208 protein-coding genes, 4 tRNA genes and 15 pseudogenes (2 of these 227 only partly in view) are annotated in these 230,075 nt (G+C 59.7%); 125 read left to right on the top strand and 102 right to left on the bottom strand.

Going from position 1 to position 230,075, the window contains the following annotated elements; genetic code table 11:
- Both secY and WDN46_16890 read left to right on the top strand, forming a co-directional pair.
- Positions 1 to 720 carry the 3' portion of a preprotein translocase subunit SecY gene (secY, locus tag WDN46_16895; protein ID MEJ0095028.1) on the top strand. The gene continues 609 nt to the left of window position 1, outside the view, so only the last 720 of its 1,329 coding nucleotides appear in the window; its start codon lies beyond the left edge, outside the window; it ends in the stop codon at positions 718 to 720.
- A complete protein-coding gene (locus WDN46_16890) occupies positions 717 to 1,298 on the top strand; it encodes an adenylate kinase (GenBank protein MEJ0095027.1) in 582 nt (193 codons plus the stop codon). Before secY ends, WDN46_16890 begins: the two co-directional genes overlap by 4 nt.
- A gap of 49 nt (positions 1,299 to 1,347) precedes the next feature.
- On the opposite strand, the gene WDN46_16885 is transcribed toward WDN46_16890, so the two are convergent.
- A complete protein-coding gene (locus WDN46_16885) occupies positions 1,348 to 1,797 on the bottom strand; it encodes an Rrf2 family transcriptional regulator (protein ID MEJ0095026.1) in 450 nt (149 codons plus the stop codon).
- 657 nt (positions 1,798 to 2,454) lie between these two features.
- Between WDN46_16885 and WDN46_16880 the strand changes: the two genes are divergently transcribed.
- From WDN46_16880 to WDN46_16870, 3 genes are read left to right on the top strand one after another with little or no spacing between them, the layout of a single operon-like run.
- On the top strand, positions 2,455 to 2,877 hold the full coding sequence (locus WDN46_16880) for a hypothetical protein (GenBank protein ID MEJ0095025.1): 423 nt from the start codon (positions 2,455 to 2,457) through the stop codon (positions 2,875 to 2,877).
- Positions 2,878 to 2,886: 9 nt separating this feature from the next.
- Complete coding sequence (locus WDN46_16875; GenBank protein ID MEJ0095024.1) at positions 2,887 to 3,036, top strand: DUF5989 family protein; 150 nt, start codon at positions 2,887 to 2,889, stop codon at positions 3,034 to 3,036.
- A 10-nt stretch (positions 3,037 to 3,046) separates the two neighbouring features.
- Entirely contained in the window at positions 3,047 to 4,885 is a 1,839-nt protein-coding gene (locus WDN46_16870) for a carbamoyltransferase (GenBank protein MEJ0095023.1), read from the top strand.
- Positions 4,886 to 5,004: 119 nt separating this feature from the next.
- On the opposite strand, the gene WDN46_16865 is transcribed toward WDN46_16870, so the two are convergent.
- The 5 genes from WDN46_16865 to WDN46_16845 all read right to left on the bottom strand — a co-directional run bounded on the left by WDN46_16865 (position 5,005) and on the right by WDN46_16845 (position 11,087).
- Complete coding sequence (locus WDN46_16865; GenBank protein ID MEJ0095022.1) at positions 5,005 to 6,123, bottom strand: SGNH/GDSL hydrolase family protein; 1,119 nt, start codon at positions 6,121 to 6,123, stop codon at positions 5,005 to 5,007.
- A 108-nt stretch (positions 6,124 to 6,231) separates the two neighbouring features.
- Positions 6,232 to 7,407 (bottom strand): SGNH/GDSL hydrolase family protein, encoded by a 1,176-nt coding sequence (locus WDN46_16860; protein ID MEJ0095021.1) that lies wholly within the window; start codon positions 7,405 to 7,407, stop codon positions 6,232 to 6,234.
- 49 nt (positions 7,408 to 7,456) lie between these two features.
- Positions 7,457 to 8,599: an SGNH/GDSL hydrolase family protein gene (locus WDN46_16855; GenBank protein ID MEJ0095020.1), complete on the bottom strand. Its 1,143-nt coding sequence runs from the start codon at positions 8,597 to 8,599 to the stop codon at positions 7,457 to 7,459.
- Positions 8,600 to 8,681: 82 nt separating this feature from the next.
- On the bottom strand, positions 8,682 to 9,857 hold the full coding sequence (locus WDN46_16850; protein ID MEJ0095019.1) for an SGNH/GDSL hydrolase family protein: 1,176 nt from the start codon (positions 9,855 to 9,857) through the stop codon (positions 8,682 to 8,684).
- A gap of 39 nt (positions 9,858 to 9,896) precedes the next feature.
- Positions 9,897 to 11,087, bottom strand: a complete 1,191-nt coding sequence (locus WDN46_16845) for an SGNH/GDSL hydrolase family protein (GenBank protein ID MEJ0095018.1) — start codon at positions 11,085 to 11,087, stop codon at positions 9,897 to 9,899.
- Positions 11,088 to 11,556: 469 nt separating this feature from the next.
- Between WDN46_16845 and WDN46_16840 the strand changes: the two genes are divergently transcribed.
- The 5 genes from WDN46_16840 to WDN46_16820 all read left to right on the top strand — a co-directional run bounded on the left by WDN46_16840 (position 11,557) and on the right by WDN46_16820 (position 13,332).
- Positions 11,557 to 12,105 carry a cold-shock protein gene (locus tag WDN46_16840; GenBank protein MEJ0095017.1) on the top strand — a complete coding sequence of 183 codons (549 nt, stop codon included), beginning with the start codon at positions 11,557 to 11,559 and terminating at the stop codon, positions 12,103 to 12,105.
- Between the two features lie 134 nt (positions 12,106 to 12,239).
- On the top strand, positions 12,240 to 12,671 hold the full coding sequence (locus WDN46_16835; GenBank protein ID MEJ0095016.1) for a DUF192 domain-containing protein: 432 nt from the start codon (positions 12,240 to 12,242) through the stop codon (positions 12,669 to 12,671).
- A 91-nt stretch (positions 12,672 to 12,762) separates the two neighbouring features.
- Positions 12,763 to 12,839: transfer RNA gene (locus tag WDN46_16830), tRNA-Pro, on the top strand.
- Positions 12,840 to 12,928: 89 nt separating this feature from the next.
- On the top strand, positions 12,929 to 13,234 hold the full coding sequence (locus WDN46_16825; protein ID MEJ0095015.1) for an ETC complex I subunit: 306 nt from the start codon (positions 12,929 to 12,931) through the stop codon (positions 13,232 to 13,234).
- Between the two features lie 21 nt (positions 13,235 to 13,255).
- A tRNA-Arg gene (locus WDN46_16820) sits at positions 13,256 to 13,332 on the top strand.
- Between the two features lie 71 nt (positions 13,333 to 13,403).
- Here WDN46_16820 and WDN46_16815 read toward each other — a convergent pair.
- The 5 genes and pseudogenes from WDN46_16815 to WDN46_16795 all read right to left on the bottom strand — a co-directional run bounded on the left by WDN46_16815 (position 13,404) and on the right by WDN46_16795 (position 18,318).
- Positions 13,404 to 14,573, bottom strand: a complete 1,170-nt coding sequence (locus tag WDN46_16815) for a hypothetical protein (GenBank protein ID MEJ0095014.1) — start codon at positions 14,571 to 14,573, stop codon at positions 13,404 to 13,406.
- A gap of 130 nt (positions 14,574 to 14,703) precedes the next feature.
- Positions 14,704 to 15,465, bottom strand: a pseudogene (locus WDN46_16810) (IS5 family transposase).
- 217 nt (positions 15,466 to 15,682) lie between these two features.
- Positions 15,683 to 16,159 (bottom strand): hypothetical protein, encoded by a 477-nt coding sequence (locus WDN46_16805; GenBank protein MEJ0095013.1) that lies wholly within the window; start codon positions 16,157 to 16,159, stop codon positions 15,683 to 15,685.
- 207 nt (positions 16,160 to 16,366) lie between these two features.
- Positions 16,367 to 16,834: a hypothetical protein gene (locus WDN46_16800; protein MEJ0095012.1), complete on the bottom strand. Its 468-nt coding sequence runs from the start codon at positions 16,832 to 16,834 to the stop codon at positions 16,367 to 16,369.
- A 315-nt stretch (positions 16,835 to 17,149) separates the two neighbouring features.
- Positions 17,150 to 18,318 (bottom strand): IS3 family transposase gene (locus WDN46_16795; protein MEJ0095011.1). Its coding sequence is split into 2 segments (ribosomal slippage): positions 17,150 to 18,054 and positions 18,054 to 18,318, totalling 1,170 coding nucleotides; the frame shifts between segments, so codons are not numbered across the junction.
- A gap of 67 nt (positions 18,319 to 18,385) precedes the next feature.
- Between WDN46_16795 and WDN46_16790 the strand changes: the two genes are divergently transcribed.
- Positions 18,386 to 19,132 (top strand): site-specific integrase, encoded by a 747-nt coding sequence (locus WDN46_16790; GenBank protein MEJ0095010.1) that lies wholly within the window; start codon positions 18,386 to 18,388, stop codon positions 19,130 to 19,132.
- A gap of 523 nt (positions 19,133 to 19,655) precedes the next feature.
- Here WDN46_16790 and hypE read toward each other — a convergent pair.
- The 19 genes from hypE to hypA form a co-directional block, all read right to left on the bottom strand.
- A complete protein-coding gene (gene hypE, locus WDN46_16785; protein ID MEJ0095009.1) occupies positions 19,656 to 20,702 on the bottom strand; it encodes a hydrogenase expression/formation protein HypE in 1,047 nt (348 codons plus the stop codon).
- Complete coding sequence (gene hypD / locus WDN46_16780) at positions 20,699 to 21,838, bottom strand: hydrogenase formation protein HypD (protein MEJ0095008.1); 1,140 nt, start codon at positions 21,836 to 21,838, stop codon at positions 20,699 to 20,701. The genes hypE and hypD overlap by 4 nt, the downstream gene beginning before the upstream one ends.
- Positions 21,838 to 22,071 (bottom strand): HypC/HybG/HupF family hydrogenase formation chaperone, encoded by a 234-nt coding sequence (locus WDN46_16775; protein ID MEJ0095007.1) that lies wholly within the window; start codon positions 22,069 to 22,071, stop codon positions 21,838 to 21,840. The genes hypD and WDN46_16775 overlap by 1 nt, the downstream gene beginning before the upstream one ends.
- A gap of 97 nt (positions 22,072 to 22,168) precedes the next feature.
- Positions 22,169 to 23,065: a formate/nitrite transporter family protein gene (locus tag WDN46_16770; protein ID MEJ0095006.1), complete on the bottom strand. Its 897-nt coding sequence runs from the start codon at positions 23,063 to 23,065 to the stop codon at positions 22,169 to 22,171.
- Positions 23,066 to 23,184: 119 nt separating this feature from the next.
- Positions 23,185 to 23,643 (bottom strand): hydrogenase maturation peptidase HycI, encoded by a 459-nt coding sequence (gene hycI, locus WDN46_16765; protein MEJ0095005.1) that lies wholly within the window; start codon positions 23,641 to 23,643, stop codon positions 23,185 to 23,187.
- The gene (locus WDN46_16760) at positions 23,640 to 24,044 is read right to left on the bottom strand and encodes a formate hydrogenlyase maturation HycH family protein (protein ID MEJ0095004.1); all 405 of its coding nucleotides are present in this window, start codon (positions 24,042 to 24,044) and stop codon (positions 23,640 to 23,642) included. The genes hycI and WDN46_16760 overlap by 4 nt, the downstream gene beginning before the upstream one ends.
- Positions 24,045 to 24,058: 14 nt before the next feature.
- Positions 24,059 to 24,838: an NADH-quinone oxidoreductase subunit B family protein gene (locus WDN46_16755; protein MEJ0095003.1), complete on the bottom strand. Its 780-nt coding sequence runs from the start codon at positions 24,836 to 24,838 to the stop codon at positions 24,059 to 24,061.
- Positions 24,835 to 25,383, bottom strand: a complete 549-nt coding sequence (locus WDN46_16750) for a formate hydrogenlyase complex iron-sulfur subunit (GenBank protein MEJ0095002.1) — start codon at positions 25,381 to 25,383, stop codon at positions 24,835 to 24,837. The genes WDN46_16755 and WDN46_16750 overlap by 4 nt, the downstream gene beginning before the upstream one ends.
- A 10-nt stretch (positions 25,384 to 25,393) precedes the next feature.
- A complete protein-coding gene (locus WDN46_16745) occupies positions 25,394 to 27,109 on the bottom strand; it encodes a hydrogenase large subunit (protein ID MEJ0095001.1) in 1,716 nt (571 codons plus the stop codon).
- Entirely contained in the window at positions 27,097 to 28,674 is a 1,578-nt protein-coding gene (locus WDN46_16740) for a hydrogenase 4 subunit F (protein ID MEJ0095000.1), read from the bottom strand. Before WDN46_16740 ends, WDN46_16745 begins: the two co-directional genes overlap by 13 nt.
- 4 nt (positions 28,675 to 28,678) lie before the next feature.
- Complete coding sequence (hyfE, locus tag WDN46_16735) at positions 28,679 to 29,329, bottom strand: hydrogenase 4 membrane subunit (GenBank protein ID MEJ0094999.1); 651 nt, start codon at positions 29,327 to 29,329, stop codon at positions 28,679 to 28,681.
- Positions 29,330 to 29,347: 18 nt separating this feature from the next.
- Complete coding sequence (locus WDN46_16730) at positions 29,348 to 30,787, bottom strand: hydrogenase 4 subunit D (protein MEJ0094998.1); 1,440 nt, start codon at positions 30,785 to 30,787, stop codon at positions 29,348 to 29,350.
- Positions 30,788 to 30,792: 5 nt separating this feature from the next.
- Complete coding sequence (locus WDN46_16725; protein ID MEJ0094997.1) at positions 30,793 to 31,716, bottom strand: NADH-quinone oxidoreductase subunit H; 924 nt, start codon at positions 31,714 to 31,716, stop codon at positions 30,793 to 30,795.
- A gap of 18 nt (positions 31,717 to 31,734) precedes the next feature.
- Positions 31,735 to 33,756 carry a hydrogenase 4 subunit B gene (gene hyfB / locus WDN46_16720; GenBank protein MEJ0094996.1) on the bottom strand — a complete coding sequence of 674 codons (2,022 nt, stop codon included), beginning with the start codon at positions 33,754 to 33,756 and terminating at the stop codon, positions 31,735 to 31,737.
- A gap of 1 nt (position 33,757) precedes the next feature.
- Positions 33,758 to 34,366, bottom strand: coding sequence for a 4Fe-4S dicluster domain-containing protein (locus tag WDN46_16715; protein MEJ0094995.1), 609 nt, complete (start codon positions 34,364 to 34,366; stop codon positions 33,758 to 33,760).
- Positions 34,363 to 36,576 carry a formate dehydrogenase subunit alpha gene (gene fdhF, locus WDN46_16710; protein ID MEJ0094994.1) on the bottom strand — a complete coding sequence of 738 codons (2,214 nt, stop codon included), beginning with the start codon at positions 36,574 to 36,576 and terminating at the stop codon, positions 34,363 to 34,365. Before fdhF ends, WDN46_16715 begins: the two co-directional genes overlap by 4 nt.
- Positions 36,569 to 38,938: a carbamoyltransferase HypF gene (hypF, locus tag WDN46_16705; GenBank protein ID MEJ0094993.1), complete on the bottom strand. Its 2,370-nt coding sequence runs from the start codon at positions 38,936 to 38,938 to the stop codon at positions 36,569 to 36,571. Before hypF ends, fdhF begins: the two co-directional genes overlap by 8 nt.
- A gap of 14 nt (positions 38,939 to 38,952) precedes the next feature.
- A complete protein-coding gene (gene hypB / locus WDN46_16700; GenBank protein ID MEJ0094992.1) occupies positions 38,953 to 39,792 on the bottom strand; it encodes a hydrogenase nickel incorporation protein HypB in 840 nt (279 codons plus the stop codon).
- Positions 39,792 to 40,133, bottom strand: a complete 342-nt coding sequence (gene hypA / locus WDN46_16695) for a hydrogenase maturation nickel metallochaperone HypA (GenBank protein ID MEJ0094991.1) — start codon at positions 40,131 to 40,133, stop codon at positions 39,792 to 39,794. Before hypA ends, hypB begins: the two co-directional genes overlap by 1 nt.
- A gap of 1,074 nt (positions 40,134 to 41,207) precedes the next feature.
- On the opposite strand from hypA, the gene WDN46_16690 reads away from it, so the two are divergent.
- Genes WDN46_16690 through WDN46_16675 form a run of 4 tightly spaced genes read left to right on the top strand, consistent with a single transcriptional unit; the run spans position 41,208 to position 43,291 of the window.
- Entirely contained in the window at positions 41,208 to 41,351 is a 144-nt protein-coding gene (locus WDN46_16690) for a hypothetical protein (GenBank protein MEJ0094990.1), read from the top strand.
- Positions 41,352 to 41,393: 42 nt separating this feature from the next.
- Positions 41,394 to 42,131: a tyrosine-type recombinase/integrase gene (locus WDN46_16685; protein MEJ0094989.1), complete on the top strand. Its 738-nt coding sequence runs from the start codon at positions 41,394 to 41,396 to the stop codon at positions 42,129 to 42,131.
- A gap of 21 nt (positions 42,132 to 42,152) precedes the next feature.
- Complete coding sequence (locus WDN46_16680; protein ID MEJ0094988.1) at positions 42,153 to 43,043, top strand: hypothetical protein; 891 nt, start codon at positions 42,153 to 42,155, stop codon at positions 43,041 to 43,043.
- Positions 43,040 to 43,291: a hypothetical protein gene (locus WDN46_16675; protein ID MEJ0094987.1), complete on the top strand. Its 252-nt coding sequence runs from the start codon at positions 43,040 to 43,042 to the stop codon at positions 43,289 to 43,291. The genes WDN46_16680 and WDN46_16675 overlap by 4 nt, the downstream gene beginning before the upstream one ends.
- A gap of 474 nt (positions 43,292 to 43,765) precedes the next feature.
- On the opposite strand, the gene WDN46_16670 is transcribed toward WDN46_16675, so the two are convergent.
- Together WDN46_16670 and WDN46_16665 are read right to left on the bottom strand one after the other, a co-directional pair.
- Positions 43,766 to 46,030, bottom strand: coding sequence for a DEAD/DEAH box helicase (locus WDN46_16670; protein ID MEJ0094986.1), 2,265 nt, complete (start codon positions 46,028 to 46,030; stop codon positions 43,766 to 43,768).
- A 7-nt stretch (positions 46,031 to 46,037) separates the two neighbouring features.
- A complete protein-coding gene (locus WDN46_16665) occupies positions 46,038 to 46,472 on the bottom strand; it encodes a BREX system ATP-binding domain-containing protein (GenBank protein MEJ0094985.1) in 435 nt (144 codons plus the stop codon).
- 185 nt (positions 46,473 to 46,657) lie between these two features.
- On the opposite strand from WDN46_16665, the gene WDN46_16660 reads away from it, so the two are divergent.
- Positions 46,658 to 46,939: a DUF6527 family protein gene (locus tag WDN46_16660; GenBank protein ID MEJ0094984.1), complete on the top strand. Its 282-nt coding sequence runs from the start codon at positions 46,658 to 46,660 to the stop codon at positions 46,937 to 46,939.
- A gap of 83 nt (positions 46,940 to 47,022) precedes the next feature.
- Here WDN46_16660 and WDN46_16655 read toward each other — a convergent pair whose 3' ends face one another.
- On the bottom strand, positions 47,023 to 47,373 hold the full coding sequence (locus WDN46_16655; GenBank protein ID MEJ0094983.1) for a hypothetical protein: 351 nt from the start codon (positions 47,371 to 47,373) through the stop codon (positions 47,023 to 47,025).
- A 169-nt stretch (positions 47,374 to 47,542) separates the two neighbouring features.
- Positions 47,543 to 47,862, bottom strand: a pseudogene (locus WDN46_16650) (transposase).
- Between the two features lie 150 nt (positions 47,863 to 48,012).
- Here WDN46_16650 and WDN46_16645 point away from each other — a divergent pair.
- A pseudogene (locus WDN46_16645) lies at positions 48,013 to 49,090 on the top strand (IS5 family transposase).
- 96 nt (positions 49,091 to 49,186) lie between these two features.
- Here the strand turns inward: WDN46_16645 and WDN46_16640 are convergent.
- From WDN46_16640 to WDN46_16615, 6 genes and pseudogenes are all read right to left on the bottom strand, one after another.
- Positions 49,187 to 49,693: a zinc ribbon domain-containing protein gene (locus WDN46_16640; GenBank protein ID MEJ0094982.1), complete on the bottom strand. Its 507-nt coding sequence runs from the start codon at positions 49,691 to 49,693 to the stop codon at positions 49,187 to 49,189.
- A gap of 110 nt (positions 49,694 to 49,803) precedes the next feature.
- A complete protein-coding gene (locus WDN46_16635) occupies positions 49,804 to 50,859 on the bottom strand; it encodes a hypothetical protein (protein MEJ0094981.1) in 1,056 nt (351 codons plus the stop codon).
- Positions 50,856 to 51,449 (bottom strand): site-specific integrase, encoded by a 594-nt coding sequence (locus WDN46_16630; GenBank protein MEJ0094980.1) that lies wholly within the window; start codon positions 51,447 to 51,449, stop codon positions 50,856 to 50,858. The genes WDN46_16635 and WDN46_16630 overlap by 4 nt, the downstream gene beginning before the upstream one ends.
- A gap of 3 nt (positions 51,450 to 51,452) precedes the next feature.
- Positions 51,453 to 52,076 (bottom strand): IS5 family transposase, encoded by a 624-nt coding sequence (locus WDN46_16625; GenBank protein ID MEJ0094979.1) that lies wholly within the window; start codon positions 52,074 to 52,076, stop codon positions 51,453 to 51,455.
- Positions 52,043 to 52,180, bottom strand: a pseudogene (locus WDN46_16620) (transposase). The gene WDN46_16625 and the pseudogene WDN46_16620 overlap by 34 nt, the downstream one beginning before the upstream one ends.
- Before the next feature lie 68 nt (positions 52,181 to 52,248).
- On the bottom strand, positions 52,249 to 52,686 hold the full coding sequence (locus WDN46_16615) for a hypothetical protein (protein ID MEJ0094978.1): 438 nt from the start codon (positions 52,684 to 52,686) through the stop codon (positions 52,249 to 52,251).
- A gap of 113 nt (positions 52,687 to 52,799) precedes the next feature.
- Here WDN46_16615 and WDN46_16610 point away from each other — a divergent pair.
- Together WDN46_16610 and WDN46_16605 are read left to right on the top strand one after the other, a co-directional pair.
- Positions 52,800 to 53,087 (top strand): annotated as a pseudogene (locus WDN46_16610) (IS5 family transposase).
- The gene (locus tag WDN46_16605; GenBank protein ID MEJ0094977.1) at positions 52,988 to 53,581 is read left to right on the top strand and encodes an IS5 family transposase; all 594 of its coding nucleotides are present in this window, start codon (positions 52,988 to 52,990) and stop codon (positions 53,579 to 53,581) included. The pseudogene WDN46_16610 and the gene WDN46_16605 overlap by 100 nt, the downstream one beginning before the upstream one ends.
- Here the strand turns inward: WDN46_16605 and WDN46_16600 are convergent.
- The 3 genes and pseudogenes from WDN46_16600 to WDN46_16590 all read right to left on the bottom strand — a co-directional run bounded on the left by WDN46_16600 (position 53,540) and on the right by WDN46_16590 (position 56,854).
- A complete protein-coding gene (locus tag WDN46_16600) occupies positions 53,540 to 54,289 on the bottom strand; it encodes a hypothetical protein (GenBank protein ID MEJ0094976.1) in 750 nt (249 codons plus the stop codon). The two genes, WDN46_16605 and WDN46_16600, sit on opposite strands and share 42 nt — an antisense overlap.
- A 500-nt stretch (positions 54,290 to 54,789) precedes the next feature.
- The gene (locus tag WDN46_16595; GenBank protein ID MEJ0094975.1) at positions 54,790 to 55,521 is read right to left on the bottom strand and encodes a hypothetical protein; all 732 of its coding nucleotides are present in this window, start codon (positions 55,519 to 55,521) and stop codon (positions 54,790 to 54,792) included.
- A 971-nt stretch (positions 55,522 to 56,492) separates the two neighbouring features.
- Positions 56,493 to 56,854, bottom strand: a pseudogene (locus WDN46_16590) (hypothetical protein).
- A gap of 260 nt (positions 56,855 to 57,114) precedes the next feature.
- On the opposite strand from WDN46_16590, the gene WDN46_16585 reads away from it, so the two are divergent.
- The gene (locus WDN46_16585; protein ID MEJ0094974.1) at positions 57,115 to 57,375 is read left to right on the top strand and encodes a hypothetical protein; all 261 of its coding nucleotides are present in this window, start codon (positions 57,115 to 57,117) and stop codon (positions 57,373 to 57,375) included.
- A complete protein-coding gene (locus WDN46_16580; protein ID MEJ0094973.1) occupies positions 57,372 to 57,593 on the top strand; it encodes a histone H1 in 222 nt (73 codons plus the stop codon). Before WDN46_16585 ends, WDN46_16580 begins: the two co-directional genes overlap by 4 nt.
- On the opposite strand, the gene WDN46_16575 is transcribed toward WDN46_16580, so the two are convergent.
- The 3 genes from WDN46_16575 to WDN46_16565 are packed head-to-tail and all read right to left on the bottom strand — an operon-like array spanning position 57,590 to position 59,508.
- Positions 57,590 to 58,063, bottom strand: a complete 474-nt coding sequence (locus WDN46_16575; protein MEJ0094972.1) for a hypothetical protein — start codon at positions 58,061 to 58,063, stop codon at positions 57,590 to 57,592. The two genes, WDN46_16580 and WDN46_16575, sit on opposite strands and share 4 nt — an antisense overlap.
- Positions 58,064 to 58,072: 9 nt before the next feature.
- Positions 58,073 to 59,200 (bottom strand): HigA family addiction module antitoxin, encoded by a 1,128-nt coding sequence (locus WDN46_16570; GenBank protein MEJ0094971.1) that lies wholly within the window; start codon positions 59,198 to 59,200, stop codon positions 58,073 to 58,075.
- Positions 59,201 to 59,211: 11 nt separating this feature from the next.
- On the bottom strand, positions 59,212 to 59,508 hold the full coding sequence (locus WDN46_16565) for a type II toxin-antitoxin system RelE/ParE family toxin (GenBank protein MEJ0094970.1): 297 nt from the start codon (positions 59,506 to 59,508) through the stop codon (positions 59,212 to 59,214).
- 112 nt (positions 59,509 to 59,620) lie between these two features.
- Here WDN46_16565 and WDN46_16560 point away from each other — a divergent pair, with 112 nt between their 5' ends.
- The gene (locus WDN46_16560; protein MEJ0094969.1) at positions 59,621 to 60,511 is read left to right on the top strand and encodes an IS1 family transposase; all 891 of its coding nucleotides are present in this window, start codon (positions 59,621 to 59,623) and stop codon (positions 60,509 to 60,511) included.
- A 134-nt stretch (positions 60,512 to 60,645) separates the two neighbouring features.
- Positions 60,646 to 61,412: pseudogene (locus WDN46_16555) on the top strand (IS5 family transposase).
- 14 nt (positions 61,413 to 61,426) lie between these two features.
- Here the strand turns inward: WDN46_16555 and WDN46_16550 are convergent.
- The 4 genes and pseudogenes from WDN46_16550 to WDN46_16535 form a co-directional block, all read right to left on the bottom strand.
- Positions 61,427 to 62,965, bottom strand: a complete 1,539-nt coding sequence (locus tag WDN46_16550; protein ID MEJ0094968.1) for a carbohydrate porin — start codon at positions 62,963 to 62,965, stop codon at positions 61,427 to 61,429.
- Positions 62,966 to 62,978: 13 nt separating this feature from the next.
- Positions 62,979 to 64,384 (bottom strand): annotated as a pseudogene (fumC, locus tag WDN46_16545) (class II fumarate hydratase).
- A gap of 56 nt (positions 64,385 to 64,440) precedes the next feature.
- A complete protein-coding gene (locus WDN46_16540; protein ID MEJ0094967.1) occupies positions 64,441 to 65,388 on the bottom strand; it encodes an AEC family transporter in 948 nt (315 codons plus the stop codon).
- 87 nt (positions 65,389 to 65,475) lie between these two features.
- Positions 65,476 to 65,808 (bottom strand): alpha/beta hydrolase, encoded by a 333-nt coding sequence (locus WDN46_16535; GenBank protein MEJ0094966.1) that lies wholly within the window; start codon positions 65,806 to 65,808, stop codon positions 65,476 to 65,478.
- Between the two features lie 874 nt (positions 65,809 to 66,682).
- Here WDN46_16535 and WDN46_16530 point away from each other — a divergent pair.
- Entirely contained in the window at positions 66,683 to 68,086 is a 1,404-nt protein-coding gene (locus WDN46_16530) for an aldehyde dehydrogenase family protein (protein ID MEJ0094965.1), read from the top strand.
- 277 nt (positions 68,087 to 68,363) lie between these two features.
- Here the strand turns inward: WDN46_16530 and WDN46_16525 are convergent, their stop codons facing one another.
- The 4 genes and pseudogenes from WDN46_16525 to WDN46_16510 form a co-directional block, all read right to left on the bottom strand.
- Complete coding sequence (locus tag WDN46_16525) at positions 68,364 to 69,737, bottom strand: FAD-containing oxidoreductase (GenBank protein MEJ0094964.1); 1,374 nt, start codon at positions 69,735 to 69,737, stop codon at positions 68,364 to 68,366.
- A complete protein-coding gene (locus WDN46_16520) occupies positions 69,734 to 70,195 on the bottom strand; it encodes a DUF4126 family protein (GenBank protein MEJ0094963.1) in 462 nt (153 codons plus the stop codon). The genes WDN46_16525 and WDN46_16520 overlap by 4 nt, the downstream gene beginning before the upstream one ends.
- 80 nt (positions 70,196 to 70,275) lie before the next feature.
- Positions 70,276 to 70,580, bottom strand: a pseudogene (locus WDN46_16515) (NAD(P)-dependent oxidoreductase).
- 678 nt (positions 70,581 to 71,258) lie between these two features.
- Positions 71,259 to 71,627 carry a nuclear transport factor 2 family protein gene (locus WDN46_16510; GenBank protein ID MEJ0094962.1) on the bottom strand — a complete coding sequence of 123 codons (369 nt, stop codon included), beginning with the start codon at positions 71,625 to 71,627 and terminating at the stop codon, positions 71,259 to 71,261.
- Between the two features lie 397 nt (positions 71,628 to 72,024).
- On the opposite strand from WDN46_16510, the gene WDN46_16505 reads away from it, so the two are divergent.
- From WDN46_16505 to WDN46_16480, 6 genes and pseudogenes are all read left to right on the top strand, one after another.
- Positions 72,025 to 73,350 carry a nucleotide disphospho-sugar-binding domain-containing protein gene (locus tag WDN46_16505; GenBank protein MEJ0094961.1) on the top strand — a complete coding sequence of 442 codons (1,326 nt, stop codon included), beginning with the start codon at positions 72,025 to 72,027 and terminating at the stop codon, positions 73,348 to 73,350.
- 614 nt (positions 73,351 to 73,964) lie between these two features.
- Entirely contained in the window at positions 73,965 to 74,720 is a 756-nt protein-coding gene (locus tag WDN46_16500) for an alpha/beta hydrolase (protein MEJ0094960.1), read from the top strand.
- 537 nt (positions 74,721 to 75,257) lie between these two features.
- A complete protein-coding gene (locus WDN46_16495; protein MEJ0094959.1) occupies positions 75,258 to 75,560 on the top strand; it encodes an antibiotic biosynthesis monooxygenase in 303 nt (100 codons plus the stop codon).
- A gap of 127 nt (positions 75,561 to 75,687) precedes the next feature.
- Positions 75,688 to 76,454 (top strand): annotated as a pseudogene (locus tag WDN46_16490) (IS5 family transposase).
- A gap of 760 nt (positions 76,455 to 77,214) precedes the next feature.
- A complete protein-coding gene (locus tag WDN46_16485; GenBank protein MEJ0094958.1) occupies positions 77,215 to 80,133 on the top strand; it encodes a winged helix-turn-helix domain-containing protein in 2,919 nt (972 codons plus the stop codon).
- A 57-nt stretch (positions 80,134 to 80,190) separates the two neighbouring features.
- The gene (locus tag WDN46_16480; GenBank protein ID MEJ0094957.1) at positions 80,191 to 80,460 is read left to right on the top strand and encodes a hypothetical protein; all 270 of its coding nucleotides are present in this window, start codon (positions 80,191 to 80,193) and stop codon (positions 80,458 to 80,460) included.
- A 37-nt stretch (positions 80,461 to 80,497) separates the two neighbouring features.
- Here WDN46_16480 and WDN46_16475 read toward each other — a convergent pair.
- The 5 genes and pseudogenes from WDN46_16475 to WDN46_16455 all read right to left on the bottom strand — a co-directional run bounded on the left by WDN46_16475 (position 80,498) and on the right by WDN46_16455 (position 84,502).
- A pseudogene (locus WDN46_16475) lies at positions 80,498 to 81,264 on the bottom strand (IS5 family transposase).
- A 286-nt stretch (positions 81,265 to 81,550) separates the two neighbouring features.
- Positions 81,551 to 82,126, bottom strand: coding sequence for an ABC transporter substrate-binding protein (locus WDN46_16470; protein MEJ0094956.1), 576 nt, complete (start codon positions 82,124 to 82,126; stop codon positions 81,551 to 81,553).
- Positions 82,071 to 82,589: a hypothetical protein gene (locus WDN46_16465; protein MEJ0094955.1), complete on the bottom strand. Its 519-nt coding sequence runs from the start codon at positions 82,587 to 82,589 to the stop codon at positions 82,071 to 82,073. Before WDN46_16465 ends, WDN46_16470 begins: the two co-directional genes overlap by 56 nt.
- A gap of 27 nt (positions 82,590 to 82,616) precedes the next feature.
- Positions 82,617 to 83,243, bottom strand: coding sequence for an ABC transporter permease subunit (locus WDN46_16460; protein MEJ0094954.1), 627 nt, complete (start codon positions 83,241 to 83,243; stop codon positions 82,617 to 82,619).
- Positions 83,244 to 83,333: 90 nt separating this feature from the next.
- Positions 83,334 to 84,502, bottom strand: a protein-coding gene (locus WDN46_16455) for an IS3 family transposase (protein ID MEJ0094953.1) whose coding sequence is annotated in 2 segments (ribosomal slippage) — positions 83,334 to 84,238 and positions 84,238 to 84,502 — 1,170 coding nt in all. Because the reading frame shifts where the segments join, the coding sequence is not laid out codon by codon here.
- A 127-nt stretch (positions 84,503 to 84,629) separates the two neighbouring features.
- Here WDN46_16455 and WDN46_16450 point away from each other — a divergent pair.
- On the top strand, positions 84,630 to 84,833 hold the full coding sequence (locus tag WDN46_16450) for a hypothetical protein (protein ID MEJ0094952.1): 204 nt from the start codon (positions 84,630 to 84,632) through the stop codon (positions 84,831 to 84,833).
- Between the two features lie 160 nt (positions 84,834 to 84,993).
- Here WDN46_16450 and WDN46_16445 read toward each other — a convergent pair whose 3' ends face one another.
- Positions 84,994 to 86,574 (bottom strand): hypothetical protein, encoded by a 1,581-nt coding sequence (locus WDN46_16445; protein ID MEJ0094951.1) that lies wholly within the window; start codon positions 86,572 to 86,574, stop codon positions 84,994 to 84,996.
- Positions 86,575 to 87,179: 605 nt separating this feature from the next.
- Between WDN46_16445 and WDN46_16440 the strand changes: the two genes are divergently transcribed.
- Positions 87,180 to 87,596 (top strand): cupin domain-containing protein, encoded by a 417-nt coding sequence (locus WDN46_16440; GenBank protein MEJ0094950.1) that lies wholly within the window; start codon positions 87,180 to 87,182, stop codon positions 87,594 to 87,596.
- A 428-nt stretch (positions 87,597 to 88,024) separates the two neighbouring features.
- Positions 88,025 to 88,279, top strand: coding sequence for a hypothetical protein (locus WDN46_16435; GenBank protein MEJ0094949.1), 255 nt, complete (start codon positions 88,025 to 88,027; stop codon positions 88,277 to 88,279).
- 225 nt (positions 88,280 to 88,504) lie between these two features.
- On the opposite strand, the gene WDN46_16430 is transcribed toward WDN46_16435, so the two are convergent.
- The 3 genes from WDN46_16430 to WDN46_16420 form a co-directional block, all read right to left on the bottom strand.
- Positions 88,505 to 89,737: a multidrug effflux MFS transporter gene (locus WDN46_16430; GenBank protein ID MEJ0094948.1), complete on the bottom strand. Its 1,233-nt coding sequence runs from the start codon at positions 89,735 to 89,737 to the stop codon at positions 88,505 to 88,507.
- Between the two features lie 223 nt (positions 89,738 to 89,960).
- Positions 89,961 to 91,208: a condensation domain-containing protein gene (locus tag WDN46_16425; GenBank protein ID MEJ0094947.1), complete on the bottom strand. Its 1,248-nt coding sequence runs from the start codon at positions 91,206 to 91,208 to the stop codon at positions 89,961 to 89,963.
- Between the two features lie 116 nt (positions 91,209 to 91,324).
- Positions 91,325 to 92,614, bottom strand: coding sequence for a glycosyltransferase (locus WDN46_16420; GenBank protein MEJ0094946.1), 1,290 nt, complete (start codon positions 92,612 to 92,614; stop codon positions 91,325 to 91,327).
- Positions 92,615 to 93,029: 415 nt separating this feature from the next.
- Between WDN46_16420 and WDN46_16415 the strand changes: the two genes are divergently transcribed.
- Together WDN46_16415 and WDN46_16410 are read left to right on the top strand one after the other, a co-directional pair.
- Complete coding sequence (locus WDN46_16415) at positions 93,030 to 93,722, top strand: isochorismatase family cysteine hydrolase (GenBank protein MEJ0094945.1); 693 nt, start codon at positions 93,030 to 93,032, stop codon at positions 93,720 to 93,722.
- A 124-nt stretch (positions 93,723 to 93,846) separates the two neighbouring features.
- Positions 93,847 to 94,845 carry a formamidase gene (locus WDN46_16410; GenBank protein MEJ0094944.1) on the top strand — a complete coding sequence of 333 codons (999 nt, stop codon included), beginning with the start codon at positions 93,847 to 93,849 and terminating at the stop codon, positions 94,843 to 94,845.
- A 59-nt stretch (positions 94,846 to 94,904) separates the two neighbouring features.
- Here the strand turns inward: WDN46_16410 and WDN46_16405 are convergent, their stop codons facing one another.
- Positions 94,905 to 96,518 (bottom strand): carboxylesterase family protein, encoded by a 1,614-nt coding sequence (locus WDN46_16405; GenBank protein MEJ0094943.1) that lies wholly within the window; start codon positions 96,516 to 96,518, stop codon positions 94,905 to 94,907.
- Between the two features lie 206 nt (positions 96,519 to 96,724).
- On the opposite strand from WDN46_16405, the gene WDN46_16400 reads away from it, so the two are divergent.
- Positions 96,725 to 96,874 carry a hypothetical protein gene (locus WDN46_16400; GenBank protein MEJ0094942.1) on the top strand — a complete coding sequence of 50 codons (150 nt, stop codon included), beginning with the start codon at positions 96,725 to 96,727 and terminating at the stop codon, positions 96,872 to 96,874.
- A gap of 288 nt (positions 96,875 to 97,162) precedes the next feature.
- On the opposite strand, the gene WDN46_16395 is transcribed toward WDN46_16400, so the two are convergent.
- The gene (locus WDN46_16395; GenBank protein MEJ0094941.1) at positions 97,163 to 98,917 is read right to left on the bottom strand and encodes an AMP-binding protein; all 1,755 of its coding nucleotides are present in this window, start codon (positions 98,915 to 98,917) and stop codon (positions 97,163 to 97,165) included.
- A gap of 214 nt (positions 98,918 to 99,131) precedes the next feature.
- On the opposite strand from WDN46_16395, the gene WDN46_16390 reads away from it, so the two are divergent.
- From WDN46_16390 to WDN46_16375, 4 genes are all read left to right on the top strand, one after another.
- Positions 99,132 to 99,398, top strand: a complete 267-nt coding sequence (locus WDN46_16390) for a hypothetical protein (GenBank protein ID MEJ0094940.1) — start codon at positions 99,132 to 99,134, stop codon at positions 99,396 to 99,398.
- Positions 99,399 to 99,468: 70 nt separating this feature from the next.
- Complete coding sequence (locus WDN46_16385) at positions 99,469 to 101,046, top strand: glucan biosynthesis protein D (protein ID MEJ0094939.1); 1,578 nt, start codon at positions 99,469 to 99,471, stop codon at positions 101,044 to 101,046.
- 156 nt (positions 101,047 to 101,202) lie between these two features.
- On the top strand, positions 101,203 to 102,189 hold the full coding sequence (locus WDN46_16380; protein ID MEJ0094938.1) for a magnesium transporter CorA family protein: 987 nt from the start codon (positions 101,203 to 101,205) through the stop codon (positions 102,187 to 102,189).
- A 74-nt stretch (positions 102,190 to 102,263) separates the two neighbouring features.
- A complete protein-coding gene (locus WDN46_16375; GenBank protein MEJ0094937.1) occupies positions 102,264 to 102,893 on the top strand; it encodes an RNA pseudouridine synthase in 630 nt (209 codons plus the stop codon).
- Positions 102,894 to 102,898: 5 nt separating this feature from the next.
- Here WDN46_16375 and WDN46_16370 read toward each other — a convergent pair whose 3' ends face one another.
- Positions 102,899 to 103,873, bottom strand: a complete 975-nt coding sequence (locus WDN46_16370; GenBank protein ID MEJ0094936.1) for a tetratricopeptide repeat protein — start codon at positions 103,871 to 103,873, stop codon at positions 102,899 to 102,901.
- Complete coding sequence (locus tag WDN46_16365; protein ID MEJ0094935.1) at positions 103,857 to 104,477, bottom strand: thiamine phosphate synthase; 621 nt, start codon at positions 104,475 to 104,477, stop codon at positions 103,857 to 103,859. The genes WDN46_16370 and WDN46_16365 overlap by 17 nt, the downstream gene beginning before the upstream one ends.
- A gap of 196 nt (positions 104,478 to 104,673) precedes the next feature.
- On the opposite strand from WDN46_16365, the gene secB reads away from it, so the two are divergent.
- Entirely contained in the window at positions 104,674 to 105,174 is a 501-nt protein-coding gene (gene secB, locus WDN46_16360) for a protein-export chaperone SecB (protein ID MEJ0094934.1), read from the top strand.
- 68 nt (positions 105,175 to 105,242) lie between these two features.
- Here secB and WDN46_16355 read toward each other — a convergent pair whose 3' ends face one another.
- Together WDN46_16355 and phaZ are read right to left on the bottom strand one after the other, a co-directional pair.
- Complete coding sequence (locus WDN46_16355) at positions 105,243 to 106,031, bottom strand: SprT family zinc-dependent metalloprotease (GenBank protein ID MEJ0094933.1); 789 nt, start codon at positions 106,029 to 106,031, stop codon at positions 105,243 to 105,245.
- Between the two features lie 62 nt (positions 106,032 to 106,093).
- Positions 106,094 to 107,365 carry a polyhydroxyalkanoate depolymerase gene (phaZ, locus tag WDN46_16350; protein MEJ0094932.1) on the bottom strand — a complete coding sequence of 424 codons (1,272 nt, stop codon included), beginning with the start codon at positions 107,363 to 107,365 and terminating at the stop codon, positions 106,094 to 106,096.
- A gap of 417 nt (positions 107,366 to 107,782) precedes the next feature.
- On the opposite strand from phaZ, the gene WDN46_16345 reads away from it, so the two are divergent.
- Together WDN46_16345 and WDN46_16340 are read left to right on the top strand one after the other, a co-directional pair.
- The gene (locus WDN46_16345) at positions 107,783 to 109,126 is read left to right on the top strand and encodes an ActS/PrrB/RegB family redox-sensitive histidine kinase (GenBank protein MEJ0094931.1); all 1,344 of its coding nucleotides are present in this window, start codon (positions 107,783 to 107,785) and stop codon (positions 109,124 to 109,126) included.
- A 244-nt stretch (positions 109,127 to 109,370) separates the two neighbouring features.
- Positions 109,371 to 109,973 (top strand): ActR/PrrA/RegA family redox response regulator transcription factor, encoded by a 603-nt coding sequence (locus WDN46_16340; protein MEJ0094930.1) that lies wholly within the window; start codon positions 109,371 to 109,373, stop codon positions 109,971 to 109,973.
- A gap of 8 nt (positions 109,974 to 109,981) precedes the next feature.
- On the opposite strand, the gene WDN46_16335 is transcribed toward WDN46_16340, so the two are convergent.
- On the bottom strand, positions 109,982 to 111,859 hold the full coding sequence (locus tag WDN46_16335) for an ABC transporter ATP-binding protein (protein ID MEJ0094929.1): 1,878 nt from the start codon (positions 111,857 to 111,859) through the stop codon (positions 109,982 to 109,984).
- A 214-nt stretch (positions 111,860 to 112,073) separates the two neighbouring features.
- Between WDN46_16335 and WDN46_16330 the strand changes: the two genes are divergently transcribed.
- Positions 112,074 to 112,149, top strand: a tRNA-Ile gene (locus WDN46_16330).
- Between the two features lie 32 nt (positions 112,150 to 112,181).
- On the opposite strand, the gene WDN46_16325 is transcribed toward WDN46_16330, so the two are convergent.
- A complete protein-coding gene (locus WDN46_16325) occupies positions 112,182 to 112,394 on the bottom strand; it encodes a hypothetical protein (GenBank protein ID MEJ0094928.1) in 213 nt (70 codons plus the stop codon).
- 398 nt (positions 112,395 to 112,792) lie between these two features.
- Here WDN46_16325 and WDN46_16320 point away from each other — a divergent pair, with 398 nt between their 5' ends.
- From WDN46_16320 to WDN46_16295, 6 genes are all read left to right on the top strand, one after another.
- Complete coding sequence (locus tag WDN46_16320) at positions 112,793 to 114,394, top strand: arylsulfatase (protein MEJ0094927.1); 1,602 nt, start codon at positions 112,793 to 112,795, stop codon at positions 114,392 to 114,394.
- 441 nt (positions 114,395 to 114,835) lie between these two features.
- Positions 114,836 to 115,636 (top strand): EfeM/EfeO family lipoprotein, encoded by an 801-nt coding sequence (locus WDN46_16315; GenBank protein MEJ0094926.1) that lies wholly within the window; start codon positions 114,836 to 114,838, stop codon positions 115,634 to 115,636.
- A complete protein-coding gene (locus tag WDN46_16310) occupies positions 115,633 to 117,042 on the top strand; it encodes a cytochrome c peroxidase (protein MEJ0094925.1) in 1,410 nt (469 codons plus the stop codon). Before WDN46_16315 ends, WDN46_16310 begins: the two co-directional genes overlap by 4 nt.
- A gap of 397 nt (positions 117,043 to 117,439) precedes the next feature.
- Positions 117,440 to 119,380 carry an alkaline phosphatase family protein gene (locus WDN46_16305; protein ID MEJ0094924.1) on the top strand — a complete coding sequence of 647 codons (1,941 nt, stop codon included), beginning with the start codon at positions 117,440 to 117,442 and terminating at the stop codon, positions 119,378 to 119,380.
- Between the two features lie 131 nt (positions 119,381 to 119,511).
- The gene (locus WDN46_16300; GenBank protein ID MEJ0094923.1) at positions 119,512 to 120,168 is read left to right on the top strand and encodes a hypothetical protein; all 657 of its coding nucleotides are present in this window, start codon (positions 119,512 to 119,514) and stop codon (positions 120,166 to 120,168) included.
- 373 nt (positions 120,169 to 120,541) lie between these two features.
- On the top strand, positions 120,542 to 121,114 hold the full coding sequence (locus tag WDN46_16295) for a hypothetical protein (GenBank protein ID MEJ0094922.1): 573 nt from the start codon (positions 120,542 to 120,544) through the stop codon (positions 121,112 to 121,114).
- A gap of 82 nt (positions 121,115 to 121,196) precedes the next feature.
- Here the strand turns inward: WDN46_16295 and WDN46_16290 are convergent, their stop codons facing one another.
- A complete protein-coding gene (locus tag WDN46_16290; protein MEJ0094921.1) occupies positions 121,197 to 121,523 on the bottom strand; it encodes a BolA family protein in 327 nt (108 codons plus the stop codon).
- Positions 121,524 to 121,646: 123 nt separating this feature from the next.
- Here WDN46_16290 and WDN46_16285 point away from each other — a divergent pair, with 123 nt between their 5' ends.
- From WDN46_16285 to cobT, 3 genes are all read left to right on the top strand, one after another.
- Complete coding sequence (locus tag WDN46_16285) at positions 121,647 to 122,255, top strand: J domain-containing protein (protein ID MEJ0094920.1); 609 nt, start codon at positions 121,647 to 121,649, stop codon at positions 122,253 to 122,255.
- Between the two features lie 115 nt (positions 122,256 to 122,370).
- Positions 122,371 to 123,366 (top strand): cobaltochelatase subunit CobS, encoded by a 996-nt coding sequence (gene cobS / locus WDN46_16280; protein ID MEJ0094919.1) that lies wholly within the window; start codon positions 122,371 to 122,373, stop codon positions 123,364 to 123,366.
- Between the two features lie 26 nt (positions 123,367 to 123,392).
- Positions 123,393 to 125,318 carry a cobaltochelatase subunit CobT gene (cobT, locus tag WDN46_16275; GenBank protein ID MEJ0094918.1) on the top strand — a complete coding sequence of 642 codons (1,926 nt, stop codon included), beginning with the start codon at positions 123,393 to 123,395 and terminating at the stop codon, positions 125,316 to 125,318.
- 588 nt (positions 125,319 to 125,906) lie between these two features.
- Here cobT and rpmB read toward each other — a convergent pair.
- A complete protein-coding gene (gene rpmB / locus WDN46_16270; GenBank protein ID MEJ0094917.1) occupies positions 125,907 to 126,206 on the bottom strand; it encodes a 50S ribosomal protein L28 in 300 nt (99 codons plus the stop codon).
- Positions 126,207 to 126,526: 320 nt separating this feature from the next.
- On the opposite strand from rpmB, the gene WDN46_16265 reads away from it, so the two are divergent.
- The 4 genes from WDN46_16265 to xth all read left to right on the top strand — a co-directional run bounded on the left by WDN46_16265 (position 126,527) and on the right by xth (position 131,817).
- Entirely contained in the window at positions 126,527 to 129,154 is a 2,628-nt protein-coding gene (locus tag WDN46_16265) for a DNA translocase FtsK (protein ID MEJ0094916.1), read from the top strand.
- Positions 129,155 to 129,288: 134 nt separating this feature from the next.
- On the top strand, positions 129,289 to 129,840 hold the full coding sequence (locus tag WDN46_16260) for an MOSC domain-containing protein (GenBank protein ID MEJ0094915.1): 552 nt from the start codon (positions 129,289 to 129,291) through the stop codon (positions 129,838 to 129,840).
- A 179-nt stretch (positions 129,841 to 130,019) separates the two neighbouring features.
- Positions 130,020 to 130,712, top strand: coding sequence for an outer-membrane lipoprotein carrier protein LolA (locus tag WDN46_16255; protein MEJ0094914.1), 693 nt, complete (start codon positions 130,020 to 130,022; stop codon positions 130,710 to 130,712).
- Between the two features lie 289 nt (positions 130,713 to 131,001).
- Positions 131,002 to 131,817 carry an exodeoxyribonuclease III gene (gene xth / locus WDN46_16250; protein ID MEJ0094913.1) on the top strand — a complete coding sequence of 272 codons (816 nt, stop codon included), beginning with the start codon at positions 131,002 to 131,004 and terminating at the stop codon, positions 131,815 to 131,817.
- 67 nt (positions 131,818 to 131,884) lie between these two features.
- Here xth and WDN46_16245 read toward each other — a convergent pair whose 3' ends face one another.
- Both WDN46_16245 and WDN46_16240 read right to left on the bottom strand, forming a co-directional pair.
- The gene (locus tag WDN46_16245) at positions 131,885 to 132,367 is read right to left on the bottom strand and encodes a cyclic nucleotide-binding domain-containing protein (GenBank protein MEJ0094912.1); all 483 of its coding nucleotides are present in this window, start codon (positions 132,365 to 132,367) and stop codon (positions 131,885 to 131,887) included.
- Between the two features lie 33 nt (positions 132,368 to 132,400).
- The gene (locus tag WDN46_16240; protein MEJ0094911.1) at positions 132,401 to 133,087 is read right to left on the bottom strand and encodes a response regulator transcription factor; all 687 of its coding nucleotides are present in this window, start codon (positions 133,085 to 133,087) and stop codon (positions 132,401 to 132,403) included.
- A gap of 195 nt (positions 133,088 to 133,282) precedes the next feature.
- Here WDN46_16240 and WDN46_16235 point away from each other — a divergent pair, with 195 nt between their 5' ends.
- Positions 133,283 to 133,864, top strand: a complete 582-nt coding sequence (locus tag WDN46_16235) for a L,D-transpeptidase family protein (GenBank protein MEJ0094910.1) — start codon at positions 133,283 to 133,285, stop codon at positions 133,862 to 133,864.
- On the opposite strand, the gene WDN46_16230 is transcribed toward WDN46_16235, so the two are convergent.
- Positions 133,857 to 134,540, bottom strand: coding sequence for a YggS family pyridoxal phosphate-dependent enzyme (locus WDN46_16230; protein MEJ0094909.1), 684 nt, complete (start codon positions 134,538 to 134,540; stop codon positions 133,857 to 133,859). The genes WDN46_16235 and WDN46_16230 overlap by 8 nt on opposite strands.
- Before the next feature lie 171 nt (positions 134,541 to 134,711).
- Here WDN46_16230 and leuS point away from each other — a divergent pair, with 171 nt between their 5' ends.
- From leuS to WDN46_16190, 8 genes are all read left to right on the top strand, one after another.
- Positions 134,712 to 137,342, top strand: a complete 2,631-nt coding sequence (leuS, locus tag WDN46_16225) for a leucine--tRNA ligase (protein ID MEJ0094908.1) — start codon at positions 134,712 to 134,714, stop codon at positions 137,340 to 137,342.
- Positions 137,329 to 137,868, top strand: coding sequence for an LPS assembly lipoprotein LptE (gene lptE, locus WDN46_16220; protein MEJ0094907.1), 540 nt, complete (start codon positions 137,329 to 137,331; stop codon positions 137,866 to 137,868). Before leuS ends, lptE begins: the two co-directional genes overlap by 14 nt.
- Before the next feature lie 32 nt (positions 137,869 to 137,900).
- The gene (gene holA, locus WDN46_16215) at positions 137,901 to 138,935 is read left to right on the top strand and encodes a DNA polymerase III subunit delta (GenBank protein MEJ0094906.1); all 1,035 of its coding nucleotides are present in this window, start codon (positions 137,901 to 137,903) and stop codon (positions 138,933 to 138,935) included.
- Between the two features lie 278 nt (positions 138,936 to 139,213).
- Positions 139,214 to 139,777, top strand: a complete 564-nt coding sequence (locus WDN46_16210; GenBank protein ID MEJ0094905.1) for a F0F1 ATP synthase subunit delta — start codon at positions 139,214 to 139,216, stop codon at positions 139,775 to 139,777.
- Entirely contained in the window at positions 139,777 to 141,306 is a 1,530-nt protein-coding gene (atpA, locus tag WDN46_16205; protein ID MEJ0094904.1) for a F0F1 ATP synthase subunit alpha, read from the top strand. The genes WDN46_16210 and atpA overlap by 1 nt, the downstream gene beginning before the upstream one ends.
- 40 nt (positions 141,307 to 141,346) lie before the next feature.
- Positions 141,347 to 142,225 carry a F0F1 ATP synthase subunit gamma gene (locus WDN46_16200; GenBank protein ID MEJ0094903.1) on the top strand — a complete coding sequence of 293 codons (879 nt, stop codon included), beginning with the start codon at positions 141,347 to 141,349 and terminating at the stop codon, positions 142,223 to 142,225.
- Between the two features lie 27 nt (positions 142,226 to 142,252).
- Positions 142,253 to 143,701, top strand: a complete 1,449-nt coding sequence (atpD, locus tag WDN46_16195) for a F0F1 ATP synthase subunit beta (protein ID MEJ0094902.1) — start codon at positions 142,253 to 142,255, stop codon at positions 143,699 to 143,701.
- 238 nt (positions 143,702 to 143,939) lie between these two features.
- A complete protein-coding gene (locus WDN46_16190; GenBank protein MEJ0094901.1) occupies positions 143,940 to 144,341 on the top strand; it encodes a F0F1 ATP synthase subunit epsilon in 402 nt (133 codons plus the stop codon).
- A 35-nt stretch (positions 144,342 to 144,376) separates the two neighbouring features.
- On the opposite strand, the gene WDN46_16185 is transcribed toward WDN46_16190, so the two are convergent.
- Positions 144,377 to 145,093: a Crp/Fnr family transcriptional regulator gene (locus WDN46_16185; GenBank protein MEJ0094900.1), complete on the bottom strand. Its 717-nt coding sequence runs from the start codon at positions 145,091 to 145,093 to the stop codon at positions 144,377 to 144,379.
- Positions 145,090 to 146,823 carry an adenylate/guanylate cyclase domain-containing protein gene (locus tag WDN46_16180; protein ID MEJ0094899.1) on the bottom strand — a complete coding sequence of 578 codons (1,734 nt, stop codon included), beginning with the start codon at positions 146,821 to 146,823 and terminating at the stop codon, positions 145,090 to 145,092. Before WDN46_16180 ends, WDN46_16185 begins: the two co-directional genes overlap by 4 nt.
- A 277-nt stretch (positions 146,824 to 147,100) precedes the next feature.
- Between WDN46_16180 and WDN46_16175 the strand changes: the two genes are divergently transcribed.
- The 10 genes from WDN46_16175 (at position 147,101) to WDN46_16130 (ending at position 157,981) form a co-directional block, all read left to right on the top strand.
- On the top strand, positions 147,101 to 148,906 hold the full coding sequence (locus tag WDN46_16175; protein ID MEJ0094898.1) for an ATP-binding cassette domain-containing protein: 1,806 nt from the start codon (positions 147,101 to 147,103) through the stop codon (positions 148,904 to 148,906).
- Between the two features lie 303 nt (positions 148,907 to 149,209).
- The gene (locus tag WDN46_16170; protein MEJ0094897.1) at positions 149,210 to 150,055 is read left to right on the top strand and encodes a transporter substrate-binding domain-containing protein; all 846 of its coding nucleotides are present in this window, start codon (positions 149,210 to 149,212) and stop codon (positions 150,053 to 150,055) included.
- A 57-nt stretch (positions 150,056 to 150,112) separates the two neighbouring features.
- Positions 150,113 to 150,766 (top strand): amino acid ABC transporter permease, encoded by a 654-nt coding sequence (locus WDN46_16165; GenBank protein ID MEJ0094896.1) that lies wholly within the window; start codon positions 150,113 to 150,115, stop codon positions 150,764 to 150,766.
- A complete protein-coding gene (locus WDN46_16160; GenBank protein MEJ0094895.1) occupies positions 150,763 to 151,419 on the top strand; it encodes an amino acid ABC transporter permease in 657 nt (218 codons plus the stop codon). Before WDN46_16165 ends, WDN46_16160 begins: the two co-directional genes overlap by 4 nt.
- Positions 151,412 to 152,191, top strand: a complete 780-nt coding sequence (locus tag WDN46_16155) for an amino acid ABC transporter ATP-binding protein (GenBank protein ID MEJ0094894.1) — start codon at positions 151,412 to 151,414, stop codon at positions 152,189 to 152,191. The genes WDN46_16160 and WDN46_16155 overlap by 8 nt, the downstream gene beginning before the upstream one ends.
- A complete protein-coding gene (locus tag WDN46_16150; protein ID MEJ0094893.1) occupies positions 152,181 to 153,398 on the top strand; it encodes a DUF1116 domain-containing protein in 1,218 nt (405 codons plus the stop codon). Before WDN46_16155 ends, WDN46_16150 begins: the two co-directional genes overlap by 11 nt.
- A complete protein-coding gene (locus WDN46_16145) occupies positions 153,395 to 154,819 on the top strand; it encodes an FAD/NAD(P)-binding protein (GenBank protein ID MEJ0094892.1) in 1,425 nt (474 codons plus the stop codon). The genes WDN46_16150 and WDN46_16145 overlap by 4 nt, the downstream gene beginning before the upstream one ends.
- On the top strand, positions 154,816 to 155,229 hold the full coding sequence (locus WDN46_16140) for a RidA family protein (GenBank protein MEJ0094891.1): 414 nt from the start codon (positions 154,816 to 154,818) through the stop codon (positions 155,227 to 155,229). Before WDN46_16145 ends, WDN46_16140 begins: the two co-directional genes overlap by 4 nt.
- Positions 155,230 to 155,478: 249 nt before the next feature.
- Positions 155,479 to 156,525, top strand: coding sequence for a patatin-like phospholipase family protein (locus tag WDN46_16135; GenBank protein MEJ0094890.1), 1,047 nt, complete (start codon positions 155,479 to 155,481; stop codon positions 156,523 to 156,525).
- Positions 156,526 to 156,529: 4 nt separating this feature from the next.
- Positions 156,530 to 157,981 (top strand): GntP family permease, encoded by a 1,452-nt coding sequence (locus WDN46_16130; GenBank protein ID MEJ0094889.1) that lies wholly within the window; start codon positions 156,530 to 156,532, stop codon positions 157,979 to 157,981.
- 46 nt (positions 157,982 to 158,027) lie between these two features.
- Here WDN46_16130 and WDN46_16125 read toward each other — a convergent pair whose 3' ends face one another.
- Both WDN46_16125 and WDN46_16120 read right to left on the bottom strand, forming a co-directional pair.
- Complete coding sequence (locus tag WDN46_16125; protein ID MEJ0094888.1) at positions 158,028 to 161,084, bottom strand: efflux RND transporter permease subunit; 3,057 nt, start codon at positions 161,082 to 161,084, stop codon at positions 158,028 to 158,030.
- Positions 161,081 to 162,172 carry an efflux RND transporter periplasmic adaptor subunit gene (locus WDN46_16120; GenBank protein MEJ0094887.1) on the bottom strand — a complete coding sequence of 364 codons (1,092 nt, stop codon included), beginning with the start codon at positions 162,170 to 162,172 and terminating at the stop codon, positions 161,081 to 161,083. The genes WDN46_16125 and WDN46_16120 overlap by 4 nt, the downstream gene beginning before the upstream one ends.
- Before the next feature lie 382 nt (positions 162,173 to 162,554).
- On the opposite strand from WDN46_16120, the gene WDN46_16115 reads away from it, so the two are divergent.
- Genes WDN46_16115 through WDN46_16085 form a run of 7 tightly spaced genes read left to right on the top strand, consistent with a single transcriptional unit; the run spans position 162,555 to position 168,106 of the window.
- Entirely contained in the window at positions 162,555 to 163,058 is a 504-nt protein-coding gene (locus WDN46_16115) for a Na+/H+ antiporter subunit E (GenBank protein ID MEJ0094886.1), read from the top strand.
- Positions 163,051 to 163,341, top strand: a complete 291-nt coding sequence (locus WDN46_16110; protein ID MEJ0094885.1) for a monovalent cation/H+ antiporter complex subunit F — start codon at positions 163,051 to 163,053, stop codon at positions 163,339 to 163,341. Before WDN46_16115 ends, WDN46_16110 begins: the two co-directional genes overlap by 8 nt.
- On the top strand, positions 163,338 to 163,643 hold the full coding sequence (locus WDN46_16105; GenBank protein MEJ0094884.1) for a monovalent cation/H(+) antiporter subunit G: 306 nt from the start codon (positions 163,338 to 163,340) through the stop codon (positions 163,641 to 163,643). The genes WDN46_16110 and WDN46_16105 overlap by 4 nt, the downstream gene beginning before the upstream one ends.
- Entirely contained in the window at positions 163,640 to 164,587 is a 948-nt protein-coding gene (locus tag WDN46_16100; protein MEJ0094883.1) for a hydrogenase subunit MbhD domain-containing protein, read from the top strand. The genes WDN46_16105 and WDN46_16100 overlap by 4 nt, the downstream gene beginning before the upstream one ends.
- The gene (locus WDN46_16095; protein MEJ0094882.1) at positions 164,584 to 164,925 is read left to right on the top strand and encodes an NADH-quinone oxidoreductase subunit K; all 342 of its coding nucleotides are present in this window, start codon (positions 164,584 to 164,586) and stop codon (positions 164,923 to 164,925) included. The genes WDN46_16100 and WDN46_16095 overlap by 4 nt, the downstream gene beginning before the upstream one ends.
- The gene (locus WDN46_16090; GenBank protein ID MEJ0094881.1) at positions 164,925 to 166,466 is read left to right on the top strand and encodes a proton-conducting transporter membrane subunit; all 1,542 of its coding nucleotides are present in this window, start codon (positions 164,925 to 164,927) and stop codon (positions 166,464 to 166,466) included. The genes WDN46_16095 and WDN46_16090 overlap by 1 nt, the downstream gene beginning before the upstream one ends.
- Positions 166,463 to 168,106, top strand: a complete 1,644-nt coding sequence (locus WDN46_16085; protein ID MEJ0094880.1) for a proton-conducting transporter membrane subunit — start codon at positions 166,463 to 166,465, stop codon at positions 168,104 to 168,106. Before WDN46_16090 ends, WDN46_16085 begins: the two co-directional genes overlap by 4 nt.
- A gap of 74 nt (positions 168,107 to 168,180) precedes the next feature.
- On the opposite strand, the gene WDN46_16080 is transcribed toward WDN46_16085, so the two are convergent.
- The 3 genes from WDN46_16080 to WDN46_16070 all read right to left on the bottom strand — a co-directional run bounded on the left by WDN46_16080 (position 168,181) and on the right by WDN46_16070 (position 169,595).
- Positions 168,181 to 168,732 (bottom strand): flavin reductase family protein, encoded by a 552-nt coding sequence (locus tag WDN46_16080; GenBank protein MEJ0094879.1) that lies wholly within the window; start codon positions 168,730 to 168,732, stop codon positions 168,181 to 168,183.
- 201 nt (positions 168,733 to 168,933) lie between these two features.
- On the bottom strand, positions 168,934 to 169,149 hold the full coding sequence (locus WDN46_16075; protein ID MEJ0094878.1) for a hypothetical protein: 216 nt from the start codon (positions 169,147 to 169,149) through the stop codon (positions 168,934 to 168,936).
- Between the two features lie 194 nt (positions 169,150 to 169,343).
- The gene (locus WDN46_16070) at positions 169,344 to 169,595 is read right to left on the bottom strand and encodes a hypothetical protein (GenBank protein MEJ0094877.1); all 252 of its coding nucleotides are present in this window, start codon (positions 169,593 to 169,595) and stop codon (positions 169,344 to 169,346) included.
- Positions 169,596 to 169,892: 297 nt separating this feature from the next.
- Between WDN46_16070 and WDN46_16065 the strand changes: the two genes are divergently transcribed.
- Together WDN46_16065 and WDN46_16060 are read left to right on the top strand one after the other, a co-directional pair.
- A complete protein-coding gene (locus WDN46_16065; GenBank protein MEJ0094876.1) occupies positions 169,893 to 170,318 on the top strand; it encodes an alpha/beta fold hydrolase in 426 nt (141 codons plus the stop codon).
- Between the two features lie 558 nt (positions 170,319 to 170,876).
- Positions 170,877 to 171,161 carry a hypothetical protein gene (locus WDN46_16060; protein MEJ0094875.1) on the top strand — a complete coding sequence of 95 codons (285 nt, stop codon included), beginning with the start codon at positions 170,877 to 170,879 and terminating at the stop codon, positions 171,159 to 171,161.
- A 194-nt stretch (positions 171,162 to 171,355) separates the two neighbouring features.
- Here WDN46_16060 and WDN46_16055 read toward each other — a convergent pair whose 3' ends face one another.
- On the bottom strand, positions 171,356 to 171,676 hold the full coding sequence (locus WDN46_16055) for a hypothetical protein (GenBank protein ID MEJ0094874.1): 321 nt from the start codon (positions 171,674 to 171,676) through the stop codon (positions 171,356 to 171,358).
- 345 nt (positions 171,677 to 172,021) lie between these two features.
- On the bottom strand, positions 172,022 to 172,783 hold the full coding sequence (locus tag WDN46_16050; GenBank protein ID MEJ0094873.1) for an outer membrane protein: 762 nt from the start codon (positions 172,781 to 172,783) through the stop codon (positions 172,022 to 172,024).
- Between the two features lie 654 nt (positions 172,784 to 173,437).
- Here WDN46_16050 and WDN46_16045 point away from each other — a divergent pair.
- From WDN46_16045 to WDN46_16030, 4 genes are all read left to right on the top strand, one after another.
- Positions 173,438 to 177,784: a bifunctional nitrate reductase/sulfite reductase flavoprotein subunit alpha gene (locus WDN46_16045; GenBank protein ID MEJ0094872.1), complete on the top strand. Its 4,347-nt coding sequence runs from the start codon at positions 173,438 to 173,440 to the stop codon at positions 177,782 to 177,784.
- Between the two features lie 238 nt (positions 177,785 to 178,022).
- A complete protein-coding gene (locus WDN46_16040) occupies positions 178,023 to 178,625 on the top strand; it encodes an ANTAR domain-containing protein (GenBank protein MEJ0094871.1) in 603 nt (200 codons plus the stop codon).
- A complete protein-coding gene (locus WDN46_16035; protein MEJ0094870.1) occupies positions 178,622 to 179,842 on the top strand; it encodes a CmpA/NrtA family ABC transporter substrate-binding protein in 1,221 nt (406 codons plus the stop codon). The genes WDN46_16040 and WDN46_16035 overlap by 4 nt, the downstream gene beginning before the upstream one ends.
- A 662-nt stretch (positions 179,843 to 180,504) precedes the next feature.
- Entirely contained in the window at positions 180,505 to 180,819 is a 315-nt protein-coding gene (locus WDN46_16030) for a hypothetical protein (protein MEJ0094869.1), read from the top strand.
- Positions 180,820 to 180,868: 49 nt separating this feature from the next.
- Here WDN46_16030 and WDN46_16025 read toward each other — a convergent pair whose 3' ends face one another.
- The 3 genes from WDN46_16025 to WDN46_16015 form a co-directional block, all read right to left on the bottom strand.
- The gene (locus WDN46_16025; GenBank protein ID MEJ0094868.1) at positions 180,869 to 181,789 is read right to left on the bottom strand and encodes a phytanoyl-CoA dioxygenase family protein; all 921 of its coding nucleotides are present in this window, start codon (positions 181,787 to 181,789) and stop codon (positions 180,869 to 180,871) included.
- A gap of 942 nt (positions 181,790 to 182,731) precedes the next feature.
- Positions 182,732 to 183,448 (bottom strand): IS3 family transposase, encoded by a 717-nt coding sequence (locus WDN46_16020; GenBank protein ID MEJ0094867.1) that lies wholly within the window; start codon positions 183,446 to 183,448, stop codon positions 182,732 to 182,734.
- 84 nt (positions 183,449 to 183,532) lie between these two features.
- Positions 183,533 to 183,736, bottom strand: coding sequence for a transposase (locus WDN46_16015; protein ID MEJ0094866.1), 204 nt, complete (start codon positions 183,734 to 183,736; stop codon positions 183,533 to 183,535).
- Positions 183,737 to 183,958: 222 nt separating this feature from the next.
- Between WDN46_16015 and WDN46_16010 the strand changes: the two genes are divergently transcribed.
- From WDN46_16010 to WDN46_15965, 10 genes and pseudogenes are all read left to right on the top strand, one after another.
- Positions 183,959 to 184,903 (top strand): LysR family transcriptional regulator, encoded by a 945-nt coding sequence (locus WDN46_16010; GenBank protein MEJ0094865.1) that lies wholly within the window; start codon positions 183,959 to 183,961, stop codon positions 184,901 to 184,903.
- Between the two features lie 105 nt (positions 184,904 to 185,008).
- Positions 185,009 to 186,433: a gamma-aminobutyraldehyde dehydrogenase gene (locus WDN46_16005; protein MEJ0094864.1), complete on the top strand. Its 1,425-nt coding sequence runs from the start codon at positions 185,009 to 185,011 to the stop codon at positions 186,431 to 186,433.
- Positions 186,434 to 186,495: 62 nt separating this feature from the next.
- Positions 186,496 to 187,500, top strand: coding sequence for an ABC transporter ATP-binding protein (locus WDN46_16000; GenBank protein ID MEJ0094863.1), 1,005 nt, complete (start codon positions 186,496 to 186,498; stop codon positions 187,498 to 187,500).
- A gap of 19 nt (positions 187,501 to 187,519) precedes the next feature.
- Positions 187,520 to 188,665, top strand: coding sequence for an ABC transporter substrate-binding protein (locus WDN46_15995; GenBank protein MEJ0094862.1), 1,146 nt, complete (start codon positions 187,520 to 187,522; stop codon positions 188,663 to 188,665).
- A 118-nt stretch (positions 188,666 to 188,783) separates the two neighbouring features.
- A complete protein-coding gene (locus WDN46_15990) occupies positions 188,784 to 188,984 on the top strand; it encodes a hypothetical protein (GenBank protein ID MEJ0094861.1) in 201 nt (66 codons plus the stop codon).
- On the top strand, positions 188,981 to 189,694 hold the full coding sequence (locus WDN46_15985; protein ID MEJ0094860.1) for an ABC transporter permease: 714 nt from the start codon (positions 188,981 to 188,983) through the stop codon (positions 189,692 to 189,694). Before WDN46_15990 ends, WDN46_15985 begins: the two co-directional genes overlap by 4 nt.
- Before the next feature lie 6 nt (positions 189,695 to 189,700).
- On the top strand, positions 189,701 to 190,483 hold the full coding sequence (locus tag WDN46_15980) for an ABC transporter permease (protein ID MEJ0094859.1): 783 nt from the start codon (positions 189,701 to 189,703) through the stop codon (positions 190,481 to 190,483).
- A 414-nt stretch (positions 190,484 to 190,897) separates the two neighbouring features.
- Entirely contained in the window at positions 190,898 to 192,151 is a 1,254-nt protein-coding gene (locus WDN46_15975; GenBank protein ID MEJ0094858.1) for a sarcosine oxidase subunit beta family protein, read from the top strand.
- 13 nt (positions 192,152 to 192,164) lie between these two features.
- A pseudogene (locus WDN46_15970) lies at positions 192,165 to 192,467 on the top strand (sarcosine oxidase subunit delta).
- Positions 192,464 to 193,570: pseudogene (locus WDN46_15965) on the top strand (2Fe-2S iron-sulfur cluster-binding protein). Before WDN46_15970 ends, WDN46_15965 begins: the two co-directional pseudogenes overlap by 4 nt.
- Positions 193,571 to 193,816: 246 nt before the next feature.
- Here the strand turns inward: WDN46_15965 and WDN46_15960 are convergent.
- The 3 genes from WDN46_15960 to WDN46_15950 all read right to left on the bottom strand — a co-directional run bounded on the left by WDN46_15960 (position 193,817) and on the right by WDN46_15950 (position 195,628).
- Entirely contained in the window at positions 193,817 to 194,137 is a 321-nt protein-coding gene (locus WDN46_15960) for a hypothetical protein (protein ID MEJ0094857.1), read from the bottom strand.
- Between the two features lie 256 nt (positions 194,138 to 194,393).
- Complete coding sequence (locus tag WDN46_15955; protein ID MEJ0094856.1) at positions 194,394 to 194,693, bottom strand: hypothetical protein; 300 nt, start codon at positions 194,691 to 194,693, stop codon at positions 194,394 to 194,396.
- A 38-nt stretch (positions 194,694 to 194,731) separates the two neighbouring features.
- Entirely contained in the window at positions 194,732 to 195,628 is an 897-nt protein-coding gene (locus WDN46_15950; GenBank protein MEJ0094855.1) for a hypothetical protein, read from the bottom strand.
- Here WDN46_15950 and WDN46_15945 point away from each other — a divergent pair.
- From WDN46_15945 to WDN46_15920, 6 genes and pseudogenes are all read left to right on the top strand, one after another.
- A protein-coding gene (locus WDN46_15945) for an IS5 family transposase (GenBank protein MEJ0094854.1) occupies positions 195,614 to 196,371 on the top strand; the annotation gives its coding sequence in 2 pieces (ribosomal slippage) (positions 195,614 to 195,953 and positions 195,953 to 196,371; 759 coding nt in all). The genes WDN46_15950 and WDN46_15945 overlap by 15 nt on opposite strands.
- A gap of 74 nt (positions 196,372 to 196,445) precedes the next feature.
- Positions 196,446 to 196,616, top strand: a pseudogene (locus tag WDN46_15940) (transposase).
- On the top strand, positions 196,583 to 197,206 hold the full coding sequence (locus WDN46_15935) for an IS5 family transposase (GenBank protein ID MEJ0094853.1): 624 nt from the start codon (positions 196,583 to 196,585) through the stop codon (positions 197,204 to 197,206). The pseudogene WDN46_15940 and the gene WDN46_15935 overlap by 34 nt, the downstream one beginning before the upstream one ends.
- Before the next feature lie 99 nt (positions 197,207 to 197,305).
- On the top strand, positions 197,306 to 197,518 hold the full coding sequence (locus WDN46_15930) for a hypothetical protein (GenBank protein MEJ0094852.1): 213 nt from the start codon (positions 197,306 to 197,308) through the stop codon (positions 197,516 to 197,518).
- 121 nt (positions 197,519 to 197,639) lie between these two features.
- A pseudogene (locus WDN46_15925) lies at positions 197,640 to 197,825 on the top strand (glycine betaine ABC transporter substrate-binding protein).
- Positions 197,826 to 197,848: 23 nt separating this feature from the next.
- Positions 197,849 to 199,945, top strand: a complete 2,097-nt coding sequence (locus WDN46_15920) for a hypothetical protein (protein ID MEJ0094851.1) — start codon at positions 197,849 to 197,851, stop codon at positions 199,943 to 199,945.
- Here WDN46_15920 and WDN46_15915 read toward each other — a convergent pair.
- The gene (locus WDN46_15915; protein MEJ0094850.1) at positions 199,885 to 200,706 is read right to left on the bottom strand and encodes an IS5 family transposase; all 822 of its coding nucleotides are present in this window, start codon (positions 200,704 to 200,706) and stop codon (positions 199,885 to 199,887) included. The genes WDN46_15920 and WDN46_15915 overlap by 61 nt on opposite strands.
- Positions 200,707 to 202,810: 2,104 nt before the next feature.
- On the bottom strand, positions 202,811 to 203,053 hold the full coding sequence (locus tag WDN46_15910) for a hypothetical protein (GenBank protein ID MEJ0094849.1): 243 nt from the start codon (positions 203,051 to 203,053) through the stop codon (positions 202,811 to 202,813).
- Between the two features lie 1,007 nt (positions 203,054 to 204,060).
- On the opposite strand from WDN46_15910, the gene WDN46_15905 reads away from it, so the two are divergent.
- From WDN46_15905 to WDN46_15870, 8 genes are all read left to right on the top strand, one after another.
- Positions 204,061 to 204,231: a hypothetical protein gene (locus tag WDN46_15905; protein ID MEJ0094848.1), complete on the top strand. Its 171-nt coding sequence runs from the start codon at positions 204,061 to 204,063 to the stop codon at positions 204,229 to 204,231.
- Between the two features lie 725 nt (positions 204,232 to 204,956).
- Positions 204,957 to 205,280, top strand: a complete 324-nt coding sequence (locus WDN46_15900) for a hypothetical protein (GenBank protein ID MEJ0094847.1) — start codon at positions 204,957 to 204,959, stop codon at positions 205,278 to 205,280.
- Position 205,281: 1 nt separating this feature from the next.
- Positions 205,282 to 205,500: a hypothetical protein gene (locus WDN46_15895; protein ID MEJ0094846.1), complete on the top strand. Its 219-nt coding sequence runs from the start codon at positions 205,282 to 205,284 to the stop codon at positions 205,498 to 205,500.
- Positions 205,501 to 205,545: 45 nt separating this feature from the next.
- A protein-coding gene (locus tag WDN46_15890; protein ID MEJ0094845.1) for an IS3 family transposase occupies positions 205,546 to 206,714 on the top strand; the annotation gives its coding sequence in 2 pieces (ribosomal slippage) (positions 205,546 to 205,810 and positions 205,810 to 206,714; 1,170 coding nt in all).
- 718 nt (positions 206,715 to 207,432) lie between these two features.
- The gene (locus WDN46_15885; protein MEJ0094844.1) at positions 207,433 to 207,750 is read left to right on the top strand and encodes a hypothetical protein; all 318 of its coding nucleotides are present in this window, start codon (positions 207,433 to 207,435) and stop codon (positions 207,748 to 207,750) included.
- 1,264 nt (positions 207,751 to 209,014) lie between these two features.
- Complete coding sequence (locus tag WDN46_15880) at positions 209,015 to 210,286, top strand: tyrosine-type recombinase/integrase (GenBank protein MEJ0094843.1); 1,272 nt, start codon at positions 209,015 to 209,017, stop codon at positions 210,284 to 210,286.
- Positions 210,279 to 210,923 carry a hypothetical protein gene (locus WDN46_15875; protein ID MEJ0094842.1) on the top strand — a complete coding sequence of 215 codons (645 nt, stop codon included), beginning with the start codon at positions 210,279 to 210,281 and terminating at the stop codon, positions 210,921 to 210,923. The genes WDN46_15880 and WDN46_15875 overlap by 8 nt, the downstream gene beginning before the upstream one ends.
- A gap of 130 nt (positions 210,924 to 211,053) precedes the next feature.
- Positions 211,054 to 211,269 carry an AlpA family phage regulatory protein gene (locus tag WDN46_15870; protein ID MEJ0094841.1) on the top strand — a complete coding sequence of 72 codons (216 nt, stop codon included), beginning with the start codon at positions 211,054 to 211,056 and terminating at the stop codon, positions 211,267 to 211,269.
- Positions 211,270 to 211,466: 197 nt separating this feature from the next.
- On the opposite strand, the gene WDN46_15865 is transcribed toward WDN46_15870, so the two are convergent.
- Positions 211,467 to 211,628 (bottom strand): hypothetical protein, encoded by a 162-nt coding sequence (locus tag WDN46_15865; GenBank protein ID MEJ0094840.1) that lies wholly within the window; start codon positions 211,626 to 211,628, stop codon positions 211,467 to 211,469.
- A 59-nt stretch (positions 211,629 to 211,687) separates the two neighbouring features.
- Between WDN46_15865 and WDN46_15860 the strand changes: the two genes are divergently transcribed.
- From WDN46_15860 to WDN46_15830, 7 genes are all read left to right on the top strand, one after another.
- Positions 211,688 to 212,161: a hypothetical protein gene (locus WDN46_15860; GenBank protein ID MEJ0094839.1), complete on the top strand. Its 474-nt coding sequence runs from the start codon at positions 211,688 to 211,690 to the stop codon at positions 212,159 to 212,161.
- Positions 212,158 to 213,351, top strand: a complete 1,194-nt coding sequence (locus WDN46_15855) for an AAA family ATPase (protein MEJ0094838.1) — start codon at positions 212,158 to 212,160, stop codon at positions 213,349 to 213,351. Before WDN46_15860 ends, WDN46_15855 begins: the two co-directional genes overlap by 4 nt.
- Before the next feature lie 350 nt (positions 213,352 to 213,701).
- Positions 213,702 to 214,136 (top strand): hypothetical protein, encoded by a 435-nt coding sequence (locus WDN46_15850; GenBank protein MEJ0094837.1) that lies wholly within the window; start codon positions 213,702 to 213,704, stop codon positions 214,134 to 214,136.
- Positions 214,133 to 215,659, top strand: coding sequence for a hypothetical protein (locus WDN46_15845; GenBank protein ID MEJ0094836.1), 1,527 nt, complete (start codon positions 214,133 to 214,135; stop codon positions 215,657 to 215,659). The genes WDN46_15850 and WDN46_15845 overlap by 4 nt, the downstream gene beginning before the upstream one ends.
- A 20-nt stretch (positions 215,660 to 215,679) precedes the next feature.
- Positions 215,680 to 216,195: a hypothetical protein gene (locus WDN46_15840; protein ID MEJ0094835.1), complete on the top strand. Its 516-nt coding sequence runs from the start codon at positions 215,680 to 215,682 to the stop codon at positions 216,193 to 216,195.
- Positions 216,195 to 216,872, top strand: a complete 678-nt coding sequence (locus tag WDN46_15835; GenBank protein ID MEJ0094834.1) for a hypothetical protein — start codon at positions 216,195 to 216,197, stop codon at positions 216,870 to 216,872. Before WDN46_15840 ends, WDN46_15835 begins: the two co-directional genes overlap by 1 nt.
- A gap of 266 nt (positions 216,873 to 217,138) precedes the next feature.
- The gene (locus tag WDN46_15830) at positions 217,139 to 218,104 is read left to right on the top strand and encodes a hypothetical protein (protein ID MEJ0094833.1); all 966 of its coding nucleotides are present in this window, start codon (positions 217,139 to 217,141) and stop codon (positions 218,102 to 218,104) included.
- Positions 218,105 to 218,216: 112 nt separating this feature from the next.
- Here WDN46_15830 and WDN46_15825 read toward each other — a convergent pair whose 3' ends face one another.
- A complete protein-coding gene (locus tag WDN46_15825) occupies positions 218,217 to 218,879 on the bottom strand; it encodes a tail fiber domain-containing protein (protein MEJ0094832.1) in 663 nt (220 codons plus the stop codon).
- A gap of 117 nt (positions 218,880 to 218,996) precedes the next feature.
- A complete protein-coding gene (locus tag WDN46_15820) occupies positions 218,997 to 219,173 on the bottom strand; it encodes a hypothetical protein (protein MEJ0094831.1) in 177 nt (58 codons plus the stop codon).
- A 278-nt stretch (positions 219,174 to 219,451) separates the two neighbouring features.
- Between WDN46_15820 and WDN46_15815 the strand changes: the two genes are divergently transcribed.
- The gene (locus WDN46_15815; protein ID MEJ0094830.1) at positions 219,452 to 219,826 is read left to right on the top strand and encodes a hypothetical protein; all 375 of its coding nucleotides are present in this window, start codon (positions 219,452 to 219,454) and stop codon (positions 219,824 to 219,826) included.
- Between the two features lie 862 nt (positions 219,827 to 220,688).
- Here WDN46_15815 and WDN46_15810 read toward each other — a convergent pair.
- Positions 220,689 to 220,955, bottom strand: a complete 267-nt coding sequence (locus WDN46_15810) for a hypothetical protein (GenBank protein MEJ0094829.1) — start codon at positions 220,953 to 220,955, stop codon at positions 220,689 to 220,691.
- Between the two features lie 585 nt (positions 220,956 to 221,540).
- Between WDN46_15810 and WDN46_15805 the strand changes: the two genes are divergently transcribed.
- The 3 genes from WDN46_15805 (at position 221,541) to WDN46_15795 (ending at position 223,095) form a co-directional block, all read left to right on the top strand.
- Positions 221,541 to 221,801, top strand: coding sequence for a hypothetical protein (locus WDN46_15805; protein ID MEJ0094828.1), 261 nt, complete (start codon positions 221,541 to 221,543; stop codon positions 221,799 to 221,801).
- A gap of 743 nt (positions 221,802 to 222,544) precedes the next feature.
- The gene (locus tag WDN46_15800) at positions 222,545 to 222,862 is read left to right on the top strand and encodes a hypothetical protein (GenBank protein MEJ0094827.1); all 318 of its coding nucleotides are present in this window, start codon (positions 222,545 to 222,547) and stop codon (positions 222,860 to 222,862) included.
- A gap of 2 nt (positions 222,863 to 222,864) precedes the next feature.
- Entirely contained in the window at positions 222,865 to 223,095 is a 231-nt protein-coding gene (locus tag WDN46_15795; protein ID MEJ0094826.1) for a hypothetical protein, read from the top strand.
- Between the two features lie 704 nt (positions 223,096 to 223,799).
- Here the strand turns inward: WDN46_15795 and WDN46_15790 are convergent.
- A complete protein-coding gene (locus tag WDN46_15790; protein MEJ0094825.1) occupies positions 223,800 to 224,036 on the bottom strand; it encodes a hypothetical protein in 237 nt (78 codons plus the stop codon).
- A gap of 144 nt (positions 224,037 to 224,180) precedes the next feature.
- Between WDN46_15790 and WDN46_15785 the strand changes: the two genes are divergently transcribed.
- Entirely contained in the window at positions 224,181 to 224,405 is a 225-nt protein-coding gene (locus tag WDN46_15785; GenBank protein MEJ0094824.1) for a hypothetical protein, read from the top strand.
- 1,794 nt (positions 224,406 to 226,199) lie between these two features.
- On the opposite strand, the gene WDN46_15780 is transcribed toward WDN46_15785, so the two are convergent.
- From WDN46_15780 to WDN46_15765, 4 genes are all read right to left on the bottom strand, one after another.
- Positions 226,200 to 226,275 (bottom strand) — tRNA-Lys (locus tag WDN46_15780).
- A gap of 290 nt (positions 226,276 to 226,565) precedes the next feature.
- Positions 226,566 to 228,149 (bottom strand): 2-isopropylmalate synthase, encoded by a 1,584-nt coding sequence (locus tag WDN46_15775; GenBank protein ID MEJ0094823.1) that lies wholly within the window; start codon positions 228,147 to 228,149, stop codon positions 226,566 to 226,568.
- 354 nt (positions 228,150 to 228,503) lie between these two features.
- The gene (locus WDN46_15770) at positions 228,504 to 229,520 is read right to left on the bottom strand and encodes a bifunctional riboflavin kinase/FAD synthetase (protein MEJ0094822.1); all 1,017 of its coding nucleotides are present in this window, start codon (positions 229,518 to 229,520) and stop codon (positions 228,504 to 228,506) included.
- A 188-nt stretch (positions 229,521 to 229,708) separates the two neighbouring features.
- Positions 229,709 to 230,075: the 3' portion of a TIGR01459 family HAD-type hydrolase gene (locus WDN46_15765; GenBank protein MEJ0094821.1), read on the bottom strand. It continues 527 nt past the right edge of the window; only the last 367 of its 894 coding nucleotides appear in the window; its start codon lies off the right edge, out of view; it ends in the stop codon at positions 229,709 to 229,711.

Raw genomic sequence — 230,075 nt, 5'->3', positions numbered from 1 at the left:
ATCATCAATACATTGGAGCTCGGTCGGCAAGGCGCTATCTCGACTGGTCTGATTATCGCCGTACTGGTCATGTCGGTCGGCGTGATCGCCTTCATCGTCTTTATGGAGCGGGCGCAGCGGCGCTTGCTGATCACTTACCCAAAACGGCAACAGGGCAATAAGGTTTATGAGGGGCAGACGTCGTTTCTTCCTCTCAAGCTGAACACGGCTGGCGTCATTCCGCCGATTTTCGCTTCCTCGCTTCTGCTGCTGCCGACGACTATCGCCAATTTCTCGCAAAATCAGAGCGGCGTCATCGGGATCATCTCGACATATCTCGGTCATGGTCGGCCGCTTTATCTGATCTTCTATGTGTCGCTGATCGTCTTTTTCTCATTCTTTTACACCGCGATTGTGTTCAATCCGGTCGAGACCGCGGACAATCTCAAGAAGCATGGCGGCTTCATTCCCGGCATTCGGCCCGGCGAGCGAACTGCCCAATATATCGACTCGATCCTGATGCGGATCACGGTTATCGGAGCCGCCTATCTCGCATTGATTTGTCTTTTGCCTGAAATGCTTATTTCTTATGCGGCGCTTCCGTTCTATTTTGGCGGGACATCGCTTCTCATCGTTGTGAGCGTCACTATGGATACGGTGGCGCAGATCTTGGGTCATCTCCAGGCGCACCAATATGAGGGGTTGGTCAAAAAAGCCAAATTAAGGGGGAGACGTAGATGAGGCTTGTATTTCTTGGACCGCCCGGGGCTGGAAAAGGCACGCAATCGACGCGACTCCAGGAAAAGTACAAAATTCCTCAACTATCTACCGGCGACATGCTGCGCGCGGCGGTAAAGGCGAAGACGCCGATCGGACTTACGGCAAAAGCGGTTATGGATGCGGGCGGCCTTGTGTCAGATGAGACCGTCGTCGGGATTATCGCTGAGCGCATCGATGCGTCGGACGCCAAAGCTGGATTTATTTTAGACGGATTCCCGCGAACGGTTAAACAAGCCGAAGCTTTGACCGCGATCCTTCATGCAAAACACATGGATCTCGATGCGGTGATCGAGCTCAAGGTCGATGATGCAGCTCTGCTGGCTCGGATCGAGCAACGCGCCAAGGATATGACGGCAAGCGGGGAAGTCGTCCGCGCGGATGACAATCCAGAGGCCTTCAAGAAACGCCTCGACGCTTATCATTCGCAGACGGCGGCTGTCTCAGCCTATTACGCCAAGAAAGGCGCATTGAGATCCGTGAATGGCATGGCGCCGATAGAGGCTGTGTCAGCGGCTATCGATCAGGCGCTCCAAGCCTGAAGCCCTCGCCTCGAGCGTTACCCGGCGGCCGTCTCGGGCGCTGCAGACCTCAAATATAGTACATCAAATGTGCTTCATCGCTTTCGCTCAACGCTCGCATCTCTGCGAGCGTACGATTATCGAGGACGGTCGCAATCGCGTTGCGCGCTTCGAGCATGATGAGTCGAACGCTGCAGTGCTTCTCGTCCGGGCAATCGTCGCAGCGCCGATAGGAGGTCTTGCTCGCGCACTGGATTGGCGCGAGCGGGCCATCTAGAACGCGAACGATGTGGCCGATGCGAATGTCGCGCGGAGGCCTTGCTAAGGTATAGCCGCCGCCCTTTCCTTTTTTCGAATTGACGAAACCCGCATTGCGCAGTTCGCCCAGGATCGTATCAAGGAACTTCTTGGGGATTTCGTTCGACACGGCGATATCCGTAACGAGCGTCGCTTCCCCCGGGGGACGTCCGGCCAGATGAACCATGGCCTTCAGACCATATTTACCTTTTTTGGTAAGCATCCGAACTCCGATGGGATTTCTGCGGCGCTATCCAAATCAGGCGCGCAGCGCATTTTTATCCCTTTATCAGCAAATATTAAGGCTTGTCGCAAATGTCCATTATTTTTGTAGGCTTTTCATCTTAAACCACTCATTTTCTACGCGTCGAAGCGTACAGCTGTTTCCATCAGCCAGTTCGGTCGGACGCGGTGGAATGCCAATCAAATGATTGTAGTCAAATAGATGAGCAAAGCGGCGAATGTTAGCCTTTAAGTTGTGGCGAGCTTTGGAAATCGAGATCTTGGCGACGAGACAGGGACGTAGCCATGGAGTGATTCGCAGGCCGCGGTTCCCGAGGGCTTCTTGAACCGAGCCATAAGAAACTTGCGGTCGATTCAGACGCCAGCTTGGTTGAGTGGCTTCTTGACTTTGCAGGCGCGAGAGTACAATCGATCTTCCTTCGGGAGCTTCCCCAGCCGCGCTTGTTCCGACCTCGCGGATACGTCAAAAAGGCGTCGCGCAGGCCTGCGGATTGGGGGACGAAGCTGCCTTCGTGGAAAGATCTGGAGAGCCGGCCGCACATTGATCCTCGTTCCCTCGCGTGGCGGGGAAAGACCCAGCCTTTAGCCGCTATTGGCTCTTCGATTTAAGGCCGCAAAGCAAACCGACTGGACCGTAATGCAAACACATGAAAACGTTTCGAGCTTCCGTAAGGTCGTACTCGGCTCAAATCGGAAATTCGGCCTCACTCTTGGCGCTATATTTGCGCTTTTAGGGGTCTGGCCTGTGGTGCATGGGAATTCGCCGAAATGGGTCCTTCTCGCGCTCGGCGTTGCGCTCGCGGCGTCTGGCTGGCTTAAGCCTGATTGGCTGACGCCACTCAATCGCGCCTGGTTCAAGCTGGGCTTGCTTTTGAACCGAATCGTCAATCCGGTCATTATGGGGCTCATGTTTTTTGTCGCGGTTACGCCGCTTGGCTGGTATCTGCGCAAGAAGGGCGCCGATCTGCTGCGCCTGAAGATGGAGCCCGAAGCCAAGACCTATTGGATCGAACGTCAACCGCTGAGCCCTGGGCAAGGCGCACTGACGAAACAGTTTTGAGGTCAATAAATGTCGATTTTTGCCGAGCTTTTAGAATTTTTGGGCGCGAGAAAGAAATTCTGGCTGCTGCCCCTGCTGGTTCTCTTCCTGATTTTCGGCGGCTTGTTCGTGCTGAGCCAAGGCTCAGTCGTGGCCCCTTTCATCTATACGCTGTTTTGATCGGTTCGCGATGCTGGTCCTTGGCATTTCGGCCTTTTATCACGACAGCGCAGCGGCCCTGATCCGCGATGGCGAGATCATCGCAGCGGTTCAGGAAGAGCGATTCACGCGCAAAAAACATGATCCCGGCTTCCCGGCCAACGCCGTTGCCTATTGCCTCAAAGAGGCAAAAGTTGACGCGGGTTCGGTTGATCGGGTGGTTTTTTACGAAAAGCCCTTTCTGAAATTCGAGCGGCTCATCGAGACGTATCTGGCCTTCGCGCCGGATGGTTTTGCGTCTTTCCGCAAATCGATGCCGCTATGGATCGGAGAGAAGCTGTTTCAGCGCGATCTACTCTTGCGCGAACTCAAAGGCATCGATCCGGCGCTCGGCGACAAGGCAAAGTTGCGCTTCAGCGAACATCATTTTTCGCATGCGGCTTCGGCCTATTATCCGTCGCCATTTCAGTCGGCCCTGGTTTTGACGATGGATGGCGTTGGCGAGTGGGCGACGACCTCGGCGGCGATCGGGGAGGGCGATGCGCTGCGCATCACCAAGGAAGTTCACTTTCCCCATTCCCTCGGATTGCTCTATTCGGCGTTCACCTATTACACCGGGTTCAAGGTCAATTCTGGCGAGTATAAGGTGATGGGTCTCGCGCCGTATGGCGAACCCAAATATGCAAAAGCCATCCTCGAGCATTTGATCGACGTCAAGCCGGATGGTTCATTCAGGCTGAACCAGGATTATTTTGGCTATTCGACCGGCCTCACCATGACCAATAAGCGGTTTGACGCGCTTTTTGGCGGGGCACCGCGTCTTGCGGGTGAGCCGCTTGACCAGCGCCACATGGATCTCGCGGCCTCCGTCCAGGCCGTGACGGAAGAAGTGGTGCTGCGCTTGACCCGATCGCTTGCGGCGGAAACGGGTCTGCGCAATCTCTGCCTCGCCGGAGGGGTGGCGCTGAATTGTGTTGCCAATGGCAAAGTCTTGCGCGACGGACGGTTCGACAAAATTTTCATCCAGCCAGCGGCCGGCGATGCGGGAGGGGCGCTTGGCGCAGCTCTGGCGGTCTATTATAGCGAGAACAGCGGGCGCGCGGTCAAAAGCGTCAAACAACCCGACTCGATGCAGGGAGCCTATCTAGGCCCAAGCTACGCCCAGAGCGATATTGAACAGAGGTTGAAGGCTGCCGGCGCGATTTTCAGCGTCGTCGACGACGAGCAATTGATTGAGGAGACTGCGGCCGCGCTGGTCGGCGGGCAGGCGGTCGGCTGGCACCAAGGGCGGATGGAGTTCGGCCCGCGCTCGCTGGGCAATCGCTCGATCCTTGGCGATCCGCGCTCGCCGACCATGCAGAAAGCGCTCAATCTTAAAGTGAAGTACCGCGAGAGTTTTCGTCCCTTCGCGCCGTCTGTGCTGCGTGAGCGCGTCGTGGACTGGTTCGAACTCGATGCGGATTCGCCCTATATGCTGCTTGTGGCTCCGGTAGACTCCGATCGATGCCGCAAAATGTCTGACGACGAGCAGGCGCTTTTTGGCATCGATAAGCTGAATGTGCTGCGCTCCGACATTCCGGCGGTCACCCATGTCGATTATTCGGCGCGCGTGCAGACCGTCCACAAGGAGACTAATCCGCGCTACCACGCGCTAATCAGTCGCTTCGAGGACCTGACCGGATGTCCTGTGCTCATCAATACGAGCTTTAACGTCCGCGGCGAGCCGATCGTCAATACGCCCGAGGACGCCTTCCGCTGTTTCATGGGCAGCGAAATAGAGTTTCTCGCGGTCGGGAACTGCATACTTCATAAGGATCAGCAAAACCCTGAATTGAAGCTCGACTATAAGAACGCCTTCGAACTCGACTGACGCATTTTTGGGAGTTCATCTCTCGCGCTGAAGTTCAGGCTGCCTGACTTGGACTTTCGATCCCGGCGTTAGCCGAGATCGATGCGCTTATCAGCATAAGGGGCTCGGGTTTGTCGGCTCTAGTCGAGTTGTGACAACAGCGCCCCGGACATGTGCTGTTCTATATAATGTTTCAGCATCAAGGCCCTGAGATGATTGGCTAAAGGCGTTGGATGGCCGTCGCCCGGAATGCTGATCGTCGCGCCATCGGCCTGTTCTTTGAGCAAAGACACATCAATGACGTCGGCTCCGCCCTCGCGCAGACGTTCGATGATCGAGTCATTGCTGAAGCCTGTCCCGCGCAGGTAGCCTTCAGGAGCCTGAATAAAAGGAATCAGCGTCGGGACGCCATATTTTTCTTTGGCCAAGGTCACGGCTGCTAATAAGATTCGAAGATAAACGTCGATCTCGTCGTGACTGACTTTTTGACGGTAAGGGTCTAGGATCGCGCGATAAGCGGCGGAGTTCCACAAGAATTCCCTTAGCTGCAGGGCGGCTCCTTCAAAACAAGGCCCTTTGAATGCGACCTCGCCATTCTCGAGCGCATAGCGCGGCGCGCTTAAAACCCATGAGGCCTTGCACGAAGTTCGCTCAGCATGCCACGGAGAAGTAAGGAAAATAAAGAGTTTTGGCTGTGGACCAATGGCGGCGTCATAGAGGCCTGTTTGCATTTCACGCAAAAAATGCTGCGGACCATAACCGGAGAAGGCGAGATTGATCACGCGCTCCTTGGCGCGTAGCGAATCGGCGAAGAGTTGCGGCAGCGTGTCGGCGTCGTTCAGGCCGACACCGAAGGTGATGGAGTCGCCGAAGAAGGCGATTGTCGAATCGGTCTGGCTCGAATCCGTTTGCCGAAGCAAGTTTTGGTCGATGGTATAGTCGGCGCTGTAGATTGTCGCGCCAGTGTGCGGATCGGTTTTTTTGGAACTATAGCGGCCTGCGCGCTCGGGGCCCCAACCAATGATAGGCCGATAAACCGACCACCCTTGCGTCGAGACGATCTGTTGCGTTGGCTCCCATAGCGCTGCCGCAGCCTCGATCAGGCAGAGGCCGAAGGTCAGCGACGCGAAGATCAGCAGACAATCCCGTGCGATGCCGCGCGCCAAGGACGCCAGATCGACGACAAGCAAAAAAAACAGGGAGAAAGTGATCAATCGGAACAGGCCAAGAGACCGCGCTTTCTCCACCGATATGATCAAGCAAACCAGAATTGGAATCGCGGCGAGACGAATCCAAAAGCCGAGCTTGCTGGCCGCAGCCGGGTCGAACTTTGGACTGCGCGGCGAGGCAAAAATATTCAGATTGGTTTACTCCAGCTTTGACAGCAGAACGTCTGAGATGTGCTGTTGGATGAAGGTCTTGAGCATTCCGGCCCTGATGCGATTGGCGAGCGGCGTCGGGTGACCATCGCCCGGAATTTTGAGCGGGCTCTCATTGCCCGCCTTTTGGTCGATGGAGACATCGATGACGATGGCCCCGCCATCCGTCAGCCGCTGAATGATTGCCTCATCGCTGAAACCTGTCCCGGCGAAATAGTCTTCTTTCTCCGGGATGTAAGGGATCAGCGTCGGAACTCCGTATTTTTCCTTGGCGAGTTTCACCGCGGCTAATACGATTCGGATGTAGAGCTCGATATCGTCATGGCTCATTTTTTGACGAAACGGCTCGACGAATAAGCGATACGACGCGCTATTCCATAAAAATTGTTGCGCCCAAAGCCCTAGCCCTTCGTAGCAGGCACCCTTGAATACGAGTTGGTCGTTCTCAACTGCATAGAGCGGCGCATGGGCTCCCCAGGAATATTTGCAAGCGGTGCGTTCCGCATGCCAGACGGCCGTCATGAAAATAAATAGCTTCGGTTGCGGGCCGATGACGGAATCATAGAGACCCGTCTGCATTTCGCGCAGAAACTGCTGCGGTCCAAAGCCGCCGACGCCGAGGTTGAGAACGCGCTGCTTGCGATCCAGCGAATCGGCGAACAACTGCGGCAGCGTATCGGCGTCGTTCACGCCAAAACCAAAAGTAAAAGAATCGCCAAAAAAAACAATCGCAGGACCGGTCTTGGCCGAGTTCGTCTGCCGCAGCAAATTTGAATCGATTGTGTAATCGGCGCTGTAGATCGTCGCGCCGGTCTTCGGATCGGTCCTCACAGCATGGTAGCGTCCTGGGTGTTCGGCTCCCCATCCGGTGATCGGTTGGAAAACCGACCAACCTGGGGTCACGACCAGCATTTGTTTGACCTCCAAGGCCGTTGCGGCGCCTTCGATGAGAGAGAGACCGAAAACGAGGGAGGCGAGCGCAAGCGCCAAGTCTCGCGATTTGCCGCGCATGAGCGAGGCGACATCGGCGAGAAGAAAAAAAGCCAGAATGAGGCTGACGAGCCGAAAGAATGTGAACGGCTGCCTCGTCTCGATCCATGCGATCAGGCCGATTATAATCGGCATCGCCGCGAAGCGGAGCGCGGTTGAAGGCATTTTCGGCATTGCTATATTCGATTTTGAGTCAGGCATTTGACGACTTGTCCATCGCGCATCATTCCAGTTTGGACAGCAATACCCCTGGTATGTGCTGCTCGATGTAATTTTTGAGCATCTCGGCCCTCATGCGGTTAGCCAAGGGCGTTGGATGACCATCGCCGACGATGCTGAGCTTGGCCCCTTCGGCTTCTTCTTTCCTGAGCGACATATCGAGCACGATGGCGCCGGAGTCCTGCAGGCGTTTGATAATGATGTCATCGGTGAAGCCGGTTGCAGTCAGGTAACTGCCCCATGCTCGAATGTAAGGGATGATCGTCGGGACGCCGTACTTCTCCTTGCCGAGCTTCACGGACGCCGCCAAGGTCTTGATATACAGTTCGATATCGTCATGGCTCACGCCTTGGCCAATGGGCGCGACGAACCGTCGATAGAACGCCGCATTCTCGAGCCATCCGCGCCACCAAAGAGCGACGCCTTCATAACAAGGCCCTTTGAATGCGACCTCGCCATTTTCGAGCACATAGCGCGGCCCGGTCGACACCCAGATCGGTCTGCAGGTCATACGCTCGGCGTGCCAGGGCGCCGTCATATAAATGAACACGCGCGCGCGCGAACCAATCAGCGGATCGTAAATGCCGGATTCGAGTTCTCGCAAAAAGTGCTGGGGACCATGGCCGCCAAAGGCGACGTTCAGAACGCGCTGCTTCGGGTCGAGCGAATCGGCGAAAAGTTGCGGCATCGTATCAGCGTCCGCAACTCCAACCCCAAACGTCATGGAATCTCCGAAAAAGACGATCGTCGGCTCTCTGTCGCTGGAGTGCATCGCGCGCAGAAAATTGGAATTTATGGTGTAGTTCGCGCTGTAGATCGTCGCTCCGGTCTTTGGGTCTCTCTTCTCGTCATGGAATACCCCCGGATGGTTTGGTCCGGCGCCGATGATTGGCTGCTTTCCGTACAAGCCTCTGTCGATCGAGATCCATGTTCTGGGCTCCAGAATATTTGCCGCAGCTTCCACCAGGCAAAGTCCGAAGACGAGCGACGCCAAGACCATCACGCCGTCGCGCGCCGCGCCGCGCGTCAGCGAAGCGATGTTGGCGACGAGGAGGAATAAAAGAACGAATGAAAGCAGCCGAAACCCATGAAAGGCGCCGGCCAACTCGTTCAAAATGATCAGCCCCACCAGAACAGGAGCTGCCACAAACTGACGCCTGCGGGGAAGCCTTATGACCATGACAAAAGGAACCGTGCTGTGTGCGAGCGATGCGGACGAACGGAAAACGTCACTTCAGTCCCGAAAGGAGAGGACCGGACAAGGGCTGCTCGATATATTTTTTGAGCATTGACGCCCGGAGGCGATGGGCGAGGGGCGTCGGGTGGCCGTCGCCCTTGATGCTGATCGTAGCGCCATCGGCTTCCTCCGCCTGGAGAGAAACGTCGATGACCGCGGCGCCGCTATTTTTCAGGCGATCCATAATGGCTTCATTGCTGATGCCTGAAGCGCGCAGATATTCTGGCGGCGTGCGAATGTAAGGAATGAGCGTTGTTACGCCGTATTTATCTTTCGCCAGTCTCACCGCCGCCTCCAGGATGCGGACATAAAGATCGACGTCATTGCGATTAACCTCATGGCGATAGGGCTCAATAAAGACGCGATAAGCCGCCGTGTTCTCGAGCCATTGCCGCAACCATAGGCTCGCTCCTTCGTTGCAAGCGCCTTGATATGCGACCTCTCCGTTCACAAGCGCGTAGCGCGGCGCAAAGGGCGTCCAATAGGCTTTGCATGCGGTCCGCTCGGCATGCCAGGGAGCCGTCATGAAAATGAAAAGCTTCGGATCCGTACCGATGAGGGCGTCGAAGCGGCTTGTCTCCATTTCGCGCAGGAATTGCTGCGGTCCATAGCCCGTGAATGCAAGGTTGACGACGCGTAGCTTCGGCTCCAGCGTGTCGGCTAGAACCTGCGGCATCGTTTCGGAGTCCGACACGCCGTCTCCGAACGTGTAGGAATCACCAAAAAAAACGATCGCCGGACCAGTTTGAATCGAGTGAGTCTCACGCAGCAGATTCGAATCAATCGTATAGTCGGCGGTATAGATAGTCGCCCCGATGGTCGGGTCCCGTTTCTCCGCATGGAAACGTCCTGGACGGTCCGGCCCCCATCCCATGATCGGCTGGCGCACCGACCAGCCTTGCGTCATGTTGATCGATGACTTCGGCTCCAAGGCGTTGGCCCCGGCCTCGATGACGCAGATCCCGAAGGCGAACGAGGCGAGGATCAGCAGGAGATCGCGCGATTTGCCGCGCAAAATGAAGGCGAGGTCGGCGAGCAGCAAAAACACGAAGATGAAGGTCAGCAGCCGAAATAGCGGGAGAGGATGCTTCAATTCCATCAGCGTTATAAGGCCGACCAAAATAGGCAGCGCGGCGAACCTTAGCTTGGTGAAGAGCCGCTTATCCATAGGCGAAGGATCCTGATTCGCTCATGATTTTAGGATGATCTAATTTTGCTGCCGCAGTCCAGATCCTGAAAGCGAAACGTCGGCTAAGCGCTGTTCAATATAGGTTTTGAGCATCGATGTCCTGAGACGATTGGCGAGAGGCGTTGGATGGCCGTCCCCGGGGATGCTGATGACCGCCCCGCCGGCTTGCTCGTCGAGAAGAGACGCATCAATGACGATCGCCCCTGCATTTTGCAGGCGCTCGATGACTTCCTCATTGGTGAATCCCGTCGTGCTCAGATAATCCTTCGATACTCGCAGATATGGGACAAGCGTTGCGACCCCGTATTTTTCCTTGGCGAGCCTCACCGCCGCCTCCAAGATCCGTATATAGAGCTCTACGTCCTCATGATTGATGGCGGTGCGATAGGGCTCGATAAACATGCGATAAGCCGCTGTGTTCTGAAGAAACTCCCGCGCCAGTCGGCTGGCTCCTTCATTGCAAGCTCCCTTGAAGACGACTTTGCCGTTCTCCAGGGCATAACGCGGCGCATGTGGCGTCCAATAGGCTTTGCAGGCGGTGCGCTCGGCATGCCAGACAGCCGTCATGAAGATAAATAGTTTGGGATGAGGCCCGATGACGGAATCGAAACGGCCAACCTCCATCTCCCGCAGGAATTGCTGCGGTCCGTAACCGGTGAAGGCGAGATTGACGACGCGCTGCTTGGGGTCGAGCGAATCGGCCAACATCTGCGGCAGCGCGTCGGCGTCATTGACGCCATCGCCGAATGTGTAGGAATCGCCGAAAAATACGATCGCCGGACCGCTTTCGATTGAATGAGTTTGCCGCAGCAGATCCGAATCGATCGTGTAATCGGCGCCATAGATGGAGGGGCCGGCTTCCGAATAGCGCTTGTCGGCATGAAAGCGTCCGGCATGCTCTGGCCCCCACCCCATGATCGGTTGGCGAACCGACTCGCCGGGGGTCACCTGGAGCCAAGTCTTGGCGGCCAAGATATCCGCAGTCGCTTCAAGGATGCAAAGGCCTAAGACAATTGAGGCGAGAACGATCTGAAAATCGCGGGCTTTGCCGCGCGTAAGCGAAGCGATGTCGACAAGCAGCAAGAAGACAAAGATGAACGTGAACAGCCGATAGAATTGGCCAAGATGTTTCACCTCCATCAGCGCGATGAGGGCGATCAAAATAGGGATCGCCGCGGCGCGCAGCGGGATGGAAAACCTTCTGGCCATATGCGGCTGCAGCCCTGTTCCAAATTAGTGAGCGGAGCGCGCTGATACTATGTTTGCTGGTCTTGTGTCCACCTAGCTCAACTTGAGTCTGGTTCAATTTTTGTTAAGATTCGTATTAGAACACCAATCCCGAAAGAAAAAGCGCAGCCTTTTTGCGATCATGCGTTGAAACAGAAAGATGCGGCGCGCGATCAATTTGACTTGAAGCTCTGTTCCGGGTCGCGTTCCCTTCGCTTTGACGCGGCATGCGCCATCGTTTCCAAAAATCCCGCTCGAGCTTTTTTAAGTCATCCACACCTTCCTGCGCTTTCCGGCTGTCGCTATGGCGGGGCGATGATATCCTGCGGAGAGTTGAGGTTTGCCGGCGGATGATTCGGCTGCGCCGCGCAATTTTCGACGCCGCGCCAGCGCATTCTTGGGAGATTGCTCCTTGGACGAAAAATGCTCCGCCAAAAATCCGGGCTCATTTCTGTTCGATTTGGACGCCAAGGCTGCTCCCTTCGAACCGCACGATCTTTTCGAGATTTCCGGCCGGATCAAATGGTTCGACGTGGTCAAGGGCTATGGCTTCATCGCCCCGGATAATGGCGGTCCCGACGTCCTTTTGCACATCACGACCTTGCACCGGGACGGCTTTGCTAATGCCGCCGAAGGAGCCGCGATTGTTTGTGAGGCGGTTCGCCGCGCAAAGGGACTTCAGGTGCTAAAAATCGTTTCAATGGATCGATCGTTGGCGCATCCTTCAGAAAGCCAACCGCGCACCCACGTCAAGGTGACGCCGACGAGCGGCTTCGAAATCGTCGTGGTCAAATGGTTTAATCGCGTGCGGGGGTTCGGATTTGTCACCCGCGGCGATGGGACCACAGATATTTTTATACACATGGAAACCTTGCGCCATTATGGCATTGCGGATTTACATCCGGGCGAAAGCCTCCTCGTGCGTTTCGGCGACGGTCCGAAGGGATTGATGGCGGCGGAAGTGCGGCCGCTGAACGCCGCGCCGTCTCTGTCGCATTGACCTGGCCCCTTCAAAAACGCAAAACCTGCTAGGGCCGAGTTCGCGAGGGTAGATATTTGAAAAAACAATTGACCTTGGGGAGCGGCCGCGGCGCTCCTGCGCGGTCTTCTTTTCGGACCATTCTGTTGGCGTTGCTGGCGATTTTCTCGGCTTTGGCTGGGCGCGTTGAGGCGGAAGATGCGCGGGCGGCGCTGGAGAAGCTCGAAATCGTCACATCGAGCGGGGCGCATCAATTTTCTGTCGAAGTCATGCGCACGCAGGCTCAGCGCGAGCGGGGCCTCATGTTCCGCAGGAGCCTGCCGGCGGATCAAGGCATGCTGTTTGATTTTCAGGTCGAGCAGCCAGTTGCAATGTGGATGAAAAATACATTTTTGCCGCTCGACATGGTTTTCATCTCCAAGACGGGCAAGGTAGTGGCGCTAGCGGAAAACACCGAACCTTTGTCGCGGGCGATTATTCCTTCCGGGGGGCCGGTCTATAGCGTTCTTGAGGTCAACGCCGGCTCCGCCGCCAGAATCGGCTTGAAGATCGGCGATAGCGTGCGGCATCCGCTTTTTGGCAAATGATTGCGAAGTTCTCCACAGCCGCGCGTAAAACTTGTTCGCAGTAGAGCCGCGTGATAGCGAGAAGCGCGATGGTGCCGAAGGGCTTTCGATGCGGGGTATAGCGCAGTCTGGTAGCGCGGAAGTTTTGGGAACTTCAGGTCGCAGGTTCGAATCCTGCTGCCCCGACCACTATGGAACCGTGCCGTTGCGTTTAGGATCAGCGCCGCTTGAGGCAGCCGCATAGACGCCTAAAATGTTCTGAAGTGGGAACGCTCGATATGACCGCACGCATTTACCGTCCCGCCAAAACAGCGACCCAGTCGGGAAACGCGCGAACCAAGCAATGGGTGCTGGAATTCGAGCCGGAATCGGCGCGCCAGATCGATCCGCTGATGGGTTGGACGAGTTCAGGCGATATGAAGAGCCAGGTGCGGTTGCGTTTCGGCGACAAGGAAGAAGCGATCGCCTACGCGCAAAAGAATCGCCTCGCCTATCGCGTCGAGGAGCCGAAATCCGATCCCCGTAAAATCCTTTCATATTCGGATAATTTCAAATCTACCCGGCTCGGCCAATGGACTCATTGAATTCGAGGCAAAGGCCGGCTTGACTCCGTAGCTCAGCTGGATAGAGCAGCCGCCTTCTAAGCGGCAGGTCGCAGGTTCGAACCCTGCCGGAGTCGCCATAAAATCAATGACTTAGCCGATTTTCTCATTTTACTTTTCCACTTTTTGGCGGAAGCTTTTCCACTTTTAATCACTTTTTGTTCGCTTCGCGCACTGCTTTCCGCCCCACAATTCGTGCTGCGTCGGCGCGGCGAACGTTCGCCAAATCAACTGGCTGATAGGTTTTTTGCAACTTATCGGACGTGTTGATGCTGTTGCCCATTTTGTCGGCAAGTGCTTTGGAATCGACGCCGCCGGCGGCGGCCTCCATCGCGCCGGATCGACGGAGATCGCGAAGTTGGCGCAGATCGCCGGCAAAGGATGCTTTCATAAGCGCACGGAAGTCGTCGGGGAGGGTGTCTTCCCGATATGGCGCGCCGGATCGATTGCGGAACAGGAACGCTTCGTCGAGCAGCTCGACGCCGCGCTCGGCGAGGTAAGCCGAGACGAGCCTGTCGGTGCGCTTGGAGATCGTTCCCATGACCGCGACACCCGTCTTCGACCGGCCCTCGATCGACAGATCGAAGTACCGACCGCCTGCCGATTCGACCATATGGCGCTTCCGCAGCTTTCGCACGTCGCCGGGAGAAAGCTGGGAATCCCAGCAAATGGCTATGATGCAGGCGAGCCCTTTATAGCCGGACCGCCAAGCCTGTTTGACCCGGAGAACAACCTCGCCGTGGACAAACCTCTGGTTTCTAGCTTTGGGAGCATGATTTCGAATCGCCAGCGAAGGGTCCTTTGTGGCGTCGCAATATTGCATCGCGGCCATGATTTTCCACAGGCGCCGCCAAATTTTGATCGCGCGGTGCGCCGTGTCGAGCCCGGAGTCTTCCAGGATAGCCTGATGCCACGCGGAGAGGGCGTCAAAGCCAATGGTGCGGGGATTTGCGCGGCCGAACACCGGCTCGATCCTAAAACGCCAAGCTGGCCACCATTCACCATTGCGGGTTTTGGGCGAAAGGTCCGCCCATTGCTTTGTGAAAATCCATTTTTGGAAAGCCTCACCCATCGATCCGGGCGGATATCGCTTTCCAGCCGTCGCTTGGTCGCGGCTGACCTTTACGTTCGGAGCGGTATCCTCGCCCCGCTTGTAGCGGCACCAATGTTCGTAAAGCCGCAGCGCTTCTTGCCGCGCTTTCTCAAGATCCGTTCCCAAAGGCTTTTGAAGAAAGCCTTCGGCCTGCATTTCCGGTTTGGGAATCCAATAATAGCCGCTGCGGCGCGTTTTAAGGTACGGGATTTTCACGCTTTTTGCCACTATGTCGCCACGAATTAAGGTTCTCCTGCCACATTCTGGAAGAATCTTCTGCAGATTGATCTTTTGTCAATCCCGAAATGGGATTTATATTTCTTGCCGCCGGCCAGCGGTCTATCGCTAAGAGGTCGTACTAAGGCGTGGACTCATTAGCGCGCAGCCAAATCCGGATTGATGCGAGCTTGATGAAGGCCAGGTAGTTGGTCGCGAGTTTGTCGTATCGGGTCGCGACACGCCGACACTGCTTGATCTTGTTGAAGAACCGTTCGATCAGGTTTCGGGCGCGATACAGATAAGGGCTAAAGCAGATCGGGTCTTTGCGATTTCGTTTCGGCGGGATGTTAGCCTATGCTCCTTGCCGGCGAGCAAGCTCCCTGATCCAGTCTGCATCGTATCCGCGATCCGCGAGCAACATCGTTCGTGGAAGCAACCCGCCGAGAAGAACCGAACACAGCCGATTGTCGTGTGCCTCACCGGGCGTCAGCGCGAGATGGACAGGCAGCCCGTTGGTGTCCGCGACCGCGTGAATCTTGCTTGTCAGACCGCCTCGCGACCGGCCTACATGTTGCTGATTGTTATCAGTGATGCAGGCTCCGTGCTGGTGCACGCGCACGACGGAAGTATCGATCATCTACACCGCCGCATCATGACCGGCGGCGAGCGTATCCATGATCCGGTCCCAGACGCCAGCCCGCCGCCAACGAACGAAGCGATTGTAACAAGTGGTGCGAGGACCGTATATCTCGGGCAGGTCGCGCCATGGCGCACCTGAACGAAGAACCCAAAAGATGCCATTGAGCACGCGACGGTCATTAACACGCCGGACGCCGCGCGTCTTGTTCGGCAGCATCGGCTTGATGGCGGTCCATTCACAATCGCTGAGTTCGTAGAGCATGATTCGAGGCTCCGGTTTCGGAGCTTGAATCACGTCTCAGACAGCGCCATCAACCTGCCATGGCCCTATAGCGTTGCCGCTAATGCTCTGAATTTACTTCCGCTCAGCGTCATAGCGGACATAGCCGGACTTGCTACTGGCTCGACCGAATCGCGAAAGACCCAAAGCGGAAGTCGGGTTTATTGACGAACCGCCGCTATCACCGGCACGGATTGAATCAAAATTTCCGACTGTCGTAGGCCCAATGAAGCAGGGCCTGTCGTTGACGTTTGCGGCAGGTTTGGTCACCTCGCTCGCAGTTAAGTTCGATCTGTCTGATGTGTCTTCGCATTGCCTTCCACCGCCTAATCTGTCGAAGGTCTTCCTGCGGCATTCGGCGGCCAATATAATATCGACAGTACCATTGAAACCAGCCGCGTGGATCATCGGGGTGTATCCATCCCTTCATCCGCCATACAGACAATGGTTGGCTGGCATCGATGCCGAAGTAGTTGAGCGAGGGGTCGGGGGCATTTCTGGCAAGTTTTGCATTTTCGAACCAACTCTTGGGGAATTCTTTTCGTGTGTCGGTCATGTACTTGCCACAGAATACACCCAGTCGTAACATCTCTTTGGGAGTTAACTGTGGACCGAACTCCGGATCGAAATTGCGGCCTGGCCGTTTCGTAAGTTGATAGCGGTATCCCCTTTGCATCTTGTCATTCACTATAACCGTTCTCATTCGGCACCTTTGCGCAAAATCCCGATATCGCAAGCTTCGCCAATGACTGCTGTTGGCACATCGTGTCATTTCGCTGCGCCGCGGAATTTGGTCGCTATCGGAGCATAGCGGACTCCGGCGAGCCGTCCACCCGGCAGATTTATGAGTTCACGGCCTAGCTTGGCCTCAAGCACTTCCCTCTCAATGATCTTTCTGTTTTAAATCCATCCATCGAAATCGTAGTGCAACATTTCGGATTGCCAACCGCCAACCGAATGATTGCTGAACACATTCGGCGTCGCCTGATGCTCGATGGGCAAGCGAGCACCGGCGGCGGTCCAACAGCAGATCGTAGCGCTTCAGCTCGCCCTCGAGCGAGCCGTGTCCGTCAAACGGTGCGTAATAATGCGGCGCACCGCGCGCGGGGCCTTTTTGTGGATGTTGATAGCCCGTCGTCTCGCAACGCGGCGCTAGCCCAAGCAAAACTGTTTTGCAATGAGATTCCATAAACGCCGTAGCAGATTTGTGTTTCGAAGGATTTGGAGGCGCCCAACCATTGCGGTCAGCCGAATCCGTAAAACCCGATCGTTGACGGCTCGAGAAACGCGCGATCGAGGTAGGATCCTGAAGACCGGAGCGGCGCGAGGAGCGAGCCGGGCAGAAATTCACTGTTCGCGACGCGCCGCCGCAGGCGGTATAGAGAAGCGCGCCACGGGACTTTCGAAGCCGAACGCGGAGGCCAAAAAGTAGAGAAAAATTGGGGGGGGGAAGGATCCGATTCCTAAAGCAAAATCTTTTTACATAGCAAAACTGTTTTGCTTAGCGCTTGTTAGTGTGGCTAATCATTTCGCGCGCGTAAGGGATTAGCGAACCTAGAGGGGGTACATGGGAGTGTCCTCTGGGAGGACACCCTCACATGTACCACCCGCTGATAGGTCTTATGCATCTATTGGCCTGCCCCCATGGGGTGATCCAGTTTGAATGTTAGTGCATTGTCGGCCCTGGCGCTATTGCTGGCGTGGCGGGCGAAGCTGGTCCGGATTGCGAAGCCGGCCATTGCAGGGTCTCCGGGGCTGGCGGCTTGTAGCCCAGCGATGAGTGCGGGCGCACGGTGTTGTAGTGGCGTCGCCATCGCTCAATGACGACCTTCGCCTCCTTGAGAGTGTAGAAGATTTCACCATTCAAAAGCTCGTCGCGCAGCTTCGAGTTGAAGCTCTCGCAATAGCCGTTCTCCCAGGGACTGCCCGGCATGATGTAGGCGGTCTTCGCGCCGACGGCGGCAATCCAGTCACGCAACGCCTTGGCGATGAACTCCGGGCCGTTGTCGGAACGAATGTGGACCGGAACCCCTCGCAAGATGAAGAGGTCCGAGAGAACGTCGATGACGTCCGCTGCCTTCAGCTGCCGGTTAATCCTGATCGCGATGCATTCGCGGGTAAATTCGTCGATGATATTCAGCATGCGATATTTCCTGCCATCATGAGTGCGGTCCTCGACGAAGTCATAGGACCAGACGTGGTTGGGGCATTGCGGGCGCAGCCGGACGCACGAGCCGTCATTGAGCCAGAGACGCCCGCGCTTGGGTTGTCTGGCCGGAACTTTCAGCCCCTCGCGTCGCCAGATCCGCTCGACCCGTTTGACGTTGACCTTCCAGCCTCGCTCCCACAACATCGCCGTGATGCGGCGGTAGCCATAGCGGCCGTACTGGATGGCGAGCGCCGTGATGTCGGCGGTCAATGCCGCTTCGTCATCGGGCTTGGTCGGAACCTTGCGCTGCGTGGAGCGATGCTGACCGAGAACCCGGCAAGCGAACCGCTCGGAAACGCCATGTTCGGCGATCACATGCTCCACGCAGGCGCGACGACGCGCGGAGCTCAGAAGTTTCCCGAGGCAGCCTCTTTCAGGATCAGCTTCTCAAGCGTCAAATCGGACACCGCTCGACGGAGCCGCGTATTCTCCGCCTCCAGCTCCTTCAGCCGCTTCACCTGATCGCCCTTCAGGCCGCCGTATTCCGACCGCCATCGATAGTATGTAACTTCCGTCACCCCTATCGAGCGGATCGCCTCCGCGACCGGTCGCCCTTGCGCGCTAAGCACTTCGACTTGCCGTAGCTTCGCGACGATCTCTTCCGCCTTGTGTCTTTTCCTCGGCATTGCGCAGTCCTCCATCAGGCTCATAAGCCCATACTTCACGGAGGATCACTTTTCAGGGGGCAGACCAGTGAAACGCGGGCACAATCCGGCGGCCCATATCGAGGCCTTCCGCGAGCAGCGCCGCGAGCGCTTCCTCACATCAGAAGAGCTTGCGCGTCTCGGCGACGCCGTCCGCGAGGCGGAAACCACAGGGATCCCATGGCAAATCGACGCTACGAAGCCAACGGCCAAGCACGTTCCGAAGAAGAATCGCGTGACCAACATTGGTCCGCACGCCGCGGCTGCTCTCCGGCTCCTTATCCTCACCGGCGCCCGTCTACGCGAAATCCTCGAGCTTAAGTGGGATTATGTCGATATCGAGCGGGGTTTGTTACTGCTGCCGGACAGCAAGACTGGCCGCAAAACCATTGTGCTCAACGCACCAGCTATGAAGGTGCTGGCGGACTTGCCGCGGATGGGCGTCTACGTCATCGCCGGCCAAAGCAGCGGCGCCGATCGCGAAACTCCACGCGCTGACCTCCATCGTCCTTGGATTCTCGTCGCAAAGCGCGCTGGCCTGATCGGCGTGCGCCTCCACGACCTGCGGCACACATACGCCAGCTTTGGCGCCGGCGCTGGGCTTGGGCTGCCGATTATCGGTAAATTGCTTGGCCACGCGCAAGCGACGACAGTCGCCCGCTACGCTCATCTTGACGCAGACCCACTGCGCCGGGCCTCGGAGCAAATCGGCGGCATGTTGATCACCGCAATGGGAGAGTCGGACAAGGGCGCCGCAGATGTGGTTGTGCCGCTGAGACGCGTGGACCGAATGTAAAGGGTGAACAGGGCGTTGAAGCGGGAGCTGGTCTCCTGGCGGAGTCCGCGACACATGCCATTTCCGCTGATAAATATAATGCTGTGCGGTTGTTGCCGGAAGCGGACTGGCGGCGGTTCAGGCGCTACGGCGTGTTGGAACGCCATTATCTGCGCGAACCGTGAATCGCAAATTGGGAGTCCGATCTACAGGGCTTCGCAGGAGGCAATAGGGCGATTCACAAACTTGAGAACTTGTTGCCCGGCGAGCGCGGCCTATCCGGCGTTGCGCGCGCGACGCCCGAAGACCAGCGGAAGCACGAAGCGGATGAAATCGCGCCGGACGCGGGCGAACTGTCGTGGATAAGGCCCGGCCAAGCTACGCCACAGCCTTAAGCGAGCAATACAAAAAGAGGCGGGGGCGGCGCATGGCATGGCTTAGCGCAACCCAAGGAGACTCTGATCTTCCTGGGACCATCTGGACTTCGCAGACTTTGCGCAGGAGCGCGCTTGAAAACTGCTTCGCGCGCCTGGCGCCTCGACGCTCAGCAGATGCGTGGAAGCTGCTCGCCCGACAACCAGTCGATAATCCGGCCGCCGCCGAATTCGGTCGTCATCTGTACGAAGTGATGATCGTCCGCTAACACTACGCCAACAATCGCCGCCTCGAGTCCGAGCGGATGTGCGCGCATTGCCGCGACCAAAGACTCTGCGGCCTCTGGCGCGACGATGGCGACGAGCTTGCCCTCATTGGCAACATAAAGGGGATCCAGGCCCAGCAGTTCACAGGCGGCCGCGACCTGCGGTTTTACCCGGATTGCGCTCTCCTCGAGGCAAAAGCCGACGCCTGATTGCTGGGCGAGTTCATTGAGCGTTGCGGCGACCCCGCCGCGGGTGGGATCACGCATGACTCTAAGCGCGTCGCGGGCCGCGCCGACCATCGTTGCGACAAGGCCATGCAGGGCCGCCGAGTCGGAAACGAGATTCGTATCGAAGGTCATATTCTCGCGCTTCGACATGATGGCGACGCCGTGGTCGCCGATCGACCCCGAAAGGATCACGCGATCACCAGGCCGCGCCTTGTCGGCGGAGAGATTGAGGCCTTCAGGCACGATTCCCACACCCGTGGTCGAAATGAAGACGCCATCGGCCTTCCCGCGCTCCACCACCTTGGTGTCCCCAGTGACGATCGGGACGCCGGCAGCGCGAGCCGCGCTCCCCATGCTATCGGCAATGCGTTTCAGGTCGACGAGCGGAAAGCCTTCCTCAATGATGAAGCTTGCCGCCATGTAGAGTGGTCGCGCGCCGGCGACCGCGACATCGTTGATCGTGCCGTGGACGGCGAGCGAACCGATGTCTCCGCCCGGGAAGAACAATGGGGAGACAACGTAACCGTCGGTGGCCATGACCATCCGGCCCGCTGCGATGTCGAAGGCCGCCTGGTCGTCGCCGCGCTTCAGCCATTCGTTGTCGAACGCCTTATGAAAGACCTCGCTGATCAGTTGCGACATCGCGCGGCCGCCGGACCCATGCGAGAGATCGATAAGACCGTGCTTGAGGTCGAGTCGACGCGAATAGGTTTTCGCGCTCATGAAGCCCTGCGGGCAAGGTCACGGAAACGCCCGTAGGTCCAATGGGCGGCACAGGCACCCTCCGAAGATACCATGCATGAGCCCATCGGGGCGTCCGGAGTGCAAATCGTTCCGAATAGTTTGCAGTCGATCGGGTTCTTGACGCCGCGAAGGATCGCGCCGCATTCGCAGGCCGGGTTGTCGCGCCCCGGCACGTCCTGCACATTGAAACGCCGCTCGGCGTCGCAGGCGGCGTAGGCCTCCTTCAACCTCAGTCCGCTTCTCGGTACGAGGCCGAGACCGCGCCATTCGAAGCTTTCGCGTAGCTCGAATATATCGGCCATCTCGGCCTGAGCCTTGCAGTTGCCGGCGCGCGTGACGGCGCGCGTGTACTGGTTTTCGACTTCGTGCCGCCCATCGTTGATCTGCCGAACCAGCAGTAGAATCGCCTGCATGACGTCGAGCGGCTCGAAGCCCGCGACGACAACCGGCTTTTCGAACGCCTCGGCGAATGGAGCGAAAGGTTCCGTACCGATGACGGTGCTCACATGCGATGGGCCGATAAAACCGTCGACCTTCACGCCGCCAAATTCAGGCATATCCGCGCTCGTAAGCACAGCCAGAATTGCCGGAGGCGTAAGGACATGATTACAGAACACACTGAAGTTGGTCAGCTTCTTCCTGAGGGCAAGTCGGATCGCCAACGCTGTTGGCGGCGTCGTCGTCTCGAAACCGACCGCAAAGAAGACGACTTCGCGACTCGGTTCGCTTTCAGCGATGCGGATGGCGTCTAGCGTCGAATAGACCATGCGGATATCGGCTCCAGCAGCCTTGGCTTTGAAGAGTGATGTCTCCCTCGACCCTGGAACGCGCATCACGTCACCGTAGGTGCAAAGGGTGATCTCGGGACGTTTGCTAAGCCGGATCGCGGCATCGATCCGGCCAATCGGCAACACACAGACGGGACAGCCCGGACCGTGGATCATGCGCACGTTCGCGGGCAGCAGATCTTCGATTCCGTAGCGTGAGATCGCGTGCGTGTGACCCCCGCAGAACTCCATGAACCGGTAGTCCCGGTCTAATCTTACCGTGCGCGCGATCGTCGCGCCGAGAGTCCGCGCGATACGGCCGTCGCGATACTCGTCGACGTATTTCATCACACGAGCTCCGCGGCATTCACCCCGATCTCGGCGAACAGGTCAAGCGTTCGGCGAGCCTCTTGCGGGTCGATTTTGCTCAGCGCGAAACCGACGTGGATGATCACGTAGTCTCCGACCTTGAGACCATCGACTAGCATCACGGAAACGACCTTTCCGACGCCGTCGATGCTGATGCGCGCCATGTTGTCGTCTAGGAGTTCGACGATTTCGGCTGGAATGGCGAGGCACATGGCAGCGTCTCCTGAGCGACCTGATCCGGTCGTTAGCGTACAGGCCCGGAGGGCGCGGAGGATAGGACAGTCGTTCGTTGACGCCGACCCGAGTTCATCAGCGGGCCGGCGTCGTGCCGGGCGCAACGACGCCGCGCGCCTTGTGGTAGATCGCGTAGTAGACTAGGCCCACGAACACGCTCCCCCCAACGATGTTGCCGAGGGTGACGGGGATGAGGTTTTCAATCGCGCCCTCCAGCGTCAGCGACGAGGCATCAAACCCGGCGGGCACCGAGCCGAATGTCGCCACGATCATGGCGAGGGGAATGAAGTACATGTTGGCGACGCTGTGCTCGAAGCCGGCCGCGACGAAGGCAGAGATCGGGAGTACCAACGCCACGATCTTGTCCGTCACCGATCGGCCGGCCATCGCGAGCCACACCGCCAGACAAACCAGCATATTGCAAAGGACGCCTCTGAAGAACGCCGTGACAAAGGGTAGAGCCACTTTGGTTTTGGCGATGGTGAGCGCGGCGATTTCGATCTTGCCGTCGTTCATGTCGAGGTGATGCGAGAAAAAGACCAAGAATGCGAGGCCGACGGCTCCCACCGCGTTCGCGATATACACGACGATCCAGTTCCGTAGCAGCGCCGCAAGGCTCACCCGGCCGTCAGCCCACGCCATCACGACGAGATTGTTGCCCGTAAAAAGCTCCGCGCCAGCGACGATCACCAGCGTGAGCCCCAGGCAGAATGCCAAGCCGCCCAATAGATGGCTGACGCCGAAACTTAACGAGTCGTCACTTGCGACTATCGTGTAGTAGAGCGCGCCCAGCCCGATCGACCCGCCGGCGACCATGCCCAGCATGAACATCGGCAGTAAAGGCAAATTCGCCTTCGTCACACCGGACTGCTCGATCTTGTCCGCGATCTCACCCGGCGCGTAGGCGTCCAAGCCGAAAATCTCCGTCTTCGGCGCGCGGATACGCTCACCTGGGGTCTGCTGCTGGTCCATATGCCTCTCCTCGGCCCGGTATCTTAGAAGATTGTGGTTTGACCTCAAACCTAGATTCGAGATCGTCGGATCAGGATTCGCTTTGGTTCGCCTCGATTGTCTGTAAACCTTGCGCGGGTCTACAAACGTTCGAAGGCATCGAGCCCCGGTCCCTCTCTGAGATGCCGATGGATTCTCTCGACGGCTTGCTTCACCTCCGGCGAGAGAGGGTAGTAGAACGCCACCAGAGAGGGCTGAATCCCGAGCAATCGCACGTCCGCTACGAACTCGCGGAGCAGCGTCATGAGAAAGGTCAACGGCATGGCGTGCGTCGTCATGAAGAAGCGCTCTGCGATGATGTCGTCGTCGACCAGGCGAAACTCGCCCGGCGGCAAATCCATCTCGGCTGCGTCCACTACCAGCACGCAGTCCGGCCGAAGTGCGCGCACGTGCCGCACCTCGGTCTCGGGCGTCGATCCACCATCAACCACGTCCCAGCCCATTGCTGGCATCTCGGCCAGCAATTCGCCGAGCAGCGGGCCGGCGGCGTCGTCGCCCATAAGGCTGTTGCCGACGGTTAGGATGACGTTCCGGCTCATGGTCGGCGCCTGACCATCAGATAGAGCGCCGGCTCCTCGACAATGTCTTGGAGCATGTCATTTAAGCGGGCCGTCCACTGCGTCTCCTGGGGCAACATATTGTCCAGTCCCCTGTTGAACGCGTTTTGGAGCATGCCGGCGTGGGCCACAGAGATCTCGATCTCTCCAAAGCGCATGAGACCCTCCAGCTTCTTGCGCCCCTCACTGTCCGGCAACTGGGCAACCCAGTGGATATACTCGTCCAGCGTCATTTCGAGCTTTATGTCAAAGCAGTCGATGACTCCTATGTGGTGGCCGATGGCGAGCGTGTAGTGGACGACCTGCTTGGGCGCCGCGGCCACAGCCGTCCGGCTGTCGAGAAACTTGCGGCTCAACTGATAGAAGACCACGTGTTGAGGCATTGTCCGCATCGCGGTCACGGGTTCAGCACCACGTCGTTGAGACGCTCGAAGATCTCAGCCAGACGGGGGTCGTCTTCGTGGTCAAGGTACCGCTGCATACGCTCCGCGGTTGGCTCTATATCCTTGGACCCCAGAAGACGCATATAGCGGTCGACGATGATGCGGCCCAGGCGATAACCCGCCATCCGTCGGGCTTCGCGCTCCAGCGCGACACGCAGTCGCAGTGGGATTTGGGGATAGGTGGGGATGACCGCCTCGTCGGCGCCCTCCCTATGATGGCGGCCCTTGAGCTTCTGCTCCAAAAGGCCAAGCGCCAGCGCAAAACCATAGATGGTCGCCGCGGGAGTGGGTGGACAGCCGGGGATATAGAAGTCCACCGGGATGACAGGTTCGGTCCCGCCCCAAACGCAGTAAAGGTCATGAAATATCCCGCCCGTGCAGCCGCAGGCGCCGTAGGAGATGACGATCTTGGGGTCGGGCGCCGCCTCGTAGGCCCTGATGCCAGGCAGACGCATGGCGCGGGTCATCGCGCCGGTATAGAGCAGCACGTCGGCGTGGCGCGGCGAAGAGACCAGCTTGATCCCGAAACGTTCAGCGTCGAACACCGGGCTGATCGCGGCGAAGATCTCAATCTCACAGCCGTTGCAGCCGCCGCAATCAACGCGAAAGACATAGGCCGAACGCCTTATGTCCTTCAAAAGGGTCTGTTTCAGCTTGGCGATCTGTTCGGTTTCGCTGATGGCTCCAGGCGCGCGCTGAGTGTTAGCGCCGGCGTGGGTGTCTGGATGGATCATAGGGTTACTTCCGCAAGTCGTTCGACCGAAGTCACGCTCACCTTGGGCACATCGAGGCGACGCCGACATTCGGGACAGGTCTCATACAGGTCGCGTCGTCGTTCGGCCTCGGCCTCAGGCAGTCCCGAGCGGATCAGAAGGGCGATGACGTAGTTCACCTCTTTGGTTGGCGCGAAAGGCGTCTCGCATGTGCGGCAATTCGTGAGCGTGAAGTCGGCGGCGACCATCAGGTCCGCCTTGGCGTGCACCGCCAGCTCGAAGTCGTCTGACAGGACGATGGCGCCCGTCGGGCAGACCTCCTCGCACCTAGCGCAAAAGATGCAGCGACCGTAGTTGAGCAGCCAAGTCCGGGTTCCGGCCACCGGGTCGGTCGTCATGGTCAGGGCGTTGGCGGGACAGGCGATGGTGCAGGCGGCGCAAGCGATGCAGCGCTTGGAAGCGAATTCTGGTTTGCCCCGAACACTGGGCACGGTTGGAAGCGGCGCGGAAGGGTATTTCAACGTGGCGTCGCCCGTCTTCAGAATCTCCTTCAGCAGCTTCAACATAATTGGCCTCCTAACTTAAGGGTGAAAATGTTCGTTCGCGGCAATACCGCTCCATTTCTTTATAAGGCACCGTTGTAGTCTTCCTTTTATTCACATCCACAACTGTTACGCGATCGGTGCAAGAATAGCAGGGATCGATGCTAGCGACGATGAGCGGCGCATCAGCGATCGTATTGCCTCGCAACATGTCGCGTAGCACCGGCCAGTTCGCATAGGTCGGCGCGCGACAGCGCCAGCGATAGAGCTTCTGGTTATCGCCAAGCATGGTGAAGTGCACATCTTCGCCGCGAGGCGCCTCGGTGTAGCCCAGGGCGAAACGGTGCGGCGTATAGGTGAAACCTTCCACCAGAATCGGCCCCTCCGGCATTTGATCCAGGCAGTACTCGACGATCTGCAGGGAATTGAAGATGTCATCGCAGCGGACAAGAACGCGCGAGAGAACATCGCATCCGTTCTGGGTGTATATCTTGACCGGAGCGGCCCCGTAGGCGGCGAAGGGGTGGCTGACGCGCACGTCGCGGGCGAACCCGCTGGCCCGCAACACCGGTCCGACCGGGCTGTAGTCTCGGGCGGTTTGCGGCTCGAGCCGCCCGACATTCTTCATCCGCGACTGCATATTGGGGGTGGAGATCAAGATGTCGAGCAGCTCAGTCACCTCTGTCCGCAGCTCAGCGATGAGCTGCAGTGTGCGGATACGCTCGCCCTTGAGCACGTCGCGACGCACGCCGCCGATCAAATTTATCGCATAGGTCTTGCGCGCGCCGGTCAGCAGCTCGGCTATGGTCATGGCCTTCTCGCGCACGCGGAAGAACTGCATGAAGCCGGTGTCGAACCCGACGAAGTGACAGGCCAGACCGACATTGAGCAGATTGCTGTGTAGACGCTCCACTTCCAAAAGCAGGGTGCGGATGAATTGTGCGCGCTTAGGAACCTTGATGCCCAGGGCCGTTTCCACTGAGCTGGCATAGGCGGTGCTGTGCGAAAAGCCGCAGATGCCGCAGATCCGGTCTGCAAGGAAGGTCACGTCATTATAGCCCATCCGTGTCTCGGCGAGCTTTTCCATGCCGCGGTGGACATAGAACATACGGTAATCGGCATCGACGATGCGCTCGCCGTCCACGAACAGACGGAAATGCCCCGGTTCGTCGGAGGTGATGTGGAGCGGCCCGAGCGGTACCTCCCGCGTCTCGCTGCGCGCAGAATTGATGAAAGTGTAGGTCTCCGACTCCGCCGCCAGCGCAGGCCGGTTGCGGTAATCCATGGAGTCCTTGCGCAGGGGATAAAGGTCGTCGGGCCAGTCGTCGGGCAGGACAAGCCGCCGCTCGTCGGGCAGGCCCACCGGCCGCAGACCGAACATGTCGCGCACCTCTCGCTCGGCCCAGCCCATAGCGGGCACGCGCGGCGTCACGGAGGGGAATTCAGGCCGGTCCGGCGGCACGAGGCCGCGGATTGTCACGAAGCTTTTGACCGGCCCTTCCATGTTCAGAATATAGTAGAGAGCATAGTTTCCGTTTAACTGTCGCTCGTCGTTGGCCGCGATGGTCGCGAGCCAGCCTTCATGTTTGTAGTAGAGGGTCTCGACGATTTCCGGGAGGTCATTCAGCTTGACGGTGATCGTCACCTGATTGTCGGCCTGAAACGATTCCTCCAGAATGGAGGCGCCGTAGTTTTGACGGACCACATCCAAATAGACTTGGCCTGGTCGCGTTACACCTACTTCGGACATGGGGTTTCCTTTACCAACCGATCAGAGGCGCAACCTGGCGCTCCCTGGACGACGCTGTGGCGGGACTGGGCCGCGGGCGCATTAATGATCTCGCCAGCCTGGGTGATGAGTTGCACGACCGGCCCGGGCACGTGCGCGCCCATCACCAGCATGAGGGCGACGGTCAGGAAGAGGGGCGCGAGCGTCAGCGCGTCCGCGTCGCCCTTGGCCATCCCGTCCGGCGCCGGCCCGAGGATGGCGCCGCTGATCATGCGGACAAAGGAAGCGAGCACGACGGTCAGCAGCACCATGCAGATCGCCATCAGCCATCCATAGCCGGCTTTCACGCCCGCGACGATGGTGAGGAATTCGCTGATAAAGACGTTGAAGGGGGGCATGCCGCCCAGCGCCAGCGCGCCCACCAACACCAGAAATCCCGACACGGGCGCGACGCGAAGCATGCCCTTTATCCGGTCGAGGTCACGCGTGTTGTACTTCATCAAGATATTGCCGGCGCCGCAGAACATCAGCGTCTTGGCCAGGCCGTGATTTATGGTGTGCAGGAGGGCTGCGGCCACGCCGAGCGGACCGCCGATCCCCAGGCCGAGCACGATCAGGCCCATGTTCTCGACGCTACTATAGGCCAGCAGCCGCTTCACATCGCGCTGGACGAAGATGAAGAAGGCCGCCACGCCAATCGACAGGGTTCCAAAGATGAGAAAGAGTGTCTGCGGAAAATGTGGGCCGGCCGTTTTGGCGGCGATCACCGCGTAACGGATGATGACTAGAAGCGCGCAGTTGCTCAGCGCTCCCGACAACAGGGCGCTGACCGGGCTGGGCGCCTCGCTGTAGGCGTCGGGCATCCAGGCATGCATGGGAAAGAGGCCGGCCTTGGCGCCAAACCCGATCAGCACAAAGACGAAGGCGATGGAGATGGTCGCCGGATCCAAGGCAGTGGAATGCTTCACCACCTCGGTCCACAGGATGGCTGCCTCCGCATTAGCTAGCACCGCATTGGCGTTGGAAAAGACCAGCACCGTGCCGTATAAACCAAAAGCGACGCCGACCGTGCAGATTACCACGTATTTCCACGCGGCTTCCAGCGAAGCCTTGCGGCCGTGGAAGCCGACCAGGAAGACCGATCCCAAGGTTGTGGCCTCGATCCCCACCCACATCATGATAAGATTGTTGGAGGTTACCGCCAACACCATCGTAAACAAAAACAGATGGAAGAAGCCGTAATAGATGCTCAGGCTTCTGACGGTGATGTCGCCTTTGGCCAGTTCGTTGCGAAGGTATCCAATAGAATAGGCTCCGGTCAGGAAGCCCACCACGGCCACCAGACCGACGAAGATGCAGCCGAGCGCGTCGGCAAACAACCAGCCGCCAAATACGATTACCGACTGCCCGTCAAGCACCGCCGCCGCGAGAGCAACGGCGAACAGAAGCGCAAGGCTGATTCCGGCCAAATGAATTACCGCGACCGCGTGCTCGGTCCATGCGCCGAACCAGCGCGTCGCAAAGGCGGCCGCCGAGGCGACCAGGAAGGTCGAGAGCAGCGCGCAAAGGACCCAAGACCCGGTCATTCATCTAGCCTTTAAGCGTCATGAGGTCGTGACTATCGAGGGAGTGGACCGTGGCCTGGATGCGGGTAGCGATCACAGTCATGACGATGACCGCAAAGATCGCGTCAGTGGCCACTCCTATCTCCACCAGTTCTGGCGCCTGGTGCGCCAGCAAGGCCAGGGTCAGGTGAGAACCGTTCTCCATCAAACAGTAGCCGAACACCTGCTTGAGAATGTTCCGCTGAGTGATGATGCAGACCAGACCCAGAAAGAAGTGCGCGAATGACACCATCAGCGCCGGCTTGAACGCCGCCGCGCCCGGCAGATTGATCCGCATGACCACTACCGCCGACGCAGTAAGCGCCACGGCGGCGAGCACGATTGAAACCGCCGGCTTCATCATGCTCGGAATCGGCGCGGCCTGATCGAATTTACGCAGGGTTAGATACAGAATGGTCGGAACTAGGACGACCTTTGTCGCAAAGCCGGTCAGGGCCCAAAGATAGAGCTGCCGCGCGCCCGTGAAGAAGGCCAGCGCGATGAAGACCGAAACCAGAACCAAGGACTGAAGACTGTAGAGCAAAGCCGCGCGGCTTGGTCGCTTCGCATCGATCACCAGGATGGAGGTGACGATCAGGAGGGCCGCCAGACCGTTGACAATGTTTGCGCCGTTCACCGCTGCATCTCCTCTTGTCTAGCCGAGCCACGCGGGGGCCACGAAGCCGGAACATAGTGTCAGGACGATCAGGGCCGCGAGCGCCACCTTCATGCCGAGCGGCAGCGGCGTAGCGGCCGCCACCGTCGGCGATGGCTCGCCGAAGGCGGCAAAGCCGAACTTCTTCAGGAACCAGGCAAAGGTGCCGACAGACTCGGCGATGGCGATGAGGACCGGGATGAGCAGAAGAGGAAAGAGCCGCGCCGCCTCAAAGCCGCCGGCGAAGATGGCGAACTTGCTGAAGAAGAGGTTCATTGGCGGCGCGCCGCCGATCGCCAGTGCCGCTACGCCAAAAGCCACGCCGACAAGCGGCAGATGGGTGAGCAGGCCGCGCAGCAGCGGCATCATGCGGGTCCCCAACGTAAAGCTCAAAGCTCCCGAGACCAGGAAGAACAAGCTCTTGGCGAAGGCGTGATTGAAAATATGCGCCACGCCGCCCTTGAAAGCCAAGGGCGACCCAAATATCGAGAGCGACAGGGCCAAGAAAATATAAGATAACTGCGCGATGGTCGAATAGACTAGAAGACGTTTGATGTCCTTTTGCGGGAAATACATCGCAAAGGCATAGATCAACGTCACCGAGGCCGCGACGACGCCAATAACGCCCACCACATGCGGCGTCTGTCCGGCGGACTGGATCGCGCGGGCGAAGATATAGACCCCAATATTCACCATGGAGCCGGCATGGAGGTAGGCACTGACCGGCGTCGGCGCCTCCATCGCGCCGGGCAACCAGGTATGGAGCGGGAATTGCGCCGACTTTCCCCAGGCGGCGAACAGGATGCCCAGCATGATCGCCGTCTTGGCCGGCGCGCTCACTGCGCTAAGCGCCGACAGTGAGAAGCTGCCGGTGTTGGCGAACAGGATAGCGGCGGCGAAGTATAGGCCTAGCGACGCGATATGAGTCACGACCAGGGCCTTGGCCGCTCCGTTGAGCGCCTTGGGGGTCTCATAGTAACCGATCAGGCCCCACGAGCAGACGCCGGTGATCTCGAAGAAAAACAGCTCGCCGGTGAGGGTCGAGGAAAACACCAGGCCGGCCATGGCGCCGACGAAGACCTGCATGAAGAAGAAGTACCTCGACCGACCCGTATCTGGGTGCTCCTTATTAGCCATGCTCATATAGCTGAGCGAGTAAAGACAGACGAGCAGCCCAACCAGACTCACCGCCGACGCGATTAGAAGGCTGAGATTATCGACCGTGAAACCAAGGAGGACGACACCGTCGACGCTGACGAGCGGTTGGGTGAACTCATGCCTGCCGTCCAGGACAAACTGAACCAGCGCGGCCAGGATGGCGAAGAAGGACAGGACGGCTGACGCCAAGCAAACATATCGGCTCGGGCGTTGGGGCAATAGCAGGGTCATCGCCGCTCCCAAAAACGGCAACGCCACGCCGGCGATCAGGATTTGCATCATCCCGATCATACTCCGGCCAGCGAGAAGGCGAAGGCGAGCACCGCGGCGCTGGCGGCCACGAAGGTTAGCCGCGAACTATCAAGGAAGCGTATGCGCGCCACCGTGTTTTCGATAAAGCTGATGGCTACGAAGACCACGACCAGCTTTATCCCGAGCACAAGAAAAGCTAGCGCGAGGGAAAGCGGCGACAGCGACGCGGATGCGCCGAACGGGACGAAGACTGCGATGAACAGGGTCACCGTAACAGCCTGTTTGAGGTAGAGGCCCCATTTCATCAATGCGAGCGAACGCCCGGAATATTCCGTAAGCGGCCCCTCCTGAAGTTCCTGCTCGGCCTCGGCCAGATCCAGGGGAAGCTTTCCCATCTCCACAAAGATCGAAAAGCCGAAGGCCAGCATGGCCATAGCGGTCGCGGCGTAGGCGGGCGTCTGGCCGGCGAAGATCGTGGCGGAGATGACGCCAAGGTTTGTCGAGTGCGCCAACAGCGCGACCACAAATAGCGACAGCATCATTACCGGTTCGTTCAATACCGCCAATGTGGCCTCGCGGCTGGCGCCGATCCCCGCGAATATGCTGCCCGAGTCGATCCCGCAGAGCGCGAAGAAAAATCGACCCAGAGCGAAGAGGTAGATGACCGTAATCAGATCACCGGCCGCCGCCATCGGTGAGCGCTCGATCAGGGCCGGTATGACCGCGGCTACCAGCAGCATGGAGGTCAGCAATACATACGGAGTGATGCGGAAAATCGGTCCCGCTTCGGGGGGAATGATCTCCGGCCGCGCCAAAAGCTTGCGCAGGTCGCGATAGTCCTGAAAAACCCCCGGCCCCCGTCTGGAATGGAATTTGGCGCGCAGCATCCGCGACATGCCCGACAGGAGCGGCGCTGCGGCCAGGAGCAGCAGGGACTGCAGCAGGCCGACGAAGAACAAGAGGACAGTTTCCATGGGCTATCGCACCACGGCCAACAGAACAGCGGCTAGCGCCACGAAAATATAGAGGCAGTAGATTTGCAGATCACCGCTCTCGAACCTCTGAATGTGGCGGCCCAAAAACTGGCTGCCCCCGACCGTCAGACTTGTGGTCACCCGGTCCCAGATCGGCTCCACCCGCTTGGCGAGGAAGGTCAATTCCTCCACAGAGGCGTTTCCAGCGTGGGCGACAGGAGCGGCGCTGGCGCGAAGCCAATAGAGCCAGCTGAACATGCCGCGCAGAGGTTCGGTGAACCCGGCCGATGAGACGCTCATCTGCCCCGTGTGCTGATAACCGCAGGCCCAGTCATCCTTGGAAATGCGACGCGTCTGATCGCGACGGCCGCGATAGGTCGCCGCAATCAGAAGCGGCGCGGCCAGCAGGCCCAACATCATCACGGCGAGAAGCGGGGTAGAAAGCATCGCCTGATTTGGATCGCCCGGAAATACGACCGCCCCGCTGGCCACGGGCGCTTGAGCCGCGCCGATCAGAGCTGAGACCACCCCGCTCAGCAGGGGCGCAACCAGCGGCGCGCAGAGGCCCAAAAGCACGCACGCTAAAGCAAGACCGCCCATACCAACCTGCATGGATCGGGGGACTTCGCGCGCTCGGGCCGCAGGAACGCTGCGCGCCGCGCCGCCGAATACCAGCCCCCAGACCTTGACGAAACACATTACCGCAAGCGCGCCGGTGAAGGCGAGCATCACCGCGGCGATCGGCCCGAGCAGACGGCTGGCGAATTGCGCGTCGCCGCCGAGGGCAAAGAAGGCTTGATAGGTGAACCACTCGCTGACAAAGCCGTTCAGCGGCGGAATCGCTGAGATCGCCAGGGCGCCGACCAGGAAGAACACGGCGGTCCGCGGCATCCGCCGACCAAGGCCGCCCATCTCTCCCATGTCTCGCGTCGATACGCTGTAAAGCACCGACCCTGCGCCCAGAAACAGCAGACCTTTGAAGGTGGCGTGGTTCAGCAGATGGTAGAGCGCGGCAAGCAGACCCAGCGATGCCACGACAGGCTGATGATTGGCCATGCCGATCATACCCACCCCGACGCCCATCAGGATGATGCCGATATTCTCCACGCTATGGTAGGCGAGCAGGCGCTTTATATCGTGCTCGGCAAGCGCATAAAGCACGCCAAGCACAGCTGACACGCCGCCGAAGGCAAGCACCAGCCAGCCCCACCAAGCCGATCCGGCGCCTAAGAAGTCCATGCCCACCCGGATGATGCCGTAGATGCCGAACTTGATCATCACGCCAGACATCAGGGCCGAAGCGTGCGAAGGGGCCGCAGGGTGGGCTCTCGGCAGCCACACGTGCAGCGGCATCATGCCCGCCTTGGCCCCGAAGCCAATGAAGGCGAGTAGGAATATGACGGATGCGAGCCAGGTCGGCGGCCCGGCGAGCCTGAAAGCGGCAAACTCCAGACTGCCCGTCTGCATGAACAGGAGCAGAAAGGCGATCATCGCCAGCATGGAAAAGCCGTGGGCGATGAAGAAATACAGAAAGCCAGCGTCGACCGCCTCCTGGTCCTCGTCAAACACGACCAAGAAGTAAGAGGCTAAAGTCATCATCTCCCAAAATAGCAGGAAGTAGAAGGCGTTATCGACAATCGCGACCATGACCATGGAGGCGATGAACAGGTTCAGAAAAAAACCCATCACGCCGACGCCCCGGCCCCCGTACAGCTTTACGTAGGATATCGAATAGATGCTGGCCGGTATGGTCACGATGGAGATGACCAGCACCATCAGGGCCGCCAGGGGATCGAGGCGCAGGCTGAAGCTAACGAAGGGAAACGGTCCCGCCATCGCCAGAGTTGACCCGCTGCCGTTGATCAGCACCGACAAGGCAGCGGCCCCGCCTAAAACGCCGCCCGCTGCCGCTGAGACGCCTGCGACAAGGGCTGCCCATCTGTCTGACCGCCCAAGCAACAGCGATCCCACGCCCCCGGCCAGGTAGAGGAGAAGCGATATGGCAAGGAGGGCGAACACGGTCACTTCAGAGTCCGGGATGATGCAGGGCGAGTCCGTCGCCGGTCGCAATCGCCTCTACGGACGCCGCACGTCTTTCGGCGTTTGAGGTAATGACCGTCTCCTCGTCCACCAGCCGTAGGGCGTTGGTGGGGCATACGCGGATGCACTCGGGCCCCTCCGGCAGGAAATGGCAGAGGTCGCATTTCACGGCAACCGTGCGCTGGCCTACCGTCCAGGCCAGCAGGGCGTGGACCGGGGTCTCCGTGACCGGCGCGGGCGTCGGCTGCAGGAAACCGCCATAGGTCATCGACGTCTCGCCCTGCGGCAGGGCGCCGTAGGGGGTGATCACGCCAAACGGACAGGCCAACGCACACATCTTGCATCCGATGCAGACGCTTTCATTGAGCTGGATGGACCTATCCTCGAAGGTGATCGCCTTGACCGGGCAGACCTGTTCGCAAGGGGCGTCGTCGCAATGGCGACACTGCATGGGCATGGTGCCCGCGACCGTGTGCGTTACGGTCAGCCTTGGAATACCCACGAGGCCGACCTTGACGTGCACCTCAACGCAGCCGACTTCGCAGGTGTAACACCCGATGCACAACTTGGGATCGGCGATGACGAAGCGGTTCATGCCGAAGCCGCCGCGTGCGCGCGCATCTCGACAATGGCGGCGGTTTCGACGTCCTGACGGTAGTACTCCCGCTTCGCCGCCACGCTCGCCTGAGCGTCGGCGGCCGAACTTTTGGTCACCTGCGCGGCGGAGACCTTGTATTCCGGAATGCCCGACAACGGATCAAGGTTGTCGGCGTTGGTCTCTTCGTTGCTCGACGCCTCCCAGAAATGGAAGGTGGAAAACACCACGCCGGGGGGCACGCGTTCTGTGACCCAGGCCTTGGCGATGACCGAGCCTCGCCGCGTGTTGATCTTGATGTACTGGCGGTCGCGTACGAAAAGGGCGTTGGCGTCCGCCGGGTTGATTTCAATCAACTCCTCCGGTCCGATCTGTTCGAGCAGCGGCGCCCGGCGCGTCATGGTGCCGGTATGATAGTGATAGACTCGCCGCCCGGTCGTCAGCATGAACGGATATTCGTTGTCCGGCCGCTCGGCGATGTGGCCGATGATCGGCGCGTCGAATGCTTTGCGCTCCTCCTCCGGCACCGAAATGGGATGAAAAAGGACCGGCTTGAGGGCGGCTTTTCCGGAGGGCGTGTGGAACAGACCGCCCGCATGCAGCACCGGCGTGCCGGGATGGTCCTCCGCTGGGCAAGGCGAGCACAGGCCGTGGGTCGTCTCGAGACGCTCATAGGTCATGCCGGCATAGGCCGTCGGCGCCATGCGCCGCACCTCGTCCCAGATGTCCTTGGGGCGGTCGTACGCCATGCCCTGATAGCCCATACGCTCCGCCAGCGCCTTGAAGATCCACCAATCCGCCTTGGCCTCTCCGGGCGCGAGGACGGCGGGCCGGACGCGCTGCACACGACGTTCGGTATTGGTGAAGGTGCCGTCTTTCTCGCCCCAGCCGCCTGCCGGGAGCACGATGTGGGCGCGCCGCGCGGTTTCAGTCATAAACAGATCGATCACGACCAGTAGGTCCAGCTTCTCCAGCGCGTGGGCGAAGTGCTGAGTGTTCGGATCGCTCATCATCGGGTTTTCGCCGTCGACGATGATGGCGCGGACCTTGCCGGCAAGGATGGCTGCGGGAATTTCCGTGATCTTCACGCCGACTTTCGGTGACAGCGCAACGCCCCAGGCTTCCTCGAAACGAAGCCGGTCGGGCTCGCTGGTGATGGGCCTGCCGCCTGGATAGACGTTGGGCAAGGCGCCCAGATCGCACGCGCCCTGGACATTGCTCTGCCCGCGCAGGGGACAGACGCCCGCCCCCGGTCGGCCGATCTGACCGGTCACCACCGCGAGATTGGCGATGCTGACCACGTTTCCGGTGCCACAGCTGAACTGGGTGACCCCCATTGCGTAGAGGGTCGCCGCCGCCTTGGCGGTGGCGAACGCACGTCCTGCGGCGGCGATGTCGGTAGCCGGGACGCCGGTCATCTGCGATACCCGCTCGGGCGAATAGTCCTCCACCGCCCGGGCGAGATCATCAAATCCGTTAGAGTGATCGCGGATGAAATCGGTGTTCTGCAGACCTTCTTTGATGATGACGTGAAGCATTGCGTTGATCAGAGGGATGTCGTGGCCCAGCGGAATGCGCAACCACAGGTCGGCCTTGTTGGCCATGTCTGTCATGCGCGGATCGGCCACGATCAGCTTGGCGCCGCGGGCCTTGGCCTTCAGTACGTGTTTGGCGATCAGCGGGTGACATTCGGCGGTGTTGGAGCCGATGATGAAGATCAGATCGGAGACATCGCCGAGTTCCGGGATCGAGTTGGTCATGGCGCCGTCGCCCAGCGTCATCGTAAGCCCGACGGTTGTGGGCGCATGGCAGAGCCGCGCGCAGTGATCGACGCTGTTAGTGCCAAGCACCGCGCGTGCGAACTTCTGTGCGACGTAGTTCTCCTCATTGGTGGCCCGGGCCGAGGAGAATACGGCGAAGGCGTCCGGTCCGCTCTCCTTTTTGATCACGCCGAGCTGATCGGCGATGGCGTCGAGCGCTGTGTCCCAGTCGACCGCGACGAAGCTGTCGCCGCGCCGCATCAGCGGCGTCGTGAGACGCCCCGGGTCCGCGACGTGCTTGAAGCCGTACATGCCCTTGAGGCAGAGCTCTCCCTCGCTGACCGGGTGGGTGGGATCGCCGTTGATATCAATTATCTTATTGTCCGTCACAGACAGACTCATGCTGCAGCCGGTTCCGCAATACGGGCAGATAGTCATCACGTCAGCCATGATCGAACGCTCCATGCATATCGTTGGATGTCGGCGTATCTGGGTGGGCTTCGGATCCTGGTCGTGATCGACCGGGATCCATCGGCATTCGATTCGAGGCGGTTTGGCTGTGAGGAAGCGAGGCGCTTCGGCGCGCCGCATAGGCCTGTCCGAGCGAAAGGCCGCCGTCATTGGCGGGCACCGCGCGCGGCAGCCATGGCGTCATTCCGCGCGCCCGAAGCGCCGCGGCAAGCCCTTCCGTCAGGACGCGGTTCATGAAACAACCTCCGCCGAACGCCACTTGCGTCAGCCCATCAGGCGATGCCGCCTCGACCACCCACGCGGTCAGGCCCTCCACGAGGGTGCCGTGGAATAGCTCTGCGCCTAGGCAAGGATCGCCATTCAGGTCCGGCAGCGCCGCGAGCAATGGTCGGAAATCCAGAACGCCCGCGTCAATGCGATATCCGCCGAAGAGGCAGCGGGGGACGCGGACCAACGCCTCGAGCTCCATGGCCGCTTGGCCCTCGTAGCTCTGGTGGGTGCGCAATCCCAAAAGTGCGGAGGCCGCATCGAAAAGGCGGCCCATGCTGGTGGTCGTTGTCCCTCCGCCCGGCCGGGACCACGCGCGGGCGAGCGTATCGGCTAGCTCGATTTCGGGAAAGCGTCCTGCCGCTTCGCCGGCTCGGCCGAGCGCAATGAGCGCCGCGACGCCCATGCGCCAGGGTTCAAGAGCCGCGCGGTCGCCGCCTGGTAAGTCAAGCGGCGCGAGGTGGCCAAGCCGCCGCCACTTCGAGCCATCAAGACGCATGAGCTCGCCGCCCCAAGCGCCGCCATCGTCGCCCTGCCCATGACCATCCAGCGCCACCCCAATCATCGGTCCGCGAAGCTGCTGCTCGGCGACGACAGCGTCGAGGTGGGCGGCATGGTGCTGAACGGCGAACACGGGGACGCCCGCGGCGTCCGCCAGATGCGCCGAGAAGCGCGTCGAAGGCAAATCCGGATGGAGGTCGCAACCAATTGCCTCGAGCGCGACGCCGAGGTTTTCGAGGAGACGCCGCGTCGTCTCCTCGTAGAGGCGAATGGTCGCGGCGGTATCGAGGTCACCGATATGCTGCGACACGAAGGCTTCGCGTCCGCGTGTGACCGTCACGGTGGCCTTCAGCAGGCCGCCCACGCCGAGGGTGGACGGTCCATCCTCTCTTAGCTCTATCGGCTCGGGGACGAAACCCCGCGCGCGCCGGAGGTAGACGGGGGCGTGGTCGATGCACGCCATGACGGAATCGTCGGCTCGCACCGCGATCCCTCGGTCGTGAGTGACGATGAGATCGGCGATGCCGGCAAGCCGATGGCAAGCCTCGCCATCGTCGATCACCAGCGGTTCGCCGCCGAAGTTGGCGCTGGTTGCGACCAGCGCGGTTTGGTCACCTCCCAGCGCGCGTAACAGCAAATGGTGCACAGGAGCGTGGGCGAGCATCACGCCAATCCTGTCGAGGCCCGGCGCGACGGACGGCGCCAGCAGCACCGGGCCACGCCGCATCACCACGACCGGTCTCGCGCTGAGATGGAGAAGCGTGCGCTCGGCTACGGTCGGCGCGGCGATCAGATCGACCGACGCCCCGTCGGCCATGACCGCGAAGGGCTTGCTCTCGCGCCTCTTACGCCGACGCAGCTCGGCCACCGCGGTTTCGTTGTGCGCATCACACATCAGATGGAATCCGCCGATGCCTTTCACCGCGACGATGCGCCCGTCCTTCAGAGCGTCGGCGATACCATCGATGGGATGGCTGAGCCGCGGCCCACAGACGCCGCAGGCGATGGCTTCGGCATGGAAGCGGCGGTTTGACGGGTCCCGATAGTCCTGGGCGCACGCCCCGCAAGGCGCAAATGCCGACATCGTGGTTTGCGGGCGGTCGTAAGGCAGACGCCGGGTGATCGTAAAGCGCGGCCCGCAATGAGTGCAGGTGACAAAAGGATAGAGGTAGAAGCGGCTAGTCGGGTCGAAAAGATCCTTGATGCAGGCATCGCAGGTCGCGGCATCCGGGACCATCCGTGTTCGCGGCGCACCTGTATGGCTTTCGCGTATCTCGAAGTCGCGGCTGCCTTGGAACGGTACTGCGGTGACCTTAAGCCCATCGACACGCGCGAGCGGCGGCTGCTCGTGCGCCAAAGCCTCGACAAAGTCGTCGACGTCGCGTCCCTCCACTTCCAGAAGAACGCCGTCGCAATCGTTCAGAACGAAGCCGGCGAGCTTGTATCGCGTCGCCAGCCTATGAACGAAAGGCCGAAAGCCGACCCCCTGAACCGCGCCACTCACTTGAACTCTCAGGCGCGTCGGCTTCACGCAGGCCGTGGCCGCCAGTCCGGAGTCTGTCCGTGTTTCCATGACAAAGGCCTGCATCATGGCGTCGCTGCGTGGCTGGCGTGGGCATGCTCTTCGATCCAGCGGTAGAAGGCGTCCAGGCCTTCGCCGGTTCGGGCCGACACCGGGAGGATTTCGATGCGTGGATTGACGCGCCGCGCGTATTCGAGACAAGCGGTCATGTCGAAATCTAGATGCGGAAGCAAATCTGTCTTGTTCAGAAGCATCAGGTCACTTTGAGCAAACATGTCGGGATATTTCAGAGGTTTGTCTTCACCTTCCGTCACGGACAAAACGACGATCTTGTGGGCCTCGCCGAGATCGAAAGCCGCGGGGCAAACGAGATTTCCGACGTTTTCGATGAAGAGCAGGCCACCCGCCGCGAGCGTAAGCCGATCAAGGGCGTGACCGACCATGTGGGCGTCGAGATGGCAACCCTTGCCCGTGTTGATTTGGACAGCGGACACCCCCGTCGCTCGAATTCGATCCGCGTCGTTGGATGTCTGTTGATCCCCTTCGATCACGATGATGGGAAAGCGATCATACAGATCTGCGATCGTATGCACCAACAGCGATGTCTTGCCGGAGCCGGGACTGGAAACGAGGTTCAGGGCGAAGACAGATGCAGCCTTCAACCGATTTCTGTTGACGTGTGCGAAACCGTCGTTCTTGGAAAGGAGATCTCTTTCGAGATGGATGATCCGCTCTTGGCTCGCCCCAGTCAGATGGAGTCCCGCTGGACCGGCGCCGAAGTCGATCCTGTCGCGAATCCGGTGACCGAGATCATGCGGCCCATCTGAGTGATGATGCTTGTGACGCTCGTCGGACGCGTGATTCTTTTCGATTATCGCCGTTCCGCAACCACAGACTGTGCACATTACTCGACCTCCAGTTCCGACAGCCTAAGCTCATCGCCCGCGGTCATCTCCAGCTGCCCTTGCCCACATTCGGGGCAGAAATCGTAGCGCGCGGCGATCGAAACATTGCGATCGCATCGCGGGCACCAGGCTTCGCCCGGCACGATATCCAGCTCGAGGCGAGCGCCCTCGGCGAGTGCGCCCTGACTCACCACACTGAAACAAAAGCGCAGGGAGTCCGGCTCGACATGGCCCAACGCGCCAACTTTCACGCGAACTTTTCGCACACGGGAGAAACCCTGCGCGCGGCCCTCTTCCTCGACAATGTCCACCAAGCTCTGAGCGAAAGCCAACTCATGCATGCCGGACGCCGCAGGTGGAAAAACCAACAAAATTGGAAAACTCACGAAGGATCGATGGGAGGCAGATGTGAATCGCTCTGATCATGTCTTGGCGCTTTCTCGACCCCGGGAGTGTTCGGGACGCGTTCACTTTGAATAGAGCTGAAAAACGGAGTCGCATTGATCGAAATCAAACGAGGCGCAGGCCAAAACATTCGGAAGCAAAGCGTCAGGCGCTTTGTCAAGTCCTCATCCGGTCAGACGTCGTAGGTCGGTCGCGGAGGCGGTCAACGCGGGAAGGTGACCTCTTCACGGTCAGACCATCGGGTTGCGATGCAGAGTTTGGTGCCGTCTTAAAATGGTCATACCCAGCCGGGGTAAGCTACCGGGCACGCCACGTCATGTCGAACTGCTTGAGGAGCACAAACACGAACCACAGACAGGCCTTTCAGAGACGCCGCGGGCTCGCAACATAAAAGCCGACCCGGTATTTACAGTGGTCATGGGAAGCTGACCCGCTAGTGATGCTAACATAAGTTAGCGTTGCGTCGACAACTCAATGGCTCCGGCGCTTCACTTATTAGGTGATCGACGAGAGTCCGATCAGGACTGACCGTTCGGCGTCGAGATCGCGCCCGATGTGATGGGATAATCTGTCCCCTACATCGACTGGCGTTGACCACGCGGGTTGAAACTGGCTGCGGCCAAATGACACTGGTCACCCCTTCGACGCCATCGCTCAGCCGGATGCTGGCTGGTCAGAAGGCTTGCCAGACGCTCTGATTGTTGCGTCAAGGCGTTCCGCAAAGGCTATCTATCTTCAGATTTCACAAACTCAGTGATGCTAAACTGGACGCCAGCGGCGAAGCGGCTGACTCGGATCAGCGTAGGTAGCCACACTTTGGAGTCTACGACTAAGAGGCGCACGTGAATGTTTCCCATGAGCGGGGGAAAGGCCGCTTACGGACAGCTGCGAAAGTTACGCCGGCGTTCGACTTGGGCGCGAAGCGGTTATTCATTCGCGGCGTGAACTTCGCATATGGGTCCCAACTCAGGCTGTTCCCCGTTCGGTGCTGAACTTCGGTTTTGGGGTAGATGATCGCCAAATTGCTCTATATGGGCGTCGAGGACGGGGAACTGGTCGCGACGCTTTGGCAATCCGGACTGAATGTCGTGGCGGAGGGGCATTGGACGCCGCCATCTCAGAGATCTGGCGGGCGGCGGACGCCGGACGACTGAGAGTGATGGGCATTGGCGGTAATTCCCGCAAAATCGTTAAGCTTGACCCCGGGGATCTCAAAGGAATTCCCTTCCTCAGGAGTCCACGAGGCGGCAATTTCCATTTCCTTCGCCCTTCAATCAAACTCTACGGACAAGGCGCTGCACCATCTACCGCACCTTCTCATGGGTCAGGCCAAAGAGGCCGGCTATTCTGCTCCGGTCAAGGCCGCGGTGCGAGCCCAGATGGCGGCAGCGATCCGGATTCTCAATGTCGCGCCGATTCGCCGCGCCAACCTCCGGCAAATTCGCATCGGCGAAAATCTCATCCGCAGCGGCGGCCCAAAAGCGCCTTACCGGCTCGTTTTCCCCGGCTATGACGTCAAGAACCGCGTGACTCTCGACTTTCCCCTCGACGCCGAACTGACGACGCTGATCGACGACTATCTGTTCAACTATCGCCCTGCTCTGGTCGACCCCCCGGGTGGTTCATGGCTGTTTCCGGGCGAACGGGACGACCACAAATGTCTTGCGACGCTGAGCTGTCAGATCACCGCCTGCATCGAGAAATCGATCGGCCTTCGCCTCACCGTTCATCAGTTCCGCCATTTGTCGGCGGCGATCATCCTAAAACACCAACCGGGTAATTACGAGCTCGTCCGCCTGCTTCTCGGCCACCGTACCGTGCAGGTCACGATCCGCAATTATATCGGTCTGGAAACCACGCACGCCAGCGAGGTCTATGGCGATCTCGTCCGCAATCTGCGCGCTCGGCGCGCGGAGGAGGAAGACGATGCATAAACTAGCGACCAATCAACCCTCTTGTGGAGAAGGACGTCTGATCATCTCTCCGCCGCACCGTCCTCAAACGCCGCAAATCCGCTCAGCGCCGATCGCCGATGGTCGATTGCTGACCGCGCAGCCTGGGCGCGCGCGATCGCGCCGGGCGTCCGCCTCCGCAAGGGCGGCGCCGGCGCGCATCTGGCTCGCATTACGCAGGGCGATCTCGCCCGCCGTTATGGTTATTTTGTCGATCATCTGATGCGGACCGGTCGCTTTGAACCGGACGCTGCGGCCGCTGGGCAAGTGACCCCCGACCACATTGAGCGTTTTCTAGAGGAGCTCCGATCGCGGATCGGCTCGGTCACTCTCGCCGGTACGATATATAAGGTGCGACGGGCCTCCGAATTGCTCGCGCCCGAACGAGACTTCGCGTGGCTCGGGGAGATTGAGAAGGACCTTGTCCTGGTGATGCAGCCCCTCTCAAAAAGCCATCGCATCGTTGATCCTGATCGCCTCGTTGAAGCCGGGCTCGCTCTCGTGCAAGAGGCGAACGACAACCCGACCCTCACGCCGCTGCGCCGAGCCCGTCAGGTCCGCAACGGCGCGATGATCGCCCTTCTTGCGCTCTGTCCGATCCGTCTTAAGAACTTCGCCGCCCTCGATCTGCAGACCAGTTTTCGCAGAATTGGATCGAGGTGGTGGATTGTGCTCGATCGCAGGCACACCAAAAGCGGTCGGCCGGACGAACGCCGCGTGCCGCGCGACCTCGACGCCGCGATCGCTTCGTATCTTTTGATCCACCGTCCTGTGCTGAGGGCGGTTGCGAGAAGGAAGAGTGACGCGATGTCTGACATCGGGCAGTCCCCCGCCGATACGCTGGACGCACCGCAGGCCCGCTTTGGTTGTCGTCAAACTCAGGCGAACGCATGAGCTATTCCAGCGTCGAGCAAGAGATAACCGCGACCACTCTCCTGACGCTCGGTGTCGAAGTCAGCCCACATCTGTTTCGGTCCTGCGCAGCTACCGCGATTTATGCCTACGCAGGAGACAACCCGAACCTCGCCAGCGCCGTCCTGCAACATACCGACCGAAGGGTAACTGAAGAGCACTATAACCGCGCAAGCAGCGTCCAGGCGGCGCGACAATATGCCGAGATCGTGAAAAGCGCCGCTCGTTAATAAAGCCGTGAACTGTCATGGCGTACTTCGTCGAGACGGTTAGGTTCTTATCCGGACTCCCTACACGGCTCCGCTGACACGACAGCGCTAGGTCCAATGAGCCTCAGACGACGACGTAAGCCCGGCAATGGGGGGCAGCGCCAGAGCGTTTTTCCACCCCCGGTGTAAGGATTCTGCAAGCAGGCGGGGGCGAAGTCGGGCGTAGATTGGGAGCTGCACCCGATCTTGTGGGCGCTCGTCGCGCAGTTGCGCCCTCTCCCGAGGCTCACTGACCACCCCGGTCGTAGGTCCAAATCCTGCCCCCGCAACCACTTCCGTCATAACTCGCTTACCGTCCCGATTTGACCGCCGGGGTGGCGTTGCCATGGCAGGATGTGTTTGAAGCTACCAAGTTTATCGCGGATGGCGGCACGGCTGACGATGATGAGGACTATGTCTACGGCCCTATAGTGGGGTGCAGATTCCTAAGAGAGCTTACCTTAATAAGCTCGACTGAAATGCCCGACCTTCCGCAGCTTGAAGCGACTTGATCAAATGCTCCGCGATTTCAGGCAAGGATGAAACATCCAGACAGTCTTGTGCCCACGCCTGATCCAAGAGTTCATCGCCGAGGAACGGGTCGAACTTCTCGACCTCCTTGTTTTTGACCATTCCGGCCAGTTCCACGGCGCTGGGCACATGACCGTAGGCCAAAGCCCCGAGGACATTTTCCAGGCTGGCATTGTGTTCAACGCCTACGCCAATCGCGATGCCAAGTGGCTCTGGCTCCAGATCGGCATTGGTGAGAGCCAACACCAGCGCCTGCTGCTTCTTCTCGCCCACCCAGGGGAACAGGAGAAGCTGTCCTTTGTGCCGAGCGATCAAAGAGTGTCGAAGGCCAAGCCTGTCGTAGGTTGTGCGGGCCTCGGAGACAAGTCGTTGGGCTGTGGGATCAACGAAAGCGGGCAACGTCAGATCCTCCCAAAACCGACGCATCTCCGCGACGACGCCGTCGGCCAGAGGTCGGGCCTCTCCTCCAAATGACTGCGGCACGCCTCCATGAGCCGGTCGAACAGTCAGTTCCCGGCGTTGGCCGTTGACCTCGATGACCCGCCACCGCCTGCCGGCTAGTATCAGCATCTGGCCTGGCGAGAAGGGGTTCACGCCCGGAACCTGCCCGACCGCGCGCCCACCCTCGGCAACGACCTTGTATTCTTCCGGGGACATAAACACCGCGAAAATGTCCCTGCCCTCGAGCAGGCGCTCGCCGGCGGGGCCCGGGAGCAGGGTGCCATCCAGGGCCTGCTCCAACAGGCCGACTTCCGGGTTCCCCATGCGGCGCAGCAGGGTCTTGAACAGGCCGATATCCACTCCGGTGAATGTCCCCGAACGGACCAAGACGTCCCAAGCCCTTGCGGCGGTGACGCCGCCATGCTCGGCCACCAGGGCCATCACTTGATGTAGCAGGGTCGAAAGGTGCAGGCGCGACGCGTCTGGCTCATTCCATCTCCTGAGCATGAGGTTGATCATCGCGATTGCTTGGACCGTCTGGGGTCGGAGCGCGTCGAGCGGATGCGTCTGGTTCGCCAGTTCGGATTCAGTCACGTAAACCCGCATTACTGCGGCGTGGCCTGGGCGACGGCCGGAGCGCTCCAGCCGTTGACGCATCCCGGATACTGTGTGGCCGGGGCCGATTTGCGCGACTGCCTCGATATCGCCGACGTCGATCCCGAGTTCCAAGGTGGTAGTGCAGATGATGGAGGCCGGTCGACTCCTATCCTTCATCCGCCGCTCGGTATGCTCACGATGCTCGCGCGGGAGATTGCCATGGTGAGCAAAGAACTCATCCGGCACTCCCATCGCTTCGGTCATCTCAGTTAGCCTGACCGTGGTCAACTCAACGTTCTGCCGCGAGCCGGCAAAAATCAGGCTGCGGTGCCCGCGGTGGGTTTCGAACAGGTGCCTCGTGAGGGCAATGCTTGCGGGGTCTTCGGGAACAGCCATACCACCAGCTTCAGACGGCGCAGCTGGAGGTTTTCGGACCTTGAAGGCTGGTTTGATGTAGCCCCGCAGTTGCAACTTGATTTGTGGCCCTCCAGGGCCCGGGGGAAGCACGTCAACTCGTCCTAACTCCAATGGTCGGAGGAAGGCACGAGCGGCGTCTTCGTCTGCAAGAGTGGCGGATAGACCGACCCTGATCGGCTTCACGTTGGCCGCGATGTCAATGCGGTGAAGGATGGACTGCAACTGCTTGCCGCGCGGGTCGTCAAGAAAGACGTGCATCTCATCGATAACCACGTAGGACAGCCCGCGGAAAAGTCGGGACACCTCTTTGCCGCGCCGCACCAGGATCGCCTCAAGAGACTCCGGCGTGATCAGCATAATGCCAGAGGGTTTCTTGCTGGCCTTTGCCTTGATGCTGGCCGACACGTCGCCGTAGCACTTAATCACCTCGATGTCCATCTCAGAGCACAGGCTTTCCATGCGACCGAACTGGTCGTTGATCAGCGCTCGCATGGGCCTGATATAGATAGCCTGAAAGCCGCTGCCGCGCACCCCTCCGTCGGTGGCAAGGCGGGATACGATGGGCAAGAACGCAGCCTCGGTCTTCCCGCCAGCAGTCGCGGCCATAATGATCAAGTCTCGCTCACCCACGAGGAGGTGCGGGATGGACCGTTCCTGAACGTCGCGCAGCCCTTCCCAGCCCTGCTGCCAGATCCAGCGCCTTACCTTCTCGTGCAGGCCGTCAAAGGCGGACATGCGCGCGTCAGAGACTGAAAGTGGCTAGGCTATCATCACCATCACCCTCTATCGCCCCCGCTGCCGGCAACTTTGCGTCCCGGGGCTCGTCGGCGATGTCGGCCTGAGGCGTTGGGCGGTCAAACGTGATGTCGATTGCGCCCAGAAGCGTGGCCCACTCGGCGCCTGGGTTCTGTTCGAGGATCGCCATCAGGTCCAGGAACGCCCTGATTGTGTTTCGAGGCGTTCGGAAATAATCGTCGCCGATCTTCTTGGAACAGTGCTCCAAAAAAGAACTCAAAGCCGAATCCGGGACGGGCAAGCGCTCTGGATCACCACCCGCCCACAGCAGGCACAACCGCTCAACGAGCACCTGCATCTCTTCAGGCGTCAGGCTCTGCAGCCGGATGACCGGGCCGGACATGTCAACGAGACCGCCGCGGGCGAAGGAGTTCTCGGCCAAGCGTGTTCGCTGTCCAGGCCGGTCAACGGGCTGTCAAAAGCAGGGGTTGCCTCTTCCGGCTCGGGTTCCGCCTCAGTGAAGATGCTCGCCAGCATGGCCGAAACGCTTTCCGTCTCCGCGCGAATTTTCGTGAGTCGATCAACATCAGGGCCGACAGGTTTCGCGGTTGGGGCTGGCGGGATGGGGTGGACGACCTCGACGGCGAGACAATCTCGCTAAGTCCGTCGATCGGTAATTGGACGCTGAATTGCAGGTCACACTATGTGATTGACCGCGGCAAGGTGATCGAAGCCGGCCCTTGGTGCGACGAGCAGGTCGAAGCCGAGCGTCGTCGTGATCGCGCCGCCAAAGTGCGCTTCTACGGGCAGTCGTCAAAGGTCGAACCTCCTGTTCAGCCCCATCCACCCAAAGCAGCACCGAGCTTCTGGCGCCGCGTCTGGGACAGGGCATCCGGCAAAACGCAATGATAAGCCCGAGGGTCACATGCCGTCGGGCTTAGCGGACTTCGGGGTTGCATGGTTAGGCTGCCGCTTCGCAGACCCCACGAAAGCTATTGACCGCCTTCGCGAATGGCGGCCTCGGGAGGCATGTCGTCGATGGACCGCTCGCCGGCCACGTCGGCTGGGAGAATCTGGCTTCGCCACTCGTCTTTAAATACTATGCCTGAAGGCGTGCTCTTCATGACCCTGGAAGACGAAACGTGCATCTCCAACTTCGTCGCCCGGACGAAGGTATTCGAGGCCAACCGAGCGCTGTCCTGCCGGCGAGCATGATGGCCCTGCGCGGACGCATCCAGCGCGAGGGCGACGTGGTCCACCACTTGGTCGCCCAGCGCATCACGAACCTCTCGGCCGATCTCGCCAGCTCCGGCAGCCGGGAAGTGGCCTTTCCGTTGCCTCATGGTCGGGGCGATCAGGTTCGCAACGGCGGGCCGGGGCCCGACCCGCGTGAACTGCCGCCCAGAGGTCTTCGCACCCGTCGACAGCTACGCTCTCGACCCGTCAGCCGACACGATCAGGGTGAAGGCGCGAGATTTCCGGTCCACCATGAGGCGGATGAGCATCTGCGTTTAAAGTCCGGGCGTCGGGAACGCGATCCGGCAGGCGAAGGCCGAGAACCGCATGAACGACAGGCGATCGTTGATCAGAAACCCGGCGCGCTCGTCCGACAGACTGCTGGCGGCCTGGATGAACAGAATTTTGAACATCATCACCGGATCGAACGGCGGCCGGCCGCCTTGCACGCCGTCCGAATAGCCCAGCACCGCAAGGAGCTCGGCGCGCAACACCTCGAAATCCACCGCGGCGCTGAAAGCTTCAAGCTGGTCCCCAAGATCGCTCAGCCGCCGCAAACGATCATCGACGTCGAAAAATCCCGGCTCGCCCCGCATCGATCCGCCTCCTGGCCACTCACAGCAAGAGAATCACAAATCATCGCCAACCGATATGTTTTGAGACGCGTCCAGCTGGACGCTTCTAAAAACCTCGCCAATTCCTGCGATTTTTGATTCCATCGTCTCCGTTGGATCGGAGGTGATTCGATGCGAAGCCAGCCCGGATTTTTCGACGTCGATGATCGTTTGCGGCGGCTGAGCGATCTTGGGGACCAGCTCGAGGCGTTCCGTGCGGCGGTGGATTTCGAGATGTTCCGCCCTGGCCTAGTCGCGGCGCTTTCTTATTCCGATGGTGCGCAAGGCGGGCGTCCGCCATTCGATCCGGTCATGATGTTCAAAATCCTCGTCATTCAGGCGACGAACAATCTCTCGGACGAACGCGCCGAGTTCCTGATCAATGATCGCCTGTCGTTCATGCGTTTTCTCGGAGTTGGATTATCAGATCGCATCCCCGACGCGCGGACGATTTGGCTGTTCCGGGAGAAACTGACGAAAGCCGGCGCCATTGGGCCTTTGTTTGAGCGTTTCGATGCGACGCTTCGGCAATCCGGCTACATCGCCATGTCGGGTCAGATCGTTGATGCGAGCCTGATCGCCGCGCCACGCAACGCAACACCATTGAAGAGAAGGCGGCGATCAAGGAAGGGCGGGTCCCGGACGGACTGGAAGGACAAGCCCGCGAAACTGCGCCAGAAGGATCGCGAGGCGCGTTGGACGGTCAAGTTCACTAAGGCCAAGCTGCGCGAGGATGGCTCGACGCCGCCGGTCGATCTGGCGATTCCTATCTTCGGCTATCAAAACCACATCTATTGATCGCGGCTTCGGCTTTATTCGCAAATGGAGCGCGACAGACGCCGCCGCCTATGAAGGCCGGCGCCTCCGTGAAGGACTTCTCGACAAGACCAACACGGCGAGCGCAGTCCGGGCGGACACAGCCTATCGCTCGAAAGCCAACGAAGAGTTCATGGAAAAGAACGGCTTCGTCAGCCACGTTCATCGCAAGAAGCCGAAGGGCTGCGCCATGCCAGAGGCTCTCTCCCGGGCGAACAACGCCAAATCGAAAGTCCGATCCAAGGTCGAGCATGTCTTCGCCGAGCAAAAGGACCGGATGGACTTATTCATCCGCACCATCGGGATCGCCCGGGCGAAAGTGAAGATCGGAATGGCGAACCTCGTCTACAACATCAAAAGATTGCTGTTCCTGCGGCGCATCGCCCTGGCCTAGCGCCTTCAATGCCGCCGCTGACGGCACAAAACAAAACGTCGACCAGGAGCCTTTCTTCAGAGAAAGCCCACGTCGAATCCGATCAATCCCGTCCAATTAGGGCAACGGAGGCTGTTGAATAGAAGCGTCCAGCTTCGTCTGAACGGTCGGACCTCTTAGATCCCCGGAAGCGACGGCGTCGAGCAGGTTATCGATCCGACGCTCGAGATCCTTCTGTTCCCGCGCGAGCGCTTCGCGCCGTGTATCGCGATCGCGACGGCCTTGATTGATCTCCTTGTTGAAGGCCCGGACAAACTCCTCGACGAGATCGAGCGCCAGCAGCTGGCGCTGCAGAGCGTCGATAATCCAGCTGTCGATTTCGCTTCGACGAACGCTCGCGCGATTGACGCATGTTCCTTGCCTCCGGGCGGCGGAGCAGGCGATATAGTCTTTGCCGATTGGCGCGGCTGCCCCGCCGCAAACGCCGCAAACCGCTTTTCCAGTCAGGAGATGGCGAGGCCGCCGGCGGGTCCAGAACTCGGTCGCGCGCGCCTTGACGACCGGGCCGCTGGTCCTAATGGCGCCGAGCCGCGTCTGGACGCGGTTCCAGAGATCATCGTCCACGATGCGCAGGTCAGGGGCATCGTGACAAATCCACTCCTCAGACGGATTGAGCCGCGAAACCCGCCGTCCCGTCGCTGGATCCTTACTGTCATTCAAACTAAACTGCCAAGCTAAACTGCGTTCGCCGCCAGGGACCGCAGCCTGTTTTTCATCAAGGCCCGATTCTGGGCAAGCCGCTGGCTCGCTTTGATCCCATTGGCCAGATTGTAATGTCGCTCGCCGACCTCGGGCGAAGCGTGCTGCAGTAGGCCGGGGATGAGGCCGATCCGCTCGGGAGCGTCCATCGCCAGATAGGTGGCGGCCGATCGCCGGAAATCGTGCAGACACATGTCCCTGCCGAACCGCTTCATGAGATGCGCCCGGGCGATGTCATAAAGGCGGCCGGCCGACAAAGCGCCACGCCTGTGCGAGACCCACAATCCGTCATTCGGGCGAGACCCGAGGAGACGCGGCCGTATCTCTTTAAGATAGCGTTTCATATAAGGGGCAAGCGCCGCTGGTACGGGAAAGCTCTCAGAGCGCCCGGACTTCGTGTCAGCGGGATGCAGAAGCAGGTTGATGTCGCCGCCGTCGATCTCGATGTGCCGATCGACCGTCAGGGCCGCGAGACTTCGTCGCCGGATCGGCCAGAGGCTGAGCAGGGGGAGGATCAGCCCATCCCGGTATTGCAGTTCGCGCGTTCTGCGGCTGGTCGCCGCCATGGTGAGAGCCTTGTCCATCAGTTCGATGCCGAAGTCGAGCGTCTGACAGGGCGGCGCCAGCCGGTCAAAGCGGTCGGCCGGCCGCGCGCGGGTGAGGAGGCGGCCTTTGATCGCGGCGAGCCATCCCCAGTCGCGTTCGCCGGCGATCAGGCGGGCCGAATAGCAAAGGCTATGGATCATCTGCGCGACCGAGGAAGGAACCATGTCCAGGCTGAGGCGGGCGACATAGTCGCGTACGCGTTCGAGGGAAATGCGATCGGCCGGCAGCCTTAGAAGGTCGCCCGGGTGAGCGGCGTGCAGGAATCCCAGCCAGCGACTGTATCCCATGCGGATGCTGGTTCGGGTGCCCTCCGCGAGGTGATCCCCACCCCCGCTTGTTTCGTCGAACAGATCACCGCCCTTGAAGGCCGCCTCGAACGCCTGACGATCCGCGGCCGGCCACTGCAATTCGGGGAGATGTTTCATGACGCGCCCCCCACCTCGCGACGCCCGATCCGCTTGATCGCCTGTTTCGCTCCGGCTTTCTTGCCGGGGCGCGCCAGCTGGAGCTTCTCGCGCTGTCCGAAGAGATGTTTCGCGTAGGCCCGGCTGGCGCGGCGGCTGCCGGAACCGGCATAGATCAGCGTGGTTTTGGCCGATGAATGGTGAAGAATCGCCTGCGCCGTCTGATGGTCCTCGGGGTTCGCCTCGAGATAGACGCTCGCGGCGAAGTGGCGGAACTGGTGCGCAGTCATATGGACTCCGACGTGCTTCTCGATCATTTCGGTGATCTGGAGAGAGAGCGTGCCTTGGTGTTTGGGGCAGCCCTTTTCCGTGACGAACAGAAATTCGTTTGGATCGGCGCCGACGCGCGGCAGTAGGTGACGCCGGTACCAACGGAGTCGCCGTGCGACATCCGCCGGTATCTCGACCGTCAGATCCTGGCGCCTGGCCTTGGTTTCCTCGGCGGGAATGTGCAATAGCAATGGGCCCCTGGACCCATCCGGCTCCACGAAATGGCGGCGCCAATGCAAGGCGTACAGATTCTGGGGTCGGAGAGCGCAGGCTAGGCTCAGGACTCATTGATTGAGATAGAAGAGGACGGCGGCTGCGATGCAGATGGCGGAGAAGAAGGTGTGGGCGCATCGATCATAGCGGGTTGCGATGCGCCGCCAGTCCTTGAGCTTGGCGAACATGTTCTCGATTTTGTGACGCTGGCGGTAGAGCGTCTTGTCATAGGCAATGGGAAGCTTGCGGCTTCTGGTTGGCGGGATGCAGGGCTCGACGCCCCTGGCCTTCAGCGCGGCGCGGAACCAGTTGCTGTCGTAGCCCCTGTCGGCGATCAACATTGAAGCGGGCGGTAAAGCCTTGAGCATCAGCCGCGCGCCCTTGTGGTCGCTCATCTGGCCCTCCGAGAGCAACATGACGAGGGGCTTGCCGGCGCCGTCGCAAACGACGTGGAGCTTCGAGTTCAGTCCGCCTTTCGTGCGCCCGATACGGCGGGGAAGAGCCCCTTTTTGAGCAGGCTCGCCGCTGTGCGATGCGCCTTCAGATGCGTGGCGTCGATCATGATGCGCTCGGGCTTTGGACCTTCGCCAGCGAGCGCGGCGAATATGCGGTCGAAGACGCCGAGCCGGCTCCAGCGGATGAAGCGATTGTAAAGCGTCTTGTGCGGCCCGTAATCCTTGGGCGCATCTTTCCATTGCAGGCCGTTGCGGATCACATAGACGATTCCGCTGACCACCCGACGGTCGTCAACCCGCGGAACGCCATGCGACAGAGGAAAATGCGGCGCAAGCCGCGCCATCTGCCGCTCGCCCAACAAAAACAAATCACTCATCCCAGCCTCCCCATGCGGAGACCAGGAATCACATCTCAGGCAAATTTAATAGGTCCTGAGCCTAATTGGATGTCGATCGCAATCGCGATTTGCGCCTCGACGAACGGCAGGCCAGGCGCTCCCTTTTCTGAAGCGGCTTTGGCGAGCACTGTTTCGGGGAGGAACAGAAGCTTGGCGCGGAGCCCTTCCGACTCGAGCTGGCGCAAGAGCGCCTTGTTCTTCGCCGTCAGATCGAACGGGATAGCGGGCAACTTGGCGGCGAGAGCCTTGAGTTCGGCCACCCGCTCCACGGACGCGCCCGCGTGATGCTTGGCGGCCTGGATGAGCGTTTTGGCGATGCCGACGGCAAAGGCGCTCGGTTTTCCGTCCCGCGCCCCATGATAGTGGCGCAGAATGGTTTTGAAGCGCTCTCGCTCGACAAGATCCGCGAGTGAAGCGATGTCCGCTGCATCGATCCCCGATTCGACGAGCACCGACGCCGCCAGACGCAGATGCTCACGTTGCTGTCGCAGCGTGCTCGGCGCTAGGTCCTAGACCCATTATCAGGATTCCCGAATCGGCCGTTGCGTGATTCAATCTTCCGATCATGGAGGTTGAGATGGCGCGGTTTGATCTGACGGATTTCGAATGGTCGGTGATCGAGCCGCTTCTGCCAAACAAGCCGCGGGGCGTTCCGCGCGTTGACGACAGGCGTGTGCTGAACGGGATATTCTGGCGCTTGCGGACTGGCGCGCCCTGGGCGGATATTCCGGAGCGCTATGGTCCGCACACGACCTGCGTCAATCGTTTCAACCGGTGGCGCAAGGCCGGCGTCTGGGATCGCATTCTCAAAACAGTGTCAAAGGCTTACGACGGCGACATCCAGATGATCGACTCGTCCTCCATCCGCGTCCATCAGCACGCCGCCAACGCCCAAAAAAAGACGACGGATCCCGTTGCATGGGTCGCTCGCGCGGCGGCCTGACGACAAAGATCCACGCGCTTGTCGACGCCGAAGGCTTGCCGATCGACCTGAAGCTGACCGAAGGCCAGGCGCATGACGGACGCAGCGCCTCCGACATGCTGGACGCGCTTGTCCAGGGGCAGATCCTTCTGGCCGACCGCGCCTATGACAGCGACGCGCTGCGCCAGAGCCTCGACGCTCGCGGCGCATGGGCCAACATCAAGCCGATGCCGAACCGCAGGAACGTCCCGCCGTTCAGTTCCTATCTTTATCGCTACAGAAATCTCGTCGAGCGCTTCTTCAACAAGATCAAGCACTATCGCGCCGTCGCCACGCGCTATGACAAGCGAGCCGATAATTTCCTCGCCGGGGTCAAGCTCGCCTCAATCCGCATCTGGTTGCGCTTTAATGAGTCGATGACCTAGAGGCCGCCGCGGGGCCGCGGCGGCCTCGTCAAACAGGTCCACATCGGCGCGGCTGGCGAGATAGGCCTCGGCGTCGGCTCGGAAGCTCTCGCTGAGATCGTCCCAGCCGAGCCGCTTGCGCGGCGCTCGGAAGGAGATCCGCGACAGCTTGGTCTTCGGCCAGCCTTCGACCGTCGCGGCGGCCTCGTTCCAAAGAAGTGGCGCTCTGCGCACGATATCGCGGGGCTTGGGGCAATGTGTGCGCGTCTCCAACCAGATCGAGAACCGCTGCACGGAATCGTCGGTCACGGCATTGGGCGGGATTTCGTTCATGGCGCACCAGTTCATGAATGTGGCGAGGCCCTCGGCGAGCCGCCTGTTCGCGCCTATGCCTTGCAGCAGCGGCGCCCAGTCCGGGTGACGCCGCGCCACCAATCCCCGCCCCATGTCGTCGAGCGCACCGACTTGCTGCAGGGCGGCCGCAACGAGGCTTCTCTGGTTTGAGAACGTCTTGGCGCTGACTCCAAACTTCGCCGGTCGGATCTTGCGCAATTCCGCCCGCAATGCGCAAGCGTCGGCCGGGATGCCCGACGGCGAGCGGCCGGCCATTTCGCAGAGGCGATTGATCGCCGAGATCATGTCACGACGTCGAGCCGGATCGAGGTCGGCCGAAGCCACAATTGCGAGCACGTCCGCCAATGTATTCGTCTTGGTATTCAGGGTAGTCATTTTTACGTCCAAGTCTCATAATTGACGAAGCGGCGAAAAGACCCCGTTGAAACTGATCCATTCGGGAAACATATCATAACGTAGATGGAACGATTACGTTGATAACGGTTTCCCGATACTGCCTTAGGCTTCCATTTTTTCTTTTGATTTCAACGTTGATCTCATTTTGCTGCGTTAGGGTTGGCGCGAGCGACCGGGCGGCGCTCCGACGCCACGCCGTCCTCACCAAGACTGCGGGCAGGCGAGCGATTTCGCTGGCGTGCTAATGTTCGCGGGCTGGCGTCGCTTGCCGCCCTGCGGTCGACGTCGTTCGTGGTTTCAGGGGGCGCCGGCGTCTGGCCCAGACATTCGCGAGCCGTCTGCCGCGCCAGCAGGCGCACGAGGGCGATCAGCGCATCCGTCGCCGACGTCTGATTCGTTAGGGATGTTGTTGCGCCACGGGTCTGCATCTCGACACGCTACTGGGGCGGTCGGGCGACGCTCGCATGGCCAAATCGTTGTCAATCTTGCGGAGACGCGCCCCTCAGCACGGTGCGCGTCCGGCTGCGCCAGGCGTCCTCGAAAAGTTCCAGTTCCAGTTGCAAGGGCTCGCTCGCTGCGGCGAGGAAGCGAATAAAGGGGCCTCCGGATATCCCCTCGTCAGGTCGGTCGGGTCCCCCGACGGAGGTTGCGGGCTCCTTCCCGGTGATAATGCGATGGACGCTCATCATCGCAGCCACCCAGTCGTTGATCGCAACATCGCCGGAATTGCCTTCCTCCACCATCATCTTTCCGACTTCTGCGGCCTCGGTAGCCGCCTGTTCAGCGCGCCGGCTCAATTCGGCTGCGGCTGCGGCGGCTTCCACGATCTCCACCAAACGGGCGACTCGCCCTGTCGCTTGCATGACCGGCGTCGTATCGCGCTCGCCCAGCAAAATCAGGGCGTCGAAAATCTCAGGATCGCCAGGACCGTCGACTGCCTCATCGAGATCGACGACGCCGAGGCTCTTCAAGAGCCGGCGGCCGCTCTTCGCAATTTGATCGAGCTTCCGGCGCAAGCTGGATGGAGGGGTGCGGGCTAGCCGGGCGCTGTCGAGCCGATACCAACGGGCCGCCGCTTCGAACAGCGTCGCATGCTTATTGATCTCCTCGACCTGCACGCCGACGGCGGCGGCGATCTGCTCGAAATTGACTTGCCCATATGCGGCCGCCAGCACACGGGGTTTTGGAGCTAAATCGACTTGCCGCCTCATGCACCACCTCCGGTCTCATCAAACACCTTTTTCTACCCGCACCCCTATTCGAGCAGAACGCACAAACGTTTGCCGAAGAGAAAAGGCCGCTTTGCCCTCCGAAGGCAGAGGCCAGGGATTCGAATCACTTCTGTCGGGCCAATTTAACTCATTGAAACACATAACATAATTGATTTATGTCCGTAACCTTAGTTTTCATTCATTTCGCCGGGTAGCCACCCGACAGCCACCGCGTTGAATTTGGGGGTTTGCTGATAAATACCAACTTGCCCTCCGCTGCGCCGTTCAAGAATGTACACGGCCTCCAAATGGCGCGACGCAGTTGTGCCTCGGCAATGCCGGGTGATCAGCGACGCAGGCATTCCAGGCGTGGGATGATTTTTCGCTGGACCCGAGGCGAGATACTTTCGGCTGCGTTAACAGCGCGAGCGTCTGCATGGCCTCCTCGGGGTATCGCTTCGTCTCACCTAAAATATCAGCCATTGGCTCCAAGTGCGCCCCCTTCTGCTTTACCCTAAGCGAGGAGATCGGCCCTGCGCGAGACGGTGTCGACACCCTCAAATTTCAAACTGAGACACTACCGCAAATCGCTAGGATGCTGCTGTGCCAGATGAAGAAGAAAATTCCGACTCGGGCTCCAACGAAATTACGAAAGAGTACAAGGCTGGTCCGACGATCCACAAACGAACGTAGTTCTCCGACTAAAAGCCGGGGCGCACGCGGGAAGAGGCCATTCAAATTTTTGGCCGGGAATATTGCTCACTACGATAAAAAAGCTTCTCCGTTAAGGTTAGGAGGGATAATGCCAACCGGACCCAAGAACCAAAAGCGCCCCGCCAACGTAATCGGCAAAGCTATTATGGTCGCCAAGATTCGCGACTGGTGAGATTGAAGAAATTATCGAAGACGACGGCAAAGGCCCGGCCGCGAGAGCCCTTGCAAGAAGGGCCGCGCGGCGCGGGCTAAGTCACTTACGCCAGAACGCAGATTGCTAAAAAACGCCGCCGAGTCGCACTGGAAGAATCGCTAGCACGACTTGGCAGAATTATTTCCAGTGAACCTTGGTGCGCACTCGGCAGTGGGGACATCGTTGGAAGGCTTGCTTGCTGGATAGCGCCTTGATGACGGCGCGTCGAACAGCTGGCAAGGTCGGCTGCGGCCGCCCGGGATGGATTGTTTTCTTTCCGTTTCGCCTGCTTGAGGCGCTGCTGTTGCAGGAAGGCTTAGGCGATCATGGTCAAGAGCGCGTGCCGGTGCTGCCCCGCCATGATCGCCCTTCGAAGTGATCGAGGCCGAGTTCTTCCTTCATCTGCCGATGGGCCTGCTCGCAGACAACGGGCACATCTGTCGCCGCTTCTCGTGGCCAAGTTTCTCAACAAACGGCTTTAGCCAGTGTCCGTCAGCGCCGCATCCCAATTCGCCATCGCTCGCGCTCCCATGAGAGCGCGAAGCCTCGCCAATCAAGGTAACCAATCCGTTAATCCGCCAAAGTAGCGGTAGGTCCGCATGGCTATTGCCGGGCCACAGATGACGACGTTGAGAAAGCATTGCCGGGTAGTGGGTCAGTTTGAAATTTGCTGAGATTGACAGGGCATGGAAACAGCGCCGGGCATGTGCCATATTCCCGGTATGACAGCACGCGATCGCTTCCCCGCAAATTTGAAATGCCCGCAATGCGGCCGCGAAGGCATAGCGCGTCTTTCCGAGGAGGACGGTTATTCCTACGCCTTTGGCAGTCAGGACACGAAGGTTGACCATCTGCCGGAGGGCTTCCTGGTTGTGGAGCAGAAAAGCCCTGTAGGTAGCGTCGATCTTTTCTGCGCAGGCTGCAACGTTTCGGCAGTAGCAAAATGACCAAAACGCCGAAGCGTCCCCGCGACCCGAGCCAGCTCGCCAAGTTCGTTATCGACGCTGCAACAGGCGAAGCTGAGGCTATAGAAGATAGTCCGGAGCAAACCCGAGCAAGTAAAGGCGGCACAGCGGGCGGACCAGCACGGGCGCGCGTCTTGACGCCCGCGCAGCGCTCGGAGATCGCGCGCGTTGCCGCTGAGGCTCGTTGGAAGAAGAACTAGGCTGCGTCCTTATCGCCCTGATTCCGACGTTCTTCAACGTCATCTCGGAAATCAAAGAGCATCGGGATTGGCGACTGTTCAGAGTTCATGTCGTTATATGCGTCTACGTCCGTGGATAACTGGACGCAGTCGCCCACGATCTGCTCTCGCCGTTGTATGAATGCCTTTTGCATGTGCTGTCTGGGGGCGTCTTTCATCATCGCCCAGAAGGTGAACTGAACGCCAGCTTTAGTCACTCTTACAGCATGGTTTACGCGATAGCGGCGACCTTTTGCATCGGTCGCATACTCCTCCCGCAAAGCCGTTGCCATGTCCTCAGCCAATTTGGCATAAGGATCTGTTTCCGGGAGGGCGATCAAGCCTTCCCGGACGCCCCACTGTACTGCATCCCGCAACGTTGCGGGTACAGCACCGTGTTCCCGCTCATATGCATGCCAAATGTGCTGGAGATTTTCTTTGTACGCGGCCATAGTGGAACCTCACAAAGAAGCTTGGGCGGCAACGCCCCATCCATCCACGTTCGCGGCGCTGACCACGAAATGACGGACTTTGGTCTTGTATTTAGATAACCAGTCGTATCTTTTCATCTTCCGTTGCAATTGCCCGACGACGATCCCCGGGTGCCGCTGCACTCTCTTTGAGAAACCAAGCAAGTCCTTCTCCGAAATATAGGGAAACTTCCGAATATAGAAGTTCTCAAGTTCATCGATCGGTACACAGCAATTAGCCGCCGCCTTGTTGGCCTTCAATTCTTCTGGCGGGAGATCACCATTATCAACTTCAAGGTCCAAATCGACCGTCTCGGCAGAGAGTTCGCCTTTGCCATCTCTGTTCAGGACATGCTCAATTTCATGTCTCAGCACGAACCAGAAGTTATCAATTCGATCATGCCGAATCGTCATCCCGATGACTGGAGAGCTATCGTCAAGCCAGAAGCACACTCCATCTATATTCGCCTTGGGCAACGTTTCGACTATTACATATCGAATCCCGCACTCCGATAGGACCTTTGGGATATGCCTAATTTCCTCTGGATCAACCATGAAGATCGGCATATTTGCTATGAATGACCGAAGCGCGCTCTCGGAGTAGTGCGTCACTACCATCTCGCTCGCCATCTGACGAACGCGAAATAGCCACGCAAGTTGAGACGGAGTTGTCTCCGCGTAATCGGCCTTCTTAGCCGCGTGAGCAAGATAAGGAATCTCATCGAGACTATTTTTGCGGAAGAACCGCATCATTTGCAGTTCCAGAAGCGGAATGTCCGTATCCGCCAACCATTCGCGCTTAATCATTTCCCGGACCGGGAAGACGCTTTGAAGCGTCGCGCGACGCGAAATCCCAGGATCGGGCGCCCTTGCTTTCGCCATTTCGTACATCTTTTGAAGATTGGCGAAATACTCCGCAGACACGTCAAATGCCACGCCAAGCGCTTTCGCCATCTCAGGGCTAATTCCTCGCTTGCCGGACACGATCACGTTCACAGCCTGCTCGGCCACTCCCAAAATGTAGGCCAAATCTCTTTGAGACCAACCACGCGCCTCCAATTCATCTCGGATAAACTCACCGGGATGAGGAACGTCAGTCAGACAAGATGCCATCGCCATGCCGATCCTCCTCAGTGTGTGTCGCCAATTTTGATGATGCGGATGATTGGAGGGTTCTCCTCCTCCGAAAGAACAAAGACGATGCGATATTGGTCGTTGATGCGTACCGACCGCTCATTCGCCCGTTCACCTTTCCCCTTCTTGTAATGCAAGCCTTTCAAGTTCCTCAGGTCGCGTTCGTCGCGCGCCGCCTCTAATTGGATGAGCCTATTCCGAGCGGACCGGATAACGGCGACAGGCAGACCAAGCCGGTAAGCTTGGTCTGTGCATATCTGCGCCAAATCATCATCGGTAAACTCGACCTTCATGAAGAATCAACATATAGCATTCTCTCCGCACCGTCAATCATCGACTGAACGCCACGCGTTAAACTGACCCTTAATGCTTGACTTATGATGGCAAAAGCGCCACCATACATTTATGAACCGCCTTACCTCCAATGACCGCGCTCGCATCCTTCATCTTCTCTGTGAAGGCCAATCGATCCGTGCCGCCACCCGCCTCACGGGCGCCAGCAAGAACACGGTCACGAAGCTACTTATCGATGCCGGCAAGGCGTGCATGGCGTACCATGACGCTGAAGTTCGGGACGTGAAGGCCAAGCGCGTTCAGGTCGATGAGATTTGGTCATTTACCTACGCCAAGCAAAAGAATGTGGCGGCGGCGAAGGCCGCGCCGAGCGGCTCTGGTGACACCTGGACATGGACTGCAATCGAGGCAGACACGAAGCTAATCGTCTCCTATTTCGTCGGCGGTCGCGACGGCGAATGCGCTATGTGGTTCATGGACGATCTACGCTCGCGTCTCGCCAATCGCGTCCAGCTTACGAGCGACGGCCACAAGGCCTACCTTGAAGCCGTCGAAGGAGCCTTTGGGGCCGATGTGGACTATGCACAGCTCGTGAAGATCTATGGCGCGTCGCCTGAAAGCGCTAAGGGCCGTTACAGCCCCGCTGAATGCACTGGTGCACGTAAGGAGCGGATCGAAGGCAATCCTGACTTCGAGCATGTTTCAACGTCCTACGTCGAGCGCAGTAATCTAACGGTGCGGATGCACATGCGCCGCTTTACTCGGCTGACTAATGGCTTCTCAAAGAAGATCGAAAACCACGCCTACGCCGTTGCGCTTCACATGATGTATTATAATTTCGTCCGCATCCATTCGAAGCTGCGCATGACGCCAGCTATGGCCGCTGGCATATCTGACCGGCTTTGGGAGATCGGCGATATTGTCGCGCTTGTCGAAGCCGCCGAGGAAAACCCCGCGAAACGCGGCCCTTACAAAAAGTCGGTTGAAGAAATTTCAAACTGACCCACTACCCATTGCCGAGGGCACTGGACAAACTTTTTACATCGTGGCTAGGCCGTGGTGACGAATTCGGCGTTTGGGGGATTCTCGCGAGGATCTTTCCATGATTCAAGGCTGATTTTTGGAGATCAGCCTTGATGATTCGGGATGTCGATGCGCTGCGAGACGATCAATGGGAGCGGCTTTGTGATCTTGTGCCAGGCGGAAGAGCCGGCCAGCGCGGGCCGCGCTGCGACAATCGACGCTTCGTCGACGCGCTGTTATGGATGGCCCGCTCGGGCGGCCGCTGGCGCGATCTGCCCGAACGCTTCGGCGACCATCAGGCGGTGAAACGCCGCTACTATCGCTGGATCGAGCGCGGCGCCTTGGACGGATTTCTTGAGGCATTCACCGCCGAGGCCGATCTCGAATGGCTGATGATCGACTCAACAATCGTGCGCGCCCATCAGCACGCGGCCGGCGCAAGGATCGCCAAAGGGGGGCGGATGCCCAAGGCCTGGGCCGCTCTCGCGGTGGTTTGAGCACCAAAATCCACGCCGCGACAGACGCACTCGGCAACCCCGTTCGGCTCCTTCTCGGACCTGGGCAGCGCAACGACATCACAAAAGCGCACGCCCTGATCGAAGGCTTTGCGGCCGATGCGATCATCGCCGATAAAGGTTATGACGCCAATCACTTGCGCAAGGCTGTTCTTATGCGTGAGGCTGAGCCGGTGATCCCATCAAAATCCAATCGCCGCGCGCCGCTCCCCTACGACAAGGCGCTCTACAAGGAGCGCAATCTCGTCGAGCGTTTCTTCAATAAACTGAAGCAGTTCCGGCGCGTCGCAACCCGATACGACAAGCTCCTCGCAAACTACCGAGGCTTCGTATTGCTCGCCGCTATTGCTATCATGCTCAGGTAATTCGTCACTACTGCCTAGAACCGCACGTTGGTGCGAATCCCCAACACGAGCGCGTTGCGAAAGGTCGTCGTGGCGCCTGGTTGCATAATGTATTGAATGTCGGGCATTATGGTGACCCCGGGATAAACGCGGGCCGTGTAGGCGGCCTCCAAGACCTCTTCGTGCGTCTGTATGCCGAAGGCGGGCCCGAGCCCCCCGTTGCTGAGCGGCAAACCAAGCTCCTGTTCGAGTTCCTGCGCCTGCGTCAGCGCGGCGCTCATTTTTAAATAATCGAACTTTATGCCAAAGGAATCTTCCGGGCGACCAAGAAGACCTGCGCTAGTTAGCAAGCCAAGGTAGGCATGGTCTGACAGGGCGGATGTCGCGCTATCGGCGTGGATGTAGCCGCCCAGTAGAATGAGGCCGTCGGTATCGCTGGGACCGGTCCGCGCCAGCATTTGGTCAAGCAGGACGTAGTACTGCCGCCGTCCGGATGCTTGCGCCGCGGCATTGCCGCTAATCAAAGCGGGATGGCCGGCCGCGTCATTCAAAAGATTGGGATAGGGCGAGGTGTCCTCGTCAAAGCCGATTTTGTAGTGACCCACAAGGTTGTCGTCGCTAAATCTCGGCTCCCAGCCCACCTCGATCGGTACGCTGACACCGGTCGCGCCCGGCTCTCCCCATGACCAGCCCGATATGCCGCCATTATTCGGATTCACCTCGAACAAGCCCGCCATGACATAGGTGCTGAGGGTTGGCAGCGCCCTGATCTGGCCGCCCCAGTTTGCTGCTGGCCATTCCGTTATTCCCGGATACTCCGCCAATGGCTGCGCATTGCCGCAGGCTATGACGTTCATGAAATAGCAGTTCAGCGGCGAGGCGGCGAAATATGTTAAAATGGGCAGCCGCCCTGCTGCAATATCGATGCGGCCGTCAGCCAGCTCCTGCTCGCCGTAAGCGTACACCAAGTGAGCGAGAACATTGCCGCCGCCGCCGAAGATCTCCTGCGCCGTCGCGATGTTATCGCCGATGTCGTCCGCGCTCAGATTTCGGCCGTTGCGCTGCACGATCATCATGTGGTTGGCAAAACCCTGCCAACCAGTGATTTTCGCAAAGTCGAGATCAATTTCCAGCCCGATCTGTCCGGCCGATTCAATCCCCTGTCGACGGCCGCCCAACGGATTGCCTGCCGATTCCGTTAGGTAATCAAACTCGACATTGACGCCGTAGCTTAATAGCGATGTCCGCAAGCCGCCCCAATCTCCCAGCAGATGATCCCTGCCAAAAGGCGCCTGAAACAGAGGGCCGATTCCCGAAGAGGCCGTCGGTTGGCTGGGCCCTGGGCCGTTAACGAACTGCGGTGCCGGTGCCGGCGTCTCCTGCGACCGTTCCTGCGCGCATGCGGCGAAAGCCGGGAACGCGACCGCGCCAACCATCGCCAATACTGCCAGAAACGATGACCGCACGCGCGCCGCGGCCAGCGCATGGCGCCCCAGAGCTGCAGCAAAATGTTGCAACCCCATCGGATACAGGGAGCCGCGTCGGCTGGTATCGGTCAGCGGGCGCCCGCGCATCTATCGTCTGCCTCTACCCATTGGTTGCGACGTAGGGTTTGACCATCTTCACCGGGTCGACCACGCGGTCGAATTCCTCTTCAGTGACGAATCCGAGTTTTAGAGCCGCAGCTTTTAGCGTGAGGTCATTGTCCATCGCGTAATGCGCGATTTTCGAGGCCTTGTCGTAGCCGATCACTGGCGCCAGCGCCGTCACCAGCATCAACGAGCGGTCCACATACTCCTTGATCTTCTTGAGATTCGGCTTTGTTCCCTCAACCAGATATTTGCGGAAATTCACGCATCCATCGGTCATGATCGTGATTGAATGAGCGATGTTATAGATCATCAGCGGCTTATAGACGTTCATCTCCAGATAGCCGCCGGCCCCGCCGAACCCGACCGCCACGTCATTCGCCATCACCTGCGCCGCGATCATCGTCAGCGCTTCGGCTTGCGTCGGATTGACTTTGCCCGGCATGATCGAGGAGCCTGGCTCATTCTCCGGAATCAGCAGTTCGGCGAAGCCTGCGCGAGGGCCGCAGGACATCAGCCGGATATCGTTGCCGATCTTATAGAGCGATGCCGCCAAGGTGCGGAGCGTGCCTGAGAGCTGCACCAAAGCATCATGGGCGCCCTGCACGGCGAACTTATTCGGCGCGGTGACGAAAGGCAGGCTCGTCAGTCTGGCGATTTCGGCGGCGGCCGCTTCGGCAAATCCCGGCGCCGCGTTGATGCCGGTGCCGACGGCCGTACCGCCTAGCGCCAGGCGGTAGACGCCTTTCAGCGCGTCGTCGATGCGCTCCAGATCGTCCGCGAGCATGGCCGCATAGCCAGACCATTCCTGTCCGAGCGTGATCGGCGTTGCATCCTGCATATGAGTGCGGCCGATCTTGAGATATCGGCCCAATCCGCGGCCTTCGCCGCAATGGCGTCGCGCAGGGCCTTCACCGCGGGGATCAGGCGCTGCGTGACATTGATCGCGGCGGCCATATACATCGCGGAGGGAAACGTGTCGTTCGACGATTGCGACATGTTGACGTGATCGTTTGGATGAACCGGAGTCTTGCCGCCAAGCGGCGCGCCGGCGAGCTGGCTGCAGCGATTGGATATCACCTCGTTCACATTCATGTTGAACTGCGTGCCGCTGCCGGTCATCCACACGTGCAGCGGGAACATGTCCTGATGCTGGCCGGCTAGAATCTCGTCGCAAACCTCGACGATCAGACTATGGGCGCGATCGTCGAGCCTCTTGCCGGCATGGTTGGCGTTAGCCGCCGCCTTCTTCAAGATCGCGTATGCGCCGATCATTTCCCGAGGCATCAGATCCTTGCCGATGCTGAAATGCTCCAGCGACCGCTGGGTCTGCGCGCCCCAGAGCTTGTCGGCAGGCACGCGAACCTCACCGAGGCTATCGGTTTCGGTGCGAAAGTCAGTCATGGTCATTCTCCTGATTCATAGGATCATCTTGCAAATGGAAAAGCGTCCCGTGTGCCTCACAGGAGATGCTCCGCGAGGATGATTGCGACAGTTATGGTCACAACCGATCCGACTGTGCTCACGAGTGTGGAGGCGGCGGCCTCGTCCGCGTAAGACCGGTAGCGCAGCGCGAGCATGGATGCCGCCGTCGCGGTTGGGATCGCGCCGGTTAGAAACAGCTCGCGGGCCGGCGCGCCATGGATTCCAAGCAGCAACGTTAATCCGAACATGGCTGCCGGCTGCCCGATATTCTTCAGCAGAGCGTTGAACGCGATGTCGCGATCCAGACGCAGCCGCTGGCCGTAGAGGATAAGTCCCAAGGTGAACAGGGCGACGCCAGCGGCGGCCTTGCCGATGAGGTCGAACGAAAGCTCCAGCACCTGTGGAAGATGGACTCCGCCGAGCGCCAGGACGGCGCCTGAAATCGGCAGCCAGACGACGGGTTGCTTCACCGCATCAATTAGGCTCCTGGCGATGAGAGGCCCTACGTTCTGTTCCGCCTTCCCTGCGCCGAGCCCGATTTGAACGAGGACCAGAGTCAGCGGGATCATGATTACGCTGGTGACCAAATTACCCACCACGACCGCCAGCAGTCCCGGAGGACCTACCACGGCCTCCAGCACCGGCAGCCCTGAATACGCCATGCTGGGGAAGGCGCAGACCAGCGCCTGCAGAGCGCTTTCGCTCAAACTGCGGCGGAAGATCGCCTTGCCGATGCCGAACGCGACGGCGTAAGGCGCCATTAAGCCGACGACCATCGAAATAAGATAGGGGCCGTTCTCGATTGTGACGGGAGAGATCTTTAGGACACCTCCGAGAAGCGCGAGCGGTAGAGCGAAGCGTACCACGAAGTCGGCGAAGACAGGCGCCGACTTCTTGTCGATGATGCCGAGATGAGCCGCCAATAGTCCGAGAGCGACTACGAAAATGACGGGAAGCAACGCCGCCAGGATGGTCTGCGTCATGACAAGAAACTCCCCTCGCGACGGCGCAGAGTGGCGGCCGCCGTGTTAAAGCGATATCAATTGAGGTCATCTGAAGCCAGTAACTCGTCAGCCGCCGTCGACCTTGGAGAGGCCGAGCAGCTTGATGAAAGTGACTACGGCGCGGGCCATAGCCGCGACGGCGTCGGGGGTTTGGCCGGTCGAGCGGCCGACGCCGGCGTTGTCGAAAGCGATCACCCGGCGATCGGCGGCGAGGGCGTTCACGACGGCGGGGTCCCGCGCATCGATATTGCCCGAGAAACGCCGCGGCAGAATCAGCGGCGTTCCAGTCGATGGCTTAGGCTGGCGATAAGTGAAGCGGATCCCGCCGCCTTTGACGTAACGGGTGGGCGCGGTTTCCCGCGTGGAGCCGTCACGGTTCGCGGGCGAGGGTTCGGTCATGTCATCCTCCAAGCGCTCTTAAGAAAACATCGCGGACGATGACATGACGGCGATCGGATCGAGTGTTACAAGGCATAAGGCAGTGCAAAGCCCTGTTACCAAGGCCGCTCGGATGAGCGAGCAGCCGGCCGGCGCGTAGAGCGCCCACGGAACCTGACGGGCTCTCGTGGCGTCCGCCAACCGCCTCGCAAGCGGCATAAGAGTTTTGCATTATAGACGCAGACTCACCATGCGAGTAGTCCCCGCACGGGTACAGGCTAACCGAGGCCGCCCATCGGAGATGCACCATGGCTCTTTATGTTGTCGCATTACTCACCGGCATCATCGCTGGACTGCGAGCGGTGACTGCCGCTGTCAACTGGGCGGCTGAAAGTTCTCCTCGCTTCCATCCCCGCACTGGGCCATCTCAATCCCCCTCGTAAAGATTCATCGAAACCGGTCCGACCCCCAAGGCGCCAAAAGGTTGTTGAGATGACGGCCTGCAGGCCCAAAGACGGCCGCTTCGCTTTCCTTAGCGCTGGCGATCCGGGATGTGCTGGACAAGCCTAATTATCATTCGCGCGCGATGGAGATGGCCAAAGAGTTCAGCCGTATCGACACGCGGTCCGAAATACTCCGGATTCTCGAACAGGTCTCGCAGGCTTCAGATGTTCAAGGGGCGCCGGTTTACGCGAGGTGACATAGGAATTGCCGCGGCCATGTCGATTGCATTGTCTTGCTGTTCCATTCGGTAGGACGCGCGGCGCCATCACGCTAGCCGCGCATCCGCTTTCCGCCGTTTTGAACACCTTTCCACATCAATCTCCAACTGCCTTCTATCGGAAGAAACTTCGCTTGACGCGGTCCGGCGAAGGGAAGCATCGAGGATTATAAGATGAACGAATTTAAGTTATTGATCGGCGGACGGCTGACATCAGGCTTCACGACCTTGGATGTCATCAATCCCGCGACGGGGGAAGTGTTGGCGCTCGCCCCACGCGCCGACCGGGCGCAGCTCGATCAGGCCGTGTCGGCCGCGAAAGCGGCCTTCCCTGCATGGGCGGCGAAGCCGATCCGGGAGCGGGGAGCGCTGTTAGCCGCCCTGGCCGACGCCCTCGAAACGCAGCAAGGCGACTTCGCCAGACTTCTCACAGAAGAACAAGGCAAGCCGTTGCCGCAGGCGCTGTACGAAATCGCCGGATCGATCGCCCTGATCCGGTACTTCGCGTCGCTCGATCTCCCCTTGAAAGTGCTCAAGGAGGACGCAACGCAAAAAGTGGTGCAGCAGCGGTCGCCGCTGGGGGTCGTCGCCGCCATTACTCCATGGAATCTCCCAATGCTTCTTCTGATCGTAAAGGTGGCGCCGGCGCTGCTGGCCGGCAACACCGTCGTGGCGAAGCCCGCGCCCACGACGCCGCTTACGACGCTCAAATTCGGCGAGATCTGCGCCAAAATTCTGCCGCCTGGCGTGATGAATATTATCGTCGATGCGAATGATCTGGGCGGCGCGCTAACCAGCCATCCCGACGTCGCCAAGGTCGCCTTCACCGGCTCCACGGCGACAGGCAAGAAGGTGATGGAGAACGCCGCGGGCACGTTGAAGCGGCTGACGCTCGAACTTGGCGGCAACGACGCCGCTATTGTTCTCGACGACGTCGATGTGAAAGACGTGGCGTCCAAAGTCTATGCCGGCGCTATGCTCAATGCTGGGCAGGTCTGTCTCGCGATCAAGCGACTGTACGTCCATGACTCGCAATATGACGAGATTTGCGAAGAGCTCGGTCAGCTCGCGCGGGAAGCCGTGGTCGATGACGGGCTGAAGCAGGGCACGCAGATGGGGCCGCTGCAGAACAAAGCCCAGTTCGAAAAGATCAAGGGCTTTCTCGAAGACGCGAAGCAGAACGGGACGATCGTCGCGGGAGGCGAAGCGCTCGACCGCAAGGGCTATTTCATCCAGCCGACCATTGTCAGGGACATCTCCGACGACGCACGACTGGTAAGGGAGGAGCAATTCGGCCCTGTGCTGCCGGTACTACGTTATTCTGAAATCAATGATGCCATCGCACGCGCCAACGACACTGACTACGGGCTTGGCGGCACCGTATGGTCGAAAGATTCCGATAGGGCGTTCGAGGTGGCCTCGAAGATCAATTCCGGAATGGTCTGGATTAACCAGCACATGGCCATTTCACCCGACGTCCCGAGGGGCGGCGCCAAGCAATCTGGCTTCGGCGCGGAGCTTGGGCAAGAAGGACTTGAGGAGTTCACCCAGGCGAAGATCATCAACATGGCGAAGTGACGCCTTCGACCAGCTGGATTGGGCGGGGTCAGCCGCTTTTGCTGATTGCCTATGCGTCCACCAATTCGGATGTATCCCGCTGCATCGCGGTGGCCGGGGCCCATTCAGCGCCCCGCCAAAGCCACACCCGCTTAACGACGTAATTCCGAAAATCCTGGTTTGCAGCGGCCTGACTCATGGAATTGTGAACCGGCCCGCGCCAGCGACATTGCAACGATGCTATGGGGTTGCGAAAGGAAGTCGGCGGCTTCCCCACTGTCCTCTGACGGTTGCAGACCTACGGCCGGAGCTCCCCCAGCATTGTCGGGATCAGTTCCGACACGGTCGGATGGATCGGGACGGCGCGTTGCAGGACGGTGTAGGGCGCTTTGGCGTTCATCATGTCCAGCACGCCGTGGATGGCCTCGTCGCCGCCTGTGCCCAGAATCGACGCACCAAGGATTTGCTCGGTCTGCGCATCGACGACGATTTTCATGAACCCTTGCGTCTCGCTTTTCTCGACCGCGCGCCCGACCCGCGTCATCGGGCGCATGCCGACGCGAATCGGCCGCCCCGATCGGCGCGCCGCCCCTTCGGTGAGACCCACCCGCCCGAGCGGCGGATCGATGTAGAGCGCGTAGCCGGTGATCCGGTCGCTCACGCGACGCGCTTCGCCATCGAGAAGGTTTGCGGCCACGATCTCGAAATCGTTATAGGCGGTGTGGGTGAACGCCCCGCGACCGTTGCAGTCGCCCAGCGCCCAGATGCCCGGCGCCGTTGTGCGCAACGCATCGTCCACCACGACGAAGCCCTGCGCGCTCACGGCGACTCCCGCCTTGTCCAGGCCGAGATCGTCGGTGTTGGGACGGCGTCCAACCGCCAGCAGAACATGGGACCCCAGGATCTCGGGCGCGCCGAGCGTACAATCGACGCGGACGGCAATATCCTCGCCGCGCGGTTCAAAGCGGATGCACTCGGCGTCGAGGCGGATCGCGATCCCCTCCCGCTCGAGAATGTCCTTGACCGCGGCGGACACATCCTCGTCCTCGTGCTGGATCAGGCGCGGCGCCTTCTCGACGACCGTCACTTCGCTGCCGAAGCGGCGATACATTTGCGCGAATTCCAGCCCGATATAGCTGCCGCCAATCACAACGAGGTGGCGCGGCAGGACGTCCAATTCGAGGATGGAGGCGTTCGTCAAACAACGGACTCGATCAACGCCGGGCATGGTTGGGATGTATGCGCGGCCGCCCACATTGATGAAGATGCGGTCGGTGGTCATCAGGTTTTCGCCGACGCGGACCGTGCGCGGCGATTCGAACCGGGCGTGACCTTCGTAAACGGTGCAACCGGCCATGCCCCTCAGCCACGTCTCGATGTTCTTGCGCGCCGTGCCGGAGACTCGGTCTTTGCGCGCCTTCACCGCTGGCATGTCCACGGCGACCGGAGCACCGATCGTCACGCCGAACTCCGTCGCACGGCGCGCCAGATGCGCGGCATAGGCGCTCGCCGCCAGCGCCTTGGTCGGCGTGCAGCCCGTGTTGACGCAGGTGCCGCCGAACAGCTTGCGCTCGATCAGGGCCACGGTCATGCCCGCCGCGGTCAAGCGCCCGGCCAGAGGCGGCCCGGCCTGGCCCGCACCGATGACGATGGCGTCGTAGGTCCCGCTCACAACAGCAGCATCACCAGAGCGGCGCCCCCGACGGCGACGATATCTTCGATCAAGGCGGCGGGGAGATCCCGCCCGATCGCTCCTGCCAGGCGAGACCGCGCCTCGGCTCCGCCCAACGTGCCTACGGCTGCTCCGATCAAGCCGGCCACGAGCCCACCAACCCAAGCGTCGCCCGCCAGCCCGACGGCCGCCCCGCAGAACGCGCCGCTCACCAGACGGGCTCCGAACTGCATCGGCGCCTTCCGGCTCGGCGTGTTCGGCAGTTTGTCGGTCGCCAGTTCGGCGATCGCGAGCACCGTGAAGATAATCGGCGTGATCGCGGCGCCCAGGAAGGCTAACGGCGTATTCGACAGATTCAGCCAGCCAAGATGAGCCGCCCAGCTGACAGCGGCAGGGGCGGTCACCGCTCGCAGTCCAGCGATGATGCCGATGAGCAATGCGACAAGATAAAGAGCCATAATTCACCTCCGATGGGCGGGCTACCTGTGCCCTATGTGGGATAGAAGGGCGCGGCCAAATTCGGCCGCTCCCAGCGACGCTACGGCTTGGCTCCAGGAGCATATGAATGTGCGCCCCTGCCAGCGAACTTGCCACCCTCGACCATCAAGTATTCATCGCGAATCGGCTTGCCGGCGAAGAAGCTTTCGAGAATCTCGCGGTACCGGCGGCATAGCGCGTCTGTGCGGAGAGACTTGCGCCGGACGTGTGTGGCGTCATGCCGTTGTGCGGCATGGTGCGCCAAGGATGACTTGCGGACGCAGGCTGCGGATACCAGACATCACCCGCATAGCCGGCGAGTTGACTGCTCTTCAGCGCATCCACCAAGGCGTTGGTGTCTGGAATAGCGGGAAATGGTCGGGATGCTGTCACGGGCTTAACTGGTAGGATGCCCTTTACTTGGCGTCGGGGAAAAGCACGCAAACAATCTTTGCCATAACTCGGCTCCTCAGGCGTTTATTTTTACGGATAGATCAGCCGAAGCTCCCGCTCCAACGGCCACAGACGCAGTCAGGCGACGGTTAGCCTGTACCCGTGCGGGGACTACTCGAATCGTGAGTCTGCGTCTATAACGCAAAACCCTTATGCCTCTTGCGAGGCGGTGGACTTGGCGGGCAATCTCGCACCCCTACCGGTGATCTTCCCAAACGCGATGGCGCAGATTAGCCGCGTGGCGTCGGATGCAGGAAGCCCTTGGGGGCAGCCAAAAAGATTGCATCCGTTCTGCTCTGAAATATCCACGCGTTGCGGAGTTGGACCAATGAGGGGAACAGCTCTGGGGGTGGCCCGGGGGGCTTTCGACCCGCCCATTGCGCGCTCTGAAGGCTCCCCATGAGCGACCCACGCAACGTTGCAGCGTCGAGGCGTTGGAGACAATCGCTGGGAAGTCCCGTTCGAGCTTCTGCGAACGTTCCGACTCTGGCAGGTCGCTCACCGGTACGCCACCGCAATGAAAAGCGCCCGACGCTGGCGCGAGACTTGATTGCCAAGCGCTCGATCACCGCTATTGCTCGGGACTGTACTTTATACAGGACACGCGGCGAGCGGCACCTTCTTAAGCGTGTAGCGCACGGTCTGTAGCCGAATGAAACCGTCCCGAAAGACAAAAGTATCGACGCCGTCGTCGGCATAGGTCTTGTCCGAGCAAGCTTTCCACTCAAGAAAAAGGGAGTCTTCCCCATAGAGTTCGGTCGGCAGCTCCCAGCTGGCCTTCGGCAGATCGGCGAGCAGTCTGGCAAAGGCCTCGCGAACGCCAGCCTTGCCCCGCTTGATCCCACCTGCTGAAATGAACTCGGCATCGTCGCCGTAATCGGACACGATGCCCTCGAGGTCGCCGGCAACGAGCGATTGGGCGTGGTGCTGAAAAATCTGCTGTGGCGTGCGCGTCGACATTTTAGGCGGCTCCTGCGGCGATCGGACCTTTTATAGCGCTCATGCTATGCGGTCTGTTTATTGACTTGTGGCGGCAAGCAAGTCTAACCGCCGTTGGACAAATAGTCACTATTTGAAATCTTGGCTACGCCTTCGGCACACGCCGGTGCGATAGGAACGTGACCGCGCCGCCTGAAGGATGACATGACCGAAGTCATACTCGCGAGCTGTCGGGTCGTCGCGCTGGAAACAGCGCCCACTCTTTACGACGAAGGCGCAACGGGATCCGTTTCCGGCGCGGAGCAGCGCGCCAAAGATTACGGATGCAGCAACTTTGCGTCGCGCGAACATAATGCCGACATGGGGACGTTGGCATGTTGGTCGCTGCATTTTTCAACAATCGGAGTGATAGGACCGCATGAAAGCTCTCATTGCTTCAACTCCCCTGATGGGGCACCTCAATCCACTGCTCGCCATCGGATATATGTTGATCAAAGAGGGCCACGAAGTAATAGGCTTATCAAGCAGCGTTATGCGCAGCCGCATTGAAGGAGTAGGCGCGGAATTTCGGCCCTTTCCGGAGCAGGCGGACCTTGATCTACGCGACATCGCTGCGGCGTTTCCCGAGATTAAGAACGTATCTCCAGGGGCTGAAATGTCGCGCTTCTATATGGAGCGCGTATTCATCGACCCCATACGGGCGCAACACTCGGGCCTGCGGGAGGTTTTGCGAAACTTTCCAGCCGACGTCATCATCGCCGACAATGGGTTTTTCGGGGCTTTCCCGATGCTGCTTGGACCGCGCTCGGAACGTCCCGCCATCGTTTTTTGTGGCGTATCGCTTCTGCTCTCTCGCCGCGACGACGGAGCGCCGCATTTAGGCGGCTTGCCGCCTGCAAGCAGCGACGTGCAGCGCGAGGAATATGCCGCTGTCTACAATGAGCATGAAAAGGCGGTCTTTGATCCGATCGCTCATTACTTGAATAAATGTCTGGCGGACCTGGGCGTCCAACCACTGCCGATGAATTTTTTCGATGCAATGGTCGCTCTTCCGGACGCCTATTTGCAAATGACGGTTCCGAGCTTTGAATTTCCACGGCGGAATTTGCCAGCCTCCGTGCATTTCGTGGGGGCTCTGCCGATCATCCCAAATCAGGCCCCGCCGCCACCCTGGGCAAAGGAGCTAGATGGCTCGCGCAAGGTTGTTCTCGTAACTCAGGGGACCCTCTCAAATCACAATTTTAACCAATTGGTGGCCCCAACGCTTGCGGCGCTCGCGAATGAGCCTGATGTGCTCGTGGTCATCACCGCTGGCGGCCGTCCCATCGACGCCATCCCCGGTCCTATCCCGAGCAACGCACGCTTGGCCAGCTATTTGCCGTTCGAATGGATCCTGCCTAAGGTTGATGTATTTGTAACGAACGGCGGTTATGGCAGCGTCAATCAGGCTCTGAGCTTTGGCGTTCCCCTTGTCACCGCCGGGCTGACCGAAGACAAAATTGACGTGAACGTCCGCGTCGCTTGGTCCGGGGTAGGCATTAATCTCGCGACCAATGAGCCAACGTCAGAAGCCTTACGCGAGGCGATCCGGGCGGTACTGGACAAGCCGAACTATCGCGCGCGGGCCTTGGCCATGGCTAAGGAATTCGGCAGCATCGACACCCGCTCCGAAATCCTGCGGATCCTGACGGAGGTCTCGCATGTTCCAAATGATCGGGGCGCCGAGCCAAACCTCCGCGTTTAGGACGAATGACCCATTCTCAGCGATGTCTCGGACCAATTGACGCGCCGGCTCGACGCGCGCTGCCGTCAGCGAAACGGATTGATTGTCATCGAGCCCTGTCTCGCGAGCGGTGCGCTTTGGGTCTACGCCCAATTCGCGAACAGCGGCGCGAACGCCGCCGTCATTCGCTGTTCTTGAAATAGCTCAGCGGTGGAAAAATTTAGAAGGGTTCGCGCGGCTCCCCTCGCCGGATCATTCTTCGGCGGGCTAATCCGTTCGCTCGCGCCCTTCGCCACCCAGCGCCTCCTAACACTGCCTAACGACGGATAACATTCAACTTCCGAAATCCCGAATATGGATAACCAAGGAACTTAGCCGGGGATATCGATCTAAGGGCAGGGGAGGCTATCGCTTCGACACGTGAGACCTACGCGATCGCTTCTAGCGAGATGCCTAGTAGTTCGATCATGGCCAATAATTGCCCCACTGAACATATCAACCCGCCGTTCAGAGCGTGTAACCACATGGAAATGCGCACCTTCTGAAAGAACCGCAATCGCTTTTCTGCTTCAAGTTGCTTTGATCGGAAATGTTCCGATCTTGCGGTTTGCTCGCTATGTTGAGAGGACAATCCGATGAAAATGCTTACTGTCGGCGCAGCCCTTGCCGCCGTTTTGGCGATGGGAACTCCCATCGTCGCGTCCGCCGCGACCGCCCATAATGTGGTGCTCGTGCCCGGCGCCTTTACCGACAAGTCCAGCTGGGACAAGGTGGCCCATTTGCTACGCAAAAAAGGCTTCAAGGTCACTGAAGTCGATATTCCGATGACTTCGCTCGATGCCGATGTCGCCGCGACTCGCAAGGCGCTGAGGGCCCAGAAGGGAGCAACTGTCTTGGTCGGTCATTCTTGGGGTGGCGTTGTGATCGGAGAGACCGGGGACAGCCCCAAGGTCAAGGCGCTTGTCTACGTTGCGGCCTTCGCGCCGGACAAGGGCGAAAGCGTCCAAACGCTTTCGGCCAACGGACCGCCGACGGAAGGTCTGAAAGCGGTCCATCCGGACGCCAAGGGCTTCCTGTCCATTGACCCCGCCGTCTACCCGCATGTCTTCGTCGGCGACGCGGCGGTCGCGGAAGGAGCCGAATTGGCCAAGAAGCAGCGGCCGATCAGCGGCGCCGCCTTCGGAGCCGAGGCCACCGTCGCCGCCTGGCATCTGAAGCCGACCTACTACGCGATTTCGGCCAACGATCTTATGATTCCGCCGCAGGCCGAAGCCTTCTTCGCCGATCGCATGAAAGCCACGACCGTTACGCTGCAGTCGAGCCATGCGTCTCCGGTATCGCATCCCAAAGATGTCGCTGCGCTCATTGAAGAGGCCGCCAAGGGGCAGTGATCCCGGGCCGGATGACGGGAGGTCCGAACCCGGCCGTCGTCCGGCGCAGCTTCGCTCGCGCCATCCAGCAGAAACAAGATCTTCGCAATGACCTGCGGACTGGTCGTACGCTCGTGGCCGGAGCCGGTCTACGTTACACTCACCCGCGGTCATGTTCCCGAGCTTTACGGTGCGTTACCCATCGCAAATTGGTGTGAGCGAGACCCGCTGCAGGGTTGAATCGACGTTTCGCCCACTCGCCTCATGTCGAGCCGCGTCGTATGGTGAAATGGCTAAGAGCGCTCCTCGGCGCTGATGACCTGGCCAATTGATCGTCGGAACCAGTCCTTATGAAAACTGCAGCAATCGGGATCGAGGAAAAATGTGCGCTCAACCCTTGACCGCGCTTTGCGAATGTCTCCTGCGCGGCGGCGTGGCGACGCTAGTTCGGAGGCCGCTGTGCAGTTTCGCGCCAGTTCGCGCTCGAAGCGGCTCGCGCCGGCGTCGCGGTCAAGTCAGGCCTCCCGCAGTCTTTGCTTAAAAGTCTTAGGATTGACAATGATCGTCTTCATCAACGTTTTCCATGTCGATCCCACCAATCAGCAGCGGCTTGTCGACATATTGACCCAGGTTACGGAAGAGATCGTCAGCAAGGCGACGGGCTTCGTCTCTTCGACACTTTACCGAAGCACGGACGGCTCCAAGGTCACTATGTACGCACGGTGGAGCAGCCTCGCTGATTACGAGGCCATGCGCCGGGACCCGGCTCCGCGCTCGTTTCTCGAAGCGGCGCTTTCTATCGCCCGATTTGATCCCGGCATGTATGAAGTGATTCAGGAGTTCAAGCCCCCCAATCCATAAGCGACAGGCATCGAGCCGGTCCTCAATGTCTTCGGTAGACCTAGGCCGTGGTGACGAATTCGGCGTTTGGGGGATTCTCGCGAGGATCTTTCCATGATTCAAGGCTGATTTTTGGAGATCAGCCTTGATGATTCGGGATGTCGATGCGCTGCGAGACGATCAATGGGAGCGGCTTTGTGATCTTGTGCCAGGCGGAAGAGCCGGCCAGCGCGGGCCGCGCTGCGACAATCGACGCTTCGTCGACGCGCTGTTATGGATGGCCCGCTCGGGCGGCCGCTGGCGCGATCTGCCCGAACGCTTCGGCGACCATCAGGCGGTGAAACGCCGCTACTATCGCTGGATCGAGCGCGGCGCCTTGGACGGATTTCTTGAGGCATTCACCGCCGAGGCCGATCTCGAATGGCTGATGATCGACTCAACAATCGTGCGCGCCCATCAGCACGCGGCCGGCGCAAGGATCGCCAAAGGGGGGCGGATGCCCAAGGCCTGGGCCGCTCTCGCGGTGGTTTGAGCACCAAAATCCACGCCGCGACAGACGCACTCGGCAACCCCGTTCGGCTCCTTCTCGGACCTGGGCAGCGCAACGACATCACAAAAGCGCACGCCCTGATCGAAGGCTTTGCGGCCGATGCGATCATCGCCGATAAAGGTTATGACGCCAATCACTTGCGCAAGGCTGTTCTTATGCGTGAGGCTGAGCCGGTGATCCCATCAAAATCCAATCGCCGCGCGCCGCTCCCCTACGACAAGGCGCTCTACAAGGAGCGCAATCTCGTCGAGCGTTTCTTCAATAAACTGAAGCAGTTCCGGCGCGTCGCAACCCGATACGACAAGCTCCTCGCAAACTACCGAGGCTTCGTATTGCTCGCCGCTATTGCTATCATGCTCAGGTAATTCGTCACTACTGCCTAGGAGGGCTGAGCGGCGGACCTCGGCTGGCGGCTAAACCGCGCCGATTGAGCGGCGGCCGATGCGAGAGCCTATCGTAGCAAAGCGCAAGAAGGCCGGCGAAAAGGAGACGAGGCTGACCAAGGTTGACCAAGGTTGACCGGAACGTCATGTAGACGTCGTTCCAACGCGCTGCAGCACCCCGGCGACGCGATGGCTGTCATCGAAGCTGTACCGCCATTTTCGGTCACAACGATGCATCTATTGCGGCAATGTGCCTTCTTGCCGATTTCAGGCGATGTATTTTAGAGCGTCTAAGGGTGACAAATCCATGCCTGAGTGAGTGCAAAGGAGACGCGTATCATCAATGGCGCGGCTAGCAGACTTCGGCGCTTGATTGCCGAAGCGGCCCGTTACAGGGGATGTCGTGCCGCCAGCGCGCCCACCCCTCGCCTCACCAATCTCGCCAAGGCTTGTCCTTCTTCGCACGCGGCGGCTGCGCACGATGTGCGGGATGCCGGGAAGGCGCAGACTGGCGTCGATCTCGCTGTGAAAACGTTCTATCGCGTTACGTTGTCAGCAAAGCCGGATACGGGGACAAGCCGCGCGGGTGGGCGAAAAGCGCGAGGGCTCCGACCGCGTGATCAGAAGTACGGAACGGTAATCTGGAGGGGAGGCTCTAGTGGAAGCGAATCAACCCCCTCAAGCAGGTCTGTGAGTTTGAAGCTGCGGCGTTTGTCGATCGCTCTTAAGTTGATGCTCCACCGTGGCTGAAAGCGTCATCTCGTTCGGACCCTACAGCCTGATGCCGGCGCGCCGCCTTCTGCTGAAGGACGGTGACACCGTCAAGGTCGGCAGCCGAGCGCTCGACGTGCTCATTGCACTGACCGAGTCCGAGGGTGAAGTGGTCGGCCGGCGCGAGTTGTTGAAGCGCGCGTGGCCCAATGTCGTGGTGACCGAGGGTAGCCTTAGGGTGACCATTGCGGGTCTCCGCAAAGACTTGGGCGATGGGCGGAACGGGGTTCGATACATCACGACTGTGACCGGGCGAGGCTATTGCTTCGTTGCGTCAGTGACCCGCTCGCTCGCTGAGCCGCTTGAGCCGGCCGCGCTCCGCCACCCCCAAGGCGCAGCGGATCATAGGCTCCCGGCGCGACTGGCGCGCTTGGTTGGGCGAGACGCCGCCGTTAAAGCCTTGTCGACGCTGCTGGTGTCGCGGCGCTTCGTCAGCGTGGTGGGGCCAGGGGGGATGGGCAAGACCACCGTGGCCGTCTCTGTCGGTCACGCCATGCTCGATGCCTTCGGCGACGACGTCTACTTCGTGGATCTCAGCGCCGTCGCCGACCCGGCCCAGGTCCCGAGCGCGGTCGCCGCGGTCCTCGGCGTCTTTTTGCAAACGCAGGACCCGCTCCCGAGTCTTCTGGCCTTCCTGGCCGACCGTCGGGTTTTGCTGATCCTTGACAACTGCGAGCACGTCATCAACGCCGCTGCCCTGTTGGCGGAGCGGCTCTACAATGAAGCGCCGCTTGCGTACATTATGACGACGAGCCGCGAAGCGCTACGGGTGGAAGGCGAACACGTCCACTTCCTGGCGCCTCTGGATTATCCGCCCCCCGGCGAACAGCTGACCGCCGCCGAAGCCCAGGCGACCTCAGCCGTACAGCTTTTCATGGAACGCGCTTTTGCGGCCGGCTACACAACTGAACTGACCGACGCCGACGCGCCGATTGTGGCCGGCATCTGCAACCGGTTGGACGGCATCGCGTTCGCGATCGAACTAGCCGCCAGCCGGGTCGGCGCCTATGGGCTCCAGGCCACGGCAGACCTACTGAACAACCGATTCAAGCTTCTTTGGCAGGGTCGCCGGAGCGCTCCGCCCCGCCATCAAACCCTAACGGCAATGCTGGACTGGAGCTTTAATCTCTTGTCCGCCCGAGACCGGCTCGTGCTCGCACGCCTCTCGATCTTCGTTGGCGTGTTCACGCTCGAGGCGGCGCAGGCCGTGGCAGCCGACGATCAAACTGAGGCGATGGAGGTCGCGGACGCGATCACCAGCTTGACCGATAAGTCGCTCATCTGGGTCGCGCCGATCGACGGAATCGGACACCATCGGCTGCTCGACTCAACGCTGGCCTTCGCGGCCGAAAAGCTCGCACAAACCGCCGAGGTGAACGCGGTCTCCAAACAACATGCGCTGTACTACGCACAATATCTTTCGAGCCGCGCAGGCAAGAGGGTTGCAATCACCATTGAAGACGTAGCGGCGGCCGGACCATACTTGGGCGGGATACGTGCGGCTCTGGAATGGAGCTTTTCCAGCGTCGGTGAAACGGCGATCGGCGTACGGCTGGCCGCGGCGTCTGCGCCATTGTTCTTTCAGCATTCCTTGTTCGTCGAATCCAGGCGGTGGTGCGAACAAGGCCTGGCGGCGCTGGAGAAGAGCGCCGGCGACGACGCGACGCGCTTGGCGTTGCAGTCGACCTTGGCCGCCTCTTCGATGTTCACGCTAGACAACAGCGACGAAGTCCGGAGGTCCATCGACGACGCGCTGAGCTTGGCCGAGGCGCTGGGCGACCAAGAGTATCAGATGCACCTCCTGGTTGGTCTGGGTATCTTCCTAACCCGCATCGGCGATATCCGGGGCGCTCTCGCGGTTGCCCAACGCAACATCACAATCACCCAGACGATCGGCTCGCCTAGCATGATCGCCACGGGAGAGTCGGCGTTAGGCGCCGCCTACCACTTGATTGGAGACCAAATGGCCGCTCGGCGGCACTGCGAACGCGGCTTAACGAAAGCTAAGGAAGCGGGCGCCAGGCAGGTCGCCTTCTTTGGGTACGACCACAGAATTCGCGCGCTCGGAGCGCTCGCCGGATGCCTCTGGCTTAGCGGCTTCTCGGATACTGCCGTCAAGACCGCGCGCCTGGCGATCGATGAAGCCCTCGAGCGCAATCACCCGGTCGGTCTCTGCATCTCAATGATCTACGCCGCCAGCGTGTTCCTCCAGCGATCGGACCTTAATGAGGCGCAGCAGCTCATCGAACGAATTATTGCGCATGCCACGCGACATGCTCTCGTTCCCTATCAGACGATCGGCCGGGCCTTGACCGGCGAACTGGCTATTGCGCGTGGCGAGCCGGCCGTTGGAGCGTCGATCCTACGCCGCGCCCTGGGGGACATGCAGGCGGTCCAGCATCACACCCTGGCGGCGGCTTTCCATCGGGCGTTGGCGGAAGGTTTGCTGCAGTCCGGCGAGGTCGATGAGGCGGCATCTGTGATCGACGGCGCGGTGGCCCGCAGCGAGACCCTTGCCGAGCCCTCGGGCCTGCCTGAGCTTTTGAGGGTCCGCGGTGACATATGGCTTAGCGTCACCCCTGATGACCCTGCGTCGGCCGAGCGGGCGTTCCAGCAGTCCCTGCAGCAGGCCAAGGCCCAATCGGCCCTCAGCCTGGAGCTGCGGTCGGCCATGGGGCTCGCGCGGCTCTGGTCAAAGCAGGGCAAGACAGCCGCCGCGGCTGACCTTCTGGGGGGCGTCCGTCAACGATTCACCGAGGGCTTTCAGACCGCCGACCTGATGCGAGCCGATCAATTCCTCGCTGCGCTCAGACAGGACAGTGCTGCCGCCTCGATTCGACGCCACCGTCGCGCGGAGCCGATGAAAATTACGGCGTTTAACGCGAGATAACATTCCCTTTGGGACAACGTCGGCGAAGATTCTTCGTAGTTGAGGAAGGAGAAGCTGTTGACCGAAGTCCCCGCTCCGGACGGTCTTAGCGAACCCGCCTCAGGGATGGGCGCTTGCGCTCTTCTGATCTCGCAACTGCCGCCGGCGGCAGCCGCCTTTTTTTTCGCGACCAAGCTCGGAGATCTCGACGCCCTGGTGGCGACGTTCGTGGATAACGCCCCCGTCAATGACCAGCTTCGGGACAACCGGGGCAAAGAAGCGACTACCTCATGGGCAGCACGCGACGTCATCGGCGAACGGCTAACCCTGGGTGTTCATCATAAGTGAGTGATTTCAGTGGCGCTCCCTAGGCGGTAGTGACGAATTACCTGAGCATGATAGCAATAGCGGCGAGCAATACGAAGCCTCGATAGTTTGCGAGGAGCTTGTCGTATCGGGTTGCGACGCGCCGGAACTGCTTCAGTTTATTGAAGAAGCGCTCAACGAGATTGCGCTCCTTGTAGAGCGCCTTGTCGTAGGGGAGCGGCGCGCGGCGATTGGATTTTGATGGGATCACCGGCTCGGCCTCACGCATAAGAACAGCCTTGCGCAAGTGATTGGCGTCATAACCTTTATCGGCGATGATCGCATCGGCCGCAAAGCCTTCGATCAGGGCGTGCGCTTTTGTGATGTCATGGCGCTGTCCAGGTCCGAGAAGGAACCGAACGGGGTTACCGAGCGCGTCTGTCGCGGCGTGGATTTTGGTGCTCAAACCACCGCGAGAGCGGCCCAGGCCTTGGGCATCCGCCCCCCTTTGGCGATGCGGGCGCCGGCCGCGTGCTGGTGGGCGCGTACGATTGTTGAGTCGATCATCAGCCATTCGAGATCGGCCTCGGCGGTGAATGCCTCAAGAAATCTGTCCAAGGCGCCGCGCTCGATCCAGCGATAGTAGCGGCGTTTCACCGCCTGATGGTCGCCGAAGCGTTCGGGCAGATCGCGCCAGCGGCCGCCCGAACGGGCCATCCATAACAGCGCATCGACGAATCGCCGGTTGTCGCAGCGCGGCCCGCGTTGGCCGGCTCTTCCGCCTGGCACAAGATCACAAAGCCGCTCCCATTGATCGTCTCGCAGCGCATCGACATCCCGAATCATCAAGGCTGATCTCCAAAAATCAGCCTTGAATCATGGAAAGATTCTCGCGAGAATCCCCCAAACGCCGAATTCGTCACAACGGCCTAGCTTCGTCTTGGTGCGTGGAGACAAGCAGCGAAGCGCTTTGCAAAGCGATTCGCATCGTTTGACAGCGCAGTTCCGCGTCTTGCGCGATGCTAAACCCCGCCCGAGAACGCGGCGTAACTTTTGTTCGCGATCGGGACTGAGAGGGGCGAGCTACATCGTAGCCGGCGTATGTGGACGCGGGGTTCTCCCTTGGCTACGGTCAGGCGACGCTTAAATCTCGAGCCGCGTTAAGAGGCTCGGGCGAAACCCAGGCGCCGACATCGAAATCGCGTTCGAGAAATCCGTGTCCAAGCAGAAACGTCTTCTGTGAGTCGAGATGGCCAAGACGCTCCGCCGAAAGGTCTGGACGGAGGTGGAGATGAAAGTCGGAGCCGTAGACGTCATCTAGTTGCCCGACCGTCCCGCGCGTTTCCCGCGCGACGACTTCTCGCGTCTCAACCGGATTTTGCGCGGCCCATTGCGCGGCACGCAATGTCTGGGCCAGGAAAGCGACAACCCAATCGGGACGTTCGGCCAACAGCTGCTCGTGGACGGTCAGCGGCCGAGGCGTGCCATTATTTACGCGCGAGCGCGCATCGGAGGCGCGGTCCAGATTGATGGCGATTGTCAGGCCGGCCGCCGTCGCTGCCTGGGCGGCTTCAGCGCTCTTCACATAAGCGGCGTCGGCGCGTCCATCGGCGACAAGCCGCAGAGCGGGCCAGCTTTCAAGCCCTTGGGCCTCACGGAGCCGCCCCGGAGGTAGAATATCGCCAAGTGGGACGTTCGCGATGTCCACATCGCTGAGCGATAACCCGCCGAGAGCCAACGCGTTCGCGAATCCATGCAGCGCCATCGCGCGCCATGCTTGTCATTCGCGTATTCGTCCAGGATGGCACCGCGATGCGAGCGCCCGCAAGATCGCGCGGCGTCGCGATTTTGCTGTCGGGCCGAACGACGATCGCCTGGCGTTCGTCGATCCAGGTGAGGCCGACAAGCCGCGTCCGCGATCCGTTGGAGCGCGCAACCAGCGCAGGCACGTTCCCGCCTTCACGAATGAGGCTTGGCAAAAGGTGGTCGTAATGGCTTCGCGCGATGTCAGCGGGCGCATCCTGCAACGCGCCGATTGTAACGCCGTCGGCGGCATAGCGTTCGCTTAGCCAACCGAGGTTGAAAGCAATCCCGCTCGCTGTCGGTACGTTGCAGCGCGTATACCAAAGATGCCGTGTCCTGTCGGAGTCGGCGCTCTCACGTTCGCCCATGATGAACCTGCGTCTCCTTTTGTGGGCTCAAGGGTCAGCCCTCCGACGCGACGCGGCCGCATTGCGATCCCGGCCGACGTCCCAATGAAGCGCTACACGCTCCGTCAGGACAAAGGCTGCGTTAAAAATATAGCCAATGACGGCGATGCTAATGGCCCCGGCGTACATCTTCGGAATATCGAGCGTTTGCTGCGCCGAGATCACATAATAGCCCACGCCTGCATCGCCCGCGACCATCCCAGCGGCGACCGCGATCACAAGCGACTTTGCAAGCGCCAGACGTAAGCCGACAAAAATCTGCGGCGCGGCTGCGGGAAGAATAATTTCGCGCAATGTTTGCCACCAGGACAATCGGAATGTCGCGGTGGTGCTCAGCAGAACAGGCGAGACTGACCTTGCGCCGCTGAATGCGTTTAGGACGACGGCCTCCGTCGCCGTAATCGCAATCACAAGGATATTCATGGGATGGCCGAGGCCGGCGTAAAGTATGAATACGGGAATGAAGATGACGGACGGAATGGGACGCCAAAACTCCACGAACAGCTCAAGAAGCGCGTACAAAATGTCGACGCGCGCCATCAAGACCCCGATTACAATGCCAACGATCGCCGCCGCGCTATATCCGCACGCCATGCAGTAGAGCGTGTCGAGCAACTGGGGGCCGAGGTCGCCCTCAAAGAACTCCCGCAGCCAGACATTCCAGATCTTCGTGGCCTGCCCCCATGGGGTGATCCAGTTTGAATGTTAGTGCATTGTCGGCCCTGGCGCTATTGCTGGCGTGGCGGGCGAAGCTGGTCCGGATTGCGAAGCCGGCCATTGCAGGGTCTCCGGGGCTGGCGGCTTGTAGCCCAGCGATGAGTGCGGGCGCACGGTGTTGTAGTGGCGTCGCCATCGCTCAATGACGACCTTCGCCTCCTTGAGAGTGTAGAAGATTTCACCATTCAAAAGCTCGTCGCGCAGCTTCGAGTTGAAGCTCTCGCAATAGCCGTTCTCCCAGGGACTGCCCGGCATGATGTAGGCGGTCTTCGCGCCGACGGCGGCAATCCAGTCACGCAACGCCTTGGCGATGAACTCCGGGCCGTTGTCGGAACGAATGTGGACCGGAACCCCTCGCAAGATGAAGAGGTCCGAGAGAACGTCGATGACGTCCGCTGCCTTCAGCTGCCGGTTAATCCTGATCGCGATGCATTCGCGGGTAAATTCGTCGATGATATTCAGCATGCGATATTTCCTGCCATCATGAGTGCGGTCCTCGACGAAGTCATAGGACCAGACGTGGTTGGGGCATTGCGGGCGCAGCCGGACGCACGAGCCGTCATTGAGCCAGAGACGCCCGCGCTTGGGTTGTCTGGCCGGAACTTTCAGCCCCTCGCGTCGCCAGATCCGCTCGACCCGTTTGACGTTGACCTTCCAGCCTCGCTCCCACAACATCGCCGTGATGCGGCGGTAGCCATAGCGGCCGTACTGGATGGCGAGCGCCGTGATGTCGGCGATCAATGCCGCTTCGTCATCGGGCTTGGTCGGAACCTTGCGCTGCGTGGAGCGATGCTGACCGAGAACCCGGCAAGCGAACCGCTCGGAAACGCCATGTTCGGCGATCACATGCTCCACGCAGGCGCGACGACGCGCGGAGCTCAGAAGTTTCCCGAGGCAGCCTCTTTCAGGATCAGCTTCTCAAGCGTCAAATCGGACACCGCTCGACGGAGCCGCGTATTCTCCGCCTCCAGCTCCTTCAGCCGCTTCACCTGATCGCCCTTCAGGCCGCCGTATTCCGACCGCCATCGATAGTATGTAACTTCCGTCACCCCTATCGAGCGGATCGCCTCCGCGACCGGTCGCCCTTGCGCGCTAAGCACTTCGACTTGCCGTAGCTTCGCGACGATCTCTTCCGCCTTCTGTCTTTTCCTCGGCATTGCGCAGTCCTCCATCAGGCTCATAAGCCCATACTTCACGGAGGATCACTTTTCAGGGGGCAGACCACTCTGCACCACGGAGGCGCGACTTCTCGCAGCGGACGAGGCGCTGCCCGGGACGGGGGCGATGTATACGTCCGTTCAGTCCGTAATTGTCCGGGAAGAGTTCGACGCCTCCATGGCCGCCGACAACACGGTTGCTGATGTCATCGGAATCGCCCGCGGGATGACTGATATGGCTGGTCGAACTGGAGAGGTGAATGCCGACGAGCTTGCCGGACGCGTGCGCCGGGCCGTTTTCGGATATCTGCTGGGAACTTCCACGACTTAGCAGCCGGCGCGGCAAAGCTTTTCTCGCCTATGTCCATGCCACAAAGGATCGACTGAAGCGACTCAAGATCAACGAGAAACTCAAACTCGCGGCGCTAACTCCAACGCCACGGGGAAAGGTCCGCCCAACCCAATTGAGTCGGGCGGAGTCTTCGGGGTTGCTACTCGGCGTAGGCGACGCCGCGATAAACGGTGCCGTAGGTCGGTCCAGCGAGCGTTTTGAATGATTCTTGCGCCACACGGCCCGTCAAGGTCGTGGCGGCCAGATCGTCGGTGATCCGCACCACTTTGTTGGGATCGGCGCCGTTATCGCCCGAAGCGCTCGACGTGGATGTCGTCGCCCACAAGGTCACTGCGCCATCTGGAGAGACGACTCCCGTCATGTTGCGCAGACCGACGGTCGTCACGTCTGGATATTGCCCATCAAAACCATTCAGGTTTTTATCCACCACGCCGATCAAACCTTTGGTCAGCACGTAATCGAGCTGCCAAACGTGGTTGACGAGGCTCCATTTCTCGAGACCGGCATGGCTCGCTGCGTCGGTATCGTTTCCCGAGCCTTCGTCCGTCACATACATCGTGGTCGCATTGGCGAAGAACAGGGCGAAGGGCGTGAAATCGCCGCCGGTCGATTTCGCCGAATCGGTGGGGAAGCCCGGCGCGATGCTGATCGTCGCCGCGGCCGCATTCGCCACCGTCGGCAGCGAATTGACGGTATAGACCGTATCCACGCCGTTGCTGCCGCTGCCTTTGGTGAAAAAGAGCGCGCCGTCATGCTCGGTCACGCCGCGATAATTATTATCCTTGCCCGGCTTATCGGCCTTGGCGCCGAAAGTCATCTGGAGCAGGGAATCGACTTCGGCCGAAGCGCCGGGCCTCACGCTCGACCAGGGCGCGTCGATTGGAGCGACGGCTTCGAGACCCGTCGTCTCCGTGACGTCGGGCTTCGTGCCGTTGCTCGCGCCGAACGTCGCCGCATTGCCGTTATTGGAATTGCCGACGGTATAATAGAGCCCGTTCGAGCCGAGCAGAGCGGACCGGCCGTTATTGCCGCCATAATTGACCGTTGGGGTATAGTAGAAGCGCCCGTTCTGGTCGACGGAGACGATCGTGCGCGGGAACGCATAATTCGACCCGAAGGCGAATGTCACAGGATTCGTCGGATCCTGCCCTGCGACGGCGTCCGAGTTCGACACATCGAGCGCGCCGACGCCGGACCCAGCATAGCCCATGAACACCAGATGAGGGCCGCTCCGGTTCTGGGCGATATGGAGGGCGAGCTCCGATTTGGAGGAGAAGCTGGTTACGACCTTATCCGTCGGAACCGGAAGCGCGCTGAAGACGCGGCCAGTGAAAGGGTCGACGTCGATCAATTGAATCGCCGAGGTCGCGCCGAAGCTGGCGTCGACCGACTCATTGTTCCAGACAGTGACGTAATTATTGCTCGCAACGGCCTTCGTAGTCGCCGTGGCGGAATCAGGCAAGGTTGCGCCGACCGCCAGAAAACGAAGGGCGCCCTTCGTTCGATCGTAGCTGCTGCTGATGATGACCAACGAATCATGCTGGAGAAAGGACCGCCCATCGTGACCCATTTCCTGGCCAAATCCAAATGGGCCGTTTCCATCAAAGGGGTCGGCAAGGCTTCCAGTGGCGGCGGTCAACAGCGCCGTTCCTGCAAGAAGCGCGGTACGCGACGAAGCGTGGCGCGCGGTTGCCCGCACGCGATCCCGGTCGATTAGCATTATGGCAATTCCTCTAGAAAAACGATCGAAGCTCGCCGACGCTATCCGCGGTATATGATGGATAAGTGACAGACGCTCGTGGACGCACGGAAAACGGATTGCCGTTTGGTCACCCGCTTTGCCGGCCGGACAAGCGGATTGACAGGAGAGACCGCCACATTCTATCGCGACAAATCCGCAACCATCACGAGAAAAGGCGTTGCGTTTACAGAGTTTCGCCGTTCGTGATTTGACGTTATTAAGGCCCTGCCTAAATATCGCCACATACAAGAACGTAAAAATTTATCAATGAAGTGGGGGAGTTGGCTGGCCTCGATTGCCCCCATTTTCATCTCAAATCCTGACCGGCGACACGATTTGCGCCGGCGGCGATGCGCAATTTGAACGGAGCCGATCGCCGCGAAGATCGCACGAGGCGAAGAACGTTCAGCAAAAAACAACGCGCATGGTTGGCCGACAGGTAATTCACAATTAAGCTTATTGCCTGTCCGCTTCATCTCCGCCTGCAAATGGCCCAGCGCTTATTTCGGCAAAACTTCGCGCCTGATCTTCACGAATCTCGAATAAAAAAGCTGCTCGCGCGAAGAATAAAAAGGGAAGACGTAATGAAATATATATGGCTCGCGGCGAGCTTTGCGCTGCTCTCATCGCCGCTTCACGCATTGGAAAATAGCACGGTGGTCGTGACGCCTGTGCTGTCGACCACCGTCACCGCAAGCGGCCAACCGATCATCCTGCCGCAGAAGGATGCGCAGGTGCTCGCCTCAATCTATGAAATAGCGCCGGGCGCGGTTTTGCCCGAACATAAGCATCCCTATCCCCGCTACGGCTATGTCCTATCGGGAACGCTCCGCGTCACCGACACGGAGACCGGAAAGAGCGCCGTCTACAAAGCCGGTGATTTCATCGTCGAGACAATCGGACATTGGCACCAAGGCGCCAACATCGGCGCAGAGCCGCTCAAATTGCTGGTCATCGATCAGGTCGAAAAGGACCAAAGCAACACCATATTGCGCGAGTAACCATTCTGGATCCCGCGATCGACCGCCGATGCACGCCTCGCGACCTATTTGCCGTTTGAATGGGCGCTCGTGAAGGCTGATGCATTTGTCGCCAACGGCGGTTATGGCGGCGTCAGTCAAGCTTTAAATTTTGGCGTTCCAATTGTCACCGCAGGGCTGACCGAAGACAAAGCCGACGCGAGCGCTTGGTTCGGCGTCGGCGTTACCTTTGCACCAATGAGCCGACGCCGAAGGATATAGCCCGGCGTGGCGCGGCGGGGCGGCGCCCAATCAGAGCCGCCGTCCTCGCCAGGCCAGGCGCTAGTTTTTGCGGCGCATCCTCCCAGTTACGAGAATCGCGACTGGGGGTGGTGGGGTTATGACGACGAACGGCTTAGTTCTTGCATTGGGCCGGACGGAACTGCTAACAGTTTCAAACGGAGAATGTGATGCAAAAACTAATCGCCTGCGCAATCGTTACGACAAGCCTCCTCTTCGCCGCCACCGCGGAAGCAAAACACGGCCACAAGATGATGGTGGAGGTGCTCAAATCTCAGGAGGTGACAATGGCGGGCGGCGTCAAGGCGACTGTCGATCTTGTCAAGATGCATGGCGGCAAGATGATGGTAGGCATACCGTTGGATAAAATCCCCCCGGAGATGTACGAGCAGCTTTGCGCGCGCGGCTACTGCCACGATTTGTAGGTCGGGCGGCATTCCCGGGCGCTTACCCTTCCGCCACATCATGGTCTGGTCAGGGCGTTGTGCTTGCGCTCCCCGACGATGATGGGGCGGAGGTTATAGACACCGTGACTTAGCGTCCAGACCTATCGAGGCATCGGGGGATTATGGAGCGCGGCCAGCTTGCGCCGCGAGAATTTCGCGGTGCAGGAATCGCAACACGCGGGTGAGCGCACATTGCTCCCCGCGTTATCCGGTTCGCGATCTTAGGACTAAGCGCTCCGCGGGACGGGCAATCAGCAGATATGAAATCACCGCAAAAAGCGAACATAGAGTCATGACTGCGGTCATCGAGAGCGCCGAGCGTCCATCAAAAAGGACTGCGACGAGGCCGCTAGATCCGGCGCCCGCCAATATCTGAATGCACCCGGCTGCGCCGCTGGCGACGCCGGCAAATTGAGGCAACGGCTGCATCACCCCGTTCGTAGCGTTCGGCGTAATCAGTCCAAAGGCCAGGGTAGCGACGATCACAAGAAAGATAACGAGGGGAAGGGGCATCCAGGCTGCAAGAGTCATCGCCAGCAACGTGGCTGCTGCGATCGCCAAGAGCGCTAATCCAATCATTAATGGGTATCGCGGCGATATTCCCCAGCCGCTCAAACGACCATCGATAAAAGCGCCGGCCATAACCGCCACAGCGCTTGCGCCAAAGATGAGGCCGTATTGATCCGGCCTCAGCCCCGCGACATTGATGAAGAATAGCGAGGATCCGGTGGCGTAGGCGAAGATCGCCCCAAATGCGGTAGCGTTTATAAGAATGTACCCGAGTGAAATAGGATGGGTCAGGACGCGGATGTAAGCGCTGGCGATGGCTGAAGGCATAAGGCGCTTGGTCGGATCGATTTTTGCGCTCTCCGCAAAGCCCAGCAATATTGCCGACAGCAAAACGAGACCGAACGCGACAAGGGTCGCATAGATAAGGCGCCAGCCGCCGAGCGCGAGCAGCGCGGCTCCCACGGTTGGCGCGATCATCGGGGCAATATTCATGGAGATGATGACGATAGAGATTTTCTGACGCGCGACCGGCCCGTCGAACAGGTCTCGGATGATCGCCATGGCCACCATCGCGCTCGCAGCGCCAGCGCCCTGGACATACCTCCACGTCAAGAGCGCCGACAGCGATTGGGCAAGCGCGCAGCCAAGGCTGCCGATGACAAAGAGCCCAACGCCGAACAGCGCGACGGGTTTGCGTCCGTATCGATCGGAGATTGGCCCGGAGATCAACGGCGTCGTCGCGAGGCCCAGCATGAAGATGCTAATCGTCAGCCCGATCTCGGACGCCGAGACGTTGAGCGCGGCGCCTGTGGCCCCCAAGGCCGGCAGACTCATGTCGATGCCGAACGTCGGGACCGCGGCAAGAAGGCCGAGCAGAAAATTGAAGCCGATGGAGGAGGGTTTAATAAGCACGCGTCCAATATCCATTCTTTTGCGGCAGTTATGCGCCGCCAATGAACGCCGCGCGGACCTGCAATTTACGACCTTCTCTCCACCAGAACTACTGGACCCGCCAATGGCGGCGATCTTTATCCGGCAAGCCGTTGGCGGGGTTCGAGCAGCGCTGAATCTTGCGAACCATCCATCGTTCTTATGGCGGACCTTCGCTGTGGAACGCGATCCGCGCCAAGTCAGAACTTCGGATGCGCGTCTAGGCGCACGCCGCGATCAGTCGCTGTTCTATCAAATTCAAGAAGGACGGAAGAGGACGATAGCTGGTGTGCAGCAGCGTAAGCGAACCATTTACCGTTGCGACTCCGATTTCTTGCTCTCCCTCGAAGCCTGCAAGTATTGACGGCCCCCACAGCGCCTTGAATGTAAGCGCCCCAAAGCGCGTTTCAATCGGCAGAACGCCCAGATTGCTGATGTTGATGTCGAATCTAAACCCAGCCATTAGATCGGCAGCTGTTTTCGCGTCGGGTCCGTCGGCCAGAACCTGTTCTAACGATTCCATCATATGAAACATCGCTTCAGCAGATTGCGACGGCGCAATCTCGCGTTTTGCCAATCGCGCCGTTTCCCAAAATGCGCGGGAGTGCGGCTCGATCGAAACCGACGCGCCGGCGGAAAGCAACGCGACGTCCTCGCCGGCTCCCATCATTGTTCTTGCATCGATAGCCGAGCCGACGCTGATCGTCGCTTCTCTGAGCTCGCTCGAGATCTGTCTTGTGGCCTCGGCTGCCGCTGCAATCAATGCGCCATGAACTGTCGTTTCTTCGCGGCGACTCCGTCGCCGCAGTTCGCTCGTCAAAGCAGACGTCAGCGTTAGGCTTTCTATGTGCGGGAAGGAGCCGTCCGGCGTTCTGAACACGTCTTGCTTACCGGCCGCAGCCGGAGCCAAAGCCTCCCTCGGCGCATCGTCCGCATTCGGACGGGCAACGCGCGTGAGCAACGCCTCAAACGAATCGATCGGGGCGAGCGAGTCAAGCGATTCGCCCGCGAGCGCCTTAAGCGCATCCCGTATCGCGAAAACTAAAGACTTGGTATCCGCTATCGAATGATGCGCTGCGACGATTAGATATGAACGTCGCGCTTGATGCAGGAGGACATTCCGCACGAGAGGAGCCTTCTGCGGGTCGAACGGCGTGCCCATCTCTTTTCCGAATTCGGACTCCCACCGCGCGTTGTCGCTTGCGACGACCCGGAGAGAAATGCGCGCGTCCGGATCATAGACAAAAGAAGGCTTGCCAGCCTGGTCCAGCTCGATTTTTACGCGGAAATTGGGATGACGCCGTTGCACCATGTCGAGAGCCTTGCGCCAAGCCTCGACTGTCGTTGGTCCTTCTATCTCGGCGCAGACGGCAAAGTGATACGGCATATGTAGATCTTTGAGCCAGAACATGTGCTCAATGCTTCCAAGCGGCCGCATTGCCGTCATAGGCTGAGACAAATAATTCATTAGCTCCTCTTCCATTCTTCACCGGGCGCTGGCCCGTCTTCACGGCGCTCTTTTTTGACTCGCCGCAACGCTTCAAAAAAGCGAGTTTTGCCGATCTTTGGGCGGTTCTCGCAAATTCAGGTTCGAAGCAATCGCCTGCGCATGGCGCGCTCTTTGGGACGCCACGGCACGGCGATGGCTTCCATTTCTCTGACAAGGCCGACCGAATCGATATCGGCGGCGATAGCCTCTCCCAACCGTTTGGCGGCGACGCGGAAATGCGGCTCGGTGATGAGGCGCTTCAATGCGGCCGCGATCTCCGTTTCGGAGGCCGTCGGCGGCAAGGTGAGCCCGACGCCTCGGGCCTCCACCCGCAGCGCATTGTCGTTCTGATCGCGACCCATTGGCATCACCAGAAGCGGCAGGCCGTTGACCAGCGCGCGAGTCACCGTACCGTGGTCCCCGTGCGTCACAACCAGCGATATCTCCTTCATCACCGCATCGTGGGGCGCGCTGTGGAGCAGCGTCACGTTCTTGGGCGCAAGCAGACTTGCGCCTTCGAGCGCAGGGCCGGTCGTCACAACGGCATCTATTTCGATTGCGCCCAGCGCATTCAAAACCTGCTGCAGCGCATCAGTCTGGCCCTGGAAGGTCGTGCTGAACGATACCAATGCGCGAGGCCGATCGAATTGCTGGGGCCAGGGCGCGGTCCATGGCTTCGACCAGCCGGGCTGGTCGAGCAACGGCCCGACATACCGCACATTATCGGGCAGATAATCAGCCGGAAAGTCGAACGCCGAACTGATCGCGAGCAACACCCGTTGGGGCCGGTCATATTGATCAAACACGTCGTCGAGGGGGGCAAGGCCTTGAGTTTCGCGAGCCTCGTTCAGAACGGGCAGCCACTCATTTATGACAACTTTGAATCGGCTTTTTGCAGCATCGACTTCGGCTCGCTCTTCGGGCGTGTGCGGCGACGTCAACCCGCTGCCGACCGTCGGGACCCCCGGCAGCGGTCGTATGCTGATATGAGGCGAAAGCATCGCGCATGGTATGCCGGCGGCCTCCGCGGCTATCGCGGAGCCGAGCAGGACATCATTGGTGAGGAGCGCATCCGTCGGCGCTCTGTCGAACTCATCCCGAGTGTCGGCGGCATAGGCCGCAGCGGGACCGAACACGACGTGATCGCAAAAGGCTCGCAGGTCCGTCGGATCGGGTGCGTTGGAGGCGCTTCCAAGGTCGGAATAGCTCGGCGCCCGGCTCCAAGGAGTGAAGGGGAACTTCGCCGCCTCGACCTCATCGCGGGTCTCCGGATCAGCTATGACGCGAACCACATGACCATTGCGGCGCAACTGGCGCGCGGCGGTCAGCAGCGGGGCGAGGTTACCGGGGCCGCCCCAAGAGGCCAGTAGAAAACTGTGTGCCAAGAGTCTGCTCCATACGGATCTCGTACAGCATGACTATCGGAGCGTGAAGCTACTGCTTCGTGTCATAACAGGGACAAATTGTTACGCTTGTAATATTGCTTTTCAGCAGCGACTTTGGCCGTTCTCTGGAAGGGGGAGGGATAGCAACGCGTCGGGATGGGCGCGCGCCGTGGCCGCAAGCAAGCTCGTCGACGGAGATCCGGGCGCCGGGAATGATTCTGGCGTGGGAGCCGAATCGATGAAATTTTTAGGATTAGCACGAAGCCATACGTGTTATCGGATCATCGAAATTAAGAGCATTCCGTCGAACTACTGGCACGTGGTTTGCTTGAAGCCGAACGGGCGCCTCGGGTTCGCAACATGCCTGCTGAAACAAGTGTGTTTCCTCACCTCTCCTTCAAATTCGCTGGCGCAAATGACCCGCTTCATCACGGCAAAGCCCTATCCCTGGCCCTACGACGGCGATCTGCGCCCGGACAATACGGCGCTTTTCATCATAGACATGCAAACGGATTTCTGTGGTTACGGCGGTTACGTTGATAAGATGGGCTACGACTTGTCGCTGACGCGCGCGCCGATCGAGCCGATCAAATCCGTGTTGAAGGCGATGCGCGAGAAAAATTTCACGATCATTCACACGCGGGAGGGGCATCGTCCCGATCTCTCCGATTTGCCGGCGAACAAACGCTGGCGCAGTCGTCTCGCCGGCGCGAACGGCGTCGGAATCGGCGACGATGGCCCTTGCGGCAAAATTCTCGTGCGCGGTGAAGCGGGGTGGGCGATCATCGACGAACTCGCGCCGATGCCCGGCGAAATCATCATCGACAAGCCCGGCAAGGGCTCCTTCTGCGCAACCGATCTCGAACTGATCCTGCGCACGCGAGGCATAGTCAATCTTGTGCTCATCGGCATCACCACGGACGTCTGCGTCCATACGACGATGCGCGAGGCAAACGATCGCGGCTTTGAATGCACCATCCTCGCCGATTGTTGCGGCGCCACTGACAAAGGCAATCACGACGCGGCGTTGCACATGGTCACGATGCAGGGCGGCGTATTCGGCACAGTGTCGCAATCAAGCGCGCTGCTGGCTGCGCTTGGGAAATGAGCGCGGCAACCGCGAAGCGCCAGCCGGGATTGCCGGCGTCTGACGTTGAATTGCGACATGGCAAAGACTTCCACGATACTGTGCGGGGCTCGAACATGCGCGGACCTTTGCAGGAGATGATTTGATGAGCACAAGCGGACTGGGCGGACTGAATAGGTCGCCCAACGGTATCGTGATCGGCCTTGCGCAGTTGCAGAATCCGAACGTCGCGACAATTGCAGACCTTGCGGCCCAGACAGCGAAGATCGTCGAGATGGTCGGAAAGGCGCGGCGCAACAATCCGGCGATGGATCTCATCGTATTCCCGGAATATGCGCTGCACGGCCTTTCGATGAGCATTGATGACGCGATCATGTGTACGCTCGATGGTCCCGAGGTTGCGGCCTTCAAGGCTGCGTGCGTTGAGCATCATATCTGGGGCTGCTTCTCGATCATGGAGCGCAATCCGCGAGGCAATCCGTTCAACAGCGGTTTGATCATCGACGATCACGGCGATATCCAGCTCTATTATCGCAAGCTTCATCCGTGGGTGCCCGTCGAGCCGTGGGAGCCGGGCGACATCGGGGTGCCGGTATGCTCGGGACCGAAGGGCGCCATACTATCGCTGATCATTTGTCACGACGGCATGTTCCCCGAGATGGCGCGCGAGGCTGCATATAAGGGCGCCGAGGTCATCATCCGCACGGCGGGCTACACCGCGCCGATCCGGCTTGCCTGGAAGATCACCAACCAATCGAATGCGTTTCAGAACCTTGCGCAGACCGCGAGCGTCTGCCTGTGCGGTTCCGACGGCAGCTTCGACTCAATGGGCGAGGGCATGTTCTGCGACTTCGACGGCACAGTGATGGTCGAAGGCAGTCACCGCCCCGACGAGATCATCACCTGCGAAATGCGGCCCGATCTCGTTCGAGAGGCGCGCGTTCATTGGGGCGTCGAAAACAACATCTACCAGCTTGGACATCGCGGTTATGTCGCCGTGAAGGGCGGCGCGCAGGATTGCCCATATACTTTCATGCAGGACATGGTGCGCGGCGAATATCGTTTGCCGTGGGAGAAAGAGGTGCGCGTCGTTGACGGCTCCTCCTGCGGATTTTCCCCGCCAAACCGCAAATATGGCGCCTAGACGTTAGGATCGCCCCGCGATTAGGGCGAGGCCTCTGGGCTCGAGCCTGCCGCTTGGTTTCAATACGTCAGCACCCGATCCCAAAGATCGCACTTATGCTCGGCCGAAAATTCCTCGTCTGTGAACGCCGATAAAATCGGAGTGTTCTCCGACAGGTAGGCAGCCGTCGCCGGCTTGTTTTCATAGAGCGGCCAAGGAACGTTGCCTTCGCCGTTCGGATTGCCAGTCCGGGCAAAATTCGCCCAAGCTGATACGAGTTCGTCGGAAAGCTGCTCCTGTTGCTTGTTGAGCTCGTGCCGAACGCCGAGCGGTCCCCCGTGGAACAGCGGAAATAGATACTGGATGTCGCCTGTGCGGTAGGCGAGAGAGGAGAACCCAGGCATTTTGGGGAAGTAAAACGGAGCCATCCGGTCATCAAATTCATAAGCGTAGAGCGGCACTTGGCTGGCGAGCAATTTGTTGATGTTCCGACTGGCGCACGCATCAGCATCCGTCTCGACCGCGTCCTGGGCCAATTGCGGCGTCGGATAGGCATAAAGCGGATAGCGAGCCAGAACCTTATCAACGGTTCCCGCCGGATAAGCTGGCAAGGAGCCGCCGGGTCCGGCGTTGCCGCTATAGGTGGCTGTGACGTAGTTTTTGAAATCCGCTGCGGTCGGCGGCGCGTGGGGAGCGCTGGAGAAATATTCGGCGACGGCGATGGAGAAATTGCCTTCGTCTTGGACGGTCCCATTCATGACGGGCACATGATTGAACTGGCCGTTCTTGAAGGCCGTCGCAAATCCGGCGCTCGGCAAAATATGGCCGTCCGCTATAAGCAGAGTTGCGTCTGGACCGCTAACTCCTTTGGTCGAGCCCTGCAGCGCCATAATCTGCTGAACCGTCAGATTGCGTAGACATTTGGCGACCGCAGCGGTTGCTCCCGAGCCGCACCCTGCAGCGACCGCGAAGGCCGATCCCTGCGTCTCGGCGAATGACAATGGCGTCGGCTCGAGAACGACGCTTTGGAAGATCGCTCGTTGGAACAGGCCAGCGGCGAGCGGCGAAATGACGTTGGCTTCCGTGTCGATGGAACCCGCAGCTTGGCCGCCAAGCGTTACGTTGGTCTCATCGCCGCCAAATTCGGCGATATTGCGCTTCACCCATTGAAGCGCGAATTGCTGGTCGAGCAGGCCGTAATCAGCAAAGAAATGGTCTTCGGCATCTAAAGCCGGGTGGGCCAGCCAGCCAAGAAGCCCGAGGCGGTAATTGATGGTGACGACAACCGTGCGGCCTTGGGCGGCCAGCTTGCTCGCGTCGTAATCGTTGCTCTCTCCGATGATGTTGCCGCCGCCGTGGATCCATACAATGACCGGAAGTTTCTCCTTCGCGGACGCATCGAGGCTCGGCGCGAAGACGTTCAGATAGAGGCAGTCTTCGTTGCTGTTCGCCGGACCCGCGAATATTCCGTTCGTTGCGGTCTGCGCGCAGTTAAGACCATACGCCGTCGCCTCCAGAACATTGTTCCAGGCCGTGTGGCTCTGGGGCGGCTGCCAGCGCAAATCCCCGACAGGCGGCGCGGCGTAGGGAATGCCGAGAAACTCTGCGACGCCGTTGTTGAGGAAGCCCTTGACCGGGCCCTCTTTGGTCTCGACGCGCGGCGAGCTGGCTGCCTTGGCATGCATGGGCGCCATCAGCGTTCCCGCTGCGGCGACAGCCACCAGCGCAACGCCGATTTTTATGGAAGTTTTTGCTTTAGCTACGCGCGAGAGCACTGATAGCCACAGCTTTAAAAGCTTTGACACCGTTCACCCCGCTTCTGTCTTCGGATTCATTCGAGATGCAGCGATTTGTATAGTTAGGTCATTTCATTACGGATTTGTAATGTCAATCTATGACAATGAGCAGTCGATATTACGAAGATTATGTGACGGTCTCGCTCGCCGCTACGGTGAAGGCCGCGCCGAGCCAAGCTTCAAACGGGGGCGGGAATTCCAAGCAATGTCTGCGACTTGTGGGGAGCCTGTTGCGCCGCCTCAACGCCAACTGAGCGAAAAGCTGCAAGCCGCGATCACGCTGTAGCTTTCACAGGCAGGAATTGGTGATTTGACAGGATGCCGAACCTGCCCAAGAATTGCCACATTTCAGCACCTAGCAATTTTATTAATTTCTTCGCTTTGGTGGCTGTCGCCCAATCCCGGATAAATTTGACTGGGACGTCGACCCCGGCGCAAAGGGGGACCCAGCCGGACGCTGGATTTCGCCCGTTCTATCTTTCAGATTCGTGTGAAAGCTTCAAAAGCCTACAATCCAAGCAGGCAGCAATTTTTTGTGATCGCTATGATTGACGCAAGCCTTGCTGCAGACGATTCTCCAGGCGCAAATCCTTGCGAAGAATCTTGCCGACGTTCGATTTCGGCAAATCGTCGCGGAAGACGACGGATTTTGGCACCTTATAGGCGGCGAGCCGGGTCTTGCAGAAAGCGCGGACGGCCTCAACTGCAAGCGCTTTATCTTGGCAAACAATGTAGGCCTTCACCGCCTCCCCGGTAGCGTGATCTGGAACGCCGATCACAGCACATTCCTTGACGCCGGAAAGCTTAGACAGCGCCGCTTCGACCTCGTTTGGATAGACATTGAATCCCGATACGAGAATCATGTCCTTGCGTCGGTCGACGATGGTGAAATAACCATCGCTATCCATCGTTGCGATGTCGCCAGTATAAAGCCACCCCCCGCGCAACCCGTCTTCAGTGTCGGCGGCTTGCTTCCAATAACCCGCCATGACCTGTGGCCCGCGCGCGATCAGCTCTCCCGGTTCGCCGATCGGAACTTCGCGACCCGCGTCGTCGACGCATTTTATCTCGGTCCAGGGGAGCGGCACGCCGATCGTTCCAGATTTGACGTGGCGCGTCGGATTGAAAGTCAGCACCGGCGAGGCCTCGCTGAGGCCATAACCTTCGACGAGAGGGCTTTTCGTGACCTCGGCCCATCGCTGTGCGACCGTCTCGAGCAGTGGCATGCCGCCGGCTACGGACAAGCGCAATTGATGCGGGGGATTCTCCCTGAACCATGCTTCGTTCAGCAGGCCATTAAAGAGGGTGTTGACGCCCGTAATGAAGGTGATGCTCTGCTTGGCGAAGGCTTTGCGCATATTGGTGAGCGGGCGCGGGTTTGGAATGAGAACATTATGCGCGCCGCGGAAGAAGAAGCCGAGGAAATTCACTGTAAAGGCGAAGCAATGATAGAGCGGCAGCGCGGTCAGTATATGATCGGTCTGCGCTATTTCCGAACCCGTAAAACGCAAGAACTGCGCGACGTTCATGATCAAATTGCGATGCGTCAGCATCGCCGCCTTGATGACGCCCGTGGTGCCGCCGGTATATTGCAGGCAGGCGACCGAGGAAGACTCTAAACCCTTAGCGTAGGCTTTGATGTCGACGCCCGATTTGATTTTCGCCGCGCCCTGGGCGAGCGCGCGCGCCAGCGATGTCGAAGCGAAAGTTGGACGTGGGAGTTCCTTACGGACGTGTTTTTGCACAAAGCCTATGAGGCGCCGATGCGGCAGAGGAAAGAGACTCGCGGCTTGGGTCAAAATAACATGCGGGATCGGCGCTCTTTCCATCGCCGCGCCAAGCTTCTCGGCGAACATATCGATGGCGATGATCGCAGACGGCTCCGCGTCCTCGAACAGATGCGTCATTTCAGCCGCGGTATAGAGGGGATTTACGTTGACCAGGACGCAGCCTGCCTTGAACACGCCGAAAGCCGCGACCGGATAGGCTAGGCCGTTGGGCATCTGGATCGCCACGCGAGCGCCGGTCTTGAGGCGAAGGCATTCCCGGAGATAGGCGGCGAGGGCATCGGACAGGCGGTCAACATCGGCGAAACTTAAGCTCCCCGCCATCCCGTTCGGCATGACGGTGGTGAAAGCCTTGACGTCGCCGCGACGGCTGGCGAGATCCGGCGCGATATCGCCGAGCAATCGGTAGGGCGGCGCTTCGATCTGCAGTGACGTTTCTGGAGGGTAGAAGGAAAGCCAGGGCAGGTCTGCGGCGCATGGAGGGCTTGAGGTTGCGGCCTCGTTGCTCATTATCGGTCCCCAGCTTATTCTGAACGTTCCCGGCTCGTTCTTGCCCGGTTCGGCGCGGATGGCCTGCGAGGGTCCGGATCCGGCGTTTTGTCGATCGCCTTCGCCGCAGGTCAGACGCTTGCTCCGCGCCCGTCTATGATATAGTGGCCAATCGGCTCTGCATATCCATTGCTTTCGCGTATGAAATTTGGTGCCGAAACGGAGAAACCGCGACTTGGCTCAAGACCTCGCTCAACCAAAAGATTCGACCCAGCGGAAGCCGATCAATTGGCTTCATCTCTCGACCCTCATCGCTGTCGCCATTCTGGTCGGCACCGAAATGGTCGGGGCCTCCTGGGCGGCCGGATGGGCGCTCGGCGGCCTCCTGCAGCTCGATCCGCTCGTCAGCCGCATCATTGAAGTCGGCTTCACCCTGTGCGGTTTCGTGCTGCTTCATTATTTCATGCGCACGGCCATCAAGCACGAGCAAATCCGCACCTAGCTCCCGTCGCGGCGGCGCGTCTCCCCAGAAGCACCCCCAAACGCGCAAAAATAGACGCGAAGGAAATTGCATGACCAAAGCCTTTGACCGGAGATCGGTGCTGATGGGGGCTGCGGCGATTGGGCTCACAGGGGCCGATTTCAACGAGGCGTCGGCCGTCGAAGGGCTAAGACTCGGACCGGCCCGGCCGTTTTCCTTCGAGAGCCTCAAGGCTGCCGCCAAACACATGGCGCGCGAGCCCTATGTCGGACCTGCGCGGCCGGCCGCCGATATCGTCGGCAAGATTGATTACGAGGCCTGGGGCAAAATCAGCTACGACATGGATCACGCGCTGTTCGCGCAGGGGGCGGGGCGTTTTCCCGTCAGCTTCTTCCATCTCGGCAAGTTCTTTCAAAAAGCCGTCGAAATGAACGTGGTTGAAGGCGCCAGCGCGCGGGAAATCATCTACGACCAAAGCTATTTTACGATGCCGCCGGATTCGATCGCGAAAAAGCTGCCGCAAGGCGCGGGTTTCGCCGGCCTGCGCATTCAGGAGCCGAAAGGCGGCGCTCTCGATTGGCGCAAGAATGATTGGGTGGCATTCCTCGGCGCGGCCTATTTTCGCTCGATCGGCGCGTTGCATCAATATGGGCTCTCGGCGCGCGCGGTCGCGATCGACGTCGCCGTCCCCGGCAAGCCGGAGGAGTTTCCCGACTTCACCAAATTTTACATTGATGGCGCCAGCGCCGAAAATTCACTGACGATCTTCGCATTGCTGGAAGGCCCGTCCATCGTCGGGGCATGCCGCTTTGTGCTGACGCGCGGCAAAGGCGTCACCATGGATATTGATCAGTCGCTTTTTCTGCGAGCGGATGTAGCAAGATTTGGTCTTGCGCCGCTGACTTCAATGTATTGGTTTTCCGAGACGAAAAAGGAAACTGGCGTCGATTGGCGCCCTGAGGTCCACGATTCCGATGGTCTCGCCATGTGGACAGGGACGGGGGAGCGGGTGTGGCGTCCGCTCAACAATCCTCCGAGAATTATCGCCTCATCCTTTGCGGACGAAAACCCGCGCGGCTTCGGGTTATTGCAGCGCGACCGGAATTTCGATCACTATTTGGATGGCGTCTATTACGACCGCCGGCCGAGCCTTTGGGTCGAGCCGCAAGGCCATTGGGGCAAGGGCGCCGTTCAACTCATCGAAATTCCGAGCGATGACGAAATCCACGACAATGTCGTCGCGATGTGGGTTCCCGAAAAGCCAGCGACCGCAGGCTCGGAGGTCGATTTGTCATATCGTCTCCATTGGCAGGCCGACGAGCCGTTCCCGACCGATCTTGCCCGCTGCGTCGCCACGCGATTGGGCAATGGCGGTCAACCGGGCCAGCCGCGCCCCAAGGGCGTGCGCAAATTCATGGTCGAGTTTTCCGGTCCGCCTCTTGAGAGCCTACCTTTCGGGGTCAAGCCTGAGGCGGTGCTCTGGGCCTCGCGCGGAACATTCTCCTATGTGTTCACCGAGGCAGTCCCCGACGATCAGCCGGGCCATTGGCGGGCTCAGTTCGATCTGACCGCCGGCCCCGGCCCGGATCCCGTCGAGATACGGCTGTTTTTGCGCTCGGGCGAAAAAATTCTCAGCGAAACCTGGCTGTTTCAGTATCATCCATTCTGAGCCGCCGCCGCGTCGCATCGTCGCCGTTTTGCTTGCCTAACCGTGCGCCTCCGTCGATATTATGCGCCGCGCGGCAACTTGGCTGACTGCGCGTGTCGCGTCCTTTCGTATGACTCCGGCTAGATCAAAATCTCTCCCCGTCCATCGCGAGGTCCCATGCTCCGCTTTCACTCGACGAACGCCAAAGGGGACATCGCCGTCGGTCTTGACGCAACTGCGCTTCCCGTCGAGGTGAACTGGATCGACGCGTTTCTGGCGGACGAGCAAGAGATCGCCTTTCTGGAACGCATATTGGGAATAGCCTTTCCGAGTTTGGAGCGGCTGTCTGAAATTGAGACATCGAGCCGGCTATATCGCGATAAAGATCATCTGTTCATGAGCATGCCGATGATCTACCGCCCGCCAAGCGGATTGGCTGAGATGTCGCCTTTAGGTTTTATCTTGTGCAAGAGTTATGTTTTGACGGTGCGCTACAAGCCGATCAAAGCGTGCGAGGACCTCCACTACGCCGATGTTGTTGAAAATCACCGAGTCGCGGACGGTCCTGGCGCTTTTATCGGCTTGCTCGAAGTCATTATCGATCACGCCGCCGACGAGCTGGAAAAAATTAACGCCGATCTCGATCGCCTGTCCCAGATGATATTTGACGTCAATGGCGGCGCGAGACCGCGCGGCCCGCGCCAGGATAATAAGGATTTACGCCGCGTGTTGAGCCTGATCGGCCGCAACGGCGACTTGGCTTCAAAAATCAGCGACGTGATCCTCGGCACGGGACGGATGCTACCTTTCGTTACGAGCGAGGCAGTCGACTATCTGTCCCCCGAAGCGCGCAAAAAACTCAAAAGCCTTGGCAGCGACATCAGCTCCCTCAATGAATATGAAACGCGTCAAACCGATAAAATTCAGTTTCTGCTCGACGCGACCCTAGGTCTGACCAACATTGAGCAGAATAATATTTTCAGGATTCTGACCGTCGTCTCTGTGATCGGCATTCCGCCGACCCTCGTCGCCAGCATGTACGGCATGAATTTCAAGAACATGCCGGAATTGGAATGGCACTATGGCTATGCCTATGGGCTTGCTCTCATTTTCCTGAGCGCGATCATTCCGGTCATCTGGTTCAAACGGCGGGGCTGGTGGTGAGCCTGCTCGAACCGGCTCAGACTGCGATCACCGAGGCCGAGTTGAACGCCCGGTTGCTCTATCGCGATGGGCTGATGCTGGTTGTCGACAAGCCGGCGGGAATCGCGGTTCACCGGGGGCCAAAGGGCGGCGAGAATTTGGAGGCCGCCTTCCACCATCTGCGGTTTGGCCTGCCGCGCAACCCCGCATTGGCGCATCGGCTCGATCGCGACACCTCCGGCTGCCTAGTGCTTGGGCGTCATCACAAGGCGCTGGAAAAGCTCGGCCTTTTATTCAAACAAGGCAAGATCAGCAAGATCTACTGGGCGATCGTCGAGGGTCAGCCGGAGGAGGACGAAGGTTTGATCGATTTGCCGCTCGGGCGCCTCGACGAGACCCGCGGCTGGTGGATGAAGATCGATCCTTCGGGACAACCTGCGCAAACGAAGTGGCGCGTCATGGCGCGGGCGGCAGGCCACGCATTTCTGGCGCTGACCCCATTGACCGGACGCACGCATCAATTGCGCGTGCATTGCGCCGCGCAAGGCTGGCCGATCCTCGGCGATCCGATCTATGGCGGTGGCGGCGCCATGGGACTGCAGCTGCATGCGCGGTCGATCACAATCCCGCTGTATAAGAACAAGGATCCGGTCAGCGTCGAGGCTCCGGAGCCGGAGCACATGCGCGCGGCGTTGGCGGAGTGTGGATTATCCGCCGAAAGATAGCTCTTTTAATTCCCAACATAATTGTGCAAAGCGGCCTGGACCTCAGCCTTCTCTTTCGGCGACAGCTTGTTGAGCTCGCCGTCGAGCCAGGGGTCCTTGATGCCGGCGGTGCGCGCCAAGAGATGCCATTTCATCGCTTCGACTTTGTCTTGCGGCAGGCCGCGTCCCGCAGCGAGGAGACGCGCGACGCGGTTCTGGGCGACGGGATTGTCCCGCGCCGCAGCCTTGAGAAAGAGCTTGGCCGCCGCAGTTTCATCCTTCGGGACGCCAATTCCATTGAAGAGCATAATGGCGTATTCGACTTCGGCGGCCACATTATTTTCCTTCGCCGCGAGGCCGATCCATTCCGCAGCGCGCTCATCGCTTTTCTCGACGCCGCTGCCATTGCGATAGAGCAGCCCTAAAGCATAGGCGCCGTCGGAATCGCCGAGATTGGCGGCTTGCTCGAAGTCTTTCGCCGCCTTGGCGAAGTTGGAAACAATCCCATTATTTGCGATCGCCAGGACGCCGAGGTTATAGAGCGCTCCGGGATGACCTTGCGCCGCGGCCTTTTCAAAAAGCGCGGTTGCGCCGGCGCGATCCTCCGGCACGCCATCGCCTTTCAGTTTCGCCATCGCCAAGGCGAATGTCGCCTGCCTCTCGCCGTTATCGCTGGCCAACTTATACCAGCGCGCGGCCTCAGTGGGATCGCGGCGCACGTCAAGACCCTGCGAATATAGCTCCCCCATGAGGGTCATGGCTGGGCCATCGCTGGGATTGGCGTCGATTCGCTTCATCGCCTCGCTTAAGGCTGTGGCGTAAAGCCCGCGCTGGTAGGCTCCGAAAGCGAGGTCTGGAGCGTTGTCGGCGGTCGGAGCGGCCGCTTTCGCTGGCTCTTGCGGTTGAGCTTGAAGAGCCCCAACGGGGTGGAGCAAAAAAGCGATGCCGGCGCAGAGCGCGCCGAACGCGCGGGGCGAGGCCAGACTAAAGCGCCGATTCACGTTTCAGCGCCAGCAGCGAGACAACATCCGCCAACGCGGCGGGGGCGCCGCGCGGATCCTCGAAAACAGCGTCGCCAAGCGCAATAAAGTCGGCGCCCGCCTCGACCAGATCGCCGACGCCAGCCAATTGATGCGCATAGCCAACGCAGGGAAGGTTGAAGATCTCCGCCCACCACGCGACGCGCTCGACCACGGCGTCGTGCGGGTCATCGCTCTGAGGGCCGCCGAACATCAGATAATCGACGCCGGCTTCGCCGGCAATCATGGCTGCGTCGCGGGTGGTCAATCCTCCAACGCCGACAATGCGGCCAGGCCGCAAGGCGTCCAAGGCTTCTTTCAGCGGTTCTCCGGTGGACTCGACATGGCAGCCATCGGCGTCGCTGCGGATCGCCAGCTGAGGGCCATCAGAGACGAGCAAGGCGACGCCGCGCTGCTGCGCCAAAGGCGCCAGAGCCCGGATAATCTTTTTTCTGTCGCCGTCGTCCCGCGCGTCGGTCCGCAACAGGACGCAAGCGATCTCGCAAGCGCCGAGCGCGGCGTCGAGAATCGGCGTAAAGGCCGCCACATCGGAGACGGGGGGCGTGATCAGAAACAGGCGTGGCATATCGATGGACATTGCGCGGACAAACTCTGGTTGCGCCTTCATGTGGCCCCTAGTTAGACGATTTTCCGCGGCAAGGGAAAATGCTTTGAGCGGCTCAAAAAAATTGCCGCTGCAATGAGGCGGCGTGGCGCCGAGGCTTTGGTCAGCTTGTCCCCGAAAGCCTTCCGTGCTACCGGCAGCCGCGGGAGATTTTACGATGGCTAATGGTAACGGTAATGGTAACGGGGCTGCCGCCCTCGACGCGGCCCCTGCGATTAATGCGATGGTGCAATATACCAAGGATTTCTCGTTCGAGAATCCTAACGCGCCGAGTTCTCTCGGACCGCAGCAAAATCCCCCCAATATTTCGATCCAGGTGAATGTTAACGCGCGTCAGGTCGCCGAAGCCGACTTCGAGGTCAATATTTTACTCGAGGGTTCGGCTCAGTCGGAAAGCGAAGTCTTGTTCAAATTCGAGCTCGACTACGCGGGTCTCTTCCGGATGCGCAATATTCCGCCAAATGACATGCATCCGGTCGTCATGATCGAATGTCCGCGTCTGCTATTTCCATTCGCGCGTCAGATCATCGCTGATGCGGTGCGCGGAGGCGGCTTCCCGCCGCTCTACATAGATCCGATCGATTTCGCCGCGCTGTATCGCAAGCGCCTCGACGAAGTCGCAGCCACTGCCGCAACTCCGCCTGTCGCCAACGCCTAAAGCGCGATCTTAGGATCCAGCCAAAAGTTTGCGGACTTAATATCATGAGGGCTCTAAATCGAAGCGTCTCATACGTCTGCAGACGCGCCGATTTTGCCCCTGCCAAAGCGGAGCAAGCCTGAGCCATGCGCCTTGAGCCATGCCTCGGCGTCCGCGACATCAGGGGATAATCGCCCGACGACGCTCCAGAAAGCGTCGGAATGGTTCATATGCTCCAGATGGGAAACCTCATGCGCGGCGAGGTAATCCAGCACGAAATGCGGCGCCATGATGAGGCGCCAGGAAAAATTCAGCGCGCCTGAAGCTGAGCACGAGCCCCAGCGGCTTGTCGTGTCCCGCAGAGTGATTTTGCGAATCTTGACGCCGAGCCGGGCGGCATGGCGCGCGACGGCGGCCTCAATGTCGCGCTTTGCCTCTCGCATTAGAAAATCCTGCACTCTCCGGTGCGCAAAGGCGGGATCGCCGCTGACCCAAAGCAAAGGCTCCGCTCCTTCAGCTCGCAGCGGCATTTCAACCGAGACAATGCCGCGGAGCCCAGGACGATGCGCGATTCTATGCGGAACGCCTCTAAGGGGCACGCTTTCTCCGGGCTCGAAACGCATAGCCTCAGGCACTCGGCGCAGTTTCGCGCCAATCCAGGCGGCATGCCGAGCGGCGAATGATTTTGCCTCGCTGAGGCTGCCTCTAGCCGGGATGGTCAAGACGACATCGCGCGCTGCTGTCCGGACTCTTAATGTGAAGCGGCGCGCCGCGGCGGTGCGCCGCAAATGAATGCAGTAGGTCTCGCCCGCATGGGAGACCTCGATAAAGGCGGCCTCCGAAGGGCGAGGCGCATCTCTTTGGAACAGGCGCAACATCCGGGCAGATTAGCGGCAGGCTGTGCGAGTCGCCACCCGCGACGTCTCAGTCACAGGCCTTTTCAAATGCTATCCACCGAACTTAAGGTTTGCGCGGAGTGAAACTCACGAATGCGCGGCGCGATGTGTTTGCGGAAACGCGAGCCGTTGAATACGCCAAAATGACCGACCTTTTCCTGTAGATAGTCAGCCTTCATCGATGCGGGCAGATTGTAGCAAAGATCATGGGCGGCCAAGGTCTGGCCAGCCCCCGAAATATCGTCGTTCTCGCCTTCGATCGTCAATAAGGAGACCCGGCGGATGGCGCCGAGGTCGACCTTGACGCCGCGATGCGTCATTTCGCCCTTCGGCAGCGTATGTTTGACGAAAACCTCATCGACGGTCTGCAGGTAGAACTCGGCCGTCAGATCCATTACCGACAAATACTCATCATAAAATTCGCGATGTTTCTCCGCCGAATCGCCGTCGCCTTCGACAAGCTGGTTGAACAGATCAAGATGGGCGGTGACGTGCCGGTCAAAGTTCATCGCCATAAAGCCGGCGAGCTGCAAAAAGCCGGGATAAACTTCGCGGCCCGCCCCACGATAGCCAAGCGGCACGGTGCTGATGCAATTGCGCTTGAACCAGTAGCTGCCGCGCTCCTGCGCCAGCAAATTCACTTTGGTCGGGCTGCGCCTCGTGTCGATCGGACCGCCCATTAAGGTCATCGAAGCAGGAACGTGCGGGCTGTCTTCCGCTTCCATCCGGGCGACGGCGGCGATCAACGGCACGGCCGGCTGGCAGACGCCGAGCGCGTGCAGCGGGATGCCATCGCATTGTTTGCTTAGACGGCCGCAGATCGCGATCAGGTAATCGACGTAATCGTCGAAATCGAACCGTCCGGCCGACGGCGGCATCGTCCGGGCGTCGACCCAATCGGTGATATAGACATCATAGAAGGGCAAGAAGGCTTCAACTGTGCCGCGCAAAAGCGTTGCGTAATGGCCGGACATCGGCGCAGTGATCAAGAGCTTTGGCTGCGGCGCATCAGTGAAGGCGAATTCGCGCTTAAAGTGGAGCAGCTTGCAAAAAGGCCGCTCCCAAATCACCTGCTCGACGACGGCTGTCGGCTTGCCGGCGATAGTCGTTCTGGTCAATCCAAAGGCCGGTTTAACGTAACGCCTGGTCAATCGCTCAAAAAGCTCGGCCGAGGCCATGATGTTTTTGCCGACGTGCGTGTAAGAGAGCAGATTGGCCGGGCTCCGCAGCCATAGTTGGGCAAGGTCGGAAACGGCCCGGGCTGGCGCGAGGGCGTAATGGGAAATCTCATGTAGTTCATACGTAAACGGGGGCATTTTTAACTCTTTTCCCCGGCAATCCGGCCCAAATGAGAAAGTTCAACACCCTTCAAAACATCAGACGCTGTCTATCTATCTCGTTTGCATATGAATAACATTTGGTGAACAGAGTGTGCGTGTAAATGCGTCAATTGTTGAAAAAGTCCCCATTTTTTTGATTATTCTGTGACCAAAAAACATCGGGAATCATTTGGGCTACGCCTACGCTTGCGCCCGGCAGATATCGCTGCGAAAAGCAGGGCCTGCAGCCAAATTGAGCTCATTGGCAAACTGATCTCATTTGGAATGACACCATGGCGAGGCGGACATAAGGCCTGAATGAGCCATTCGCGGGGCCATTCTTAAAAGGGACGGAAAGAAACAGCGCATGACGACGTCGCTTGCACGAGCGGCGCGCGAGCGTAAAACGAAACCATGGCTGATTTTTTAGACATTGACCTTGGCCGTCATTCGCGACGCCTGAACGTCGACACGCTCATCAAATTGCGTTGGCTGGCCCTCTCCGGGCAGGCGGTAGCGGTTGGCGTAATCCATTTTGGCTTGCAATTTTCGCTTCCAGTTGGCCTTTGCCTTTCCGTCATCGCCGTTTCAGCCGGCTTGAACATCGGCTTGCGGATGCGTTTTGGCCGCGTCGATCGGCTGGAGGATCTGCCGGCTGCGGCAATCCTTGCCTATGACATTCTCCAACTGACTGCATTGCTTTATCTGACCGGCGGCATCGAAAATCCGTTTTCGATGCTTTTCCTTGCGCCGATCATGATTTCCGCCGTCTCGCTCTCGGGTTGGATTACCGGGTTTTTGACGCTCCTCATGATCGCCGCCGTATCAATCTTGACGATCAAGCATCATCCGCTGCCCTGGTTCCCCGGCGAGACCTTCCGACTGCCTTTCATCTATGACGCCGGCTTGTGGGCCGCCCACGTCATCAGCGCGACCTTCATCGCAATCTATGCGTCCCTCGTCGCAGGAGAGGCGCGCAAGCTTGGCGACGCCCTAGCCGCGACCGAGCTTGTGCTGGCTCGCGAACAGCATTTGACCCAATTGGATGGTCTCGCCGCGGCGGCGGCGCATGAACTAGGCACGCCGCTCGCGACCATCACCCTCGTCGTCAGAGACCTCGAAAAGCAGTTGCAGCCTGCGGGGCCATTTGAGGAGGACCTCGCCTTGCTGGTCCAGGAAGTCGCCCGCTGCCGCAATATTCTCGGTAAGCTCACCTCCCTCAGCAGCGATTCCGGCGATATCCTCGACGAGATGACTTTGAACCTCGTGCTCGAGGAAGTCGTTGGTCCGCAGCGGGATTTCGGCGTTTTCATCACCATCGCCCAGAAAGGCGAGGGCCGCGAACCCGTATGTCGCCGCAACCCCGGCATTTTGTATGGACTCGGCAATCTCATCGAAAACGCCATCGATTTCGCGGGTTCCGAAGTTCGCATCATTGCCCGCTGGGACGCGGCCGCGGTTACGGTCATCATCGAGGATGACGGCCCCGGATTTTCACCCGAGATTATCGGCCGCATCGGCGCGCCTTATGTTACGACCAAAACCGATCGGCGCGCTAAGTCCGAGGAAGGCGCGGGACTGGGGCTCGGTTTGTTCATCGCTAAAACTTTGCTCGAACGCTCGGGCGCAACCGTTGCCACGAAAAACGTCGCCGCTCCAAAAAGCGGGGCCATCGTCACGATCTCATGGCACAGAAGCGCTTTCGAGCGTGGCGCGAAGGCGGCGACCCTCACTACAGCAGAGGGCTTTGGCGCATGATCGGGAAAACCCGAAGACTTTTCAGGCTCATGTACCTGACCTAGATAGAAAGATGATTAACTCCATCAGAGCGATCATGCTCTAGATGTAGGCTGGCGCGCGATTTTTTCTTTCCGGGGAATGAATTCTCGCGCAAGTTGGAAATCCCTTTGGAATGGCGCTAAGGTGCTCGTCGCTTTAGCGTATTTTGTCAGCGCGAATCGTCCTGAATTCGCTAAGATTGCGCCAAGCGAGATAGATGACGATGAAAAATGAACAACCAGAAGCCATTAGGAGCGAAACCCCAAGCGAAGACGCGGGCGGCGATCCCAGCGCGATCGGTCCGGACCGGTCGCTTCTGATTGTCGATGACGACAAGCCTTTTCTGACGCGCCTGACCCGAAGCATGGAGACCCGCGGATTTAACGTGACCAGCGCGGAGTCGGTGGCGGAGGGGCTCGCTGCGATCGCGCAGAACGCGCCAGCCTTCGCGGTGATCGACATGCGGCTTGGCGACGGCAATGGCCTTGACGTGATCGTCGAATTGAAGGCGAAGCGGCCAGACGCGCGCGGCATTATTCTGACCGGTTATGGCAACATCGTCACCGCGGTCACCGCGGTGAAGTTCGGCGCTTTCGATTATCTGGCCAAGCCTGCCGACGCCGATGAAATCTATCATGCCTTGCTGGCCACTCAGCATGACAAGGCCGAACTGCCGGAAAATCCGATGTCGGCCGACCGCGTGCGCTGGGAGCATATCCAGAGGGTCTACGAGCTGTGCGGCCGCAACGTCTCCGAAACGGCGCGCCGCCTCAACATGCATCGTCGCACACTCCAGCGCATTCTGGCGAAACGCGCGCCGCGCTAGAGGTTTCTTCAAGGCGTCATGGCGGCATGTTTGGCGTGCGCTGTTATTTGCCGCGGCGGGACCTCGATGTCGAACCCGCCTGATTGCCGGTCCCATGACCTCGAATAGGCGCCGCCCGCCGCAAGCAGAGCGGCGTGAGTCCCTTCCTCAATCACTTCGCCGCGCTCCAGCACGATCAACCGGTCCATTTGCGCGATGGTTGAGAGCCTGTGCGCGATGGCGACGACTGTGCGTCCTTCCATCAATTGGCTGAGCTGCTCCTGAATCGCGGCCTCGCTCTCGGAATCGAGCGCCGAGGTCGCCTCGTCAAGAACCAGGATTGGCGCGTTTTTCAGAATTACGCGCGCGATCGCGATGCGCTGGCGCTGGCCGCCTGAGAGTTTGACGCCGCGTTCGCCGACTAGAGAGTCGAAGCCGCGCCGTCCGTAATTATCTTCGAGGCGCTCGATGAACTCCAGCGCGTGCGCCGCCGCCGCCGCCTCGCGTATTTCTTTTTCGGTGGCCCCGGGACGGCCATAACGGATGTTGTCGCGGATCGAGCGATGCAGCAATGACGTATCTTGCGTCACCATAGCGATTTGGGCGCGCAAACTCTCCTGCGTCAGGCCGGCGATGTCCTGGCCATCGATGCAGATGGCGCCTGATCCGATCTCGTAGAAATGCAGCAGTAAATTGACCAGCGTCGATTTGCCGGATCCCGAGCGGCCGACGAGACCAACCCGCTCGCCGCCGCGAATGACGAGGTTCAGATTGTTCAACACCGGGCGGTTTGATCCGTAACTGAACGACACACGCTCGAATGCGATCTCGCCTTTGCTGATCTGCAATTCGCGGGCGTTCTCCGCGTCGGGCATCTGCTGTGGAACCGCAATCGAGCGCATGCCGTCCTGCACAGTCCCGACCGCCTCGAAAATCGCGGTCACATTTTGCGCCACGGACCATGAAAGGCTATTGAGCTGCCAGGCGAGTTGCAAGGCCATCGCCACCATGCCGACCGCAACGACGCCATTGCTCCAGAGCAGAATGGCGATCGCGCCAGAGCCCGCGAGGAGCGAGCCATTCAACAAGGACAGCAGCAGCCCGAACAAGGTCATGAGCCTTTGCTGATGGTGAAAGGCGGCGGTATGCTCGTCGAGCGACTCGCGCACGAAATTATCCTCGTCGCGGGCGCGGGCGAAAAGCTTCACCGTCAGAATATTGCTATAACTGTCGACGATGCGGCCGGTCAGCGCCGAGCGGGCTTCAGAACTCGCGCGCGAGCGGTCGCGCATGCGCGGCACGATTACTCGCAAAAGCGTGATGAAACAGGCGAACCAGATGACCGGCGGGATCGCCATTTTCAAATCGATGGCCCCCAGCAGGATGATCGCGCTGATCCCGAACACGAGTACATACCAAACCGAATTCGTCACCGCGATTACTGATTCGCGCAGCGAAGCGCCGGTTTGAATGATCCGCCCCGCGATGCGTCCGGCGAAATCGTTCTGGAAGAAACTCCAGCTTTGCCGCACGACGTGCCAATGGCTCTGCCAGCGGACAAGATTGGTCAGGCCCGGCGTCAGGATTTGATTGCTCACCAAGTTTTGCGCGAGAAAAGCGAGCGGGCGCAACAGGACGAGCACGATGCCCATGCCGGCGAATTGCTGCCAATTGTTGCGCAGAATTTCCTTCGCGTCGCCTTGGCTGACGAGGGTCATCACCCGGCCGATGAAGAAAGAAACCGAGATATCCAGCATGGCGACGGCAAAGCCGATCACGAACAGGGCAGCGAGGTAGCCGCGCGCCTGCTTGGCGTAATGCCAGTAGAAAGCTAGGAGCCGCTGCGGCGGCGGCGCGTCCGGGGGAGGGGAAGTCGGCTTCAGAATGCGCTCGAAACGACGGAACATGAGTTTTCCCAGCAGAGGCCGAACGCGTTCGGCAATTTTCCGGCAAGGCTCAAAGAAGAGCCCACACGAGGGAGGACGTCATAAAAGGCGCGGAAAGTCTTATCCCTTTTGTTTGATCCGGCCTCCATAAGCCATTGCTTCGCGGCGCGAAAAAGGTGTAATTCCGCTTCCCCGGCCAGATTGGTCTCAAGCTACGGTCTCATTGAGACCGCCGGGGCCGGTAGCTCAATGGTTAGAGCCGGCCGCTCATAACGGTCTGGTTGCAGGTTCGAGTCCTGCCCGGCCCACCAATAAAATCAAATAGTTAACTGATATCTTGAAACTAACTAAAATCAATCCCCACTAATTGCCCCACTAATTGCTCATTTCCTCCCAATCTTGTCAGCCGCTTCGTCAAGCGCCCGTGGAGTTCAACCCGGCTCGAACCCGCGACAGCCAGGCTGATCGCGATGTCTGAGAAAATGTCGCGAGCTATATAGTCTTTATTTGTCAAATGCTCCGGCCTTAGCAATTTATAGGCAAATTTTCTGCCCATTGCGCGAATCCAATCCTTTTCAGCTATTATTGAACTCTCGCATCGGCCTAAACATCAGGACAACCGCCGCATCAGTGCGATGGCAGCCCTGCGGGCGCGCATCATTCGTGGTGCGGCTGACGCTTGGCGATCGCGATCTCGCTCGCCGCCTGCCAGCAGCACCAGCGAAGCTGCGATCTTTACCCAGTATGTCAAAGCGAGCCGCATCATTCGCCAAGTCATGCTGCGAATGCAGGCCATTCTCAACTACGTCATTCCGTATTAGGCCTGCTTCCGCTTGATTCAGCAGAGGGCTTTAAGAAGCGACGCAAAACAAATCGATTTAGAGAGCCTCGACCGTAAGCGGAGCAACCGCCGGCGATAGATCAGGCCAATAAATGGAGGAGGGCGCGATGCTAATGAGAAAGCTACTGGCTTTGATTGTCATAGCCGGAATCGGCCTCGCAGGAGCCGTAATTCCTGCGCTGGCTCAGCAGCCAACGCCAAATGCGCCGCAACAGCAGCCAGCGCCAGCCAAGAAGCCGAATATCCTAGTGATCTTCGGCGACGACGTCGGGCAATCGAACATCAGCGCGTACACATTCGGCCTGATGGGCTACAGAACGCCCAACATCGACAGCATCGCCAAAGGCGGCATGATCTTCACAGATTATTATGCTGAGCAGAGTTGCACGGCGGGCCGGTCAACCTTCATCACTGGCCAGGCGACGCTGCGCACCGGCCTCAGCAAAGTCGGCGTGCCGGGCGCAACGGTCGGGCTGCAAAAGGAAGACATCACCATCGCGCAAGCGCTGAAGCCGCTCGGCTACGCCACCGGCCAATTCGGCAAGAACCATCTCGGCGACCGCGATGAATATATGCCGACCGCGCATGGCTTCGATGAGTTTTTCGGCAATCTCTACCATCTGAACGCCGAGGAGGAACCCGAGCAGAGGACTTATCCGGCCGACCCTGAGTTCCGCAAGAAGTTCGGACCGCGCGGGGTGCTCAGATCCACCGCCGACGGCAAGATCGAAGATACCGGTCCCTTGACCAAGAAACGAATGGAGACCATCGACGACGAAACGACCGGCGCGGCGATCGATTTCATGCAAAGGCAGACCAAGACGCAAAAGCCGTTCTTTGTCTGGATGAATACGACCCGCATGCACTTCCGAACCCACGTCCGCGAAGAGCACCGCAGTCCGGCCGGGCTGACCTCGCTCACCGAATACGCCGATGGCATGATCGAACATGATGGGAATGTCGGTCAGCTGCTGAAGGCGCTGGACGATCTCGGGATCTCCAATGACACCATCGTCATCTACACCACCGACAACGGTCCGCACGCAAATTCGTGGCCGGATGCCGCGACGACGCCTTTCCGCAGCGAGAAAAACACCAATTGGGAAGGCGCCTACCGTGTGCCATGCATGATCCGATGGCCAGATCACATCAAGCCGGCGTCCGTCGCCAATGGCATCGTCTCGGGTCTCGATTGGTTTCCGACGCTGCTCGCCGCTGTCGGGGATACCGACGTCAAGGAACGGCTGCTGAAAGGCTGGACCGTAAACGGTCAGACTTTCAAGAATCATCTCGACGGCTACAACCAGCTTCCCTATCTCACCGGCCAGCAGCCGAAAAGCGCACGCAATGAATTCTTCTATTTTAATGATGATAGCGATCTGGTCGCGATGCGCTACGAGAATTGGAAGATCGTCTTCGAGGAGCAGCGTGCGCCCGGCACGTTGAGGGTATGGGCCGAGCCGTTCACAACGTTGCGGGTGCCAAAACTTTTCGACCTCCGAGCCGATCCCTATGAGCGCGCGGACATCACGTCGAATACATATTACGATTGGTTCCTCTCGCAGCCTTACTTGATCTTCGCGGCGCAGACGGAGGTCGCTAAATTCCTCGCCACCTTCAAGGAGTTTCCGCCGCGCCAACGCGCCGCCAGTTTCTCGGTTGACCAGATTGTCGAGCAAATGCAGCGATCTCTGGCAAGTCCGAGCGGCGACTGATCTGTTGCCAATCATGCGTGGGCGGTTCGAAGATTCGTCCGCCCGCGCGACGCATCTCTATCTGTCCACATCGAACTATCGTCGCCGTTATCGCTCCACGCCCGTCACGCCGATTCTGTCGACGCTTCGGTGGGTTGCATCGCCGTCGCTACGTCCGGCGGCTACAACCAGAATTCCAAAACTGCGTCAGAGCCTGATTACGGCCGTCACATAAACGTAAAGATAAAGCTGTAGATGCGCTCATCGCTCGACGTTGCCGCGCTCGGTTTCGATGGAAACCTGAAAGTGCGCCAGCGCCTTTTAAACGGTTGCCAGGCAGACGAATTGGCTCTCTTTATGCCGGAAATTCACTCGACCTCAACGGCGGAGACAGCCTGAGATGCAGCAAGAAGTCGCCCTATGATTCGTCGTTCTCTCGACAGAGCCTGCGTCAGCGCGCCCGTGAACATTAGATGCTCGCGCTTGGTCGGGACCTTGGCCCTTCTCGGCTTGTTTATGATGGATGCCCGGCTCGGACAAACCTATGCGGCGGCGCTCGATGAGGCCGTGGGGCGCTATCGGAATTATCTCATCGAGGATATCGACCGGGCCTTTGCGGGCGCCCGGCAGTTGCGCGAATGCATTGTCGCCGGCGACATCGAGTGCGCGAAAAAGGCCTGGATATCAGCCCGGGGCGGTTGGGAGCGCTCGGAAGTGTTTACGAGCGGTCTTGCGCCGGAGCTCGACGAAAAAATCGACACTTGGCCGGAATCCACCGCTGGCTTTCATGCAATCGAGGCAAAGCTGTTCGGCGCGAAGCGGACCGATGTCATGACGGAAACCGATGCTTTGATCGCCGATCTCGCGGAGCTTGATGCGAAGCTTCGCAAGATGCCTTTGCCGGCGCAGGATCTCTTGAATGGCGTGGCGCGACTCGCCTATGAAGTCGGCCAGAGCAAAGCGGACGGCGGCGAATCGCGCTTCAGCGGCACGTCGCTGGATGACATGCGTAACAATGTCGCCGGCATTGAACAGGCCTATAAGACCATATTTGCGGCGGCGCTCGTCGCCAGCGATCCGACTCTTGCAGCGAAGACGCAGGCCGAAATCGACTCGCTGAATGCGCTGCTCGAAGGGCCGAGCCTTAAGGCCATTGATCCGGACGAGCTTCGCAAAGCGAGCGAGGAGTTCGTCGTCACCCTCAGCGGCGCGGCGCCGAAGATAGGCCTGAGAAAACCGGTGCTAGAGGATCCCACACAATGATGACGAGATTCGCCTTTGCGAGCGGGCGCGCGCGGGTAGCTGCGGTGGCGGTCTCCTTGTTGCTTCTGTTTGGGCTCGAGATTTCGACTGGGCGAGCATTTCCGGTGGATGGCGATCAGACCGCGCTCCCGGTTGGAAGCGAGCTGAATGAGGACGCGCTCGACCGGCCGCGCGAAGTTTTCGAGTCGGAGTCAATCGGCGGCGGCAAATCCTACCTCGTCAATCTGGGAGATTTGGCCTTCAACGCGCCGACCATTCTTGGCGGAGTGGCGCGTCGCGCCGGGATCAGCTGCAACACTTGCCACGTCAATGGCGCTTCGAATCCGAAGCTTTATGTTCCAGGTCTCTCGACGCGACATGGCAACTTCGACACGACCAGCGCTTTATTCAACGCCAAGGCCGATAATGGCGTTCTCGATCCTGTTAGGACGCCGAGTTTGCGCGGCGCGCGCTATTTGGCTCCGTATGGCCACGACGGCCGCATGGCCTCGCTGCGCGACTTCATCCGCAACGTCATCGTCAATGAGTTCTCCGGTCCGGAGCCGTCGCCGGTGATCCTCGACGCCTTGGTCGCCTATGTCGATGACATTCGCTTTCTGCCGAACCCCAGCCTTGACGCCGGAGGCCGTCTTGTGCCGCAGCGAAGCAATGACGCTGAACGCCGCGGCGAGATGCTGTTTTCCAAACCCTTTCCGCACGATCCGACCCTGAGTTGCGCCGCATGCCATGTGCCGACAGGAGCCTTTGTCGATCATCAGCAGCATGACATTGGGTCCGGCAGCTTGGTCAAGACGCCGACGCTCATGAACGCGGACTTCAACGCTCCATACTTCCATGACGGCCGCTTCGACACGCTCGACCAGGTGGTGGGACATTTCGATAGATTTTTTGATCTCGGACTCTCGGCTCAGAATCGGCAGGATCTGGTCGCTTATCTCACCGCGATTGGCGATGGCGCTCAGCCATATGAACGAGAGGGCGCCGTCGCGAACGTCAAGGAAGTGACCGATTTCGGCACTGTCCTCGCCACCGCGATTCCCGCCCATGATCGGGAGGTCATTGGGCTTGCCGTGGAAACCATCAGCGCCGAACTGCGTGAGATGACCGAGGCATTTCCGGAGCGCAAGGACACGAGCGTTTCCGGCGGCCGGCAAGAGCGCAGCCTTGCGCGCGTCGCGCTCAAGGAACTGGTGCTGACCTTGCGGCGCATCGACGTCGCCGCAGCCGAAGGCCGGTTTGACGACGCTGCGGCCGATTACAAAAATTATCGCTACCTTATCTCGGCGGCCGTTCCGACGTTGATGATAAGAGCCGAACAGTGGTCGTTGTTTAATCCGGCGGTCCATGATGCGCATTACGGGGCTTTGCAGCAGACCGTCCAAACTGCGAAGCGCGCCTTGCAATGATCTATCCTATCGCGGCGCAGCGCGTCGTGGGGTCAAAACAGTCACAATAATGTGAGGCTTTTATGAATTTTCGTTGACCAGCGGGAGCCCGTTCGTCTCCATCAGGTCGAAGCAACATTCAACCGTCGGTTAAATCGCTGGCTTGTCTCGCCAGTCCGATGTAGCCGACCAGGATTCTCGTGCAGTGTGTGACCGGTTCTTACGCCGACCTCGGAGCTTGGTCTTCTGTGGACAATCAGAGCTCCATTGTCCCTCAACAGAATTTTTCTTTTTCTAAAGTAATTCTTACGTTTGAAATAATCTCGTCATGAATATCCCCTAAGTTGAGTTGGCCTTGAATTAAAATCAAGGTAAGTAACCTGGGGGTATTATGAAGTCTAACATTCATGCTCGCAGAATGTTGCGGTTTACCGCTGCATTGTGCGCGCTGTCGACGTTCGCGTCGAGCACCACTGGCTATGCGGCCGGAAAAGACGCTGCGGCGTCGGTCGCCACCAAGAGCCCGATCAAACACGTCATCGTGCTGATCGGCGAAAATCGCGGTCTCGATCATACTTTCGGCGTCTACAAGCCGAAGGGTAAAGGCCAAACGATCTCGAACCTTCTGTCGAAGGGCATCGTCAAGGCAAACGGCAAGCCGGGCCCGAATTTCGCCTTGGCTCAGCAGTTCTCGGTTTCGCCGCAGAAGGCCTTCTACATCGGCGCGCCAGTGGCTGATAAAACCGCTTACGGTTCGTCCAATTTGATGCCGCAACCCAACACCAACGGTGCGCCATCGGCTCAATCGACGACCGGAGCGCCGTTCACCAACACGACCATCGCCAGCATTGAGGCGGACATCGAACAGCAAGACCTCGCTCTGCTGACGACCGGCGCGACCGGCGAGGCGCAGGGCGTGCTCGACAAGCGCATTCCGGGCGCCGGATCGTTGAATGGTCCGTTCCAGTTGCTCGGCGCTAACATCAGCGATGATGATTACACCGGCGATATGACACACCGTTTCTATCAGGCTTTCCAGCAGCAGGATTGCAAGCTCTCGCAAAAGACGAAGGAAAATCCTTCGGGCTGCCTCAACGACCTGTTCCCCTTCGTGATGGCGACCTATTCGGCGTCAAACAAGAGCGAAGGCAACGAAATGGGGTTCTATAACGCCGAGCAGGAAGAAGCTTCGTCGTTGAAGGCCCTCGCTGACCGTTTCACCTTGAGCGATAATTTCCATCAATCGGTCCTCGGTGGAACCGCCGTCAACCATATCATGCTCGGCACGGGCGACGCCGTCTTCTGGACCGATGGCAATGGCAACGCCATTACGCCCCCGGCCTCGCAGATCGCCAATCCGAACCCAGTCAAGGGAACGGTTAACCAATATACTGCTGACAACAACTTCAGCAATTGCTCGGACACGACCCAACCTGGCGTCAAGCCGATCGTCAACTACCTGAATTCTCTTCCTTACGCCGCTGAGCCGAATTGTAAGGAAGGCCACTATTACATGCTGAATAATACCAACCCGGGCTTCCTGCCGAATGGCGCGCTCGCCGGGGCCGGCAACCTTCCGCCTTCGCCCGTCAGGACGATCGGCGACGCGCTGAACGACAGCAAAATCTCCTGGGCGTATTTTTCGGGAGCCTTTAATGACGCCGTCATCCTCTCCAACGAGGCTGTCGCTGCCAATCCGACGAGCCCTAATCTGGGTGCAGCGGCTGTCAACGATCCGGCCCATGCCCTTGGCGAGACCATTTGCTTGATCTGCAGTTTCGAAATGTATGCGACCTCGATCATGGCCAATCCGGCTGTCAGGACCGCGCACATGAAGGACACTGTTGATCTCATCGCCGACATCAACAACAATACGCTTCCGTCGGTATCGTTCGCGAAGCCTGACAGTCTGCTTGACGGTCATCCGTCCAGCTCCAAGATCGATCTTTACGAAGCTTATGTGCAGAAAATCCTCGACGCTCTCGACGCCAATCCGAAGTTGAAGGCCACGACCGCCGTGTTCATCACTTGGGACGAGGCCGGTGGCTACTATGACTCGGGCTACATTCAGCCGATCGACTTCTTCGGCGACGGCCCGCGCATTCCGCTGCTGATCCTCTCGGCCTATTCGACGGGCGGCATGGTCAACCACACCTATACGGACCACGTCTCGATCCTGAAGTTCATTGAGCGCAACTGGAAGCTCCAGCCGCTGACTGATCGCAGCCGCGACAATCTGCCCAACCCGACCTCTACCAAGAACAATCCTTACGTTCCGACCAACCCGCCGGCGCTTGGCGATCTGTTCGACGCGTTCAACTTCGACGCTGCTCCGAACAATCAGCCCTACAGCGAGTGAAGATAGTCAGGATCGCGCGTAACCCGCTTCGGCGTCAGTTAAGCGCGGCTTGATCACGATGATAATGACGATGGCGCCGATCAAGCCGAAAGGTTTGAGCGGCGCCGTTCGTTCCAACAAAGGATAGGACTATGGCCCGACTCGCGGCGCTCAGCATTTTCGCATCGCTCGCCTCTTTCATCACCTGCGCCGATGCGGCTCAATTTTCAGCCGACATCGTCAGCTTGAACGCCAATGGCGACCCGGCTGGCCCGGCGGGAAAGCTCTATGTTTCCGATGGCAAAGCGCACATCGAAACACCCGATCTTGCGAATGGCTTTTTCGTTGTCGACGCTACGACCAACGCCTCCCTTTTCGTGCGGCCGGCGAAATCGATATTTATGGAAGCGAGGCAAACAAACTTCCTCACGCAAATCCTGGTTCCGGTCGATCCTGACGATCCCTGCCGGACGTGGCAGGCGATGTCGGCGAGCGCGGAAGCCGCGGGGCAGGGCGGCCAATGGCGCTGCGATCGGATTGGCGAAGAGACCATCGATGGGCGCAAGACCACCGCCTATTCCGCCGTGTCTCCGCTGAATAAGCGAATCACCGGCTGGATCGATCAAGACCTTAAAATCCTGCTCAAGAGCCAAATCGAAGGCGGCGCGACCTTTGAGCTGAAGAACATAGCAGAAGGCCCGCAGCCAGAGGCCTTGTTTGAGATTCCAGCGAGTTATCAGAAATTCGATCCGCAACGCCTCATCGAAATCGTCAAGAAAAGCGATGTCTGGGTTGAACCAATTCGTTAAAGCCGCTGACTGACCGCAGCCGCGACAATCTGCCCAACCCGACGGCCACGAAGAGCAATCCTTACGTTCCGACGAACAGCCCGGCGATTGGCGACTTGTTCGACGCGTTCAACTTTGACGCTGCACCGAACAATCGGCCTTCACCGAGTAGGGCGCTCATGATCGCGCCTAGATAACTGCGGCGATACGCGATGTGATCTGAAATGCGATGGCGCCGGCCAAACCGAAACGTTTGAGCGGCGCCTTTTATTCATTATAACAATGATCCAAAGATCGCTCGTTGACCAAGGACAGCCTGGATCGATCAAGAGACCTTAAAATCAAGAAAAGCCATGCCTAGCTTAAGCCGGTGCAGCGACATCTGGAGAGCGTCTTGATAGCGAAAATCACCTTGGCCTACGTTGGGCGGGCCCTGACCCTCACAATTGCCGTTTTGATCGCCGCCGACGTTTTCTGCATCGCTCCGGTCAAGGCTCAAGAAGAGACAGCCGATGCGCCAAACCCGTCTCAAAATGAAGCCGCCGATGAGCCGGAGCCGGCTAAAGCGGAACCGACCCGATCGGAAGACGTCGAACCGCCGCGCTTATCGCTCTACGGGACGATCCTTTATGGCGACGGAGACAAAGGAGTCGCTCTTGTCCGTCTTGAGGGACAAACCAAAGTCGTGAGCATCGGCGTCGGCGACGACGTGCTTGGCTGGAAAGTCGAGCATATCGAGACCCGGCAACTTGTGCTTTCGCTGGATCACCATTTAGCCTCCTTCGCCCTGAACTACGCAGTGGGCTCGGGTGAGCAGCCGACTGCCGTTCAGCAGCGCGACAAACCGGGCGATGACGGAGAACGGCCGGTCTTCCATCATCGCGCGCCTCGCATATACGAGAGGAACGCAAAGGGCGTTTTGCGATCGCATGCCGCCAACATTCGCCACGCAAATAATGATGAGTGAAGCGGCGGCGGGATTTTCGGGCGCGCCGTTGGTCTTGCGACGCGCATCGCTCTCTAGAGCCGCCTCGCTGTCGGCCGAATGACTATTCGCCAGGCGCCTTGGCGTCGATCGAAAGCGCGTGGACTCCCGCCTCGAATTCCGTGGCCAAAAGTGCGTTGATCGCGCGGTGCCGGTCGACCCGGCTCTTGCCTTTGAAGGCTTCAGAAACCACTTTGACCTTGAAATGAGTTTCGCCGACGCGGCCCGTCGCGCCTTGGCGCGTCACCACGTGAGCATGGCTGGCGTGCTTCTGCGATTCGTCAATGATCTCGAGAGAGATTGGAGCGAAGGCCGCCTGAAATTTTGCCCTAATCACGTCCGCGACAGCCGTTTGGTTGGCGCCCGCCGCCGCTCCGCGTTGCCCGCTCATCTGGTCCTCCCGCGCTGTCTTTCCAAGAAATCCAGCGGTTTATCGCCACGCTTAAACTCAATTGTCATTTTAGCGTACGGATGCGCTTGCGGCCACCTCAAAGACATTGATAATGCCTAGGTCATGAATTTGAACTCTCGCATCTTCGATCGCATCAGGGTGAAGCGCGAACCCAAGCAGGGTCCGCAGCCGGAACGACAGCCGCGGTGCGATCACCCTGGCTGCACTGAGCTCGGCCTGCATCGCGCGCCAATGGGCCGACTACGGGAGGGGCAATATTTCTCCTTCTGTCTCGAGCATGTCCGCGAATACAACGCGACTTACAATTATTTCAACGGCATGAGCGCCGAAGATGTGGCGTTATATCAACGCGACGCCTTGGTCGGACATCGCCCGACATGGTCGATGGGGACAAATCGCACGGACAAGAATTTTCGCGAGGACGGCGACGATCCGTCGCACCCCGGCGACACGCTCGGCATGGCCAACCCGAGGGCCAGGCGCGCTTCCTGCGCCGAGCCGGCAAAACCTCGCTATGGACTTGCGGCCCTGCGCGCACTGGATCAACTGGGTCTTGACGAAACTGCGGATGCGGTCGCGATCAAATCCCGTTACAAGGATCTGGTGAAGCGCCTTCACCCCGACGCCAATAGCGGTGACCGTTCGAATGAAGATAAATTGCGGGAGATTATTCGCGCTTATAGCTATTTGAAGTCGGTTAAGGCCGCCTGAGGTTGGTCTTGGCGAGCGCGCCTTCGGGTAGGCTCGCCTCAAAGAAGCTTTCTTAGAGACGGGGCCAGATCGGCTCCAAAACTCTTATAACCGAGCCAAGCGGCACGGAGGATGAATGCAAATAATCGGCGAAGTGGCTGTCACCCCAGGCTTGCCCGACATGAAGATCTCGGTGCGCCAAGTCTTCGGCATCGACAGCGACATGGAGGCGCCAGCCTATTCCACCGGCGATCCGCATGTTCCAGACCTCGATCCCGATTATCTGTTCGATCGCGACACGACGCTCGCCATTCTGGCCGGCTTCGCCAAAAACCGTCGCGTCATGGTCACCGGCTATCACGGCACCGGCAAGTCGACTCATATCGAGCAGGTGGCCGCCCGCCTGAATTGGCCCTGCGTGCGGATCAACCTCGACAGTCACGTTTCGCGCGTCGATCTTGTCGGCAAAGACGCCATCGTCCTCAAGGACGGCAAGCAAATCACCGAATTCCGCGACGGCATCCTCCCCTGGGCGCTGCAAAACAATATCGCGCTTTGTTTCGACGAATATGACGCCGGCCGCCCGGACGTCATGTTCGTCATTCAGCGCGTCCTCGAGGTGTCCGGCCGCCTGACGTTGCTCGATCAGAGCCGAGTGATCCGGCCGCATCCGGCGTTCCGTCTGTTTTCGACGACGAACACCATTGGCCTTGGCGATACCTCTGGCCTCTATCATGGCACCCAGCAGATCAATCAGGGCCAGATGGACCGCTGGTCGATCGTGGCCACCTTGAATTATCTGCCCCACGACAAGGAAGTCGAAATCGTGCTGGCCAAGGTCAAACGTTTTCAGGCGACCAAGGAAGGCCGCGACCAGATCAATAAGATGGTTCGCGTCGCCGATCTCACCCGCAACGCTTTCATCTCCGGCGACCTTTCCACGGTCATGAGCCCGCGCACGGTGATTACCTGGGCCGAAAATACCGAAATTTTCAGCGACGTCGGCTTTGCCTTCCGACTGACCTTCCTCAACAAATGCGACGAACTGGAGCGAACGCTCGTCGCCGAGTTCTATCAGCGCTGTTTCGGCAAAGACCTGCCGGAAAGCGCCGTCAATGTCGTGATGACCTGAGAGGCAGGAGGTCGACGGGAGCCGCCTTGACTAGCTCGAATCAGAAGCCGCCGTCGAAAAACGAGAGTCCGCAGGAGCCGCTTAAGCGGGCTGTCGCCGGCTGCATGCGCGCTCTGGCGAAAACGCCGGGGCTCGAAGTGGTCTATGCGCCTGAGCGACCGAGCCTCATCCAGACCGCCGCAGGCGCCAAAGCGCGGTTGCCTGAACCGCCGCGGAAAATCGACGCGCGGGAGGCGGCGATTTTGCGCGGCCACGCCGATTCGATGGCGCTGCGTCTCGCTTGCCACAACAGCGATATCCACCGTCGCCTGACTCCACAGATCCCGGCCGCGCGGGCGGTTTTCGACGCCGTGGAGCAATCGCGCGTGGAGGCGATCGGATCGCGCCGGATGCAGGGAGTGGCCGCCAATCTAGACGCCATGCTCGACGATCGATTTTTGCGCGCCCATTACGCCGATGTCGCGAGCCGCGCGGATGCGCCGCTCGAGGACGCGCTGGCGATGATCGTGCGCGAGCGCCTGACCGGGCTGAAGCCGCCCAAGAACGCCCAGCGCGTCGTCGATCTCTGGCGTCCCTGGATCGAGGAGCGGGCGGGCCCCGATCTCGACAAGCTTGGCTCGGCGATCGAGGATCAACGGGCTTTTGCGCAGAGCGTCCATAAGCTTTTGACCGCGCTCGAAATGATTGATGAGGGGAGCCTCGACAGTCCTCCTGATGAGGAAAACAGCGTCGACGATTCAGACGACGGCGACGCCGAAAACCAGGCGGAGGAGGGCGCCGAAGACCAAACGGATGACGCGCGGGAGCTCGAAAAATCCGAAGCCTCCGCCGAGGCGATGGAGGACAGCGACCTTGATTCCGCCGACGCGCCGACAGGCGAGTTTGAGGATGATGCCGATTTTTCAGACTCGGAACAGGCTGCCGATCCGCGCCGTCCGCCAACCCCAAGCAGGGCGGAACAACGCGGATCCGAATACAAGGCTTTCACCAAGAAATACGATGAAGTCATCGCCGCCGAAGATCTTTGCGATGCGGAGGAACTGGAGCGGCTGCGCTCTTACCTCGATAAGCAATTGCACAATCTGTCCTCGATCGTGGCGCGGCTCGCCAATCGTTTGCAGCGCCGGTTGATGGCGCAACAGAGTCGGTCCTGGGAATTCGATCTGGAGGAAGGGATGCTTGACCCGGCGCGTCTGCCGCGCGTCATCATCGATCCGCAGCAGCCGCTTTCCTTCAAGCGCGAAAAGGATACGGATTTCCGCGATACGGTGGTGTCGCTGCTCATCGATAATTCCGGCTCCATGCGCGGTCGTCCGATCACCGTCGCCGCTACCTGCGCCGACATTCTGGCGCGCACCCTTGAGCGCTGCGGCGTCAAGGTCGAGATCTTGGGCTTCACCACACGAGCCTGGAAAGGCGGCCAGTCGCGCGAGGCTTGGCTCCAGGCGAACAAGCCTGCGGCGCCTGGACGTCTCAACGACCTGCGCCACATCATCTATAAATCGGCTGACGCGCCGTGGCGGCGCTCGCGCAAGCATCTCGGGCTAATGATGCGCGAGGGTTTGCTGAAAGAGAACATCGACGGCGAAGCTCTAGACTGGGCGCATCGGCGTCTGCTGGGGCGGCCTGAGCAGCGGCGCATTCTTATGATGATTTCAGATGGCGCGCCGGTGGATGATTCGACCTTATCGGTCAATCCCGGCAATTATCTTGAAAAGCATCTGCGCCACATCATTGAAGAGATTGAGTCGCGCTCGCCGGTGGAGCTCATCGCGATCGGCATCGGGCACGACGTGACGCGCTATTATCGCCGCGCGGTGACTATCGTTGATGCGGAAGAACTCGGCGGCGCGATGACCGAAAAGCTTGCCGAATTGTTCAGCGAAACGGCGGAGCCGAGGCGGGATGTCGAGAAAAGCTCAGCGCAAAGGGCGATGGGCCGGCTGCACTGAGTTTTTGAGAGGGCAGCAGCCGAGAAAGTTCGGGGAGCGTTAACCAGCTCCGGAGCGGCTTCGTCCTTTGCCTTTCGCCCCTTGGTGGCGGGGCTCTAAATTCGCGGTCTCAATAATATCTGCGACGAACAACGACGCCGCGGTGATACGGCCGGTGGATTGGGCGGTGGGCGACGACTCCGCCGCGCGGGCCGACGCAGCCGGCGCGATATACGCCGCGAGCGCAAACGACCGCATTCGCCTCCGTCATCGAGACGATAGTTGCGCCCACTGTGATAAGAGCGGCTGCTGAAATTATGAGTGCCTTCTTCATGCCGGATCTCCTGGAGACGGTTGGCGTCCAAGCTTAGTTGGCGCATCCTCTGAAGGGCAAAGCTCCGTTCGAAAACGGAGCGAACCTTTAGAGCACAGTCATTCCAGGTTTGATAGCTCGCGCGACGAGTTTCGCGCGGGGACCAGCAAGGTCAGCGATATTTTAAAATCGCGCAAGCTTCAAGGGAAGCCGCTAATCCTAAAAAAGATCATCTTCTCAAGAAGATAAGGCGTTGTCCTAACGCGCTATCTTATGTCGAAGCGCGCGTTCTAGAATCAGGCGCTGACGCTAGCGTCCGCCTGCTTCTTGAGGATCTCGCGCTTGATCACGAGCGCGCCAGGCGACAACTCTGCATCTTTGGCTTTGATCAGAAACGCGTCGAGGCCACCGCGATGTTCGACCGAACGGAGCGCGGCGGCGGCGACGCGAAAGCGAAGCTTGCGCTGCAAAATGTCCGAGATCAGCGTAACGTTGCAGAGGTTCGGCAAGAACCGCGTCTGTGTCCGGCGGTTCGAATGGCTGACCTTATGGCCAGTTTGTACGGCTTTGCCGGTAAATTCGCAGCGGCGGGACATCTTGCTTCCTCTTCGTTCCAAACGAAATGCGCTCGACCATCCCACCCAAGGGGAACCGAGCGCTCCTTCCACTATGCAGTACAGGAAGACGAAGCTCTTAGTTGAGCCGCCGCACTGCGTCAAGGTCCGCGCAAACCGGGCTTTACGGCGGGGCCGAAAGATGAGAATTGGCGCAGCCCCCTTTTGGTTAAAACAGATTTAACCGCCGACCGCTAATTTGCTGTTCATTCGCTGCTTTTCGCGGCCGAGTTCTTCGCGCCGCTTTCCCGTCGGCGCGGGCGGCGGGGGAGGTGGCGGCGGTTACGGCAGCGGTGAGATGGATGCGAACGACGACCAGCATGAAGATGCTCGACCATATCCCCGAATCGCTGCGCGCCTTCGCTGCGAAACGCGGCGCTGAACTCATTGGCCTTTGCCTTATCGCTGCAACTATCGCGATAGCTTTGGCTTTGCTTTCATGGTCAGTGGAGGACCCAAGCTTCAATCACGCGACTGCCGGGCCGGTGCGCAATCTCCTTGGCTCAACAGGCGCCGTCGCCGCCGACCTCATCATGCAGATGTTCGGCCTTGGCTCGATTGCATTCCTGGTCCCGCTCGGTTTTTGGGGCTGGCGCCTGCTCACCGCGCGACGGCTCGAACGAGTCAAGACGCGGCTTATCTTGTGGGTTTGCGGCGGCGTCCTGGCGGCCGGATTGAGCTCGCTGCTGCCGATCACCGCACGCTGGCCTCTACCTACCGGGCTCGGCGGCCTCATTGGCGATGCGATTCTCGTCGCGCCGAACAAGATTTTCGGCGGATTTAAAGTCGGAATGCTGCTCATCGGCGTCATTTTGGCGGCCGGTTCGATCCTATCCCTTTCGGCCAGCATCGGCCTGCGCGATCAGCCAGACGCGTTCAATGAGGACGACGAGGAAGAGCCGCCAACGCGACGCGCCAGTTCAAAAGCGGAAGACGATGACGCCGGAGCCCCAGGTCTGGCGCTGATCTTCCTTGGCGCGCTGATTCACGCGGGATTAAGCCTCAAGGCCGCCCTGGCCCGACAAATCGCGCAGCGGCGCGCCCGCGCGCCGGAGCCGCGCCGGGCCCCCTGGCAAAGCGCATCGCACCCCAATGCGCCAAGCTTCGACTCGCACCCCCAAAGCGATCTCGATCAGCCGTTCGATTTCGATGTAGAGCCGCTGCAATGGCCGGAGCCGGCGCTGGTTGAGCCGGGCTTTGACGCAGCGGCCTATGCGCCGCCGGCGACTCGCGCCGCCGCCCAGAGAAACGAGGCGAGCCAGGCAGGCGCCGCGGAGGCGTCCGCGCCTCGCCGCATCGTGGCGCCGCCCCCAACGCCGCTGAAGCCGGGACAGCGCGCCCAAAAAGAAGCAAATCTCTCGTTGCGGGATCGTCTCAGTCGTGAGGCCTATGTTCTGCCGCCGCTGCAAATGTTGGCCGAGGCGAAGAAATTGACGACCACTAAAGTTTCGGAGGACGCGCTTACGCAAAATGCGCGACTGCTCGAGGGAGTGCTCGAGGATTTCGGCGTCAAAGGCGAGATCATCAACGTGCGTCCGGGTCCGGTCGTTACTCTCTATGAGCTAGAGCCGGCGCCCGGAATTAAATCCTCTCGGGTGATTGGGCTGGCCGATGACATCGCCCGCTCGATGTCGGCGATTTCCGCTCGCGTCGCCGTTGTGCAAGGCCGCAACGCGATCGGCATCGAATTGCCGAATCAGCGCCGCGAGACCGTCTATTTGCGTGAATTGCTGGGTTCGGAGGATTTTGAGAAGAGCAAGCACAGGCTTGCCATAGCGCTCGGAAAAACCATCGGCGGCGAGCCGATCATCGTCGATCTCGCCCGCATGCCGCATCTTCTCGTCGCCGGCACGACAGGATCAGGCAAGTCAGTCGCGATAAACACGATGATCCTTTCGCTCCTCTATCGGCTTCGGCCGGAAGAATGCCGCATGATCATGGTCGATCCGAAAATGCTTGAATTGTCGGTCTATGACGGCATCCCGCATTTGCTGACGCCGGTCGTCACCGATCCGAAAAAGGCGGTCGTGGCGTTGAAATGGGCGGTCCGCGAAATGGAGGATCGCTACAAGAAAATGTCGAAGCTCGGCGTTCGCAACATCGAGGGATTCAACGTTCGCGTCACCGAGGCCGCCGCCAAGGGCGAGACGCTGATGCGGACGGTGCAGACCGGCTATGATCGCGAGACCGGCGAAGCCATATATGAACACGAGCCGATGGAGCTGTCGCCGCTGCCGTTCATTGTCGTCATCGTCGACGAAATGGCCGACCTTATGATGGTCGCGGGCAAAGACATCGAGGGCGCCATCCAGCGGCTCGCCCAGATGGCGAGAGCGGCCGGCATTCACCTTATCATGGCGACGCAAAGGCCGTCGGTCGACGTCATCACCGGCACGATCAAGGCGAATTTTCCGACCCGCATTTCGTTTCAGGTCACCTCGAAGATCGACAGTCGCACCATTTTAGGCGAGCAGGGCGCTGAACAACTGCTTGGCCAAGGCGACATGCTCTACATGGCGGGAGGAGGGCGCATTTCGCGCGTGCATGGGCCTTTCGTTGCCGATGGCGAGGTCGAAAAAGTGGTCGCCCATCTCAAAAGCCAGGGCCAGCCGGAATATCTCGAGTCGATTACCGCAGACGATGACGCGGGCGGCGGCGACGATGTCGACGCTCCGGCGGCTGGCAGCATGGACGCCGAGGAATCCGGCGATCTCTATGATCGCGCCGTCAATATTGTGCTCCGAGACCGCAAATGTTCGACAAGCTATATTCAACGTCGGCTGTCGGTCGGCTACAATAAAGCGGCGTCCCTGGTGGAGCGGATGGAGAAAGAAGGCGTCGTCGGCGCGCCGAACCATTCGGGCAAGCGCACAATTCTCGTCGGCGGGGGCGTCGATCGAGGCGCTTTTGATCCGACCGTGGAAGGGTAGACTTAACATGCCTTACGTGGCTCAAGAGTTGCATTTGGTCTACGCCCTGTTGAACCCAGAAGGGAATTTTAATGGCGCCGATGATCGAGGCTATGTTTGCAGGTGAGCCCCGCGCGCTCGGGCCGCATGGAAAAATGAGCTCCATTTTCAAGGGCCCCATCGCGGGTCCGTGGCGCATCACGCCAACAGGGCTTCAAGGGGATGTTCAGGCCGACCCCGAGCATCATGGCGGCCGCGATATGGCGCTGCATCATTATCCACGCGACCACTTCGCCGCCTGGATCGCCGAGACGCCTGAGCTTGCCGAGCCGCTCGCGCGGGCTCCAGGGTTCGGCGAAAACATCTCAATGCTCGGGCTGACCGAGGCGGATGTCTGCATCGGCGATTCAATGCGCGTCGGCGAGGTGATTTTGCAGGTTTCGCAAGGGCGTACTGGCTGGTATTACCGCGTGCTAAAGGAAGGAGCCATCGTCCAAGGCGATCGATTCGAGATTATCGATAGACTTTATCCAGAATGGCCGCTGTCGCGAATCAACGATCTTCTGTACCATAGAACCAAAGCCTATGACGAACTTGCCGCCTTGACCGAACTGCCGGAGCTGGCGGCGGAGTGGCGGAAACTTGCCGCGCGGCGCGTGAGCAGCCGGTCAGTTGAAAGCTGGAGCGGCCGTCTTGAAGGAGCGTGAGCCTACAAAGCGCCCGCTCGCGGTGAAGAAAGTGTCGAAAGCGTGGACTAAGCGATTGATTTTACGTCGTCTATAAGGGTCGAAAAGAAGCGCGCGCAAAATTTTGGCGTGGCCAATGTCGTATTAACGCCATATCAAGTTCCTAGCCGTGAACATTCACGATCTGCGAGGCGAATTTTATGACGCGCACGACAGCATTTATTTTCGCATTCATCCTTGTTCTTTGCAGCGCGGTCGCGCCTCGCGCCGAAATCGCTCCGGCCAATCCAAAGCCGGCCAAGCCAGCCGCCGTCCCCGCGGTTCCCGCGCCGAAGCCTTTCGTTCCGATGGACCCTCTCGTGGCCATTCAAAAGGCCAATGAATATTTCAATGCGGCGACCACCATGGTTGGCGATTTCGTGCAGCTCGGCCCGGATGGAAAGCGCTCTGAGGGCAAGATTTTCGTTCAGCGGCCCGGCAAATTGCGCTTCGAATACGCTCAACCAGCGACACTGGAAATCGTCGCCGACGGCTTGTCCGTGGCGGTGCATGACCGCAAAACCGCTACCAAAGACGTTTATTTCATCAGCCAGACGCCGCTGAAATTTCTTTTGAAGGATCACGTCGATCTCAATCAAGACGTCAAAATTGTTGATGTTACAAGCGATCCTAACGCGGTGACGATCCAGGTGGAAGATAAGGCGACGTTTGGCGGCACGTCCGAGATCAAACTCGTATTCGATCCTGCAAAGTTTACGTTAAAGCAATGGGAGGTTACGGATCCGCAAGGTTACGAAACTGTGATCTCATTGTTCAATATTGATCTGACCAAGAAACCTGACCCCGGCTTATTCCAGCTTACTCAAGAGAGAATGCTGAACACAAATAATTGAGGCGCGGCTCTACGGCTTGAAACCGGTTCAGGGGTGCTTAGCTTTGTAGACATGCGAGCGATTAGCTGACAGGGCGTATTCCCCCCCGTTTCGTCCGACTCAGTTTTTGCCGGTCCCCCTCCCGGTAATGTTTCGCTCCTAGGGCGTCCGGCGCAAGCTGGGCGCCCTTTCCTTAAGCGGCTTCGCTTGGCTGTCCGACAAGCCCGATAATCCGATATTTCTGTGGGCTGTATGCGCTTCGCACTTGCTGCGTGATCTTCGGCGTGGTCAGTCGCGGGCGGAGTATGAAATGCGCCTGACGATCGCCACATGGAATATCAACTCTGTCCGCTTGCGCATCAATCTCGTCGGGCGTTTCCTCAAAGAGCAGTCGCCAGACGTCTTATGCTTGCAGGAGACGAAATGCCGCGACAGCGAGTTTCCGCTCGCCGAATTTCATAAGCTCGGCTACGCGCATGTCGCCATCAACGGGCAAAAAGGCTATCACGGCGTCGCGATCGCATCGAAATTGCCCTTCGCCCAAATTGACCGCCGCGCTTTTTGCGACAAGGGCGACGCGCGCCATATCGCGGTGACATTGACGCCCGTCGGCTCGGGGGAGCGGCCGGTCAAGCTGCATAATTTTTATGTGCCGGCGGGCGGTGACGAGCCCGATCCGCTGATCAATCCGAAATTCGCCCATAAGCTCGCGTTTTTAGACGAGATGGTCGATTGGATGAACGCTGAGCGGATCGACGGCCAACACACGATCATGGTCGGCGATCTCAATATCGCGCCGCTCGAGACCGACGTCTGGAGCCACAAGGCGCTATTGCGGGTGGTCAGCCACACGCCGATCGAGGTCGAGAAACTTGGCCTTGTGCTGCAGGCCGGCCCCTGGATCGACGCAATGCGCCATCATGTGCCGGCGGAAGAAAAGCTTTACACTTGGTGGAGCTATCGCGCGCGAGATTGGGCTGAATCCAACAGGGGGCGCCGTCTCGATCACGTCTGGGTCAGCGAGAGCCTGAAGCCGCGCCTCGGCGGCATGCAAGTCTTGACTGAAAGCCGCGGCTGGGACCGTCCGTCCGATCACGTGCCGGTGATGGTCCATTTCGACTTTTGAACGTGGTTTCGGGGCGCGCTTGCGAAGCAATCCTCATCCCGAATGGCGGACGAGGAGAGGCTTCAGTTCATTCGCGCTCAAGGAGCTGATTTTCCGCGGGCCCCGGCGCGCCGTTCCATGCGGCGTCGAGGTCGCCGGTGAATTGAGTCAGCCTTTCCGCTAGCGAGTGCCGCAGATGCGCTGCGCTGGCTGGAAATTCGGTCAGGACGCGACGAAAGAGCTGCCGCGAGATGCGCAACACGCTCGAAGCTTCGCGAGCAATCGCCGTAGCTGGCCGAGTGGTTTGCGCCAGCAAGGCAAGTTCGCCGATCAACGCCGGGGGACGCAGGATTCGCGCCGCCGGCGCTCCGCGGTCCGAAACATCGAGCGCAATTGACCCCGAAAGCACGACAAATCCTCCGTTTGAGGGTTCATCGCGGCGGAACAAAATGTCGCCTGCGCGTAAGATGCGGGTTTCCGCCGAAAAAGCGAGAAGACGCAGCGCATCCGGTTCAAGCGCCGCGAAAGTTGCGTTGCGCGCAAGCTTGGCGACATCCTCATCGAGCCCCATGGCGACGCTCCTTCCTCCTGAAGGAAGCCGTGATCAAGGCATCAGCTTGTAACCGCCGGCTTCGGTGATGAGCAACTGCGCTTTGGCCGGATCGCGCTCGATCTTTTGCCGCAGCCGATAAATGTGCGTTTCGAGCGTGTGGGTTGTGACGTTCGAATTATAGCCCCAGACTTCCCGCAGCAGCACTTCCCTGACGACGACGGCCTGACCGGCTCGATAGAGGAAACGCAGGATCGCGGTTTCTTTCTCGGTCAGGCGCAGTTTTTCGCCTTTTTCGGCAATCAGAAGTTTTGCGCCGGGCTGAAACGTATAAGGCCCAATGCGGAACAGCGCCTCTTCGTTGGTTTCGTGCTGACGCAAATGCGCCCGCATGCGCGCCAACAGGACGGCGAAGCGGAATGGCTTGGTTACATAATCATTCGCCCCGGCGTCGAGACCTTGCACCGTGTCCCATTCGCTGTCATGGCCGGTCAGCATGATGATCGGATTTTTGAAGCCGCCTTCGCGCATCAGCCTGACCGCCTCGCGCCCGTCCATGTCGGGCAGGCCGACGTCCATGATCACGAGGTCAGGCGTCTCCCGCCGCGAAGCGCTAAGCGCGCCCTCGGCAGAATCCGCGTGCACCGCCGCGAATTCTTCATGCAGCGCGAGCTGTTCGGCCAAGGCGGCGCGGAGGTCCGCGTCATCGTCGGCGATCAGGATCTTCAGAACCTGGGTCATGGACATGTCCTTGATAAATCTTGCATCGTCTTGGCCCGCTCAACCTTAGAAAATTCAACCGGCGCATTTTGATTCGAGAAAATTGTCTTCACACTCTACCAAGCTTTCGCGCAAACGCCTCATTTGCTTTCCTGCGGCTCGCGAGCGCTAAAACTTCCTTGCGCTGTTCAGTGCGCAGTAAAAGCATAGGCTTCTATGAAATATCCTGCAAAGAACCTTAAAAACCCCCCACAACCTCGACTAGAGCTTGGGCGTTACTTGACGTCCCTCACGGCGACGCGCGTCGCGGGACCAAACCTTCACCTTGGCAGGCTGCATGCCGGTTCGCTCGTTTTGCGCTGCGCCCTCGGCGGGGGCGGAATCAAGCGCGATAAGAGGGAAGGCGATCATGCGACTCCGGCCGGAAGCTGGCGTATCCTCTTAGGGTTTTACCGTTCGGGAAGGCCGTTAAGGCGACCCGCTTTTCTGCCGATGCGGCCAATTCGCCGCGGGCAAGGCTGGTGCGATGACCCCCACAGCGGGCTGTATAATCGGCTGATTGTGGCGCCTTTCCGGCCATCACATGAAAATTTGTGGCGGAACGATCACCTTTACGACATCGTCCTTGTGCTGAATTATAATATCTCTCCTCGCCGGCAAAATCGCGGAAGCGCGATTTTTATCCATTGCGCGCAGCCGGGTTTTGCCCCGACCGAGGGCTGCGTTGCCCTGCGCTATGAAGATTTGCGCCGGCTGCTCCCGCGTCTTTCCAGCAAAACGGTGCTGACGATCAAGTAAGGGTTCTTCTTTTGCCGAAAATCGCGCTGCCGACGCGGACATGGGTCGCGCCCAATTGAATCGCCAGCTCGAAATCGGCGCTCATCCCCATGGATAGAACGCTGATCCCGTTGCGGGCGGCGATCTGGTTCAGCAGCGCGAAATGCGGCGAAGCTTGTTCATCAACTGGCGGGATGCACATCAGGCCTGTGATTTCAAGGCCGTGCTGCTTGCGGCAACTGGCGATGAAGGCGTCGGCCGCAGTCGGCAGGATGCCCGCTTTCTGCGATTCGGCTCCTGTGTTGACTTGGACATAAAGGCGCGGGTGACGTCCGGTCTTCTGAATCTCTTCCGCGAGCGCCTTTGCGATTTTTTCCCGATCGACGGTCTCGATGACGTCGAAAAACCGCACCGCTTCCTGCGTCTTGTTCGATTGCAGCGGGCCGATAAGGTGCAGTTCAAGGTCTGGATAGCTTTGCCGCAGCGGCGGCCATTTTTCGAGCGCCTCCTGAACCCGGTTTTCGCCGAAAATCCGTTGTCCCGCCGCGAGCACAGGTTCGATGTCGGGGGCGGCGAATGTTTTCGAGACGCAGACAAGGGCGACGTCCTGCGGCCGGCGATCGGCGTCGCGAGCGGCGCGTGCGATATGTTCGCGCACCTCGTTCAGCCGATCGAGGGTGGTTTTCGATGTTTTCACACTTTGGTGCAAAGCTTTTGCCTTTCATTCAGGCCTCGGAGCGCGCATCTAATGTTTGGGCGCGGAAACGGGAGCAGGGGCCGAGGCAAGGCGATTGACCGAGTTGGCCAAATAATGCTGTGTAGCCGCAACTTGACAACTTTTTCTCAACGCAATCGATAATCGAACATCATGGACTTCGAGCGCTACAACGCCCGCGAAGCGGAACCCAAATGGCGCAAGCTTTGGGATGAATCCGCAACGTTTAAAACCTCCAACGCCGATCCGCGTCCGAAATATTACGTGCTCGAGATGTTCCCCTATCCCTCGGGGCGCATTCATATGGGCCATGTCCGCAATTACACGATGGGCGATGTGATCGCGCGTTTCAAGCGCGCGCGGGGGTTCAACGTTTTGCATCCGATGGGTTGGGACGCCTTTGGTCTGCCGGCTGAAAATGCGGCCGCGCAGAACAATAGCCATCCCGCGGCTTGGACTTACGCCAATATCGCCAGCATGCGCCGCCAACTGCAGTCGATTGGCCTGTCCCTCGATTGGTCGCGCGAAATCGCCACTTGCGATCCGAGCTATTACAAACATCAGCAGAAAATGTTCCTCGACTTTCTCGCCGCCGGTCTCGTCGACCGCAAGCAGTCGAAAGTTAACTGGGACCCTGTCGATCATACCGTGCTCGCCAATGAGCAGGTGATCGAGGGACGCGGCTGGCGCTCCGGCGCGCTCGTCGAGCAGCGCGAACTGACCCAATGGTTTCTGAAAATCAGCGACTACGCTGAGGATCTGCTGCACTCCCTCGATGACCTGACGCGCTGGCCGGACAAAGTGCGCCTGATGCAGGCGAATTGGATCGGCCGCTCCGAAGGCTTGCTGGTGCGGTTCCAACTTGAGCCCGCACCAAAGCTCCGGGAGAGCGAACTCGAAGTCTATACGACGCGGCCGGACACTTTGTTCGGCGCGCGGTTTATGGCCATTGCGCCCGACCATCCCTTGGCGGCGGCCTGCGCCAAGACGGACCCCGCGCTCGCCGCATTCATCATTGAATGCCAGCAAAGAGGCACGTCGGTCGCCGTTATCGAAACCGCGGAAAAGAAAGGCTACGACACCGGCTTGAAAGTCCGTCATCCGTTTGACGAGAATTGGCTGTTGCCGGTCTATGTCGCCAATTTCGTGTTGATGGAATATGGCACGGGGGCGATCTTCGGCTGCCCCGCGCATGACCAGCGCGATCTCGATTTCGCCAACGCTTATGGCCTTGGCAATACGCCGGTGGTGTGCCCGCCCGGCCTCGATCCGGCAGGCTTCGTCATCGCCGACACGGCCTATGACGGCGATGGTCTCCTCATCAATTCGCGCTTTCTCGACGGCATGACGATCGCGGCGGCGAAGGAGGAGGTCGCGCGGCTTCTTGAAGCCCAAACAATCGGCAATCGGCCGCAGGCCAAGCGCCAGATCAATTATCGGCTGCGCGATTGGGGGATTTCGCGCCAGCGCTATTGGGGATGTCCGATTCCGATCGTTCACTGCCCGGAGTGCGGCGCCGTGCCGGTCCCGGCCGCTGATCTGCCAGTCGCGCTGCCGGCGGACGTCACTTTCGATGAACCCGGCAATCCGCTCGATCGGCATCCGACCTGGAAGCACGTGGCTTGTCCCAAATGCGGCGGTCCTGCGCGGCGGGAGACGGATACGATGGACACTTTCGTCGATTCGTCCTGGTATTTTACGCGATTCACCGATCCCTGGAACGAGCTCGCGCCGACGACTGTGAGCGATGTCGAGAAATGGCTGCCCGTAGACCAATATATCGGCGGCATCGAACATGCGATCTTGCATCTGCTCTACGCTCGGTTTTTCACGCGAGCGATGCAGACGACCGGCCATGTCGGTCCCTTGAAGGAGCCTTTCGCCGGCCTTTTCACGCAAGGCATGGTAGTGCATGAGACTTATCGCTCAACATCGGGCGACTGGCTGTTTCCGGAGGAAGTTCGGCTCGTGGCTGGCGCGGACGGCCGGCGAGCGATTCGCATCGACAGCGGCGAGGAAGCCGTGATCGGCGCAATCGAGAAGATGTCGAAATCGAAGCGCAATACGGTCGATCCCGACGAGATCATTTCGACCTACGGAGCCGATACCGCGCGATGGTTCGTGCTTTCGGATTCGCCGCCCGAACGCGATGTGATCTGGACCGAGGAAGGCGTTCAGGGTGCCGGCAAATTCGTTCAACGTTTGTGGCGGCTGATCGGCGAGCTGATGTCTCTTGCGGCTGAGCGCGACGCGCCGGCCCCCACCGCGTTTTCGCCTGCCGCCGCCGCTATTCGGAAGGCGGTCCACTTCAGTCTGCTCAAGGTCGAGGAAGACATCGAGCGGCTGCGCTTCAACCGCGCCATCGCGCAGGTGCATGATCTCGCCAATAAATTATCCGCAGCGGTGGGCGCGATCGAAAACGAAAATGTCGAGCCGGATCTTCGCTACGCTTTCCGCGAGGCGGCCGAAATTCTCGTTCCGCTTTTCGCGCCGATGATGCCGCATCTAGCGGAAGAATGCTGGGCGCGACTCGGCCACAAGGATCTGATCGCGGACGCGCCGTGGCCTGTGGCCGACAAAGCTCTCATCGTCGAAGACACAATGGAATTGCCGGTGCAGGTCAACGGCCGCAAGCGGGCCGACCTCGTGATCGAGCGCTCCGCGGACGCCGCCACGATCGAGGCGGCTGCGCTGGCGCTCGATACGGTCCAGCGCGCGCTCGAAGGGCGCCCGGTGAAGAAGATCATTATCGTTCCGCAAAGGATCGTGAATGTCGTCGCATAACCCAACCCGTCGCCAAGGCCTTCTCGGCGGCTCTGCAGTCGTTCTGGCCGCGTTGCTCGGCCTCCCGCTGTCTGGATGCTTCCAACCGGTCTACGCGCCCCTGGCGGGCGGCGGCAATGTCAGTGACGAGTTGCAGGCGATCGCGATCGATCCGATTCACGACCGCATCGGCCATTATCTCGAGAATGAGCTGATTTTCGCCTTGAACGGCACTGGCTCGAAAGTTGTGCCGAAATATAGGCTTATCGTTAATTTGCGGGAGAACGTGCAGACGCCGCTGCTCGATACGGTGACCGGCTATCCAAGTTCGGCGACAGTCGTCGTGACCGCCGACTATGCGCTGACGCCGTCTCAAGGCGGAAATGCGATCTTCAGGGAATCGGCGACGGTCGTCGCGAGCTATGACCGCACGTCGCAGCGCTTCACCAATATTCGCGCGTCGCGCGACGCCGAGATTCGCGACTCGCGGCTGCTCGCTGAACAGATTCGCACCAATATCGCCGCTTTTTTCGCCGCCCGAGGATAAGCGGCGCCGGCCAACTCCGGGACATGCGCTCAATGGTCGCAGTCAAAACTACCGAGGCAGACCGTTTTATCGGCCGCCCCGCGGCGCATATTTTTATGTATCTCGTCTTTGGACCGGACTCCGGGCTTGTCGCCGAGCGGGCGCAGACGCTGATATCGCGCGCGGTGGATGATCCAAAGGACCCGTTCCAACTGCTGCGCATAGGCGGCGACGATCTTGCCGCCGATCCGCTCCGCCTCGCGGATGAGGCCAATACGATTCCGCTTTTTGGCGGCAGGCGAGCGATCTGGATCGACGCCCAAGGCAAAGCCTTCATTACCGCCCTTGAGCCCGTTCTCGCCGCTCCGCCGCGCGACTGCACCATCGTCGTCGAGGCCGGAGCGCTGAAGAAAGACGCCGCCTTGCGCAAGCTCTTTGAGCGCGAGAAAAATGCCGCCGCGCTCGAATGCTATCCGGACTCACCCGAGCATATCGCGCAGCTGATTGATGCCGAGGCCGCCGCCGCGAAGCTTTCGATCTCGCACGAGGCCAAGTCGTTGCTCGTGTCTCTACTGGGGCAAGACCGGCTTTCGACTCGCTCCGAACTGGCCAAGCTCGTGCTTTATGCGCATGGAGCAGGCGAGATCAGGCTCGATCACGTTGAAGCCATAGTCTCCGACGCCTCGAGCCTCATGCTCGATCACGCAGTCAACAGCGCGTTCGGCGGCGATTTCGTCGCCCTCGAGTCCAGCGCCCGCCGCATCTTCACGCAAGGGGGCGACGCCAGCGCGCTGCTCGGCGCGGCGCTCCGCCATGCCTTGATTCTGCATCGCAGCCGCCTCAATACCGAAGCCGGAGCGCGGGCGCATGACGGGCCGCATGAGAGGCCGGCATTCGGTTTTAGGCGGTCGGACGCTTTCGATCGGCATTTGCGCGCATGGACCGCCGCCCGGCTCGCTCGCGCCATTGAGATTCTTGGCGAGGCCGTCGGCAAGACGCGCCGAGAGCCGAAACTGGCCGAGGCTACCGCTTTGCGCGCTCTCTGGACAATCGCTCTTGCAGCCCGAGCGAAACCAACGTCCCATTGAGGCGATCCGCCTTCGTCCTGACGCGGTCGGCCAAGCCCAGCGTAATTGTAGCCGAGCTTGCGTCGGTTTGCCGCTGGCGTCTTCGCATTCGGCGCCGCAGGGTTGCGCCGTAAAAATGTCTATGTTAGCAAACCTCCGCCTTCAGGGCGTGGCCGCGTTCCTTCGCGTCGCTCCCCGTTTTCAACTTCAGTCTCCGTCTTGAGTTTGGGGCATGACCGTCAAGATTCGACGGACTCGGGACGCGCAGATGTTGGGCATGTGGATTTTGGGGTATAGCGTTGGCGAAACAAGAGACGCTCGTTTCCGGAATGGCCGGCCGCTATGCGGAGGCGCTGTTTGCGCTGGCGCGGGAAACCTCCGCGACTGAAGAGGTAGCGGCGGGCCTTGCAACTTTTAGCCGCCTCCTTGAGGAAAGCGAAGATTTGCGGCGCTTCGTCAAGAGCCCGGTCTTCTCCGCCGAAGAGCAGGTGAAGGCGCTTGAGGCGCTTCTCGACCGCGCCGGAATCGGCGGCATCACGGCCAAGTTTCTGAAGCTGGTCGCGGTCAAACGCAGGCTCTTCGCCGTGTCCGATATGATCCACGATTTCAATATTCTGCGTGACCATGCGCGCGGCCTCAGCCGCGCTGCGGTCACTGTCGCCGAGCCGCTGCGGTCCGAGCATGTCGAGGCGTTGAAAGACGCCCTCGCCAATATTTGCGGCAGCAAGAGCGTCGAAGTCGACATCAAGGTCGATCCGGCGATCATCGGCGGCCTCATCGTTCAATTGGGCTCGCGCATGGTCGACGGCTCGCTCAAGACAAAACTCAATTCGATCCGCACACGTATGAAAGAGGTCGGCTGATGGACATCCGCGCCGCAGAAATTTCGGCAATTCTCAAGAACGAGATTGCAAGCTTTGGCAATGAAGCTGCGGTCACCGAAGTGGGCCAGGTCCTCTCGGTCGGCGACGGCATCGCTCGCGTTTATGGCCTCGACAACGTCGAAGCCGGCGAAATGGTCGAGTTCGAAAACGGTATCCGCGGCATGGCGTTGAATCTCGAAATCGACAATGTCGGCGTCGTGATTTTCGGCTCCGACCGCGAAATCGGCGAAGGCCAGACGGTCAAACGCACCGGCGCGATCGTCGACGTCCCTGTCGGCAAGGAATTGCTTGGCCGCGTCGTCGATGCGCTGGGCAATCCGATCGATGGCAAAGGCCCGATTAACGCAACGAGGCGCGCGCGGGTCGACGTCAAGGCGCCTGGCATTATTCCACGCAAATCCGTGCATGAGCCGATGTCGACCGGCCTTAAGGCAATCGACGCGCTGATCCCGATCGGCCGCGGTCAGCGCGAGCTAATCATCGGCGATCGCCAGACCGGCAAAACGGCTGTCGCCCTCGACGCCATTCTCAATCAGAAGTCCCTGAATCAGGGCACCGACGAAAGCGCCAAGCTCTATTGCGTTTATGTCGCGATCGGCCAGAAGCGGTCGACCGTCGCGCAGTTCGTGAAGGTTCTGGAGGAGCAGGGCGCGCTGGAATATTCCATCGTGGTCGCCGCGACCGCCTCTGACCCCGCTCCGATGCAGTTCCTTGCGCCTTTCGCCGGCTGCGCAATGGGTGAATATTTCCGCGACAACGGAATGCACGCCTTGATCGTTTACGACGATCTCTCCAAGCAGGCGGTGGCCTATCGGCAGATGTCGCTGCTGCTCCGCCGGCCGCCGGGCCGCGAGGCCTATCCGGGCGACGTATTCTTTCTGCATTCGCGCCTTCTCGAGCGCGCCGCCAAGCTGCGCGACGCCAATGGAGCCGGCTCTTTGACGGCTCTTCCGATCATTGAGACCCAAGCGAACGACGTCTCGGCCTATATTCCGACCAATGTGATCTCGATCACCGACGGTCAGATCTTCCTTGAGACCGATTTGTTCTATCAAGGCATCCGGCCTGCGGTGAACGTTGGTCTTTCGGTGTCGCGCGTCGGTTCTTCGGCGCAAACGAAATCGATGAAGAAGGTCGCGGGCAAGATCAAAGGCGAGCTCGCGCAATATCGCGAAATGGCGGCCTTCGCGCAGTTCGGTTCGGATCTCGATGCAACGACGCAGCGCCTACTTGCGCGCGGTTCTCGCCTGACCGAGCTTTTGAAGCAGCCGCAGTTCTCGCCTCTCAAGATCGAGGAGCAGGTGGTCGTGATTTACGCCGGCGTCAACGGCTATCTCGACGCATTGCCGCTCAACCGAGTGCGGGCATTCGAAGACGGCCTGCTGGCTTTGGTCCGGACGAACCACGCCGATCTGTTGCAGACGCTCCGCGTCTCGAAGGATCTGTCCGATGATTCAGCCAAAAAGCTGAAATCGATCGTCGACGCCTACGCCAAGAACTTTGCTTGAACAGCCAAGCGCCGTCGGGACATAGCGAAGCGGAAAAAACATGCCCTCGTTGAAGGATCTCCGCAATCGGATCGCCTCCGTCAAGGCGACGCAGAAGATCACCAAAGCCATGCAGATGGTCGCGGCGGCGAAGTTGCGGCGCGCTCAGAACGCCGCCGAAGCCGCTCGGCCCTACGCGGAGCGCATGGATAACGTGCTGGCGTCTCTCGCCGCGTCGATCGCCCCGGGGTCGCCGGCCCCCGCGTTGCTTGCCGGCAATGGACGCGACAATGTTCATTTGCTCGTTGTTTGCACCGCCGAGCGCGGCCTTTGCGGAGCTTTCAACGCCTCGATCGCGCGGCTCGCGCGCGATACGGCCCTATCACTGATGGGGCAGGGCAAAAACGTCAAGATCATTTGCATAGGCAAAAAGGGCTATGACGTCCTTCGCCGTCAGTTCGAGCCGCAGATCATTGAATTGATCGATTTGCGCGGCGTGAAGACCCTCGGTTTCGGCAATGCGGATCCGGTCGGGCGCAAAATCGTGGCGCTGTTCGAGGCGGGCGAGTTTGACGTCTGCACCTTATTTTTCTCCCGTTTCAAGACCGTCATCAGCCAGATTCCGACGGCGCAGCAATTGGTCCCGCTGAGCATCCAGAGTGACCGGCGGACCGCCGCCCCGCAGGCAATTTATGATTATGAGCCGGGCGAGGAAGAGATTCTGACGACGCTGCTGCCGCGCAATATATCGATCCAGCTGCTGCGGGCGCTGCTCGAGAACGCCGCCTCCGAACAGGGCGCGCGAATGGGCGCGATGGACAGCGCGTCGCGCAACGCCGGCGAAATGATCAAAAAGCAGACCATGCAATATAATCGTTCGCGCCAGGCGATGATCACCAAAGAATTGATCGAGATCATCTCTGGCGCCGAGGCGCTTTGAGCACCAAAGACATCAAGAGGACGCACCATGGCTGACGCCGCAACCAACATGCCCACGGGCCACATCACGCAGGTTATCGGCGCCGTCGTAGACGTGAAATTCGACGGTCACTTACCCCAGATCCTCAATGCGCTTGAGACCAAGAACGGCGGCAATCGACTGGTGCTTGAGGTCGCGCAACATCTCGGCGAAAATTCCGTCCGCTGTCTCGCCATGGATGTTTCCGAAGGCTTGACCCGCGGACAAGCGGTCAGGGACACGGGTGCTCCGATTACGGTGCCCGTCGGCGATGCATGCCTTGGCCGCATCATGAATGTGATCGGCGAGGCGGTGGACGAATTGGGTCCCATCCAGGCGACCGATCATCGCGCGATTCATCAGCCGGCGCCCTCTTACGCCGATCAAGCGACCGATGCGCAAATTCTGGTGACCGGCATCAAGGTCGTCGATCTGCTGGCGCCTTATGCGAAGGGCGGCAAGATCGGCCTGTTCGGCGGCGCAGGCGTCGGCAAGACCGTGCTGATCATGGAGCTCATCAACAACGTCGCCAAGGCGCACGGCGGTTATTCGGTTTTCGCTGGCGTTGGCGAGCGCACGCGCGAAGGCAATGACCTCTATTACGAGATGATCGAGTCCAAAGTGAACGTCGATCCGCACGAACATGGCGGCTCGGCCGCCGGCTCGAAATGCGCGCTGATTTATGGCCAGATGAGCGAGCCGCCGGGCGCGAGGGCGCGCGTCGCTCTGACCGGACTGACGATCGCCGAGGATTTCCGCGATAAAGGTCAGGACGTGCTGTTTTTCGTCGATAATATTTTCCGCTTCACTCAGGCGGGTTCGGAAGTGTCGGCGTTGCTTGGCCGCATTCCCTCGGCGGTGGGGTATCAGCCGACGCTGGCGACCGACATGGGCGCCTTGCAGGAGCGCATCACGACGACCAACAACGGCTCCATCACCTCGGTGCAGGCGATCTATGTGCCCGCCGACGATTTGACCGACCCGGCGCCGGCGACTTCCTTCGCCCATCTCGATGCCACGACGGTGTTGTCGCGGTCGATCGCCGAAAAGGGCATTTATCCCGCCGTCGATCCGCTCGATTCGACGTCGCGGATGCTGTCGCCGCTGATTGTCGGGGAAGAGCACTATGACGTTGCGCGGCGCGTCCAGCAGCTTCTGCAGCGTTATAAGGGTCTGCAGGATATCATCGCCATTCTCGGCATGGATGAACTTTCGGAAGAAGATAAGATCACCGTCGCCCGCGCGCGGAAGATCGAACGCTTTCTGTCGCAACCTTTCCATGTCGCCGAAGTCTTCACCGGCTCGCCCGGCAAGCTCGTTTCGCTTGCCGACACGATCAAGGGCTTCAAGGGACTCGTCGAAGGCAAATATGATCATTTGCCAGAAGCGGCCTTCTACATGGTTGGTTCGATCGAAGAGGCTGTCGAAAAGTCGCAGCGGCTCGCCGCCGAAGCGTGATCCCGAAAAGTTGCAGATTTTTCGGACAAGATCATGCGGAGAATCGGGCAACGGCATGATCCTGGTAAGCGGCATGGGCGCTTCGGCTTGAAGCGATCGTGCTCGAAGGATCATCTTCGGTAAAAGTCTGCGCGCGGCCAGTTATTTCGCGCGCGACCTGCCTCCCGTCTTGTGGGCTGGCGCGAAGCGCTCGCAAGGCCGCCAGGCAGGAAATGGAAATCAGATTCGGGGATGCGCAATGGCAGCTTTTCATTTTGAACTCGTCTCACCCGAGAAATTGGTATTTTCGGGCGAGGTTGAAGCTGTCGTCGTACCCGGAACCGAAGGCGAGTTCACCGTCCTCAAAGGTCACTCGCCGTTGATGTCGACGCTGAAGCCGGGCATTGTCGATATCGAACAATCCGCGGCGCAAAAGTTGCGCTTTCTGGTGCGCGGCGGTTTCGCCGATGTGGCGCCGGGAGGCCTGACCATTCTTGCCGAACATGCAATTCCGCTGGCTGAATTTGATGCGGCGCAGTTCGCTTCCGACTTCAAGGATGCTGAAGAGGATGTCGCCGACGCAACGACGGAAGAAGCTCGGTGCCTCGCCGCTGAAAAACGGGACCAGCTGCTGGAGTTGAAGGACGCGCTCAAGCTTTAAGTTGCGCGACTCGCTCCTGAGGCGGACCAAAAACCTTATATCTGAAGATCGGGCGCGTCTTTATCTTCGCCGATCATTCCCATGAGGCGCGGAACGTCGAGCAGCACGAGAGCGCCCCGGCTGCTCTCGACGAGGCCCTCGCGCTTCATCGCGCTTAATTCCTTTGTCACCGTTTCGCGGCGCGTGCTGATTCGGCCGGCAAGATCGGCGTGGATCGGCGGCGGCGAAACGATCGCCTGGTTGGGGTTTGCGCGGTTCGGCCGCGAAAGCCGGAGCAATTCCGTGTAGAGACGCTCGCGCACGCCAAGCGTCGTGAACTCATTGACGCGATTGGCCAGCATGCGGACCTGACCGGTTACGATTCGAAGAAGCCGCAGACTGACGTCGGGATGGGTTGTCACGACCTCCAGAAAGGTCGGGGCGGTCATTTTCGCGATCGTCGCATCAGTGACAGCCAAGATGCTGGCAGACCGGGTTTGCCCATCAATCGCGGCCAGTTCGCCGAAAAATGCGCCGGCGTCGATGTCGCGCAGGATGGTTTCGCGACCGGAGATCGAGCGAATCATCACACGCGCCACGCCGCTGATCAGGAAGAAAACGTCAACGCTTTCGTCCTGATAGTCGATGATCCATTCTTTGGCGCGCGCACGCCGCCAGACGCAGCGCGTGTCAAGTCGCGCAATCACATCCGGCGTCAGCGAGCTGAACAGCTCGATGCGGGACAAAGTTTCCGATTGTCTGGGCGCAATCATGATGATCTGTCGAGGGAAGAGATCAAACCATCGAGATCGCGCGGCGTCCGGAACGCGATCATCTCGATTTCCGCAGTGATATTCTTGATGCGGACGCGATGGCTTTCGACGGCCGGCATCGAAAAGCCGGCGCGCTCAACCACCTCGCGCGAGAGAAGGATTGTGCATTTGAGCTCCTTCGTCAGGCCCTCGAGTCGCGCTGCTATATTGCCGACCTCGCCAAGGAAGTGGGCCGTATGACGGCTCGCGAGTTCGCCGACGATGGCGAGGCCAAGATGGCAGCCGGCGCCGAAACGAAGCGGAAAATCGAATATCTCCTCGAATTCAATGCTAAGCGCCGCCAACGCCTCCCACATGTCCCGCAGCGCGAACACGACCCGTCGCGACGCTGTCGCAGGATCGCAATCGGCTCCAAAGAAGCACATGACCCCGTCGCCGGCGATGCTGGTTACCTGTCCCCCATTGGTTGCAACGGCGTGACACACCGCGCCAATATAACGATCGATCACGTAGAAGGCGTCATATGGCAGGCGCCCGTCCGCAAGGCGGGTTGAATCGCGAAGATCGACAAACAGCGCGGCGATCTCATGTTCCGTCGACGAGTGAAGGCTCGTCGCCAATGCTTTGACGTCAACGCGTCCGAAGGCGAGGAGCGGCATAACGTCAACGTCGTCTTGCGGCCGCACCTGACAGGCCAATCGAACGTCCGGATTGGCGCGAATCGCCGAGAGCGTGTTGGTTTCTGCAAGATTAGGGGCGGGGAGGCGCTCAAGGCCTTCCGTGATCAGCACGCGACAGGTCGAGCACCGCCCGCGGCCGCCGCACATCGACATATGCGTGACGCCGGCCCAGCGGCTCGCTTCCAGAATCGAAAATCCGCGCGGGATGACCGCTTGCTGTCCATTCGGATATTTGACCGTGATCGTCCCAAAGCGATGTTGGCGCCATTCCCGCGCGCCGAGCAGCGCGAACAATGCGCCGACGAGGCCGAGGTAAATCAGAATAAGGTCCTCGCCGATATTTGCGAGCAAGGCCGATTGCGCAGGGGTTTGCACTTTGTGGAGTTGCTCGATGACGCCTGGATCCAGCGCGGCTCCGGCGTCGAAATCGCGGCCGGCGTCAATGATGCCGCTCACCGCGAGAATCGGAACCAAAGCGGCGAGCGCGGCGAGAACCGGGGCCCATTTTTGATACCACGGCCTGAAGCGCAACGAACTGCGCAATCCGATGCAACCGTGAATCCACACGACAAACAGCAGAAGGAACTGTCGCGGCACGCCGACGAAAGGCGATAACACCCAGTAGCGATAGATCAGCCAGGGGTAAGTCACCGGCAGGCCGTATAGAATATGGCCGAGGCGAACGTTGGTCACATGAATGATGACCAGCGGTATGATCGAGAGGCCGAGGAGAATTTGGAACAATTCGTTCGGGGGAATGCGCAAGTGCCGGCGACGGTAAATCGCGTAAAAGCCGAGACTTCCGTGAACGAGGAAAGAGCCATAGAGTAAAATCTGGCCAACCGGCGTGCGCCAGGGCCACAGCAGCACGAGCCTGATCGCCTCCATCGCCGGCAGACGGAGGATGCCGCAGGCGTGGTTCAGGAAATGGCTCCCAGCGAAACTGAACAGGATGAGTCCGGTCGTCATCCGCAGCGTTCGCTCGATCGGTGGAAAGCTCGCGCGTTTGGCCGGCGGCGCGATCTCCACGGATGGGCCCTCAACGCTCACTTTGGTTCCTCCAGTCGGCGCCTAGTTCCCTGTTTGTCGACCTAGATGGTCTCAAAGCCCCCGCCGCGCAACCTTTTTGGCTGCTCAGCTTAAGCCCGCATGCTTGGGCGACGCTCTACTGCGAATCACCGATGGCGTCGGTTTGTCGCACCCGGCGCGGCGCGCTTAGAGCGGGAAGGCTCAGCCGGGAGACGATAGCCGGGTCTCTTTTTTCTCTAAAATGCTATAGACCGTCGCGCATACCTAATGCGTCTCATCTTCAAGGATTTTTGGCTTCATGGCGCCCCCTCTTCTGCTGTTGCAGAATATCTCGCTCACACTCGGCGGACGGCCTTTACTCGAGGCCGCCGATCTCTCCGTTTCTGCCGGGGAGCGTCTCTGTCTCGTCGGCCGCAACGGCTCCGGCAAATCGACGCTCCTAAAGATCGCCGCGGGCCTTCTCGAATCCGATGGCGGAACGCGCTTCATGCACCCCGACGCCAACGTGCGGTATTTGCCGCAGGAGCCCGATCTCTCCGCCTTCGCGACGTCTTTCGCCTATGTCGAAGCCGGGCTAGGTCCAAACGATGATCCATATCGAGCGCGGAGCCTCTTGAACGAACTCGGCCTCAGCGGCGATGAAAATCCGGCGAACCTTTCCGGCGGCGAAGCGCGCCGGGCGGCGCTGGCGCGTGTTATGGCGCCGGAGCCCGATGTTCTGCTGCTCGACGAACCGACCAACCATCTCGATCTGCCCGCCATCGAATGGCTGGAAGCCGAACTCAAGAGGCTGCGCTCCGCTCTCGTCATCATCAGCCATGACCGGCGGTTCTTGCAGAACTTGTCGCGAAGCACCGTTTGGCTTGATCGTGGCCGCACCCGCAACCTTGCACGAGGCTTCTCCGAGTTCGAAGCCTGGCGCGACCAAGAACTGGAAGAGGAAGAACGGCAACAGCATAAGTTCGACCGGAAAATCGTCGCCGAGGAACATTGGCTGCGCTATGGCGTCACCGCGCGGCGCAAGCGCAATCAGAAACGACTCTCGGGCCTCAATACGATGCGTACGGAGCGACGGCAGCGCCAGGGCGCCACGGGCGAAGTGAGGCTCGTCGCCAGCGAAGGCAAGGTTTCCGGTAAGCTCGTCATCGAGGCGGAGGCGATTTCGAAATCTTTTGGCGAACGACCGATCGTCAAAGGGTTTTCCACCCGTCTCCTCCGCGGCGACGCCATGGGAGTCATCGGCGCCAACGGAGCCGGCAAGACGACGTTGATCAGCATTCTGACCGGCGTGCTTGCCCCTGACTCCGGAACCGTTCAGCTTGGCGCCAATCTCCAGATGGCGACGCTGGATCAGGGCCGCGCGAGCCTTGATCCGAAGACGCTCCTGAAAGATGCGCTGACCGGCGGCGGCAGCGATTTCGTGGAGATCAACGGCGAGCGCAAACACGTCATGGGCTACATGAAGGATTTTCTATTTGGTCCCGAACAGGCTCGCACGCCAATCGGGCGCCTGTCGGGCGGCGAACGCGGACGGTTGATGCTCGCGCGGGCCTTAGCGCGGCCCTCTAATCTCCTCGTGCTCGATGAACCGACGAATGATCTCGATCTCGAAACCCTCGACCTGCTGCAGGAGATGCTGGGCGACTACAAAGGCACTTTGTTGATTGTGAGCCACGACCGCGATTTTCTCGATCGAGTTGCTACCTCCGTCCTTCTCGCCGAAGGCGCTGGCCACTGGGTCGAATATGCCGGCGGCTATTCCGACATGGTGGCGCAACGCGGGGCGGGCGTCGGGACGGCTCCGATTGGGTCTCCGAGCGCGATCGGGAAGCCGAAGCCGTTGCCCCCTACTCGCGCCGAAAAGCCCGCTGCGAAGCCGAAGCTGAATTTCAAGGAGAAACACGCGCTTGATAATTTGCCCTCGCGCATGGACGCCCTGCGCAAGCAAATGGCCAAGCTGAAAGCCTCGCTCGACGACGCCAATCTTTATGCGCGCGACCCCGCAAAATTTGCACAAGCGACGGCGGCTTTCGCCAAGGCCGAAGTCGAGCTGGCGGTGGCGGAAGAAGACTGGCTCGCGCTCGAAATACGCCGCGAGGGGTAGAGCGTCATCTCGCCTGCAATCAGTCGCAAAGCGATGTTGAGCCAGCGTTGCAGGACCCGTCTTTCCCTGCGCCGGCGCGATCTCTTCCTAGATCGCGTCGAGCGCCGTGAGAATGGAGGAGATTTTCCTGGACAGGAGTGAGCGCGTAGGGTCGCGCAAGCCATGTGACAGGATCAGTGAAATAGGCATCAGCGCGATCGCTCTCTTGGCCTAAAATCTGCTTCACGGAATCCGACCTCGCGACGAAGGTCGCGGCTGGCCTGTCGATTTCGACCGAACATAAAGAATTAAGGGAAAATACCGGTGATTGAATTTAAAATTGCGGCGCGACGGCGCGGTCTGCGGTCTTTGGCTGCCCTATATCTAGGCGCGATCGCGACGATCGGGCCTGCCGCGTCCGCCGCGACTCTCGATGAGATCAAAGCCCGCAACGAGATGGTTGTGGCGACAGAGGATAATTACAAGCCATTTGAATTCGTCGAAGACGGCAAGCCGATGGGTCTCGACCATGACCTTTTGGCGTTACTGCGTAAGCAAGGGCCGTTCACGATTCGGCAACAGATCATACCCTGGACAGGCCTGCTCGCGGGGGTCTCCACCGGCAAGTACGATGTCGCTCTGACGGCCGCCGTGATCACGCCCGAGCGACTGAAGGATCTCGACTTCACCATGCCGATCGCGGACGCGACGCATTATTATGTCACGCGGGCCGACGATGCGAGCATTAACAGCGTCGCCGATTTGTCCGGCAAAACGGTAGGCGTGCAGGCCGGCGGAGCGTCATATTCGGCTTTGACGGAACTGACGCAGATGCTGGCCAAAACCGGCGGCAAGCTCGGCAAAGTGGTGCAATATGCGTCCTTTCCCGAGGCGTATCAGGACCTCGCGGCAGGCCGGCTCGACTATGTCGTCAACGGCGTCGTCAATCTGGTCAGTCTCACCAGGGAGCAGCCGAAGCGCTTCAAGCTCGGCCAAGCTGTGACGGCGCCAACCTACGCGGCTTGGGCGGTCGCCAAGGGAAATGACGCGTTGCTGAATTACCTCGACGATTTTCTCGCAAAAACGCGCAAAGACGGCCAGCTTTACGCGCTCCAGACGAAATGGTTCGGGCGAGCGTTCGAAACCATGCCGGACACTCCCAGCAAATGATGATGCGCTGGCGCATCGGCTGGAGATGGATCGACGCAAGGCCCGGCGCGTAGTTCAATGAGTTGGGCGGCCTATCAAACCTTGTTGGCGGGCGCCGTTACGACGGCGGCCTTGTCATTTTGCGGCATCGCGCTCGGGCTTCCGCTCGGCCTTGCCCTGGCGCTGATCCGATGGGGGCGCGTGCCGGTCGCCAATATCGCCGTCGCCGTCTACGTCAGCCTCGTGCGCTCGACGCCGCTCGTCACATTCACCTTGTTCATCTTCTTCGTTCTCCCCGGAGTGGGATTGGAGCTTGAACCGATACCGGCAGCAATTCTCGCCCTGACGCTCAATACGGCGGCGTTCAACTGCGAAATCTGGCGCGCCGGTCTGCTGAGTTTTCCGCGCGACCAGATAGAGGCGGGCAGGGCCTGCGGCATGACAAGCCCAGTGTTGTTTCGCCGCATCGTCTTGCCGCAGCTCTGGCGCAGTAGCGTGGGGCCGCTGGCGAATGAGATGACGGCGATGCTGAAAGGCACGCCCGCGGTCGCAGTCATCGGGGTAGTTGAAATCACTCGGGCGGCGAGTCGCATCGGGGCCGCGACCTATGAGCCCCTGCCGCCCTTTCTCGCCGCAACCATCATCTACACGCTGCTGGTCGCCGTCATCGTGCACGGCCAACACATCATCGAGCGGATCATCGCGCGGCGCTATGGATATGCCGCGGCATGAATGGGTTCGCCGCCGTCTGGCAAGAACGCGACGTGTTCTTCGTGGGGATCGCCAACACCGTATCGTTGGTCGCTTTCGCCACCCTGGCCAGCATCCCGCTTGGCGCTCTCGGCGCGATCGTTATCGTCGAGGCGGCCAAGCCGGTGTCCCGGCTCGCGCAAGCCTTGGTTGATTTCCTGCGCTGCGTGCCGTTTCTGCTGCTGGCCTATCTCGTCTATTATGGTCTGCCCGGATTGGGGCTGCGGCTTGATGCATGGGGGGCCGGGCTGCTCACCCTCGTGGTCTATACCAGCGCATATCTCGTCGAAATTTTCCGCGCGGCTTGGATGGCGCTGCCTCGGGACGGCATCGAGGCGGCGCGGGCCTATGGCTTTACGCGCGGTGCGCTATACTGGCGCATTATATTCCCGCAGATCGCCGTGACATCCGCGCTGATGGTGGGTAATCAGATCATCGTAATGATCAAGGACAGCGCCCTGTTGATGATCATCACCGTGCCCGAAATCACGTTCGCGGCCAATTTTGTCAATGCGAACAATTTTTCGCCATTCGCACCCTTTATCGTGGCCGTGGGATTGTACTGGATGTTATCCTTGATCATCGAGGCGGGCGTGCGCCGTTTGGGAGCCGTGGCGCGGGTGCGGCGTGCTTAAAGAGATCCCCGCCGCCATTTCGGCTCGCATGGTTTGCAAGCAATTCGATGGCGTCGAGGTTCTTCGCGACGTATCCCTCGATGTCGCCAAGGGCTCGACGGTATGCATCGTCGGGCCGAGCGGCTCGGGCAAATCCACGTTTTTACGCTGCATTAATTGGCTCGAGGAGCCAACCTCCGGCGCGATCCAGCTCGGCGGCGCGCTGATGGGCGTCAAGCCGGACGCCAATGGCAGGATGCAGCGCATGTCGCCCCGAGAACTGGCCGCGGCGCGAACCCACGTCAGCATGGTGTTTCAACACTTCGCCTTGTGGCCGCATCTGACAGTGCTTGGAAATGTGATCGAAGCGCCGATCCACGTCCTTAAGCGCCCGCGCGGCGAGGTCATCGCAGAGGGCCGAGTCCTTCTCGATCGCGTCGGACTGCTCGATAAGGCCGACGCCTTTCCTCATACCCTCTCGGGCGGTCAGAAACAGCGGGTTGCGATCAGCCGGGCGCTCGCCATGCGGCCGAAGGTGCTGCTGTTCGATGAACCGACGAGCGCTCTCGACCCTGAAATGGTCGGCGAAGTTTTGAACGTCATGCGCGATCTCGCGGCCGAAGGCCTAACAATGCTGGTCGTGACCCATGAGATGGCTTTCGCGCGCGAAGTCGCCGATACAGTCGTATTTTTCGATGGCGGGCGCATTATCGAGACTGGGGAACCGGAGGCTTTCTTCACGGCGCCGAAAACCGAACGAGCCCGCCGTTTCCTGACCCGCTATGCAACTTGAGGTCTTCATGCCATCCGACGCCAATGCGCTCGCCCTCCGTCGCATCGCAGAGGCCGATCCGGTTCTGGTCGGTTTCGAGCGCGCCGCCGACGCGCTCAATCTCGGACAGGGCGAACTCGGCCACGCGGGCGCGCCTTTCGACGCCGCGGATGCGATTCCGCCAGTCGTGCTCAACGCGCTCGCCGGCGCTGTTATCCATGAAGGCTGGGCGGGAACCATTGATGAAGCGCGCGCGCTGATCCGGGCCGGATCGATCCGGTTGCGGTCGAACCACGATCTTGGAACCGTATCCCCGATGGCGGGCGTCGTGCGTCCGAGTCAAACTGTGATGCGCATCGAAAACCGCGCCGGGGACGGGATCGCTTACGCCACTCTGGCCGAGGGCGGCCGCAAGGCGCTGCGTTTTGGAGTCTACAATGAAGGCGTCGCCGAGGGTCTGCGCTGGCTCGATCAAAAGCTTGGGCCAGCCCTAAGCCGCGCGTTGCCGCCGGGCGGCTTGCCTATCCTCCCGCTCGTCCGCGATGGCGTCGCTTTGGGAGACGATGTTCATCAACGCAATATTGGCGGCATGGCGAGTTTCATCCGCGCGCTGGGAGATCTGGACAGTCCCGAGAGGGCGTGGCTCTTCGCCAATCCTCAGCACTTTCTCAACTATGCTATGGCGGCTGCGAAACTTGCCCTCGACCGCGCCGACGGAATCGCCGATTCGACGATCGTGACGGCGATCTCCCGGAACGGCGTCACCTGCGGAGTTCGCATTGCGGGCGCTGGCCGGCGTTGGTTCACGGCGGCCGCCGTTGTGCCGCAGGGCGGGTTCTTCGCGCCCTTCACGCTTCGCGACGCGCAAGCGGACCTTGGCGACAGCGCCATCATGGAGGCATATGGTCTTGGCGGAGCTATAGCGCATGCCTCGCCCGAACTGGCTGGCGCTATGGGAAGGCCGTGGGACGAAGCAATCGGGGTCGGGCTGGCGATGCGGCGTCTGTTTGTCGAGCGTCATCCAACGATCGCGCCCGTGCTGTGCGGCGAGGCCGGCGTCGGGTTGGGCCTTGATGCGGAGCGGGTGGTCGAGGCAAACATCTCTATGCGGATTCACACTGGCATTGCGCACAAGGACGGCGAGACGGGCTGGATCGGGCTTGGCGTCGCCGAGGCGCCTGTGGCCTGCTTCTCGGCGGCGCTGGCTGCGCTGAAGGGTAAGATATGACGTATGGCGCTTTTAGTTCTGTCGCTCCGCTCCGCGTTGTCGTGATCGGGGGCGGATTCACCGGCGCGGCGCTGGTCATCCATGCTATTCGCGCCAACGACCGTCCGCTCGATATAGTCGTCGTCGAACCGGCGGCGGAACTCGGCCGCGGGATTGCCTATGGGACCGATGATCCGGCGCATCGCATCAACGTCCCAAGCGATCGGATGGGGTTGTTCCAGGACGATCCGACAGGTGCGACGCGCTGGTTCTTCGAGCATGGAGTCTTGCCTGATGCGGGCAGCGACGACGGTCAAGGCAATTTCTATGCGCCGCGCCACGTTTACGGCTCCTTTGTCGGCGACATGCTCCGGCAGACGCTTGCGGCTGCGGGTGAGCGGGTGCGCTTCCGGCACGTGCGCGCCGCCGCTACCTCCATTGCCCGGCAGGGCCAAGGCTGGATAGCGTCGCTGAGCGACGGCGCCCGCATCGAAGCGGACCTTGTCGCGCTTTGCTTTGGCCATGCCGCGCCGCTCATCCCTGCTCTGATCGAAGCGGATGTGAAGAGCGATCCAAAGTTCGCGCCCGACCCATGGGCGAGGGACGCGCTGGCTGCGATTGCTCCGTCGGATTCTGTCTTAGTCGTTGGTACGGGCCTCACCATGGCCGATGTCGTCGTCAGCTTAAGGGAGAAGGGACATTTAGGGCCGATCACTGCGGCGTCGCGGCGTAAGCTGCTGCCGCGCCAGCATGGATTGTTCCTCGACGCGATCGATATTTTCGATGGGCAGCCCCCTCCCAAAACAGCGCTAGGCCTCGTTCGTCTTTTGCGCCGACGCATTCGCAGCGAAGGCCCCGTTAAAGGCTGGCATCCGATCGTCGACGCGCTCCGCGCCAAGCTCCCGCTGGCTTGGAACGCCTTGCCGCCGAACGAAAAGGCTCGCGCGCTTCGACGACTGTTGCCATTCTGGGAGGTGCACAGGTTCCGGATCGCGCCGCAGGTGAACGCAGTTCTGGTCCGCGACCGACAAGCAGGCGACCTAGTCGTAAAACAGGCGGGATTGACGCATCTGGCGCGGCGGGATGGCCGCTTTGTCGCGACGCTCAGGCAGCCGGGAAATCGAACGGAAGACTGCGCTTTCGACGCCGTCGTATTGTGCACGGGACCCGAAAAAGACCTCCGCGCCAACCCGCTGGTCGCCGCTTTGCTCGCTGCCGGGATCGCGCGGCTTGACGACGCCAACCTCGGCCTCGCAGTCGACCAAAGAAGCCGCGTGCTGGATCAAGTTGGGCTGCCTTGGCCGAACCTGCTTGCTTTCGGCCCAATGACGCGCGGCAGCTTCGGGGAAATGACCGGCGCGCCCGACATCGCGCGACATATTGAGGCGCTATCCGGCGGCCTTTTTGACGAGATCACCGCCACCAAAGGGATCCATTCTTGACCGGCAAAATCCATCATATCGCCGCTGACGCGAGCCCGCCGCCGCCGTCATCGCTGTATTCACACGCCGTTCAGGCGGATGGATGGCTGCATGTCACTGGACAATTGCCGACCGATCCCGACGCACCCGCAGTTCCCCTGCGGTCAGGCATCGAAGCGCAGAGCGAGATGTGTTTCGAGAACATCCATCGCATCTTGCGCCACGCGGGCTATGCGCTGGCCGATGCGGTGTTCGTGCGCATCTATCTGAGCGAGTTCGAGCGGGATTTCGCCGCCTTCAACAGCGTTTACGTCCGCCATTTCCCGCAAGATCGTCCTTTGCCGAGCCGCACTACAGTCGGCGTGGCGGCGCTCGGCCGACGCGCTTTGGTCGAGATCGATTTAATCTGCTTCAACGCATCGCTTCGTTGATCCCGACCGGTTTGGCCTCGGCCATGACCAACTAGCGCCAACGGCGCACTCGACGTCCCCTATGCCGCCAGCACACTCTGCGGCCGGCCGGCGCCCAGCGCGTATAGCGATGAACCCCCTCTTAACAATGACGCAACTTGTCCGCGCAAGCACGCAGCGATGCGGGTCGGGAGTTTGCTCATCGGGCGTCCATGCTATAAGCTGCGCCGTGTTGCGCTGTTACTCAAGCAATGACTTCTACGGGGTTACATGCCCACAGAGTCGTCCGAGACCGCCGTTAGGCGCGCGCCTATTCTTGTCGATCTGGCTCTCCAAGGCGGAGGGGCTCATGGCGCTTTCACCTGGGGCGTGCTGGATCGGCTGCTTGAAGAGCCCTGGCTCGGGATCGACGGCATTTCAGGTACATCAGCCGGGGCCATGAATGCAGCCGTGCTGGTAGACGGCCACGCGAAGGGCGGCCCGGAAGCTGCCCGCGCAGCTCTGGAGCAATTTTGGCGTCGCGTCTCCGATGCGGCTCGCTACAGTCCGTTACGGCGCGGACCGCTCGACATTCTTCTCGGCCGCTGGACGCTCGATTCGTCTCCCGTCTATGTCGCAATGGATTTGATGTCGCGTTTGTTTTCGCCCTATGACCTCAATCCAAAGGGAACCAATCCCCTCCGCGCCATTCTCGCCGAGTCGATTGACTTCGAACGATTGGCGCAAGCGCCGATCAAGCTTTTCATCACCGCTACAAATGTTCATACGGGTCGCGGTCACGTGTTTAGGAATCGCGCGATTACGCCCGACGTGTTGCTGGCCTCAGCCTGCCTGCCGACGATGTTTCAAGCCATAGAGATCGACGGCGAGCCTTACTGGGATGGCGGTTACTCCGGCAATCCCACCATCACGTCTCTGGTGAGAGAATGCAAATCGCAAGACACCATTCTCGTCCAGATCAACCCGGTCGAACGCGAGGGTTCGCCCCGCACGGCGTCTGAAATTCTCAATCGCCTGAATGAAGTGTCTTTCAATTCGGTTCTCTTGAAAGAATTGCGCATGATCGCCTTGCTCCGGAACGTCGCCAATCTCGGCGACAGCGAAGGCGCGCAATGGGCCGGCATGCGCATCCATCGCATCGCGAGCGATATGATGGTTGGGCTCGGCGCGTCCTCCAAGCTCAACGCGGAATGGGAGTTTTTATCGATGCTGCGCGATGAGGGTCGGCGTTCAGCCGAGGTCTTCCTCGAAGCTCACGCGGAAGATCTGGGGAAACGCTCCTCTCTCGATCTTGACGTTTTGCTGCAAGAGGTCTGACGTCATGGGACTTCTCGGCATTCTCGTCGCCCTGGGGCTGCTTATTTTTCTGGCGTTCCGGGGCTGGAGCATCCTTTTGCTCGCGCCTGCCGCAGCTTTGCTCGCCGCCGGGCTTGCAGGCGAGCCACTGCTGGCTCACTGGACGCAAACGTTTATGGACAGCGCCGCGCGCTTCGTGATGCAATTTTTCCCAATATTCCTTCTTGGAGCTTTGTTCGGCAAACTGATGGAGGATAGCGGCTCGGTTTCGTCGATCGCCAACTTCATGACGGACCGGCTTGGCCCGCGGCGGGCAGTGCTTGCTGTCGTGCTTGCAGGAGCGCTGGTCACTTATGGCGGCGTCAGCCTCTTCGTCGCTTTCTTTGTTCTGGCTCCGATGGGACATGCGCTGTTTCGCGCGGCGTCGATTCCAAAACGGCTAATGCCGGCGGCGATCGCGCTTGGCACGTCTACCTTTACAATGTCGGCGCTGCCGGGAACGCCGGCGATCCAAAACGCAATTCCAATGCCGTTTTTTGGCACAACGCCTTTCGCAGCGCCGGGTCTTGGCGTCATCGCCTCGGCCATTATGCTGGGGTTCGGCATGTGGTGGCTCTCTCGCTCGGAAACCGCCGCGCGCAATAGGGGCGAAGGCTATGGCGAAGATGCGGCGGCCGCCGTCCCCGCGGAGGACGACCTCACCGTCCGCGAACGCGCAACCACAGCGCGCGAGTTCGACCCCGCCGAGATCCGCAACGGCCATCAAAGCGAGACGTCGCCGCCGATCGCCTTGGCGATGCTGCCGTTAATCATTGTGGTAGGCGTCAATCTCGCGATGTCGCTATTTATTTTGCCGCGTCTTGATGTCTCTTTTCTCGCCGAAGAAAAGTGGGGCGCCGCCTCGCTGTCCACTGTCGGCGGCGTATGGGCGGTCGTCACCGCGCTCGCCGCAGCGATTATTGTCTTGATCGCCATAAACCTACGTCGTCTCCCGGCGTTGCGCGCCACGATGGATGCTGGCGCCAACGCTTCCGTCCTTCCCGCCCTCAGCGTCGCTAGCCTCGTTGGTTTCGGCGCGGTCGTCGCCGCGCTGCCGGCCTTCGCCATGGTGCGCGACTGGGTGCTTTCGATCGAGGGCGGACCGTTGGTCTCGCTGGCTGTTGCAACCAATGTGCTGGCCTCGCTCACGGGCTCGGCCTCAGGCGGCTTGACCATCGCGCTCGATGCGCTTGGGGACACATATATGCGGCTCGCCGCCGAGCAAGGCATCGATCCCGCGCTGATGCATCGCGTGGCGGTGATTGGCGCCGGCACGCTCGACAGCCTGCCGCACAATGGCGCCGTGGTGACGTTGCTCGCGGTCTGCGGCTCAACCCATCGCGAAAGCTATTTTGACATTGTGATGGTTGCGATTGTCGGCGCGCTTCTGGCCCTGGCCGCGGTCATCGGCCTCGGAACGGCTTTCGGGTCGTTTTGAGGCTGGTTTGCGCCGCGATCGGCCTTTGCCACGGAGCCGCAGCAACTCAGGTCGCTAGCGCCTCACCGCTAGGCTCCTTGACGCGGAACCATGTCACATAGAGCGCGGGCAAAACGATCAGCGTTAAAATCGTTGCGATGAAAAGGCCGCCCATTATGGCGAAAGCCATAGGTCCCCAAAACACGGTTGGCGCGATCGGAATCAAACCAAGAACCGTCGAGATCGCGGTCAGCATGATCGGGCGAAAGCGGGAGAGGCTCGCCTCGACCACAGCGTCCCATATCGGCTTTCCGGCCGCCCGTTCGGTCTCGATCTGCTCGATGAGGATGACCGCGTTGCGGGCGATCATTCCAAGCAGCGCCAGAATGCCGAGGATGGCGACAAAGCCGAGCGGCTGACGGAATATCAACAGCGCCGTGACGATGCCGATAAGGCCCATGGGCACGACGCTCAAAACCATAAATAGCCGGCTGAAGCTGTGCAGCTGAACCATCAAGAAGGTCACCATCAGAAACAGCATGAGGGGAATCATTGCGAAGACCGAGGCTTGCGATTGGGCGCTTTCCTCGACGGTGCCTCCAACATTGATGTGATAGCCCACCGGTAGGCTCTCGCTCAATTTCGCAATTGCTGGAGCCAGCGCGTTGACCGCCCTTTCTGGCGAGGCGCCGGACGCGACATCGGCCTGGACCGTCAGAGTTGGAACCCGCTGGCGGCGCCAGATCAATGGATATTCCTGCTCAAAATCGAAGGTTGCGACCTGGCTAAGCGGGACCGTGCGGCCATTCGGCAGCGGCAACTGAAGGTCGCGCAGAGTCGAAAGCGAAACGCGCTGTTCGTCCGTCGCCCGCGCGATGACATCGACCAGATAGATGCCGTCGCGCACTTGCGTGATGGGCGCGCCGCTCATCGTTGCGTTCAACACGACGGCGAGGTCCTGAGAACTCAGGCCGAGAAGCCGCGCCTGGTCCTGGTCAATATTGATGCGCACCTTGCGAGCCGGCTCCATCCAGTCAAAATTGACCTTTGCGACATTGGAGTTCGCGCCCATGACTTGCGCAAGACGCAGCGCGATCGATCTTACCTCGGATATGTCTGGTCCGCTGACGCGGTATTGCACCGGCCAACCGACGGGCGGCCCGAGCTCCAGCGGAGATATGCGAGAGACGACGGCGGGGAGTTGCTCCGCCAATGCGGTCTCAAGCTTCTTGTGCAGGCGCTCGCGCGCAGCGACATCCTTTGCGACGACGACGGTCTGCGCAAAGAAATCATTCGCCAATTGAACATTAAGCGGCAGGTAGAACCGGATCGCGCCGCGCCCGACATAAGCGCTCCAGCGGTCGACGTCCGGGTCTCCTTTGAGCAGATCGTCCAGAGTGGCGGAGGCCCTCTCGCTGGCGAAAATGGAGGCGTTCTGCGGCAGGGTCAGATCGACGACGAGTTCGGGCCGATCGGAGGCCGGAAAAAACTGCCGCGGCACATAGGGAAGCGCCATAAGCGCTGCGACAAAACAAGCCAACGTCGCGCCGATCGTAAGCCAGCGCACGCGCATCGCGCCGATAAGAATGCTGCGGAAGAAACGCAAGGTTGGTCGAGGCTCGCTCGACGCAGCCGCTTTCGGTTTGGTGAGAAGGGCGACGCCCAGGAGGGGAGCGTAGAGAACGGCGACGAACCAGGAAACGATCAGGGCGATTGTAACGACGGCGAAGATCGAAAATGTGTATTCCCCCGCGGCGCTCCGCGCAAAGCCGATCGGCACGAAGCCCGCGGCCGTGACAAAAGTGCCGGTCAGCATCGGAAACGCCAATGATTTATAGGCGAATGTCGCGGCCTGTTCCTTGTCGTCGCCTTGCGCCAAGCGCGAGGTCATGACATCGACGGTCGTCATGGCGTCGTCGACGAGCAATCCCAAGGCAATGATCAGGGCGCCGAGCGAAATGCGCTGCAGGTCGATGCTGAAAAATTGCATAATCGGAAAAACAATGGCGAGCGTCAGGGGGATCGACAGAGCGACGACGGCTCCAGCGCGGAAGCCGAGGCTGACGATGCTCACCGCCATGATGATGGCGATGGACTGCCACAGCGAACTCATGAAGTCGCCAATGGCGGTCTTGACGACGACGGGCTGATCGGAAACCAGCGTCGGCTCGATGCCGACCGGGAGATCGATTATCGCTTGGTTTATCGCTTGCTTCACATTGCGGCCGAGCGTCAAAATATCGCCGCCGTTCCGCATGGCGATGGCGAGACCAATTGCCGGCTTGCCATTGACGCGAAACATCGGTTGCGGCGGATCGGCATAGCCGCGACGGACTTCAGCGATGTCGCGCAGACGAATGAGGCGTCCGTTCGATAGGAAGTTGATGGCGAGGATGTCGTTTTCGGATGCGAATGCGCCTGACACTTGAAGCGAGAGCTTCTCGTCGCCAGTCTGGATGGAGCCGGCGGGGCTGACCGCATTCTGCGCCCGCAACGCCGCGATCAGGGCGAAGCGATCGATCCCGAGCCCCGCCAGTTGCCGCGTCGAAAACTCAACGAAGATTTGTTCGTCCTGGGCGCCGAGAATGTCGATCTTCGACACGTCCGGAACATGCAGGAGTTTCGAGCGAATGTCCTCGACATAATCGCGAAGCTCGCGATAGCTGAACCCGTCGGCGGTGAAGCCGTAGATCAATCCAAACGTGTCGCCGAAGTCGTCGTTGAAGCCGGGGCCGACGACGCCCGCCGGTAGCGTATGGCGTATGTCGCCGATATTTTTACGGACTTGGTACCAGATGTCTGGAACGTCGGCGGCCTTCGTTGAGCCTTTAAGAGTGACGAAGATGGTTGCTGCGCCGGCGCTCGTATAGCTGCGCACAAAGTCGAGGCCTCTCGTCTCTTGCAGCTTGCGCTCGAGGCGCTCGGTGACCTGCTGAAGCGTGTCCACGAGGGTTGCCCCAGGCCACGCCGCTTGCACGATCATCGTCCTGAAGGTGAAGGCGGGATCTTCGTTTCGGCCAAGCTGAAAATAGGATGCGACACCGGCGACAATCATGGCGATCATCGAAAAGATCATGAATGAGCGGTGTTTCAGCGCCCATTCCGAAAGATTCGGCCCGATCATGAAGACTGCCCGAGGAGACGGACTTTCTGACCCGGATGCAGCGCCTGTACGCCAGCCGTCACGACGATCTCGCCGCCCTGAAGCCCCTCGGAAATGACGATCGTCCCCGGATCGAAGCGGGCGACCTCAACGTTGCGCATAGAGACGGTCGACGTTGACGGGTCGACGATCCAGACGGCCGGTTGCCGGTTGAAATTCGTGAGAGCGCTTGCGGGGATGGAGATCGCTTCTGCGGCATCCAAATCGATGCGCCCCGAAACGGTCGCGCCAAGCATCATGGAGGCGGGCGGATCGATCAGGCTAACCCGCACGCGAAACGTTCGCGTGACCGGGTCGGCCTGCGGATCGACCTGCCGCACGCGGCCCGATGCTTTTACGCTCGGATCATCCGTCAAGGCGACGATGATGATCGGCTCTGGCGGCGCGGAGCGGAGCACCTGCGCCGGCACCTCAAACACGGCGTCTCGACCATCCTGTCGCGCGACCTGAAAGACCATTTGGCCGGGTTGCACAACTTCGCCCGACTCCGCTCCACGCGCCGTGATCGTTCCGGTGACATTCGCCTTGAGCTGCGTATAGCTCACGCGGTCCTCGGCGATTTCCAATTGGGCCTTAGCGTCATCGACCTGGGCTTGAGCCGTCTGGAGCGTCTGCTGCGCTTGATCGAACAGAACTTTGGTGGTGAAGCCTCTCGCCAGCAGCGTCTCCTGCCGCCCGAAATTATTGCGCGCTTGGACCAATTGCCCCTCGCCAGCGGCAAGAGCGGCCTGCGCCGAGCGCAAGGCGTTCAGCTCATTCTGCGGATCAAGTTTCGCGAGCACTTGATCTGGTTCGACATGATCGCCAACTCCCGCCAATCTTTCGATGATCCGTCCGCCTATACGAAATGCGAGAGCCGCCTCGTTCTCTGCTTGGATGTGGCCTGTTAACACCACGGGGTCGCCGACATGGCCTTTTTCGGCGGTCACCGTCCGGACAGGGCGCACGACGGGCGACTGGTCTTTCGTCTCGGGCTCGCAGCCGGCGATCAATATGGCGAGGGAAGGCAAAACCAATGTGGTCCAAACCAGGCGCCGTCTTGCTTTCACATCATTTGTGCTCAAGCCCAAGGCGCTATCCCCCATTTGACGACGCTGGATCATAAGATGCCGACGGCGGATCAAAAACGCAAATTTGCCTAAATTTTTAGAGGGGCGATTAAGCTCACAGCCCGCGTAGAAGATCGCCGATGCGGTTAGCGTCGGCATTTTAGTTGGGTTAGGAAAACTGAGCCTAAAGTCGTCTCTGGACGACGCGGCTATAGCGGTGTTAGCTTAGACAGCAGCGTTCGTTGACACATTGAATTCAGGCGAATTCAGGGATGGCCAGCCGCACGGACAAGCGTCGCGAAGATCTCCCGCGCAAGTCTCGACGCCGTTGTTTTCGGACCTCGGCGCACTTGGTCTCGCAGCCATTCCATGGTCTCGCTCTATGAGCGCCCCGGAGGCTGAACCCCAGCCTCGCGTCAGACGCGCCGCAGCCGTCCGCGCGGCGATTTTCCTCGCTTTCTGGCTGATGATCTCGGGCCGCGATCTAGCCGGCCTCCCGATCGGAGCTGCAGCCGCGGCGGTCGCCGCCTGGACAAGCCTGCGCCTTCTTCCTCCGGGCGCATCGCGGCTGCGGCCCCTTGCCCTCGCGCAGCTGACGATGCGTTTTCTAGGCCAGTCCGTCGTTGCAGGGACCGACGTCGCATGGCGCGCGCTCGACCCAAAGCTTCCACTGCGTCCGGGCTTTATATCCTATCCTTTGCGCGTGCCAGCCGGCGAAGCGCGCAACGCGTTCTGTGCGCTATGCAGCCTGCTGCCCGGAACGCTACCAACAGGGACCGATGGCAACGGCGCGCTCCTTGTCCATTGCCTCGACGTCGATCAGCCCGTGGTCGCGAATTTGGCCGAAGACGAGGCTTTGTTTGTCCGAGCGCTTCGCCATGAATGAGTTTCTATTCGCGACTGCCGGCTTGACGTTGGCTACGGTGGCGATGGGCTTGTTCCGCATCCTCGCAGGACCCGGCGATGTAGACCGCATGATGGCGGCGCAATTGCTCGGAACCGGCGGCATTGCGGCGCTGCTTCTGGCGGCTGCGGGGACGGGCGTGCGCGGAGCGGAGGACGTCGCTCTGGCGCTGGCATTGCTCGCCGCCTTTGCTTCAATGGCTTTCGTCAACAGCGCGACCTCGAACTCGAATGCAGATGATCCAGAGGGAGCTGACGGCCGATGAGCGTTGCCCTCAACATCTTCTCCATCATCGCGATTGCAGCGGGCGTCTTCTTTTTTTTCGCGGGTTCTGTTGGCTTGCTCCGCTTTCCGGACCGGCTAACGCGCATGCACGCCCTGACGAAAGCCGACAATCTCGGCCTCGGCCTCGTGGTCCTTGGCCTTCTGCCAAGGGCGGACAGCCCGCTTGGAGCCTTGAAGCTGGTCGCGGTCTGGCTGCTTGTTCAATTGGCCGGCGCGACCGTCACCCAGCTCATGGCGCGCGCGGCGCGGCGGGAAGAGTCCGCGCCAAGGTCCTCGCCATGATAGTCGTGACGGCCGTCGACATAGAACTGGCGGTCTTGGTTCTCGCGGTGGCTGCTTGGACCATCGCAGCGCGGCAGGCCTTTCCCGCGGTCGTCGGTTATGTCGCCTATGGGCTGCTTCTATCCCTTGTCTGGGTGCGCCTCTATGCGGTGGATGTGGCGTTGACGGAGGCCGCCATCGGCAGCGGCGTCACCGGCGTAGTGCTGATCGGAGCGGCGACGCGTCTGCGAGGAACCGAGGCGGAAGCTGCGGCCGAACAGCCGAGAGCGTTTTTGCGGCTCGCCGCCGCAGCCTTATGCGTCGGGATGACGGTTGCGCTCGCCGCGGCCGTCTTGCTCATGCCGGACCCAGCGCCGACGCTGGCCCCGGAAGCGGTCGCACATCTGCCTTCAACCGGCCTAGGCAATGCGGTTACCGCAGTTCTCCTCGCTTATCGCGTCGTCGACACGATGTTTGAATCAGTTGTGCTGCTGCTCGCGCTGGTCGGCGTTTGGTCGCTGGCCCCCGATCGGGATTGGGGCGGGGCGCCGAAGTTTCCGCGCCCTGCTGGTCAAGACGGCGTTCTCACCTTTTTCGCTCAGCTGCTGCCGCCCGTGGGAATCGTCGTCGGGATCCATATTGTTTGGATTGGCGCGGATGAACCAGGCGGAAAGTTTCAGGGCGGCACGATCCTCGCCGCCATGTGGATCATCGCCATGACGGCTGGACTTGTCGATGCGCCCCAAATCAGTCGGTGCTGGCTGCGCCTGGTTCTGGTGGCGGGTACGGCTGCGTTTCTTGTGATCGGGGTTGCGGGCTTTGCATGGGCTGCCGGATTTCTGGCCTATCCAGAGGGTTACGCCAAGCCGCTGATACTCGTCATCGAGGCGTTTATGACGCTTTCTGTGGCTGCGACCCTCGGCATGCTGGTGGGCGGGCCGCCGCAACAAGAGCTGCGGCGATGAGCGCCGCGACCCTGGCGGGGCTTTGCGGCGCAGCGCTTGTCGGCCTTGGGCTCTATGGCCTCGTCACGAACCCCGAGTCGCTGCGGAAGATTTTATCTTTCAACATTCTCGGCAGCGGCGTGTTTCTGCTTTTCGGCATCATAGCCCGCAGGGGCGCGGCGGCTGGCCTTGCCGCTGATCCGGCCCCGCAGGCGCTGGTCATAACGGGCATCGTCGTCGCATTCTCGGCGTCGGCGTTAGCGGTCGCTCTTTTGCTGCGATTATTCAAAGAAACCGGCAAGGTCACGCTGGGAGCCGATCCGCCGACGAAATCGCCCGCCGACGGAACTGGCGTCTGATGCCGTCAATCGCTCTATCCGATTCAACGACGACCGCGAGCGGGTATCTCCTGGTGCTGGCGGTCATCTTGCCCGTGATTGGGCTACTGCTGGCGTTCCTGCTCGGCGGACGTCGCGCCGAGCAGATCGCTCTTGGCCTCATGCCGATTGGGCTTTGCCTTGCGGCCGCAATTGCATTTGGCGTTTGGCGCGCGGACGGCGTTCTGGTCTATGTCCTCGGCGGATGGTCGCCGCCGCTCGGCGTGGCGCTGCGCGCGGATGGATTTTCGGCGGTCATGCTTGTGACGACCGCGTTGATTGTCACCGCAGCCGCATTTTTTGCGCGGGCCAATTTTTCGACGCCGCTGGATCTCACGGAGGCGCGCGCGCCGCTGTCGTTTTGGACGCTCTTGCTGGCGCTTTGGGCGGCGCTGAATTGCGTTTTCCTCGGCGGCGATTTGTTCAATCTCTATGTCGCTTTGGAGCTGCTGACCTTCGCAGCCGTGCCGATCGTCTGCCTTGACGGCCAGGCGGCGACGCTCAAGGCAGCGCTGCGCTATCTGCTTTTTGCGCTGTTCGGCTCGGTGCTCTATCTGCTTGGCATAGCGCTTCTCTATGGCGCTTATGGCGCGCTCGACATCGTTGTGCTTTCGCAGCGAGTTCGGCCTGAGGCCGCCCTATGGGTCGCGATGGCGCTGATGACGGCCGGCCTGGCGGCAAAAACAGCGCTTGTTCCCCTATATCTGTGGCTGCCGCCGGCCCACGCGGGAGCCCCGCCCGCCGGCAGCGCCATGCTCTCGGCGCTGGTAGTCAAGGCGTCGTTTTTCATTGCCGTTCGACTTTGGTTCCATGTGATGTCTCCGTTGCCGAGGGAGGCCGCGATGCAGATCCTCGCGGCCTTGGGGGCAGGGGCGATCATATTCGGCAGCGTGCTGGCGCTGCGGCAAGAGCGGCTGAAGCTGCTGATCGCCTATTCGACAGTCGCGCAGATCGGCTATCTATTCCTGATGTTTCCTCTGGCGGCCGGGGAGCATCCTTGGACCGACGCCGCCTGGACGGGAGGCGTGCTCCAAGCCGTCTCGCACGCTTTCGCTAAGGCCGCTATGTTCCTTGCGGCCGGCCTCATCGCCGAAACGCTTGGTCATGACCGCATCGCGGGGCTTCGCGGAGCGGGACGCTTGATGCCGATGACTATCTTTGCTTTTGGCCTCGGCGGCTTGTCGCTCATGGGCCTGCCGCCCAGCGGCGGCTTTGTGGCAAAATGGCTGCTGCTGACGGCGGCGGTTGAAAGCGGTCAATGGCTTTGGGCGTTGGCCATGCTGGCGGGCGGGCTGCTGGCCGGCGCATATGTGTTTCGCGTTCTCGCCCCGGCCTTAGCCAGCGCGAATGCGAACGAGCCTTCGCCGCGCCCGTCTCCGGGGCGGGGCAGGGAGGCGGCGGCGCTGGCGTTGGCCCTCTTCGCCATGTTGATCGGCTTCGCGCCGCCCGCGCTGTTCGAGCTCATTCAAATTGGCCGCCCGCAAATCGCCCGCCCCGTCACAACGATAGTCACTTCGCGATGAGCGGCGCCGCGTCCTATAGCCCGGAACTGCTGGCGGCGGCGCTGGGCCTGCCGGTCATCATGCTACTTGGCTGTCTGTCGCCGCGCCTCCGCGACCAAATGGCCGCCCTGCTAGCGCTGGCCCCTGCGCCAGCTCTGGTCGCAGCATTGCTTGCGGGAGGCGGTCCGCCGTTGGTGATCGGCCAAGCGCTGGTTCCCATGGTCTTTGCGCTCGATGCGGCGGGAGCCATGCTGCTTGGGGCTGCCTCGTTGCTCTGGATCATAGCGGGCGCCTATGCCTTCACCTATATGCGCGGCAAGCCAAATAGGGGCCGCTTTACGGTGTGCTGGCTGCTGACGCTCATTGGTAGCATCGGGGTCTTTATGGCCGCCGATGTGATCAGCTTTTATCTGGTCTTCGCACTGGTCAGCCTCCCGGCTTATGGGCTGATCGTGGATGACGATACGCCTCGCTCCGAGAAAGCCGGTCTGGTCTACATCGCGTTCGCAGTGCTCGGCGAGGCTTTTCTAATCATAGGCTTTGTACTGCTGGCGTCAGGCGCGCCAGGCCATAGTCTGCTGATCCGCGATGGCGTCGCTGCTCTCTCGACGTCGCCGTGGCGCGATCCGGCGCTCGCGCTTCTGATCGCGGGCTTTGCAGCCAAGATCGGTCTTGCGCCATTGCATGTCTGGATGCCGCTGAGCTATCGAGCCGCGCCCATTCCTGCCGCTGCCGCCCTGAGCGGAGCGGCCGTCAAAGCCGGCGTGATCGGGCTCATCCGCTTTCTACCTTTTGACGCCGCATTGCCGGCTTGGGGCGAGGCGCTGGCTGCGCTCGGAATGTTCACGGCCTTTTATGGCGTTGCAATCGGCCTCACGCAAAGCAACCCAAAAACGGTGCTCGCCTATTCGAGCATAAGTCAGATGGGTGTCATCGCCGCTGTGCTCGGCATGGGCGTCGCCTCCGGCGATCAGCATGCCGCTTTGGCTACGGCTTTCTATGCGGCGCATCACGTTTTGGTTAAGGGCACCCTGTTCCTAGCGATTGGCGTCGCGGCGGCGACAGACACGCGCCGCTTGTGGCTAGTGCTGCTGCCCGCGGCGGTGCTGGCGTTGAGCCTCGCGGGCCTCCCTTTTACTGGGGGCGCCCTGGCGAAGCTGGTCGTCAAAGGGCCGCTCGGATACGGCGTCATCGGGATGCTCTCGATGCTGTCGGCGGCTGCAACGACGCTCCTGATGTTGCATTTTTTGCGGCGGCTCGCGCTGATTGCGGCGGACCAAAGGGATACGGCGGCTCCGGCCGGTCTGACGCTGCCCTGGTTGGCGGGCGCGGCTGCGTCCATCGCTGTTCCCTGGGCGCTTTACCTTCAGGCGACGGGCGGCGAAACGGACGTCTTTGATGCTTCGACGCTGTGGGAATCGTTCTGGCCCGTCCTGCTCGGCGGGGCGGCGGCGCTCATTCTGCGTCATTGGAGCGACCGCCTGCCGCATGTTCCAGAGGGGGACGCGCTTCTTCTAGGCGAGCGCGCGGCCGAGAAGGCTCTCGCCTTTGGAGGCCCTTTCGATCGCGCGGACGTCGTCTTACGCCAATGGCCTGCGGCGGCTCTCGCTTTGCTCGCGTTGGCCCTGCTGCTTGGGGCGGCAATGCTGGCCGGGCATTAAGGCATACCGCACAACTTGCGCGGCGGCCGCCTGGTTTGCGACGCCGCGATTGGCGTAGCTGCATCACTCTTGGCTTAATCCTGAAATTGCTTCCAGAGCACCATTCGCTCTTGGAGATTGATGGTCCTGCCGTCGACCGTAAAGGTGCCGTCGCCATTGTGGTGCAGCGTGCGTCTTTCCTTGCGCTCGGGGTCGATCCAGATCCGCACCGCTTCCAGAATGAAGAGGCTATATTTTTCAACCAGCGTTGTGTCCGCGACCCGACATTCGATATTCGCAAGACACTCGGCGATCAACGGCGCCGAGACGATTTTGCCAGGGGCCTGCGTCAGCCCGAATTTCGAAAACTTGTCGACCTGATCGCCGGAGCAATTGCCAATATCAACCACCTTCCGCGCGAGGTCGACTGTCGGAATGGCGATCACGCACTCCCCGCTCGCGCGCAAGGCTTTGTAGCTGTGATCCCAGGGGCCGATGACGCAGCCGAGCAGCGGCGGCGCATGCTGGACCACCATGTGAAAGCCCATAGTCATGACGTTGGGCCGCCCATTATGCGTCGTCGTCACCAACACGATTGGGCCGGCCTCGAGCAGCCGATAGGCTTTGGACGCCGGCATTTCCTTCATCATTTGCTCTCTTTGGCCGGTGGCCTAGCGGGACCGGAAAGTTCAAGAAAGACCAGCCACTGGAGTCAAGGATCGATCATTCCCGGGAAACGCGGCGCTCTGGAGGAAAGCCTAGCCTTGAGCGATGGCGCGCGGGGCGCGCAAACCCACGCTCTCTCCGCCGCGTATCAAAAACGGGCGGATTAGGTGGAGCGCCAGAGCTTACTGATCGCAAACCGCAGAGGACACGCAGCCCGTCCCTGCGCCAATTGCTGGATTGAAAGGAACTTGGCCAGCATCGCCGCGCGACGCGTCACTTCCGAAGGGGCAGACTGCCGAAGAAATGCAGACCGTTCCCTTTCCGGTGGCGGGATTGTAGGGAACGTTGTCGTCGGCCACCCTGCGACCTTCCGCCGCCTGGATTTCAAAATTATTCACGCTGTCGGCAAAGACTGAAGCAGGACAGCTACAAATAACAGCCACGCCCAGGGCGACGGCGCTCGCTGACACGCCTATGTGTTTCATGGCATCCCCTCCTCGCGATTGTTACAAGGAAACGCGCGCCGCCCGAGCAGGTTCCCGGAGAGCTCAGATCCAACAGCCTCCGTCACCGCCAACCATCACATGGTTTGCTAATTATAAAACTCGCATGTGCGGTAGGGATAAGCGCCGAAGTCGTAGCACGGATCATAGCCTCCCCTATAGAATGCGGGTTCGCTGCGCGTGCGGAATGGGTGATCGAAGTCGGCGCTTCGACCTTCGAAAATACCGTTTTCGAAGGCACCGCCATAAGGCGCCCCCCCTGCTTGCGCCAAAGCAGGGCCGCCCCATGCAATCGAAGCGCCAAGCATAGCTGCGCTCATCAATAAGCCCGATCGCATCATGATTTGATCCTCACGCTTCCGATTAGCACCAACTCCGCTTTGCAATTCTAGTTCCGGGTGCGGGCAGGGCGGACTCGTGACGCCAGCTCCGCTTGGTTTGCGCGGCGCCCGCTGGCAGCGTCAAACAGCCTGGTCCGGCACGATCAAGTTGGCCAGCGACTCGCGGTCATGAAAACGCCTTGCGATCCCTTGCGCGCGCACGAAAAATAACGGCCTGGCAAGCACATATTCCGTACTATACGCATGGGACAATTGCGTGCGAATCCGGCCGATTAGTAGGCTTCGGCTGGAAGGCGCATGATGATAAATCGAAGCGAATATCGAATCCAAGGCGTGCGCGTCGAGCGCGCCTCGCCATCGGGACGCCCCGCGCGTCAACATCCACTCGTCTTCGTCCACGGCGGATGCCACGGCAGCTGGGTCTGGGAGCATTTTTTGCCCTATTTTTCCCAGGCAGGCTGGGACTGTCATGCGTTGAACTGGCGCCAACATAACGGCTCCAAGGAGCTCCCGAACGACCAACTCGTGCGACGAGGGATTGCTGACGTCGCTGAAGAGATTGCGCATGTCGCTGAGCAGTTCGAGCAGCCGCCAATCCTGATAAGGCACAGCATGGGCGGACTGGCGAGCCAGAAATACGCGGAAGATCAGCAAGTCGCTGCTCTGGTTCTCCTGGCATCGGTTGTGCCGGCGGAAGTTGGCGGCGATCTTGCGTACGATTAGCGCCATGCCCGAATCGCTTCCCCGCGTCGCGGATCACCGATGAGCGCGAAACCGAGCGCAGGTCGCGTTAAGAACCGGGCCTTTTGAACAAGAACCCCCGCCGGCCAGTGAAGACGCGGCGGGGGCAGCCGGACAGAAGCTACCGGATCACGATCGTTGGGCCTTGGACCAAGGGGCTTCGTCGATCTAGCTCCAAGGGGGTGGCGAAACGGCCGGCTCCCTCGCGGGTACGAGGATCCCGCGATTTTTTGGCCAGGCTAAACCTGCTGTGAACTCCCTGGCCAAACGTAGCTTTGGACGGGGCGTGTTACCCGGCTATTTCACCGCGAGAGAAATGTGTTGCGGGTGTAATTTTCCGATGATCGCGAATGCCTTCGCGGCCGCCGCGTCGATCGAAGCTTGATGCAATCGGATTGTAATATAATTGTTCCACACTCCGAAGACCGTCGATCAAATTCATCATGTTGAACACCGAACGTGAAGGCGGCGCGTCGAAATCTTTCGAGGTCGTCGCATTCCTTAGCGACATGACTTCTTTAGCAAATAGGCAAAAGTGCTATGCGCATCACTACCTTTCTCTCATTGCTGTTTCTTCCGGCCCTCCTGGTTGGAGAGGCGCAAGCCGACGACTTGCTGGCCAAGACGGCCGCTATCTGCCGCACTCATATTCTGTTTCGTTCGCCGAACGGCAGCGCCGCGTTTGACCCGGAGTGGCAGCATTGTCAGGCGATCCTCGCCGCCGAGGCGCAGGGTCAAGCGGCAAGGGCCGAGGCGGCGCGGGCCGCGAGGGATGCAGAGGACTTCGCTGCGACCAAAGCTGTGGCGGACCAGTTCGCCAGATAGACAGCGATTCGTGGGCTGCATCCCACATCCCTTGGTCTTGCGTAGATAACTAAAGCTGGGCTCTTCGCCTATGATAGGCGCTTAGCGGCTAGGATATCTGGTCCGCCAGCGACCGTCTAATGCGTCAATACCTAACAGCTTGACTATCCAACTTGCTGCCAAGCAATAGTTACGCTCTATCAAGACCGCGTGATTTACTGAATTCTTGATAGATAAGGGCATTGGCGATCGTCGAAGCTCTTCACGGAGGTCGAAAGCTGTGGTCTGCTTCCAGCGTCGCGCGCCATGACTACTCCGGTGCGCGTCCAATCAATCGGGAAATCTCCCGAAAGCAAGGGGACTGGACCATGGCCACTACAAAACATCCGTCCATAGAGCACCACTATCAAGCCGCAGCACACCACGAAACGGCCGCGCATCATCACCGGCAGGCGGCGCACCACCACGAACACGGCCGGGATAGCGAGGCCAAAGAGCACGCCGTGTCGGCAAACGAACACAGCGCGGCTGCTCACAAGCACACAACCACCGCCCACGAGCATTCAAAGAAATAGCTGTTTGAAAGACGTGCGGGCTCCCTTGTCGCAGGCGGGGACATGCGAACCCGCGCGGGGACGCGCCTGATCTTAAAATGAGCGGGCGCGCATAAAAAAAGCCCGGCGCTAAGCCGGGCTTTTAGTTGGGGAAGCAGGGGACCGCAAAGCGATCTTGGACCAGGAACTTCCTGGCTTTGGAAAAGCAAGAGTCGTGCCGCGGGCCATCGCTTCTTGAATTTGATCGTGCCCGAAGGCGGCCGACCGCCAACTATTGCGGCCGAGCCTTCCTGCGCCCCGGGGGAAAGAAAGACGACGAATTGGACCTCAGTACTTGGCGACGATCGGCGCGGGCGGAGCGAACGTGTCGAACTTGTAGCTGAATCCGACCTGCACCTGGTTTTCAATGAGGTGACGATTAAAGAAGCCGCCGCCCCCGACAAGCGGATCGTTGAACGAATTGGACCCGAAGATTGTGGAGTGACCGAAGTCGGAATAACGGTATTCCCCCCGGACCGACCAATTGTTGGTGATGGCGTATTCGACGCCGCCGCCGACCGTCCAGCCGACGCGGGTGGACGAAGCGCTGTCAAAGCCAAATGGAGTCGAAATGCTGTTGTCCACTCCAGCAAAGGCGACGCCGCCCGTGGCGTAGACCAAAATGCGATCCCAGGCGTAACCGACGCGGCCGCGGACCGATCCCTGAATGTCGGCGCTAGAGGTGAAAGTGGCCGGCACGAAGCCGCCGACATCACGGGTAACGCTCTTCTTGATGCTGGAGCCGTCAACGCTGCCTTCAAGACCAATCACGAATTGGTTTAGCTGCAGATTATAGCCGACATGTCCGCCGCCGATGACGCCGTCATTGTTCGAGCCAAAGCTGTCAAAGCCGAAGCCGGTGTTGGAGCTAACGTTTTGATCGCCCCAGGCGAAGCCAACTTGCCCGCCGATGTAGATGCCAGTCCATGTGAAGATCGGCGCCGGCGGCAGATAGACCGGCGGCGGAGCGTGCGAGGGGAGGTCAGCCGCAAAAGCGGAGCTTGCTAGCGCCACAGCGCCGACAGAAGCTAGTAGAACACGTCGAAACATAACTTATCCTCAGTAGGTCCGAAGCTCTCATTTGGACCTGATTTCCATTAGAGAACAACCGCAAATCAACACGGGGAAGGACGAAAATCGCTTCTCGTGGCCGGAGAGTCACACAACCTATAGTTGCAATGCCTTCCGCCAGCGGTGCGCCAACTGCCGACCTAAGCAAGACCTGGGCCGCAATGCGTGTCGCGCCATCGCCGCCTAATGCCTTTGGCTTGGCGATCGGGCGGATGGTGCGTTGCACAAAGGTTGATCTCGAATGCCCTCGTATCGGGCAATTCCACGCATCCCTTTTATACAACACAGAGCCGCAAGCCTTGCCTGAGGATGGCATATTTTTTGCTCCGATATAGTTGTCAGCCAGGGCTTTGGCTGTCCAAGCGTCGCGCAACGGCGGGCGACGCTGAGAAAAGTTGGTTTTGCCTCGGGCCAACGGTGGTTCGCATTCTGTCAATCTGGCGGCACGTCGTGCGCCGATTTTCGAGCCAATGTCATGTCGCGCGACGCTTCCGCCTATTCCTGGATCTTTGACTCTATAGCTTGTCGCCGCCAAAGCGCTCGGCCGCGTGTGGTCTATCCGAGTATCGCGACCTCGCGTCGGCGATCGAAGGACGACGGCGTTGGCGTCGTCGTCCTGTTGGCGGGGCGCGCATGACCAAGAAAGCCGTCAAAAGCGCTTGTCCCTACTGCGGCGTGGGGTGCGGCATCGTCATGGAGGTTGACGGCGGGAAGATCGTGAAAGTGTCGGGGGACAAGTCCCATCCCACGAACTTCGGCCGCCTCTGCACCAAAGGCGCGACCTGCGGCCAGCCCGTCGCAGCATCCGGCCGCGCCTCCAAGCCGTTCGTCTCCCGTCAGGACGGGTCCGACGAGGGTTTGACCATGGACGAGGCCATTACCCGCACCGCTGGGAGCCTGCGCGCGATCATCGACGCCCATGGCCCCGATGCGGTGTCCTTCTATATTTCTGGACAGATGTCGATCGAGGCGCAGTACCTCGCCAACAAATTGTGCAAGGGCTTCGTCGGCACGAACAACATCGAGTCCAACTCGCGGCTTTGCATGGCGAGCGCGGCGAGCGGCTACAAGCTGTCGTTGGGTTCGGATGGGCCGCCCGGCTCCTACCAGGATTTCGACAAGGCGGACCTGTTCTTCGTCATCGGCGCAAACATGGCCGACTGTCACCCGATCCTGTTTCTACGGATGATGGACCGTGTGAAGGCCGGCGCGAAGCTGATCGTAGTCGATCCGCGCCGCAACGCCACCGCCGACAAGGCCCATTTGTTCCTCCAGGTCCGTCCGGGTTCGGACCTGGCGCTGCTGAATGGCCTGCTGCACTTGTTGGTAAGGGCGGGCAAGATCAATGAGACATTCATCTCCGCCTTTACCGAGGGCTGGGAGGTCATGCCGGCCTTCCTCGAAGACTATCGGCCGGAGAGGGTCGCCGAGTTGACCGGCGTTCCCGAAAATGACCTTCGCAAGGCAGCCGAATGGATCGGCGATGCTCCCGAATGGATGAGCTGCTGGACGATGGGGCTCAACCAGAGCACCCACGGGACCTGGAATACCAATGCGATCTGCAACCTGCACCTCGCCACAGGCGCGATCTGCCGGCCAGGCAGCGGTCCGTTCTCCCTGACGGGACAACCCAACGCCATGGGCGGTCGCGAGATGGGCTATATGGGCCCCGGTCTGCCCGGCCAGCGCTCGACGGTGAGCGAAGCCGATCGCGCCTTCGTCGAAGCGCGGTGGGGCGTGCCGGGGGGAACGCTGCGCGCCGAGTCGGGCGGCGGCGCGGTCGCCATGTTCGAGGAGATGGCCGCGGGCCGGATCAAGGCCTGCTGGATCATGTGCACCAACCCGGTAGCGAGCGCGCCCAACCGCAAGACGGTGATCGCCGGCCTCGAAGCGGCCGAACTGGTCATCACCCAGGACTCATATCTCGAAACCGAGACCAACGCCTACGCCGACATCATTCTGCCGGGCGCGCTCTGGGCCGAGGCCGAGGGGGTGATGATCAACTCCGAACGGAACATGACCTTGATGCGCAAGGCGGTGGAGCCGCCAGGGGAGGCGCTGCCGGATTGGCTGATCATCGCCCGAGTCGCACGCGAGATGGGTTACGGACGCGCCTTCGCCTATCAGTCGGCCGCCGAAGTGTTCGAGGAGATCCGCCAATTCTGGAATCCGAAGACCGGCTACGACGTTCGCGGGGCCAGCCACGCGAAGCTAGCGGAGACCCCGCTGCAGTGGCCGATCGCCCCGGAGGCAGCGAGCGAGCGCAATCCGATCCGCTACCTCAACAACGGCGTCAGCCAGTCCCTGCGCGTGGAGGACGGACGCCGGCCCCAGATCGCCTTCGCCACCGAGCGCGGCAAGGCGTTTTTCCTACCGCCCCCCCACATGGCTCCAGCGGAGATGCCCGACGCCGACTTCCCCTTCGTGCTCAACACTGGCCGCCTCCAGCATCAGTGGCACACCCTCACAAAGACCGGGAAGGTCGCCACGCTCAACAAGCTGAATCCCGGTCCCTTCGTAGAACTGCATCCTGATGACGCCCGCGCCCTCAAGGTCGCCGACAAGGACCGGGTCGAGATCCGCTCGCCTAGGGGACGGGCAGTGTTGCCGGCCGTCGTCACCGACCGGGTCCGGCCGGGAAACTGTTTCGCGCCGTTCCATTGGAATGATGTTTTCGGCGATGACCTGGCGATCAACGCGGTCACCAGCGACGCGGTCGATCCGGTATCGTTGCAGCCAGAGTTCAAATTCAGCGCTGTCGCTTTGACCCGTGTCGGCGGGCCTGCCGAGGTCGCCCCCGCAGACGGGGGCGGACCGGCTGTTCCGAGCGCGGCTCCGGCCCCCGAGCTTGCGGCCGTCGCGCCGCGATCCGAAGTCGCTGCGGCTGAGCGCGCGGCCATGGCGAGGGTGGAGTTCGCCACCATCGCCGGCGCCCTGGCGACGCCCCACGCCGCGGTCGAGGCGTTCGCCCAGCTTGTCGGGGTGCAGTCGGGAGGCGCGCCGCCGCTGGGGGCCGACGACCATTTGTACCTCCAGGGTTTCCTCGCCGCGCTGCGTTCAGATGGCTCTGCGGTCGGTACGGTCCCCGTGCTGCCGGCGACCGCGCCGATGGACCCGGGCAAGCGCCACTATCTGAACGGTTTGCTGGCGGGTCTCTTCTCTCGGACCGCAGCGCCCGGCGTAAGCCCGCTCCCGCCTGGATCGAGCGCACCGAAAGTCGAAGCGCCGGCGCCCGTTCCGGTTGTTGCCGGCGAGGCCGCGGCGAGGACCGAACGTCCGGAGGTTCTGATCTTGTGGGCGTCCCAGACCGGCAACGCCGAGGAAGCCGCTAAGCGTTGTGAGCGCCGGCTGCGGGCAAAGGATTATCCGACCCGCCTCATCTGCATGGAAAACGCCAGCCTAGCCGACCTCGCGAGCGCCGCAATCGCTTTGGTGGCGACAAGCACCTTCGGCGACGGAGATCCGCCTGACAACGGCTCGGCGTTCTGGAGCGCGCTATCCGGCGCCGCGGCGTCCTCGTTGGCGTCCCTGCAGTTCGCCGTTCTCGCGTTCGGGGATTCCAGCTACGACCAGTTCTGCGGGTTCGGCCGCAAGCTCGATGCGCGCCTGGCGGAACTCGGCTCGCGCCGCATCATCGACCGCGGCGATTGCGAGCCCGACGACGAGGAGACGCCCAGCGCCTGGCTCGACCGCGTCTTGGACGCCTTGGGCGAGGGCGTCGACAGCCAAGCGCCGTCGTCGGCCAAGCCTCATCCTCTCGCGGCGCCGCTAGCGCCCCCTCCGTCCGGCGCGTCGGCCTCGATCGCCATGCCCTCGAACCCCTTCATTGCGGCACTTGAATGGCCGGCCGTCGGGGCTATGACCTACTCCCGCAAGAATCCGCTGTTCGCCCGTCTTAAACTCAACCGCGTCCTCAGCGGTCCCGGCGCGGCCAAGGAAGTCCGGCAGTTCGGCTTCGACCTCGCCGGCTCAGGCATGGCCTATCGGGCGGGCGACGCTCTGGGCGTATGGCCGACCAACTGCCCCGAGTTGGTGATCGAGCTGTTGGACCTGCTGGACCTGACCGGCTCAGAGGCCGTCACCCTCAAGGGCAAGGGGGAGATGCGGCTTGCCGAGGCCCTGCGCCGCCACCTCGAGATCACGCGGATCACCCGCGACTTCCTGGAGTTCGTCCGCGGCGTCTGGCCAGAGGCGCCGTTTTCGCCATTGCTGAACGATGATCGCAAGGGCGACCTGCAACACTGGATCTCGCGCCGCCAGATCGTCGACGTGCTGCACGATACGCCCATTCGCGTCGATGCCCAGGCCTTGGCGTCGGCCCTAAAACCCCTCCAGCCGCGCCTGTACTCCATCTCGTCAAGTCCGATGGAGCGCGCCAACGAGGTCCAACTAACGGTCTCTACCGTTCGGTTCGGCAGCGGCTGGGGCCGGCGAAAGGGGGCTTGCTCCACTTTCCTCGCGGACCGGGCCGAGGATGCGACCCTGCCGATCTTCGTGCAGCCGTCGCCGCACTTCCATCCGCCCCATGACCCGGCCGCACCCATGATCATGGTCGGACCGGGGACCGGCGTTGCGCCGTTCCGGGCCTTTTTGCAGGAGCGTCGCGCGACAGGCGCATCGGGCGATAACTGGCTTTTCTTTGGCGAGCAGCACGCGGCGAGCGATTTTTACTACCGCGACGAGATTGCCGGCTGGCGCTGCGACGGACGCCTCAGCCGGCTCGACCTCGCGTTCTCCCGTGATGACGAGGAGAAGATCTATGTCCAACACCGCATGTTGGAGCGGGGGGCCGAACTCTGGCGATGGCTCGACAGAGGGGCGCACTTCTACGTCTGCGGCGATGCGGAGCGCATGGCTAAAGACGTCGACATCGTCCTGAGGATGGTGGTGGCGCAGCATGGCGGCCTCAGCGAGGCCGATGCGGACGCCTATGTGAACCGGATGGCGCAGGAAAAGCGCTATGTGCGCGACGTGTATTGAGGCGGCGCTCCGCGCTCCAGTTAGGATTAGCCAGTCGGCTCTCCCGGAGACGGGAACTATCGTCAGACCCATTGATCGCTAAAAACTCTTCGGTTTAGCAAAGCCGCATGCGGCAACCGCATTAGCCGGAAGACGGTTTTGCCGCCAAACTACTGAAGGAACTATGGACAGCTATGTTGGCGCAGACGTCGCAATGCTTCGGGTTTCGTCAAACTGACTCGCAGAAACGTAGCGGCCGATGACGCTTAGGATATTGCTCATCGATGCTCAGGCGGATCGCGCGCAGGCGCTGGCGAAAAAGCTTTCTCAGTCTGGTTTTGCGACGATCTTGCGCGCTCAGGACGGTGCCGACCTCGCCGCGACCGTCAGGCAAACGATGCCTGACCTGATCATAGTCGATATGGCGCTACCCGATCGCGACGCTCTTGAAGACATCCGCGTTGTATCGGGACAGCATCCGATTGTTATGTTCGCCGGTAGCGACGATCCAGCTTTTGCCGAAGAGGCAATCGCTGCTGGCGTCTGCTCCTATAACCTGTCCGGCGTCGCTTCGCGGGATCTACGCCCCATTTTGGCTTCAGCCGTCGCCCTTTTCCGGCGCTACCGCCATATCGAGGACGAACTCGCGGCCGCCAAGGCCAAACTTGAGGAACGTCGGCTTATAGAACACGCCAAAGCGATCTTGATGCAGGGTCGTAAGATGACGGAGCCAGAAGCTTATCGTTGGCTTCAGAAGCGGGCCATGGACGAGAATAGAAAACTCGCGCAGGTCGTCGCCGAAATGGTCGAGCGGCATCAGATCGGAGATGAGGCGGAGCAGACAAAGAGGAAGCAAACATGAGCGCAGTGATCTCGCTCACAGCTGTCCGTAAAGCCTCGGCGCCGAAGATGCGTATTGGCCTGCTCCGGCTTACCGATAGCGCGCCCGTGATCGCGGCTTACGAATTTGGCTTTTTCGCTGACGAAGGCGTCGATGCCGAGCTGATTGTTGAACCCTCTTGGGCCAATATCGCCGATAAGCTCGCCTACGGCTTCTTCGATGCAGCTGTGATTATCCCGCCGCTTGCATTCAATATTCACCTTGGCGTTCGCGGGGCTTTTCAGCCTCTGATCATTCCATGCGGAATTAGCTCCGGCGGCAATAGCGTGACGGTTGTCCGCTCGCTTGGACATGATCTGCAAACCTGCGCGAGCGCCGAGGACGTTTCGCTGGCTGAGGCGTTGGGGCCCATGCTGCGGGGTCGTAACTTAACGTTCGGGGTCGTTCATGCTTATTCGAACCACAGTCTCCTCCTGCGCTATTGGCTCGCGACTGTTGGGATCGAGGCCGGGCGTGACGTCGCTCTGACGGTCGTGCCGCCGGCGCGCGCGGTGGAAGCCTTGGTCTCCGGGCAAATCGCCGGTTTCTGCGCAGGCGCTCCATGGGGAGAGGTCGCTCGCCGCGCCGGAGTTGGGCTGCCTATAGCGAGTTCGAACGACATCTGGCGCAACGCTCCAGAAAAAGCGCTTGCCGTACGTGCGCGCTGGGCGGAAGAAAAGCCTGAGACGCTTGCCGGAGTCGTCCGGGCCATAGTGCGCGCAGCGAAATTTTGCGACGAGCCGGAGAATGCTGCATACGTCGCGGCGCTGCTCTCGCGGCGCAAATATGTGGATATTGAGCCGCATGCGATTCTCGCGGATCTGCCCGGCGGATCGAACTCTGAGAACGGGTGCGGCTTTTATGGCGGGGCGACGCTTTTTCCCTGGCGGTCCCAGGGACTATGGTTCCTCAATGAGATGCGCCGTTGGGGTTTGATCGATTCGAGCGTCGACCTTCATCGGCTCGCCCTGCGAGTCTATCGCCCTGATCTCTATCGTTCAGCTGTGGCCAGCTTAGGAGAACCGGTTCCGGTGACCGACTCTAAGATTGAGGGCGCCCATAAGGCGGCATGGACGGTTGAAGCTTCTCCTTTCCTCATCGCGATGCGCGCGGACAATTTCTGCGACTCGGTAGTTTTCGATCCCGATCAGGTCGCGCCTCCGTCAGCGACGACGCGCAGCGCGGCGCACAATTTTTAGGGCGAAATTACTCGATATGCGGCAGGCTCCGAAAGAGAGGGCCGAAACGTGACCCGGCCCTTCACAGCACGTTATGGGCGCGCATTCGGATGGCCTATCGGATTGCTGATGACCTCGCAGCCATTAGGCTGCCTGCTCGCGATCGTTGGGCCTTGAAGATATTCTCATCAAGACTTCAACGGAGTGGAGAAACGGTCCGGCTCCCGCGCCGAAGGGTCCCGCGTCTTTTTGACCGATGGGCGCAGGACGCCTGAGGCCAGAATTGCCTATGCCGAGAACTTACACATCGCTTTTACGTGGCGATTTTGTCGCTCTGTAAAGATTATGCGAGGCCGCAATGCAAACGGGAGCCGGTTTGGTTGCCGGCTCCCGTCCTCCTCTGGAGGGTACGTCAAAACAGTCGAGCACCCCAAAAATTCGCTGTTATGACGCCCCACGGGAGCTGCAAGCAGATACCTCCGGCCACGCCGGGGCGGCGCCAAAATCAGGCGACCCGGCTAGCTCAGCCTAAGCAACGGAGGGTCGGTGAGTGCGCCGATGATGTCCGCCAAAAATAATTGAGGTATGGCGGCCCCTCGATCAAAGTGGGAACCTAAGTCGCCCGGCCATAGTTCCCTCGGATATGACATCAATCAATAATTAAAAAATGAAACGAGGAATTCATGCTCAGATTTTGGAATAAATGGCTTGCGCCATTTTCTTATTTTGAGTCCAATGCTGGACATGCGATTGGCATAAAAACCAGTCGTTTGGCAGATATACTGTATCAAAGCCACAAAGAGACTCGACGCCATGAAACAGACGCAATGGATTTAATTGCGAAGTTTGCTGGTCAAGCTTATTACGAGGCGGATCAACTTTCGAAAGGCTATGGGGTTAGTGACCAGCCCCGTTCGCACTGGGCGCGCGTAAAGATTGAGATAGCCCGTCGACGCGAGGTCGACGCCGGATTGAGCGGCTCAATGCAATGGGACTGAGCTACATAGCCGCCCTCGGCGATATTTGATCCCACCGCCAGTTATTTCGCTATCCTAATCGACCATAGGTGTAACTTGGCGGCGAAGGAGTCACGCCGTATTCCAGCTCCAGTATCAGCCTCGGATTCTCACGACACCTCATACCTCTGTGAAAGAGGAAAGGATCCTCTGCAAAGCCGAAGCCCTCGTCTCCCGTGATCGTTACGAATTTCGTGGCGTCGTAGTACTCTTCGAGCTCAGACGTTGGGCGAGCGACCGTGAAAGTCAGTTGATGCTTTAGCCGTCTGCGTCGATGGCTGCCCGGAATACATTGATGCGGCCCAGCTAGCTCGTCGGTTGGAGTGAGGTAGAAGAAATATTTTAGCGTTCGCCAATCGTTCATATCGAAGTGGAAATTATCCTGTGATGCGGCATGAAGATCCTCATCGGAGGCTCTGCTGGAGGGAAAGGTCCACCATAGGCGCGTTCGAACCGGAAAGGCCTTTTGACCAAGGTACGCGGTCGCTATGCTATAAAGCCCCGGATCGCTGCGCAGTTGAACTATTGCAGGACAATTTTCCGCGCTCTCAAAGTAATAACCGGCAAGCACATCGCGAGCGCTTTCCCTATTCACCTCGCTGTATTGGTGGGGGAGAAAACCATTTGACTCGTGGTCTCGCGAGAAACATGGGTTTCGTTCGGCGAAGCTACGGACCTCGCCGGCAATATTCTCGGGCAGGTTCAGCCCCAAGTAACAGCCATCACGAGCCAGGGACGAGACTACACTGGGCGCATCGAGCGCTGGAAACATGGACCCGCTCACTCTCGCCGGAATCCGAACAGGCGCCGAAGCGAAAAATCTTTCAATTCGCCGGGCGGCTAAAGTTCGGGCCAACAAGAACATTATCCCCCAGCCGGGCTTTTCGCGCATGTACTTCCAATAAGTGGGCGCGCGCATGCGGACCCGCTGGACCAAGGACATTTTCGCCATGAGTATTCCGTTCGTGAGTGCTGCATCTGCGCTGCGATTTGCGCCATGCTGCAACGTCGTTGAGGAGTAACATTGCCACGAAGACCGGCGCTAAGCCGGGCGTTAGTTGGAGGAAGCAGGGGCGAGACACGCTGAACCACGACTATGCTTCCCAGCCGAAACGTGTCCTGTCACTGGATCGGCGAGATCCGGCTTAGGCAGGAATTGGGGTATCTTCAAGACGCCAGCATCTCATCGAAAGGACGGGCAGCTGGCGCTAATGTTCGGCAGATACAATTGACGAATTCTGAGAAAGGCGCGATCAGTTCAATGTGAGGGCTCGGTGTTCGTCATATGAACGTCGTATATTCCGGTGCAATACGAATGCGGTAGTCCACGCGCAGCGGCGCGACACTCGAAATCGTGACGCGCCGTAGTAGGCCCTTCTTGGCGTGGATATAGATCTATTCTGAGGCGGCAATGACGAGCTTAGCCAAAATTCTAACAATCGCTTGGATATTCCTATGGATCGTTAGCGCCGGCGGCGTGATGATCGCCTATCTATTGTTTCTCCGCCACGATCATCGGGAACTATTGTTCGATTGGCTATGGATCATAAGTGGGGTCTCTTCCGTTCTGTTGGCCTACGCCGCCGACAGGGTTGGCATGAGCGGACACAGAAAAAGTCACGAATCCGAGAACTTAATTGTACCGGAAGACCGATTCGTTGAAGCCTCTAATCCTCGGGGAACCGAAGTACGCGGCCCGTTTAGGGCGAATGGCGCGTATTCCAACGCCACCCCTGCGGAATAAATGCAGTCGCGCTGACCTTGCCCCCTGAGGCTTATCCGGTTTGAAGTTAGTTCTGACCAAAGTTGAGCTGCTCCCGGATTTTAGGCCAGCCGCTGCTGGAATTTTCGCCGGTTTTGGCTCATGTCGGCAGCGATGCCGGTGAGCCATTGATCAGCGATATCGGGGCTTGTTTCCGATCGCGCTGTGGGGCCGGATTTCGTTGTAGTCCTTACGCCATTCCTCCATTTTCGAACGGGCGTCGTCAAGGCTCATGAACCAGTGTGCGTTCAGGCATTCCGCCCGAAACTTGCCGTTGAACGACTCGATGAACGCGTTGTCGGTCGGCTTGCCGCGCCGCGAGAAGTCGAGGACGACGCCGTTCTGGTAAGCCCAAAGATCAAAGTCGCGGGAAATGAACTCCGATCCCTGATCCACCCTTATGCTCTTGGGGTAGCCGACGACCTTGCAGATGCGCTCCAAGGTCAAAACGACATCCTCGCCGCGATAGCTAAAGCGCGGATCGACCGCGGGCGAGAAGCGTGAGAAGCTATCGACGACAGTGAGCACGCGGATTTTGCGCCCGGTCGCCAACTGGTCGTGAACGAAGTCCATCGCCCACGTCGCATTGGTCTCGATGGCGGCGCAGCGATCGTCGCGGAGCTTGGCTTTCACCCGTCGCTTTGGCGTCTTGTTGCGCAATTGCAGGCTCAGTTCCTTGTAGAGCCGATAGATCCGCTTTGCATTGACGAGCCAGCCTTCGCGGCGCAGCAGCACATGGATGCGCCGATAGCCGTATCGCACGCGCGTCTCGGCAAATCTCCTTGATCCGCTGTTTGAGGTCGGCCTGGCCGCCGCGCTTCGACTTGTAGACGCAGAGCGCTCGATCAACCCTGAGCGCGGAACAGGCTCGCCGGATTGATGCCTTCCAATCCGATCGGACCTCGTCGACAAGCTCCAGCTTGCGGCCAGGCGTTAGTGCTTTTTTGCCAGCACGTCCTGCAGCATGGCTTTGTCGAGAGACAGGTCAGCGACGATCCGCTTCAACTTGGCGTTCTCTTCCTCGAGTTGCCGCAGCCGCTTCATCTCGGAGGGCATCAGGCCGGCATACTTCTTCCGCCAGTTGTAAAACGGCGCATCCGAGAGTCCCGCCTTCCGGCAGACTTCGGCGACCGCCACACCGTCCTCAGCCTACCTCAGAATGAAGGCGATCTGCGCTTCCGTGAACTTGGTCTTCTTCATGGAACTCTCCTCGTCCCCAAGCGGGGACCATAAGTGGAAAATTCCAGCTTCAGATGGACCGATTTACCCGGAGCACGTCAATCCGAGGCCGCCTCCTTTATTTTATCCGCGTGTTAAGATCCGGCGCAGGGCGAACAGTGGCGAGCGGAGATTGCGAACGTGGAAAAGAATGACCGTGCGCGAGCTCGCGCCAACGGCCCTGAGGCGCTGACGCTCCGGCAGTTTCGCTATTTTATCGCTGCGGCGGAAACTGAGTCCGTGTCGCGAGCAGCCCATCAGATTGGCATTTCACAGTCGGCTATCACGGCGGCCATTCAGGCTTTGGAAGAGGAAACCGGCGCCGTTCTTCTGATCCGACATCAGAAAGGCGTGCGGCTCACTCACGAAGGGCACCAGATGCTGCGTCACGCGCGCCATATCGTGGCCGCGGTGGCCGATGCGCGTCGAGCCGTCAGCGTCCGACCGGGCGAATTTTCGGGGGACCTCAACCTCGGGGTTACCCGCATGGTTTCGGGCTATTACCTCGCCGATTTCCTGGCGCGATTCCGGCGTGTTTTTCCGCGTGTCGAGGTGCGCGTCACCGAGGAAGAGCGCAGCTATCTGGAACATCTTCTTCTTAATGGAGAGATCGATGTCGGACTGCTTCTCATATCCAACCTTGGCGATCGTCAGGCGCTGCAGACCGAATTGCTGATGCGCTCGACCTGGCGCGTTTGGCTCCCCTCGCAGCACCCGCTGTTAAGCTATTCCGTGCTGACGTTAGCACAGGTCGCGGCCGAGGGGGTCATCATGCTGACCACCGATGAACTCGCTGAAACGACGACCCGCTGCTGGGCCGACGCGGGCTTGCGTCCCAACGTCGTGATGAAGACCTCTTCCGTGGAGGCCGTGCGCAGCCTCGTCGGGACGGGGGTGGGCATCGCGACATTGCCGGACATGACCTATCGTCCATGGTCGCTTGAAGGGGATCGTTTGGAAGCCCGCCATTTGAGCGATGTTATTCCAAGCGTCGATGTCGGCTTGGTATGGCGTCGTGGCGCGGCGCTGCGCCCAGCCGCGCAGCATTTTGTTGAAATGTGTAGCGAGTTCAGCTCAAGGCGTTAGCAATTGGTTTTTCAGAACGACGGCGCCCGAAATTCTGACTTTCCTTTCTTGCGCAACGTTCTAGCATCGCGCCTGAAATTGCGGGAAAGTATCCGGGGGCGCACGATGCAGACAGAACTGCTCATCGGCGGCAGCTTCGTGGCAGGCCAGGGCTCTATAGAATCGATCGTCAACCCTGCCGCTGGCGCCGTCTTTCACATCATTGCCGACGCGAGCGAAGCGCAGGTGGATCAGGCTGTGCGCGCCGCTGAGAAAGCCTTCCCGCAATGGTCCCGTACAACGCCCGCCGAGCGTTCGGCGGCGTTGCTGAAGATCGCCGAGGCAATAGAAGCCAATGCGGAAGAATTCGCGCGCCTCGAGAGCCTCAATTGCGGCAAGCCACTCGCCCGCGTGATTGCCGACGAGATTCCGGCAATCGTCGATTGCTTCCGTTTCTTCGCCGGTGCTGTGCGGTGCATGCACGGCCAGGTCGGGGGGGAATACATCGCCGGTCACACCAGCATGATCCGCCGCGATCCGATCGGGGTGGTCGCCTCGATCGCACCCTGGAACTATCCGCTGATGATGCTGGCTTGGAAGACGGCGCCGGCTATCGGGGCCGGCAATACGATCGTGCTGAAGCCTTCGGAACATACCCCGCTGACGGCGCTGAAATTCGCGGAAGTTGCCGCCAACATCCTGCCAGAAGGCGTATTCAATCTTGTTCTTGGCCGTGGCGACACGGTGGGAGCGACCCTGATCTCGCATCCTGCTGTGCGTATGGCGTCGCTTACAGGCGACATCTCCACTGGGCGAAAGGTACTCGAAGCGGCGTCGCGCGGCATCAAGCGCACCCATCTCGAACTCGGTGGCAAAGCGCCTGTGATCGTGTTCGATGACGCTGACCTTGATGCGGTCGTCGCCGGCTTGCGCACCTTCGGCTACTATAATGCTGGCCAGGATTGTACGGCCGCCTGCCGCGTCTATGCGGGCCCTAAGATCTACGACAAGCTCGTTGCCGATCTTGCCTCAGCCGCGTCAACGATCAAGTTCGGCCCGCAGGACATGACCGATGCCGAGATCGGCCCGCTAATCAGCGAGCGGCAGCGCGGACGCGTCGCGAGCTTCGTGGAACGCGCGCGAGCGCTTAACCACGTTGAGGTAGTCACAGGGGGCAAGTCGGCCAGCGGCGCTGGGTTCTTTTACGAGCCGACCGTGATCGCCGGGGCGAAACAGGCCGACGAAATCGTCCAGCGCGAGGTTTTTGGTCCCGTCGTCTCGGTCACGCGGTTCGGCGACGAGGAAGAGGCTGTCGCATGGGCCAATGATTCCGAATATGGTCTCGCTTCGTCTGTCTGGACACGAGATGTCGGCCGCGCCATGCAGACGGCGGCGCGCCTGCAATACGGCTGCACCTGGATCAACACGCACTTCATGCTGGTCAATGAAATGCCGCATGGCGGCGTGAAGTCCTCAGGTTACGGCAAGGATATGTCGATGCTTTCGTTGGAAGACTATACGGTCGCCCGCCACATCATGGTCAAACTCTGAGCCCGGCCGTGAACGCCCATGCCCAAACGCCGGCTGGATCGCGACTTGAGGTCAGACCGGACGTGCTTCTACGCTTGTCCGGCGTTCGCAAGAAATACGGGGGAACGACGGCGGTCGACCATGTAGATCTTGAGGTGCGCCGCGGCGAGTTTTTCACCCTGCTTGGACCGTCTGGGTCGGGCAAGACTACAACTCTGCGCCTGATCGCAGGGTTTGAGCGTCTGGACGGCGGCGCCATCGAACTTGAGGGCGTGGATGTCGCCCGCACGCCGCCTTTCGATCGCAACATCAATACCGTGTTCCAGGATTACGCGCTCTTCCCGCATATGAGCGTCGCCGACAACGTTGCCTATGGGCTGAAAGCCAAAGGCATCAGCGGAGCGGTTTGCCGCGACCGCGTTGCCGAAGCGCTCCAGACAGTGCGATTGAGCGATTTAGGGCGCCGTCTGCCCGCTCAGTTATCGGGCGGGCAGCGGCAGCGTGTGGGTCTTGCCCGCGCCATCGTGAACCGTCCGGGGCTGCTCCTGCTGGACGAACCCCTAGGCGCGCTTGATCTCAAGCTGCGGCGCGACATGCAACTCGAGCTGAAGCACATCCAGGAGCAGGTCGGAATCACCTTCCTTTACGTCACGCACGACCAGGAAGAGGCGCTCTCGATGTCGAGCCGCATCGCTATCTTCAACCGGGGCAGGATCGAGCAGATCGGAACTCCACGCGAGATCTACGACCATCCGGCGACGGCTTTCGCTGCCGGCTTCGTCGGGACCTCAAGCCTGGTGAAGCGAGGCCGAAGCATTCTCGTGCTGCGGCCGGAGAAGGTTCGATTGGCGCCGGCCGGAACCGCCATGACGGAGCCGGGCCTCCATGTCGAAAACGGGCGCCTCGAGGACGAGGTCTATTTCGGCATGTTCACGAAATATGTCGTTCGTCTTGGCGACGGCGCCTGTGTTGAGGCCGTTCAGCCGAACGCAGAAACGTCGTCGGGGCGTCTGGCCAGCCGTCGCGGAGAAGTGGTGTTGGTCGGCTGGCGGCCTGACGCGGTGTGCACGTTGGACGACGCCGGTTGAGGCTATGTAGGAGGGCAGGATGGGGAAAAGAATTGCGAGCGTCGCGACAATCATCGCGTCTCTAGTTGCGCCGACGGCGGGTTGGTCCGCGCCGGCCACGGCGAACTATCCCAAAGCAATCGGCAAGGGGGAGGGCGCGCTCAACGTCGTGGCGTGGGAAGGCTATGCGCAGGACGACTGGATAAAACCTTTCGAAACTGAAACCGGCTGCCAGGTGAACCGCAAATATGCAGGGTCCTCGGATGAGATGGTTGCTCTCATGCGCCAAGGCGGCGGCGGCGAATACGACCTCGTCTCCGCTTCCGGCGACGCCACGCTGAGGCTCATTTATGGCGGCGACGTGCAACCCATCGCAGTAGATCTCATCCCGGACTACAAGGATTTCGTCGAGGATCTGAAGTCGCCCCCGCACAACACCATCAAGGGCGTTCACTACGGCCTATCTTACGAGTGGGGGCCGAACGTCCTCTTATGGAACACGGACAAAGTCAAAGACGCGCCGACGAGTTGGGGCGCCATTTACGATCCCAAATATCAGGGCCAGGTGAGCGTCCCGGACAATCCCATCCAGATCGCCGATGCGGCGCTTTACCTGTCCAAGACCAAGCCCGAACTCGGCATCAAGGATCCGTACGAACTCACGCCCCGGCAGCTCGACGCCGTTGCCGACCTGCTCAAAGGTCAGCAGAAGGTGGTCAAGAAATATTGGGGGCTCGCATCGGACGAGATCGAGCTCTTCAAGAATGGCGACGCCGCAATCGGGGCCGCGTGGCCCTACATGACCAACACCCTGAAAGACGCGGGGACACCTGTCGCCGAAGTCATTCCGAGCGAAGGGGCCACGGGCTGGGCGGATAGCTGGATGCTCTCGGCGAAAACCAAGCATCCGAACTGCGCCTACAAATTCATGAGCTATGCCTCGACGCCTAAAGTGCAGGCGCAGCAGGCGATCTACTTTGGGGAAACGCCAGTCAATCTCAAAGCTTGTTCGGAAATGAATGCACAGCAAGCTGGCTCCTGCGAGAAATACCATCTGAACGCCCCAGCCTCTTATTTGCAGAGCATCAAGTTCTGGAAGACGCTTCTGCAGCAATGTTCGGATGGCAGCAAGACTTGCACGAGCTATACCGACTGGCAGAAGAAATGGCAGGAGATCAAAGGGTAGCGCTCTCGGCGCTGACGGCAGTCAGGGTCATATTCGCTTTCATCTCACCGGGCGAGAAGGAGGGCGGCAAGCCCCCGCCGGGCTTCCACGAGACTCCGGCAATTCGCGGCTAATCAACATGACCCTTTCCGCTCCCGTCCTTCATCAACGCCCGAGCCTCGCGCGCCGCATCTCGGCGGCGCTGTGGCGCAACTCGACCCTGGGCCTTTGGGCGGTTCTCGGGCCGCCGTTTACCTGGTTCGTCTTGATCTATCTTGCGGCGCTAGTCGCGCTCTTCGTCACGGCCTTCTGGAGCGTCGACGATCTTACGGCGAAATGAACAGAACCTGGACGCTCGACAATTTCCGCCAGATTGTCGGAAGCGAAACCTATCGCGCCATCGCGCTGAGGACGATCGGCATGGCCGCTGTCGTCACTGTCACGGATGCGCTGATCGCCTATCCGTTCGCCTATACAATGGCCCGGATCGCCGGGCCGAAACTCCGCGTGACGCTGTTCACGCTGGTCCTGCTGCCGCTTTGGTCGAGCTATCTCGCCCGCATTTATGCTTGGCGCCTTATCCTCGCCCACGACGGCGCTCTCAATTGGGTGCTGAACGCTTTAGGCCTGCCGGGCCTCGAGATCGGCTATTCGCGATGGGCGATGTGGATCGTTTTTTCCTACATCTGGCTGCCGTTCATGATCACGCCGCTCTACACCGCGCTCGACCGCATTCCGAATTCGCTGTTTGAAGCATCGCAGGATCTTGGCGCAAAGGCGTGGCGGACGACCGTCAAGATTGTGCTGCCCCTCAGTCTGCCTGGGCTGATAGCCGGCTCGATCTTCACGTTCTCGCTGACTCTTGGCGATTTCATCACGCCGGTTCTGGTGGGAGGCCCGGGGTCGGATTTCATCGGCAACGTCGTCTACGCCAATGTCGGCATCGCCAACAATGTGCCCTTTGCGGCCGCCTATGCCGCCGTGCCGCTCGTCGTCATGGCGCTTTACCTCATCGTCGCGCGCAGGCTCGGCGCCTTCGAGACAATGTGAGGCGCCATGCATTCGCTAACGACTCGCATCATCCTCGGCCTTTGGGCCGCGCTGGTCTTGACCTTCCTTTTCGGACCGATCGCGGTCATCGCCGTTTATGCCTTCAACGCGTCCAACATTCAGACTTGGCCCATTCCGGGGTTCAGCCTGCAATGGTTCGCCTCGGCCTGGCAAAATCGCGAGATACGCTCGGCCTTGGTCCTTTCCCTCGAAGCGAGCGTGATCGCGACCGCCATCGCGGTCGTGTTGGGCGCGGCGGCGGCTTTCGGGGTTCACCGCTTCCGCTTCTTCGGCCGCGAAACCGTTTCCTTCGTGGTGGTTTTGCCAATCGCGCTGCCCGGCATCATCACCGGTGTGGCGCTGAATTCATTCTTCACTCTCTGGAGCGTCGGCCTGTCGTTCTGGACCATAGTGATCGGCCATGCGACCTTCTGCATCGTGGTGGTCTACAACAACGTCCTGGCGCGGTTGCGGCGCATGCCGGCGTCGCTTGCCGAAGCCTCAATGGACCTCGGGGCCGACAGTTGGCGAACTTTCCGGCTGGTTACGTTGCCGCTGATCTCAGGCTCGCTGATCGCGGGCGCCATTCTCGCTTTCGCGCTGTCTTTCGACGAAGTAATTGTCACGACCTTCACTGCAGGCGTGCAAAATACGCTGCCGCTCTGGATCTTTGGCGCAATCCGCCTCGGTCAGCGCTTGCCCGAAGTGAACGTTGTGGTTCTTTTCGTGACTGCGATCACCTTCGTTCCGGTGCTCGTCGCTTATCGCTTCATGCAGCGATCCGAGTAACGTCGGCGGCTTGGCACAGATTTGCAGGACGGCGAAGCAGAATCGGGCAGAAGAACGAGATCGCCCGCCGTTAGGCGGGGCGTGGAACCAGACTTCCCGCGCCGCTCGACCGGAGGACGGCGCAGGTTTACTTACCTTTTCGGCGCGGTCGCGCCGGTAAAGCCAAAGGCGACCGGCCTCGTCTCGCCTTCCTGCGACAGCCAGGCCATCGCCCTGCATCTTCAGGAAATCTCGATTTACGCTGGCGCCCGCAGCGCATGCCATCCTCCTCGTCGCTCAGGCGGGATGCGGCGGGCGAAGCCCGGACTGCGGCGTATGTCGGATTTATTCAAGACTTTCGCCGCTTGCATTCTCGCCGACCGTGTCGAATTCGTGCAACTATCCGCGATCCTCAAATCAGGATCGCAATCGGTCATGCAGAGATATTCGGCCTTTTCGCTCTTTCTCCAGGGACTGCGCGGCCATGAGGATTGGCGTCCGCAATGGAGGTCGCCGGAACCCAAGCCTGCCTATGACGCAATTATAATCGGCGGGGGAGGGCACGGCTTGGCTACTGCCTATTATCTAGCCAAGGAGCACGGGCTGGCCGAAGTCGCTATCCTGGAGCGCGGCTGGCTTGGCGGGGGAAATACCGGCCGAAACACGACGATTGTCCGCTCGAATTATCTGTTCGACGAAAGCGCGGTCCTTTACGACCATGCGGTCAAATTGTGGGAAGGTCTGTCACAGGACTTGAACTACAACGTCATGTATTCTCCGCGCGGCGTGCTGATGCTTGCTCATAACGTTCACGACATCCAGTCCTTCAAGCGGCACATTCACGCCAATCGCTTGAACGGAGTCGACAATGAATGGCTCAACGCCGAAGAGTGCAAGGAATTCTGCCCCCCGCTGAATATTTCGTCCGGCGCGCGCTATCCCGTCGTTGGCGGCGCCTTACAGCGACGCGGCGGCACAGCGCGGCACGATGCCGTCGCCTGGGGCTACGCCCGCGCCGCTGACGCGCGCGGCGTCGACATCATCCAGAACTGCGCGGCGACCGCGATCCGTCGCGACGCCGGCGGCGCGGTGGAGGCGGTCGAGACCACGCGCGGCGTGATCCGGACCAAGAAGATCGGCGTTTCGGCCGCGGGCAACTCCAGCGTCGTCATGGCGATGGCCGGCGTCCGCGTTCCGCTTGAAAGCTATCCGCTGCAGGCGCTGGTGTCTGAGCCGGTGAAGCCCGTCTTCCCGTGCGTCGTCATGTCAAACACCATCCACGCCTATATCAGCCAATCCGACAAGGGCGAACTGGTCATCGGCGCCGGGACGGACGCCTATGTCTCCTACAGCCAGCGCGGAGGTCTCCATATCGCCAACCACACACTGGAAGCGATCTGCGAATTATTCCCGATGTTCCGGCGCATGCGCATGCTGCGCAACTGGGGCGGCATCGTCGACGTCACGCCCGATCGCTCGCCGATCATAGGCAAGACGCCAGTGGCGGGACTGTACGTCAATTGCGGCTGGGGCACTGGCGGCTTCAAAGCGACGCCGGGAGCCGGCCATGTCTTCGCCCATACCATCGCGAGAGATGAGCCGCATGCCATCAACGCGCCTTTCACGCTCAATCGCTTTCGCGACGGTTTGCTGATCGACCAGGCCGCCGCCGCCGCGGTCGCCCATTAGAAGGCCGAAATCAATGTTGGCGATCAACTGCCCCTATTGCGGCCCGCGGCCGGAAATCGAATTCCAGTATGGCGGCGAGGCTCATATCGCTCGACCGGAAAACCCCTCTGCGCTGAGCGACGACGAGTGGACGGAATTTCTCTACATGCGCCGCAACCCGAAAGGTCTCCACTTCGAGCGTTGAAGACACACCCATGGCTGCGCGCGGTTTTTCAACGCCGTGCGAGACACAGTCAGTGACTTCTTCGTGACCACATATAAGGTCGGCGAGCCGCGTCCAGACCTCACCAAGCTGAAACAAGAGGCGGGTCGATGAGCGCGCCTTTTCGTAGCCTCGAGGGCGGCCGGCTCGATCGCGCGCGGCCGTTGCGCTTCACCTTCGATGGTCGAACTTATTCCGGCTGCCAGGGCGATACGCTCGCCTCGGCGCTCTTGGCCCATGGCGTTCACCTGGTCGGCCGTTCGTTCAAATACCATCGGCCGCGCGGCATCCTTGGCGCGGGAGCCGATGAGCCGAACGCCCTCGTTGGCGTCGGCGTTGATTATGACGGCCTGATTGCGGAGAGCCAGAATCGCTTCCTGTCGCTCGCCTTTGATGTCGGCGAAATAAACGACAAGCTATCGCAGTTCATCCCGGCCGGCTTCTACTACAAGACATTCATGTGGCCGAAACGCGCCTGGAAGAGTTTTTATGAGCCCAACATTCGCGCCATGGCGGGGCTCGGAAAGGCGCCCACAGCGGCGGACGGAGATCGATATACCCAGCGCTACGCCCATTGCGACGTGCTGGTGGTTGGCGGCGGCCCCGCGGGACTGGCGGCCGCTCTCGCCGCGGCGTCAACCGGCGTCAAGGTCATCCTCTGCGACGAGCAGGCCGAATTCGGCGGCTCGCTGCTGGCGGACACAGGCGCGACGATCGAGGGCAAACGCCTCTCGCAATGGACGGCGGAGGCGGTCGGGGCCCTGGCCGCGCACGGCAACGTGACCCTGCTGCCGCGAACTGTCGGCTTTGGCTATTTCGCCCACAATTTTGTCGGTCTCGCGCAGCGCCTCGCCGACCATTTGCCGACGCCAGACCCCGGCCGGCCCCGCGAACGGCTCTGGCACGTGCGCGCCAAGCAAGTGGTTCTGGCGACGGGCCCGCTCGAGCGTCCGCTTGTCTTTCCGGACAATGACCGGCCGGGCGTCATGCTCGCCGACGCCGCGCGCACCTATCTTAAGCGCTATGGCGTCAAGCCCGGCAGCCGCGCCGTCATCGCGACGGCGCATGACGAAGCCTATCGCGCCGCGATCGATCTCGCTCAGGTGGGCGTCGTCATAGAAGCGGGCGTCGATCTGCGTCAGGAGGCGAATGGCCCTCTCCCGGCCGCGGCAAAAGCCGCCGGCATCAAAATCATGACCGGGACCGTCGTCACCGAACCAAGGGTCATTTGCGTGTATCAAGCGTCAGGCTGGGAAAGCTGCGGCAGGACGGCCTCGTCAACGACGATGTCATCGATCAGCGGCTCCAGCACTTTGCGGGCGTTTGGCCCCTGCAGCGCGATCACTGCCCATTGTTCGGTGACTATCCACCGACCCGCGGCCCGGCTGTAACGGACGGCCTCGGCTATTCCTGGCGGTCATCGGCACGAGCAAAAGCGCCTATGGCAGGAAATTCGAATGTCATCAGTTGTTGGGTTCTTGGATCAAGATAAGACCAGATGCGCCTGCGCCGCCTGTTCCCACACCAGAACCACCGTTACCGCCTACTCCGCCGCCGCCGGGAAAGTTGCCTGGAAGGCTCAGAGTGCTTGCACCACTACCGGTGCAGCCGTAAGCCATAGACGTTCCAAATACGGCTCCTCCGATCCCAGAGAAATTGTCGTTGCCGTTGGTCGTGAACCCAATGCCGCCGGTGCTGCCGGGGAATCCGAATCCTCCCGATCCGCCAGTGCCGCCGATGCCTGGAACTCCCGATGCCGCGCCATGCCCCGGCATAGAAGTCATGAAAGACCCGAAGGATGACAACGTACCATTGAGGCCTGGCGACCCGCCTCCGCCAACGGCGACGGATATCCCGACTCCTGGAGTAATGGAGAAGACTCCCTGTCGATATTCCGTTCCGCCGCCTCCCGCGCCCGCGACGTGACTGCCTGCCCCGACGCTCTGCGCCCCTCCGCCACCACCCCATGCCTGAATATAGACTCTCGTGACGCCGGGCGATGGGGTGTAGGTTCCTGATACAGAGAAGCCAACGATGGTATTAACAGTCGGTGTGATCGTTGGATTTGGCGACTGGATAACTTGGATTTGGCGACTGGATAACAAAGACAGACCCGTTGTAAACGACGGTCGCGGTGTTGGTGGCGATAAGCTCTCCGCCAGTGAGAGCGACGAGACCTGCGCCAGTGATCTTCTGGACTGGAATCGTCGAGAGACCATTGACGGCGATCGTCGCCGCAGCCGTGTTGCTCGCAGAAACGACATTTGGAACGCTTAGCGCGACGGCATTAGCGGTACCCGTGGATACGCTGACCCAGGTCTGTTGGTCTGAAAAGCTCACTGCGAAACTCCGTTATCTGGCCAGCTCTGTTTTGCTGATCAATACATGCGCCGTTGGATGATGGGGCGAGTCGATCTCGGTCTGGAAATGCACCGTAAAGCGCAGACCAGAATCGTTGACATCGACTCCGGCTTCCTTCGCCGCTGCTTCAGCGATGAACTGCTCCAGTTCCTTCCGACGAAAGGCGATCCGCCGCAATCGTCCTTCTTGTTGTCATAGATGGGCAGCACAGCATCGGGATCACGGCTCAGAGCCGCGAAAGCTTCCTGCCACGCGATGTGATCCTCGTGCCGCCGCCAGTCGATAATTTCCACATGGCTTATGCCGCCGGGGAGCAAATCATCACGAAGGATTTTGCGAATTCTATCCTTGTCGGCATCGGTGCGATACAAATAATGCAGCTGGTCGCGACGCCGCACGACCTCCGCCTGCATCATGTCCAAATCCTTCGTCAAGCAAGCGACGGCTCCCGACGCCTGGATGACTTCTCGGGCCGCGATCTCAACACGGCGCTTTGACTCACTGACCTCACGTTCCTTGTCAGGAATAGCGGCCTCGCACGCGATCTGCGTTTTTCTCCAGTTGTCAACTTCATACGCGGCAGCCTCCTCCCGCGCCCGCTTCTCAGCAGCGGGGCGATCAAGTGTCGACACATCGAACGCCTCGCCGCCACGCAACGACCCCATGAGGCTAACCGCGAAATCATCATCACCAGATGCCGCGATTTCATCCCGGACCTCATCGAGCACATGAATCGCTGCGAATTTGTTGTCGCTTGCGATCCGGCAGGCGTCGTGAGCAACCTTGAGGTCTTGCTCGGCATCGGCGAGATCATTGATCGCTAGAGCTAGGGCCCAGACCCATAAAATGGTTGGCGTGACAGGCGGATTGTGATTCACAGCTTCCGAAAGGAAGCGACTATGAATCGGGATCAATTCTGGCTGACGGACGCGCAGTTCGCGAAGATCGCGCCGCATCTTCCCACGGACACGCGCGGCAAGGCGGGCGTCGATGATCGCCGGGTGATCAGCGGGATCATTCATGTGCTGAAATCTGGCGGACGCTGGATTGACGCGCCGCTGGAGTACGGGCCAAAGAAGACTCTCTACAATCGCTACGTTCGCTGGGCTGCTAAGGGCGTTTGGATCGATCTGTTCCACGCGCTTGCGCAAGCAGGCGGGCCGCCGGCGCAGGTCCTCATCGACTCCTCGGCGGTCAAGGCGCATCGCTCGGCCAGTGGCGGCAAAGGGGGGAGAAGAATCAGGCCATCGGCCGTTCGCGCGGCGGGCGCACAACCAAAATCCACGCATTGACCGATGCGGACTGCCGCCCGCTGTCTTTCATGCTCACCGGCGGCCAAATCGCCGATTGCTCGGCGGGCGCGGAGCTTATCGCGCGACTTCCTCCTTGCGAAATCCTCCATGGCGACAAGGGCTACGACGCAAATGCGATCCGTCGGCAGGTCGAGGAGCGCGGAGCTATGCCGAATATCCCGCCCAAGGCCAATCGCAGGTGGAAGAACTGCTTCTCGCCCTTCCTCTATCGAAACCGCAACGCCATCGAACGCATGTTCTGCCGCCTGAAAGACTTCAGGCGCGTGGCTACGCGCTACGACCGAAACGCATTAAACTTCCTCGCCACAGTCTGCATCGCCGCTACCGTTTGCTACTGGTTGTGAGTCTGGACCCTAGGCTCAGGACCTATTAAATTTGCCTGAGATGTGATTCCTGGTCTCCGCATGGGGAGGCTGGGATGAGTGATTTGTTTTTGTTGGGCGAGCGGCAGATGGCGCGGCTTGCGCCGCATTTTCCTCTGTCGCATGGCGTTCCGCGGGTTGACGACCGTCGGGTGGTCAGCGGAATCGTCTATGTGATCCGCAACGGCCTGCAATGGAAAGATGCGCCCAAGGATTACGGGCCGCACAAGACGCTTTACAATCGCTTCATCCGCTGGAGCCGGCTCGGCGTCTTCGACCGCATATTCGCCGCGCTCGCTGGCGAAGGTCCAAAGCCCGAGCGCATCATGATCGACGCCACGCATCTGAAGGCGCATCGCACAGCGGCGAGCCTGCTCAAAAAGGGGCTCTTCCCCGCCGTATCGGGCGCACGAAAGGCGGACTGAACTCGAAGCTCCACGTCGTTTGCGACGGCGCCGGCAAGCCCCTCGTCATGTTGCTCTCGGAGGGCCAGATGAGCGACCACAAGGGCGCGCGGCTGATGCTCAAGGCTTTACCGCCCGCTTCAATGTTGATCGCCGACAGGGGCTACGACAGCAACTGGTTCCGCGCCGCGCTGAAGGCCAGGGGCGTCGAGCCCTGCATCCCGCCAACCAGAAGCCGCAAGCTTCCCATTGCCTATGACAAGACGCTCTACCGCCAGCGTCACAAAATCGAGAACATGTTCGCCAAGCTCAAGGACTGGCGGCGCATCGCAACCCGCTATGATCGATGCGCCCACACCTTCTTCTCCGCCATCTGCATCGCAGCCGCCGTCCTCTTCTATCTCAATCAATGAGTCCTGAGCCTAGGTTTGCGCGCACCCCATCACGCGCTGAGGGTTGTATTTTCGCCATCTTGCTGACCCTCAAACGTTTCGAATGCGAGCAGCTTCGGGATGCTTCTCAGCGAAGCTCTGGATGGCGCGGTCGCGCTGATCGTGAACCGCCCGCTGGGCCTGCTGGAGAATGTCCGTGGGCAAGTTATCCATTGCACCTTTCTGCCCATTGCGGCCGACGCCGGTCACGACGAAGGGTACAGGCTGACTTTCCTTGCTGTCGTAGGCGCCGAGCGGGTTATTGGGGCTGCCGCCTTGAAGCCTTTGAGCTAATCATTGGTTAGCATCTGACTCACCTTTCGTTTTGTGATCCGAAGAAAGAACGTGTTGGTTGACGATAATTGTGCATTGACCCCGGCATCTTCGATCGCGCGAGAAGCTCGTCGCCGATAACCATGTAGTCGGGGTTAATCTCAGTGGAGCCAAATATACGCTGGCGGTGCCAACCTACACCTATGACAAGGGACTCAAATCGTTCAAGGACATCGCGAAATTCAAGGCGGCCTTGAAGGGGAAAATTTACGGAATCGAACCAGGCAATGACGGCAATCGTCTGATTCTGGGGATGATCAAGGATGACACGGAGCTACTGTTATCGACAGCTTGCTCGTTGAGCTAGGCCTGGACGCGAGCGGTTCCGTAAAGGGTCAAAAGGCGGCCACCGGGGCCTTTAAGCAGACCACAGAGGCGGCCCAGAAATCCGGCAAGGATATTGAGGACTCTGTGAAGAAAGCGCAGCAGGGCCTCAAAGGTCTTGCCCAGGCGGCTATTGCGCTATTTGCTGTGTTCACCGTAGGTCGTGGCATTAAAGAGTTCGTCCAGGATATCGTCCAGACCGATGCGGCGCTTGACCGGTTGGCGCGGAATATCGGCGAAGCCCCGCGAACGTTGTCGGCTTGGGAACAGGCCATTGAGCGCGCTGGCGGTTCTGCCGATGGCGCGGCGTCATCCTTTGCGTCTTTCAGCGACGCCATTCAGCAGATTAAGATTTCGGGCGAGTCCGGCCTCATTGAGCCGCTGGCTAAGCTCGCTGGCGCGACCCATAGCTCCATCGTCAATCTGGCTCAGCCAGTTGACCAGATCTTCAAACAGCTCAACGTTCAGCTTAATGCGCTGAGCAAGACTGACCCGCAACTCGCGACCGCGTTCGCCAAGCGCCTTGGATTGGATCAGGGCACCGCTAATTTCTTGACGCAAGACCCGGTCAAGAACGCCGCGATCATTGACCAAATTACAAGAACGACAGCCGTCACTAAGGCGATGGCCGATGCCGACCAGAAGCTCCAAGAATCCACTTGGGACGTAATACACGCCTCGACGAACCTTGGCCGTTCGATTCTCCTAGATTTGTCGCCCTATCTGCTCGATGTTTTGCAGCGGATGAAGGACTGGGTTGCTGCGAATCACGAATGGCTTGAGAGCCAGATAACCGAAAAGGTCAAAGAGTTCGGGGACTGGCTGAAATCGATCCCCTGGGATGAGGTTGCCGCAGGCTTAAAGACTTTCGTTTCCGGCGTCTCGGCCGTCGTTCGCGCTTTGGGAGGCGCACAAAATGCCGCAGAGATCTTCCTGGCCTTCTGGGTTGAGACAAAGCTCATTGCCGCGCTATCCGGTATAGCCAGAATAACTGCCGCCGTCCTAGTCCTTGGCAGGGCGATGACGACAGTGGGAAACAACACCGCCATCGGCCGATTGATAAATCTTCTGGCCATGCTCGGCACTAATCCGGTCACGACGGGGCCGGTTGATGATAGCCTGTTCACACCTCCGGCGGACACTCGGAATCTTTGGCAGAGGTGGGTGCCGGAGATCCAAGGTGGCCGACCTGCGCCAAGCCGCTCATCGACTTCCTCGCCACGCTCTCCGTCGGCTGGCGGCGCCCATGGACCCGCCAATGCTGGGACGCACGGGTGGGTGGACGCCGGAGCGGCAAGCACACGCCTACGACGTTCTCACAAAGCAGGGGGCCTAACCGACCTCGGCGCCAGGGCGCTTATTAGCCGATGGAAGAATGTTGAAGCTAACGGCGGTCCGGCATCATTGAACAGCACCGGACATTTCGGCATTGCCCAGTGGAGCAATTCCAGACAGCAGTCCAGCGGTCTCGGCAGAAACACCGACTTCGACGCTCAGCTTCAGGCTGCAATCAGAGAGTTGAATGGCTCAGAAGGGTCAGCCAAGGCCGTCCTGAACAATGCGACTACTGCCGCAGAGGCCGCGCGAGGGGCGTCTCTTTATAAGAGAGCTGAGGGATTTGCGCAGAGTGGCGGATACACAGACAACTTCCAAGGAAAGACTGTCGCAGGCATCCCTGGGATTTCGACATCTGTCACGGCGGCGGATAGCAAATATTCGGCAACTCGTGTTGTTGGCGGGATCAGGAAGGGCTTAACGCCGCAAGGCTGGGTTGTCATCGGTCCGGCCGCAGGGCATGGGTTGCTCGATGCTGCACAATCGGCCCGGAGAGCAGCCCGCGCCAGAGCGCTATCGGTAGGCGCCTCCGGAGCCGCCAAGGGATCGACGAATAACAACAGTTCGACGACACATACGTCGTCCGCCGAAACCAACATCAATGGGCCGATCAGCATTCACACGCAGGCAACTGATGCAGGAGGCATCGCTAAGAGTCCGTTTGACAACTATGGGTGGGTTATCCGGCGGATCAACAAGCCGGCCATAGCGACCTCGATCATGGCGTGAGAGACGTCTATCCGGGCCTCGTAGTCTCGGACGAGACGCCTGTGGCGGGTCATCCATCCGAAGGTCCGTTCGACGACCCATCGTCTCGGCAGAATCACGAATGCGGCCTCGGTACGCCGCACGATCTCGACGGTGAAGTCGAGAAAAGCCGCTTTGTCGAGCAGTCGCTGGCGATCGTAGGCGCTGTCGGCGAACAGGTGTTTGACCCGCGGCCAGCGTTTTTGGATGGCCTCAAGAACGGCTTGCGCGCCTGTGCTGTCGGCGATATCGGCCGTGGTGAGATTGACCATCAGCAGACGTCCGTCGGCGTCGACCGCGATATGGCGTTTGCGCCCGACGATCTTCTTGGCGCCGTCGAACCCGCGTGTTCCCTGCGGCGCCGGAGCTTTGACGGACTGGCTGTCGAGCACCGCCGCGCTCGGTTCGGCGTTGCGGCCCGTCCGCGCGCGGTCGATCATCAAGGCGACATCGTGAAGGGTGCGAAACATCAGACGCCGGGTCAGGCGGCGAAACCACCAGTACACCCTCTGCCAGGGCGGGAAGTGAACCGGCAGCATCCGCCACTCACATCCCGACCGCACCAGATACCGGATAGCGTTCAAAACTTCGCGCAGGTCTGTCCGTCGGGGGCTTCCGGTCACTCCCGCCTTCGGCAGAAACGGCTTGACCGAAGACCATTCCTCATCAGTCAGGTCGCTCGGATAGCGCTTCGTCTTCTTCTCAATCTTGGCCATTCGGCCACGGCTCTTGGCTGTCCACATCGAAAGCGTGAATCATAACCAAAGAACCATGTCAAAGTTGTCAAACAGACTCTTAGGACTTGAAGCGGGCTTTGGCGGTTAATTCGCGGGCGGTCCCCGCCAACTATGGGCGGGCATAATCACAGCTTTTAGAAATGCCGCCGCGTCGGCGGCATTTTTGATTCCTTAGTGTGGTCAGGGCGGGCGTCTATCACGGTCCGATGCCGAACACCGCAACACAGAACCATACTTTCAGTGGACGGATACGGGTGTAGTGTTGGCGACATGAACGGGAACAAGATGACGTGGGGGCCGGACGGCAATCGCGTTCACGACAGCCCAAGTGACCTGCAACGGCAAGATTATCGCGGGCTTCGGAACGGGCGATCAGGTTAACGTCCAGACGCACCTGCACACCGATTCACAACCCGGCGATGGCCTCACAGGCAAGCCCGAGGCGGGGTCATCAGACTTGAAAACGTAGCGATGGAATAAAGTCGCGAAGTTGGCGACTCCAAAACTGACGCCCGCCACGCGACCAGAGACCGGTCGCACCTTGGGTGGGTGGCGATCAACTGATGTCAACACCTGACCTAGCAGGAAAACTACCTTTACTTCGGTTGCAGCGGCGCGCAAAATCGCGAAGCAATTTTCATTTATTTCGAGTGATTTCAATGCATAAGCCTAAGATGATTTCATCGGCAGCCGCGCTGACGCTGTGCTTGATGCCAACCTTCGTTGCATCCACAAGGGCTGCCGAGACGTGCGTGCAAAATCAGTTCAGCCGATGAGTTTGGCTGACTTTGGTTGGGTTCGTGGAGTCCCGAGCTTATCTGGTAATGGCCTCTGGAAGTTAAGCCAAGGGTCGACCGTTCAATGGTGCGGCCTCATCCGGACTGACTTTCGCGGAATCACGTGGGCTTGGGTTAGTTTTAAATCGGTTCAAGAGCCTTGGGACCAAAAGGGCTGGATGAGCTCGCGCATTCTGTCTCCGTACAATTCGGTGCAGAGCACACCTGCACCCGCAGCACCGGTTGCCTCAGTCCCCATCCAGAACGGACGCTCCGCCTATGTCCCGCCAGCGGGTTACACGCTTCCACTTACAGAGACACCCGAATCTACCGAAGACAGGTCAGAGCTTGGACGCCCGCAAGATATCCCGGCGGAGGAGTTCAGGGAAATCCGCAGTAACTGCGCAACCAAGTGGAGTGACCAGGACTATGCCTACACGATGAGGGCAGATTGCGAGAAAACCGAATTCGACGCGATTCGCAAAATGCGAAGCAGCAACCGCTGACCTCTAAGAGCGTCAGACAAGTGACTTAACGCCCGGCAACCGTCGCAATTAGTGATTTGACAGTTGTAACATTCCGCCTAGAAATTGCCACATTATATAACGGTGCAATTTTCAGGGTGGGGGCGGTGGCCGAGCGGACGGCGGTCACCCCCCTACAGCCGAGACTGGCTATACTGTAATGAAAGCCGTGATTTTGACGGCTGCCGCCGTCCCTTCCGAAACTGTCGCAGCTTGCGACAGTTTATCCGGGCGATGACCAATACCTTTCGTCTCAACTTGAGATGAAAGCCTATCAGTCAGCAGGATCCACTCTGCGACGTGTTCATCGTACAGTCGCACCCCGCGCGACTGTACAGAAACCAGCGGGGAAGATCATAAATCTGCTTTCACAATACGCGTCAAACTTCGCGGCTGCGACGATCGTCTTCTCAATGGGCGGTGTGCCAGCGGGAGCTGCCCGTTTAGACGGCGAGTGGGTCGACAAGATTTGCCACTGGCAAGCACCGAAAGATCCGGAATGGGCTGGGGAAGTTCCCGGCTCAAATTGGCGCTGTCTTGAATCTTATAGTGACCGATGCAATTACGAAGGCCGCGGAAGGTCAACAATGCAGGGCGTCAAATGGCGCCCTGCGACGATCCTTTGTGACCACGCCGATAAGCCGATCCGGCTCGAAGACTGAACATTGAGGGTTGGCGCCGCGTGCGAACCCTCTTGGCCGGATAGATTATCTAGTGCGTGCTCCTCGCAGAAAATGCGAACGGCGGCCTGATGGCAGGGCATGCCCGAAGCTTTCTCGGGAAGCCTAAGGTCATCAGGGGCGGGAAGGGTTAGTGATTTTGCGGCTCTGCAGCAGATGCCGCAGCGATTGGCTGTCTTCCTATGAACGCCAACGCGTCTTTAATCGTGAACGCGTCATCTCGATTCGCAAGATCGAGTTCGGCAACCTCTGCCTCGCTCAGAAGATACGGCGTGTGATGCCCTTCGGCGAAAATGACCGCTTCGTCCATAGTGCCAAAGCCATACAGATCTTTGCGGCCAACAGATGTGAATTTAAACCATTTCTCGGTCATCTCTGCGGCTCCTATTCGTATTGAGCAACATGGATAACGGTCGCACGCCGGCCATTTGGGTAGCCGAAAACCACGCTTCAAGAGGGGCAAGAAAAACTTTTGGTGAGGTACTACTGCCAGCGTCATGTCGGCTTCCTCAGCCTGACCCAAGCCCCGCCGCCGCTAGTTCATTGCTCGTGGCCTTTTGCTGATGGTGGAGCGTGTCGAGTCCGGCTTTCGGCGCAACTTGCGCCGAAAGGCATTGGACGCTAACCGAATTTGGAAAGCTGCAAAAACTGCGACTTTCCAGAATCGATGTGAATTCGAATCCTGGGGTGCTGGTCGCCGTAGCTGCGGTCAATGTGGACGACAATTTGTCATCCACATGCCCTCCAAATGCAGACGCGAGAGCAGCTATAGCCTTGCGGGGTTAGCTGCGAAGCGCTCAAGCGAACGTGAATACTTTTGGCGAGAATGTACCGGAGCCAAAATCCATCTCACGCGTTCAGCTCTCGGTTTAGATGATCAACTCTGAGGGGGATAGCAAATGGTTAGGATCGGCATAACGGCGGCGTTTCTCGCAGCTTTAATGGCTAATTCGGCGGCTTCTGCCCAGACTGGACGGGGCTCGTCGTGGACCGACCCAGAATCTGGGACTGCGGAACATTTGGTAAGGCAGGACTTTATAGTTTCCACTGGCGCGACAGTCCCTCATCCCGGCCTTTCTCAAAGTGCTGGCGAGACTCCCCTAGATCTTAACGTCCGAGCCATTGATGACAACGCCGTAGAAAAAAGCATTTGCAGCAACTGCTCGGAGCCGTGAAGAGTACTGGGCATTGTGAAAGAGCCTACCGGTGCCGGGATGTTTGTGTCACGGAGTCCGTCACAGTGACGGCTAATCCTCAGCGTCAACGTTGCGGACTTCGGAGGCTGAGCCAAAGCTACCCATGCGGCGCAATCGATATCCGGCGTGTTTCTTCGCTGTCCATTTGGTCGTTGCGAGATGCCGCAACTCTGGCGACAGCTTTTTGACCGCCTTCGCCGCCCGCTTTTTAAATGCCGCTTTCATCCGAGGTTCTTTCCATCGCTATGCGTTCGGTATGCGGTGGCATTGCGCCACGGGGATTTTGGCGAAAATTTTCGGCGGGACCGCCCGCATAACCCTTGGTGAATGTTTTGGTGAAATCGGCATAGGGTGACCATCCTAGCGGGATTGCGCCGGGATAGTCCCTAAGCCTAATAACCCTCGGAGCCACACTTCGGAGCCATCGGCATCTCGCTGCCCCGCGACGGGCGCCAGACTAGCTTGCAACTTCTCGGCAGCAATCGCGGCTGCCGGCGGCGCATGGGCTTCAAGCTCTAGGGCTGCCCTTCCGATTTATCGCCGCAATCCCACAGTTCGGATTCGTTCGATGCCCTGCCGTTAGTTTCACCCGACGACGTCAACCGCTAGTGCATCATAGCGAAACCAATACAAGATGTTGTGGCATCGGTCACATTAAAGTTTCGTAATTTACTTGCCCTTCCTCAGCCTCACGCCAGGCAACCACAATGCCGAACAGCACAGTTCCGGCAGCCGATACCCGCTTGCCAAATCTCAACCGCAGATCAGCGCTTGCCGCGCTTGCAATGGGGATCGCTGGCGGCGCCACACTCGCCACAGGCGCCAGCGCAGAGACACCGGTCTCGCACGAACTTACTCGGCTGATCGAACGACCATCGTGTGGCTCATGCTGCTCTCCAAGCCATTATTGCGAAGGAGGGTGAAGCAGAGGCGGTCTATCAAACAATCCGTTGGAAGGGGCCCTTACCTGTAAAGGGGCATGCCAAATCAGTGCCATTAACATTGGATATGGGTATCGAGAAATGCAGGAAGGAGTTGGCGGCCGGCCTTGAGTTTTCCGGTATGATGTTCGAAATTCTTATGAGTCGGGCATCTCCGAAGCTCCAGAAGCGAGGAAAAAATTTCGCTAAAGCCGTCGAGGAGGAAAATAAGGAGATCCTTGAGAAAATCTTCGCCGACGATGACGCGGCGAGGGAACGCAGCGGCCTCAAGTCTCTAGAGCTCGACAATGATCGCGCCGATGACGCCGAACAGGACGCCTTGATGGCGCTATGCGCTTACCGGTGCACGACGCCCCACGAGGCCCTCAGCAGGCTTCAATATCTAGCGTCGCACGATCCAGAGACGCGGACCGTGGATCACGTCGGTGTGCTTTTCGAGGCCACCCGCGACGCGGAGGCCTGACATGGCGAAGAAAGCCCCGGCAGCCCGCGCCATCGCGGCGACCGATCCAATCTTCGATATAAACAAGCGGGTTGAATGGCTGATGCTCACACTCGCCGACGAGCTCGTCGAATTGGGCATAAGTCAGATCGAAACCCTTCCAGCTTGGCATCCCGATAGAAAACTCCTCCTTGAATACTATGCTAAGCGCGGCAAGGGTGGTCTGCCCCCTGAAAAGTGATCCTCCGTGAAGTATGGGCTTATGAGCCTGATGGAGGACTGCGCAATGCCGAGGAAAAGACACAAGGCGGAAGAGATCGTCGCGAAGCTACGGCAAGTCGAAGTGCTTAGCGCGCAAGGGCGACCGGTCGCGGAGGCGATCCGCTCGATAGGGGTGACGGAAGTTACATACTATCGATGGCGGTCGGAATACGGCGGCCTGAAGGGCGATCAGGTGAAGCGGCTGAAGGAGCTGGAGGCGGAGAATACGCGGCTCCGTCGAGCGGTGTCCGATTTGACGCTTGAGAAGCTGATCCTGAAAGAGGCTGCCTCGGGAAACTTCTGAGCTCCGCGCGTCGTCGCGCCTGCGTGGAGCATGTGATCGCCGAACATGGCGTTTCCGAGCGGTTCGCTTGCCGGGTTCTCGGTCAGCATCGCTCCACGCAGCGCAAGGTTCCGACCAAGCCCGATGACGAAGCGGCATTGATCGCCGACATCACGGCGCTCGCCATCCAGTACGGCCGCTATGGCTACCGCCGCATCACGGCGATGTTGTGGGAGCGAGGCTGGAAGGTCAACGTCAAACGGGTCGAGCGGATCTGGCGACGCGAGGGGCTGAAAGTTCCGGCCAGACAACCCAAGCGCGGGCGTCTCTGGCTCAATGACGGCTCGTGCGTCCGGCTGCGCCCGCAATGCCCCAACCACGTCTGGTCCTATGACTTCGTCGAGGACCGCACTCATGATGGCAGGAAATATCGCATGCTGAATATCATCGACGAATTTACCCGCGAATGCATCGCGATCAGGATTAACCGGCAGCTGAAGGCAGCGGACGTCATCGACGTTCTCTCGGACCTCTTCATCTTGCGAGGGGTTCCGATCCACATTCGTTCCGACAACGGCCCGGAGTTCATCGCCAAGGCGTTGCGTGACTGGATTGCCGCCGTCGGCGCGAAGACCGCCTACATCATGCCGGGCAGTCCCTGGGAGAACGGCTATTGCGAGAGCTTCAACTCGAAGCTGCGCGACGAGCTTTTGAATGGTGAAATCTTCTACACTCTCAAGGAGGCGAAGGTCGTCATTGAGCGATGGCGACGCCACTACAACACCGTGCGCCCGCACTCATCGCTGGGCTACAAGCCGCCAGTCCCGGAGACCCTGCAATGGCCGGCTTCGCAATCCGGACCAGCTTCGCCCGCCACGCCAGCAATAGCGCCAGGGCCGACAATGCACTAACATTCAAACTGGATCACCCCATGGGGGCAGGCCAAAGGCAGGGCTATGCTCGCCGGCACCCATCAAGCCCCGCCCGGCTGCGTGAGACCTCAGGTTCGTAGGCACCGAAAACGAAAGCCCGACCTGGAGGACTTTGAACTGCCGGGTGCGATTTGGGGAAGGGCATAGCAATGACCCAGCCGCTTCACCGCACGTTATGGGCGCGCATTCGGATTGGGGTCGTCACGAGCTTATTGGTTCTGGCCTCTCGGATCACTGACGACATCGAAGGGAAGGGCAGCTGGCGCTAATTTCGGCAGATAAAAGGTGCAGTGCGGAACGGAGCGGATGACGTGAGACCGAGCCCTTTGAGTGGGAACCCCCGCCAGCACGGAGAGCGGCGGGGGCAGTTAAACTTAACATACCGGATCACGATCGTTGGACCTCGAAGAGAGTCTCATGCAAAGACATCAAGGGGGTGGCGAAACGGTCTGGCTCCCCGCGGGTGTGTGAGTCCCGCGATTTTTGGCCGGGCGAGACCTGCTGTGAGCTCCCCCAGCCAAACTTGCTATGCGGCCAGCATCCATGGCGTGCGTAGCGGCAAGATTTCACCGCGAAGGAAATGTGTTGCAGATGTCGCGTTTCAAATGCTAACCATAAGTTATGATATAACGTTACGTAGGCCATTACCGACAGTGAGGCCAGGGCGGCGGACGCGCCCTATAGGCGGGAGAATGCAATGAAACCGGCGGTTACAGGCCTCAGAATAACATCAACGGTCCTGTATGTGCTTTCCATCGGGGCCGCACTACGCGACCTTGAATTATCTGCGGTGCGCGGCGGTCCAAAGCCGTGGTTGGATTACTTTTGGATCGGAAGCGGCATACTGTCCCTGTTCTTGGCATTCTGCGCTGAAAAGATGGAACAGAGAATCGCTGTCAACGGCCAGGACGAACAGGCTGTTGAATCGAAAACTGCTTTATTCGCTAGATTCATAGCCCTCCCCGGCAAAAGTAGTTCGGATGCAGCCTCTCCCCACGCCACTCCTGCGGAATAAGTGGAGCGGCGTCCCAGATGACATCGGAAGAACGGGCAGCCGCCGTTGACTAAATAGAACCTGCTACAATTATTTGTGTCTCTCTTTGCTGCAGTCTTGAAGATCCGGGCCGGAACCCGCCGCCACGGCATCAGTTGGCCCTGTGACGCTGAGTATGGCGGCAAGGAGAAATCATGAAAAAATTAGGAATATTGGCCAGTGCGATCGCGCTTAGTACAGCCGTCATTTGTAGCGGCCCCGTTCTAGCGGCAGGCGGTTCCGGTGGCGGAGTTGGCGCTGGCGGGGGGTCAGTCGGCGCCAGCGGAGGCGGAGCAGGCGTCGGCGGCGCTGGAGGCCACGGCGTGGGCGCCACCGGTGGCATGAGTGGCGGCGGCGTGCACGGCTCGGGCAGCGAGGGTATGGAAGGCCGCAGCGTGGGTGTCGAGCGTGGCTTGGGCAATGGAAACGGGACGGGCTGCATCCCACCAAGCACTTGCAATCAATAGGCGGGTCAGGGGCCTAACTAGAAGCTTCTTTTTGCATTTACGACTGGAGAAAAAATCAATGAATCATTTAACGTTCGTGACATCCGCTGTTTTAGCTGCGGGAATTTTCATCGCCGCTTCGGGGGTCGCTAGCGCGCTCCCAGCGTATGCCCCCGCTGCCGCCGTGCGCCCACACGATGGCAATATTGAATCCGTCCGTTGGCATCGCGCCGGCGGCTGGCATCACCATAGGGGCTGGCATCACGGGCGCCGTTGGTGATCGAAATCGCCTCTCATTGGCGTAGGTGATAGACAAAAATGGCCCGGCGTTAAGCCGGGCCATTAGTTGGGGAAACAAGGAAGAATCCGCAAAGTCGCGACGGCGATTCTCGGCCGAGGCGTGTCCTATCTGCTTGGATTGGGCCGACCAGACGGTCCGTAGCGCTACCGTTTACGATGTCGAGAGAGGCGGGCATCGAAAATGCGTTCGCCGGGTCCGCGTAGGGTCCACACGGTTCCAAAACCCTCTGCGGAAACCCTAAAATATCATCTAGTCATTGATTTTGATGGTGGGCGCACACAGGCTCGAACTGTGGACCCGCTGATTAAGAGTCGCGTGATATGCCATTTCAGCAGCTATCAGCAGCGCTCTTATACAACCCATAACCTATGAAAATCACTTGAGTTTTATCCAATTTGTTGTATCGTGTGGTCTCAGGCAATATCAGTGATTGCCACCGATTTATGTTGTCCTGCTGTTGTCCGCAACGGTCTTGAGACAAACAATCAAGGGATCCGCAATGACGGCGAAGCGCGACTTCACCGACCGTTTTTTGAAGGCGATCAAGCCGGCCGAAACGGGCAAGCGCCTGATTGTGTATGATGCCCAAGTTCCTGGCTTCGGTATCCGCATAACGGATCGGAGCAGTGAAGAGAGCAGGGGCGCCTTCGTCCTCGTCGCCCGGTTTCCCGGCAGCCCTAATCCAACACCCCGCCGGATCGGCGATTATCCCGCCATGTCTCTCGCCAAGGCCAGAGAGATCGCGCGGCGTTGGCGCGAGGATATCCAGGAAGGAGTCGACCCGAAGGTCAAAGAGGCGGAACGGTTGCGGCAGGAAGCGCGACGACGAGCGGATACCTTTTCTTCCGCGTTCGCTGTTTTCGCCGACGACCATCTATCGACGCTGAGGACGGGCGATTTTGTGAAAAAGGTGGTGGAGAAGCGCGCCTATCCCCACTGGGCAGAACGGCCGATTTCTGAGATCAAGCGAGCCGACGTGAATGAGCTCATTCGCTCGTTTCGTAAGGAAGCCCCCATCGGGGCGAATCGCTTGCTGGCATATCTCAAGACCTTCTTCAGCTGGGCCGTTGATCAAGAGCTTATTGAAGCGTCGCCCGCTGCGGCGGTCAAACGGCCGGCGAAAGAGAATAAGCGCGACCGAGTTTTAACTGAGACGGAAATTCGAGCAATCTGGCAGGCATGCAGCGAGATCGGCGTATTCGGGAGGGCGTTCAAGCTGATGCTTTTGACAGGCCAGCGCCGCGCCGAAGTCGGTGGAATGACTTGGACCGAAATCGATCGCAAACAAAAGCTTTGGACTTTGGGAAGAGAGCGTACCAAAGCCGATCGCGCGCACGAGGTACCGCTGTCAGAGTTAGCGTTGGCTATTATAGATGAGTCACCCAGGATAGGGGCCTTCGTCTTGTCCACGGGACGGACCGCGGCGACGCCCGTGAGTGGGTGGAGTAAAGCAAAGCGTAAGCTGGACAGGCTTGCTATCGAGAAGGTTACGGCAGCTCAGGAGACAGATGGTTCGCCCATCATTGGCGAATGGCATCTGCATGACCTCAGGCGCACCTGCGCTACGTATCTGGCAAAGTTGGGTGCCGACCGAATCGTGATTTCGAAGATTTTGAACCATGCTGAGGGTGGCGTCACTGGCGTTTACGACCGCCACCGGTACGACCACGAGAAACGCCGTGCCCTGGAGCTGTGGAGCGAGCGGTTGGCTGCGATCGTGGACCCAAAAGAAACGACCAACGTTGTGACACTGGTGACTCGGAATGGATAAAGAAGATCCACTTAAAAGCCTGCTTCACGAGTACGTGAAGCCCGACGTTTGCGTAACCGAGGTTTTGGAAGTGATCGACGACGCTTTGAGGCGTTGCGCGCACGATCGGCCAGCCCGAAAAGACTGTTCTCCCGCAGTCAAAAGGATTGGTGCCGCGGCCAAAGAACTCGCCGCGGCGATCGAAGGGGCCGGAGGGGCCACCGGCGATGCATGGTTTAATCTGCGCGTTGCCAAAGCTATTTCTGGTGGTTCGCACGGGGCTGACTATCTCGCCGAAGGTCGAAACTTTGATGTCGAGGTAGGGTCTGCCGCCAATCTCGTCGCGGCGTCTCGCCGCCTGTCCGATTCGGCGAGCATCGTGGAGGCCGTTTTGAGGCGCAATGGCCGGCCCCCTAATGACCAAAAGATAGGCCTGGGGCTAGAATTAGTATCAATCTGGCGCTACGCGACTGGTCTAGATCCAGGCTATTCGCCTCAAATCTCGATTGATAACCCAGCAACTCTATTCAGCCGCTTTGTATTGTTTTCTATTGAGCGGTCTTCGCAAAAAAAAATGCTTGAGAGTAACTTCGCGGGATGGATAGAAAAGAGCATCGTTCTTTCGAATCCTCGGCTCAATTCTCATCGAGAACAGTAATACTACTTGTGTGGGTAAAAGCAGGCCAAAAAAAGTAGGCTTTTGCCCTCATGAAGTGGCGATCCCAAAAGCGTATCTCTTCCTCACGAGCGCAGCTGATATTCGGCGAGCGCATATGTGAGGCAAGCAGATGAAGTTGATACGCTACACTGATTTGGTCGCGAAGGGTGTCGTCAATTCGCGCATGACGCTTAAAAGGATGATTGATCTTCAGGGATTTCCGCCCGGCCGACTTGTGACGCCAAATTCACGCGCCTGGACCGAGGCAGAGGTCGACCAATGGATTGAAGGTCGCCCAACCGCTCGTAAAACCGACGCCCGCTCCTCGATGGCGGAGGCGATATAGTCGATGACTTTTGAAACAGCGAACCCCGCGCGCGATGGCGTCGCGGCGGGGCTCGGGGATGTCTCTTGCTGCCAGGCGATTGACTACCGAGATATAGCACTTCCAATCGCAGAAGTCCAAACGGAATTCATCGCTTCGTGCTGCTACGTCGCCGAGTTAGGCGGTGACGCATGAGCGCCGCTTGCAACGAAGTTTCGTCACCCGTTAATGGGAACAGCATCGATAGTGTCGATGACCTGCTCGATCGCATTTTCGAGCGGATGAATCACGTCGACCATCAGGTGACGCTGATAAGGACGTTTTGCAACATCAATGACATTGCCGGCGTTGCGCGACAGCTGAAATTTCTGTCCGCGCACGTGACGTCGGCAGCGCTCGCGAGTCAGCGTATCGCGGAACTCCGAAATGGAGGCGCCGCATGACCGATATCTTAACCGGTTTAGAGCCCGAGATTATCGATGAGGTTGTGAAAATGATGGCTGGCGATGGTGACACGTCGCTTCGCCATATTCTCGCAGCCGCTCGCTGTGGCGCGGTCAACTATATCCCCATCTACCCTGAAGACCGCAAATTCGACGTTGAGTTTGACCGGCCGACGATCTGCCACGTACTCGATTTGGCTCCCCGTTGCCGCTGGGCGCCGGGCTTCCATGATCTGTCAGTTTCAACCATTATCAAAGCGGCGGACACGGTAACTGTCATTATCACACCGGCAGAAGGTCGCTTCTTCGATATTGCGGTTAAGATCGCCCGCGATTTTCGGCAGCACAGTCTGGTCATTGAAACCCAGCCGCGGCGAAAACGCGCATGGGTAGAGATGGTCGCGGAGCACCGCGGCAAGAACACGCCTACAGTGATTTGGGACCGGGGCGAAGAGGGGATGCTGCATTGAGCGAGCAGACCCACGATCCATACTTCGATTCCCTCATAAATTACGGTGATCCTGTCATGCAGCGCACCGATGAAATGCGCTCGAGATTCGGCGTTGCCCCTTGGCATTTTACCATCGACGGCGAGGGTAGAAACACCCCAGCGCCGTGCCTTATCAAGGGACTCGTTCCTGCAGATGGCATTTGCTTTCTCGCTGGACAGTCGGGCGCAGGAAAGACATTTATCGAGGTCCATATGTCTGTCTGCCTAGCGGCCGGCAAAAGCTTTTTTGGACATAACGCCAAGGAGCGCTGCGGATCGGTCATTCTTGCTGCCGAAGGGGCCGGAGGGCTTCAGAGCCGAATTGACGTCGCCAAGCGCGCCATGGAGATTACAGAGGCGCTCCCAATTGCTTGGCGCGCCGTAGACGAAAACCTACTACGCCCCGACGTTCTAGCGAAGACGATAGCGAGCCTTGAGGCGCTCAACACTCGCTTCAGGGATGAATTCGGAGTCCGACTGGGGGCCATCTTCGTCGACACCATCGGAGCGGCCTTTGGCCTGGAGGATGAGAACGACGCAGCGAAGGTCAATGCCGCAATGCGTGCCCTGCGCACCATCGGCAGCCAGGTCGGCGCCGTCGTGATCCCTGTTCACCATTACGGCAAAGCCGCATCGACTGGCCTTCGAGGGTCGAGCGCGTTCCGGGGCGCCGCCGATGCAATCCTCTCGGTGCTTGCCGACCGAGATGAGATCACGGGAGAGTCAAGCAGACGATCGCTTTGCCTTGCAAAATCGCGGGACGGAGAAGAAGGGGCAGTCGCGCCGTTTGAACTTAGTTTCATCGCTCTAGGCGTTGATGAAGATGGTGACTCGTTCGGTTCGTGCGCGGTGTACGCCGGGGACCCCGGCCAGAAACCATCGAAGAAAGACTCCGGCGCTAGGTTGACAAAGGGCGCCAGGATCGCGCTGGCCGCACTTCAGGAGGCCATCGGTGAATGCGGAGAAATCCCGCCGGCGTCCAACCACATTCCGGCAGGCATTAGATGCGTCACCCTCAGCCTATGGCGAGATCGCGCTTATAGGCACGGCATTAGCGCGTCCGACGAACCTCGCGCTCGTCAGCTCGCATTTCAAAGGGCAAGCGAAACCTTGCTGGCCGCCAAGCAGGTCGCCGTCTGGGAGCCCTTCACTTGGATGGTCAACGGATAAGCGAACAGAACAAAGGCCCATAGGCCTTTTGTTCGTTTTGTTCGCCTCTTTCCCGCGAACATTCCGAACATTGTTCGCTTTGTTCGCTTTGTTCGCCTCCTCAGACGCGGGATTAAAGTGGCCCAACTTGGGCCAGTTTACAAAGGGGCTAGGCGCGGGAACGAGGGTGGCATCCTGATTTTTTTCTAGGCTGCAGAATCTGCTTGCTGGACTAGACCATGCGATATCTTATCGTGTGCTCAGAGCAATATTTTTGGAACATTATATCCAATGATATCAAATGAGTATTGCTGATAGTCTTGCATGTTGTCGCTGGATAAACGACAATGAGGACAACGTAGGGACAACAAATGGAAACCGTTTGCCAGCCAATGCAGTCTGAAACCAATCCACTCCGCAACGTCGACGCCACGAGGCGGAAGCGTTCGGCGGTGACGAATGGAACTCGCGCCTTCATCGAGGGCGACGGCAACTCGCCGTGGTACAGGCGATGGAAGGATTTGCTCGCTCTTCATGTCGACGACCTCGGCGGCCCAGAATCGCTGTCCGAGGCACAGACCAGCCTATGCAGGCGCGCCGCGACTTTGGAGGTCGAGCTGGAGCGCATCGAAGGGCAGCTGTCCCTAGGCAACGATGCAGACCTGGATGCCTACAATAGGCATGCTGGCGGCCTGAGGCGCATCTTGGAAGGCCTTGGCCTTCAGCGCGTGGCTAAGCCCCTGAAGGGCGACGACGCCTTCCTGACGACCTATTTCTCCAGGCCTCCGACTGGTCAGTCCGAGTGAAGAAGCTCATCACTGCGCGCAAGGCGCTGACAGACAATGGCTGGCTTGGGACGGTTCTTGGGGGCGACTCCTTCGCCGTCATGCGGGTCCTGCTTATTGCCGCCATGGGCGAAAAGCTCACAGCGAGCGAACTGGCCATCTACACCGAGGTAACGAAGCGCCTAGAAGCGCCAGCGGAGCCCGTGGAGGAGTGCCACGTCATCGCGGGACGTAGGTCAGGCAAGACGTTGGGAACGGCAGCCATTGCGGCTTATATCGCCGCGTGTTGCGATCACCGCGATGCGCTGGGCCTTGGCGAGCGCGGAGTGCTGCCGATCCTGGCGGCCTCGATGCAGCAAGCGCAAACCCTGATGAACTTCGCGCGGGGCATCTTCACTGACATACCGCGCTTCGCAGCCATGGCTGGGAGCATCACGGCGGACACGATTTCATTAAAGAACCGCGTCGATATCCAAATCCGGCCGGCGTCCTTTCGAACGATCCGCGGCTTCAGCGCCGTAGCGGTTATCGCCGAGGAAGCAAGCATGTGGCAGTCGGACGACAGCCGCAACCCCGATAAAGAGATCCTCGCCGCAGTCAAGCCAAGCTTGGCCACGACCGGAGGCCAACTGTTTTGCATTGGCTCTCCGCACGCCAGGCGGGGCGAGATGTGGCGAACCTACCAGAAGCACTTCGGCCCCACCGGCAACCCGGCGATCTTGGTCGCCAACGGCCCGACGAAGCTTTTCAATCCGACGATCAAGCAGTCGGTTATCGACAGGGCCTACGAAGATGACGCCTCGGTTGCCGCAAGCGAATGGGGAGGTCTCTTCAGAAATGACTTAGAGTCATACGTATCGCCGGAAATCGTCGACGCCTGCACAGTGAAGGGCGTTGCCCAAATCGAGTTCGCGAAGGGCAGATCATATGTTGCTCACGTTGATCCGTCGGGAGGCGGACAAGACAGCTTCACATTGGCGATAGGCCACGTCGAAGACAATGTGGGCGTCCTCGACTTACTGCTTGAGAAGCGACCGCCATTCAGTCCTGAAGAGGTCGTCATTGAGTTCTGCGAGGCTCTCAAGACGTATGAGCTTCATGAGGTGACGGGTGACCGCTACGGCGCCGGATTCACTGTGGAGTTGTTCGGCAAGAACGGCGTCACCTACCGCCACAGCGAAATGACGACGAGCGACTATTTCGGCGGCTTCCTGCCGATCCTTAACAGTCGCCGGGTGCAATTGCTTGATCATCGCAGGCTCGCCGCTCAGCTGTGCGGGCTGGAGCGCCGCGCCTCCCGCGTAGGCGCGAAGGACAGTATCGGACACCCACCTGGCGGACATGATGACCTTGCAGCCTCCGTAGCGGGATTAATGGCCCGGATTGTCGGCAACGACAACTGGTCCGAGCTATGGGGCAAATTCGACAAGGCGTTGGGCGGCGATTCTCCGCTGCCCGGACGAGAGGACCTCGACGAAGACACCAGGGCGGCTTTGCAAGCGCGGGCGGCGCGCTTGCGGGCGCAGCACACATTCATTGGATAGATTTTGAAAGGCAGACCAGCATGAAAACGAGAGTGATTAAGAACGTAATGACCCATGACAAGCCAGAACCCCTTTGCGGCGCCAGAATGCGACATGTAAAGGACGGCGACCCGGCAATTGAGATCCTGCGGGGCTTCCGCGGGGCGTCACACACCGGCCTTGAGTATGCCGGCGAACTCGGCGGGACGATGCCCACGCGTGAGGACGGCGCCACACGGGCTGTTTTGTGCAGCTGGACGCAGAACTGGGACGTCGAGATCGTTGAGGAAAACGGCACGAAATATTTCATCGCGTGGGTTCCGTTGCAGGGCGGCGAAGGCAGCCCGCAAAGCATGTTCTCGGTCGACCCTATTACCAAACGGGCAACGTCCGTCGTCGGCGATAGGGTGCAGCGCAAGCCACGCGTGGCGCAATCGAACGTCGCTGCCGTGACCATGACCAAGTCGGCGAAAAAGGCCCTGGATGCGATCGGCAGGAACACATCAGAGATGCGCTCGATTAACGAGATGAACGCCAAATTTTACGGTGTGAAATAATGGACAACGCGAGATACTGCATCGATGAGCTCGATACCGAGTCTCCATATCCTGCCCGTGACCGCCTTCGCGAGGCGCAGACGGCGCTGAAGACTGCGAGTGCTTCATTGGAAGCGGCGGAAGCTGCATTGGAACGCGGCAAGGAACGGTTGGCCCTTCTTTCGGAGGAACGCTCTGCGGCTTTGGAAGCAGAGACCGCCGAGGCCCGCGCTCGGGCCGTCCACTTTGAGCACGGTGTGGCCGCTGTGATCCTCACGGGTTCAAGCCGTCGCCGCCGCGATCTGGATGACCAATTTCAAAGCCTTGAGGCCACGATTGCCCACCTCGCCGTCAAGCTCGACGAAGCCCAGCGGAAACGTGCTGATGCGGAAGATGAATTGAAGCGAGCCGTCCAAGCCGCAGTCGACGAAGAGGCATCACCATTGCTTTCGCGCATGCTTGATTGCGAATTGGCTGCGGCCAGCCTTCGCACGGAGCTCCGAGCGCTGGCGTATAGCTGGGGGATAGCGCCAAGCGGTCTGGCCGACAAGCTGGCGCGCCGACCCGCAAATTACATTGACAACGCCCATCCGCTCTCGGCGGCGACGCAAAATCGTTCCGAAAAATGCAAGGTTGCATGGGCCGCGTTCGCCGCTCGCTTGCGGGACGATGCTGGTGCTCGTCTTGATCTTCCGTAATTCACCAGATTCGCCGCCGTGGGTGCACCTGGCAGCGATAGTCGCCGGCGAGTGGTGTCAGAGAAGCGGCGCTCGTCGGCGACGCCAATTCAGTTCCGGCCCGGATGATAACCGGGCACACCACGCGGAAGCCGGCGTGCGGATCGATAGGCTAGCCGAGGCCGTTCCTACTCCGATTGGGACCGCGGGTCGGCGACAGAGACGGCGTCGGCGCATTACAGCGTCGGCGTCGTCCGTTTCGATTACGAGAGAAGGAACGGAGTAACATGGCTTGGCTTCGCAGTTTGAAACTGACGGTCACCGGCAGTAGCGGCGCCCTCGATTTGTCCGATTTGCGCGTCAAGTTCTCCATCGAGCAGGACACGGTTCAGGCCCCCAATACCCTGGAATGCAGGATCTACAACCCGAACAAAGAGACGGCGCAAAAGATATTCAAGGGCGACCACGTCGAATTATATGCCGGGTATGAAGACGAAGGCGCCGGGCTTATTTTCAAAGGCGAGGTAACCCAACCACGGATTGGCCGTGAGAATCCCACCGACACCTATGTCGATATTTTCGCCAAGGACAGCGATAGCGCTTACAACTTTGGCGTGGTCAATATCACGTTGGCGAAGGGCAGCACGCCGCTGGACCACTACCAGACGGCGTTGAAGGCAATGGCCCCATTTGGGGTAACGCACGGCTATATTCCGCAAGGCCTGTTCGATACGCCGAAGTATCCGCGGGCAGTCTCCTGGTTCTACGGCGCCAAGGATTTGCTTCGCACGCTGGCGCAATCGAAGGGCTGCACCTGGAGTATGCAGAACGGTCAGCTTCAAATGGTTCCGGAGAATACGCCTCTTCCGGGTTCAGCATTCATCGTCAATTCTAAAACCGGCATGATCGGGATGCCGATCGAAACCCCTGGCGGAATCATTGTTCGGACGCTGATTAATTCGCGCGTCAAAGTGAATACTCTGCTTCAGATTAATGACCAGGATATCCAGCGCGCCCAGCTAAGCCAGCTGCATAACAGCGCTCAGGCCAACGATCAGGTTCTTCGTCTGGGAACCAACGATGGGGTTTATAAAGTCCTCTATATGACCCGTACCGGCGATACCCGCGGGTCCGAGTGGTATCAAGATATGACCTGCATCGGCGCTAAGCCGGGCTCGGCCCCTCCTGATGCTTTGACGCAAAAACTAACTGGCGACCCCAGCAACGCTCCGCAAACGGCGCCCGGCCCCTAAGCAATCGCCCAACCCTCACACACAGGATTTAACAATGAAACTGTCCGAAAGCGAAACCGATCTTATTGAGTTTCTGAGGTCCGATGCGGTGGACCGCCCCGTGACGAGATAATCATTGCGTTGGCGGAGCCAACGAGGCAGGAATTTGCGCTCCCGACGTCGACCACTGATCATAAGTTTGGAATTTCACGCCGATCTTGTCGTAGTCAACCCGCAAATAGCCGTCTCGACCTCGAAAAACCGCTTCAGGCATGACGCCTCTCACTTCTTGCGCGATCACTCCGACGTAGGCCTTGCTGCCGCCGTTGTAAACAAAGCGATAGAAGCCGAGGCCATTGGGGATGTGGCCGAGCAGAGTGATATCGTGCTTCAAGCGGAAGTCCGATCTCCGTCCGCCCCTTCCGCCCCCGCCGCGATAACCGCCGCGATAACCGCCACGGTAACCGCCATGATAACCGCCGCGATAACCGCCGCCGCGATAGACGCCGCCGCGATAACCGCCGCCGCGATAGACGCCGCCACGATAGACGCCGCCACGATAGACGCCGCCACGATAGACGCCGCCACGATAGACGCCGCCGTAGTAGGCCCCGCCCCGGGGCACACATTGCCCGTAGGGGCCCGGGTAGTAGCCAGGGCCGCAACCGCCAAGGACCAGAAGAACGTCGGACTTGAGTTCAGGTAGTGGAGCGGGAGAAAAAGCGTTGGCGTTGCCGGTCATGAGACCAGTCCCCAGGGCCCCGATCACGGCGAGTATGGAAAAAGACTTTCTCATGGCTCGTTCCCCCTCAAAAGTGCGATCGACGTTGTTTCCGCTCTAATACCCGCTGCGTCCACCATACCAGAACGGACGTTGGCCGCGCTCCGTCCCGCGGTGTGAAACCGCCGGACCTCAGTCCTCGTCCTCATCTTCTTCCTGTGTCCGGCGACTCATAGCAGCCGCCTTGAACTCATGAAGGACATGCATCGCGACAAAACGCATGCGCCGCTTCTGGTCGGAATCAAGGGTGGCGTAGACCGGCTGCCACGCTTCGGCTAGCTTCTTCAACGCTTCGGCTCTTTGAGCCATCGAAATCGGCTGCGCGCGCATGCATGAATTCGACAGGCTGAAACTCGGTCCCTTCAGCAACTCGAGTCTTGCATACTCCATTCGAATTGAATTTCATCAAAGCAGAGTGAGCGGCGCATGTCCAGCGTCGACGATCGGCTGGATCGAATCCGCGGCAGCAGGTTGACTTCGCCCTGGACGAGGCAGCAAAGGGCGGCTGGGGACCATGGCATGGCGCTGCCAATACCGGCATCGGCTCACGACAGGGCTTGGCTGGTGCGCGGCCCATCGGCGTCAATATGGCGAACCCGACGGCGGTGGCTAGCGGCGGAGCGCTTCCTCCCGGCGTACCGAAACCCGGCACCGGTTATCGAGCGATTCCTGGACTGGAGAATTGGGGGATAGGCGGCGCGCAGGCCGCTGAGGGTAAAAACCCCTTTGGCGGCCTAGACGTCGGTGGATTGCGCGACAAGTTCAAGACTGGAGGCCTCGGCGTTTCTGGGGCCAGCAATGCTTGGCACAACACCACCAACAACAGTTACTCGCCGAGCCAGAATGTGACCATTCATGTCGATGGAGCGGCGAGCCCGACCGACACCGCGCAGGCGATCGGTGGCAATCTTCGCAAGTCTGGAAGCGATCTCGTCCGAAATATGAGCCCTGCAGCGCAATAGCGAGGATTAGAGTCGCAGAATCTGCGACTCTAATTCCTGTCGCGCTTTGGGTGATTGGTGATCAACTGATGTCAGCAGCTGACCTAGCCGGAAAACTGCCTTTACTTCGGTTACGGCGGCGCGCAAAATCGCGAAGCAATTTTCATTTATTTCGAGTGATTTCAATGCATAAGCTTAAGATGATTTCATCGGGGGCCGCACTGACACTGTGCTTGATGCCAACCTTCGTTGCATCCACAGCGGCTGCCGAGACGTGCGTGCAAAAATCAGTTCAGCCGATGAGTTTGGCTGACTTCGGTTGGGTTCGTGGAGCCCCGAGCTTATCTGGCAATGGCCTCTGGAAGTTAAGCCAAGGGTCGACTGTTCAATGGTGCGGACTTATCCGGACTGACTTTCGTGGAATCACGTGGGCTTGGATTAGTTTTAAATCGGTTCAAGAGCCGTGGGACCACAAGGGCTGGATGAGCTCGCGCATTCTGTCTCCGGACAATTCGGTGCAGAGCACACCCGCACCAGCACCGGTTGCCTCGGTCCCCATCCAGAACGGGCGCTCCGCCTATGTTCCGCCAGCGGGATACACGCTTCCACTTACAGAGACGCCTGCGCCTACAGAAGACCGGTCAGAGCTTGGACGCCCGCAAGATATTCCGACGGAGGAGTTCAGGGAGATCCGCAGTAACTGCGCAACCAAGTGGAATGACCAGGACTATGCCTACACGATGAGGGCAGATTGCGAGAGAACCGAATTCGACGCGATTCGCAAAATGCGAAGCAGCAATCGCTGATTTTCGGAGCCTGATGCTCGTCGCAAAAAACGCGGCGAGCACCAGGGAGAAGCCCAACGTCATCAGATGGGCAAGAACTAGCGATTCTGAGATATCTCAGCAGGACCCGCCTGGGAAAGTGGCTGTCTCCCCTCGGGGAGCGGCTGTCTTCCTATGAACCCTAGCGCGTCGCGAATCCTGAACGTATCGTCGCGATTTGCAAGATCGAGTTCAGCAACCTGGGGATCGCTCAGAATGTATGGAGTGTGATGTCCTTCGGCGAAAATGACCGCTTCGTCGATAGTACCAAAGCCATACAGATCTTTGCGGCCGATAGACGTGAATTTAAACCATTTCTCGGTCATCTCTGTGGCTCCTAGTCGGATTGAGCAACATGGATAACGGTCGCACCGCAGCGATTTGGTTAGCCGAAAACCACGCTTCAAGAGGCGCCGCTAAAAACTTTCGGTGAAGGTGCTACTTCCAACGTCATGTCGCAGATTCTGCGACATCATTTGCTATCACCACCCAAGGTGTCTGACGGTGAGACACCTGTTGCGATGCTTCGGCGCGAGCCGCTGTCAGGAGCGCGGATCTATTGTCATCCAGGCCAACCTCTCTAGCAGCGTCTTTAGCCTCCGAAGACAGACCGGCGACTTTAACGGCTCGATGAGCGTCGTTGCGCTCGACACCCAATTCGCGGGACGCTTTGTTGATTCCACCCTCCGGCCGATGCCCAATACCTTTCGTCTCAACTTGAGATGAAAGCCTATCAGTCAAAAGGATCCACTCGGCGATAAGTTCATCGTGCTCCAGCGCGGTGAGCTCAGCTCGGTGCAGATTTTCAGCTATTTCCCACAGGCGGGCTTGGTCGTCCGGCCGGTACGGGACAGTTCGAACCTTTTTCGGAGGTGTCAGTTATCACCTGTGCAATCGAAGAGGAGCAGTCCATGAGAACTATTGCAGTAGCATGCGCGACCATTCTGGTGCTCGCGCCAGTAGCAACTTATGCCCAGCCCGTCGCCGTGCCCAACAACGACGCCGGCATTACGCCCGGCGCGCATGGCGGTTCGCGTCCCAATATCGGCAACGGCACGGGTAAGGTGCAAAACTCTGCTGCGGAGGAATCAGGACGTTCCGAGTCCCAGGATGATGCTTCAACGTCTCGTTTCACTGGTCAGGGAAGCGAGACGGGCCAGAGCAGCAAATAGGGTTGGTCAAACCTGCGCTTCCGCCAAACGGCTAAGGGAGAAGGCCAATGTCGGATAGAGGCGCGATCGACTTTAATCCGGTTCACCGCGCCTGCGAGAATTTGCCCCACGTTCACCGCCAACTTCGCCGGCCCTATTCGTCCTTCTGGCTGTTGAGATCCTCGGGCGGCAGAGACGCCGTCCTTCCGTTGGCGTTCATTCTCAGCCTCGCGCCTATCCCTTCGCCATTCTCTCCAATGAATTCCACGCCTGCGGACTCAAGTGCTCTTTGAACAGCGTCCAGGTTAGCTATGGTGATGGGTGGCTCTCCAGCAGTACTCTCCGCGCGTCGGATGGCCGCAGGAGCGACCTTCGAGCGGGCAGCTAACTCTGAAATGCTTATGCGTAAAAGGGCTCGCGCGGCACGGATTTGGGATCCGGTAATCATTCCGCCGCCCTTTTAAGCCTCACTCCAGCCCCTCCGCCATTCTCAGGGATGAACTCGACACCGCCGGATTCTAGAGCGCGACGCATAGCGTCGATACTGCCTTCTCGTGTATTTCCCCCACCCTCAAATCGATTGACGGTATTCAGCCCAACATCGGCAATATCCGACAGTTGGCGGGTGGACCAGCCTATAGCGGCCCGTGCCATTTTGCATTGCTCTGGAGTCATATGGGGTTTTTATCACCTTTTTGCTTGACGCGAAAGCGAAACACGCCTATCCCGATACGGTGACATTATCACCATTCGGAGGTAAATCAATGCCGAACAGCACAGTTCCGGCAGCCGATACCGGCTTGCCAAATCTCACTCTCGAATCGAAAGACCGGAAGCCGTCCACGCCCCAAACCGCGCCGCCCGTGCGTCAGTGGCCCGATTACATTGACGCCGAGCTCGCCATCGACCGCACTCAATCGCTGATGCTCATCGGAGGACTCGCGGCACGAAGCCTCGAAACCACTTTCGGCGGCGAGCGGGAGGCGATGGAAGAGCTCTTCACCATGGCGCTGGACCAAATCACAACGGTTAAGACGTGGTTCCACGAATTCATAACCGAAGCCAAACGGGAGGGGCTGTGACCATGGCGAAGAAAGCTCAAGCGACCCAGGTCGACATTGACGCCTTAAAAAGAGAGCTCAGTAGCATCAATGAACTCATAGACGGCGCACAGATGATCTGCGCTACCGGGGGCATGCACGAAACTGACTGCGCCTCCAAAGTGCTCCTGATGACTTCTGACAGGTTGTACGACGCCCGCGAGAAGCTCGACAAATTTCTCGCCGGCCTTATTCGTGAGAGGGCCGTCGCATGACCCAGCCGCTTCACCGCACGCTATGGGCGCGCATTCGGATTTGGGTCGTCACGGGACTATTGGCTCTGGCCTCTCGGATCACTGACGACCTCGCGAGATCCAGAAGCTGTAGGTAATGGTGCCACGACGCGGGTGGCTGGCTACCTAAACAAAAATCAGGCTACTTGGATTGCCCGTCATAAAGAGTAGAGAGAACAGCCAGCCCGACAGCAACCGCCGCCAATATACCAAGGCCGATCAACCAAATTTGATCTACATCATCCATACATTACAACAAAAGCATACTTACCAAGTCGTTACTGACTCTGAACCGGGACGAGACTCTCGTAACCATAAGAATGAGTTCGCGCCAAGACAACTTATTGTGCTCTCGGAGACTTCTACCTTGTTCAAATGGGGGCGAATTCAATTTGTGATGTTCCATGCCGTTGGTGATTTTTTGTCCCGGCGCCGGGACAATGCTGACTAAACAGAACCTGCCTACAATTAATTGTGTGTCTCTTTGCGGCCGTCTTGGAGATCCAGGCCGGAACCTGCCGCCACAGCATCAGTTGAGGGTGTGACGCCCGATATGGCGACAAGGAGAAATCATGAAAAAATTAGGAATATTGGCCGGTGCGATCGCGCTTAGTACGGCCGTCATTTGTAGCGGCCCCGTTCTAGCGGCAGGCGGTTCCGGTGGCGGAGTTGGCGCTGGCGGTGGGTCAGTCGGCGCCAGCGGAGCTGGAGGCGGAGCAGGCGTCGGCGGCGCTGGCCACGGCGGCGGCGCAACCGGTGGCATGAGTGGCGGCGGCATGCGCGGCCCGGCCGGTAACGAAGGTATGGAAGGCCGCAGCGTGGGCACCGAGCGTGGCTTGCGCGAGGGAAATGGGATGGGCTGCATCCCACCAAGCACTTGCGGTCAGTAGGCGGGTAATTATGAACCTCGAACGGCCGGGCATGTCCCGGCCGTTTTTGTTTGGCGGCTTAGGCTAGCCGCAAGGCGAAGGCCCCAGATTATCAGATACGTACGACCGCCCGGCTTCAGCCCCATTTCGCATTTAACAAAGTAAACGTTCGATAACGGACAGCTGGGGGGCAGTCGGATGGCAATTCAGACCTGGGTGGTTGAAATATATGACGCTGACGCCGCAGGGCCGGCGTGGAGATCTCGCGGCCTAGATTTTAATGGTGTGACCGCGGTGGTGAAAGAAGTTCTGCAAAGGAGAGCGGGAGAGATTTTCAAAGTAAGAACGCCCCTAAACGCCAAGGAAGAGGAATTGAAGACATTGCATGATCTCGGCGTGCTTCTGCTGTTACCGCCGGAGTGAAGATAAACAGGAGAGGCGCCGCCTTGGTTCGCAGTTTTTGTGAACCCTTCCCCTGCATCTTCGACCGACATTCAGCAGTTAACGAGAACCCCCGCCGGCCGGAGAGAGCGGCGGGGGCAGTTTGATCTGCCAGATCACGATCGTTGGGCCTTCAGCGGGCAGCAAGAAGGGGGTGGCGAAACGGCCCAGCTCGCGGCGGTATTGGGTCCGCCTTTTTTGACCGAGGAGAGCTGATGCCCCAGCCATACGCGATTTTTGGAGGAAGCGTGTTACGTGACGATTTCACCGCGGAGGAAGTTCGTTGCGGTTGAAACGATCGGATCAGAGAAGCGTTTGGTTCAGACGCCGAGCACGGGCGCCGGCTGTAACCGGTTCGGCCTGAAGGGTGGGAATTGTCTGAAAAACGCCCGCGACGCGCCCAAAAAAGAGGCCAGGCAATCGCCCGGCCTTCTAAGTGGAGAAGCGGGAGGAGGGAACCGCAACGCGGCCTTTGACCAGGAGCTTCCTGACGTTAGCAGAGCAAGAACCGAGCCATGTTGAAGATGCCAGCGTGCAGGCCAACTTTGCGGGCCACGGGCTAAGGGTGTTTCTCCGTCTCCGATGCCCGATCGCCAGCCGCTTGTGCCTCAGTCTCGCACATAAACGCACCTTCCTTTGTGTGACCGTAATTGTGCGTACCGGCGAAATGATAAACCTTCGATTTTGTGTTGACCCAAACCACCGTCGCGTCGCGACAGTGAGCCTTGGCAGACGCTTCGGTCGCAAATTCGTCCGGCGCCGCCCCAGGAGGCATATGAGAATAGGTGCTGTCACCTGATGGTGAGGCGGTGTTCGTGGGCCTCGGCGCAGGTGATTGAGTGCGCTTCGTGGGCGCAGGCGCCTGCGGTGGTACCGTCGTTTGCTCTGGAGCGGGAGCGGTTGGCACAGGAGCCGGAGCAGCCGGGGTTACAGCTGCCTCTATTGGGGTTGGTGTGCCTTCGGGCAGCGAGCGGCAAGCCGAAATGAAGTCTTTCTTCTTTTCCTTGGCCGCCCTAATGGCTTGCTTCTGGGCTGAATATTCTTCGCCGCAAACCTTCGCGGTTTTCAGCTGCGCTTGAGCCATAGCAGTCGGGACGGTAAGTAGAAAAGCAAATGCGGTGATGGCCGCGGCCAAGCGTTGAACTGTCCTAATCATGCGTCCTCCAGTTAGTGTCGATCCGCGCGTCCTGCGCTGATCTATGCCTGCTTTTAATGCGGGCATACGTGACCCGACAAACAGGAAACGTTTATTGTGCTATGGTGCTCCGGAGTTTTTGGCGGATCGGCTGAGGGCTCGACCAAGGCCGCAATAAGAACCAGGCTCGAAAGCCTGGTCCAAGTCAGAAGAAATCGGAGTCGTAGCCGTCAGGTAGCCTGATCGGGGACACCTCTGCTAACTAAGACCGCGCGAAGGTCCCCACCAGCGCAGTCGTAGCTTTAGCCACAGCCACGGTTCCCCACTGTGGCTGTGGCCCACAGTGAGGCCTCACTGTGGCGACGCTGACGTTAGCACAATTGTCAATCGTCACAAGTGTCGCAATGCCTCTTGCTCCACTATCAAAATTTCCGGGATGTTTTACACTTGCCACGCGGCGGAGGGTCTCGGCCGGCGGATAGAGTGGGACATAAAAGAAGCATCTCGGTTCAGGATCGAGGCGGCCGTTCACAGCATTGTGATCAACAGCGAAAACGCCTGAATGTTGTCCGGGACGTTGTCCCGGAAGCAATTCTCCGCTTCGCCAAAGCTCAAAATATCATCTAACTCATTGATTTTGATGGTGGGCGCACACAGGCTCGAACTGTGGACCCGCTGATTAAGAGTCAGCTGCTCTACCAACTGAGCTATGCGCCCATCAAAACGAACTCTTTTTCAGTGCGGCGAGCCGCCCAGAAAGAGTGCAGAGGCCGCGTTTAGCAAACCTGCCTCCCGCTGTCCAGCGGGATTTCTTGCTCAACAGACGCGCGCACTCTCTTATAATCGAGCTATTTATTTCGTCGTCTTCATTCCAAATTGACGCATATCTGACCTCGCGTGCGGGCTATCATTCCCACCGAGGGGGTCGGGAAATCCAGAACCTCGCCGGTTGGTTCAACGTCGATGGGAAAACGGCGAGACAGGCTCCTTCCGCTTTCCATGCCGACTCAACCAGCCAGAATTTTCGGGCGCGATTTACCGCGCTTGACCATCAGTTTGTTCAAAGAGGCGATATAGGCTCTCGCCGACGCCACTAGCGTGTCAGGATCGGCGCCTTTGGCGGTGACCGAATTGCCATCTTCGGCTAACCGCACGGATACTTCGGCCTGCGCGTCGGTTCCTTTCGTCACTGCGTGAACCTGATAGAGCTCCAGCACGGCGCTGTGCGGCACCAAGGCGACAATCGCATTGAAGATCGCGTCTACCGGTCCGTTGCCAGTCGCCTGATGCGTATGAGCGACGCCATCGATGTCCAGCGTCAATGTCGCCGACTGCGGTCCTTTCGTGCCGGCGATCACGGTCAAGGCGACAAGCTTGATTCGCTCATGCGCGTGAACGATCTCGTCATCCACCAGGGCGATCAGATCTTCGTCGTAGACGATTTTCTTGCGATCGGCGAGGTCCTTGAAACGGATGAAAGCGTCGTGAAGCGCGTTCTCGCCCAGTTCATAGCCCATTTCCCTCAGCTTATCCTTGAAGGCGTGGCGCCCCGAATGCTTCCCCATCACCAGCGACGTCTTGGTGACGCCGACCGTTGCGGGAGTCATGATTTCGTAGGTTTGCGCATTTTTCAGCATGCCATCCTGATGGATGCCGCTTTCATGTGCGAAAGCGTTCCGTCCGACGATCGCCTTATTGTATTGCACCGGCGAGGAGCTGACCGCCGACACAAGTTTCGAGGCTCTTGTCAGCATCGTGGAGTCGATCGCGCTGTGATAGGGCATCGCATCGCCGCGCACCCGCATGGCCATTACGACCTCCTCCAATGCGGCGTTGCCGGCGCGTTCGCCAAGCCCGTTGATCGTGCATTCAATCTGCCGCGCTCCGCCGCGAACGCCGGCGAGCGAGTTCGCCACGGCAAGACCCAGGTCGTCATGGCAATGGACGGAGAAAATCGCTTTATCGGCGCCTGGAACGCGCTCGCGGACAGCGCGGAACATGGCCTCATACTCCGCAGGCAACGCGTAGCCGACGGTATCCGGCAGGTTGATCGTTGTGGCGCCGGCCTTGATCGCCGCTTCGACGCAACGGCAGAGATAGTCGATCGGAGTGCGCGTCGCATCCATCGCCGACCATTCGACATCATCGACGAGGTTGCGCGCCTGACCAACGGTCCGCGCGATGATCTCCAGCACCTGCTCTTCGCTTTTGTTCATCTGATGTTGCAAATGAATGGGCGAGGTCGAGACGAAGGTGTGTATGCGGGGTCGCCTCGCTTTGCGAACAGCTTCGCCGCAACGGGCGATATCGCCTTCGATGGCGCGGGCGAGGCCGGCGATCACGGCATTTTTCGTGCGTTCTGCGATGGCCGAGACGGCCTCGAAATCGCCCTCAGAAGCGATGGGAAAACCGGCTTCGATGATGTCGACGCCCATCGCGTCGAGAACTTCCGCGACTTGCAGCTTATCTTCGAAATACATCGTCGCGCCCGGCGACTGTTCGCCATCGCGCAATGTGGTGTCGAAAATCAGCACGGACTCGGAATTGGGCCGCGCATTTTCCACGCGTGAAACAATAGGATGTTCAGTCATTGCTTTATCCGGAAAGGGGTTGTCTTCACTGCGGCTGCATCCCCTGAGCGCCCAGGCTAATCGCCCGGCCGGCCCTCAGGGGCGGATAAGCGCAAAGAGTCCAGCAAGCAAAGCCCAACCTGACGCGGACCCTGCATCGTTCGTCCGCGGATTGCCGAAGCCCGAACTCACGTTGGCGACTCGCCTTAAAACACGCTTCTGAACCGAGATTTTAACCTAGGTGAGGCATGGCCAGAAAGCAAGCAATTGCAGTTTCGCCACCGCGGTAGCGAATGGCATCGCTTCCATTTCTCGTTATTCCACAGGATCTTCTGCAGCACTCCTAATATCTTTGGTGAAGCAAAAGGTTTCGCATCAAATGGAAGTTGGGCCTTGCAAAATCTCCTTTGCTCGCGCCGCATCGGATTTGATTTGCTCCGTCAGCGCATCGAGCGACAGAAACTTTACCTCTTCCCTAATCCAGCCGAGGAAAAAAACTTCAATCGTCTTGCCGTAAAGATCGCCCGAAAAATCGAACAAATAGGCCTCAAGCAGGGGCTGGCCATTGTCCACGGTGGGACGGCGGCCGAAACTGGCGACTCCATCATAAAGCGCATGGCCGACTTCGACGCGGACCGCATAAATGCCGTGGCGAAGGCGACAGTTCGGACCCGGCTGTAAATTCGCGGTCGGAAAGCCGAGCGTGCGGCCAAGCTTCTGGCCGTGCAGGACCTCGCCCATGATCGAGAAAGGGTGGCCGAGCAATCGCGCCGCGTGCTCCACATCGCCGGTCTCGAGCGCGGCTCTGGTGGCGGTGGAGGAAGCCGCTTCGATGGCGCTCGACCCTTCCGCGCAGACGCGCTCGACGATCTCGACCTCAAATCCATGTCGGTCGCCGGATTCCTTCAGGAAGGCCGGCGTGCCTCCGCGCTTGGCGCCGAAATGGAAGTCATAGCCCGCGACGATGGCCCGAACGTCAAGCCGACGGAGCAACACTTCCTCGACGAACTGTTCCGCCGTCAGAGCGGCGATGACCTTGTCGAAAGGGATGACGATCATCCCATCGAGTCCGAGGCGCTCGAAGGCCTTCGCCTTGGCCTCGAGCGAGGTGAGGCGAAAGATGGTGTTCTCGCCGCGAAAGAAATCCGTCGGATGCGGCTCGAAGGTGAGAGCGGCGCAGGGTCTTCCAAGCCGCAGCGCAAGGGCCTCCGCGCGCTTGATCACCGCGAGATGACCGCGATGAACGCCGTCAAAATTGCCGATCGCCACCACGGCTCCTTCGAGCCCGCGCGGCGGCGATGGCGGATCGACGGCCAGAATGAAATTTTTAACGGAATGGGAATTGGCCAATGAGATCAGACTGTCTGTAACCGCCGAAGCCAGATTGCGCATAGCGCCGCGACCTTGCTTAAGCTCGCGTCATTATGTTCGAGTTCACGTCATTGCGATTGTCGAAAGACGGCCGGAGAGGGCGAACGACGACAGCCCGCAACGCGCGCCTTATGACCACAGGTCGGCGCGAAATTGACGCGCGCGGCCGCCCACGTCAAGTAGTCTTGCGGCCGCAAAAGAAACGGGCTTTACCAAACCAATTCGGCCAAGGCCGCCGTCGGCGCGACGCCGCCAGCCTCCACGAATTGCCGCAAAGCGGCGGCGTCGAGGGCAGCGCCTTCTTCCGCCCCGTGCAATTCCGCGCGATGAATGCCTGAGGTCACAAAGAGGCTCGCAAAGCCCTGCTCAAACGCGCCTTTGATGTCGGTGCGCATGGCGTCGCCTATCGCCAGAACGCGGGAGCGCTCGATCGGGCCCCCTGCAAACTCGCTCGCCAGCGCGAGCGCGCGCTCGTAAATCGGAGCGAAAGGCTTGCCGGCTTGAATGACCTTGCCGCCGATTTGCGCATAGCGCTCGGCGATTGCGCCCGCGCAGTAGGACAGCGAGCCGTCAATC

Source organism: Methylocella sp., from assembly GCA_037200525.1.
Taxonomy (GTDB): Bacteria; Pseudomonadota; Alphaproteobacteria; order Rhizobiales; family Beijerinckiaceae; genus Methylocapsa.
This window is presented reverse-complemented; position numbering and strand designations above follow the sequence as displayed.

Excerpts from the sequence above, each read along its gene's own strand:
- WDN46_16890 (MEJ0095027.1), top strand. The coding sequence starts at position 717 with ATGAGGCTTGTATTTCTTGGACCGCCCGGGGCTGGAAAAGGCACGCAA.
- WDN46_16885 (MEJ0095026.1), bottom strand. The coding sequence starts at position 1,797 with ATGCTTACCAAAAAAGGTAAATATGGTCTGAAGGCCATGGTTCATCTG.
- WDN46_16880 (MEJ0095025.1), top strand. The coding sequence starts at position 2,455 with ATGCAAACACATGAAAACGTTTCGAGCTTCCGTAAGGTCGTACTCGGC.
- WDN46_16875 (MEJ0095024.1), top strand. The coding sequence starts at position 2,887 with ATGTCGATTTTTGCCGAGCTTTTAGAATTTTTGGGCGCGAGAAAGAAA.
- WDN46_16870 (MEJ0095023.1), top strand. The coding sequence starts at position 3,047 with ATGCTGGTCCTTGGCATTTCGGCCTTTTATCACGACAGCGCAGCGGCC.
- WDN46_16860 (MEJ0095021.1), bottom strand. The coding sequence starts at position 7,407 with ATGCCGAAAATGCCTTCAACCGCGCTCCGCTTCGCGGCGATGCCGATT.
- WDN46_16850 (MEJ0095019.1), bottom strand. The coding sequence starts at position 9,857 with ATGGATAAGCGGCTCTTCACCAAGCTAAGGTTCGCCGCGCTGCCTATT.
- WDN46_16845 (MEJ0095018.1), bottom strand. The coding sequence starts at position 11,087 with ATGGCCAGAAGGTTTTCCATCCCGCTGCGCGCCGCGGCGATCCCTATT.
- WDN46_16825 (MEJ0095015.1), top strand. The coding sequence starts at position 12,929 with ATGACCGCACGCATTTACCGTCCCGCCAAAACAGCGACCCAGTCGGGA.
- WDN46_16805 (MEJ0095013.1), bottom strand. The coding sequence starts at position 16,159 with ATGCAAAGGGGATACCGCTATCAACTTACGAAACGGCCAGGCCGCAAT.
- hypE (MEJ0095009.1), bottom strand. The coding sequence starts at position 20,702 with ATGAGCGCGAAAACCTATTCGCGTCGACTCGACCTCAAGCACGGTCTT.
- hypD (MEJ0095008.1), bottom strand. The coding sequence starts at position 21,838 with ATGAAATACGTCGACGAGTATCGCGACGGCCGTATCGCGCGGACTCTC.
- WDN46_16775 (MEJ0095007.1), bottom strand. The coding sequence starts at position 22,071 with ATGTGCCTCGCCATTCCAGCCGAAATCGTCGAACTCCTAGACGACAAC.
- WDN46_16770 (MEJ0095006.1), bottom strand. The coding sequence starts at position 23,065 with ATGGACCAGCAGCAGACCCCAGGTGAGCGTATCCGCGCGCCGAAGACG.
- hycI (MEJ0095005.1), bottom strand. The coding sequence starts at position 23,643 with ATGAGCCGGAACGTCATCCTAACCGTCGGCAACAGCCTTATGGGCGAC.
- WDN46_16760 (MEJ0095004.1), bottom strand. The coding sequence starts at position 24,044 with ATGCCTCAACACGTGGTCTTCTATCAGTTGAGCCGCAAGTTTCTCGAC.
- WDN46_16755 (MEJ0095003.1), bottom strand. The coding sequence starts at position 24,838 with ATGATCCATCCAGACACCCACGCCGGCGCTAACACTCAGCGCGCGCCT.
- WDN46_16750 (MEJ0095002.1), bottom strand. The coding sequence starts at position 25,383 with ATGTTGAAGCTGCTGAAGGAGATTCTGAAGACGGGCGACGCCACGTTG.
- WDN46_16745 (MEJ0095001.1), bottom strand. The coding sequence starts at position 27,109 with ATGTCCGAAGTAGGTGTAACGCGACCAGGCCAAGTCTATTTGGATGTG.
- WDN46_16740 (MEJ0095000.1), bottom strand. The coding sequence starts at position 28,674 with ATGACCGGGTCTTGGGTCCTTTGCGCGCTGCTCTCGACCTTCCTGGTC.
- WDN46_16730 (MEJ0094998.1), bottom strand. The coding sequence starts at position 30,787 with ATGATGCAAATCCTGATCGCCGGCGTGGCGTTGCCGTTTTTGGGAGCG.
- WDN46_16715 (MEJ0094995.1), bottom strand. The coding sequence starts at position 34,366 with ATGAACCGCTTCGTCATCGCCGATCCCAAGTTGTGCATCGGGTGTTAC.
- fdhF (MEJ0094994.1), bottom strand. The coding sequence starts at position 36,576 with ATGGCTGACGTGATGACTATCTGCCCGTATTGCGGAACCGGCTGCAGC.
- hypF (MEJ0094993.1), bottom strand. The coding sequence starts at position 38,938 with ATGGAAACACGGACAGACTCCGGACTGGCGGCCACGGCCTGCGTGAAG.
- hypB (MEJ0094992.1), bottom strand. The coding sequence starts at position 39,792 with ATGTGCACAGTCTGTGGTTGCGGAACGGCGATAATCGAAAAGAATCAC.
- hypA (MEJ0094991.1), bottom strand. The coding sequence starts at position 40,133 with ATGCATGAGTTGGCTTTCGCTCAGAGCTTGGTGGACATTGTCGAGGAA.
- WDN46_16690 (MEJ0094990.1), top strand. The coding sequence starts at position 41,208 with ATGATCGCCAAATTGCTCTATATGGGCGTCGAGGACGGGGAACTGGTC.
- WDN46_16675 (MEJ0094987.1), top strand. The coding sequence starts at position 43,040 with ATGAGCTATTCCAGCGTCGAGCAAGAGATAACCGCGACCACTCTCCTG.
- WDN46_16670 (MEJ0094986.1), bottom strand. The coding sequence starts at position 46,030 with ATGTCCGCCTTTGACGGCCTGCACGAGAAGGTAAGGCGCTGGATCTGG.
- WDN46_16655 (MEJ0094983.1), bottom strand. The coding sequence starts at position 47,373 with ATGAGGCAACGGAAAGGCCACTTCCCGGCTGCCGGAGCTGGCGAGATC.
- WDN46_16635 (MEJ0094981.1), bottom strand. The coding sequence starts at position 50,859 with ATGAAACATCTCCCCGAATTGCAGTGGCCGGCCGCGGATCGTCAGGCG.
- WDN46_16625 (MEJ0094979.1), bottom strand. The coding sequence starts at position 52,076 with ATGGAAAGATGCGCCCAAGGATTACGGGCCGCACAAGACGCTTTACAA.
- WDN46_16600 (MEJ0094976.1), bottom strand. The coding sequence starts at position 54,289 with ATGACTACCCTGAATACCAAGACGAATACATTGGCGGACGTGCTCGCA.
- WDN46_16595 (MEJ0094975.1), bottom strand. The coding sequence starts at position 55,521 with ATGAGGCGGCAAGTCGATTTAGCTCCAAAACCCCGTGTGCTGGCGGCC.
- WDN46_16585 (MEJ0094974.1), top strand. The coding sequence starts at position 57,115 with ATGGAAACAGCGCCGGGCATGTGCCATATTCCCGGTATGACAGCACGC.
- WDN46_16580 (MEJ0094973.1), top strand. The coding sequence starts at position 57,372 with ATGACCAAAACGCCGAAGCGTCCCCGCGACCCGAGCCAGCTCGCCAAG.
- WDN46_16575 (MEJ0094972.1), bottom strand. The coding sequence starts at position 58,063 with ATGGCCGCGTACAAAGAAAATCTCCAGCACATTTGGCATGCATATGAG.
- WDN46_16570 (MEJ0094971.1), bottom strand. The coding sequence starts at position 59,200 with ATGGCGATGGCATCTTGTCTGACTGACGTTCCTCATCCCGGTGAGTTT.
- WDN46_16565 (MEJ0094970.1), bottom strand. The coding sequence starts at position 59,508 with ATGAAGGTCGAGTTTACCGATGATGATTTGGCGCAGATATGCACAGAC.
- WDN46_16560 (MEJ0094969.1), top strand. The coding sequence starts at position 59,621 with ATGAACCGCCTTACCTCCAATGACCGCGCTCGCATCCTTCATCTTCTC.
- WDN46_16550 (MEJ0094968.1), bottom strand. The coding sequence starts at position 62,965 with ATGCGCGGGCGCCCGCTGACCGATACCAGCCGACGCGGCTCCCTGTAT.
- WDN46_16540 (MEJ0094967.1), bottom strand. The coding sequence starts at position 65,388 with ATGACGCAGACCATCCTGGCGGCGTTGCTTCCCGTCATTTTCGTAGTC.
- WDN46_16535 (MEJ0094966.1), bottom strand. The coding sequence starts at position 65,808 with ATGACCGAACCCTCGCCCGCGAACCGTGACGGCTCCACGCGGGAAACC.
- WDN46_16530 (MEJ0094965.1), top strand. The coding sequence starts at position 66,683 with ATGAACGAATTTAAGTTATTGATCGGCGGACGGCTGACATCAGGCTTC.
- WDN46_16520 (MEJ0094963.1), bottom strand. The coding sequence starts at position 70,195 with ATGGCTCTTTATCTTGTCGCATTGCTCATCGGCATCATCGCTGGACTG.
- WDN46_16510 (MEJ0094962.1), bottom strand. The coding sequence starts at position 71,627 with ATGTCGACGCGCACGCCACAGCAGATTTTTCAGCACCACGCCCAATCG.
- WDN46_16505 (MEJ0094961.1), top strand. The coding sequence starts at position 72,025 with ATGAAAGCTCTCATTGCTTCAACTCCCCTGATGGGGCACCTCAATCCA.
- WDN46_16500 (MEJ0094960.1), top strand. The coding sequence starts at position 73,965 with ATGAAAATGCTTACTGTCGGCGCAGCCCTTGCCGCCGTTTTGGCGATG.
- WDN46_16495 (MEJ0094959.1), top strand. The coding sequence starts at position 75,258 with ATGATCGTCTTCATCAACGTTTTCCATGTCGATCCCACCAATCAGCAG.
- WDN46_16465 (MEJ0094955.1), bottom strand. The coding sequence starts at position 82,589 with ATGGGCGAACGTGAGAGCGCCGACTCCGACAGGACACGGCATCTTTGG.
- WDN46_16450 (MEJ0094952.1), top strand. The coding sequence starts at position 84,630 with ATGTATACGTCCGTTCAGTCCGTAATTGTCCGGGAAGAGTTCGACGCC.
- WDN46_16445 (MEJ0094951.1), bottom strand. The coding sequence starts at position 86,574 with ATGCTAATCGACCGGGATCGCGTGCGGGCAACCGCGCGCCACGCTTCG.
- WDN46_16440 (MEJ0094950.1), top strand. The coding sequence starts at position 87,180 with ATGAAATATATATGGCTCGCGGCGAGCTTTGCGCTGCTCTCATCGCCG.
- WDN46_16435 (MEJ0094949.1), top strand. The coding sequence starts at position 88,025 with ATGCAAAAACTAATCGCCTGCGCAATCGTTACGACAAGCCTCCTCTTC.
- WDN46_16430 (MEJ0094948.1), bottom strand. The coding sequence starts at position 89,737 with ATGGATATTGGACGCGTGCTTATTAAACCCTCCTCCATCGGCTTCAAT.
- WDN46_16425 (MEJ0094947.1), bottom strand. The coding sequence starts at position 91,208 with ATGAATTATTTGTCTCAGCCTATGACGGCAATGCGGCCGCTTGGAAGC.
- WDN46_16415 (MEJ0094945.1), top strand. The coding sequence starts at position 93,030 with ATGACCCGCTTCATCACGGCAAAGCCCTATCCCTGGCCCTACGACGGC.
- WDN46_16410 (MEJ0094944.1), top strand. The coding sequence starts at position 93,847 with ATGAGCACAAGCGGACTGGGCGGACTGAATAGGTCGCCCAACGGTATC.
- WDN46_16405 (MEJ0094943.1), bottom strand. The coding sequence starts at position 96,518 with ATGGCGCCCATGCATGCCAAGGCAGCCAGCTCGCCGCGCGTCGAGACC.
- WDN46_16400 (MEJ0094942.1), top strand. The coding sequence starts at position 96,725 with ATGAGCAGTCGATATTACGAAGATTATGTGACGGTCTCGCTCGCCGCT.
- WDN46_16395 (MEJ0094941.1), bottom strand. The coding sequence starts at position 98,917 with ATGAGCAACGAGGCCGCAACCTCAAGCCCTCCATGCGCCGCAGACCTG.
- WDN46_16385 (MEJ0094939.1), top strand. The coding sequence starts at position 99,469 with ATGACCAAAGCCTTTGACCGGAGATCGGTGCTGATGGGGGCTGCGGCG.
- WDN46_16380 (MEJ0094938.1), top strand. The coding sequence starts at position 101,203 with ATGCTCCGCTTTCACTCGACGAACGCCAAAGGGGACATCGCCGTCGGT.
- WDN46_16375 (MEJ0094937.1), top strand. The coding sequence starts at position 102,264 with ATGCTGGTTGTCGACAAGCCGGCGGGAATCGCGGTTCACCGGGGGCCA.
- WDN46_16365 (MEJ0094935.1), bottom strand. The coding sequence starts at position 104,477 with ATGCCACGCCTGTTTCTGATCACGCCCCCCGTCTCCGATGTGGCGGCC.
- secB (MEJ0094934.1), top strand. The coding sequence starts at position 104,674 with ATGGCTAATGGTAACGGTAATGGTAACGGGGCTGCCGCCCTCGACGCG.
- WDN46_16355 (MEJ0094933.1), bottom strand. The coding sequence starts at position 106,031 with ATGTTGCGCCTGTTCCAAAGAGATGCGCCTCGCCCTTCGGAGGCCGCC.
- phaZ (MEJ0094932.1), bottom strand. The coding sequence starts at position 107,365 with ATGCCCCCGTTTACGTATGAACTACATGAGATTTCCCATTACGCCCTC.
- WDN46_16345 (MEJ0094931.1), top strand. The coding sequence starts at position 107,783 with ATGGCTGATTTTTTAGACATTGACCTTGGCCGTCATTCGCGACGCCTG.
- WDN46_16340 (MEJ0094930.1), top strand. The coding sequence starts at position 109,371 with ATGAAAAATGAACAACCAGAAGCCATTAGGAGCGAAACCCCAAGCGAA.
- WDN46_16335 (MEJ0094929.1), bottom strand. The coding sequence starts at position 111,859 with ATGTTCCGTCGTTTCGAGCGCATTCTGAAGCCGACTTCCCCTCCCCCG.
- WDN46_16325 (MEJ0094928.1), bottom strand. The coding sequence starts at position 112,394 with ATGGGCAGAAAATTTGCCTATAAATTGCTAAGGCCGGAGCATTTGACA.
- WDN46_16320 (MEJ0094927.1), top strand. The coding sequence starts at position 112,793 with ATGAGAAAGCTACTGGCTTTGATTGTCATAGCCGGAATCGGCCTCGCA.
- WDN46_16310 (MEJ0094925.1), top strand. The coding sequence starts at position 115,633 with ATGATGACGAGATTCGCCTTTGCGAGCGGGCGCGCGCGGGTAGCTGCG.
- WDN46_16305 (MEJ0094924.1), top strand. The coding sequence starts at position 117,440 with ATGTTGCGGTTTACCGCTGCATTGTGCGCGCTGTCGACGTTCGCGTCG.
- WDN46_16300 (MEJ0094923.1), top strand. The coding sequence starts at position 119,512 with ATGGCCCGACTCGCGGCGCTCAGCATTTTCGCATCGCTCGCCTCTTTC.
- WDN46_16290 (MEJ0094921.1), bottom strand. The coding sequence starts at position 121,523 with ATGAGCGGGCAACGCGGAGCGGCGGCGGGCGCCAACCAAACGGCTGTC.
- WDN46_16285 (MEJ0094920.1), top strand. The coding sequence starts at position 121,647 with ATGAATTTGAACTCTCGCATCTTCGATCGCATCAGGGTGAAGCGCGAA.
- cobS (MEJ0094919.1), top strand. The coding sequence starts at position 122,371 with ATGCAAATAATCGGCGAAGTGGCTGTCACCCCAGGCTTGCCCGACATG.
- rpmB (MEJ0094917.1), bottom strand. The coding sequence starts at position 126,206 with ATGTCCCGCCGCTGCGAATTTACCGGCAAAGCCGTACAAACTGGCCAT.
- WDN46_16265 (MEJ0094916.1), top strand. The coding sequence starts at position 126,527 with ATGCGAACGACGACCAGCATGAAGATGCTCGACCATATCCCCGAATCG.
- WDN46_16260 (MEJ0094915.1), top strand. The coding sequence starts at position 129,289 with ATGAGCTCCATTTTCAAGGGCCCCATCGCGGGTCCGTGGCGCATCACG.
- WDN46_16255 (MEJ0094914.1), top strand. The coding sequence starts at position 130,020 with ATGACGCGCACGACAGCATTTATTTTCGCATTCATCCTTGTTCTTTGC.
- xth (MEJ0094913.1), top strand. The coding sequence starts at position 131,002 with ATGCGCCTGACGATCGCCACATGGAATATCAACTCTGTCCGCTTGCGC.
- WDN46_16245 (MEJ0094912.1), bottom strand. The coding sequence starts at position 132,367 with ATGGGGCTCGATGAGGATGTCGCCAAGCTTGCGCGCAACGCAACTTTC.
- WDN46_16240 (MEJ0094911.1), bottom strand. The coding sequence starts at position 133,087 with ATGACCCAGGTTCTGAAGATCCTGATCGCCGACGATGACGCGGACCTC.
- WDN46_16235 (MEJ0094910.1), top strand. The coding sequence starts at position 133,283 with ATGAAATATCCTGCAAAGAACCTTAAAAACCCCCCACAACCTCGACTA.
- leuS (MEJ0094908.1), top strand. The coding sequence starts at position 134,712 with ATGGACTTCGAGCGCTACAACGCCCGCGAAGCGGAACCCAAATGGCGC.
- lptE (MEJ0094907.1), top strand. The coding sequence starts at position 137,329 with ATGTCGTCGCATAACCCAACCCGTCGCCAAGGCCTTCTCGGCGGCTCT.
- holA (MEJ0094906.1), top strand. The coding sequence starts at position 137,901 with ATGGTCGCAGTCAAAACTACCGAGGCAGACCGTTTTATCGGCCGCCCC.
- atpA (MEJ0094904.1), top strand. The coding sequence starts at position 139,777 with ATGGACATCCGCGCCGCAGAAATTTCGGCAATTCTCAAGAACGAGATT.
- WDN46_16200 (MEJ0094903.1), top strand. The coding sequence starts at position 141,347 with ATGCCCTCGTTGAAGGATCTCCGCAATCGGATCGCCTCCGTCAAGGCG.
- atpD (MEJ0094902.1), top strand. The coding sequence starts at position 142,253 with ATGGCTGACGCCGCAACCAACATGCCCACGGGCCACATCACGCAGGTT.
- WDN46_16190 (MEJ0094901.1), top strand. The coding sequence starts at position 143,940 with ATGGCAGCTTTTCATTTTGAACTCGTCTCACCCGAGAAATTGGTATTT.
- WDN46_16185 (MEJ0094900.1), bottom strand. The coding sequence starts at position 145,093 with ATGATTGCGCCCAGACAATCGGAAACTTTGTCCCGCATCGAGCTGTTC.
- WDN46_16175 (MEJ0094898.1), top strand. The coding sequence starts at position 147,101 with ATGGCGCCCCCTCTTCTGCTGTTGCAGAATATCTCGCTCACACTCGGC.
- WDN46_16165 (MEJ0094896.1), top strand. The coding sequence starts at position 150,113 with ATGAGTTGGGCGGCCTATCAAACCTTGTTGGCGGGCGCCGTTACGACG.
- WDN46_16160 (MEJ0094895.1), top strand. The coding sequence starts at position 150,763 with ATGAATGGGTTCGCCGCCGTCTGGCAAGAACGCGACGTGTTCTTCGTG.
- WDN46_16150 (MEJ0094893.1), top strand. The coding sequence starts at position 152,181 with ATGCAACTTGAGGTCTTCATGCCATCCGACGCCAATGCGCTCGCCCTC.
- WDN46_16145 (MEJ0094892.1), top strand. The coding sequence starts at position 153,395 with ATGACGTATGGCGCTTTTAGTTCTGTCGCTCCGCTCCGCGTTGTCGTG.
- WDN46_16135 (MEJ0094890.1), top strand. The coding sequence starts at position 155,479 with ATGCCCACAGAGTCGTCCGAGACCGCCGTTAGGCGCGCGCCTATTCTT.
- WDN46_16130 (MEJ0094889.1), top strand. The coding sequence starts at position 156,530 with ATGGGACTTCTCGGCATTCTCGTCGCCCTGGGGCTGCTTATTTTTCTG.
- WDN46_16125 (MEJ0094888.1), bottom strand. The coding sequence starts at position 161,084 with ATGATCGGGCCGAATCTTTCGGAATGGGCGCTGAAACACCGCTCATTC.
- WDN46_16115 (MEJ0094886.1), top strand. The coding sequence starts at position 162,555 with ATGAGCGCCCCGGAGGCTGAACCCCAGCCTCGCGTCAGACGCGCCGCA.
- WDN46_16110 (MEJ0094885.1), top strand. The coding sequence starts at position 163,051 with ATGAATGAGTTTCTATTCGCGACTGCCGGCTTGACGTTGGCTACGGTG.
- WDN46_16105 (MEJ0094884.1), top strand. The coding sequence starts at position 163,338 with ATGAGCGTTGCCCTCAACATCTTCTCCATCATCGCGATTGCAGCGGGC.
- WDN46_16100 (MEJ0094883.1), top strand. The coding sequence starts at position 163,640 with ATGATAGTCGTGACGGCCGTCGACATAGAACTGGCGGTCTTGGTTCTC.
- WDN46_16095 (MEJ0094882.1), top strand. The coding sequence starts at position 164,584 with ATGAGCGCCGCGACCCTGGCGGGGCTTTGCGGCGCAGCGCTTGTCGGC.
- WDN46_16090 (MEJ0094881.1), top strand. The coding sequence starts at position 164,925 with ATGCCGTCAATCGCTCTATCCGATTCAACGACGACCGCGAGCGGGTAT.
- WDN46_16085 (MEJ0094880.1), top strand. The coding sequence starts at position 166,463 with ATGAGCGGCGCCGCGTCCTATAGCCCGGAACTGCTGGCGGCGGCGCTG.
- WDN46_16080 (MEJ0094879.1), bottom strand. The coding sequence starts at position 168,732 with ATGAAGGAAATGCCGGCGTCCAAAGCCTATCGGCTGCTCGAGGCCGGC.
- WDN46_16070 (MEJ0094877.1), bottom strand. The coding sequence starts at position 169,595 with ATGATGCGATCGGGCTTATTGATGAGCGCAGCTATGCTTGGCGCTTCG.
- WDN46_16065 (MEJ0094876.1), top strand. The coding sequence starts at position 169,893 with ATGATGATAAATCGAAGCGAATATCGAATCCAAGGCGTGCGCGTCGAG.
- WDN46_16060 (MEJ0094875.1), top strand. The coding sequence starts at position 170,877 with ATGCGCATCACTACCTTTCTCTCATTGCTGTTTCTTCCGGCCCTCCTG.
- WDN46_16050 (MEJ0094873.1), bottom strand. The coding sequence starts at position 172,783 with ATGTTTCGACGTGTTCTACTAGCTTCTGTCGGCGCTGTGGCGCTAGCA.
- WDN46_16045 (MEJ0094872.1), top strand. The coding sequence starts at position 173,438 with ATGACCAAGAAAGCCGTCAAAAGCGCTTGTCCCTACTGCGGCGTGGGG.
- WDN46_16040 (MEJ0094871.1), top strand. The coding sequence starts at position 178,023 with ATGACGCTTAGGATATTGCTCATCGATGCTCAGGCGGATCGCGCGCAG.
- WDN46_16035 (MEJ0094870.1), top strand. The coding sequence starts at position 178,622 with ATGAGCGCAGTGATCTCGCTCACAGCTGTCCGTAAAGCCTCGGCGCCG.
- WDN46_16030 (MEJ0094869.1), top strand. The coding sequence starts at position 180,505 with ATGCTCAGATTTTGGAATAAATGGCTTGCGCCATTTTCTTATTTTGAG.
- WDN46_16025 (MEJ0094868.1), bottom strand. The coding sequence starts at position 181,789 with ATGGCGAAAATGTCCTTGGTCCAGCGGGTCCGCATGCGCGCGCCCACT.
- WDN46_16005 (MEJ0094864.1), top strand. The coding sequence starts at position 185,009 with ATGCAGACAGAACTGCTCATCGGCGGCAGCTTCGTGGCAGGCCAGGGC.
- WDN46_15995 (MEJ0094862.1), top strand. The coding sequence starts at position 187,520 with ATGGGGAAAAGAATTGCGAGCGTCGCGACAATCATCGCGTCTCTAGTT.
- WDN46_15990 (MEJ0094861.1), top strand. The coding sequence starts at position 188,784 with ATGACCCTTTCCGCTCCCGTCCTTCATCAACGCCCGAGCCTCGCGCGC.
- WDN46_15985 (MEJ0094860.1), top strand. The coding sequence starts at position 188,981 with ATGAACAGAACCTGGACGCTCGACAATTTCCGCCAGATTGTCGGAAGC.
- WDN46_15980 (MEJ0094859.1), top strand. The coding sequence starts at position 189,701 with ATGCATTCGCTAACGACTCGCATCATCCTCGGCCTTTGGGCCGCGCTG.
- WDN46_15975 (MEJ0094858.1), top strand. The coding sequence starts at position 190,898 with ATGCAGAGATATTCGGCCTTTTCGCTCTTTCTCCAGGGACTGCGCGGC.
- WDN46_15960 (MEJ0094857.1), bottom strand. The coding sequence starts at position 194,137 with ATGACTTCTATGCCGGGGCATGGCGCGGCATCGGGAGTTCCAGGCATC.
- WDN46_15935 (MEJ0094853.1), top strand. The coding sequence starts at position 196,583 with ATGGAAAGATGCGCCCAAGGATTACGGGCCGCACAAGACGCTTTACAA.
- WDN46_15930 (MEJ0094852.1), top strand. The coding sequence starts at position 197,306 with ATGCTTCTCAGCGAAGCTCTGGATGGCGCGGTCGCGCTGATCGTGAAC.
- WDN46_15915 (MEJ0094850.1), bottom strand. The coding sequence starts at position 200,706 with ATGTGGACAGCCAAGAGCCGTGGCCGAATGGCCAAGATTGAGAAGAAG.
- WDN46_15910 (MEJ0094849.1), bottom strand. The coding sequence starts at position 203,053 with ATGACCGAGAAATGGTTTAAATTCACATCTGTTGGCCGCAAAGATCTG.
- WDN46_15900 (MEJ0094847.1), top strand. The coding sequence starts at position 204,957 with ATGAGTCGGGCATCTCCGAAGCTCCAGAAGCGAGGAAAAAATTTCGCT.
- WDN46_15895 (MEJ0094846.1), top strand. The coding sequence starts at position 205,282 with ATGGCGAAGAAAGCCCCGGCAGCCCGCGCCATCGCGGCGACCGATCCA.
- WDN46_15885 (MEJ0094844.1), top strand. The coding sequence starts at position 207,433 with ATGAAACCGGCGGTTACAGGCCTCAGAATAACATCAACGGTCCTGTAT.
- WDN46_15880 (MEJ0094843.1), top strand. The coding sequence starts at position 209,015 with ATGACGGCGAAGCGCGACTTCACCGACCGTTTTTTGAAGGCGATCAAG.
- WDN46_15875 (MEJ0094842.1), top strand. The coding sequence starts at position 210,279 with ATGGATAAAGAAGATCCACTTAAAAGCCTGCTTCACGAGTACGTGAAG.
- WDN46_15870 (MEJ0094841.1), top strand. The coding sequence starts at position 211,054 with ATGAAGTTGATACGCTACACTGATTTGGTCGCGAAGGGTGTCGTCAAT.
- WDN46_15860 (MEJ0094839.1), top strand. The coding sequence starts at position 211,688 with ATGACCGATATCTTAACCGGTTTAGAGCCCGAGATTATCGATGAGGTT.
- WDN46_15850 (MEJ0094837.1), top strand. The coding sequence starts at position 213,702 with ATGGAAACCGTTTGCCAGCCAATGCAGTCTGAAACCAATCCACTCCGC.
- WDN46_15840 (MEJ0094835.1), top strand. The coding sequence starts at position 215,680 with ATGAAAACGAGAGTGATTAAGAACGTAATGACCCATGACAAGCCAGAA.
- WDN46_15835 (MEJ0094834.1), top strand. The coding sequence starts at position 216,195 with ATGGACAACGCGAGATACTGCATCGATGAGCTCGATACCGAGTCTCCA.
- WDN46_15830 (MEJ0094833.1), top strand. The coding sequence starts at position 217,139 with ATGGCTTGGCTTCGCAGTTTGAAACTGACGGTCACCGGCAGTAGCGGC.
- WDN46_15825 (MEJ0094832.1), bottom strand. The coding sequence starts at position 218,879 with ATGAGAAAGTCTTTTTCCATACTCGCCGTGATCGGGGCCCTGGGGACT.
- WDN46_15820 (MEJ0094831.1), bottom strand. The coding sequence starts at position 219,173 with ATGGCTCAAAGAGCCGAAGCGTTGAAGAAGCTAGCCGAAGCGTGGCAG.
- WDN46_15815 (MEJ0094830.1), top strand. The coding sequence starts at position 219,452 with ATGGCGAACCCGACGGCGGTGGCTAGCGGCGGAGCGCTTCCTCCCGGC.
- WDN46_15810 (MEJ0094829.1), bottom strand. The coding sequence starts at position 220,955 with ATGACCGAGAAATGGTTTAAATTCACGTCTATCGGCCGCAAAGATCTG.
- WDN46_15805 (MEJ0094828.1), top strand. The coding sequence starts at position 221,541 with ATGAGAACTATTGCAGTAGCATGCGCGACCATTCTGGTGCTCGCGCCA.
- WDN46_15800 (MEJ0094827.1), top strand. The coding sequence starts at position 222,545 with ATGCCGAACAGCACAGTTCCGGCAGCCGATACCGGCTTGCCAAATCTC.
- WDN46_15795 (MEJ0094826.1), top strand. The coding sequence starts at position 222,865 with ATGGCGAAGAAAGCTCAAGCGACCCAGGTCGACATTGACGCCTTAAAA.
- WDN46_15790 (MEJ0094825.1), bottom strand. The coding sequence starts at position 224,036 with ATGCCCGGCCGTTCGAGGTTCATAATTACCCGCCTACTGACCGCAAGT.
- WDN46_15785 (MEJ0094824.1), top strand. The coding sequence starts at position 224,181 with ATGGCAATTCAGACCTGGGTGGTTGAAATATATGACGCTGACGCCGCA.
- WDN46_15775 (MEJ0094823.1), bottom strand. The coding sequence starts at position 228,149 with ATGACTGAACATCCTATTGTTTCACGCGTGGAAAATGCGCGGCCCAAT.
- WDN46_15770 (MEJ0094822.1), bottom strand. The coding sequence starts at position 229,520 with ATGCGCAATCTGGCTTCGGCGGTTACAGACAGTCTGATCTCATTGGCC.